Origin of the sequence: Burkholderia cepacia, from assembly GCF_001718835.1 — a bacterium.
In the GTDB taxonomy this organism is placed as follows: Bacteria; Pseudomonadota; Gammaproteobacteria; order Burkholderiales; family Burkholderiaceae; genus Burkholderia; species Burkholderia cepacia_F.
The window spans coordinates 460,927-691,612 of the sequence record NZ_CP013442.1 but is presented as its reverse complement, the minus strand read 5'-3'; the positions used below and the strand labels follow the sequence as shown (position 1 = coordinate 691,612).

Sequence of the window (230,686 nt, the reverse complement as noted above, 5' to 3'; positions counted from 1 at the left end):
CGGTGATCGGCAAGGAGTTTCCGTTCAGCCTGATCCGCCGCATCTGCGACGGCCAGGCCGCGCGGACGGACGACGATCTGCGCCGTCTGCTGGCACGGCTGGAGGCCGCGGAATTCATTTACGAGCGGCCTGCGTTTCCCGAGGTCGAGTATTCGTTCAAGCATGCGCTGACGCAGGAAGTCGCCGGGCACTCGCTGCTCACCGAGCGGCGCAGCGCGCTGCACGAGCGCACCGCGCAGGCGATCGAGGCGCTGTTCCCGACCCGCATCGCGGATTACTGCAGCGAACTCGCGCACCACTACCGGCTGAGCGGCAACGTGCCGAAAGCCGTCGAGTACCTGTACCGCACCGGGCAGCAGGCGCTCCAGCATTCCGCGCAGCCGGACGCGATGCGTCACCTCGGCGCGGCGCTGGAATTGCTCGAGCGCCTGCCCGATACGCCCGAGCGCGCGCATCAGGAACTGACGCTGCGGATCGCGCTGGGACCGGCGTTGATGGCGGTCCGCGGCTACGGCGCGCCGGACGTCGCGGCGAACTACACGCGCGCACTGGCGCTGTGCGAGCAGATCGGCGAGACATCCCAGCTCTTTTTGGTGCAGCTCGGGCTGAGGACGCATTACCACTTGCGCGCGGAGTATGCGACTGCCCGCGAGATCGGCGACCGGATGTTGCGCATGGCGCGTCAGGCGAAGCATCCGGGGCTGCTCGTGGAGGCGCATCTCGCGCTGTCGGCCAGCCTGTTCTTCGAAGGCGAGCTCATGCGCGCCCGGGCTCACGGGGAACGGGCGCTGGCGTTGCTCGACGCCGAACCGCGTACCGGGCCCGCGTTCGCCGGCACGATCGATCCGGGCATCCGCAGCCTGAATTTCCTCGCGTGGACCCTGTGGCATCAGGGCTGCGCGGATCAGGCGAACCTGCGCTGCCGGCAGGCGCTCGCGCGGGCCCGGCAGGTCGCTCACGTTCCGACGCTGGCGCTGACGCTCGCGTACGCGGCCCAGCTTCGTCAATTCCGGCGCGAAGCCGACGCGGCGCGCGAGCACGCCGAAGCGCTGATGACGCTCGCGACCGAGCAGGGGCTGCCGTTCTGGCATGCGTGGGGCGCGGTCCTGCGGGGCTGGGCGATGAGCGAGCAGGGCGACCTCGCGAACGGGATCGCGCAGATGCGCGCGGGCCTCGACGGCTACCGCGCGACCGGCGCCGCGATGGGCTGCACACACTTCCTCTCGCTGCTCGCGCAGAGCTGCGCACGCGCCGGCGCTCCGGCGGCGGGCCTCGCTGCGATCGACGAAGCGATGGCGCTGGCGGCGCGCACCGGAGAGCGCTGCTACGAAGCGGAGCTGCATCGACTCAAGGCGTCGCTGCTGCTCGGCGCGGCGGGCAGTGCGGATGACGCCGAGGACTGTCTTTGGCGTGCGATCGACGTCGCGCGCCGCCAGCGTGCCCGTTCGTTCGAGCTGCGCGCGGTGCTGAGCCTCGCGCGCGTGTGGCAAGGCCAGGGCCGGACGGCCGACGCGTGGCGGATGGTGTCCGAGGCGTACCGCGGATTTACGGAAGGTTTCGATACGGCCGACTTGCGCGAGGCCGCCGCGCTGCTCGACCAGCTGGCTTCGAACGGCGGGTGAGCCGCACGCGCTGAAGCGCATCGGCGACGCATGCGCGTGCGGCCGGCGCAAACCGGCATCATCACGGGAGACCGAAGATGGCCACGAGGAGCGAAAGGCACGGCGGACGTGACGAACGCAAGCCGGTCGCGCTGGCGTTGCAGGGCGGCGGCATGCACGGCGCGTTCACGTGGGGCGTGCTGGATCGCCTGCTCGAGGACGGCAGGCTGTCCATCGAAGGCGTCAGCGCGACCAGCGCCGGCGCGATGAATGCCGCTGTGCTCGCGCATGGCCTGCTGCAGGGCGGCGAGGCTGCCGCTCGCGGCGCGCTGCACGATTTCTGGCGCGCGGTCGCGGAGTCGGCCGAGCAATACAATCCGCTGCGCTGGATGCCCTGGCTGAAGGGCACGCACAGCTTCGGGCTCGACCATTCGCCGCTGTATGCGTTCGCGGACATGGTGCTGCGGATCTTCTCGCCGTACCAGTTCAATCCGCACAACCTGAACCCGCTGCGCGAGGTGCTGGAGCGGCACGTCGATTTCGACGGGCTGAGGAAGCGCTGCCCGATCGGCCTCTACCTGAGCGCGACCAACGTCGAGACCGGCAAGATACGGATCTTCTCGGGCGACGACGTCTGCGCGGAAGCCGTGCTGGCGTCGGCCTGCGTGCCGACCCTGTTCCAGGCGATCACGATCGACGGCCAGCACTACTGGGACGGCGGCTACATGGGCAATCCCGCGATCTATCCGCTGATCTACCACTGCGACACGCAGGACGTGGTGATCGTGCACATCAACCCGCTCGTTCGCCCGGGCGTGCCGGTGACGGCGGCGGACATCCTCAACCGCATCAACGAGATCAGCTTCAATTCGTCGCTGATGCGCGAGATGCGTGCGATCGCGTTCGTCACCGAACTGATCCAGCAAGGCAAGCTCGCCCGCGGCGAGATGAAGGAAATGCGGATTCACTCGATCCGCTCCGACGAAGCGATGTGCGCGCTCAGCGTCTCAAGCAAGTACAACGCGGACTGGGATTTCCTGTGCGGACTGCGCGACAACGGGCGGCGCGAGGCCCACGCATGGCTCGCGGAGAACTACCGGCATGTCGGCGAGCGATCGAGCATCGACATCCGCAAGGAATTTCTTTGAGCGGGCGCGGTGACGCGAGGGAACCGGGATGAGCCAGACACGGGCGCGCTTCGTCGCATTGTGGACCCGCAGCGGCGGCCTCGATGCCGACGCCGTCTATGCGGACCTTGCACGGTGCTATGGCGAAGCGGCGCGTCACTACCACACGCTGCGCCATATCCGCCGCTGCCTGCGCGATCTCGACCGGGCGCGCGGCGTGGTGCCGCATCCCGACAGCGTGGAGCTCGCGCTGTGGTGCCACGACGTGATCTATCGGCCCGGCGCCCGCGACAACGAGGCGCGCAGCGCCGACTGGTTCCGGCACTGGGCGGCGGGGCGCATCGCGGCGGGCGAGCGCATACGCGACATGATCCTGGCGACGCAGCACCACGTCGTGCCGGCGGAGCCGGATGTGCGCTTCGTGGTGGACATCGATCTCGCGGTGCTGGGCGCGACGCGCAGCCGTTTTCGCGAGGACGGGCTGCGGCTGCGCGCCGAGCGCCCGGACCTCGACGATCGCGCGTACGACCGCCAGGTCCGCGCGATCCTCGGCGAGCTGCTGGCGCGCCCGCGGATCTATTGCACCGATCTGTTCCACGCGCGCTGCGAAGCGCGCGCGCGCCGCAACCTGACGTGGCGGCTCGGCTTGCCGCCGCCTTGAGACGGTCGGGCGGCGCGCCGGGCCCTGCCCGGTCAGGAATAGTGTTCGATGAATAGGTCGGTGATGGCCTTGACCACGTCGTCGCCGACGTGAAGGGCGGCATCGTCGTCGTTGCCGTAGAAGGGCCCGACATGTCCGCCGAGCCAGCGCACGACCTCGAAGCTCGGCCAGTAGACGACGTCCGGATGCTTCGTGACGAACTCGTGGGCGACGACGCGCAGCGTCGATTTCGAAATGCAGTCCGCCTGCATCGCCGACTTGAATTCGAACGTGGTCTTCAACGGCACCGGGCTCACGGTAATCACGATCTTCACGTTCGGGTTCAACGTGCGCATGTACGATGCGATGTACTCGAGATTCTCCAGGTTCTCCTGCACCGTCGTGGTCCGGAAGTCGTACATTTCCGCGAAGGCGCGCGACGCGAACGTCGAGCTCGACGGCATCACGAACTCGCCGGACTGCCTGTCGAAGAAGGCCGGCGCCACGCCGAGCGTGTAGATGAACACGTTCGCCGCGGCCCAGCGCGCCCGCAATCCGTCCGGCGTGATATTCAGGGATGCGAACAGCTCGTCGAGCCGCTCGCGGCTCTGGCCCCGGCACTTGCCCTGCGCCCAGTCGACCATGCTCCGGTTCGCGAAGCTCGAATTGATGTGCTCGACGACTTCGAAGAAGTCGGCCCGATAGCCGCGCTCGATCAAGCGCGTGGCGATCTCGCGCGCGAAGCACGAGCCGAGCGTGAAGAACCGCGTGTCTGCGCTGACGAAACGCTGCTTCGGCAAATCCTTGAGCAGGGTTGAACGGATGACGCTTGCGAGATCGCCGCGCATTTCCTTCGTGGTCGGGTATTTCGCGCGGGCGATCGGTGCGCGCCGCTCCCCGGCCGACAGCACCTTGCGCGACAGCGCGAGGTCGTTGCGGTTCGCGATGTTCGGGCTGAGCGACTGCGCCTTGTCCAGCAGCGCGGCGGCTTCCTCCAGGTCGTCATCGGCGCGGATCTGCGAGAGATTCGCGTAATGCCCGGCATTGTCGGGATCGATCCGGATCAGCCAGCGATACGCGAATTCCGCATCGTCCTGCGGGCCGACGTAGCTGGCCGCCGTCGCGAGCATTTCGAGGCAAAGCTTGAGCTGCGGCCATTGCGCCGCGTTCGGCGAGTTTTCGACCAGGCCGAGCGCTTGTCTGGCGTGATCGCGCCGCACCGCCCAGCTCTTGTGGAAGCCGGGAATCTGCAGCGCGCGAAAGCAGCCGAGAAAGAAGATCGTGTCCGGATCGTGCGGATTGTGCGACGCGGACCTGTTCAGGAACTTGACCGCGTTGCCGAGATCGCGCGCCTGCCCGTAGAGGATGCCGAGGAGCATGTTGGCTTCCCAGTCCGTCTCGTCGGGTTCGCGCTCCAGCAGCGCGATGGCTTCATGCATGCCGCCTGTCCCGGCGAGGGTTCGCTGGGCGTGTTCCTTCCAACTCGTAATGTCCATGGGGATCTGGTGTCGCTTGGTGTACAAGACTTGTCGGCGGGATAACGGCAGCCCGCGAGTCCAACTTTAGGACGGTGGGCGTCACGCGGTGGTCGCACCGCGATGGTTCGCGCCGCGCGCGCCATGCTTAAATAGCGGGGCCGATCTCAACCGGCGGCCGGTTTGACTGCGCCGGTTGCCGATGGCGGCCCCGTCCGATCGACATCGTGACGGCAACTGACACGAAAGTGCCGCGCCCGGGCCCCGGCGTGGACCGATAACATTCCGAGAATTGATGACCATGACTGTCCTGTTCCGTCTTCTCGCGCTCGCCTGCGCGCTCTGGCTGGCCGCCTGCAGTTCGTCGCCGCTGCCGCCCGCCGGCACCGCTTCTTCCGCCGCACCGGACGCCGGCGAGCGTCGTGGGCTCGGCACTGCATGGGGCGAGTCGGTGCGATCCGAGACGCGCCACGTCGATTTCAAGCGCGCGAACCCGACCACGCCGACCGACGTGACGTCTGTCTACTACAACGACGCGCTGCCCGGACGTCCGGCCGCCGCAACGTTGCGTACGCTGCCGACGCGGGTCGCGCTCGCGAACGGCGACGTCGCGCTGTCGTTCGCGGACGAGCGCGGCGTGCCGCTGCGTCTCGCGCGCAGTAACGGCCGCTGGCACATGGCGGGCGTCGAAGGCTCGCGCTACATGATCGTGCTGCGCAACCAGGGGCGCCGTACGTTCGAAGTCGTGTCGACCGTCGACGGGCTCGACGTGCTGTCGGGGCGGCCGGGCAGCTATACGAACGGCGGTTACGTGCTGTATCCGGGCCGCACGCTGACGATCGAAGGCTTCCGCAAGAGCCAGGACAAGGTGGCGGCATTCCGTTTCGCGGCGGTGCCCGACAGCTACGTCGCGAACTCGAAATACGGCGATTCGGCGAACGTCGGCGTGATCGGCGTCGCGCTGTTCGCGCAGAAGGAGAACGAAGAGGAAGCGCTGCGCCGCAACGCGAATCCGTTCCCCGGCAATGACAACGGCTATGCTCCGCCGCCGGTGCCGCGCGGCGAGTGACCGGCGCGGCGTCGTGTGCGGCAGCGGCGAATTGACCACTACAATCTGCCGGTTGACGCCGGTGCAACGCGCACTGGCCATTCCCCGCTACGCATCAAAGGAATCTTCGTGAAGTTCATCCACGCGGCAGACATACACCTTGACAGCCCGTTGCACGGCCTGAGCGCGTATCCCGACGCGCCGGCCGCGCAGTTGCGCAATGCGTCGCGCGAGGCGCTGCGGCAACTCGTGGATCGTGCGATCGAAGAGGAAGTCGCGTTCCTCGTGATTGCCGGCGACCTGTACGACGGCGACTGGAAGGATCACAACACGGGCATCTTCTTTGGCCAGCAGATGGGGCGCCTGCGCAAGGCCGGCATCCGTGCGTTCGTCCTCGGCGGCAACCACGATGCCGAAAGCGAGATGACGAAGAAGCTGACGCTGCCCGACAACGTCACCGTGTTCGGCCACCGCAAGGCGGAAGTCCATCGCCTGCCCGAATTCAACGTGGCGCTGCACGGGCAGAGCTTCAAGGACAAGGCCGTCGTCGACAATCTCGCGATCGGCTATCCGGACCCGGTGCCCGGTTACTACAACATCGGCGTGCTGCATACGGCGCTCGAAGGCCATGCGGCGCACGCGAACTATGCGCCTTGCACGCTGGCCGAACTCCACGCGAAAGGCTACGACTACTGGGCGCTCGGCCACGTGCACGAATTCCAGCAATGGTCGGGGCCGTCCACCGTGGTGTTTCCCGGCAACCTGCAGGGGCGCCATATCCGCGAGACAGGCCGCCGCGGCGCGGTGCTCGTGACGGTCGAGCAAGGCCGCACGCAGGTCGAGCGTCTGTATCTCGACGTGCTGCGCTGGGAAGCCGTGTCGGTCGACGCGTCCGATTGCCTGACCGTCGCCGACCTGTCGAGAAAGATCGGCCAGTCGCTGGAAGCGCTGCTGACCGTCGACGGCCATGTGCCGCGCGCAGTGCGCGTGACGGTCGCGGGGCGTACGCCTGCCCACGGCCTCTTTTTCGGGCGCGCGCCGCAGTTGCGCGCGGAGGTGCTGAACCAGATCGGCATCATCGGCAACGAGCGGTTGTGGCTCGAGAAGGTCAAGGTCGCGACGTCCGCGATGGACCTGTCGCATGGCGAGACCGAGCAGCTCGAAGCGCTCGAGGACCTGAAGCAGATCCTGACCGATGCCGCGCGCGATCCGGGTTTCCTCGAGCTGCTCGAACGCGACCTGAAGCCGTTCGTCGGCAAGGTGCGCAGCGACGTGAAGGAAGAGGTGCCGCTGCTGTCGCTGGCGCGGTCCGGCGAGCTGACGGCACTGGTGCAGCAGGTCGGGCCCGCGTTGCTTGCGCGGCTGGCGAGAGGGGAGTAAGCGATGCGGATCAACCGGCTCGATCTGATCAAGTACGGCAAGTTCACCGACGCGGCGCTCGGCTTTCCGCGCGCGGACCACGATTTCCATGTGATCGTGGGGCCGAACGAGGCCGGCAAGTCGACGATCCGCACGGCCGTGTCGGAGCTGCTGTTCGGGATGAAGCTGCAGACGCCGCTCGATTTCCTGCACAGCACGCCGGAACTGCGGATCGGCGGCGTGCTCGAAGGTGCGGCCGGCGAGATGGCGTTCCATCGCGCGAGAGGCCGCACGCCGCTGCGCACGCCGGCCGACGAGCGGCTTCCGGACGACTATCTGGCGGCCGTCCTCGACGGCGCGAGCAAGGAATTCTTCGAGCAGATGTTCGGGCTCGATCACGGGCGCCTGGTCGACGGCGGCCGGAGCATTCTCGACGCATCCGACAAGCTCGGCCAGGTGCTGTTCGAATCGGCCGCCGGGGTCGGCAGCCTCGGGCCGGTGCGCGAGGAGCTCGATGCGCGTGCGGTCGAGCTGTGGGCGCCGCGTCGCAGCGGCAGCGCGTTCGCGCTGGCCGAAACGTCGTTCAACGAAGCCGTGACCGAGCTGAAGACGGTTCAGGTGCGCACGCGCGACTGGGTCGAACGCAAGGACGCGCGCGAAGCGGTCGAACAGCAGATCGAGCAGGCGCGCGCGGAACAGCGCCGGCTCGAAGCGCTGCGCTCGAAGCTCGAGCGCGTGCGGCGGCTGGCGCCGTACCTCAAGGAGCTGACGGTCAAGGACGCGGCGCTGGCGGAGCTGGGCGCGGTCGTCGAGTTGCCGCCCACCGCGTATGCAGATCTGTTGAAGGCGCAGGGCGATCTCGCGGCCGAACAGAAGGTGCTGGAAGAGCGGCGCGCCGATCTCGCCGGCAAGCGGCACGCGCGCGATGCGATCGTCGCGGACGGCGACGTGCTCGCGCTGTCCGCCGACATCGAAGCGCTCGATCGGCTGCGCGGCGCGTGCATGAATCACGCGCAGGATCTGCTGCTGCTCGGTGCGGACGTCGAGCGGCACCTGCTGGCCGCATTCGGCGCCGCGGCGCAGCTCGGATGGCCGACGGACGAAGCGTCGCTGCGTGCGTCGCTGCCGACGGCGCTGTCGCTGAAGACCGTGGCCAACCTGTTGCGCGAACACGGTGCGCTGCACCAGGCGCTGGCCGGCACGCGCGAATCGCTCGACGAGAAGGTGCGCGAGCTTGCGCAACTGAAGGACCAGCTCGATCGACTGTCGACGGTCGAGGCGCCCGAGGCGCTGCGCATCGCGCTCGCCGACGCGCAGGGCTTCAGGAACAGCGCATCGCGGGAACAGGTGCTCGAGCGCGAGGTCGCGCTGGCGGAGCGCGCGCTGACGGACGCGCTCGACGGGCTCGGGCAGTGGCGCAAGCCCGTGGCGGCGCTGCGCACGCTCGACCTGCCGTCGACGGCACGGCTCGTCGCGTGGCAAAAGGACGACAACGAGCATGCGGGCGCGGTCGCGGCGGTGCGCGACGCGCTGGATCATGCTCGCGAAGAGCTCGAACGGCTCGAACTGCACGAGAAGCACTTCGCGGAGAACCACAAGGTCGTCACGACCGCCGACGTGCTGGCGGCGCGTGCGCGGCGCGACGGCGCATGGGGCGACATCAAGCGCGGCGCGGTCGGCCTCGACGCCGGCGCGCCGGCGGTCGACGACGCGATCCGGCTCGCGGACGAGCTCGTCGATTCCCGGCTCGGCACGACGCAGGCGGCGGCGACGTTGCAGTCGCTGCGTCAGCAGGTCGAATCCGCGCGTGCGGGCGTGACGCGCAGGCAGGCCGCGCTGGCCGAGCGCGAGCAGGAGCTGTCCGCGCACCGGGACGCGTGGACGCGGCTCGCGACGGCCGCCGGCGTGCCGGGCATGCCGCTCGCCGACATGAACGACTGGCTGGCGAAGCGCGACGCGGTGTTCGCCGCGCAGGCCGAATACGAGCGTCAGGCGCATGAGCTCGAATCGACGCGCGCCGCGCGCGTGGCGGCCGAGGCGGCGCTGCAGTCCACATTGCGGGCTGTTTCGCGCGACAGCGACGACGGGCTCGCGGCGCTCGTCGCTGCCGCGGAGTCGTTCGTGCAGTCGGCGGAGAAATCGATCGCGCAGCAGGGCAGCCTCGAGGATCAGGTGCGTCAGGTCGAGCGCGCGCGTGCGGGCGCACAGGCGAAAGCCGATCACGCACAGGCGGCCTACGATGCGTGGCACGCGCAGTGGCGCGAGGCGCTGGCGGACGCGCGGCTCACCACGAGCGCTGTGACGCTTGCGGCGGCGGAGGGCGCGGTCGAGCTGGCGAACGCCGTCGCCGCCGAACTGGCCGCCGCAGACGCGCCGCGCAGCCGCATCGCCGCGATCCGCGCGGAACTGGCCGCGCTGGAACGCGACGCGCGGCGCCTGGCCGAAGTGCTCGATCCCGAGCTGCTGGCCGCCGGCAACTGGCCGGAAGTCGCGCGCCGGCTGACGGCGCGGCTCGCGGCCGCCACGGAGACCGCGAAAGCGATCGAACGGGCCGACGACGCGATCCGGCACGCCGAGGGCAAGGTGGCCGATGCCGTTGCCGCGGTTGCGGGCGCGGACGCCAGGATTCAGCCGCTCCTCGAGATGGCCGGCGTGGAGGCGATCGACGCGGCGCTGCCGCTCGCGGAGCGCTCCGACCGGCATCGTCAGCTGCGGCAGTCGCTCGATGCGGCGCAGGAGGCGCTCGTGCGGGATGGCGACGGTCTTTCGCAGGAAGCGATCGAGGCCGAGATCGCGGAACAGGACCTCGCCGACGTGCCGGCGCTGCTCGAATCGGCCAAGCAGGCGCTGGGCGATGTCGGCAAGCGGCTTAACGAGCTTGCGCAGAAACAGGTGGTCGCGGAGCAGGCGTTCGGCGCGATCGACGGCCAGGCGAACGCGGCCGTTGCCGAGTCGAAACGGCAGGAAGCGCTGGCGGCGATGGGCGATGCAGCCGAGCAGTACCTGGAAGCGGCCACGGCGAGCCGGTTGCTGAAGTGGGCGACGGATCGCTATCGCGACCAGAAGCAGGGGCCGATGCTCCGGCGTGCGGGCGAGATCTTCGCCGGGCTCACGCTGGGCGAATTCGCGCGGCTGACCGTCGATACCGAACGGACGCCGCCCGCGCTCCATGCGAAGCGGACGAAGGGCGCGTCGGTCGAGGTGACCGGCATGAGCGAGGGGACGCGCGACCAGCTGTTCCTGGCGTTGCGGATCGCGGCGCTGGAACTGCAGCTCGGCAGCCGGACCGCGCTGCCGTTCGTCGCCGATGATCTGTTCATCAACTTCGACGACGCGCGCGCGAAGGCCGGCCTCGATGCGCTGCGCGATCTGTCGACGCGGACCCAGGTGCTGTTCCTGACGCACCACGATCACCTGCTGCCGCTGGTGAAGGCGGTGTTCGGCGAACGGGTCAACGTGGTGGCGCTGCAGCGCGAGCCCGTCGGCGCATAGGTTCGCACTTTCAACGACTCCGGGAACAATCATGAAAAAGCTGGTAGCCGCCATCGCGTTCGCGGCGGACAAGCATCGCAATCAGCGGCGCAAGGACGAACAGGCGTCGCCGTACATCAATCATCCGATCGCGCTCGCCGACGTGCTGGCCAACGAGGCCGGCGTCGAGGACGAGCGGGTGATCGTCGCGGCCGTGCTGCACGACACGGTCGAGGATACGGAGACGACCGAGCAGGAACTGCTGCGGCTGTTCGGCAAGGACGTGGCGGACATCGTGATGGAAGTCACCGACGACAAGTCGTTGCCGAAGGAAGAGCGCAAACGCCTGCAGGTCGAGCATGCGGCGACCATCAGCCGGCGTGCAAAGCTCGTGAAGCTGGCCGACAAGATCTGCAACCTGCGCGACATCGCACGGCATCCGCCCGCGGACTGGCCGCTCGAGCGCAAGCAGGCGTACTTCGACTGGGCGAAGTCGGTCGTCGACCCGATGCGCGGCGTGCATCCCGGTCTCGAAGCGATCTTCGACGCCGCCTACGACGCGCGGCCGTCGGCGTGACCGTGCGCGCGAAGCGATCGGCTTGCGTCGCCGGCGTCGATGTGGGTGGCGAAAGGAAGCAATGCGATCTCGTGATCCTGCGCGGCACGTCGGTCGTCTATCGCGCCGACGGCGTTGCGCCGGAAGCGCTGCCGCTGCTGTGCCTCGAACACGAGGTCGTGGCCGTCGGTGTCGATTCGCCGTGCCGATGGTGGGCCGGGGAAGGGCACCGGCCGGCCGAGCGCGCGCTGGTGCGCGAACGGATTTCGTTGTTCTCGACGCCGACGCGCGAGCGCGCGCTGGCCAACACCACCGGCTTCTATGACTGGATGTTCGTCGGCGAGCAGGTCTATCGGGCGCTTGCCGACGCGTACCCGCTGCTGACCGCGCCGCGCTATGCGGGCGGGCGCGCGAGCTTCGAAACCTATCCGCATGCGATCACGTGCGCGCTGCTGGGCAAGGACGTCGCGTCCGCGAAACAGAAGCGCGTTCAGCGCAGGCAGTTGCTGGAAAGGATGGGGATCGACGTCGCGACGCTGACTTCCGTCGATGCGAGAGATGCCGCGCTGTGCGCGCTGACTGCGCGATTCGTGATCGAAGGATGCGCCGACGTTTATGGGGATGCCGAGGGCGGATACATCCGGGTGCCCATGACGCGTGCGCCGTAGCGGCGCCGACCTCCGCACGGGCGCGTTCGCTTCCGCGCATGCCGGTTCGCGTCGCTTGTTTGGCTCGGCCAAACGGCGCTCCTTGCTCCTTGCTCTACGAGCGATTTCGGGCATTCGCATGTGCGTTCCGTATGTAAACAGACCCTGGACTTCATTGTTGCGGACGATCAGCCGATATTCGCGTTGGGTGTGGAGCGCGTGGTCGCGAGTCATGACATCGGATGCGTGACGCATCGCGTGTCGGACAGCGCGACACTGCACGCGGACGCGTGTGATGTGCTGGTGACCAACTTCATGTTCGAAGGCGACAGGCAGGGGGGGCGGATTGCGTACGCTGGGGTACGTTCGACGCAATTTCCCTGCACTGCCGATCGTGGTCTTCACCGTCGCGGAAAACTGCGCCATCTATCGGGAGACCTGGCGCCTGGGTGTCGCCGCGCTCGTCAGCAAGGCAGACTCGCCGGGCGAGCTGCTGCTGGCGATACGGTCGGCCGCTTCGGGGCAGCGCTATCGCTCCGCGATGATACGAAGATGTTCGGATCGCCGCAGAAGCGATCCGGCTACGCCAATTGAAACCATAGCCACGCGGCGGCGATCGACGCCGGTACGCCGAGCGTCATCAGCGCGCCCGCGAGCGGCGGATCGAGCTTCTTGTCGATGGCGATGAGTCCCGCGATGATCATTGGCGGCATCGCCGCCTGCACCAGCGCGACGGCGAGCGGCACGCCCCGCTGCGCGAACACGTAGAGCCCGCAGGCGAGCACGATCGCCGGCACGACGAGCAGCTTGAGGCCGATGCCGACCATGAAATTACGTGCGGCGTCGCGCGCGCTGCGCAGGCTGAAGCTCGCGCCGACCGAGATCATCGCGATCGGCGTGAGTGTGGCGCCGAGCGCGGTCAGCACGTCCTCGACCACGGGCGGGAACGGCACCGGCCGCAGCAGCAGCGCCAGCACCATCGCCTGGATCGGCCGGTAGCCGGCGAGTTGCCGCGCGACGCCGCGCCAGCTCATCGTGCCGCCTGCGTACAGGTCGGCGACGACGAGGCCCGCCGTGCACATCACGATGAAGTTCGCCTGGTCGACGACGAGCGCATGGCCGATCGCGGCGCTCCCGATCAGCGCCTGCACGACCGGCACGCCGACGATCGACGTGTTGCTCGTGCCGCAGACGAGCGTCAGGCAGCCGACCGTCGCCTTGTCGAGGCGCAGCAGCGCGCCCGCGGCGAGCGCGAGCGCGGCTGTCGCCGCGAACACGATCGCGGGCGTCGCGAACAGCCACAGCACGTCCGCGCCGAACGCGATCTTGTGCAGATGCTGCAGCACGAGCGCCGGCAGCGAAATCTGGATCGCGAAGAAATTGAGGCTGGCCGGGAAGTTGGCCGGCAGGCGCTTGCTCCGCGCGAGCGCGGCGCCTGCGACGAGGCAGGCGAGAACGAGAATCAACGGAGCCATCGAGCGGCGTTTGAACGAATCGGATGCCGGAAGGCCCGGCGGGCCACCCGTGCGGGTGGGTGTCGAAAGTCGGCGCGGGACCACGCCAGAGGCGGCGGACCGGGCGCGCGCCCCGCCGGACTATACCCCGGCAGCGCGCGCGATGCGAGGATGCGCACGGTCAGAGCGTGGCCGACGCGCACCGTTCGATCACGGGCGCGAGCCATGCCTGCGCGGCGTCGTGCAGATACGCGTCCTCGATCGTGTACGCGCCTTCCGCGAGCATCTTCGCGCAGGTCGCACGCTGGATATTGCCGCTCGACGTCGTGTGGATCTCGCCCTTCTTCACGCGGATGACGCCGCTCAGCGTCAATTGGCACGCGTCCCATACTTCGCGGCAGATTTCCGGCGCGAGCGCGGCGAGGTCGAACCGGCCGATCGCCTCGAGCACGACGACGACGCCCGCCTGCTCGTCGCGCTCGACCATGATCGCCGCGAGCCGGTTCGGGCGAATCTGGTCGGACACGTTCAGCACCGCGCCTTCGATGTCCTGCGGATAGTAGTTCACGCCGTTCAGGATAATCAGGTCCTTGATCCGTCCGGAGATGAACAGGTGGCCGCGGTCGTCGACGAAGCCGAGGTCGCCCGTGCGCAGCATGCCGTGCGGAAATGCGTCGGGCTAACCGCGCTGTCGATCCGGAAGGGATCGAGCAAGGGCGGTTGCTGCTTCTGATATGGAGGGCGGTGCGGACTGCATCGCCGATCGGAGCAGTGAGCCGGTTTGCATGGGCTCACTGCTTGTTGCCGGTATTCCCGGCTGTTCAATCGTCGAGCAGGGATGGCGGCACGTCGGCGGGATTGGTTTCCTGCGCCATACCGTAATGCATGTCCGCATCGTCGATCATCACTGTCGCGACGTCGATCAGTTCGTCGAGCCGTTGCAGCAGCGATTCGCGCCACTCCGCGTCCTCGTCACGCTCGGGTGTCTTGTCCAGTTGCTCGATGATCGAGTCGGCCGTCTGCAGGAATGGGATTGCCTGCTGGTAGTTCTCGATGGCCACCAGTGCGGCGTTGCGCGCGCCGACCAGCAGTTCCCGGTAATCATCCGCCGGCTCGGATTGTCCCCCGATACGAGGCAACACGTCTGAAATGCGTTGCAGGAGCGGCGGGACCTGTTCCTCCAGCGCGGCGGCGCGTTGGCGTAGCGCTGCGTATTCGGCGTGGAGATCGGCTTCGTCGGATTGAGTGGAGCTGTCCATCGTTGGTCATTGTGCGTGGTTCGGTCGCGGCATGATACTCGACGGCGCATTCGACCTTCATCCCATAAACGGGATCCTGTATGGAGGCGTGGCGCCGGGGAGGTCTGCCAGGGGCGGGCAAGCACGATCGGGTTTGCTGTGCGCGTCCCGTTGAGGCACTCGACGTTTCATCTATATATAGAGACGTGCGTTATTGGGCACCGTGCTTTGGGTGGACCAAGGACGTTGGGATACATGGTTCGTCAACGCAAAAGCCCCCGTGCGCGGCAGCGCACGGGGGCTTTTGAATTTATTTCGCGAAACCCCTTGCGCTTGGCGCGGGAGGTGCTTAGAATCACGCCTCTTTCGCGCTAACGGAAACGCGGCGCGGAAGGGGAAGCGGGTGGTTCGGGAGGTCCGATTGGACGCCTGGAGCGCCGAGGAAGATGAACCCCGCAGTCGCAACGATGTAGTATAAAAAGTTGTTGACGAGCTGCGAAACACGGTTCATAATCTCGCTTCTCTGCTGCTGACAACGCAGCGCTGCTGAGAAAGACGGTTTTCTCGCAGACACGTTCTTTAAAAATTAACAGCCGATAAGTGTGGGCGCTTGATGACAGCGAGCCGATCCTCGGATCAGATAGCAAAAGTATCAAGAGTCTCACGCTAAAGTAAGTCAGGTTTATGAAGTGATTCATATTCCTGTCAGCTTTGAGTGAGCGACCGGTTCTTAACCGAACCGAAAGCAGTAACAGGTTTAAACTGAAGAGTTTGATCCTGGCTCAGATTGAACGCTGGCGGCATGCCTTACACATGCAAGTCGAACGGCAGCACGGGCTTCGGCCTGGTGGCGAGTGGCGAACGGGTGAGTAATACATCGGAACATGTCCTGTAGTGGGGGATAGCCCGGCGAAAGCCGGATTAATACCGCATACGATCCACGGATGAAAGCGGGGGACCTTCGGGCCTCGCGCTATAGGGTTGGCCGATGGCTGATTAGCTAGTTGGTGGGGTAAAGGCCTACCAAGGCGACGATCAGTAGCTGGTCTGAGAGGACGACCAGCCACACTGGGACTGAGACACGGCCCAGACTCCTACGGGAGGCAGCAGTGGGGAATTTTGGACAATGGGGGCAACCCTGATCCAGCAATGCCGCGTGTGTGAAGAAGGCCTTCGGGTTGTAAAGCACTTTTGTCCGGAAAGAAATCCCTGGTCCTAATACGATCGGGGGATGACGGTACCGGAAGAATAAGCACCGGCTAACTACGTGCCAGCAGCCGCGGTAATACGTAGGGTGCGAGCGTTAATCGGAATTACTGGGCGTAAAGCGTGCGCAGGCGGTTCGCTAAGACCGATGTGAAATCCCCGGGCTCAACCTGGGAGCTGCATTGGTGACTGGCGGGCTAGAGTATGGCAGAGGGGGGTAGAATTCCACGTGTAGCAGTGAAATGCGTAGAGATGTGGAGGAATACCGATGGCGAAGGCAGCCCCCTGGGCCAATACTGACGCTCATGCACGAAAGCGTGGGGAGCAAACAGGATTAGATACCCTGGTAGTCCACGCCCTAAACGATGTCAACTAGTTGTTGGGGATTCATTTCCTTAGTAACGTAGCTAACGCGTGAAGTTGACCGCCTGGGGAGTACGGTCGCAAGATTAAAACTCAAAGGAATTGACGGGGACCCGCACAAGCGGTGGATGATGTGGATTAATTCGATGCAACGCGAAAAACCTTACCTACCCTTGACATGGTCGGAATCCTGAAGAGATTCGGGAGTGCTCGAAAGAGAACCGGCGCACAGGTGCTGCATGGCTGTCGTCAGCTCGTGTCGTGAGATGTTGGGTTAAGTCCCGCAACGAGCGCAACCCTTGTCCTTAGTTGCTACGCAAGAGCACTCTAAGGAGACTGCCGGTGACAAACCGGAGGAAGGTGGGGATGACGTCAAGTCCTCATGGCCCTTATGGGTAGGGCTTCACACGTCATACAATGGTCGGAACAGAGGGTCGCCAACCCGCGAGGGGGAGCTAATCCCAGAAAACCGATCGTAGTCCGGATTGCACTCTGCAACTCGAGTGCATGAAGCTGGAATCGCTAGTAATCGCGGATCAGCATGCCGCGGTGAATACGTTCCCGGGTCTTGTACACACCGCCCGTCACACCATGGGAGTGGGTTTTACCAGAAGTGGCTAGTCTAACCGCAAGGAGGACGGTCACCACGGTAGGATTCATGACTGGGGTGAAGTCGTAACAAGGTAGCCGTATCGGAAGGTGCGGCTGGATCACCTCCTTTCCAGAGCTATCTCGCACAAGTTGAGCGCTCACGCTTATCGGCTGTAAATTAGGACAGACTCAGGGGTCTGTAGCTCAGTCGGTTAGAGCACCGTCTTGATAAGGCGGGGGTCGTTGGTTCGAATCCAACCAGACCCACCAATTGTCTGGCGGAAGTACCCTGGGAAGTCTCTGTATGGGGGCATAGCTCAGCTGGGAGAGCACCTGCTTTGCAAGCAGGGGGTCGTCGGTTCGATCCCGTCTGCCTCCACCACAATCTTCAATGCGAAGTGCTTGGTTCGAAAGCGAACCGAGGATTTGGCATTGGCGATTGAGCCAGTCAGAGTGATGCAGGTAACTGTATCGGCTGTCGTTCTTTAACAATCTGGAAGAAGCAAGTAATTTGGATAGCGGAAGCGTCTTTGAGATGGACGTGGAAACTATCCGGGTTGTGATTGTATCGATGTATCTCAAGATGATTCGAACTTCATGTTCGGCTCAATTGGAATACGGCACAACGCGAGAACTCAACCTGTAACGAGACAGACTCGTTATAGGGTCAAGCGAACAAGTGCATGTGGTGGATGCCTTGGCGATCACAGGCGATGAAGGACGCGGTAGCCTGCGAAAAGCTACGGGGAGCTGGCAAACAAGCTTTGATCCGTAGATATCCGAATGGGGAAACCCACTCCGTATGGAGTATCCATGGCTGAATACATAGGCCATGCGAAGCGAACGCGGTGAACTGAAACATCTAAGTAACCGCAGGAAAAGAAATCAACCGAGATTCCCAAAGTAGTGGCGAGCGAAATGGGATGAGCCTTGTACTCTTTATTTGTATTGTTAGCCGAACGCTCTGGAAAGTGCGGCCATAGCAGGTGATAGCCCTGTAGGCGAAAACAGTATGAAAGAACTAGGTGTACGACAAGTAGGGCGGGACACGTGAAATCCTGTCTGAAGATGGGGGGACCATCCTCCAAGGCTAAATACTCGTGATCGACCGATAGTGAACCAGTACCGTGAGGGAAAGGCGAAAAGAACCCCGGGAGGGGAGTGAAATAGATCCTGAAACCGCATGCATACAAACAGTCGGAGCCTCGTAAGGGGTGACGGCGTACCTTTTGTATAATGGGTCAGCGACTTACGTTCAGTAGCAAGCTTAACCGTATAGGGCAGGCGTAGCGAAAGCGAGTCCGAATAGGGCGTTCAGTTGCTGGGCGTAGACCCGAAACCAGGTGATCTATCCATGGCCAGGATGAAGGTGCGGTAACACGTACTGGAGGTCCGAACCCACTAACGTTGAAAAGTTAGGGGATGAGCTGTGGATAGGGGTGAAAGGCTAAACAAACCTGGAAATAGCTGGTTCTCTCCGAAAACTATTTAGGTAGTGCCTCGTGTCTCACCTTCGGGGGTAGAGCACTGTCATGGTTGGGGGGTCTATTGCAGATTACCCCGCCATAGCAAACTCCGAATACCGAAGAGTGCAATCACGGGAGACAGACATCGGGTGCTAACGTCCGGTGTCAAGAGGGAAACAACCCAGACCGCCAGCTAAGGTCCCCAAATATGGCTAAGTGGGAAACGAAGTGGGAAGGCTAAAACAGTCAGGAGGTTGGCTTAGAAGCAGCCACCCTTTAAAGAAAGCGTAATAGCTCACTGATCGAGTCGTCCTGCGCGGAAGATGTAACGGGGCTAAGCCATATACCGAAGCTGCGGATGCGAGCTCGTCTCGCATGGTAGGAGAGCGTTCCGTAAGCCTGCGAAGGTGCCTTGTAAAGGGTGCTGGAGGTATCGGAAGTGCGAATGCTGACATGAGTAGCGATAAAGGGGGTGAAAGGCCCCCTCGCCGTAAGCCCAAGGTTTCCTACGCAACGTTCATCGGCGTAGGGTGAGTCGGCCCCTAAGGCGAGGCAGAAATGCGTAGCTGATGGGAAGCAGGTCAATATTCCTGCACCGTCGTTAGATGCGATGGGGGGACGGATCGCGGAAGGTTGTCCGGGTGTTGGAAGTCCCGGTCGCTGCATTGGAGAAGGCGCTTAGGCAAATCCGGGCGCAGGATTCAAGGGTGTGGCGCGAGCGCTCTAGGGCGCGAAGCAATTGGAAGTGGTTCCAAGAAAAGCCTCTAAGCTTCAGTCTAACGATGACCGTACCGCAAACCGACACAGGTGGGCGAGATGAGTATTCTAAGGCGCTTGAGAGAACTCGGGAGAAGGAACTCGGCAAATTGGTACCGTAACTTCGGGATAAGGTACGCCCTTGTAGCTTGACTGGCCTGCGCCAGGAGGGTGAAGGGGTTGCAATAAACTGGTGGCTGCGACTGTTTAATAAAAACACAGCACTCTGCAAACACGAAAGTGGACGTATAGGGTGTGACGCCTGCCCGGTGCCGGAAGATTAAATGATGGGGTGCAAGCTCTTGATTGAAGTCCCGGTAAACGGCGGCCGTAACTATAACGGTCCTAAGGTAGCGAAATTCCTTGTCGGGTAAGTTCCGACCTGCACGAATGGCGTAACGATGGCCACACTGTCTCCTCCCGAGACTCAGCGAAGTTGAAGTGTTTGTGATGATGCAATCTACCCGCGGCTAGACGGAAAGACCCCATGAACCTTTACTGTAGCTTTGCATTGGACTTTGAACCGATCTGTGTAGGATAGGTGGGAGGCTATGAAACCGGAACGCTAGTTTCGGTGGAGCCGTCCTTGAAATACCACCCTGGTTTGTTTGAGGTTCTAACCTTGGCCCGTGATCCGGGTCGGGGACAGTGCATGGTAGGCAGTTTGACTGGGGCGGTCTCCTCCCAAAGCGTAACGGAGGAGTACGAAGGTACGCTAGGTACGGTCGGAAATCGTGCTGATAGTGCAATGGCATAAGCGTGCTTAACTGCGAGACCGACAAGTCGAGCAGGTGCGAAAGCAGGTCATAGTGATCCGGTGGTTCTGTATGGAAGGGCCATCGCTCAACGGATAAAAGGTACTCTGGGGATAACAGGCTGATACCGCCCAAGAGTTCATATCGACGGCGGTGTTTGGCACCTCGATGTCGGCTCATCTCATCCTGGGGCTGTAGCCGGTCCCAAGGGTATGGCTGTTCGCCATTTAAAGAGGTACGTGAGCTGGGTTTAAAACGTCGTGAGACAGTTTGGTCCCTATCTGCCGTGGGCGTTGGATATTTGAAGGGGGCTGCTCCTAGTACGAGAGGACCGGAGTGGACGAACCTCTGGTGTACCGGTTGTGACGCCAGTCGCATCGCCGGGTAGCTATGTTCGGAAGAGATAACCGCTGAAAGCATCTAAGCGGGAAACTCGCCTTAAGATGAGATATCCCTGGAGGCTTGACCTCCTTGAAGGGTCGTTCGAGACCAGGACGTTGATAGGTCAGGTGTGTAAGCGCAGTAATGCGTTCAGCTAACTGATACTAATTGCCCGTAAGGCTTGATCCTATAACAAGGCTGTCTCGATAGCCGTTAGCGCTTCAGCGCTTACGGATATCGAGCGTCGAGTGCAAGGCACTCGACGTACTGCGGTTGAAGTGCCGCGTATGTGTGAGATACAGCTCACAACCTAAATTACTGCTTCTTCCCGGATTGGTTCTGTTGGCCCAGCCAGCAGAACACCCCTCTTTGCCTGATGACCATAGCGAGTCGGTCCCACCCCTTCCCATCCCGAACAGGACCGTGAAACGACTCTACGCCGATGATAGTGCGGATTCCCGTGTGAAAGTAGGTAATCGTCAGGCTCCCCCAAGCCAGAAACCCCCGCCCAAAAGGCGGGGGTTTTTGCGTTTCCGGCGACGGAAAGATCGCCGCCTATCGATTCACATTCGGCGATACCGCGCCGCATGCGCGAATCACGAGCTGCACGACCTGCTCGGTCCGCTCGTCGAACGCCTTCTGCGTGAACGCTCGCTTGCCGCTCAGCGCGCGGATCTGCGCATCGAAATCCGCGTAGTGCTGCGTGGTTGCCCAGATCAGGTACATCAGCGTGTGCGCGTCGATCGGCGCGAGCAGGCCGCGCGCGATCCAGCCGTCGATCACCTTCACGCGCGTGTCGAACCACGGCTTCACGCGCCCCGCCAGGATGTCCTGCATGTGCTCGGCGCCCTGGATGATCTCGTTGGCCCAGACCTTCGAGCCGAGCGGGCGCCGCCGCGACAGTGCCATCTTCGCGCGCACGTAGCCGCCGATCGCAGCCACCGGATCGTCGTCGGCCTCGAACGTGCCGGCCGCGCGATGCCAGTCCTCGAACAGGTCGTCGAGCACGCGGCGGTAGAGCGCGAGCTTCGTCGGGAAGTAGTAATGCAGGTTGGCTTTCGGCAGGCCCGCGCGCTCCGCGATCATCGCGGTGCTCGCGCCGTCGAGCCCACGCTCCGCGAACACGGCCTCCGCACAGGCGAGCAGATGCGCTTCGTTGGACTCGCGGATGTGCGCCTTGCGTCGCCGCAAAGGCGTGGCCGTTGCTTCGCTTTCCATCGCTTCGGTTACGGCTTCGTCAAGTTTCATCGTTGCCCTCGCGCGGCGGGCATGCCGCGTTGGGCTTCATTCTAGCCGCTCGTCCACGGGCTGGCACGCACCCGGATTGCGTTGCACACCATGCGATGTTGCAACGCAGTGGCACGCTTCTCGCTACAAGTCTTCACGCAAGAAAGACATTGATTTGCCAATGGGATTCGCCTAAAACCTGTCCAATCGGACAGGATTCGACGAGCGGCGGAGGGCCCCGGCGAATCGCCCGGTCACTCGCCGGCAATGAACCGGAAACGTGCACCTTGTGCGTGCGGCCATGCCCCGGAACAGGCCGCGCATGCACCGGCAGCGACTGAACCGACAGCATGACTGATCAGAGGAGCGACGCGAATGAACGCGGTATCGGAAACAGTGAAGCGGGCAGCTTTCGACACGTCGATCAAGGTCGACGGCAAGCGGTTGTGGGACAGCCTGATGGAGGTCGCGAAGATCGGCGCGACGCCGAAGGGCGGCGTGTGCCGCCTCGCGCTGACCGATCTCGACAAGGCCGGCCGCGACCTGATCGTCGGCTGGGCGAAGGCCGCCGGCTGCACGGTGACGGTCGATACGATGGGCAACGTGTTCATGCGCCGCGCGGGTCGCGCGGCCGATGCGGCGCCGGTCGTTACCGGCTCGCACGCGGATTCGCAGCCGACGGGCGGCCGCTTCGACGGCATCTACGGCGTGCTCGGCGGCCTCGAAGTGATTCGCAGTCTCAACGATCACGGCATCGAGACCGAGCATCCGGTCGAGGTCGTGATCTGGACCAACGAGGAAGGCTCGCGCTTCGCGCCCGCGATGGTCGCATCCGGCGTATTCGCGGGCGTGTTCCCGCTCGAATACGGGCTGTCGCGCAAGGACGTGGACGGCAAGACGATCGGCGAGGAACTGGCGCGCATCGGTTACGCGGGCGACGTGCCGTGCGGCGGGCGCAAGCTGCACGCGGCGTTCGAACTGCACATCGAGCAGGGGCCGATACTCGAAGCGGAGTGCAAGACGATCGGCGTCGTGACCGACGCGCAGGGGCAGCGCTGGTACGAGATCACGTTCACCGGCCAGGAAGCGCATGCGGGGCCGACCCCGATGCCGCGCCGGCGCGATGCGCTGCTCGGTGCGTCGCGCGTGGTCGATCTGGTCAACCGGATCGGCCTCGATCACGCGCCGTTCGGCTGCGCGACGGTCGGCATGATGCAGGTCTACCCGAACTCGCGCAACGTGATTCCCGGCCGCGTGTTCTTCACCGTCGATTTCCGTCATCCGGACGACACGGTGCTCGCGAAGATGGATGCGGCATTGCGCGACGGCGTGGCGCGCATCGCGGCCGACATCGGGCTCGAGACCCAGCTCGAGCAGATCTTCTATTACAAGCCGGTCGCGTTCGACGCCGATTGTGTTACGGCCGTGCGCGCCGCGGCCGACCGCTTCGGCTACTCGCATCGAGACATCGTGTCGGGCGCGGGGCACGATGCGTGCTATCTCGCCCAGGTCGCGCCGACGTCGATGGTGTTCGTGCCGTGTGTCGACGGGATCAGCCACAACGAGATCGAGGACGCGACGCCCGCGTGGATCGAGGCCGGCGCGAACGTGCTGCTGCATGCAATGCTGTCGCGCGCATGCGAGCCGGCTTCATGACGACGCAGCCCTAGCAGGCATTCCCGCTATCGACTGACCGCATCGCCCATAAAACCGCCGTCCCGGTTCCGCATTCGCGCAGCCGGCAGGCACGGCTATGTCCTCACCTTGACGAAGGAACGCGCATGACCACCAAGCCAACCGGCGATATCGCCGCGCATCGCCTGTCGTCCACGCAACTCTCGTGCGAATTCGCCGATATCGCGCCGCTGCTCGATCCGACCGCCGCGGCGGCCGCCGCCAGCCGCTGCCACTACTGCTACGACGCGCCGTGCGTGCAGGCCTGCCCGACGCAGATCGACATCCCGAGCTTTATCCGCAAGATCGGCAACGGCAACCTGAGGGGCGCCGCGACCGACATCCTGTCGGCGAACCCGCTCGGCGGGATGTGCGCACGCGTGTGCCCGACCGAAATCCTGTGCGAAGGCGCATGCGTGCGCAACCACCAGGATGCGCAGCCCGTTGCGATCGGCGCGCTGCAGCGGCATGCGACCGACTGGGCGATGGCATCGGGCGCCGTCGCGTTCCGTCGCGCGCCCGACACCGGCCGCCACGTCGCGGTGGTCGGTGCGGGCCCGGCCGGGCTCGCGTGTGCGCACCGGCTCGCGCTCGCCGGGCATCGCGTCACGCTGTTCGACGCGCGCCCGAAAGCAGGCGGCCTCAACGAATACGGGATCGCCGCGTACAAGACCGTCGACGATTTCGCGCAGCGCGAAGTCGAGTGGCTGCTGTCGGTGGGCGGCATCGCGCTGGAAACGGGCGTCGCACTCGGACGCGACGTCACGCTCGACGCGCTGCGCGAGCAGCACGACGCGGTGTTCCTCGCGATGGGCCTCGGCGGCGTGCGGGCGCTCGCGATCGAAGGCGAGCAACTCGGCGGCGTGATGAACGCAGTCGACTTCATCGAGCAGGTACGGCAGGCCGACGCGCTGGAGAGCGTGCCGGTCGGGCGGCGCGTGGTCGTGATCGGCGGCGGCAATACGGCCATCGATGCGGCGGTGCAAAGCCGCAAGCTCGGCGCCGATCGCGTGACGATGGTGTACCGGCGTGGCGTGGACGCGATGAGCGCGACGTGGGCCGAGCGCGAATTTGCGCAGAAGTGCGGCGTCACGCTCGTCACGCACGCGAAGCCGATGTGCCTGTGCGGCGTCGACGGGCAGGTGACGGGCGTCGAGTTCGAGGCGGCATCGGGCGAGCGTTTCACCGTCGAGGCGGACATGGTGCTGAAGGCGATCGGCCAGACGCTGGTGCCGGTCGGCATCGAGCGCGAATTGCTGACGCTCGACGGCAGCCGGATCGCGGTGGACGCGGACGGGCGCACCGCATGGCCCGACGTGTGGGCCGGCGGCGACTGCGCGGCGACGGGCGGCGTCGACCTCACGGTGCAGGCCGTGCAGGACGGCAAGCGAGCGGCCGCGTCGATCGACGCCGCCCTCGTGCGGCGCGACGCGCAGGCGGCCTGAGCCGGCAGCACGCACACGCCGCCCACCTGATCGATCACGACAACGACCCCACTCTCACGGAGCCGAACATGGCCGACCTTCGCTGCACCATCGCGGGCATCACTTCGCCGAATCCCTTCTGGCTGGCGTCCGCCCCGCCGACCGACAAGGCCTACAACGTGAACCGGGCGTTCGAGGCGGGCTGGGGCGGTGTCGTGTGGAAGACGCTCGGGCTCGATCCGCACGTCGTCAACGTCAGTTCGCGCTACGGTGCCGTGCAGTGGAACGGCCAGCGCATCGCGGGGCTGAACAACATCGAGCTGATCACCGACCGTCCGCTCGACGTGAACCTGAGAGAGATCGCGCAGGTGAAGCGCGACTGGCCGGATCGCGCGCTGATCGTGTCGCTGATGGTGCCGTGCAACGAGCGGGACTGGAAATGGATTTTGCCGCTCGTCGAGGATACGGGCGCCGACGCGGTCGAGCTGAACTTCGGCTGTCCGCACGGGATGAGCGAGCGCGGGATGGGCGCGGCGGTCGGGCAGGTGCCCGAATACGTGGAGATGGTCACGCGCTGGGTGAAGGAAGGCACGAAGCTGCCGTGCCTCGTGAAGCTCACGCCGAACATCAGCGACATCCGGATGGGGTCGCGCGCGGCATACAAGGGCGGCGCGGACGGCGTGTCGCTGATCAATACGATCAACTCGATCGTCGCCGTCGATCTCGACCACATGGCGCCGATGCCGACGGTGGACGGCAAGGGTACGCACGGCGGTTATTGCGGCCCCGCGGTCAAGCCGATCGCATTGAACATGGTCGCGGAGATCGCGCGCGACCCGGAAACGCCGAACCTGCCGATCTCCGGCATCGGCGGCATCTCGTCGTGGCGCGATGCGGCCGAGTTCATGGTGCTCGGTGCCGGCAGCGTGCAGGTGTGCACCGCGGCGATGCATTACGGATTCCGGATCGTGTCGGACCTCGCCGACGGGCTGTCGAACTGGATGGACGAGAAGGGCTACGCGACGCTCGACGATATCCGTGGCCGTGCGGTGCCGAACGTGACCGACTGGAAATACCTGAACCTGAAGTACGACATCAAGGCGCGCATCGACCAGGACCGCTGCATCCAGTGCGGGCTGTGCCATATCGCGTGCGAGGACACGTCGCACCAGGCGATCACGGCGACGAAGGACGGCGTGCGTCACTTCGAAGTGGTGGACTCGGAATGCGTCGGGTGCAATCTTTGCATGCATGTGTGTCCGGTCGAGCAGTGCATCACGATGGAGCGTGTCGATTCGGGCGACTACGCGAACTGGACCACGCATCCGAACAATCCGGCGCGCGTCGACGCACGCGCGAGCGCGGCTCAGCCCGCGAAACACGCGAAGGCTGCCTGACCGGCGTCCGGCGCCCGGTACCGGTTCGGGCGCCGTTTCCGATCCTTCCGGTCCGGCGTCGCGCGCCACGCGGCGCGGGCGTGGATGATTCCGTGGAGCGTTCTTGATGAAGCTGACAGCGAATCCCGCCGATCCCGATGGCGCCGCGGCGCAGGGCGGCAGCCTGTACAACGACGACCTCGCGCCGACGACGCCGGCGCAGCGCACGTGGAAGTGGTATCACTTCGCGGCGCTCTGGGTCGGGATGGTGATGAACATTGCGTCGTACATGCTTGCGGCGGGGCTGATCCAGGAAGGCATGTCGCCGTGGCAGGCCGTGACGACGGTATTGCTCGGCAACCTGATCGTGCTCGTGCCGATGCTGCTGATCGGTCATGCGGGCGCGAAGCACGGGATTCCGTACGCGGTGCTCGTGCGCGCGTCGTTCGGCACGCAGGGCGCGAAGCTGCCGGCGCTGTTGCGCGCGATCGTCGCATGCGGCTGGTACGGGATCCAGACCTGGCTCGGCGGCAGTGCGATCTATACGCTGCTGAACATCCTGACCGGCAACGTGCTGCACGGCGCCGCGCTGCCGGTCGTCGGCATCGGCTTCGGGCAGCTCGCGTGCTTCCTCGTGTTCTGGGCGCTGCAGCTCTACTTCATCTGGCACGGCACCGATTCGATCCGCTGGCTCGAGAGCTGGTCCGCGCCGATCAAGGTCGTGATGTGTGTGGCGCTCGTGTGGTGGGCGACGTCGAAGGCGGGCGGCTTCGGCACGATGCTGTCGGCGCCGTCGCAGTTCGCGGCGGGCGGCAAGAAGGCCGGGCTGTTCTGGGCGACCTTCTGGCCCGGCCTGACCGCGATGGTCGGCTTCTGGGCGACGCTCGCCTTGAACATTCCCGATTTCACGCGCTTCGCACATTCGCAGCGCGACCAGGTGATCGGCCAGTCGATCGGGCTGCCGTTGCCGATGGCGCTGCTGTCGGTGGTGTCGGTCGTCGTGACGTCCGCGACCGTCGTGATCTACGGCAACGCGATCTGGGATCCGATCGACCTGACGAGCCGGATGACGGGCATCGGCGTGGGCATCGCGCTCGTGATCCTCACGCTCGACACGATGTGCTGCAACCTCGCGGCGAATCTCGTCGGCCCGGCCTACGATTTCTCGAGCCTGTGGCCGAAGGCGATCTCGTACCGCACCGGCGGGATGATCACCGCGACCATCGCGATCGTGATGATGCCGTGGAAGATCCTGGCGACGACGGACGGCTACATCTTCACCTGGCTCGTCGGCTATTCGGCGCTGCTCGGGCCCGTGGCCGGGATCATGATGGTCGACTACTTCCTGATTCGCGGCACGCGGCTCGACGCGCGCGCGCTGTTCGACAAGCGCGGCGGCTTCAGCTACGCGCACGGCTGGAACCCGGCCGCGCTGGCCGCGCTCGCGGTCGGCGTGCTGCCGAACCTGCCCGGCTTCCTGCACACGGCGTTTCCGGCGTCGTTCCCGAACGTGCCGGCGTTCTTCAACACGCTTTACACGTACGCGTGGTTCGTCGGTCTCGTGCTGGCGTCGGGCGTGTACGGCACCTGGATGAAGTGGCGCGCCGGGCAAAGCGCGCAGGTGGCGAGCGCCTGAACGGCACGGACATTGTCAGTCAACGAGGAGGCAACCCAATGGCAATCCTGATTCGCGGCGGCACCGTGGTCGATGCTGACCGCTCCTATCGCGCCGACGTTCTGTGCGCGGACCCTGAAGACGGCGGCACGATCCTGCAGATCGCCGAGCAGATCGACGCGCCGGCCGGCGCGAGCGTCGTCGACGCGCACGATCAGTACGTGATGCCGGGCGGCATCGATCCGCATACGCACATGGAACTGCCGTTCATGGGCACGACCGCGAGCGACGACTTCTACACGGGCACGGCCGCCGGGCTCGCGGGCGGCACGACGAGCATCATCGACTTCGTGATCCCGAGCCCGAAGCAGCCGCTGATGGACGCGTTCCGCGAATGGCGCGGCTGGGCCGAGAAGGCGGCGGCCGACTACGGCTTCCACGTGGCCGTGACGTGGTGGGACGAGAGCGTGCATCGCGACATGGGGACGCTCGTGCGCGAGCACGGCGTGTCGAGCTTCAAGCACTTCATGGCCTACAAGAACGCGATCATGGCCGACGACGAGGTGCTCGTGAACAGTTTCTCTCGTTCGCTCGAACTCGGCGCGCTGCCGACCGTGCACGCGGAGAACGGCGAGCTCGTGTTCCAGCTGCAGAAGGCGCTGCTCGCGCGCGGGATGACGGGGCCGGAGGCGCATCCGCTGTCGCGGCCGCCGGAGGTCGAGGGCGAGGCCGCGAACCGCGCGATCCGCATCGCGCAGGTGCTCGGCGTGCCCGTGTATATCGTGCACGTTTCCGCGAAGGATGCGGTCGACGCGATCACGCGCGCGCGCAGCGAAGGGCTGCGTGTGTTCGGCGAAGTGCTGCCGGGCCACCTGGTGATCGACGAGTCCGTCTATCGCGACCCGGACTGGACGCGTGCGGCCGCGCACGTGATGAGCCCGCCGTTCCGCTCGGCCGAGCATCGCGAGGCGCTGTGGCGCGGGCTGCAGGCGGGGCAGCTGCATACGACGGCGACCGACCACTGCGTATTCTGCGCGTCGCAGAAGGCGATGGGCCGCGACGATTTCACGCGGATCCCGAACGGCTGCGGCGGGGTCGAGGATCGCATGTCGGTGCTGTGGCATCACGGCGTGAATCACGGCCGCATCACGCCGAACGAATTCGTGCGGATCACGTCGACGAACGCCGCGCAGATCTTCAACCTGTATCCGCGCAAGGGTGCCGTGCAGGTGGGCGCCGATGCCGACCTCGTCGTGTGGGACCCGGCCGCGACGAAGACGATCTCGGTGAAGACCCATCACCAGCAGGTCGACTTCAACGTGTTCGAGGGGATGACGGTGCAGGGCGTCGCGACGCACACGCTCACGCGCGGCGCACTCGCGTGGGCCGACGGCGAATTGCGCGCGGTGCGCGGCGCTGGCCGCTACCTGAAGCGCCCGCCGGCGGCCGGCTACTACGAGGCCGCGCGGAGCGCGAACCGGCTCAGGGAGCCGCATCCCGTCGAGCGAGACGGCTGAGCCCGCGCGCCGCAACCTGTCCGAACGGTCAATATATGGCACAGGTTGTGCTTGATCCTTCCGGTTTCATCCGCAGGACTCGCCTGAAGCTGACTGATTGGTCAACATCGATGCACGCGCGCACCTGAAGCAGGCGGCGCGCTCGAATGTGGGGCAATTGGAACGCCGGGCGAGCCATGCTCGACGACAGGCGCGTCGGGCCTTCGACAACAACAATACGGACGCAGGATCAGGCGCATGTGCATAGAAGAACTGAATAACGAGTCAAGAGGTGAAAGGCATTCGAAATACCCGGCGGCACGCATCGGCCTCGCGCTGCTGACCCTCGCGGCCGGCATGCTGGCCGCGACGCCGGCGCGGGCCGAGTCGCCGCCGGCCGGACCGCTGCTCGCCGAGAGCGGCGCGGTCGTGCCGAACCCGCCGCCGCCGCCCGCGCCCTCGCCGTATCTGTCGACGTGGTTTCACCAGAGCCTCGGCGTGATCGGGTCGAAGGACATCCGCTTCGGGCCGCACACGACCAACGACGTGTACCTCGAATACGAATACTTCGGCCGCAAGGGGCCGTTCGACCTGTACGGCTACGTCGACCTGCCGCGCGCGTTCGGCGTCGGCAACGGCTACGACTCCGGCTATACGAACAAGGGCTCGCCGCTGTTCAGCGAGCAGGAGCCGCGCGTGTCGATCGACGATCTGCTGGGCCGGCATCTCGGGTTCGGGCCGTTCAAGGAATGGTACGTCGCGTTCGACTGGATCTACGACCAGGGGCACAACACGGCCGGGCGGCAGAACACGCTGTATGCGGGTGTCGGCACCGACATCGACACGCATACGAAGCTGATGCTGTCCGCGAACCTGTATGCGCGCCGGCAATGGGAGAACTACGGCGCGGCCAACCAGAACACGTGGGACGGCTACCGCGCGCAGATGAAATACATCTACCCGATCGGTACGTTCCACGGCGGCAATCTGACCTACGTCGGGTTCTTCAACTACGACTTCGGGTCGAAGCTGCGCGAGGAGACGGGCGGCAATACGCGTACCGACACGGCGTTCGTCTCGACCAACGTGCTGATCTATTCGTTCAAGCACTGGCGTTTCTGGACCGCGGCCCGCTATTTCCACAACGGCGGCCAGTGGGGCGGCACCGAGCTGAATTTCGGCGACGGGCCGTTCCAGAACCGCTCGACCGGCTGGGGCTATTACGCGAGCGTCGGTTATCAGTTCTGATGCACGACGCCATCACAAGAAACGTTCACGCGAGGATTTCCATGATCAAGAAGAGAATGCTTCAACTGCTTGCCGTGCTGGCGCTGGCAGGCACGTTCGCGACCGCTGCGCATGCGGCGGGCGACGGCGCGCGGCGGCCGCGCGCGGTCAAGGTGATGATCGTCACGATGTTCGGGCCGGAGGGCAAGGCATGGCTCGACCGGATCGGGCCGGTGCACAGGATCGCGGTGCCGGGCCTGTCGCCCGATTACCCGGACGTCAGTTGCACGCGCGACGACGTCTGCGTGCTGACGACCGGCATGGGCCACGCGAACGCGGCTGCGTCGATGGCGGCACTGGTCTATTCGCGCCGGTTCGACCTGCGCAAGACCTATTTCGTCGTGACCGGGATCGCCGGCATCGATCCGGCGCAGGGTACGCTCGGCTCGGCTGCATGGGCGCGCTACCTGGTCGACTTCGGGATCCAGTGGGAGCTGGATGCGCGCGAGATCCCGGCCGGCTGGAAGTCGGGTTACCTCGGCATCAACACGAAGCGCGGAGACGAGAAGCCGCCGCTCGACTACCGCACCGAGGTGTTCCGGTTGAACGAGGCGCTGCTCCGCAAGGCCGTCGCGCTGTCGCGTGACGTGACGCTGCACGACAGCAAGGAAGCGGCCGCGTATCGCGCGAAGTATCCGGACGCGCCGGCGAACCGGCCGCCGACGGTGATCCAGTGCGATACGCTCGCGGGCGACACGTGGTTCTCGGGCACGAAGCTCGGCGAGCGTGCGAGCGAATGGACGCGTTTGCTGACCGACGGCAAGGGGGTGTACTGCACGACGCAGCAGGAAGACAATGCGACGTTCGAAGTGATCAAGCGGGCGGCCGCGGCAGGGCTTGCCGATACGCGGCGCGTGGCCGTGCTGCGCTCGGGTTCGGACTTCGACCGGCCGCCGCCGGGCGGCTCGGACGTCGACAATCTGCTCGATTACCAGAGCCAGGGCGGGTTCGTGCCGGCCCTCGACAATCTGTACCTGGCCGGTTCGCCGCTCGTGAACGAGATCGTGAAGGACTGGGCTCACTGGAAAGACGGCGTGCCGGCCGAGTGACGGCGGCCATGCGCGTGACACCGGCTCGCGCCGGATGCGGCGCGGGCAATTGACGCGCTCGCTCCGGGCGAGCGCGTTCCAACAACGAGAGAGGGGGCACCACGTGGATATTCTGCGCAGTCTCCTGGGTATGCTGTTCCTGCTGCTGGTGGCCTATCTGCTGTCGAACAACCGGCGCGCGGTGAGCGGCCGGACCATGATCGCCGCGCTGTGCACGCAGCTGGCGATCGGCGCGCTGGTGCTGTTCGTGCCGTCCGGCCGCGCGGCGCTGGCGGCGGCCGCGAACGGCGTCAATCGCGTGCTCGACATGGGCAATCACGGCATCGCGTTCGTGTTCGGCGGGCTCGTCGACAGCAAGATGTTCCAGCTGTTCGGCGACGGCGGATTCGTGTTCGGCCTGCGCGTGCTGCCGATGATCATCTTCGTGACCGCGCTGATCGCGGTGCTGTACTACATCGGCGTGATGAAGTGGATCGTCGCGATCCTCGGCGCCGCACTGGCGAAAGTGCTCGGCGTGAGCCGCATCGAGGCGTGCTCGGCCGTCGCGACGATCTTTCTCGGGCAGAGCGAGATGCCCGCGCTCGTGAAGCCGTTCGTGCGGAACATGACGAGCGCCGAGATCTTCACGGTGATGGCCAGCGGGATGGCGTCGGTCGCGGGCTCGGTGCTGGTCGGCTATGCGGGCCTCGGCGTGAAGATGGAATACCTGCTTGCCGCGTCGTTCATGGCGGTGCCCGGCGGCCTGCTGTTCGGCAAGCTGCTGTTTCCGACGGTCGAGCCGAGCCGCGTCGTGGTGGACGGGCTCGACTTCGACGACAAGCGCGCGGCCAACGTGATCGAGGCGGCGGCGTCGGGCGCGTCGGTCGGGCTGCGGATCGCGATCAACGTCGGCGCGATGCTGATCGCGTTCGTCGGGCTCATCGCGCTGATGAACCTCATCGTCAGCGGCGCGGCGGCGTTCGCGGGCTTTCCGCACGTCACGCTGCCGGGCCTGCTCGGCCGCGTGTTCGCGCCGCTCGCGTGGATCATCGGCGTGCCGTGGCACGACGCGGCACTGGCCGGCAACTTCATCGGCGAGAAGCTGATCTTCAACGAGTTCGTCGCGTATGGCGACCTGTCGCCGTACCTGAAGAACGGCGCGCAGGTGCTCGACCCGAAGACGCTCGCGATCGTGTCGTTCGCGCTGTGCGGCTTCGCGAACTTCTCGTCGATCGCGATCCTTGCAGGCGGCTTCAGCGCGGTTGCGCCCGAGCGCCGCTCGGAAGTCGCGCGGCACGGCCTGCGCGCACTGACGGCCGCGACGCTGTCGAACCTGATGAGCGCGGCGATTGCGGGCCTGTTCTTTTCCCTGCATTGAGCGAGATTTTCCCGCATGAAGGCTTCCCCCATCGACCCCGTGTCACGCAACCTGCTGACCGAGGCGGCGCTCAAGGCGCTGCACCTCGTCGATCTGACGTCGCTGAACGACGACGACACCGACGCCCGGATCGACGCGCTGGCCGCGTCCGCCGACACGCCGGTCGGCACGCCCGCCGCGCTGTGCGTGTATCCGCGCTTCGTTGCAACCGCGCGCGCCGCGCTGGCCGCGCGCGGCCTCGCGCTGCCGATCGCCACCGTGACGAACTTCCCGTCAGGTGACCTGCCGCCCGACGCGGCGGCGCGCGAAACCGCCGACGCGGCCGCGCTCGGCGCGGACGAGATCGACGTCGTCTTCCCGTATCGCGCGCTGCTCGCGGGCGACGCGCAAATCGGCCTCGAGCTGGTCGCGCAATGCCGCGCGGCCGCGGCCGGCAAGTGCCTGAAGGTGATCGTCGAATCGGGCGAGCTGCGCGAGCCGGCGCTGATCCGGCAGGCGAGCGAGATCGCGATCGAGGGCGGCGCGGATTTCATCAAGACGTCGACGGGAAAGGTGCCCGTCAACGCGACGCTCGACGCGGCCGCGATCATGCTCGGCACGATCCGCGAGTCCGGGCGCGCGGTGGGCTTCAAGGCGGCGGGCGGCGTGCGCACCGCTGACGAGGCGGCCGCCTATCTCATGCTCGCCGAGCAGGTGTTCGGGCCGGGTTGGGCGACGCCCGCGACGTTCCGCTTCGGCGCGTCGAGCCTGCTCGCGAATCTGCTTGCCGTGCTCGGGCACGCGCCCGGCGCGGTCCGGCCATCTTCCTATTGAGAGGTTCGACGATGTTTTTACCGCAGGAATTCATTCGCCGGAAGCGTGACGGGCAACCGCTCGATCGCGACGGGATCGCCGCGTTCGTGCGCGGCGTGACCGACGGCAGCGTGACCGAAGGCCAGGTCGCCGCGTTCGCGATGGCCGTGTTCTTCAACGACCTGAGCACCGACGAGCGCGTCGCGCTGACACTTGCGCAGCGCGACTCGGGCGACGTGCTCGACTGGCGCGGGCTCGATCTCGGCGGGCCGGTGATTGACAAGCATTCGACCGGCGGCGTCGGCGACGTCGTGTCGCTGATGCTCGGGCCGATGGTGGCCGCGTGCGGCGGCTACGTGCCGATGATCTCGGGGCGCGGGCTCGGCCATACCGGCGGCACGCTCGACAAGCTGAGCGCGATTCCCGGCTACGACGTGACGCCCGATACGGACGTGTTTCGCCGCACGGTGCGCGATGTCGGGGTCGCGATCATCGGGCAGACGGCGCGGCTGGCGCCGGCCGACATGCGCATCTATGCGATTCGCGACGTGACGGCGACTGTCGAATCGATCGCGATGATCACCGCGTCGATCCTGTCGAAGAAGCTCGCGGCCGGGCTCGACGGGCTCGTGATGGACGTGAAGGTCGGCTCCGGCGCATTCATGCCGACCGCCGAACAGTCGGCGGAGCTGGCGCGCAGCATCGTCGACGTCGGCAACGGCGCCGGCATGAAGACGACCGCGATCCTCACCGACATGAACCAGTCGCTCGCGCCTTGCGCGGGCAACGCGCTCGAGGTGGCGTGCGCGATCGACTACCTGACGGGCAAGTCGCGTCCGGCGCGCCTGCATGACGTCACGATGGCGCTGTCGGCGGAGTTGCTCGTCACCGGCGGGCTGGCCGGCGACGCCGCGCGCGCGCACGCGATGCTGCAGCACGCGCTCGATTCGGGGGCGGCGGCCGAACGCTTCGCGAAGATGGTCACGGCGCTCGGCGGCCCCGCGGACCTGATCGACGCACCCGCGCGTCATCTTGCGCGGGCGGAGGTGATCGTGCCGGTACCGTCGCGCGCGAGCGGCGTCGTGCAGCGGGTCGATTGCCGCGCGCTCGGGCTCGCGGTCGTCGCGCTCGGCGGCGGCCGCACGCGCGCGGCGGACGCGATCGACTACCGTGTCGGCCTGACGGCGCTCGCGGAGATCGGGCAGCGTGTCGAAGCCGGCCAGCCGCTCGGCTTCGTGCACGCGCGCGACGCGGACGCCGCCGCGCGCGCGGTCGCGGAAATCCAGCGGATCTACACGGTGGGCGACGCGGGCGACGCGCCGCCGACGATTTATCAGTGGATCGACTGATGCGCGCGGCATCGCATCCCGCCGCACTCCCCCCAACACCCGAGGCATCGTCGCAATGGAACGAGACAAACTGATCGAACAGGCCAAGGCGGCGCGCGAACGCGCGTATGCGCCGTATTCCCGCTTCAAGGTCGGCGCGGCGCTGCTGGCGCGCGACGGGACGGTTTTTCACGGCTGCAATGTCGAGAACGCGTCTTACGGGCTCTGCAACTGCGCGGAACGCACGGCGATGTTTGCGGCGATTGCCGCCGGTTATCGTCCGGGGGATTTCACGCGGCTCGCGGTGGTGGGCGACACGGACGGCCCGATCGCGCCGTGCGGCGCATGCCGCCAGGTGATCGTCGAGATCGGCACGCCGGACATCGAAGTGATCCTGGCCAACCTGAAAGGCGATGTCGAAGTGACGACCGCGCAAGCGCTATTGCCGGGCGCGTTTCGTCTGTAGCGAGCCCGCGCGGCGCGCCGTGACGCCGCCGCGCGGGTTCGGCTGCGTCAGGTGTCAGGCGTCGTCGCTCGCGCCCGCGTCGCGGATCGGGATCACCGTGCGCGCGCCGCACTGGCGCAGCAGGTCGCGCAGCTCGTTGATGACCGGAAACACCTCGTGGTTCCAGTCGGCGCCCTGCCGGTCATGCGCTTCCTGCTCGCGCTCGACGATCCAGCGATCCTCGCGGAAGATGCGCTCGGTGAACCAGACGAGCAGCGGCCACGCGAGATCGAGCGCGAACGGTATGCCGGGCTTGTGGATCGACAGCAGTCCGAACGTGCGGTTGGTGCGCTGCTCGGCGTCGAGCGGCACGTAGACGATCCACAGGTCCATCACGAGCGTGCCTTCGCTCGAGCGGATCTGCAGCGTCTGGTACGGATAACCTGTGCGCACCGTCATCACGCTCTTGTTCGCCTGCTCGCCCGGCTTCTTGCTCGCGCCGAACACGAGCGCCTCGCCGACCGGCTGCTTGCCTTCCATCCGCGCGAACGTGTAATCCACCTCGACCCAGTCGTCGCCGCGGCGGCGGCCGACCGAGCGCGCACGCATCTGCCCCATCTGCTTGCGATGCAGGAACTGGTGGTTCATGTCCATCAGGTTCTCGTGCATGAACGAGTAGTGGCACTTGACCTCGCGGCCGAAGCGGCGCGTCTTGAACGCGCTGTCCTCCGCCGACGGCAGTTCGGGCAGCGGCCGCTCGCCGGCCAGCGCGGCATCGCCAGGGAACACGAAGATCAGCCCGTGCGCTTCGCGGCACGGATACGCGCGCACGCCGTTGGGCAGGCGCTCGCGGCCGAGGTACGGCACGTCGACGCAGCGGCCGCTGTCGCACGCGTAGGTCCAGCCGTGATAGCAGCAGCGCAGCGTCTCGCCGCTCACGACGCCCGCGTGCAGCGGTACCTGGCGGTGCGCGCAACGATCCTCGAGCGCGTACACGGCACCGGATTCAGTGCGTACGAGCACGATCGGATCGCCGGCGAAGCGCACGCCGAGCGTCTTGCCGCGTTTCAGCTCGCGCGACCACGCGAGCGGGTACCAGTGATCGGGATGAATCGGCACGCGCCGCAGGTCACGCGTCTGCGTGCTGGCGGGCGGTTCGACGGGACTGCTGTCCAGCAAAGGCGCGATACGCATGCTTGACGTCTCCATCCGGGGCGGGAGCGGCGATCGTCTCCGAACGCGAGCGGCCGCCGTGATTCAGTCTACGCGAAGTTGCCCGGAGGGAGCCGGCCTTGCGTGGCAGGGCTAGGGTTGTTCTCTACGAATCCGCGCGTGCGGGAGGGCGATGCGGCGATGCGATCCGCGGCAATGCGCAACGATCCGCGTGGCACGACGACATGCACGATGCGGATCGTTGCGCGCGCGTCGATCTCGATGGCGGCGGCCGGCGGCGCGGCGGGACGTCGATACCCGCTGCGCGCGCCTGGCGCGTCAGAGGCGCGTCTGCCGCCACAGCACCGCGTCGGTGCGGTACAGCGCCGGGAAGTACTGCTTCAGCCCGGCGATCTTCGGCATGTCGTTGTACGCGATGTACGGCGCGTCCGGGTGCAGCTCGAGGTAGTTCTGGTGATAGGCCTCGGCCGGGTAGAACCCCTTGTAGTCCTCGACACGCGTGACGACCGGCGCCGGAAACACGTGCGCGGTGCCGAGCTGCGCGATGTAAGCGGTCGCGACCGCACGTTGCTGCGCGGTGGTCGGGAAGATCGCCGACCGGTATTGCGATCCCTCGTCGGGGCCCTGCCGGTTGAGCTCGGTCGGATCGTGCGCGACCGAGAAGAACACCTGCAGCAGCCGGCCGTACGTGATCTGGGTCGGGTCGTAGACGATGCGAACCGATTCCGCGTGCCCGGTCAGCCCCGAGCCGACGAGCGCATAGTGCGCGGTTTCGGACGCGCCGCCCGCATAGCCGGCCGTGACCTGCTTCACGCCCTTCACGTGCTCGAACACGCCCTGCACGCCCCAGAAGCAGCCGCCGGCGAGCACGGCCGTCTCGTCGTGCGATGCGCCGGGCTTTTCGTCGAGTGCGGGCGCCGGCATGGCGGCGACCGGTTCGGCCGAATTGACGGTGCTTTGGTAACCGAACGCGGCCGCGGCGGCGACTGCGAGAACGGCTGCGCGATGCCGGACGACGGCCCCGCGCCGCGGGGCCGGGTTGGGCGATGATGTCGTACTCACGATGTGCTCCTGTGCAAGAAGTCCGCCGGCGCTCAGCCGAACGTGAACGCATAGGCATTCACGCCGGGATCGAGAAACTCGATCGAGAACGTGCGATCGGCGATCGTGCCGGGCTGCCGGACCAGCTGGTACAGGCGTTGTCCGGTCACGGTGCCGTAGCCTTGCGCATCGACGTCGCTGCCGTGCGCGGCGCCGGGAGCCGCGCCGTCGAGCGTCACGCGAAAGCGCACCGGCTTGCCGTCCTCGCCGGGGCCGAGCACCAGGTGCAGGTCGCGTGCGTGGAAGCGGTAGACGATGCGGCCGGCCGGCGCCGCGAGCGTCGCGCGTTCGGCGCCGATCCGCCACGTGCCGGCGAGGCCCCAGTCGTTCAGACCGGGACGAGCCGGCTCGGCGTAGTGGTACGCCGCATCGCGCACCACGCCGCCGGGCGACACGAAATCCTCGGCGCGTGCGTAGCCGACGTAGGTTTCGGGCGAGCGGACGTCCGCGTTGTCGGCGGCCTGCGCGCCTTGCGCGGGCGCGCCGGCAAGCCCGAGCGGCACGTTCAGCGCTTCCGGATGGCCGGCCTCGGCGAGCAGCGACTGGATCGCGTGCTCCGATTCCGCGTACTCGCCTTCGCCGAAGTGGTGACGGCGCACGCGGCCCCGCGCGTCGACGAAGTAGTGCGCGGGCCAGTATTCGTTGTTGAATGCGCGCCAGATCGTGAAGTGGTTGTCGATCGCGACCGGGAAGTCGATGCCCAGGTCGTGCACGGCCTTCTTCACGTTGCCGATGTCGCGCTCGAACGCGAATTCGGGCGCGTGCACGCCGATCACGACGAGCCCGTACGGCGCGTACTTGCGCGCCCACGCGGTCGTGTACGGCAGCGTGCGCAGGCAGTTGATGCACGAATACGTCCAGAAATCGACCAGCACCACCTTGCCGCGCAGGCCGGCCGCCGTCAGCGGCGGCGAGTTCAGCCACTGCACCGCGCCGTCGAGCGACGGCAGCGTGCCCTCGACGGGCAGCGTGGCCGGTGCGGCGGCGGCGCGCATCGCCTGCACGGCCGGTTGCGGCGACGTGTCCGCGGCCCGCATCATCGCGCCGTCCGGCTGCACGGGCGCGCCTGCGGCGGTCGTCGTGCCGTCCGCGGCGCCCGTCGCGGCCATCGCCGGTTGCGCGGCCGGCCCGCGCCCCGAGAGGCGGTCGACGAGCTTCGTCTCGAGCCCGCCCGTCGTGACGGTCGACAGTTGCGCGAGTGCGCCCGTGTCGAGGCCGAGCGCGATCGCACCGACGCCGGCCAGCAGCGCCGCGCCGATCCCGCGCTTGATCCATTCGCCGGCGCCGAGCGAGCGCTTCATCGCGGCGAACACCTTGCCGCCGATCACGAGCGCGACGCCGAGCGACGTCGCCGCGCCGGCCGCATACGCGACCAGCAGCAGCGTCGTGCCGACGCTTGCACCGCGCAGCGCGGCGCCGGTCAGCACGAGCCCGAGGATCGGGCCCGCGCACGGCGCCCACAGCAGGCCGGTCGCGACGCCGAGCAGCAGCGACGACGCGGGGCCGGCCGGGCGGCCGTCGCGTTGCGCGAAGCCGGTGAGGCGGTTGCCGGCGGCGACGAGCGGGCGCGTCAGGTGCTCCGCGAGGCGCGGCATCAGCAACGTCAGGCCGAACACCGCGAGCAGCACGATGGCGACCCAGCGGCCGGCCTGGTTGGCCTGCGCGACCCAGCCGCCGCCGACGGCCGCGAGCGTCGCGACGACGGCGAACGTGAGCGCCATGCCGGCCAGCAGCGGCAGGCCGGTGCGGACGAACGGCTGGTCGGCGCGCGCGAACACGAACGGCAGCACGGGCAGGATGCACGGGCTCAGGATCGTGAGCACGCCGCCGAGATAGGCAAGGACGATGAGCAGCATGAGGCAGTCTCCGTGGGGTTTCGGGGCGGGATCAGGCCGGGGTCGGATGGAACGTGAGGGCGAGGCCGTTCATGCAGTAGCGCAGGCCGGTCGGCGGCGGGCCGTCGTCGAACACGTGGCCGAGATGGCCGCCGCAGCGGCGGCAGTGCACTTCGGTGCGGATCATCCCGAACGACGCGTCGGTGTGGGTGGCGACCGCGTGGTCGAGCGGCTTCCAGAAGCTCGGCCAGCCCGTATGGCTGTCGAACTTGGTGGCCGACGAGAACAGCGCGAGGTCGCAGCCGGCGCACGCGAACGTGCCGTGCCGGTGCTCGTCGTTCAGCGGGCTGGTGTACGGCCGTTCGGTGCCGGCTTCGCGCAGGACCGTGTACTGGGCGGGCGTGAGCCGGCGATGCCATTCGGCGTCGCTGAGGGTGACTTCGAAGCCGCCGGCCGCCGGGGCGGCGACGGCGCTGCGCAACAGCGCGCGGCGGCCCGCGGAGGTCAGCGCGGCGAGCGCGGCGAGGCCGGTGGCGCCGGCGAACAGCAGATGTCTGCGGGTGGGCATGATGGGCTCCTGGCAGCAGGTCCTGAAAACATGCGCCCATCGTAGTCAGCGGCCGGTGTCGAAGTCCTCACGGAAAGTTAAAAGATTTGTGATGTCTGGGACAGTCGCCGGCAACGGCGGCATTGCCGCAGCGCGTCCGAGCGCCCCGTAGTGGAGGACAGGTCGTCGGCGGCCATCGGTTTGTGGCACTGCGCGCACGCTGCGGCAGCGTCCGCGATCTGGTGACGCGCGGGAGGAAGCAAGCTGCGCGGATCCGGTTCGTCCATCGCTTAGCGTGCGAAACCGTGCCGCGGCACGATCACGTGCTCGCGGAAGCTGCCCTGGACGCAGATCCGCGCCCAGTCGCCACCGCCTCGCTCGGGCAGACGGTCTTCCTGGTAGATATCCTGAAACGCCTTGTCGTGATCGACCAGGTCGAGGAGGCGGCCGTAGTCGGACGGGGTCTTCATATGAACGAGCCAATGCATTTTGCCGTGACGTCCGAACACTTCCTCGTAGACGAGCGCGACCGCGTCGGGAGACAGCTTCACGTTCATATAGTTCTGAAGCTGGATCGCGAACGCGCGCGCCTCGGGCAGATAGTCGTGCGCTGGCCCTGGGCGAGCTGGCGCTGGGTCGTTCAGATGCCGCGCCGACTAGGCCGCGACGAGTTCAAGCAGGTGGTGCGTGGTGTTCCAGTTGCGGGTCGTGGCCTGCGTGCCAGTCAGCCGTTCGACGAAGCTGTTGTTCAGCTTGGTGCGTCCATATCCGTTCGGGCAATGGACATAGACCACGCGCTCGCCGACCGCGTACTCGTCGGGAAGATAGTCTTTCGACGCGGCGCTGCCGGCTTGGGCGCCCGCCATCTTCAGGAACGAGAAGTGCAGCTTGGACGGGTCGTACTCGCGCCAGTGCTTCGGTAGTGCGTCGATCACGGCCGAGAGGCCGGCCTTGGTGAGCGCCATCACGGAGACATCGGCATAGCCGAAACGGTCGGCGATTTCGCGCTCGAGCGTTGATTCGAGTTCGGCTGCCTTCAGCGTCGATTCGAGAACCAGATTGCCGCTCTGCAAGTAGCTGACGGCGTTCCGGAATTTCAAATCCGTGCACATTTCCAGCAATTCTTTCATTGTCACCTTGCGATGGCCGCTGACGTTGATTCCTCTAAGCAGGCAGATGTAACGCATGGATATAAGGGATTCTGGTGGAAGGAGGATCCATTCTATAGAGGAAGACCAACAAGGTCCTCCGCCGTGAATGCCGCCGGCCGATACCGCCGGTGATGAGTCGTGTAACGGCGTCAATCACCCAATTTGAATCGAATTTCAGATCAATCTCCTGTTATTTATCGCAGGGCCTAACGAATCGGCATGTCGCCATGCAAGATTGTAAACAAATTCAAATCAAATCGACAAAATATTGAGTTTAATGCTTGCGCTTGCGCGCGCGACATAAAAATGCCAATAAAGTTGACTTTGAAAACGCCGTGTACTACCTTGTCGACTCGATGAGCTTTCAGCTAACGGAGATTTAGATTGTTTAAAGAGGATCGCATCATTATCGCAATGTCCCGTTGAAGAAACTCCCCCGAGTCTGTCGGCCAGCGCTTTGATGTGCGTCGTTCTGGCACGCCCTTACGCTTTTCAGTGCGGAAAACAAAACGGGCCGGGTTCAGTGGCCGATCAAGTCAGTTCCTGGCTTGCTAATGCCGGTTAACAGGCAAGATAGATTCAAAATCAATACCGAGATATTTAAGAAAACAAGATTGCCGAGTGATGTGGCGCTGATTTGATCGATAAGCCTGATATCACGGGGCTCGTGACTGCCTGAGAGTCACGTCGGTTTCTTGTTTTTTATTGCAACAGTGCTTTTATTGGGATTTGGTCGAGAAACGACCTAATTCGAACCTTTCTTGCGCGAAAGTCGCCGAAGCCGCAATGGTGTCGTCTGTATGAGGCACTAAGCGACTCCGTTGCGAATTCGATGTGCCTGTCACAAATGAGCAAGAGATTGAAGGGGCCGTGCATCAATGCATATTCGTATTTTTTCATGGAAATACCCGGTGTTTTCCGAGTGCGCGCCGACGGATCGGGGCCGGCATTCAGATGATGGACATGCACCCATGGCCGCGACGCCCCGCGGGGATGGCGTTACCTTGTGCCGGACGCGCGGGCAGCGCGGTACGGATGTTCATTGAACGGAACATCGGGAAGAGAGGGACCGAGTGACACATTCGCTTGATTCATTTGCAGAGCAAAAGCTCGCGGAGCTGAGCGCGTCGAACTTGCGTCGCGCACTCACGGAAACAGATCGAAGCGAAGGAATCTGGATCCGCCGGGACGGACGCCGGCTGCTTTCGTTCTCGTGCAACGACTACCTCAATCTCACCCAGCATCCGGTGGTGAAGCAAGCGGCGATCGCCGCGATTCGCCGCTATGGGGCCGGTGCCGGCGCGTCGCGGCTCGTGACCGGCAATCACCCGCTGTTCGCCGATCTCGAAGCGCGGCTCGCCGGCCTGATGGGCACGGAGACCGCCTGCGTGTTCGGCTCGGGTTACCTCGCGAACTCGGGCATTGTCCCGGCCCTCGTCGGCAAGGAGGATCTGATCCTCATCGACGAACTCGCGCACGGCTGCCTGTGGGCGGGCGCGCAGTTGTCGCGCGGCCGGATCGTCGGGTTCCGGCATAACGATCTCGCCCACGTCGAGGCGCTGCTGGACGAGCACCGGCGCGCGCATGGCAAGGCGATCCTGTTGACCGACGGCGTGTTCTCACAGGACGGCGACATCGCACCGCTCGAGGAGTTGGTCGCGCTTGGCGATCGTTTTGACACCTGGGTGATGTCCGACGACGCGCACGGCATCGGTGTCGTGGGGCAAGGGCGCGGCGCGACCTTCGCGACCGGGCGCGACGCGCGCGTACCCCTGAAGATGGGCACGCTAGGCAAGGCGGTGGGCAGCTACGGCGGCTACCTCGCAGCCTCGGCCCCGGTGATCGACTTGATCCGCAACCGCGCGCGCACCTATGGACTGACGACGGGCCAACCCCCGGCGACGGTCGCGGCGACCATCGCGTCGCTCGAGATCATCGCCACCGATCCGGCGCTTGTCGAGCGGCCGCTCGCGAAAGCGAAGGCGTTCGCGGCGTCGCTGGGCATCCCCGAGCCGCAGACTCCGATCGTGCCGATCATCATCGGCGACGAGATGGCCACGCTGAACGCATCGCGCATGCTTGCCGATGAAGGCTTCTTCGTGACCGCGATCCGTCCGCCCACGGTGCCGCGCGGCACGGCCCGCCTGCGCGTCCTGATCACCGCAGGCCATCCCGACGACGAGATCGAGCGTCTCGCGACGGTGATCCGGCAGCGCGTTCCGCGCTCGGACGCACCGGCCGGGGGCTGATCATCCGCAGTAGTCCGTGCGGCGGGCGCGGCGCGCCCGTCATTGCTGCTTCCTGTCGGCCGCCTCGACGTCGCGTGGCGCGACCGATTCATGGAGAAGACATGAGGGAACCTGGAGAGAAGGGGCGCGCGCTCGTCATAGGTGCCGGCGTGGCCGGCCTGACGACTGCGCTGTGCCTGCACAAGCGCGGCATCAGCGTGACGGTCGTCGGCGAGAAATTCGCGCCAAACATCACGTCGGTGGTGGCCGGCGCCCTGTGGGAATGGCCGCCCGCCGTCTGTGGCTATCACCACGACGAGGTTTCGCTGGAGCGCTCGAAGCACTGGTGCATGGTCTCGTTCCGCAAGTTCGAGACGCTCGCGGCCGATCCGGCGACCGGCGTCTACATCCGTCCGGTCAATTTCTACTTCCGCAACCGCATCGAGGAGCACGCGCTCCATCTCGAGAAGATGAACGAGATCCGCCAGCACGTGCCGGGTTTCCGGCGCGATCCGGCACTGATCCGCGAGAACGGCGTGAATCCGGACTTCGGACTCGTCGACGCGTATTGCCATCTCGCGCCGATGGTCGATACGGACGTCTACATGGCCTGGCTGCTGGGTCAGGTGATCGCAAAGAACATCCGGGTCATCCAGCAGCGGATCGAAGGCGACCTGCAGGCGAACGAGGCGCGCCTGAAGGCGGACTTTGGCGTCGATGCGATCGTCAACTGCGCGGGCCTCGGGGCGGCCGAGCTGAGCGGCGAGCCGATGTATCCGCTGCGCGGCGCCGTGATCCGCCTCGTGAACGACGGCAGCAGGATCCCGCGCCTCGATCAGGCGCACTGCGTGTCACACGACCACGTGACGGGCGTCGACGAGATCGTGTTCATCGTGCCGCGCGGCGAGGACCGCATCGTGCTCGGCGCGATCGCGGAAGCCGACGAATGGAGCACGGACATCGGGTTCGACAATCACGAGCCGATCCGGCGGATGTACCGGCGGGGCATCGAGTTCATGCCCGCGCTCGCGAACGCCGAGATCGATCCGGGCGAGCCGGTGCGGGCCGGGCTGCGGCCGTTCAGGCATGGCAACGTGCGGCTCGAAGCGGTATCGGGCACGCACATCCTGCACAACTACGCGCATGGTGGGGCCGGTGTGACGTTGTCGTGGGGATGCGCGCTCGAGGCTGCGGAACGGGTCGAACACATGCTGTCGGCCGGGCCGGCAGGCATCGAGCAGGATGGCCGTCCGGGCGCGCGCGCCGACGACGTGCCGGCCGGGGCTTGATCATGCGAGCGATCGTGTGTGAAGCCTATGACGGCACCGGGGCGCTGGCGCTGCGGGACGTGACGTCGGCGCCGCTCGCGGCGGGCGAGGCGCGGATCGACGTGCATGCGTGCGGCATCAATTTCGCGGACACGTTGATCGTCGAGGGGCGCTACCAGACCAAGCCGGCGCTGCCGTTCGTGCCGGGTTTCGAAATTGCGGGCACGGTCGTCGAGACGGCGCCCGGCGTGACGTCGGTGTCGGTCGGCGACCGGGTGATGGGCATCCTTGCGTGGGGCGGCTTCGCGGACGAGGTCGTGCTGCCTGCCGCGAACCTGTTCAGGATGCCAGCGTCGATGGATTTCACGACCGGCGCAGGTTTCGCCATCGCCTACGGCACGTCGTACGGCGCGCTCACGTGGCGCGCGAAGCTGCAGGAGGGCGAGACGCTGCTGGTGCACGGCGCGGGCAGCGGCACCGGCCTGACCGCTATCGAAGTGGGCCGGGCGCTCGGTGCCACGGTGATCGCGGTGGCGAGCTCGGAGGACAAGCGGGCGGCTGCCCGCCGCAGCGGCGCGCACCACGTGATCGAGGCCGGCCGGGACGATTTTCGCGAGCAGGTGAAGGCGCTGACCGGCGGGAAGGGGGTGAACGTCGTGTACGACCCGGTCGGCGGGGCCGCGTTCGACGCCAGCCTGCGGGTGGTCGCGCCCGAGGCGCGCATCGTCGTCATCGGTTTCGCGAGCGGTGAGATCCCGCGCGTGCCGGCGAACCTGCTGCTGGTCAAGAACTGCGACGTGATGGGCTTCTACTGGGGGCACTACCGGGCGAGCCGGCCGGACTGGGTGCGCAAGGCGTTCGCCACGCTGTTCGGCTGGTTCGAGGCCGGCAAGCTCGCACCGCACGTGTCGCGCGTCATGGAACTGTCGGAGGCTGCGGACGCAATCGAGCTGCTGCGCCAGCGCAAGGTGGCCGGAAAGGTGGTGCTTAGCACCGGGCGGAACTGACTGCCGTCCGACTTTCATCTCAATCAACGGAATCGTTCACATGAGTCATGACACGTCGTCGGACGGCGTTCGCGCGTCCGCAGGCAATCGGAGCGCCGACGCGGCCGTCCGGCACGACTGGACGCAAGAAGAGATCGCGGCGCTGTTCGCCGCGCCGCTGACGGATCTTCTGTACGACGCGCAGACGATCCAGCGCCGCTTCCATGCGGGACGTCCGCTGCAGATTTCGCAGCTGCTGTCGATCAAGACCGGCGGATGTCCGGAGGACTGCGGCTATTGCAGCCAGTCAGTGCATGCCGACACGATGCTGCCGGCCAGCAAGCTGATGGATCTCGATGCGGTGCTGGCTGCCGCGGCGTCCGCGAAGGCGGCCGGCGTGCAGCGGTTCTGCATGGGCGCGGCGTGGCGCAGCCCGCGCGAGCGGGATCTCGAGCGTGTGTGCGACATGGTCAAGGGCGTGAAGGCGCTCGGCCTCGAGACCTGCGTGACGCTCGGCATGCTGACCGGGCCGCAGGCCGCGCGGCTGGCGGATGCCGGCCTGGATTTCTACAACCACAACATCGACACCGGGCCGGCGTATTACCCGACGGTGGCGAGCACGCGCACGCTCGACGATCGCCTGGAGACGCTCGACCACGTGCGCGGCGCGGGCCTCAAGGTGTGCTGCGGCGGCATCGTCGGCATGGGCGAGACCCGCGACGACCGTATCGGCATGCTGCAGACCCTCGCGAACCTGCCGGTCCATCCCGAGTCGGTGCCGATCAACTCGCTGATGCGGGTTCCCGGCACCGCGCTGGCCGCAGCCGACGGCGTCGACGGGCTGGAGTTCGTGCGCACTATCGCGGTTGCCCGGATCCTGATGCCGGAATCGGTGGTCCGCCTGTCGGCCGGCCGGGAGCACATGAGCGACGAACTGCAGGCGCTGTGCTTCCTGGCCGGCGCCGGCTCGGTGTTCGTCGGCGACCGGCTGCTGACGACGCCTAACCCGACGCTCGAGCGGGATGAGCATCTGATCACGAGACTGGGCGCGCGCTGATCGAGCGTCCGCGTCGACCCGACACCATTCGCATTTCTTTACGAGGGGCCGTCATGCATGTCCTTGGCATTAGCGGGCTGGACCGCGCCATTTCGTTTCGCGAGCAGCATTACCCGGATATCCAGCGCCGTGAACTGCGCATTACGCAAGGGCTGGACGCCGCCGCGGCGCTCGTCGGCCCGGGCGGCATCGTCGGCGCGGCGGCGGAAGAGCGCTTCACGGGCCAAAAGGGCATCGAGCGCTTTCCGGCCGGTGCGATCGACGCAGTGCTGGCCCGGGCGGGCCTGCGGCTCGACCAGGTCGATCGCATCGCGCACGGATTCGCCTACGATGCCGTCGCCGCATCGCTGGCGCAGACGGGCGATGCGCGCGTGGAGTTCGAGCAGGTCCAGTCGCGCGACGCGCAACTGAGCGTGCTGCGCGAACGCTGGGGCGACGGGCCGTGGGACGAGAAGTTCGTGCAGGTGCCGCACCATCTCGCTCACGCGGCCAGTGCCTACTACCCGAGCGGCATGGACGACGCGCTGGTGTTCGTCTCCGACGGGATGGGCGAGACCGAGAGCGCGTCGATCTGGACGGGCCGCAATGGCCGCCTCACCCGGGTCGCGAGCGTATCGCACCGGCATTCGCTCGGCGTGCTGTACGGGCTGTTCACGCTGCACCTCGGGTTCCGCTTCAACTCGGGCGAATACAAGGTGATGGGGCTGGCACCGTATGGCGACCCGCGCCCGTACTTCGCGAAGCTGAGCGAGCTGGTGCGCCTGCAGGACGACGGCTTCTACACGATTCCGGTCCTGCAGCTGAACGAGACGCCGCTCGAGATGGCGACCTATCGCGCGTCGTCGCGGGTCATCGAAGAACTGTTCGGCAAGCCGCGCCTGCCGGACGAGCCGATCACCCAGGCCCACATGGATCTCGCCGCCGCGCTGCAGGCCGTGCTGCAGAACACGACGCTGCATACGCTGCAGACCTTCAAGGCGAGCACCGGCGCGCGCCACCTTTGCATGGCGGGCGGCGTCGCGCTCAACTGCACCGCGAACGGCGTCGTGCTGCGCAGCCGGCTGTTCAAGCGCACCTTCGTGCAGCCCGCTTCGGGCGACGACGGTACGGCGCTCGGCGCAGCGCTCTACGTACAGAGCGAGCATGACCCGGATGCGGTGATGCAGCCGATGAGCATGCCGTTCTGGGGCACGCACGAGGACGACGGCGCGATCCGCGCGGCGCTCGACAAGCCGTGGCTCGACGTGCGCCGCTTCGACGACGCGGCGGAGCTGGCGCGCGTGACGGCGGACCTGCTCGCGCGCGAGCAGATCGTCGGCTGGTTCCAGGGCGCGATGGAATTCGGTCCGCGTGCGCTCGGCAATCGCAGCATCCTCGCCGATCCGCGCTCGCCGTCGATGCGTGCGCGCGTCAACGCGCTGGTGAAGAAGCGCGAGGACTTCCGGCCGTTCGCGCCGGCCGTGCTGGCCCACCGTGCGCCGGAATTCTTCGACATCAAGGCGGGCGAAGTGGAGACCTTCGCACACATGCTGTACGTGACCGGTGTGAAGGCCGCGCACCGGAACGCGTTGCCGGCCGTCACGCATTGCGACGGCTCCGCGCGCGTGCAGACGGTGTTCGCCGATCGCAATCCGCGCTTTTATCAGTTGCTCGAAGCGTTCGAGCATGCGGCGGGCATTCCGATCCTGCTGAACACCTCCTTCAACGTGCGCGGCCAGCCGATCGTTCGCACGGCGGACGAAGCGGTCGAGACGTTCCGCGAAGCGCGCCTCGACGCGCTGGTGATCGGGAATTACCTGGCAACGCTGAAGGCTTGAAGACAACGACGACACGACCATGAACGCACACACGACGAAGCCCGCGACGCACACGCCCGTACCGCTCGACCTGCCGCGGGACTATCCCGCGCCGGTCACGCCTCGCTACCGCAGGATGCGAAACGACATGCCCGTGCCCGCCGCGACGGCGGAGGCGGCCGGCGCGCGCGCGCGGCACGGCGGCTACGCGGAGGCGACGCTCTGGCTCGCGGCGCTCGGCATGACGCTCGCCCGCTACGCTGACCAGCGCAGCGTGCCGCTCGACCTGATCACGCACGCTGACGCACAGGGCGAACCGGCGCGCACGCGCCTGACGCTCGACGTCGCGCCGGACGCGCCGGCCGACGTGCTGCTGCGCGCGACCCGTGGCGCGCTCGACCAGCGCACGCCGCACGATCCCGAGCGCGCGCCTGCTCCGGTGACGGTGTCGTTCGTCAACTTGCCCGCCGATCTCGCCGAGGCGGCGCTGTCCGAGGCGGCGCTGGACGACGCCGACGCGCTGTTCGTCGACAGCGAGCTCAATTTCATGCTGATCCGCCGCGCGGACGCGCTGTTGCTCGAGTGCGAGTACGACGAGGATCGTTACGAAGCCGCGACGATCTCGGGCATGCTGACGAGCTGGCTTGGCGCGGCCACGGCGCTGCCGGACGCGGCGGCCGCGCCGGTCGGCGAGCTGCCGCTGTGGCCGGCGCATGCGCTCGCCGCATGGCGCGACACGCTCCGCGGCCCGGTGGCGGAGATACCCGATCTGACGGTCAGCGCGCTGATCCGTGCGGCCGCCGGGCGGACGCCGGACGCGATTGCTGTCGAAACGGCGACGCAGCGGCTAAGCTATCGCGAACTGCTGCAGCGCGCGGCGCGGGTCGCACGCGCGATTCGCGCACGCGGCATCCAGCCGGGCGAGCGCGTGGCGGTGTGCGTGGAGCGTCGCGTCGATTTGCTGAGCGCGCTGCTCGGCGTGATGACGGCCGGCTGCGCGTACGTTCCGCTGGACCCCGGCTACCCTGCCGCGCGACGCGATTTCATCCTGGAGAACGCCGACGTCCGGCTCGTGATCGCCGAAGCGGCAGCCGACGGTGCGCAGGCGCGTCCGCAGGTGGCGCTGGACGCGCTGCTGGAAGGCGTGCCGGGCGACGGCGCGGGCGCTGACTTCAGCGATGACGATCCTTCCGCGATCGCCTACCTGATCTACACGTCGGGCTCGACGGGCCAGCCCAAGGGCGTGCGCGTCGCGCATCGTGCGGCCGTCAACCTGCTGCTCGCGATGCACGAGCGCAGCGGCTTGCAGGTGGGCGAGACGTGGCTGGCCGTGACCACGCCGATGTTCGACATCGCGTTCGCGGAGCTGTTCGTGCCGCTCGTCGCCGGCGGGCGCGTGTGGCTTGCCAGCCGCGACGAAACGGCGGACCCGTTGGCGCTGGCGAGCCGGATTGACGCGGCGCAGGCGCGCGTGCTGCAAGCGACGCCGGCCACGTGGCGGATGCTGGTCGCCGCGCAATGGCGAGGCAAGCCCGACCTGACCGCCGTGTGCGGCGGCGAAGCGCTCGACGAGCCGCTCGCGCGCGCGCTGCGTCCGCTGGTGGGCCGCCTGTGCAACGTCTACGGGCCGACGGAGGCGACCGTGTGGGCGACCTGGCACGACGTGCGCGATCACGGCTTCGTGGCGATCGGCGCGCCGCTGCGCAACGTGCACCTGCATATCCTCGACGCGCATGGTGCGCCGGTGCCGCCCGGCGTGGCGGGCGAGCTGTACATCGGCGGCGAGGGCCTCGCCGATGGCTACCACGGCCGCGATTCGCTGACGCGGGAGAGGTTCGTCGAAGTGACGCTCGACGGCGATCGCGCGGTTCGGCTGTATCGCACCGGCGACCTGGTGCGGGCGAGCGCGAGCGGTGCGATCCGCTGGCTCGCGCGGCTCGACAACCAGGTGAAGCTGCGCGGCTTCCGGATCGAGCTGGGCGACGTCGAGGCCGCGTTGACTGCGCTGCCGGGCGTGCGCCAGGCGGTGGCCATCGTCGAACGCCTCGACGAGGACGACCAGCGGCTCGTCGCCTACGTGGTGCACGACGACGGCGCGGCCGCGGACCGCTCAGCGCAGTGGCGCGACGGCCTGCGCCGCACGCTGCCCGACTACATGATTCCAGCGGCGTTCGTGTCCATCGAGCGGGTGCCGCTGACCGACAACGGCAAGGTCGACCGCAACGCGCTGCCGGCGCTCGCCCGCGCGGTGTCGCCCGCGCCGCAGGCCGCGGCGCACGGATCGACGCTCGAACGCGTGCAGGCGATCTGGCGGGACGTGCTGCGCACGCCCGAGGTGGGCGTCGATGTCAATTTCTTCGATCTCGGCGGTCATTCGATGCTGCTGCTGCAGATGCAGCAGAAGATCGAGCAGGCGTTCGGGATGCGCGTGCCGCGCGTCGAGTTCTTCCGCAATCCGACGGTGGCCGGGCTGGCCGCCTATCTCGACGCGCACGGCCAGTCGGCCGTCGCCGCTGGCCGGCCGCGCGGACGCAGCCGGGGCGAGATGCCGGCGCGCTCGGCGAGCGTTGCCGTGGTCGGGATCGGGGTGCGGGTGCCGGGCGCGTCGAGCGTCGACGCGTTCTGGCGCAACCTGCGCGAAGGCGTGGAATCGCGCACGGAATTCAGCGAGGCCGAACTGCGCGCGGCGGGCGTCTCGCCTGCGCTGCTCGCCGATCCGAACTACGTGCGCGCGGGCTTCGTGCTCGACGACATCGACTTGTTCGACGCGACCTTCTTCGGCATGAGCCCGCGCGAAGCCGAGCTGCTCGATCCGCAGCAGCGGATCTTTCTCGAATGCGCGTGGCAGGCACTGGAAGATGCGGGCATCGATCCGCAGAAGGAGGGCGACGGGATTGGCGTATTTGCGGGAACGGACGCGAGCGGCTATCACAAGTCGGTACTCGCGCCGCTCGAGTCGGACTCGGCACCCGCGGCGGCCTTCCAGATCCGCATCAGCAACGAGAAGGATCACCTGCCGACGCGCGTCAGCTACCGGCTGAACCTGCACGGCCCGAGCGTCAACGTGCAGACGGCCTGCTCGACTTCGCTGGTCGCCGTGCACCTGGCTGCGCAAAGCCTGTTGCGCGGCGAGTGCGACGCGGCACTCGCCGGCGGGGTCAGCATTCACGTTCCGCATCGCATCGGCTACCTGTACCAGGAAGGGATGGTCGCGTCGCCCGACGGACACTGCCGCGCATTCGACCGACAGGGCGCGGGCACCGTGTTCGGCAGCGGCGCCGGCGTGGTCGTGCTGAAGCGGCTCGACGACGCGCTCGCGGCCGGGGACCGCATCTACGCGGTGGTGAAGGGGACGGCGATCAACAACGACGGCTCGGGCAAGGTCGGGTACACCGCGCCAAGCGTCGACGGCCAGGCAGCCGCGATCATGGAGGCGCACGCGGCGGCCGGCATCGATCCGCGCGCGATCGGCTATGTCGAGGCGCACGGCACGGCGACGCCGCTCGGCGATCCGATCGAGATCGCCGCGCTGACGCAGGCATTCCGCGCGTCGACCGCGGACACCGGCTTCTGCGCGATCGGCTCGGTCAAGACCAACATCGGGCACCTCGATCAGGCGGCGGGCGTCGCCGGGCTGATCAAGGCGGTCCTCACGGTATTTCACGGCGAGATCCCGCCGAGCCTGCACTGCACGCAGACCAATCCGGACATTCCGTTCGACGCAAGTCCGTTCTTCGTCAATACGCAGTTGCGCGCGTGGCGCCCCGAGGGCGGCGTGCGCGTGGCCGGCGTGAGTTCGATCGGGATCGGTGGCACGAATGCGCATGCGATCCTGGAATCGGCGCCGGAGGTGGTGCGGGAAGCTTCGGGCGCGGGTCGCGGCGCGCAGGTGCTGACGCTGTCGGCGCGCAGCGAGGAGGCGTTGCGCGCGCTGTCGACGCGCTATGCATCGTTCGTGGAGCAGGGCTCGGCGGATCTGGCGTCGATCTGCTACACGGCGAACACGGGGCGCAGCGCGTTCGAGCAGCGCGCGGCGTGGGTGGTGCGCGAGCGGGCGGAGCTGGTGTCGCGGCTGCGCGCGTTCGGCGAGGGCGGCGAGCAGCCGGCGCTGCTGCGCGGGGTGTACCGGAACCGCCGGCCGCGGGTGGCGATGCTGTTCACGGGCCAGGGCTCGCAATACGCGGGAATGGGGCGCGAGCTGTACGAGCGCGAGCCGGTGTTCCGGGCGGCGCTGGCCGAATGCGCGAGCCTGCTGGAGGGCGAGCTGGAGGTGGGGCTGCTGGAGGTGTTGTACGGGGCGTCGACGGCGCTGCTGGACCGCACGGACTACACGCAGCCGGCGCTGTTTGCGCTGGGGTATGCGCTGCGCCGGACGTGGGAGAGCTGGGGCGTGACGCCGCAGGTGGTGATGGGTCACAGCCTGGGCGAGTACATGGCGGCGCAGGCGGCCGGGGTGCTGACGCTGGAGGCGGGGCTGAAGCTGGTGGCGAGCCGCGGGCGGCTGATGCAGAGCCGTTGCGAAGGCGGGGCGATGCTGTCGGTGATGCTGGACGCGGCGACGCTGCGCGAGCGGCTGGCGGAGCAGGGCGGCGGGCTGGTGATCGCCGCGCTGAACGGGCCGTCGCAGCAGGTGGTGGCGGGGGCGTCGGCGCAGATCGAGGCGCTGCGTGCGCGGCTGGCGCAGGAAGGGGTACGCACGGACCTGCTGCCGGGCTCGCATGCGTTTCACTCACCGCTGGTGGAGCCGATGCTGGCGGCGTACGAGGCGGTGCTGAAGGCGACGCGGCTGTCGGCGCCGCAATTGCCGCTGGTGTCGAACGTGAGCGGCGCGGTGGCGGGGGCGGAAGTGGCGGCGGCGGGGTACTGGGTCGAGCATACGCGCGCGCCGGTGCGGTTCGGTCTTGGGATCGAGGCGCTGGCGGCGCAGGGCGTGGACGTGGTGCTGGAGATCGGCGCGCGTCCGACGCTGACGGTGCTGGCGCGGCAGACGCTGGGGCCGGACAGCGAGGTGGTGTCGCTGGCGAGCCTGCGCCCGGGGCGCGGGGAGGTCGAGCAGATGCTGGAGAGCGCGGCGGGGCTGCACGTGCGCGGCGCGGCGCTGGACTGGGCGTCGCTGCATCGCGTCGACCAGCCGGTCAAGGTCGCGTTGCCGACCTATCCGTTCCAGCGCAAGCGCTACTGGGTCGACGCGAGCCAGCACGCCGATGCGTCCGCGCACCGGCACGCGGCGTCCGACGAAGGCGGCCTGCACACGCTGCTCGGCCGGCGCCTGAAGCTGCCGCGTTCGACCGAGGTCCGCTTCGAGGCCGAATTCCGTCCGGATTGGCCTGCCTACGTGGACCACCATCGCCTGTTCGGTGCGATGGTCGTGCCCGGCGCGTCGCACATCGCGATGTTCCTGGCCGCCGCCGAGGCGGTCTACGGCGAAGCCGGCTGCGTCGTCGACGAAATCCTGTTCCTCCGGCCGTTCGTGATGCCCGAGGCCGGACGGCGCACGGTGCAGATCGTGATGCGGCCGGCGGCCGGCCAGTCGCATGCGATCGAGATGGTCACGCTCGCACCGCAACGCGATCCCGCCGACGACGCGGCGTGGACCCTCCACGTCGAGGCGCGCAGCATTCGAGGCCCGCGCGCGCTGCCGCCGGCCCCGGACGCATCGGAGCTGGACGCGGTCAAGGCGCGCTGCGCGGACTACCTGTCGGGCGCCGATTTCTATTCGAAAGTGTGGATTCCCGGCATGGACACGGGCAATTCGTTCCGCTGGATCGACGAGATCTGGCGGGGCGACGCGGAGGCGCTGTGCCGCACGCGTCTGCCGGCGCTGCTCGAACCGATCGACGGGCCGTTCCACGCGGGCCTCGTCGAATCCGGTTTCCAGCTGCTCAACAGCTGCTGGCAGTTCGCGACCGAGGAGCTGCTCAAGACCGACTACATCTACGTGCCGTTCAGCATCGACAGCTATCGCCTGTACGGCCGCCCCGCCACCGACCGGCTATGGGTCCATGCGCGGATCGTCCGGCAGGGCGAGGGCGAGGAGAACGGCGTGACCGCGGATATCCGGGTGTTCGAGGACTCGGGGCGCGTGATCGCGCATGTGCGCGGCTTCGAGGTGCGCCGCCTGCATCGGGGCGCGGTGCATGCGCTGTTGCAGGGCGACGGAACGGATCGCCTGTTCGCGACCCGCTGGCAGCGCCTCGACGATCTGGCGACGCCGCTGCTGCCGGCCGACGACTGCGTACTGGTCGCCGGCGACGGCGCTGGAACCGGCGCGGCGCTGGCCGCGCGGCTGCGCAGCGCGGGGGTGCGCTGCCTGCAGGTCGATGCGGCATCGCACACCGGCGACGACCTGAGCGTGCCGCTGGCCGATCCGGCGAGCGAGGCGGCATGGCGCGACACGCTGCGTGCGGTCGCGGCGCGTGCGGGCAAGGGCACCCTGCATGTCGTGGACCTGCGCGCGCTGGACTTCGGCGCCGAGGCCGACACGCCGGCCGATCCGCTCGCCGTCCAGGCGCAGCTGTGCGGTGGCGCACTCGCGCTCGTCGGCGCGCTGGCGCAGGTCGACAGGCCGGCTCGCTTGAGCTTCGTCACCGGGGGCGCGCAAGAGCTGGGCGGCACGCTGAACGTCGAGCGCGCGGCACAGGCGACGCTGACCGGGCTCTCGCGCGTGGTCGCGTCCGAGCATCCGGAATGGGGCTGCCGCACGATCGACCTGGATCCCGCGACGGCCGACCCGGCCGCCGCGCTGGCGCCGCTGCTGCACGCGGCGCCGGACGAATTGCAGCTCGCGCTTCGCGACGGCGCGGTGCATGCCGCCCGCCTTGGGCGAGCGAAGCCGGCCCGCCGGGACGTGCCGCCGCTGGAGCCGAACGGCAGCTACCTGATCACCGGCGGGCTGGGCGGGCTGGGCCTGCGCCTTGCGCAACAGCTCGCGCAGGCCGGCGTGAAGCGGCTCGTGCTGATGTCGCGCGGCGCCCCCGACGCCGCCGCGGCCGCCGCGATCGACGCGCTGCGCAAGCAGGGCTGCACGGTCGACCTGGCCCGCTGCGACGTCGCCGATCTCGAGGCGCTGCGCGCCGCATGGCACGAGACCGTGCTGTCCGGCCCGCTGCCGCTGAAGGGCATCTTCCACGCGGCCGGCGCGCTGCGCGACGGGGTGCTGGGCGGCCAGTCCTGGGCGGAGTTCGCGGTGCCGCTCCACGCGAAGGTCGCGGGCGCGCTCAACCTGCATGCGCTGAGCCTCGACGCGCCGCTCGACTGCTTCGTCTGCTTCTCGTCGATCAGCGCGCTGTTCGGCACCGCCGGGCAGGGCAGCTACGCGGCGGCTAACGCGTACCTCGACGCGCTCGTCGGCGCCCGCCGCACGCTCGGGCTGCCGGCCACGAGCATCCAGTGGGGGCCGTTCGCCGAAGTCGGGATGGCAGCCGCGCTCGATCGCGCGCATCGCGACAAGGCGGCCGCGCGCGGCCTGCAGGCGCTGTCGCCGGACGAGCTCCTCAAGCACGTCGAAGCGGCGCGGCGCGCCGACGCGGCCACGGTGGTGATCGGCAACGACGACTGGCAGCGCTACGCGCAGACCGAACCGTCCGAGGGCGTGCGCAAGCTGCTCGCCGACTGGTTCCCGAAGGAGGCGGCGGACGCCGCGCCCGCCGCGACCCACGACGAGCGCGACCGCTTCGACGCGCTGGCGCTGCCGGCCCTGCACGACGCGCTGGCGACCTATCTGCAGGCGCAGATCGCGGTGATGCTCGGCCGCACCGCCGAGGAGGTCGCGCCGACCCGCGGCTTCCTGGAGCTCGGGCTGGATTCGCTGGCCGCCGTCGAGTTTCGCAGCAAGGTGCAGCGCGACCTGCGGCTGTCGCTGCCGGCGACCTTCGCGTTCGACTACGGCAACGTCGAGCTCGGCGCCGACTTCCTGTTCGAGCGGCTGAAGGCGGAACGCGCACCGGCGGCGGACGAGCCGATGCCGGCGGCCGGGGCCGGGAGTCCGGGGCAGGCGGCGGGCGAGCCGGCGGACGACGTCGACGCGGAACTGGCGCGCCTCGAGGCGTCGCTGCGCCGCTGAGCATCACGCGCACAAACATGGGGACTTCAAGGTGACTACAACGCAGCAACGGATCGCGCAGGCGCTCAAGCTCGCGCGGGAGCGGGTCGAGGCGCTCGAGCGGGCCCGGCGCCAGCCGCTTGCGATTGTCGGCATCGGCTGCCGCTTTCCGCACGACGTCGCGGGCCCGGACGCGTTCTGGGACGTCCTGTCGAACGGCCGGGACGTGACGACGGAGATTCCGGCGGACCGCTGGGACGTCGAGCACTTCTTCGATCCCGATCCGGAGGCGCCGGGCAAGATGTACGTGCGGCGCGGCGGCTTCCTGGACGCGGTGGACAGCTTCGACCCGGCGTTCTTCGGCATCGCGGAGCGCGAGGCCGTGTCGCTCGATCCTCAGCAGCGGCTGCTGCTGGAAGTGGGCTGGGAAGCGCTCGAGCATGCCGGGATCGCGCCGAGCGCGGTGCGGGGGGCATCGTGCGGCGTCTTCATGGGCGTGAGCTGGCACGACTACGAGCGGCTCGCGTTCGGCCGCGACGCGCGGCGCGTCGATGCGTACGCGGGGCTCGGCAACACACCGAGCATCGCGGCGGGCCGGCTCGCCTACGTGCTCGGCGTCGAGGGGCCGACGATGCTCGTCGACACGGCGTGCTCGGCCAGCCTGGTCGCGGTCCACGAGGCGTGCCAGAGCCTGCGCATGGGCGAGTGCGACATGGCGCTCGCGGGCGGGGTCGCGTTGATGCTGTCGCCGCTGTCCACGGTGTTCTGCTGCAAGATCCGGGCGCTGTCGCCGACCGGCCGCTGTCACACGTTCGACGCGGCGGCCGACGGCTATCTGCGCGGCGAAGGGGCCGGCGTGATCGTGCTGAAGCGGCTCGACGACGCGCGCGCTAACGGCGACCGGATCCTGGCCGTGATTCGCGGCACGGCCATCAACCATGACGGCGCGAGCAGCGGGCTGACCGTGCCGAACGGCCGGGCGCAGGAGCGCCTGCTGGAAGCCGCGCTGAAGGATGCCGGCGTCGAGGCCGGCGCGATCGGCTACGTCGAGGCGCACGGCACGGGCACGCCGCTCGGCGACCCGATCGAGCTGGCCGCGCTGGCGAAGGTGTACGGGCGCGGGCGCACCGCGCAGCGGCCGCTGCTGGTCGGCTCGGTGAAAACCAACATCGGCCATCTGGAAGCCGCCGCGGGCATCGCGGGGCTGATCAAGTCGGTGCTGATGCTGCAGCACCAGCGGGTACCCGCGAGCCTCAACTTCACGAATCCGAACCCCCGCTTCGACTGGGCCGGCAGCGGGCTGGCGGTGCCGACGCGCCTGACGGAAAACGACGCGCCGCTGAAGATGATCGGTGTGAGTTCGTTCGGCTTCAGCGGCACGAATGCGCATGCGATCCTGGAATCGGCGCCGGAGGTGGTGCGGGAAGCTTCGGGCGCGGGTCGCGGCGCGCAGGTGCTGACGCTGTCGGCGCGCAGCGAGGAGGCGTTGCGCGCGCTGTCGACGCGCTATGCATCGTTCGTGGAGCAGGGCTCGGCGGATCTGGCGTCGATCTGCTACACGGCGAACACGGGGCGCAGCGCGTTCGAGCAGCGCGCGGCGTGGGTGGTGCGCGAGCGGGCGGAGCTGGTGTCGCGGCTGCGCGCGTTCGGCGAGGGCGGCGAGCAGCCGGCGCTGCTGCGCGGGGTGTACCGGAACCGCCGGCCGCGGGTGGCGATGCTGTTCACGGGCCAGGGCTCGCAATACGCGGGAATGGGGCGCGAGCTGTATGAGCGCGAGCCGGTATTCCGGGCGGCGCTGGACGAATGCGCGAGCCTGCTGGAAGGCGAGCTGGAGGTAGGGCTGCTGGAGGTGCTGTACGGGGCGTCGACGGCGCTGCTGGACCGCACGGACTACACGCAGCCGGCGCTGTTTGCGCTGGGGTATGCGCTGCGCCGGACGTGGGAGAGCTGGGGCGTGACGCCGCAGGTGGTGATGGGTCACAGCCTGGGCGAGTACATGGCGGCGCAGGCGGCCGGGGTGCTGACGCTGGAGGCGGGGCTGAAGCTGGTGGCGAGCCGCGGGCGGCTGATGCAGAGCCGTTGCGAAGGCGGGGCGATGCTGTCGGTGATGCTGGACGCGGCGACGCTGCGCGAGCGGCTGGCGGAGCAGGGCGGCGGGCTGGTGATCGCCGCGCTGAACGGGCCGTCGCAGCAGGTGGTGGCGGGGGCGTCGGCGCAGATCGAGGCGCTGCGTGCGCGGCTGGCGCAGGAAGGGGTACGCACGGACCTGCTGCCGGGCTCGCATGCGTTTCACTCACCGCTGGTGGAGCCGATGCTGGCGGCGTACGAGGCGGTGCTGAAGGCGACGCGGCTGTCGGCGCCGCAGTTGCCGCTGGTGTCGAACGTGAGCGGCGCGGTGGCGGGGGCGGAAGTGGCGACGGTGGAGTACTGGGTCGAGCATACGCGCGCGCCGGTGCGGTTCGGTCTTGGGATCGAGGCGCTGGCGGCGCAGGGCGTGGACGTGGTGCTGGAGATCGGCGCGCGTCCGACGCTGACGGTGCTGGCGCGGCAGACGCTGGGGCCGGACAGCGAGGTGGTGTCGCTGGCGAGCCTGCGCCCGGGGCGCGGGGAGGTCGAGCAGATGCTGGAGAGCGCGGCGGGGCTGCACGTGCGCGGCGCGGCGCTGGACTGGGCGTCGCTGCATCGCGTCGAGCGGCCGGTCAAGGTCGCGTTGCCGACCTATCCGTTCCAGCGCAAGCGCTACTGGGTCGAACCGGACGATGCCGAGACCGCGGGCGGTGCGCCTGGCATCGCGGCGTCCGGGCTCGGCGCGCGCGTCGACGTCGCGGACGGCTCGACCGTGTTCGAGCAGCGTTGCAGCGCGCGCAGCCACGCGTTCCTGCGCGACCACCGCCTGTCCGGGGCGATCCTGGTGCCGGGCAGCTTCTACCTGAGCCTCGCGCTCGAGGCGTGCGATGCGCTGGGCGACGGCGTCGCGACGGGCGTGCGCGACGTGGTGTTGAGCGCGCCGCTGCGCCTCGCCGAGGACGAGACCCGGGTGATCCAGCTGGTCGTCTCCGCGCCGGCGAATGGTGGGAGGCGCTTCGCGATCCACAGCCGGGGCGACGCCGCGCGCGCAGAAGCGGGCTGGACCGAGCATGCGCGCGGCGAGCTGGCGCCGGTCGCGCGCGAAGCCGGCGCGCTGCCGTTCGACGCCGCCGACGACGCGCTCGTCGGGCAGCTGGGCGGCGATGCGCTGCGCGCGCAATTCGCGCGGCGCGGGCTGGGCTACGGCGGCAGTTTCCAGGCGCTCGCCGACGTGCGTCACGGCGCGCATCGCGCCGAGGCGACCCTGCTCGATCAAGGGACGACGAACGGGCTCACGGTGCATCCCGGGCTGCTCGACGCGGCGCTGCAGGCAACCGCCGCGTGCCTCGTCTATCAACTGCGCGACGGGGCCTTCGTGCCGCTCGCGTTCGACGAGGTCGTGCTGTCGCGTGACACCCGGCCGTTTGCCGCGTCGCGGGTGGCCGTCTGGCTGGACCGCGATGGCGACGCGCAGCCGGACACGATCCGCGCGACGCTGCGCCTCTTCGCGGACGACGGCGCGCCGGTGATGGAGGTGCGCGGCATGACGCTGCGCCGCCTCGCGGAACCGGCGGCCGCGGCGCCCGAAGCGGCGGAGCCGACCGAGCATGCGATCGAATGGACGCCGGTCGACGCAGCCGTTGGGCCGGACGATCCAGCAGGCGTCTGGCTGCTGGTCGGCGCGCCCGCGCGCTGCGCCGCGCTCGAGGCAAGGTTCGCGCGCGGCGGCGCCGACGTGACGCTCGTGCGCGTCGACGAGGCGGCGGGGCGCGACGCGATCGCCGCGGCATTGCGCGACGCGCCCGGCCCGTTGCGGGGCGCGCTGCGCGTCGTGCCGGAGCTGGACGTCGCGGCGGGCAGCACGGCGATCGCCGGCGTGGCCGCGCGCGTCGGCGCATTGGCCGTCGCGCTCGCCGCTGCGCCGCTGGCGCCGGGTTTCAAGCTGTGGCTCGTGACCGCGGGCGCGTGGTCGCCGGCCGACGATCCGGAGCCGGGCGTGCCGGCGGCCGGCGCGATCGCGGCGCTGGGTCGCACGCTCGCGGTCGAGTACCCGGACCTGCGCTGCACCAACGTCGATCTGGCGCGCGGCCTGCCGGACGACGCGGCGGCGGACGCGCTGTGGCCGGAGCTGTGGCGCACCGACGGCGAGACCGATGTGTGCCTGCGTGCGCGCCGCTACGCGCTGCGGCTGCGGGTGGCCGCCGGCGACGACAGCCTGGCCGTGCCGACCGCGGCGTCGTACCGGCTCACGGCGGCGGCCGATGGCCGGCTGGAGTCGCTGGCGCTGGCCGCCTGCGCGGCGCCGCAGCCGGGACGCGGGGAGGTCGCGATCGCGGTGCGCGCCGCCGGCCTCAATTTCCGCGACGTGCTGCGCGTGCTCGGCAAGCTGCCGGCGAGCGCGAGCGGCATCGGCGGCGAGTTGAGCGGCGTGGTTACCGCGATCGGTGATGGCGTGACGACGCTGCGGGTCGGCGACCGCGTGATGGCGATGGCCGACGGGAGCTTCGCGTCGCATGCGGTCGTCGATGCCCGCTACGTCGCGCGGATGCCCGACGACTGGTCGTTCGAGGCGGCGGCCACGGTGCCTGTCGCTTTCCTGACCGCGCATTACGCGCTGACGACGCTCGGCGGTCTCGCGCGCGGCCAGCGCATCCTGATTCACGCCGCCGCCACGGGCGTCGGCCTCGCGGCGGTCCAGCTGGCGCAACGCATGGGCGTGCAGGTGTTCGCCACCGCGAGCGCGGGCAAGCGCGGCGTGCTGGAGCGGCTGGGCGTCGAGCATCGCTTCGATTCGCGCAGCCTGGGCTTCGCCGACGAGATTCTCGCGAGCACCGGCGGCCGCGGCGTCGACGCCGTGCTCAACGCGCTGACCGGCGACTTCATCCCGGAAAGCCTGCGCGCGCTCGGCCCGTCGGGCGTCTTCCTGGAAATGGGCAAGGCGGAGATCTGGCCGCCGGAGCGCGTCGCCGCGCATCATCCGGGCGCGCGCTACCTGCCTTTCGACATCGCCGACGTGCCGGGCGAACGGATCGAAGCGCTGTTTGGCGAACTGCAGGCGATGTTCGCGCGCGGCGAGTTGCAGCCGCTGCCGCGCACGGTCCATCCGCTGCGCGACGCGCGCGCGGCGTTCCGCACGATGGCGCAGGGCCGTCACGTGGGCAAGGTCGTGCTGCGCGTCGCGGACGATGACGGCGACGCGTTGCCGGCCGGCGCGACCTACCTCGTCACGGGCGCCAGCGGCGCACTCGGCCGGGAAGCCGCGCAATGGCTGGTCGAGCGTGGCGCCCGGCACCTGTTGCTGACCTCCCGAACCCGCGACGCAGCGCTCGACGCGCTGCTCGAACACCTGTCGGCGCGCGGCGTACGGTGCGGCTGGACGCCTGCCGACATCGGCGTCGAGGCGGATGTCGATAGCCTGTTCGCCGCGCTCGCGGACGGCTGGCCGCCGCTGCGGGGCGTGCTGCATGCCGCCGGCACGCTCGACGACGCGCCGCTGAGCGCGCTCGACGAGCCGCGCTATGGCCGCGTGATCGCGCCCAAGGCGGACGGTGCGCGCTGGATTCATGAGCGGACCAGTGGGGTGCCGCTGGACTTCTTCGTCGTCTACTCGTCGATTGCATCGGCGCTCGGCGCAGCGGGCCAGGGCAACTACGCGGCGGCCAACGGCTATCTCGACGCGCTGGTCCAGTACCGCCGCCGCCTCGGCCTGCCGGCCCTCGCTGTCAACTGGGGCGGCTGGAGCGGGGCCGGCATGGCGGGTTCGATGGAGGCCGCCGCGCTGCGCCGGCTGCGCGCGCAAGGTCAGTTCCTGCTAAAGCCGGCGAGCGGCATGGCCAGCCTCGCGCGGCTGCTGAACGCGCCCGACAGCCAGGTCGCGGTGATCGCGGCCGACTGGGCGACGGTCGCGCAGACGCGCGCCGTGCGCCCGTCGCTGCTGGCGGACGTGGGCAACCCTTCGGCCGCGCCGTCGCCGGCGGCCGCCGCGCCGGGGCGCGACGTCGATCCGCGCATGCTGGTCGAGCAGGCGGTGCGCAAGGTGACGGGCACTCGGCCGTCGACGCGACTCGACGTGCAGATGCCGTTGCGCGAGCTGGGCCTCGATTCGCTGATGGCGATGGAACTGCGCAACGAGCTATGCGCGCTCACGGGGCGGCGCCTGGCGCCGACGATAGCGTTCGACTACCCGAGCATCGTGGCGCTCGCCGCGCATCTCGCCGCGCTGGCGGACGAGGCGGGCAAGACGGCCGCAGCGGCCGCTCCGGCGGCGGCCGCGCGCCGCGATGTGCAGGACGAGGCCGCGCCGGCCGCGCGGACCGACCTGTCCGCGGACGAACTGGTCGCCCGGCTCGAACGGGAAATCTCTGCATTGGAAGGACATCTGTGATGACGGCATTGGGTGCTGATTCTTCGCTGTTGCGCGCGCTGTCGGCGCTCGAACGCAGCCGGCTCAAGCTGGAGGCGGTCGAGCGCGAGCGCTCGGAGCCGATCGCGATCGTCGGGGCGGCTTGCCGACTGCCGGGCGGCGTCGTCGATCTCGACAGTTACTGGGCGTTGCTGGCAAGCGGCGGCGATGCGGTATCCGGACTGCCGGAGGCGCGCTGGAACGCCCCGGGCCTGTTCGACCGGAATCGCAACGCGGCGGGCAAGGTCTACAGCGACGCGATGGCCGTGCTGGACGGCGCGGACCGCTTCGATCCTGCCGCGTTCGGCCTCTCCGCGCGGGAGGCGGAGCGCATGGAGCCGCAGCAGCGGCAACTGCTCGAAGTGTCTTACGAGGCGCTCGACCACGCGGGGCTGGACATCGACGGCTTGCGCGGCAGCGACACCGCCGTCTACGTCGGGATCTGCGCGAACGATTTCGTGCACCGGTTCGCGACCGAGTCCGCCGACACCTACTCGGCAACCGGCGCGTCGCTCGCGACCGCGTCCGGGCGGCTCGCCTACACGTTCGGCTTCCAGGGGCCGGCGCTCAGCATCGACACCGCCTGCTCGTCGTCGCTGGTCGCGCTGCACCTGGCGTGCCAGGCGCTGCGCAAGGGCGAGACGCGCATCGCGCTCGCGGGCGGCGTGCATGTGAGCGCCGGCCCGGAATCCTCGGTGGCGCTCGCGAAGCTCAATGCGCTTTCGCCGAGCGGCCGGTGCCGTGCGTTCTCGGCGGACGCGGACGGCTACGTGCGCGGCGAAGGCTGCGTCGTGCTGGTCCTGAAACGCCTGGGCGACGCGCTGCGGGATGGCGATCGGATCCTCGCGTCGGTGCGCGAGACGGCGCTCAACCAGGACGGGCGCAGCAACGGTCTGACCGCGCCAAATCGGCTCGCGCAGACCGAGCTGCTGCGCGCGTGCCTGTCGCGCGCGAAGCTGAGGCCGAGCGACGTCGGCTACCTGGAGGCGCACGGCACCGGGACCGAGCTGGGCGATCCGATCGAGCTCTCCGCTGCGGCGGCGGCCTACGGCATCGACCGCGCGTCGCCGCTGTGGGTCGGCTCCGCGAAGACCAACATCGGTCACCTCGAAGCGGGCGCGGGGCTGGCCGGGCTGCTGCGCGCGGTGCTCGCGCTGCGGCACGCGACGATTCCGCCGAACCTGCACCTGAACGGACTCAATCCGCATTTCGACTGGGAGGCGGAGCGCCTGCAGGTGCCGACGGCGCTCACGCCGTTTCCGCTCAACCCGTCCGGCAGCCGGATCGCGGGCGTCAGCTCGTTCGGCTTCAGCGGCACGAACGCGCACGCGCTCATCGAGCAGGCGCCGACGCCCGCCGAGGCCGCCGCACCTTTGCCCGGCGATGCGGATGCCGTGTTCCTGAGCGCCGCCTCGGAGGCGGGGCTGCGGGACCAGGCGCGGCGCTTCGCGCGCCGTCTCGCCGAGGCGCCCGCCCAGTGGCGCGAGCTCTGCCACACGGCGCGCGCGCGGCGCAATCCGGGCGCGCTGCGCATCGCGGCCGCGGGCCGCGACGCGGCCGAACTCGCGGCGCAGCTGAACGCGTTCGCGGACGGCGCGGCGCCCGCGGAAGTCGTGCGCGGCGAGCGGCTGCCCGGCGAGCGCGGCGTCGTCGCGGTGTTTTCCGGGCAGGGCGCGCAATGGGGCGGGATGGGGCGCGAGCTTTACGCGACGAGCCCCGCGTTCGCCCGTGCGTTCGACGAATGCGCGCAGGCGGTCGAGCGCCATTCGGGGCGCGTGATGCGCGATGCGCTCGCCGCCGGCGAAGCGGCCTTCGCGGCGCTTGACGCGGCCACCGTCCAGCCGCTGCTGTTCTCGGTCGCGGTCGCGCTGGCCGCCCACCTGCGCGCGCTCGGCGTGCGCTTCGACGCGGTCGTCGGGCAGAGCATGGGCGAGGTGAGCGCGGCGGCCGTCGCCGGCGCGCTGTCGATCGACGATGCCGCGAGCATCATGTGCGAGCGCAGCCGTCTCGGCGTCACGGCGAAGGGCGGGGCGATGGCGATGCTCGCGATGAGCCGCGCGGAGGTCGAGGCGCAGGTCGCGGCCGAAGGCCGCGCCGTGACCCTCGCCGCCTGCAACGGTCCGGCGTCGACACTCGTGTCCGGCGAGGAAGCCGAGATCGACGCGCTCGTCACCGCGTGGCAGGCGCGCGGCGTGTTCTGCCGCAGGCTGCGGGTCGACTACGCGTCGCACAGCGCGTTCATGGAGCCGCTGCTCGCGCCGCTGAAGGCAGCGGTGGCCGCCATCTCGCCGCGCGCGGCGGAGATCCCGCTGTATTCGACGGTGACGGCCGACGAGATCGACGGCGCGACGCTGACGCCCGACTACTGGGCCGCCAATCTGCGGCAGCCGGTGCTGCTCTACCCGACGCTCGAAAAACTGATCGCGCGCGGCTACCGGCTGTTCCTGGAAATCTCGCCGCGTCCGGCGCTGAGCGCCTCCATCGAGGATGCGCTGGCGCAGGCGGGCGTCGACGGCTGCGTCGCGTGCGCGATGAACGACGACGCCCCGCAGGGGCGTACGGCGTTGCTGGCCGCCGGCCGGCTGTTCGCGCACGGCGCGCGTGTCGACGTCGAGCGCACGCCAAGCCGGGTGGCCGAGATTCCGCCGCGCAGCTGGGAGCATGTCGAGTTTCCGCTGCCCGCCTATCGGCGCGCGGCGGGCGCGGACGGGCACACCGACGCGATCCTCGGCGCCGCGCGCGCGATCGCGGGCCAGGCCGGCACCATGGTGGCCGACGGCGGGCTGGGCGTGGGGCACCCGCTCGTCGCGCAGCATCGCGTCGACGGCAGCGCGCTGCTGCCGGGCGCGGGGTTCCTGCGGCTGGCGCTGCAGGCCGCGCTGGCGCGCTGGCCGGAGCAGGATCTCGCGGTCACCGACGTCGTGTTCCGGCAGGTGCTGGCATTGCCCGACGACGCGACCGAGCCGCGGCCGTTGCAACTCGTGCTGGTCGACGAATCGCCCGACGCGGCCGGCTGGCGCGTGAGCAGCCGAGACAGCGAGGGCGACGACCACTGGGTCGAGCATGCGGGCGGCCGCGTGACCCGCGCGAGCGGCCCGGCGGATGACGGCGCCCAGCCGGGGTTCGCCGACGCGCAGGCGCGCATGCGCGACGAGGTCGACGGCGCGACGCTGTATGACGCGCTCGACGGGATGGGGCTGCAATACGGCCCGCGGTTTCGCTGCGTCGAGCGGCTCTGGTGGGCGGACGACGCGTTCGTCGCGCGGCTGTCCGACGGCGGCGCCGCGCAGCCGGACGCCTTCAGCCTCGATGCGTGCCTGCACGGGCTGGCGTGGCTCGGCTGCCGGCACGGCGAGCCGGCCCGGGTGCCGGTCTCCGTCGAACGGGTGACGATCGCCGCCGGCGCGGGCGCGCCCGCCTGGGTGCATGGGGTGCGTGCGCTCGACGGCGACGCGTCGACGGCCGATCTGGTCGTGTGGGACGCGGCGGGCCGCGTGGTGGCGCGGATCGTCGGGCTGCGCGCGCTGAGCCCCGATCGCGCCGATGCGGCGCTGCCCGCGCAGGGCCGCTGGCTGCACGGCCAGGCATGGATCGAGCAGCCGCTGCCGGCCGAGTTGCAAGCCGAGCCGCGCGACTGGTTGATCGTCGCCGCCTGCCGCGACGCATCCGGCGCGTGGCTGGAGCGGTTGCAGGCGCGTCTCGGTGGCGCGGCGCTGCTGCTGCGCTGGACGCCCGGCGACGGTTCGCCGTTTCCGGCGGTCGCATTGCGCGCGTGGGCGGAATCAGAGGCACACGGGACGCGCTCGATCGTCTGGATCGGCGACAGCGTCGAGCGCGCGCTCGCGGGCGACGACGGCGGCGAGCCGGCGATCCGGGCGAGCATCGATGCGCTCGGCCTCGTTCAGGCCATGCTTGCCGTGTTCGACGGCCGCGAGGCGCCGCGCCTGAGCTTCGTGTCGGCCGGCGCGCAGGCAGTCGCCGGCCAGTCCGCGCCGGCTCGCGCGGCGCTGGGCGATGCCGGCCTCTGGGGGCTGGCGCGCGCGCTGTCGGCGGAGCACGCGGAATGGCGCGTGCGTTGCATCGACGTCGATCCGGGCGACGCGCACGCGCAGGCGGAGCGGCTGGCCGACGAGCTCGCCGGCGGGTCCGCCGAAACGGAAGTCGCGCTGCGCGCGGCGCGCTGGGTCGGCAGGCTGGCGCGCCGGCCGCTCGGCGAAGAGCGCGAGCCGGGCGAGCGCCTGGCCGACGAACCCTATCGCGTCGAGATCGACCGCCCGGGCGTGCTGGGTTCGATGAAGCTGCGGGCGACGCCGCGCGTCGCGCCGCAGGCCGGCGAGGTGGAGATCGAAATCGACGCGGCCGCGCTCAATTTCGCGGACGTGATGCGTGCAATGGGCTTCTTCCTCGCCGACGGCGAGCGCTCCGTCGCGCTCGGCAGCGAATGCGCCGGGGTCGTGTCGCGCGTCGGCCCGGGCGTGTCGGCCGTGCAGGTCGGGCAGCGGGTGGTCGCGATCGGCGCGCACTGCTTCGCGAGCCACGCGTGCGTCGACGCGGCGCTGGTGGCGCTGCAGCCCGACACGCTGTCGGCGGCGCAGGCGGCCGCGTTGCCGATCGCGTCGATGACCGCGTGGTACGCGCTGAAGGAAGTCGCGTCGCTGCGCGCGGGGCAGCGTGTGCTGATCCATTCGGCGACGGGCGGCACCGGGCTGGCGGCCGTGCAGCTCGCGCTGTCGCTCGGCGCGGAGGTGATCGCGACGGCCGGCAGCGAGGCCAAGCGGCAGTTGCTGCGCGAGCTCGGCGTGCGACACGTGTTCGATTCCCGCAACGCGACGTTCGAGCGCGCGACGCTCGACGCGACCGGCGGGCGCGGGGTCGACGTGGTGCTCAATTCGCTCGCGGGTGCGGCGATCGAGCAGAACCTGCGGGTGCTGGCCGCCGACGGCTGGTTCCTCGAGCTGGGCAAGCGCGACATCTACGAGGACGGCCGGCTGCCGATGCGCCACTTCAAGAAGCGGCTCCGCTTCGTGGCGATCGACCTGGGCGGCTTGCAGCGGGAACGGCCCGAGCAGTTCGCCGCGCTGTTCCGGCGGGTGCTGGACGCGTTCGCGCAGGGCGAGCTCGCGCCGCTGCCGACCACGGTGCTGCCGGTGTCCCGCGCCGCCGAGGCGTTTCAGCGAATGGCGGCGGCGCAGCACGTCGGCAAGCTGGCGCTGACCATGCAGGATCCCGAACTTGTCGTCGCCGAGCCGAGCGGGCCCGCGCCGCTGCTGCGCGGCACCCACCTGATCACGGGCGGTACCGGTGGCCTCGGCGCGGCGCTCGCGGGCTGGCTGGTCGAGAACGGCGCGCGGCGGATCGTGCTGATGGGGCGCTCGGCCGCGGGCGAGGCGGCGCAGGCGCAGGCCGAGCAATTGCGGCGGCAGGGCGCCGAAGTGCGAACGGTCGCGATCGACGTGGCGTCGCGCGCTGATCTCGCACGCGAGCTCGACGCGATCGACGCCGATTTCGGTCCGCTGCGCGGTGTGTATCACCTGGCCGGCGTGCTGAGCGACGGTCTGGTCGACACCCAGACGCCGGACGCGTACCGGCGCGTGCTGGGCCCGAAGGCCGACGCCGCGTGGCACCTGCACGAGCTGACCGCCGGGCGCGCGCTCGATCATTTCGTCCTCTATTCGTCGGCGGCAGCCTTGCTGCCTTCGCCGTCGCAAACGAGCTATGCCGCGGCGAACGCGTGCCTCGACGCGCTCGCCGCGTGGCGGCGCGCGCAGGGCCTGCCGGCGCTCAGCCTCCAGTGGGGGCCGTTCTCGGACGCCGGGCTCGCGGCGGCCCGCAGTGAGCGAGGCGCGCGCCTCGCGGAGCGTGGCGCGGCCAGCCTGACGACCGGCGAGTCGCACCGCTACCTCGGCGTGCTGATGAAGCGCGACGAGCCGGTGGTCGGCGTGTTCCCGTTCGACGCCGAGCGCTGGCTCGACGCGTCGCCCACGGTGGCAGTGCAGCCGCGCTTCGACATGGTGCGCGGCGGCGCGGCCGCGCGGCCCGGCAACGGCGCGACGCAGGCGCGCCTCAAGGACGCGCCGCCGGCGATGCGGCGCGAGCTGATCCAGGCCCTGTTGCGCCGGCACGCCGCCGCGGTGCTGCGGGTGCCGGAAGCCGCGCTGACGCCCGCGATGACCTTCCCGCAGGCCGGGCTGGATTCGCTGACGGGCCTCGAGCTGCGCAACCGGATCGAGAGCGAAGTCGGCCTGCCGCTGTCGTCCGCGGTGCTGTGGCGCCATCCGACGGTCGACGCGCTCGCCGAGTTCCTGACGCAGCAGCTCGGCGCATCGAATCTTCCGGCCGACGCGCCGCCGCCGGCGCAGCCCGTCGCCGCCCCACCTCCGGCGCCAGCGGCGGACGCGGGCAAGTGGTTTCTCGTGCCGCGGCCGTCGCGCGCGCCGCGTCTGCGGATCTTCTGCATCCCGTTCCTGGGCGGCCTGGGCTCGGTGTTTTCCGGCTGGGTCCGGCACTTGCCCGAGGAGATCGAATTGCAGGCGCTGCAGCTGCCGGGCCGGCCGCCGCGCCACGCCGAAGCGGCGTATTCCAGTTATCCGGAGCTGGTCGACGCGTTGCGCGATGCGCTGCTGCCGCGCCTCGACGCCCCGTACGCGATCTACGGGCACAGCCTCGGCGCGCTGCTGGCGTTCGGGCTCGCGCATGCGTTGCGCGACGCGGGCGCGCCCGCGCCGGAGCACCTGTTCCTGGCCGCGTATCCGGCGCCGCACCTGCACAACCCCGTCGGCGACATCGCGGGCCTGCCGGAAGCGGAATTCATCGAGGGGCTGAAGCGCCTGCGCGGCATTCCGGAGCAGGTCCTCGCGGATAGCGAGCTGCTGAACGTGTTCCTGCCCAGCCTGCGGGCCGAGATCGCGCTGCTGAACTCCTATGCGCACGAGGCGCGCACGCCGCTGGCGGTTCCCGCGACGATCCTCGGCGGCACGCACGACCACGTCGTGACCGCTGCCGAGATCGATGCGTGGCGGCAGCACTTCGCGGGCGCGGTCGACGTGCGCGAGATCGACGGCGGGCATTACTTCGTGAAGGACGCGCCCCGCAGCGTGGTCGACGTGGTGCTGGCGCGGCTCGCGCTGGCCCAGCCGGCCTGACGTACGTGACGTGCGCCCGGCCGGGGCTGGCGGGCGCACCCGAATTGCAGGCGAACGCTGCCGTTCGTGCGGAGCGGCGGCGGGGGAAAGCGATCCGCACATTCATGACCAAGGAGATGAAAGAGTGAAAAAGACGCTCATGTCGTTTGCTACCGTCGGTGCGCTGTCCTCGTCCGCTCTCATGCTGGGCATGATGCCGGCGACGGCCTGGGCCGGCACGCAGTCGTGCGCGAGCCTGGTCGGCTCGTGGGGCAACCAGCTTGGCTCGACGATGAACATCCAGTCGGTCGATCCGGTGACGGGCGCGATCACCGGCACCTACCGTTCGCCGTCGGGCACGAGCGGCCAGCAGTTCCCGCTGGTCGGCTGGACCAACACCGCGCCGGCGCAGAACGGCCAGGACAACGTCACGGTGGTGTCGTTCGCGGTGAACTGGGGCAACTACGGCACGGTGACGTCGTGGTCGGGGCTGTGCCGCACGCAGAACCAGGTGCCGACCATTTCTGCGCTGTGGCATTTCGCGCAGTCGAACGCGCAGTTCACGTGGAGCCACGTGCAGACGGGCCAGGACGTGTTCAGCCCGTCGACCGCGCGCTGAAGCAACGCGACCGGCGCGCGCCCGCTCAAGAAGCAGGCGCGCGCGCCGCCGTGGCGCGGCATCATGCATTCCCGGCTTCCCCACGCCGCGCCGTCAGGCCGGCGCGGGCGAACGCCGGCGGCGCGCGCGAGTGCGCCCACTTTCCGGATTCATCAGCAGGGAGACGATTTCATGGCGTCAGCCGCGGAACTGAAACAGAACGCATCGCTGTATTTCCTGGCGCTGGGCGCCTTTGCCATCGGCACCGAAGGATTCATGCTCGCGGGGCTGCTGCCGATCATCGCGAAGGATCTGTCCGTCAGCCTCGCGGCGGCGGGGCAGCTCGTCACCGTCTTTTCGCTTTCCTATGCGATCAGCTCGCCGATCCTGACGACGGTCAGCGCGGGCGTCAACCGGCGGCGCTTCCTGATCGTCGCGCTGCTGTGCTTCACCGCCGCCAATTTCGCGGCTTGCGCGTCGCCCGGCTATCTGTCGCTGCTGGCCGCGCGCGTGCTGCTGGCCGTGTCGGCCGGCCTGTACATGCCGAGCGCGAATGCGCTCGCCGGCTCGCTCGTCGCGCCGGAGCGCAGGGGGCGCGCGCTGGCGACCGTCCATGGCGGGATCACGATCGCCGTCGCGCTCGGCGTGCCGCTCGGCGCGTGGATCGGCGGCCACTTCGGCTGGCGCGCGACGTTCGCCGGCATCGGCGTGCTGTCCGCGATCGTGACGCTCGGAGTGGTGGTCGGCCTGCCGCGCGGGATCGGCGCGAACCTGTCGGTGCCGTCGCTCGCGCAGCGCGTCGCCGTCGGGCGGCAGCCCGCCGTGCTGGTCACGCTGCTCATCACGACCCTGTGGGCCGCGGGCATCTGGACCATCTACCCGTATCTCGCGCCGTTCCTGACGGGCCGCCCCGGCTTCAGCGGCGCGCAAGTCGGTGCCGTGCTGCTGCTGTACGGCGTGTTCGCCGGCATCGGCGTGTTCATCAGCGGCCGTGCGATCGACCGCCTCGGCAGCGGCAAGGTGCTGATCGTCTGCCTGGTCGTGATGATGCTGTCGTACGAGAGCCTGACCGCCAGCGCGCTGCATCTGGAACCCGCGCATGCGCGCATCGCGATCCTGGTCGCGATCGCCGCATGGGGAGCGGCTGGCTGGGCTTTCAACCCGGCCCAGCAGACCAAGCTGATCGGCATCGCCGGCCTCGACGTCGCGCCGGTCTCGCTGTCGCTCAATTCGTCGTTCACGTATCTCGGCTTCGCGCTCGGCGCGGCGCTCGGGTCGTTCATCGTCGCGTATAGCTCGGTGGCAGACATCGGCGCGATCGGCGGGCTGTGCGAACTGGCCGCGCTGCTCATCACGCTGGCGGCCAACCGCCATGCCCGGCGCGCGGCGACGCGCGTGCACGTCGCGGTTCCGGCCGCCGCCCCGCGCGCCGAACGCTCGACGCAGCCGTGACACGGCGCGTACGTACGGCAACGAAGGAGACACCATGAGCCGGGAAGCGATCAAGTCGCTGTACGACAACGACCGGGCCGCCCCGGCGCCGTCCGAGACGTCGCGGCCGTTCACGGTGCTGGGCGTGCATCACGTTGCGATCGGGGGGCCTGACAAGGCGCGCCTGACGAATCTGTGGGTGAACCTGCTGGGGCTGTCGGTGGCGGAGCGCTTTCGCAGCGATGCCGAGAACGTGGACGAGGACATCCTGGTCGCGGGTGCGGGCGCCGGGGCCGTCGAGATCGACCTGATGCAGCCGCTCGACCCGGCGCGCAAACCCGACGTGACCCGTCCCGCGCTCAACCATATCGGCCTCGCCGTCAGCGACCTCGATGCGGCCGTCGCGTGGCTGGCCGCGAAAGGCGTGCGATTTGCCGACGGCGGGATCCGGCGCGGCGCGGGCGGTGCGCGCGTCGCCTTCATTCATCCGGCAGCCAGCGCGCAGTTTCCGCTGGGCGGTGAAGGCGTCCTGATCGAGCTCGTGGAGGCCGTGTCGGCTGTCGGGCACGACGCCCGCGACGAACGTGTCCGGCATCCGGCGTAAACAGCGCCGTCACGTCACCCGAAGTCTCACTGGAGGAACACCATGGCTGACAATCGAGATCCGGGCGCGCCGGCAGCGGCGCCGAACCTCGCGGTGCTGCAGCGCGAGATGGAGCAGATCCCGCTAAAGCCGTTGTATACCGCTGCTGACACAGCGGGGCTGCCGTTTCAGGACGCCTTGCCGGGCGCGCCACCGTATCTGCGCGGCCCGTACGAGACGATGTACACGACGCGTCCGTGGACGATCCGCCAATACGCGGGCTTTTCAACTGCGCAGGAGTCGAACGCGTTCTATCGCAACGCGCTGCGGGACGGCGTAGATGGAATCTCGGTCGCCTTCGATCTGCCGACCCATCGCGGCTACGACTCGGACAATCCCCGCGTCGCCGCCGATGTCGGGATGGCGGGCGTCGCGATCGATTCCGTGGAGGACATGAAGGTCTTGTTCGACGGCATACCGCTCGACAGGATTTCGGTTTCGATGACGATGAACGGCGCCGTGCTGCCGATCATGGCCTGCTTCATCGTCGCGGCCGAGGAGCAGGGCGTCGCGGAATCCGCGCTGACGGGAACGATTCAGAATGACATTTTGAAAGAGTTCATGGTGCGCAACACCTATATCTACCCCGTGCGCCCGTCGATGCTGATCACCACCGACGTGATCGAATACTGTGCGACCCGCCTCAAGAAGTTCAATTCGATTTCGATCTCCGGCTACCACATGCATGAGGCGGGCGCGTCGCCGACGGTCGAGCTGGCGTTCACGCTCGCCAACGCGCGCGAGTACGTGAGGAGCGTGCTGGCGCGTGGTCTCGCCTTCGACGAATTCGCGAGCCGACTCAGCTTCTTCTTCGCGGTCGGCATGAACTTCTACCTCGAGATCGCGAAGCTGCGCGCCGCCCGCCAGCTCTGGTGGCAACTCGTCGGCGAGTTCAATCCGGCCAGCGAACGCTCCCGCATGCTGCGCACGCACTGCCAGACCTCGGGGTGGTCGCTGACGCGGCAGGAGCCGTACAACAACGTGGTGCGCACCACGATCGAGGCAATGGCGGCCGTGTTCGGCGGCACCCAGTCGCTGCATACCAACTCGCTCGACGAGGCGATCGCGCTGCCGAGCGAGTTTTCGGCGCGCCTCGCGCGCAACACGCAATTGATCATTCGCGAGGAAACGCAGATCCCGAGCGTGGTCGATCCATGGGCCGGATCGTACATGATGGAATCGCTGACCCAGGATATCGTCACCCAGGTCACGCAGGTCATGGACGAGATCGAACAGCTCGGCGGCGTGATCGGCGCGATCGAATCGGGCTGGGCCAAGCGCAAGATTGCCCACGATGCGTCGCGCAAGCAGGCGCGGATCGACGCGAACGTGGACGTGATCGTCGGCGTCAACAAATACCGGCCCGCCCCCCCGGACTGCGAGACCAGGGTGCGCAGGATCGACAACAGCGCGGTGCGCGGCGAACAGGTCGAACGCTTGCGGCGCCTGAAGGCGACGCGCAGCCAGCGCGATGTCGATGCCGCGCTGGCCGCGTTGCGCGACGCGGCCGCACGCGGACAGGCCGACCGCGGCCGGCGCAACCTGCTCGATGCGGCGATCCAGGCGGCTCGCGTTCGCGCGACGGTCGGCGAAATCTCCGCCGCGATCGAGGCCGTGTGGGGCCGGTATTCGGTTCGGACGGAGGTGCTCGCGGGCGTCTACGAACGTGAGTTCGCGAACGATGCCGGATGGCAACGGCTCGTCGCGGAGATCGCGCAGTTCTCGGCCAGGCACGGTGGTCCGCCGCGCGTTCTGATGGCGAAGCTCGGCCAGGACGGACACGACCGTGGGATCGGCGTGGTGTCGGGCGCCCTTAAGGATCTGGGCTTTTCCGTCGTGACGGGAACGCTGTTCCAGACCGCCGAGGAAGTGGTCCGGATCGCGTCCAGCGAACAGGTTCACGCGATCGGCATCTCATCGCTGACGGCAGGGCACGGGGTCTCGATTCCGGCCCTGATGGACGGCATGGACCGGCATCTGCCGTACCGGCTGCCCGTCTTTCTCGGCGGCGTGATTCCCGACTCGGACCATCCGGAACTCCGTCGTCTCGGCGTCGCGGACATCTTCGGCCCGGGAACGCCGATCGTCGATTTCGCGTCGATCATGCTGCGCCGGATCGAAGCCGAACTCGGCGCGCGCATGGCCCCGGACCCGCGGCCGGCAGGCCGGACCGATTCGCTGCCCGTTGCCGACACGATGTCCGGCTGATCCACGGCGGCCTGCCGGTTGCGGCGTCGGCGCCCGATCGATTCGTCATGACATCGGGGCCTGGACCGTCGGGCCGGCCGCATCCCGGGATGAGATTCACGAAATGAATGCCGAGCGATTCAAAAGATAAATTTCAGGAAGATCTCGACACTCGATATGCTCGGCACACCTGATCCGTTCGGCGACGGAGCCAGATTATCCTCGTCGCCAGCGCGGCGGCGTGATTGTCAATGCGGAGTTGTTTCATCCGCCACAGCCGAGCGCATGCCACAAAATCCGCGCCTGAATCTGGTAGCTTGACGGGCATGCCCGAAATCCTTGCGACGTCCATTACGAATAATTCTCAATATGACATTACGGATTGGAATTCCTCTTGAGACAACCACCGGGGAACGGCGCGTAGCGACGGTTCCCGACGTGGTCGAGAAGCTGGTCAAGCTCGGGTTCGCGGTGGCCGTGCAAAGCGGTGCCGGTGCCGGCGCGAACTTTGACGACGACGCCTATCGCGCGGCCGGCGCCGAGGTCGTGGCTTCAGCCGCCGAACTTTGGTCCGGCAGCGATATCGTCCTCAAGGTGCGCCCGCCGAGCAGCGAGGAAGTCGCGCTGATGCGTGACGGCAGCACGCTGGTCGGCTTCGTCTGGCCGGCGCAGAACCCCGAACTGATGCAGCAGCTGGCCGCGAAGCGGGCCACGGTGCTGGCCATCGATTCCCTGCCGCGCACGCTGTCGCGCGCGCAGAAGATGGATGCGCTCACGTCGATGGCCGGCGTGAGCGGCTACCGCGCCGTCATCGAGGCGGCCCATGCGTTCGGCCGCTTCCTGAACGGCCAGGTCACCGCCGCCGGCAAGGTTGCGCCGGCCAAGGTCTTCATCGCCGGGGCCGGCGTGGCGGGGCTGGCTGCCATCGGCACCGCGGCCAATCTCGGCGCGATCGTGCGCGCCAACGACACGCGCGCGGAAGTGGCCGACCAGGTCAAGTCGCTCGGCGGCGAATTCGTCAAGGTCGACTACGAGGAAGAGGGCTCGGGCGGCGGCGGCTACGCGAAGGTGATGAGCGAAGGCTTCCAGCAGGCGCAGCGCGCGATGTACGCGCAGCAGGCCAAGGACGCGGACATCATCATCACCACCGCGCTGATTCCCGGCAAGCCGGCACCGAAGCTCATCACGGCCGAGATGGTGCAGTCGATGAAGCCGGGCAGCGTGATCGTCGACATGGCCGGCGAGCAAGGCGGCAACTGCGAGCTGACGGTGCCGGGGGAGGCCGTGGTGCGCCATGGCGTGACCATCGTCGGTTACACGGATCTCGCGTCGCGCCTGGCGCGGCAGTCGTCGACGCTGTATGCGACCAACCTGCTGCGCGTGATCGAGGAGCTGTGCAAGGCGAAGGACGGCACGATCAACGTCGACTTCAACGACGACGCGATCCGCGGCCTCACGGTCATCAAGGAAGGCAACGTGACCTGGCCGCCGCCGCCGATCAAGCAGGCAGCCGTCGCGCCCAGGCCGCAAGCGGCCGCGCCCGCAGCGGCCGCAGCAGCGAAGTCGAAAGGCCATGGCCATAGCGGCGAGCCGATGTCGGCCAAGGCGCTGGCCATTGTGTTCGCGATCGGCGCACTGGCGTTCCTGCTGGTCGGCCAGTTTGCGCCGGCCACGTTCCTGTCGCATTTCACGGTGTTCGTGCTGGCCTGCTTCGTCGGCTACATGGTGATCTGGAACGTCACGCCGTCGCTGCATACGCCGCTGATGAGCGTCACCAACGCGATCTCGTCGATCATCGCGATCGGCGCGCTGGTGCAGGTCGCGCCGCCACTGGGCGACGCCGCGGCAGGCGACCGGCCGTCGGGGCTGATCCTCGGCCTGGCGGTGGGTGCGCTGACGCTCACGGCCGTCAACATGTTCGGCGGCTTCGCGGTGACGCGCCGCATGCTGGCGATGTTCCGCAAGTAAGGAGACGACAACGATGACTTCCAACCTGACTACCGTCTCCTATATCGGCGCGGCCATCCTCTTCATCCTCAGCCTCGGCGGGCTGGCGAACCCCGAGACCGCGCGCCGCGGCAACCTGCTCGGCATGATCGGCATGCTGATCGCCGTGCTCGCCACCGTACTCGGCCCGCGCGTGTCGGCCGAGGGCATTCCGTACGTCGTGGCCGCGCTGGTCGTCGGCGGCGCCGTCGGCCTCTACGCGGCGAAGAAGGTGCAGATGACGCAGATGCCCGAGCTGGTTGCGCTGATGCACAGCCTGGTCGGCCTGGCGGCCTGCCTGGTGGGCTTCGCCAGCTACATCGATACGTCGGTGCAGTTCAGCGGCGCGGAGAAGGCCATCCACGAAGTGGAGATCTACGTAGGCATCCTGATCGGCGCGGTGACCTTCGCGGGCTCGATCATCGCGTTCGGCAAGCTCTCCGGCAAGATCGGCGGCAAGCCGCTGCTGCTGCCGGCACGGCACTGGCTCAACCTCGCCGCGCTGCTGGTGGTGATCGCCTATGGCCGCACGTTCCTGCATGCGGAGACGATCCAGGACGGCATGACGCCGCTCATCGTGATGACGGTGGTGTCGCTGCTGTTCGGCGTGCACATGGTGATGGCGATCGGCGGCGCGGACATGCCCGTCGTGGTGTCGATGCTCAACAGCTACTCGGGCTGGGCCGCGGCGGCCACCGGCTTCATGCTCGGCAACGACCTGCTGATCGTGATCGGCGCGCTGGTGGGCTCGTCGGGTGCGATCCTGTCGTACATCATGTGCCGCGCGATGAACCGCAACTTCATCAGCGTGATCGCAGGCGGCTTCGGCACCGGCAGCGGTGCGCCCGCGGCGGCAGGCGCCGGTGCGCAGCCGGCCGGCGAAGTGGTGGCGGTGAGCGCGCTGGAGACGGCCGAGATGCTGCGCGAGGCCAGGAGCGTGATCATCGTGCCCGGCTACGGGATGGCCGTCGCGCAAGCCCAGCACACGGTGCATGAACTCACGAAGGTGCTGCGCGAGAAGGGCGTCGACGTGCGCTTCGCGATCCATCCGGTGGCCGGCCGCATGCCGGGGCACATGAACGTGCTGCTCGCCGAGGCGAAGGTGCCTTACGACATCGTGATGGAGATGGACGAGATCAACGGCGATTTCCCCGAAGCCGACGTGTCGATGGTGATCGGCGCGAACGACATCGTGAACCCGGCCGCGCAGGAAGATCCGGCCAGCCCGATCGCCGGCATGCCGGTGCTGGAGGTGTGGAAGGCGAAGACGTCGATCGTGATGAAGCGCAGCATGGCGTCCGGCTATGCGGGCGTCGACAATCCGCTGTTCTACAAGGACAACAACCGGATGCTGTTCGGCGACGCCAAGAAGATGCTGGACGAGGTCTTCGGGGCGTTGAAGGCCTGAGCGCGGCGACGTGCCATGTGCCATCCGCCCGCAACGCATCGCATGATGCGTTGCGGGCGGATGCGCATTTGAATTGACGAGGGCGCGTGCTCACGCGACCCCGGCATGACCGGTTTGCTTCGGCGCCGTCTCGATAGTCCGATGGACTGATCCCGTGAGTCCGGCGAAACGCGCGGCTGAAATTGGCGACATCGGTAAAGCCGAGCCGGTACGCGATTTGGGAAATCGGCAGCGTCCCCTCGATCAACAGCTGCTGCGCGCGCGAGTTGCGTACGTCGACTGCAAGCTCGCGGCAGCTGTTTCCTTCCTGCTTCAACTCTGCGCGAGGCGGTCGCGCAGGAACTCGATGAAGCGCTCCACGCCGGAAGGCGGCCAACTGGTGCAGGTGCTGATGACGGCACTGCAGGGCTGAAACGCCGATAGGGCGAGAGCTGCCTCTGAGCGCTCAATTAAGTGTTTATACGAATGCCGATATCGATATCCCCTCGATCCAATATTTCATTGGAAGGTTATCGGACTTGTTCATAGACTGATGCGGGGCATGCAGACCGGGCCGGCCGCACGCGCCAGCCCGGTTCGCATGCCCCGACCCGCATCCGCGCCACGCAGAACCACAACAGCGCAGCGGCATACAACGACATCATCGGAGACGGACCATGACATTCTTCAGGAAGCTGACGGCCGGCGCGCTCGTCGCCGCGGCGACGGTGTGCGCGCACGGCGCGTTCGCGCAGCAGAAGCCGATCACGCTCGGGTTTTCGCAGGTCGGCGCGGAAAGCGCGTGGCGCACCGCGAACACCGTATCGGTGAAGGGCGCGGCGAAGGACGCCGGCATCAACCTGAAATTCTCGGACGCGCAGCAGAAGCAGGAGAACCAGATCCGCGCGATCCGCTCGTTCATCGCGCAGAAGGTCGACGTGATCGCGTTCTCGCCGGTCGTCGAATCGGGCTGGGAGCCGGTGCTGACCGAAGCGAAGGCCGCGCACATCCCGGTGATCCTGACCGATCGCGCGGTCGACGTGAAGGATCCGTCGCTGTACGTGACGATGATCGGCTCGGACTTCCTCGAGGAAGGGCGGCGCGCCGGTCACTGGATGGAAGAGCACTACAAGAACGACGCGGGCCCGATCAACATCGTCGAGCTGCAAGGCACGGTCGGCTCGGCGCCGGCCAACGATCGCCGCGCGGGCCTGCTCGAAGTGATCAAGAACAATCCGAAATTCAAGGTGATCGCGTCGCAGAGCGGCGACTTCACGCTCGCCGGCGGCAAGCAGGTGATGGAAGCGTTCGCGAAGACCTACGGCAAGCAGATCAACGTCGTCTACGCGCACAACGACGACATGGCGCTCGGCGCGATCCAGGCGATGGAAGAGGCCGGCATCAAGCCCGGCAAGGACGTGAGCGTCGTGTCGTTCGATGCGACGAAGGGCGGCTTCCAGGCGATGATCGCCGGCAAGATCAACGTCGACGTCGAGTGCAGCCCGCTGCTCGGCCCGCAGCTGATGAGCGCGGTGAAGGACGTGGTCGCCGGCAAGCAGCTGCCCAAGCGGATCGTCACGAACGAGACGGTGTTCCCGATGAACGTCGCGGCGCAGGTGCTGCCGACCCGCAAGTATTGATGTCCCGCGCGGGCGGCGGCGCGGCTGCCACCCGCATCGCAACCGTTTCGACGGAGGGGTCATGACGCAATCGCCGGTGGTCGAGATGACCGGCATCGACAAGGCATTTCCGGGCGTCAGCGCGCTGCAGCGCGTGGACTTCCGGCTGTTTCCCGGCGAGATCCATGCGCTGATGGGCCAGAACGGCGCGGGCAAGTCGACGCTGATCAACGTGCTCACCGGCGTGCATGCGCACGACGCGGGCGAGATTCGCGTCGGCGGCCGGCCCGTGCGCTTCGGCGCGCCGCGCGAGGCCGAGGCGGCCGGGATCCAGACGCTCTACCAGGAAGTGAACCTGTGCACGAACCTGTCGGTCGCCGAGAACATCTTCGCGGGCCGGCAGCCGGTGCGGCGCGGCGCGATCGACTGGAACGCGATCCATGCGCGCGCGCGCGCGGCGCTCGCGGAACTCGACCTGTCGCTCGACGTCACGCGCTCGCTCGATGCATATCCGATCGCCGTGCAGCAGATGGTCGCGATCGCGCGCGCCGTTTCCGTCGACGCGCGCGTGCTGATCCTCGACGAGCCGACGTCGAGCCTCGACGACGGCGAGGTCGCGCGGTTGTTCGACGTGCTGCGCCGGCTGAAGGCGTCGGGCATCGCGATCCTGTTCGTCACGCACTTTCTCGAGCAGACCTATGCGGTGTCCGACCGGATCACCGTGATGCGCAACGGCGAGCGCGAAGGCGAGTACCTGGCGCGCGACCTGCCGGTCGACGCGCTGGTCGCGAAGATGACCGGCCGCGAGCGGATGTCCGACGCGCTGCGTGCGGGGGCGGCGGCCGCCGTTCCCGCCGCCGGCGCGGCCGCGCCGTTCCTGTCGATGCGGCAGGTCGGCCGGCGCGGGATGATGAGCGCGCTCGATCTCGACGTGCGGCCGGGCGAGATCGTCGGGCTGGCCGGGCTGCTCGGCTCGGGGCGTACCGAAACCGCGCAGCTCGCGTTCGCCGCGGAACGCGCGGACACCGGCGCGATCGAGATCGACGGCACGCGCACGCGGCTCGCGTCGCCGCACGACGCGGTGCGGCACGGCATCGCGTACTGCCCGGAGGACCGCAAGAAGGAGGGCATCGTCGCCGCGCTGTCGATCCGCGAGAACATCGTCCTCGCGCTGCAGGCGCGGCGCGGCTGGTGGCGGCTGATCGGGCGCGCGCGCCAGCGCGAGATCGCCGAGTCGTACATCGCCAGGCTCGGCATCAAGGCTCGCGACGCGGAGCAGCCGATCGGCCTGCTGTCGGGCGGCAACCAGCAGAAGGTGCTGCTTGCGCGCTGGCTCGCGACCGACCCGAAGCTGCTGATTCTCGACGAACCGACGCGCGGGATCGACGTCGCCGCGAAGTTCGACATCATGGAGCGTGTGCTCGCGCTGTGCAGGACCGGGCTCGCGATCCTGTTCATCTCGTCGGAGATCGGCGAGGTCGTGCGCGTGAGCCACCGGATCGCGGTGCTGCGCGACCGGCGCAAGGTGGCGGAACTGACCGGAGCCGACGCGACCGAGGAGCAGGTTTACCGGCTGATTGCGGGAGGCCAGTCATGACGCCGCTGCGCAGGCTGTTTCGTCATTCGCTCGCGTGGCCGGTGCTGACGCTCGCGCTGCTGTTCGCGCTCGATGTCGCGCATCGTCCGGGCTTCCTGTCGATCGCGCTGCTCGACGGCCACCTGTTCGGCGCGCCGATCGACATCCTGAACCGCGCGGCGCCGCTCGTGATCGTGTCGCTCGGGATGACGCTCGTGATCGCGACGCGCGGGATCGACATCTCGGTCGGCGCGATCGTCGCGATCGCCGGCGCGGCCGCGGCGATCGTGCTCGATGCCGATCCTGCGCGGGTCGGTGCCGCGCTGGCCGCCGCGCTCGGCGTCGGCTTGCTCGCGGGCGCCTGGAACGGGCTGCTCGTCGCGTTTGTCGGGATGCAGCCGATCATCGCGACGCTGATCCTGATGGTGGCCGGCCGCGGTGTCGCGCAGTTGCTGACGGGCGGCCAGATCATCCCGATCGGCGCGCCCGGCTACCTCGCGCTTGGCGGCGGTTATCTCGCGACGGTGCCGTGCGCGGTGTGGATCGCCGTCGCGACGATCGCCGCGACCGCGCTGCTGGTGAACCGCACGGCGCTCGGGCTGTTCATACGCGCGATCGGCGTGAATCCGGTCGCGACGCGGCTCGTCGGGCTGCGCGCGGGCGCGGTCGTGTTCGGCGTGTATCTGTGTTCGGGCGTGATGGCGGCGCTCGCCGGCATCCTCGCGAGTTCGAACGTGCGCAGCGCCGACGGCAACAACGCGGGGCTGCTGCTCGAACTCGACGCGATCCTCGCGGTGACGCTCGGCGGCACGTCGCTGCTCGGCGGCCGCTTCAGCCTCGCCGGCTCCGTGCTCGGCGCGCTGATCATCCAGACGCTCACCTACACGACCTATTCGATCGGCGTGCCGCCGGAGGCGACGCTCGTCGTCAAGGCGGTCGTCGTGATCGTCGTGACGCTGATCCAGTCGGAGGCGGCGCGCGCGCTCGTCGTCCGGCATGCGTCACGGCTGCTGCCTTCCGCGCGTTCGCGCGCCACCACCGGAGCGACGCCCCGATGACCCGATTCCTTGGCCGGCTCGCCGACCCGCGCACGCTGCCGATCGTCGTGACGATCCTGCTGTTCGTCGCGCTGTTCGGTTTCGGGTCCGTGATGTACACGGGCTTTTTCTCGATGCAGGTGCTGACGGGGCTGCTCGTCGACAACGCGTTCCTGCTGATCGTCGCGATCGGGATGACGTTCGTGATCGTGTCGGGCGGGATCGACCTGTCGGTCGGCTCGGTCGTTGCGCTGACAACGATCTTCTGCGCAGTCGGCGCCGAGCGGCTGCACTGGCCGGTGTGGGTCATCGTGCCGCTCGTGCTGGCATTCGGCACGCTGTACGGCGCGGCGATGGGCGCGCTGATCCATTGTTTCCGGCTGCAGCCGTTCATCGTCACGCTCGCGGGGATGTTTCTCGCGCGCGGCGCGTGTTTCCTGATCACGACGCAGTCGATCACGATCAACGAGCCGACGTTTCATGCGATCGCGGGCGTCAGCGTGCCGCTCGGCGGCGGCACGCTGAGCGCGGGCGCGCTGATCGCGCTCGCGACGCTGGCCGCGGCGATCTACGTCGCGCATTTCACGCGGTTCGGCCGCAACGTGTATGCGGTCGGCGGCAACGAACGGTCGGCGCTGCTGATGGGCCTGCCGGTCGCGCGCACGAAGATCGGCGTCTACGCGCTGAGCGGCTTCTGTTCGGCGCTCGGCGGCGTGGTGTTCACGCTGTACGTGCTGTCGGGCTACGGGCTGCAGGCGCAGGGGATGGAGCTCGACGCGATCGCCGCGACCGTGATCGGCGGCACGCTGCTCACGGGCGGCGTGGGTTACGTGATCGGCTCGGTGTTCGGGGTCGGCATCCTCGGCACGATCCAGGTGCTGATCACGTTCGACGGCACGTTGAGCTCGTGGTGGACGCGGATCGTGATCGGCGCGCTGCTGTGCGTGTTCTGCGTGCTGCAGCGGGTGATCGAGCGGCATGCCGCGCGGCGGCGCACCGGCGGCACGGGGCTGGGCGAGCGGCCGCGGCCGGCGCGTGTCGAAGGCGGGCGGCGCGCGCTACGCGCGAACCGCGACCCGGTACGTCGTCGTTTGACGATAGAGCGCGCCCGGCCGCAGGATGACGGCGTCGCGCAGGTCGTCCATGTTGACCTGGTTCGGAAAACCGCCGGCTTCGATGCACAGTGCGGCGTGTCGCGCGCAGCGCGTGCCGCCGCTCACGCGCACGCCGTCCAGGTAGTTGCCCGTATAGAGTTGCAGGCCGCGCTGATCGGTCGACACGAGCAGCTCGCGGCCGCTTTCCGGGTCGTAGATCGCCGCGACGGGCCTGAGCGCGTGCGCGCCGTCGCGCAGCACGAAACAGTGGTCGAAGCCGCGCGCCCGCGCGAGTTGCGCGTGCGGCCAGTCGAGGCGCGCGCCGAGCGGCGCGCTCTGCCGGAAGTCGAACGCGGTGCCGGTCACGTCGGCGGTGCCGGTCGGGATCAGTTCGTCGTCGACTTCGAGGAACGCATCGGCGTCGATGCTCAGCACGTGGCCGCGCACGTCGCCGCCCGCGCGGCCGCTGAGGTTGAAATAGCTGTGGTTCGTCAGGTTGAGCGGCGTGGGCGCGTCGGTGACGCCGGTGTAGTCGATCGTCAGCGTGCCGTCGTCGTCGAGCGCATAACGAACCTGCACGCTCACGTTGCCCGGAAACCCCGCGTCGCCTTCCGGCGAATCGAGCTGCAGCGTCAACCCGCCGCTGTCGTCGACGACTTCCCAGCGCTGGCGGTGAAAACCGCTCGCGCCGCCGTGCAGCAGATTGCCGCGCTCGTTGCGATCGAGCCGGTAGTCGACGCCGTCGAGCGTGAAGCGCGCGCCGGCGATCCGGTTCGCCCAGCGGCCGACGGTCGCGCCGAAGTAGACGCCCGATTCGACGTATTCGGCGGGCGTGTCGTGCGCGAGCACGATGTCGGCGAAGCGTCCGGCGCGGTCGGGCGCGAGCCACGACACGACGGTCGCGCCGAGATCGCTGACGACGACGCGCATCCCGTGCGCGTTACGCAGCGTGTAGCGCCGCACCGTGTCGCCGTCGGGCAGCGTGCCCCACGGCTCGGACGGGACGCGTGCGACGCCGGGCGCCGGGCGGGGAGAGTCGGTATCGATATGCATGGGTGGATTCGATGGGTAAGGCCGGCTTCAGTGCGCGGCGATCGTGCGTTCCTGGTATTCGCGCGGCGTGCATCCCAGCTCGCGGCGGAATACCGCGTACATGTACTGAAGCGACGTGAACCCGCAGCGGATCGCGACCTCGGCGCTCGACGCCTGCCGGCCGGCGAGCAGCGCCTGCGCCGCTTCGAGCTTGTGGCGCAGGATTTCCTGGTGCACGGTGCGCTGCAGTTCGCGCCGGAAGTGTTCCTCGAGCAGCGAGCGCGACACGCCGACGTAGTCGGCGACCTGTTCCGTCTTGATGCCCTGGCACGCGTACTGGCGAATGAAATGGCGTGCGCGCATCACGTACGGGCTCGCGAGCGGCTGGTGGCGCGTCGATTCGAGCACGTTGATCCCGACGGGCGGCACGAGGATCCGCCGGTCGGGAAAACGCACGCCGCGCAGCATCTGGTGCAGCAGGTGCGCGGCGGTCCGGCCCATTTCCTCGGTGCCCTGGATCACGGACGACAGCGGGATGCGCGTCAGCGTGCGCGTGAGCGGATCGTTGTCGATGCCGATGATCGCGACCTGTTCCGGCACCGCGAGGCCGGCGATCAGGCACGCCTGCAGCAGGTGCCGCGCGCGCGCGTCGGTCACCGCGATCACGCCGACCGGTTTCGGCAGCGCATGCAGCCAGTCGATCAGCTGCTCGATCGCGTGGTTCCACACCGATGCGCTCGTCGACAGCCCGCGGTAGATCGGTGCGTCGAGCCCGTCCGCGCGCGCGAGCCGGTCGAACGCCAGCTCGCGCTGCTGCGCCCAGCGGTTCTGCTGCGCGACGGGCAGGCTGTACATCGCGAAGTGCGCGAGCCCGGCGCCGATCAGGTGCGTGTACGCGAGCGACACGAGCTTCGCGTTGTCGGTCGCGATATACGGCACGCCGTCCGGATACTGCGCCGGATCCTCGTAGGACGAGCCGAGCGCGACGATCGGCAGCGGCGAGCCGGCGAGCGCGTCGGCGACGGCCGGATCGTCGAAATCGGCAATGATGCCGTCGCCGTCGAAATGCTCGATGCCCGCGAGCCGGCAGCGGAAATCGTCCTCGAGGAACAGGTCCCACACCACGCGCGTCGAGCGCAGGTACTGGCCGATGCCGCTGATGATCTCGCGGTCGTAGACCTTGTTGGCGTTGAACAGCAGCGCGATGCGGTGCGGTGTCTGGCTGGAAGGGGCGCGGGTCATCTCGGTCTCGAGGGGCGCGTGCCGTGCGGGGCGGCGCGCCGTTGTCTCCGGGGGCGCGGACGGTGCCGCGCGCTTGTCTGGTGTCCGGCGATTGTAGGACGGAACGCATGCGATGCGCAGCGCGCTGGCAAGAAACGTTAAGCGTGCTGCGCAATTTCGCAATTGCGGGGGCGGGGGCGGGCGGGCACGATCCAGCCAGACCGAATTCGGCCCGCACACGCCAACGCGCCGCGCGCCGCACTGCAACAAGAAACCGGACGGAGACGCCATGTCGTATTTCGAACAGATTCCCGCGATTCGCTACGAAGGTCCGCAATCGGACAACCCGCTTGCCTACCGCCATTACGACCGCACGAAGCGGGTGCTCGGCAAGACGCTCGAGGAGCACCTGCGCATCGCGGTGTGCTACTGGCATACGTTCGTGTGGCCGGGCCACGACATCTTCGGCCAGGGCGCGTTCCGGCGGCCGTGGCAGCAGCCGGGCGACCCGCTCGAGCGGGCGCGGCAGAAGGCGGATGCGGCGTTCGAGTTCTTCACGAAGCTCGGCACGCCGTTCTATACGTTCCACGACACCGACGTCGCGCCGGAGGGCGACAGCCTGCGCGAGTACGTCGAGAACTTCGCGCGGATGACGGACTACCTGGGCGAGCGCCAGCAGGCCACGGGCGTGCGGCTGCTGTGGGGCACCGCGAACCTGTTCTCGCATCCGCGCTTCGCGGCGGGCGCGGCGACCAACCCGAATCCCGACGTGTTCGCGTGGGCGGCGACCCAGGTGCGCCACGCGCTCGACGCGACGCACCGGCTCGGCGGCGAGAACTACGTGCTGTGGGGCGGCCGCGAAGGCTACGAGACGCTGCTCAATACCGATCTCGTGCGCGAGCGCGAGCAGTTCGCGCGCTTCCTGTCGATGGTCGTCGAGCACAAGCACCGGATCGGCTTCAAGGGCGCGCTGCTGATCGAGCCGAAGCCGCAGGAGCCGACCAAGCACCAGTACGACTACGACGTCGCGACCGTGCACGGTTTCCTCACGCAATACGGATTGCAGAACGAGATCCGCGTGAACATCGAGGCGAACCACGCGACGCTCGCCGGCCATTCGTTCCATCACGAGATCGCGAACGCGTTCGCGCTCGGCGTGTTCGGCAGCGTCGACGCGAATCGCGGCGATCCGCAGAACGGCTGGGACACCGACCAGTTCCCGAACAGCGTCGAGGAGCTGACCCTCGCGTTCTACGAGATCCTGCGCCACGGCGGCTTCACCACCGGCGGCATGAACTTCGACGCGAAGGTGCGGCGCCAGAGCGTCGATCCGGAAGACCTGTTCCACGGTCACGTGGGCGCGATCGACGTGCTCGCGCTGGCCGTCGAACGCGCGGCCGTGCTGGTCGAAAACGACCGGCTCGACGCGCTGCGCCGGCAGCGCTACGCGCAGTGGGACAGCGCATTCGGCCGCGAGATCCTGTCGGGCGGCTACACGCTCGAGTCGCTCGCCGCCGACGCGCTCGCGCGCGGCGTGAACCCGCAGCATGCGAGCGGCGGGCAGGAGCGGCTCGAGAACATCGTGAACCAGGCCATCTACGGGCTGCGCTGACGCCATGTACATCGGAGTCGACCTCGGTACGTCGGGCGTGAAGGCCGTGCTGCTCGACCGCGACGGCGCGGTGCGGGCCGGCGCGAGCCGGCCGCTGGCGGCGAGCCGGCCGCGGCCGCGCTGGTCCGAACAGGCGCCGCGCGACTGGTGGGACGCGGCATGCGGCGCGCTGGCGGCGCTCGTCGCCGATGCGCGCGCGGCCGGCATCGATCCGCGCGGCATCGAAGCGCTCGGCCTGACCGGGCAGATGCACGGTGCGACGCTGCTCGATGCGCACGGCGACGTGCTGCGCCCCGCGATCCTGTGGAACGACGGCCGCGCGGATGCGGAGTGCGCGGAACTCGAGCGGCTCGCGCCGACGCTGCGCGCCGTCGCCGGCAATCTCGCGATGCCGGGCTTTACCGCGCCGAAGCTGCTGTGGGTACGCCGTCATGAGCCGGACGTGTTCGCGCGGATCGCCCATGTGCTGTTGCCGAAGGATTATCTGCGCTACCGGTTGACCGGCGCGTTCGCGACCGATCCGTCGGATGCGGCCGGCACGCTGTGGCTCGACGTCGCGAAGCGCGATTACGACGACACGCTGCTCGCCGCATGCGGGCTCGCGCGCGCGCAGATGCCTGCCGTGTTCGAGGGCAACCGCATCACCGGCACGCTGCTGCCGGCCGTTGCGCGCGCGCTCGGGTTGCGCGAGATCCCGGTCGTCGCGGGCGGGGGCGACAACGCGGCCGGCGCGGTGGGCGTCGGCATCGTGCGGCCGGGCGATGCGCTGCTGTCGCTCGGCACGTCGGGCGTGTATTTCGCGGTGTCGGACGGCTTCCGCGCGAATCCCGAATCGGCGGTTCACAGTTTCTGTCACGCGCTGCCGCGCACCTGGCACCTGATGTCGGTGATGCTGAACGCGGCCGGCTGCGTCGATTTCACCGCGCAACTGGCCGGCTACGACGGCGTCGCCGCGCTGCTCGCCGACGCGCAAGCGAACGCGCGCGCGGAGCGCCCGTGGTTCCTGCCTTACCTGAGCGGCGAGCGCACGCCGCACAACGACGTGAATGCGAAGGGCGTGTTCTACGGGATGACGCCCGATACGCGGCGCGCGGATCTCGCGAACGCGACGCTCGAAGGGGTCGGTTTCGCGCTGCTCGACGGGATCGATGCGCTGCATGCGGCCGGGCTCGCGCCCGACGGCATCACGGTGATCGGCGGCGGCTCGCGCAGCGCGTACTGGACGCAGATGCTGGCCGACCTGAGCGGACGCGCGCTGACCTTGCGCGCGGGCGGCGAAGTCGGCCCGGCGCTCGGCGCCGCGCGGCTCGCGCAGCTCGCGCTCGAACCGGATGCGCCGCTCGACGCGGTGTGCCCGCAGCCGCCCGTCGTCGCGGTACGGGAGCCCGACATGGCGCGCCACGCGTGGTATCGCGACGCGCGGCGGCCGACGTTTCGCGCGCTGTATCGGGCGCTCGAACCGGTGTTTGCAGCAGGCGCGTGAACTAGGTGTTTAGACCCGGCATCCGTAGCAGCAGTCCAATAAAGAGGAGTGGAGACAAATGAAATCCGTAACGCGTCGTACCGTATTGAGTGCGCTGGCGGTCCTCGCGCTGGGCGCCCCGCTCGCGCACGCGAGCAAGGACAAGCCTGAAATCGGCTTCTGCATCGACGACCTGCGCGTCGAGCGCTGGTCGCGCGACCGCGACTATTTCGTGGCCGCCGCGACGAAGCTCGGCGCGAAGGTGTCCGTGCAGTCAGCGGACGCGAGCGAGGCGCGGCAGATCTCGCAGATCGAGAACCTGATCTCGCGCGGCGTGGACGTGATCGTGATCGTCCCGTTCAACTCGAAGACGCTCGGCAACGTGGTCGCCGAAGCGCGCAAGGCCGGCATCAAGGTGGTGTCGTACGACCGGCTGATCCTCGACGCCGACGTCGATGCGTACATCTCGTTCGACAACGAGAAGGTCGGCGAGCTGCAGGCGCAGGGCGTCGTCGATGCGAAGCCGAAGGGCAACTATTTCCTGCTCGGCGGCGCGCCGACCGACAACAACGCGAAGATGCTGCGCGAAGGGCAGCTGAAGGTGCTGAAGCCGGCGATCGATCGCGGCGACATCAAGGTCGTCGGCCAGCAGTGGGTGCCGGAATGGAGCGCGTCGACCGCGCTGCGGATCGTCGAGGATGCGCTGACCGCGAACAACAACAGGATCGACGCGATCGTCGCGTCGAACGACGGCACGGCCGGCGGCGCGATCCAGGCGCTCGCCGCGCAGCACCTGGCCGGCAAGGTGCCGGTGTCCGGGCAGGACGCGGACCTCGCCGCGGTCAAGCGCGTGATCGCCGGCACGCAGACGATGACCGTCTACAAGCCGCTCAAGCTGATCGCGAGCGAAGCGGCAAAGCTCGCGGTGGATCTCGTGAAGGGCACGAAACCCGCGTTCAACGCGCAATACGACAACGGCAAGAAGAAGGTCGACACGGTGCTGCTGCAGCCGACGCTGTTGACCAGGCGCAACGTCGACGTCGTCGTGAAGGACGGCTTCTATACCCAGGCGCAGCTGGCGAGCCAGTAACGGCGCAACGCACGCGGCCGGCCGCCGGTGCGGCCGCCCGCCTATCGCGGGACATGAAGGCATGACCGAACCCTTGCTGACGATGCGCGGCATCGTCAAGGAATTCGACGGCGTGAAAGCGCTCGACGGCATCGACCTGGTGGTGCGGCCGGGCGAGTGCGTGGGGCTGTGCGGCGAGAACGGCGCGGGCAAATCGACGCTGATGAAGGTGCTGTCGGGCGTGTATCCGCACGGCACGTGGGAGGGCGAGATCCGCTGGGAGGGCGCGCCGCTCGCCGCAACCGGCGTGCGCGACACCGAGCGTGCGGGCATCGTGATCATCCACCAGGAACTGATGCTCGTGCCCGAGCTGTCGGTGGCCGAGAACATCTTTCTCGGCAACGAGATCACGCTGCCGGGCGGGCGCATGAACTATGCGGCGATGGTGCAGCGTGCCGAGGCGCTGCTGCGCGAACTGCGGATCGACTCGATCAACGTCGCGCAGCCGGTGATGAACTACGGCGGCGGCCACCAGCAGCTGATCGAGATCGCGAAGGCGCTGAACAAGCGTGCGAAGCTGCTGATCCTCGACGAACCTTCGTCGTCGCTGAGCGCGTCCGAAACGCGCATCCTGCTCGACATCGTGCGCGACCTGAAGCGTCGCGGCGTCGCGTGCGTGTACATCTCGCACAAGCTCGACGAGGTCGAGGCGGTGTGCGACACGGTGACGGTGATCCGTGACGGCCGCCATGTCGCGACCGAGCCGATGCGCGCGCTGACGACCGACCGGATCATCGCGATGATGGTCGGCCGCGAGATTCGCGACCTGTATCCGCGCGAGCCGCACGAGATCGGCGACGTCGTGCTGGAAGCGCGCAACGTGACTTGCCGCGACGTGACGAATGCGCACCGCAAGCGGGTGGACGACGTGTCGTTCAGCGTGCGGCGCGGCGAGATCCTCGGTGTCGCGGGGCTCGTCGGCGCGGGCCGGACCGAGCTGATGCAGGCGATCTTCGGCGCGTATCCGGGCGCGTACTCGGCAACCGTGCTGATGAACGGCCGCCCGTTGTCGATTCGGACGCCCGCCGATGCGATCCGCGCCGGCATCGCAATGGTGCCCGAGGACCGCAAGCGCCACGGCATCGTGCCGCAGCTCGGTGTCGGTCACAACATCACGCTGACGGTGCTGCGGCGCTTCGCGGCGCGCGGCCGGATCGACGCGGCGGCCGAGCTGGACGCGATCCGCACCGAGATGCAGCGGCTGTCGGTGCGCGCCGCGCATCCGTTCCTGCCGATCGCGAGCCTGTCCGGCGGCAATCAGCAGAAGGCCGTGCTCGCGAAGATGCTGCTGGCCGAGCCGCAGGTGCTGATTCTCGACGAGCCGACGCGCGGCGTCGACGTGGGCGCGAAAGCGGAAATCTACCGCCTCGTGTTCGCGCTCGCGAAGCGCGGCGTCGCGCTGATCGTCGTGTCGTCGGAAATGCCCGAGGTGCTCGGGCTCGCCGATCGCGTGCTGGTGATCGGCGAAGGCGAGCTGCGCGGCGACTTCGTCAACGACGGCCTCACGCAGGAACAGATCCTCGGCGCCGCGCTGAAATCCGGCCGGCGGCCGACCGAACCCACCGCAGCGAGTGCGACATGAATTCCGAACTTTCTTCCTCCACCCCGGCGACGCAGGACGCGGATGCGCGCCGTTCAAACGATCGCGACGCGGGGCGCCCGGCGGGTCGCGCAACCGGCAGTCAGCTGCGCCAGATATTCGTGCGCTACAAGATCCTCGCGCTGCTGCTCGCGGTCGCGGCGATCTGGGCGTTCTTCTCGGTGCTGACCGACGGTGCGTTCGTCACGCCGCGCAACGTGTCGAACCTGCTGCGGCAGATGTCGATCACCGGCATGCTCGCGTGCGGGATGGTGTTCGTGATCATCGCGGGCGAGATCGACCTGTCGGTCGGCTCGCTGCTCGGGCTGCTCGGCGGCGTCGCGGCGATCCTCGACGTGAACCGCCACTGGCCCGTTGCCGCGACGGTGCCGGCGGTGCTCGCGCTCGGCGTGCTGGTCGGGCTCTTCAACGGCTGGTGGTCGACCTACCGGCGCGTGCCGTCGTTCATCGTCGGGCTCGGCGGGATGCTCGCGTTTCGCGGGATCCTGCTCGGCGTGACGGGCGGCTCGACGATCGCCCCGGTGTCCGACGGCTTCGTGTTCCTCGGGCAGGGGTACCTGCCGCGCATCGCGGGCGACGGCCTCGCGCTGCTGTTGTTCGCGCTCGTCGCGCTGCTGGTCGTGCGCCAGCGCGGCACGCGGCGCCGCTACCGGCTCGCGGTCGCGCCGCTGTGGCAGGACGCCGTCAAGATCGTGGGCGCGGGGGCCGTGCTGTTCGCGTTCGTCGCGACGCTCGACCGCTACGGCGGCATCCCGGTGCCGGTGCTGCTGCTGCTCGCGCTGCTCGGCATCTTCTCCTGGATCGCGACACAGACCGTGTTCGGCCGGCGCATTTATGCGGTGGGCTCGAATCTCGAGGCGACGCGGTTGTCCGGCGTCGATACCGACCGCGTGAAGCTCGCGATCTTCGCGCTGATGGGGCTGATGTGCGCGTTCGCCGGCATCGTGAACACCGCGCGGCTCGCGGCCGGCTCGCCGTCGGCGGGCACGATGGGCGAACTCGACGCGATCGCCGCGTGTTTCATCGGCGGCACGTCGATGCGCGGCGGCTCGGGCACCGTGTACGGCGCGCTGATCGGCGCGCTCGTGATGGCGAGCCTCGACAACGGCATGTCGATGCTCGACGTCGACGCGTACTGGCAGATGATCGTCAAGGGCGCGGTGCTGGTGCTGGCGGTGTGGATCGACGTGGTGTCGCGGTCGAACCGGCGGTGAGGCGGCGGTCGGCCGCCGATCAATGGGGGGAAGACATGAAACGGAACACGTTTTTCGTGCCTGGCATCGTGAATGCGGTGGCCGCGCCGCTCGCGACGCCGGACGTTGGGCAGGATCACGGGCCGGCGCTCGGCCTGGGCGATCCGCGCGACCGCCGGATCATCGCGGATGCGCTGCGCACGCTGTTGCGCGAGCGTTCGGAAGCGCTCGCGTTCGCGATGCGCGTGGCGGACGAGCACGATCGTCCGAGGCCGGACGCGAACGATTTCGCGCTGACCGACATCATCCGGCTCGCGCGCATCGTCGAGCGCGCGGAGCGATACGGCGACGCCGTGAGCGAGGTCGTCCCTATCGTTGCGCGCTGACGCGCGCCGTATCGTTCGGTCCCCGGCAGCAGCCGTTGCGGGCGGGTGCGATGCCACGACAGTGGCATAGTCTCGCGGATATCACCGGATCGATCGTGCGCAGGCGCATACGCTGGACGCGAAAATCAAGACCGCGGCTCGAGCCAGTTCCGAACGAGTCGCGCAACCTGCTTCCGGCGCTCGATCATCACCATATGCCCTTCGCCCGGCAGCGCATGATGGGTCACCGACGGCACCCACGCGGAAGTTTCGAGCGCCGCCCCGGCGAAAATCGGGTCGTCGGCGCCACCGACGATCAACGTATCTGCGCGGATCCGCCGGGGCCACGGCGAGTCGTCGCGTGCGTCGTCACGCAATGCGCGCAGGGTGCGGACAATGACGTGTCGTTCGTTGACCGATGACGCGACGTGGCGGCGTCGACTGAGCAGTGCCGCGCGCAGGAGCATGTTGCGCCAGCCCGCGCGGAAGCATCCGGACATCGTTTCGAGCAGACGGACGAAATCGGAGCGGGTCGTATGAGCGATTTGCTGCTCGATGAGCCGGCAGCCGTCCGGGGCGAGGCGATGCGCACTCGAAACCAGCCCGAGTCGTGAGACGCGTTCCGGGTGGGCGGCCGCGAGGCGCGCCGCTACGACGCCTCCGAACGAGATGCCGATGAGCGTCGTGCACCGCCAATGCGTGGCGATGCCGCGCGCGATATGCTCCACGATGTCGGCGATTCGGTATTGCGTACCGGGCTCGTCAGGATACCCGAGCAGTACGAATGGTGTGTCGGGCGGCAGAATACCGGCGACGCGGCGCAGGTCGCGCCGCAGCCGACGCGAGGTCGTCTTCGAGACGAATGCTTGTCCGCCGTTCAGGACGATGACCGCTGGCGGTTCGCTACCCACCTGTGCGGCCAGGATGCCGCCGTCCAGCTGCATCGTTCGAACGGGACGAGCGCCGATCCGGAACGGGTTCGATTCGTCCGGTATGAGGTTCATGCGCTACCTCGGGTGAAAAGGTGCCAGCATGAACCCTGACGTCCACGTGAGGGTCAAGCGCCAGTCTCAACGTTGCCGTCATATACGACGGCGGCTTCCTGACGTTGAAGCCATGCGAGTACGTCGGGACCCATCGGATGGCCCGCTTGCAGAATCGGCTCATCAAGCAGTGCCCGTAGCAGCTTGCCGCGTAACGCGACGTCGCCGTGCGTCGTTCGCTCGAGCAGCGAGTGCCAACGGCTCGCGAGCGCGGAGGCGTCTCCATCGTCTGCGCCGCAAGCGATCGCGCGTCTGACGTCTGCACCGAGTGTGATCCATTCCGCCGACAGCGTCTTGTCGAGGCGTTGGATGTCGTCTTCCGTCAGGTGGCGCCGCCAGGCCGCCACCTGCAGACGGGTCGCCTGCTCGATGTAGGCGATCACTGTCCGATCGAGCCCTGTGTGGTCGGGGGCCGGCGCCGCGCCGTCATGCAACTGCCGCCAGCGCCGCACGATGGCAATGTCGCCGTCCATCCATTGCATCGCGGCGGCAAGCCAGCGATACGCGAGCTTCTGCGCTTCGCCAGAGGCGGGCGGGACATGCCGATTCATTGCGTCGCGCACGTCCGCAAACAATGTCGACAAGGCCGCTTCCATGTCCTTCCAGCGCGCGAGAATCTTCGCAATCTCGGCCGTGTTGAAATGTGCGCGATATCGCTCGAGCAACGCGAGCGTTTCCGGCCAATCCGCATCAAGCCAGGTCACGCCGGAATCGCAGGCAGCTTGCAGCACTCCGAGCCGCTCGTTCAGCGTATTCAACCTTGCCAGCTCGGCGTCGATTGCAAGCCGGCTCTCGGCAATCACTTCCGCCAAGGCGATCTGCCGGTTGCGCAGCATCTGGGCAATCGCGTCTAGTGTCAGCCCCAGGCCACGCAGCGCTTGAATCGTCCTGATCGTCGACACACTGGCTTCGTCGTACAACCGGTAGCCCGACGTGGAGCGGCCGATCGGCTTCAGCAGGCCTGTCTGATCGTAATAGTGCAATGCGCGGACGGTAATGCCGCAACGCCGGGCGAGCATGCCAACCGTTAATGGCATATAGACTCCGTCGATAATGCAAAATATGGCGGATATCCGTCGTGCAGGACGGCGATGATGGATTATCCCATCAGACAATCGGCCGTCAAATCCTGCAAAGGGTGACCGCCCCGAAATAGAAAACGCCCGATGCAGTGCATCGGGCGTTCCAGCGTCTGGCTGCTGTCAACCTATTCGAGGACTTGACAACAGATAATGGGTTAAAGGCCGCGCTTTAAGCGCCCCGCATAATCACTGGCCGCTTCATCCAGTGATTTGCTGGTGTTGGCCGTCGCGATCAGTTCCTCGACGAACCACGGAAGGACGAGCGTCGTTTCTTTGCTCGACAAACCGACTTTCACGCGCTGCGAAGTGTAATCCGGTTGAGGTAGCGTCGCTGGCAGAGCGCCATCGGATTGTGGTTTGTCAGCAGTGACTTGTGCGTTCGCAAGCTGCGCGATGATCAAAAGCGCAAACGCCATAGTTGCATGTCGGATAGGTTTCTTCATTTGTCACTGTTCCTTGCCGGAAATATGAATTGGAAAATCAGTGCAATGATCCTAGCGAATTTGTTGCGCGAAAAGTGTGTGAAATTTGTCAATATCTGTGCGAAAGCGCGTCGCGAGCTCGACGATCGACGCGATCCTCATCGGCGCCTGACGGGCGATGCCCGTCAGGAAACCGAATCGAATCAGAACGTGTAGGCGAGCGACGCGAACAGGCTGCGCGGCGCGCCCGGCGTGACCCACACACTGTTGTAGGAGCTGACGTAGGTGGTGCGATTGAACAGGTTGTTCAGCACGACCGACGCACGCAGGTGCTTGTTGACCTGCACGTAGCCGTTCAGCTGCACGGTCGCATAGGCCGGCAGCTCGAACCCGTCCTGCGTGTTCGCGGTATTGCCGGCCCGGCGCCCGACGTAGATCACGCCGGCGCCGGCACCGGCCTTGTCCGCGAACGGCACCGCGGTTTCGTACAGGAGCAGCGCGCTGCCGCTCAGGCGCGGAATGTCGACGAGGCGTGCGCCGGGCGTCAGCACCGCGTCGTGCGTGACTTCGGCGTCGACGTACGCAAGGTTGACGAGACCGCGCACGCCGTGGCCGAGATCGCCGTTCCATTCGAATTCGACGCCGCGGCTGCGCACCTCGCCGGCCGCGCGCGAGAAGCCGGCGTTCGCCGGGTCGGCGGTCAGCACGTTGCGCTTGTTGACGTAGAACGCCGCGACGGTCGCGAGCCAGCGCGTGCCGGCCCATTTCGCGCCGGCTTCGTAGCCATGCCCCTTCTCCGGATCGAACGCGCGGCCGTCGACGTCGGCGCCGTTGTTCGGCCGGAACGAATACGCGGTGTTCGCATACAGCGACAGCGCGGGGCTCATCTCGTACACGATGCCGAGCCGCGGGCTCATTGAGGTTTGCAGCTGGCTCGTCGTCGCGCCCTTCAGGCGGTTCTCGACCGACTGGTGGAAGCGATCCCAGCGCAGCCCCGCGAGAATTTTCCAGTGCGGCCCGAACGCGAGCGTGTCCTGCGCGTAGAGCCCCTGGCCGTCGTCGCGCTCGAGCAGGCTGGTCGCGGTGCGCGGCGTGGGCGCCGGCTGGCCGTAGACGGGGTCGAAGATGTCGATCGCATACGGCGCGGCGGCCGTGGGCGTCGAGCGCGCGACGAACTGGTCGTAGTTGAAGCGGTACGCATCCGCGCCCAGCACGAGCGTGTGGCCGATGCCGCCGGTGCGGAACTGGCCGGTCGTCTCGATGCGGCCCTGCAGGTCGTTCGAACGAAACGCGACTTGCCGGTAGCGGCGCCACAGCGTGCGGCCGTCCGGCTGCAGCGCGAATGCCTCGGACGAGCGGCCGGACAGGTCGGTGGTGCGCTGCGCGAAACCGGCGTTGACCGACCAGTTCGCGTCGACGCGATGCTCGAGCGTGAACTGATGGCCCGTGTTGCGCACGTCGTAGTCGCCGTCGCGCGGCTCGCCGAGGAAGCGCGATGCGGGTATCGCACCGAGCTGTCCGCCCACCGCGACCACGCCGCGATCGAGCGGCGCGCGCTGGCGCGCACTCTCGAATGCGTAGTGGAGCGTCGTGTCCGCGCCGATGTCCCACGTAAACGACGGCGCGAACAGGTAGCGTTTGCTCGACACGGTATCGCGGAAGCTGCCGTTGTTCTCGTTCATCGCGACGAAGCGGTACGCGAGCGACTTCGTCACGGGCCCGGTCGAATCGAGCGTCTCGCGCAAGGCGCCGTAGCTGCCGGCCGACACGCCGACGGTGTTCGCGCGCGCGAACTGCGGCTGCTTCGTCGTGTAGCTGATGAGCCCGCCCGGATCGCCGCGCCCGTACAGCGCCGACGCGGGCCCCTTGAGCACTTCCATGCGCTCGAGGTCGACGGTGTCGCGCGGCACGCTGATCCCGCGATTCCACGAAAAGCCGTTGACGAGGTAGTCGGTGCCGGACGTGTTGCCGTCGCCGGCGAAGCCGCGCACCGCGTAGTTGTCCCAAAGACCGCCGAAGTTGTTCTGCCGCGCGACGCCCGCGACCCAGTCGTACAGATCCTCGCCACGCGTCGCGGCGACCGTGCGTACGAGTTTCGCATCGACGCTGCTGACCGCGAACGGGATCTCCATCACGTCCGCCTCGCCGCGCGTCGCGCTCGTCGAGTCACGTGTGCGAAACGGCGCGCTCGCGCGCTGGCCCGAGATCTCGATGGCCGGCAGCGTCGCCTCCTGCGCGTCGGCCGTGCCCACGCCGGCCGCGCCGACGACGATGGCCATCGGTGCGGCCGCCCAGTTTTTTCTGCTCATACCCGTCCCTTGATGTGGTCTGTGTTCCAAACAGTACATTTGCGCCGAAATTTAATGCAAATGAGAGGCATTTGCAATCGTAAAGTCGTGGTGTTGCGTGTGACGCGAAGCGGCCGGCTACCGATGCGGCGGCCGTGGGTGAGCGGGAATTTTTATCGCTATCGGTTGGGTGCGGACCGACGGGTGCGAATCAGGCGTGCTTCATCTGGTCGGGATATGGCGTGAAAAGCGCGGATCGATTCGCCCGTCATGCCGCATGCGTGTGCTGCTCCGCCGGTGCGCGGCAGACGCGGTTTCGTCCCTGGCGCTTGGCGGTGTACAGCGCGAGGTCCGCCTGACGCGACAGCGCGTCGATGGACGACGGGTGCGCATTGCGGGCGGTCGCGCATCCGATGCTCACCGTAAAAGCGGGAACCGCCTCGGCAAATCCGGCGAGCCGGTTGTTTTCCACTTCCCGGCGAATCGCCTCCGCGACCTTCGCGGCGCCGCGTTCGTCGGTGTCGGGCAGCACCGCGACGAACTCCTCGCCGCCGTAACGCGCGGCGAGGTCGCCGCGCCGCTGCGTATGGGCACGGATGCATTCGGCGAGGAACCGGAGCGCCGTGTCGCCGCGTGCGTGCCCGTATCGGTCGTTGTACTGCTTGAAGTGGTCGGCATCGATGAACAGCAGGGACAGGCTGCCGCTGCTGCTGCGCTGGAGCCGCTCCCATTCGTCGGCCAGCGCGACGTCGAGCGCGCGGCGGTTGTGCAGGCCGGTCAGCGGATCGGTGCGCGTGAGGTCGGTGAGCAGCGTCTGCTTGCGAAGGTTGTCCCGCAACGCGAACGCGAGCAGCCAGACGACCGCGCAGAAGAGCGTGCAAAGGAGCGACGCCGACACGCCGACCGACCATGACATCCGGATGAAACCGGCCAGCACGTCGACTTCGGCCGGCGCGACGACGGCGATCAGCGGTGTGCCGGGCACCCGCTGGAACGTATAGAGCCGCAGCGTTCCGTCGATGCGCGAGCGGCATAGAAGCCGGAATCCTGGTTCAGCATGCGATCGAAGGCTTTCGAGCGGCGCAGGCGGATCATCTGGTGATCGTTCAGCGGCGGGTTGCGGGCGAGGATGGTGCCGTCCGCGCGCAGGATCGCGCTGATGCCGTGCGGCCCGACGTCCAGCCGGGACAGCAGCTGGTCGAAATAGGCGAGGTCGATCGCGACCACCGCGATTCCGTTGAACGTGTGATCCGGTCGTTCGATACGCCGGGAAAGCGCGATCGATTCCGTGCCGCCGCGCGAGCGTGCGCGATAGGCCTCCGACACGTAAAGGCCGACGTTCGGCGAGTCGCGATGCACCTTGAAATAGTCGCGATCGCTGAAGTTCCAGTGGTGGGACGGGCCGCAGCACGCGTCGATCAGCCGGCCGTCGCGGTCCGTCACGCCCATCCCCGTCACGTATTGCGCGGCCGCGCGCTGGAACAGCAGGTCGTGCCGCAGCCCGGCGTCCATGCGCCGCACCGCCGGCTTGCCGAGATCGGCGGAGAGTGCGATCAGTGCGTTGTTGGACGTTTCGACGGTCCGCGCGATCTCGCTGACCAGCACGGCGGCGACGTTGCGCGAGGTTTCGTGCGCGTGCTCGACGACTTCGCTTCTCGTGGCCCAGAGCGTGGCCGCGCTGATGCCGACCGCCGCGAGCGACATCAGCGTGCCCAGCGCGCCGACGACGAGATGGTTTCGTCCCGCCCAGTCGGCGATTTTCTCGATGGAGGTGGATGCGGACATGCTGGCGCTCGCAGGGGGAGGCCCGGCGCGATGAACCGGGCTGCGCTGAAATCCGGGTTAACGGCAGGCAAGCGAAGAAATCGAGGTCCGGATGCTAAGCGAATCGGCGCGACGTGGCCGCAAACGTGTGCGGCCGGCCAGCCGGTTCGGTCGAAGCCGGTACGTCAGCCGGGCCCGTATCGGCAAGAGCGGGTTTCGGGCTTGGCAGCCGCTGCGTGTCTGCAGCGAAGCAAATTGCGATGCGCGCAAATGTGCGTTGGTGTCGGCGAAGCGTTGTAGCCAATTGCCGACCTATGTTGCCGGCGGCGCGTCGTGTCGCTTGCCGAAGCGTGCACGATAATCGCTCGGTGACACGCCGAGCTGCTTCGCGAATGCGCGCTGCAACGCGTCGATGCTGCCGAACCCCGACCGTTCGGCGATGCGCTCGAGCGGCCAGTCGGCCCGCTCGAGCAGCGCCTTCGCGCGCTCGACGCGTGCCGCAAGGACGAACTGCGCGGGCGATCGCCCGGTTTGCTCGCGGAAATGGCGGGCGAACGTCCGCTCGCTCATGTGCAGGCGTGCTGCCAGGGCTGGCACGCCGAGATCGCCGGTCGGATCGTCGGCGATCTCGGTGAGCAGCGTCCGCATGCGCGGCGTCGCATTGGCCTGGATATCGAGCCCGACGCTGAACTGCGCCTGGCCGCCGGGACGGTGCACGAACAGCACGAGTTCGCGCGCGACCGCGAGCGCGGTCGGCGCGCCGCAGTCCGCCTCGACGAGTGCAAGACACAGATCGATGCCGGCCGTCACGCCGGCCGACGTGTGAAACGGCGGATCGCTCACGTAGATCGCGTCCGGTTCGATCCGCGCGTCGGGGCAGAGCGCCTGCAGCGTCGCACACTGGTTCCAGTGCGTGGTCGCGCGCTTGCCGTCCAGCCATCCGCCCGCGGCGAGCACGAACGCGCCCGTGCAGATGCTCGCGATTCGCCGCGTGTGTGCGATCCGCGCGCGCAGCCACGGCAGCACGCCGGCTTCCGACGCCGCGTGTCGCAGCGCAGCATCGCTGCCGCCGGCGATGATGATCGTGTCGATGTGCTCGGGCAGTGCCGTGAGTGCGATTGGGCCGGCGAGTCGCAAACCGGCATGCGTGACGATGTCGCCCCCGTGTTGCGACGCGAGCGTGAGCCGATAGGGTGCGGCATGATCCGGCAGGTAACGGTTCGCGACCGCGAACACTTCCATCGGGCCCGTGATGTCGAGCGACTGGACGCCTTCGAAGCCGACGACAACGATGTCGCGTGCCGAACAGGTTGACTGGGACATGGCGGAAAGTGCGGTGGAGTTGTCCTTGTGACCGCGAGCATGATCCTTGTAATTTTCCGGACGTGCAATCGATTAACGCGGGCGGGCGATGCTGGAAAGAACGAGGAGCAGGGCGACGCGCACGATGGTGGCGCTGTTTGCCTGCATGCAGTTTTGTGCGTGGGCGTGGGGTGCGTCGACGCAAGCGCCGGCGGAGCGCATGTTGCCGGACACACGAGCGCTGACGGTGTCCGCGCCAAAGGACGGGCGCAAGCGGCCGCTCGTGGCGATCGTCGCGGACAACGCCGGAACGGAGACGACCGATTTCCTCGTTCCGTACGCGATCCTGAAGGCATCCGGTGCGGCCGATGTCGTCGCCGTGTCGGTCGATGCAGGGCCCGTCGAACTGATGCCCGCATTGCGCATGCTGGCCGACACCACGTTCGACCGGTTCGATGCCGCGATACCTGCCGGGGCGGATGTCGTGATCGTACCCGCGCTGCACGGGGCCGACCGGCCGGCGGTATTGGCATGGCTGCAAAAGCAGGCCGCTGGCGGCGCGACGATGGTGGCGATCTGCGACGGCGCGGAAGTCCTCGCGAATGCCGGACTGCTACGGCATCGTACTGCGACGTCGCACTGGTATTCGCGCGACCGCCTGCGTCGCCGCTTCACCGGGACGACGTGGGTCGACGATCGCCGCTACGTGATGGACGGCAACGTCATGACGACGACCGGCGTGTCCGCGTCCATTCCCGCGTCGCTTGCGCTGGTGAGCGCGCTTGCCGGGCCCGCGACAGCGCGTGACACCGCACGGACCATCGGCGTGCAAGCCTGGAACGACGAGCACGACGGCAGCCGGTATGGATTGACCGCGCGTACGGTGGTGGCCGCGCTGACGAACCGCGTTGCGTTCTGGCGGTACGAGACGTTCGATCTGCCGCTCGAACCCGGTTTTGACGAATTGCCGGTCGCGTTGACCGTGGATGCGTGGGCGCGGACCTGGCGCAGCGACGTCGTCGCGACGGGAGAGGGGCGGGAGGTTGTATCAAGGCACGGGTTGAGGTTGCTGACCCGGCCGGCAAGTATCGGGCGCGCGCGCGTGACGATTCCGGATGGGCGGCGTGGAGATGCCGTGCTGCCCGGTGTGCTGGGAGATATAGCGGCACGCTATGGCGCCGCTACGTCGGACTGGATTGCGCTGCAGCTGGAATACGCGAACGAGTAGCACGGCGTTTTTTCGTCGAGAGTCGATAACCGACGGGCAGGAAGGTCGCCCGGCTGCCCCTGACCCGGAATCAGTCCCTGTCCGAAGGCGAACCGGCCAATAGGTTTGGGCTATGGCCGGCAGAGCCAATCGATAGTTGTCGACGTACGGGATTCCGCGTGTAATGGCCTGCGAAATTGGTTGATGCCGACAAACGGATGGAGGAACGACGCGTGAAGATCGTGGTAGCAGCGAAGCGGGTGGTCGATTACAACGTGAAGACGTCGATGAACCCGTTCGACGCAATCGAACGGGTTCCGGAGGTGGTCGATGCCGTCTGATGCCGCGCATCGCGCCGGCGCCGGACGCTCGATACCCGCCCAGTCATACCTGTTCGTCCCGGGGAACAAGCCCGAACGGTTCGACAAGGCACTCGCGAGCGGCGCCGATGCGGTCATCATCGATCTCGAGGATGCGGTCGAGCCTGAAGCGAAAACGTCGGCGCGCGACGCGACAGCACGGTGGGTTTCGCCCGAGCATCCAGTGCTCGTGCGGATCAACGCGCGGAACACGCCATGGTTCGATGCCGATGCCACGCTCGGCGCGTTGAAGGGTGTGGCCGGTATCGTGCTGCCGAAGGCCGAGAGCGCCGACGACGTTTGCGCCGTCGTCGCGCTTGCGCGACGGCGTGTGCCGGTCTATCCGTTGATCGAAAGCGCGAATGGCATGTGGAATGCGCTCGAAGTCGCAAAGGCGCCGTACGTCGAGCGATTGATGTTCGGCACGCTCGATTTCATCGCGGACATGGGCATGTCCGACGATGGCGTGTCGCTCAATTACTTCCGCTCGCAGCTCGCGTTGGTGTCGAGGGTGGCCGGCATCGAGTCGCCGGTCGACGGAGTGACGCCGGATATTCACGACGGGGAACGGATCGAGCGTGATGCATTCAACGGGAAGCAACTGGGATTTGGCGGGAAGCTGTGCATTCATCCGAAGCAGATCGGGTTCGTGCACAAGTGCTATCGGCCGAGTGCGGACGAGGTTTGCTGGGCGCGCCGGGTGCTCGATTCGATGCGCAATTCAAATGGCGGTGTGGTGACGGTCGACGGGAAGATGGTCGATCGGCCCGTGCTGTTGCGCGCCACGCGGATCGCCGGGCTGGCCCCTGCCGTCGACGGTGCATCGAACGAGGCGGCCGGCGAATGATGCGCAGCGATGTACTCGCGCAATAGTGGCGATCTCGCGTCCGTGAACGGACGCGGAGACGCTTCGATATGTCGATGAGGGGCGCGCTTCGTTCAGCGCGGAAAAAACCGGTCAGACCGCGCCGGATGCGTGCAACGTGTGAATTTGTTCATCGGTATAGCCGATCTCGCGCAGCACGGCATCGGTATGCTGGCCGAGCGCTGGCACCGGATCCATGCGCGGATCGTCGCACGGCGTGACGCCGGGTGGCAGCAGGGCGGGGATCTCGCCGGCAGGCGTGTCGACCCGCGTCCAGCGATGCCGGGCGGCAAGCTGTTCATGCGTCCAGACGCCGTGCATGTCGTTCATCCGCGCGTTCGCGATGCCGGCTTGCTCGAGCCGGCCGATAACGTCGTCGGCCGTCAATGTCGAGAACGCGCCGACGATGACGGCCGCGAGCTCGTTGCGATTCGCGACGCGGCGACTGTTCGAACCGAAGCGCTCGTCTGCCGCCAGTTCGGGCACGCGGATCACGGTCTCGCAGAAGCGCTTCCATTCGCGCTCGTTCTGCAGGCCCAGCATCACGGTCTTCCCGTCGCCGGCCTTGAACGGGCCGTACGGAAAGATCGTCGCGTGCGATGCGCCGGCTTGCCGCGGCGGTGACTGTCCGTCGATCGCGTAGTAGAGCGGATAGCTCATCCACTCGACCATGCTTTCGAGCATCGACACGTCGAAGTGCCGGCCGCGTCCGGTGCGGCCGCGCTCGATCAACGCGGCGAGGATGTTCGTATACGCATACATGCCTGCGGCGATATCGGCGATCGAGCAGCCGGCCTTGGCCGGCTCGCCGCCGGAGCCGGTAATGCTGAGGAATCCGGATTCACTCTGGATCAGCAGGTCGTACGCCTTCTTGTCGCGAAACGGCCCGTCGAGTCCGTAGCCGGAAATGTCGCAGACGATCAGACGCGGATAGCGCTCGCGCAGCGTGTCGTAGTCGAGCCCCAGGCGCTGCGTCGCTCCGGGGGCAAGGTTCTGCACGAACACGTCGGCGTCCGCGAGCAGCCGGTGAACGACGTCGAGCGCCGCGGGCTGCTTGACGTCGAGCGTGATGCTTTCCTTCGAGCGGTTGGTCCACACGAAGTGGGACGCGAGCCCCGACACGCGTTCGTCGTAGCCCCGCGCGAAATCGCCGACGCCCGGCCGCTCGACCTTGATCACGCGCGCGCCGAGATCCGCGAGCTGACGCGTGCAGAACGGCGCGGCGATCGCATGCTCGAACGTGACGACCTTGATGCCTTCCAGTGGGCGCATGCTCGTCTCTCCCGTCAGAACGAACGCGGCAGGCCGAGGATGTGCTCGGCGACGTACGACAGGATCAGGTTCGTCGAGATCGGCGCGACCTGATACAGGCGCGTTTCGCGGAACTTGCGCTCGACGTCGTATTCGCACGCGAAACCGAAGCCGCCATGGAACTGCAGGCACGCATTCGCGGCTTCCCACGACGCATCGGCGGCGAGCAGCTTCGCCATGTTTGCCTGCGCGCCGCACGGCTCGTGCGCATCGAACCGGCGCGCGGCCTCGAAGCGCATCAGGCTCGCGGCCTCGACGTTGACGAACGAGCGGGCGATCGGAAACTGCACGCCCTGGTTCTGGCCGATCGGCCGGCCGAACACGACGCGATCCTTCACGTACTGCGACACCTTGTCGACGAACCAGTAGCCGTCGCCGATGCATTCGGCCGCGATCAGTGTGCGTTCCGCATTCAATCCGTCGAGGATGTACTTGAAGCCCCGGCCTTCCTCGCCGATCAGGTTCTCCGCGGGGATCTCGAGGTTGTCGAAAAACAGTTCGTTTGTCTCGTGGTTCACCATGTTCGGGATCGGGCGCACCGTCATCCCGTTGCCGATCGCGTGATGCAGGTCGACGATGAAGATCGACATCCCTTCGGACTTCTTCTTCACGTCCGACAGCGGCGTGGTGCGTGCGAGCAGGATCATCAGGTCGGAGTGCTGCACGCGCGAGATCCACACCTTCTGGCCGTTGATCACGTAACGGTCGCCCTTGCGTACCGCGGTCGTCTTGATCTTCGTCGTGTCGGTGCCGGTGGTCGGCTCGGTCACGCCCATCGACTGCAGGCGCAGCTCGCCGCTCGCGAACCTCGGCAGGTAGCGCTGCTTTTGCTCGGCCGAGCCGTGGCGCAGCAGCGTGCCCATGTTGTACATCTGGCCGTGACACGCGCCGGAGTTGCCGCCCGCGCGGTTGATTTCCTCCATGATCACCGATGCCTCGGTCAGGCCGAGACCGGAGCCGCCGTATTCCTGCGGAATCAGTGCGGCGAGCCAGCCGGCTTTCGTCAGCGCGTCGACGAACGCTTCGGGGTAGCCGCGTTCCTCGTCGATCTTGCGGAAATATTCAGCGGAAAACTCACCGCACAGGTCGCGAACGGCTTCGCGAATGTCTTGGTACGCGTCGGTTTGATTCACGGTGCGGATCGGGGTAATCGTCGGAACGGGTCAGGCGAGGGTCGCGGTCGCGGACATGGTCAGCCAGCCGTCGTGATCCTTCGCCCAAAGGTCAATGGTCTTGCCGTCGTCGGCGAGGCGGCCGCATACACTGAACGTGTTGCCAAGGAAGGTCGGCCGCACCGCGCGATAGGCATATTCGACGACGGTCGCGTCAGGCAGCGAGCGCGTCACGAGGTCGAGCAGTAGCGTCGAGATCAGCGGGCCGTGCACGACGAGGTCCGGATAGCCTTCGACGTCGCGCGCATAGGTGCGATCGTAGTGAATGCGATGGCCGTTGAAGGTCAGTGCGGAATAGCGGAACAGCATGACTTCATCCGGTGTGATGTCGAGCTGCCATTGCGCATCGTCGGGTGCGCCCTTCGGCGAGGGGGCGGTGGCGCCGGGCGCGGCCGGGCCGCGATAGACGATGTCGTGTTCCTCGCGGATCGCGACTTCCCCTGCCGATTCGATCACGTGCTCGACGGTGACGAAGCCGAGCGCGCCGCTGCGGCCTTCCTTTCGTTCGATCGACAGCACGCGCGACGTGCGCGTCGCGATCGTGCCGATCGTCAGTGGGCGTTCGAACGCAAGGCGGCCGCCGGCCCACATGCGTCGCGGCAGCCCGAGGTCGGGCAGGAAGCCGCCCTTGCGCGGATGACCGTCGTGGCCGAGTTCGGCCTGCTGCTCGATCGACCAGAAATACAGCCAGTGCCAGGCGGGCAGCAACGCGTCGCCTGCTACAGGGCGCGTCGGATGGTCGAGCGTGGCGGCGAATGCCGCGGCACGTTCGGCGCTGATCAGGTCGGTCGCGACCTGTTGAACATCGTCGCTGGCATGCGACCGGGGAGCATTCACTGTCACCTCCATCGCCGGGCAGGCCGGCTGTTTCGACTTGGGATGAAGTGACTTTAGGTGAAGCGGGCGCGCGGAGGAAATACCGTTTGAATGTGCCAGTCATAGGGGTATCCTATGACTTTCGCTTCGACCGAACCGCCATGGACATCCGCCAGCTCCGTTACTTCGTCAGCATCGTGGAATACGGGAGCCTCGGGAAGGCGGCCGAAAAACTGTTCGTCGCGCAGCCGTCGTTGAGTCAGCAGATCGCGAAACTTGAAGCCGACATCGGGGTCACGCTGCTGCTGCGCAGCCCGCAGGGCGTGAAGCCGACCGCGGCTGGGCAGGCGCTGTACCGCCATGCGCGGCTTGTGCTCCGGCAGATGGAGCAACTACGCCAGGAAGTGCGGGAAGGTGTGGGCAGTGAGTCCGGTACGGTCGCGGTGGGTTTTCCCACCACGATGACGTCGATTCTCGCCGTACCGCTGTTCGAACGGGTCAGGTCTCGTTATCCGGGCATCCGGCTGCAGTACATCGAAAGCATGAGCGGCTTCATCAACGAGCTGCTCGCGAACGGGCGGCTCGACCTTGCGATCCTGTTCCGCGAATCCAACACGACCGGCATCACCGCGCTGCCGCTGTTCGACGAAGTGCTGCATCTGCTCGGTGAGCCGGGCGATGCGGTGCCGTCGCGTGCGCGCACCTGCACACTCGCGGCGCTTGCCGGCGTGCCGCTCGTCGCGCCGGGCGTGCAGAACGGGCTGCGCCTGCTGCTCGAGCGCACGTTTGCGCGCGAGGAGGTGCCGCTCAACATCATCGCGGATATCGATTCGCTGCCGACGATGATCTCGCTCGCACAGTCGGGCCTCGCGTGCACGATCCTGCCCGCATCCGTGATGGCGCTGCGCGAGCCGTCCAACCGGCCGAAGATGCGCCGGATTGTCGAGCCGGAGATCCGCCGACCCGCGAGCCTGTGCTGGTCCAACACGTCCCCCATCAATTCCGCGGCGCTGGTGGTGCGGGAAACGATCGTCGAGCTGATTGGCGAGCTCGCTGCAAGCGGCACGTGGACGGGCATCACGCTACGCGAGGCCGATTCGTCGCCGGCGTGACGCGCGGGCGCGGCTTTTTCGCGTCGGTCGCTCGACGAGGCCACGACGACTTTTACACGTAGACGACCTGCATTCGGAAGTACCTCGTCGACACCTTCGGAATCCAAACGAAGACCGCGAGTGCAATCATTCGACACAAGATGCGCGCCGAAGCCGTCGGCGCGGGGCGCTTACCGCACATGCTCCACGCGGGTCATCCGGCGTGCAGCCAGCAGCCCGAGCGCGAGCAGCACCGCGACATACGCGGCGACGCCCGTCCACGCGCCGTGTTGCCAGAACGTGCCGCCGATCGACCCGAGCACGCTCGACCCGAGGTAGTAGGCGAGCAGGTACAGCGATGCGGCGTGCCCCTTCGCGGCCCCCGCGAGGTAGCCCACCCAGCCGCTCGCGACCGAGTGGGCAATGAAGAAGCCGATCGTCACGAGCACGATGCCGACGACGATCGCGACGAGCGAATGCGACAGCGTCAGCGCGAGGCCCGCAGCGAACACGAGCACGCCGCTGACGAGCACCGGTGAACGTCCGAGACGGTCGGCGAGCGCGCCCGCGCTCGATGACGACACCATCCCGAACAGGTAGGCGCCGAAGATCAGCCCGCACGCGGTCGCACTCAGGTTGAACGGGGCCGCGGTGAGCCGGAAGCCCGCATAGTTGTAGATCGTCACGAACGCGCCCATCACCAGGAAGCCGATCGCGAACACGAACGGGAGCCGCGCGTGACGCATCTGCTCGCCCCACAGCCGGACGTGATGGCGCAGCGTCAGGTCGGTGCGCTTCACGAAGCGCCGCGACGGCGGCAGCAGCATCACGAACGCGGCCGCCGCGACGAGGTCGACGACACCGATCGTCAGCATCGCGGTGCGCCACGAGAAATGCTCTTCCAGCATGCTCATGCCGATCCGTCCGACCATGCCGCCGAACGCGGTCCCGCCGACATAGAGCCCCATCGAGAAGCCGAGCCCATCCGACGCGATTTCCTCGGCGAGATAGGCCATTGCCACCGCCGGGACGCCGCCGAGCGCGAAGCCTTCCAGCGCGCGCCAGACCAGCAGCAGGTTCCAGTCGGGCGACAGCGCGGCGAGCACGTTGAACAGTGCGGCGAGCGTCATCGACGCGAACATCAGCCCGCGTCGACCGACGCGTTCGGACAGCGCGCCCGCGCACAGGATGGAGATCGCCAGCATCCCGGTCGACAGCGACAGCGAGAGCGAACTCGAGGCCGCGCCGAGCCCGAACTCGCGGGCGAACGCGGGAAGCAGCGGCTGGACGCAGTACAGCAGCGAGAACGTGGCAAAACCGGCAAGGAAGAGCGCCAGCGCGATGCGCTTGTACGCGGCCGAGCGCGGGGAAACGCCGGCGGGCAGCGCGTCGGACGCGGTTTTCCGCGTTCCGGGCATGGATGGGGAAAGCGAAGGGGAGGACATGACTGCGCTCGATGTGCGAAGGAATGCCTGAATTCTTGCGCACGGTCACGTATATGTCCAATATATGAAAGTAACCGCAGCGATATGTTTTGGCACTAGCCGGCAAGCTGGCTCGACTCACAACGAGGTCACATAGCGAATGGAACTCCGGCATCTCCGTTATTTTCTGGCCGTGGCGGCCGCGTCGAATTTCACCAAGGCTGCCGAGGCGCTCGGCATCGGGCAGCCGCCGTTGAGCCAGCAGATCAAGGCGCTCGAAAGCGAGCTCGATGTGGAACTGTTCAGGCGGACCGCGCGTGGCGCCGAGCTGACGCTGGCGGGCGAGGTCTTCGCGCAGGAAGCGCGCCGCGTGCTCGACGCCGCCGAGCGTGCGGTGCGCGCGGCAAGGCGGGCCGCGCGCGGGGAAACCGGGCATCTGCGCGTGGGTTTCACAGGGACGGCGGCGTTCAATTCGAAAGTGTCGGACCTGATCCGGCGCTTTCGGGAAGCGTTTCCGGATGCCGAGCTGACGTTGCAGGAGGCCGCGTCGCGGATGCTGCTGGAGGCGCTGGAGGCCGGGCACCTCGACGTCGCGATCGTGCGGCCGGCACGCCGGGCCGCCGCGACGTTGCGGTTACTCGACTGGGACGACGAACCGATGTTCGTCGCGCTGCCCGTTGCGCACCGGCTGGCGCAGCGGCGGCGGATCGATCTGGTGGAACTGGCGGACGAGTCGTTCGTGCAGGTGCCGAGGGAGGCCGGCGGCGCGCTGTTCGACCATATCGTGGCCGCATGCAATGCCGCCGGGTTCGAGCCGCGCATGGCGCAGCCTGCGCCGCAAATGGCGTCCGCTGTGACGCTGGTGGCGGCCGGGCTCGGCGTGTCGGTCGTGCCGAAGGCGATTACGCAGGTGCAGGTTGCAGGCGTGAGCTATCGGCCGATAGCGGGCAATGGACTCCGCGCAAGGCTGGCGATCACGTCGCGATGCGACGACCCGTCTGCCGTTGTCCGCAACTTTCTTCTGCTCGCCGGGCAGAAGCTGGCGTAACTGCATTTGGCGCCGGAACGACTGTGGTCGCCGGTGCTGGAGCCGGCTGACTGCCCTCGGCGCCGTGCAACGGCGGAGCGCAGTTCGGTATTGGGCGAGACGGCGTGCCGCACGGACCGGTAGAAATCCGACGACGGATGCAGAGATCGCGAGCGCAGCGGCGAAGACGTTGAAGTTCATTGCTGGCAAGGCATTCAAGTATGCAGTGAACGCGCCTTGAGTAAGCGCGATGGTCGGCCAGACGGGTAAGGCGGATTTGCACGGCAGAAATTGCGGACGTCTGCACAAACGCGCGTTCAATCGGCCGTTAGCCGGATGCAGCGCGTCGAGTATCCCACGTTGCTACGCAGGCCACGTCTCTCGTGGACACTGTTGATACGTGTCAACCTCGAGCTGGGCTCATCGAATCCTGGGACGGGGAGGGATCTGCGGGAAGGCATACCACCTCGTCGAGGTCGGCTTCGCTTCCGATTCTGTCAAAGTGGTGCCCGTCAAATCGAAAATGATGGGCACCACCTTGATGTCAGGTCTCGCCGCTGTCCAAGACGGTTGGCGAGGCGCTTACCGTACTACTTGAGCCATTGCGCCACCAGCGCTGGATTCTTGCCGATCCATACCGTCACACCCTTCTCCGGCGTGGTCTCGCCTTCGGCTCGGATATCGTTCATTAGCGATCCAAGCGTCTGGTCATCCATCTTCCATTGATGTAACCAGCGCGACGGGTCCGGATGGTCATGGGTGAAATTCGACGCTGCGATGGCATAGATCGCATCCGGGTTGCCGAACGTACCCTTCGGGTCCTTCAGGTAGTGCATCGGATATTTCGCCCACACCCAATGCGGATTCCAGAGCGTGACCACGATCGGCTCGTGCCGCTGCTCCGCGCGGGTCAACGCGAGTAGCATGGCCGCCTCCGATGTCGCCAGCACTGAGTAACTCAAGCCGTAGTCTGCTTTGGCCTTCTCCGTCAGCTTCATCAGTCCGCTGCCCGCTTCGATACCGAAGATCGCGGCCTGTCCATCGCGTCCGAACTGCGCGGCATGTGCATTCAATTGATCGATGCTATCGACCTTCACGTAGTCCGGCACGGCCAGACCGAGTTGCGCTTTATCGAACCAAGGGCCGATCTTTTCCACACGTGACTTCACGTTGTTGTATGGCGCGGCATCGGTGGACGGCAGCCACACTTCAAACGTCAGGTCGAGCTTTCCCTGCGCGACGGCACTATAGATGATCGCTTTGTCGCCTTGTTGAAGGTTAACCTTGTAGCCTTTTTGCGCGAGCAGGACTTTCCACAGATTCGCGACCGCGATGTTCTCTGCCCAGTTGTTCACGCCGATCGTGATCGGGTTGTCCTGCGGTGCCGCAACAGCCACCGGCATGTAACACATCAAAAGAAACAGCCGGGCGGCGTTCATCCACTTGTTCATTGGGTTCTCCTGGATCAGGGAAGACCGCCTCCATGTTCGCCGAGCGGTCATGTGTGCGTGAGAAATCAAGCGAGCAGGCGCGCTTCGAACGGATAGTCTGACAGTAGCTCAACCTGGCCGTCGTCGCGCACATAGACCTGTTCTTCGAGCTTGACGCCTTCGCCGCCGTCTTCGTGACCGATATAGCTTTCGATGCATAGCGTCATGCCCGGCTCGATCACACCGTCATAACCTTTTGTTTCGTTGTCTTCGCGATGGACGATATACGGATACTCGCCCGTCATGCCCACGCCGTGCGCGAGCGCGAAGTAACGGCGTGCCTGATACGGACCGGGGATCTTCCATGCCTTGGCGATGAACTCCTGGAAGGTCGTGCCGGCGCGCACGTTCTCCATGTTCGAATGGACCTGCTCATAGGCGAGACGGTAGAGATTCTTTTGCGCGGGCGTTGCGGGACCATCGCCGCACAGGAAGGTACGCGAAAAATCGGCGTAGTAGCCGAAGCGCCCCACTACGTCGGTATCGAGTCCGACCAGTTCGCCCGCCTGAATCTTGCGCGGGCTGCTTTCCTGGAACCACGGGTTCGTTCGTGGCCCCGAACTGATCAGCCGCGTTTCAACATAGTCGCCGTCGGTCTCGATGATGTGCTTGTGCAGATGCGACCACAGTTCGTTTTCGCTGATGCCGGGCACGAGTGCCGCTTCCAGCTTGCGCACGCCTTCTTCGGCCGCGCGCAGCGACGAGCGGATCATCTTGATCTCGTTGGGCACCTTGATCGCTCGAGCGCGCTCGAGCGGTTCCTGTGCGTCCGAGATCTGGTAGCCGCGCGCCTGCAACGCGAACGCCGCCGCTGAAGTCGCACTTTCGATGGCGATGCGCTTGCCGCCGCCGCTTTGCTTCACCAGTTCGTCTATTTCGTCGGCCCAGCGTTCGGTGACGCGGCCCAGCATATCGTCGCAAAAGTAGTAGGAAATCGCCGTGGCGGGCCGCACCTCGTCGACCGTGTCGAGTCCTTCAGCCAGAAAATCGCAGCCTGCGTATTCGAACAAAACCACCTTGCCTTCGGCCGGCACGAATGCGTAGCGGGCAGGGTTGCGCATCGAATAGACCTGCATGTTGCGCGAACCGGTCGCGTAGCGCATGTGCGTAGGGTCGAACAGGATCGCGGCGGTGAGGTCGCGTTTCTTGAGTTCGCGGCGCACGGCGGCGAGCCTGTCGCGCTGGATCTGCGCAATTTCTTCCGTGGTCGGTTCGCAATCTTCCGGGCGATGAGTCGGGCGAAGAATCGTCATGGTGTCAGTAGGGGGAGCGTTATAAGTATCGGGAACGACAAGGCTTGCCGCAGCGGCTTCGGCAAGGACTCGAAATCCGCTTCAATCGACAAGATCGTCGGCACGTACCAGCTTTTGTTCGGCTTCCAGATGCATCTCGGACACGCGTCCATACAACTGACGCGTGCGTTCAAGCCGACCGATCACACCGGGCTTTTTCGAGTACGCGAAGATCGCCGTGTGACGATCGATCGCGCCTTGCACCTGCGTCACGCGATGCAACGAAAAGCGCCCCTTGAACAGTTGCAGGTCGCCCGGCTGCAGGGTAATGACGTTGATCGGCGCGCGCGTTTCGCCGCGCACCACCGCGCCGACGTCGCCATAGTTCTCGCCTTCGGGAGAGCGTATGTTCGGGCAGTACTCGAAATCGCCGCCTGCTTCCGGCTGCTGCGTCATCATCGAGACGATGAATTCGTTGGTGTCGTAGTGCCACGGCTGCTCGGTGCCCGGCGGCATGACGTTCTGCACGAGGCCTGCATATGGATCGGCGTATTCCCAGACGCGCTCCTCGCCAAGGCAAAGTGCGACAAAGCGCTTCATCGCATGCGCCACGTAGATGCGGTGAATGATCGCGTCAGCCGGAATCACGTCGCGCGTGACGAAGCCGCTGGTGCGGTCCATGAACACACGGCGCGGATCGCCCTCGGGCAAGGAAGGATCGTCGGCGGTGAAATATGCGTTGACCTTGCGGCTGGAGAAATAGGTTTTCATTGCGAAGGCCAAGCCTTCGGCGCGCGCCTGCTTCAAAGCGTCCGGGCGCAGAAAACCATGCAGCACCGCGCTGCCGTTGCCGGCAAGGTGCGAGCGGCAGTTCGCGATCAGCTCACGCATGCGGGGGTGGTCTGGTTCGTGCAACGGATAGCGTTCGGTATCGACGATATCGCTCAGATCGATACATTCGGCGTCGGCAAGAGGCAGGCTGGCTGACACGGGTTGCTCCAATTGGGGTTCTGACGGTGGATTTGTGAGTTGAATTGTTTTCGACAACAATCAGCTCACCGACGCCCCATGTTTTGATTGCCAATTTTCTTTGGAAAGCGAGTAATTCCGATGGCTGCCATCAGCGGACCCGATTGGTCAAAACTCAGCTTGCTCGACCCCGAACTGGTGCGGGCCTTTGTCGCCGTCGTGGACTGCGGCGGCTTTACCGCTGCCGCGAAGCAGTTGCATCGCACGCAGTCCACCGTCAGCCTGCGAATTCGCACACTGGAAGAGCGGCTCGAGACGCACATGTTCTTGCGCAATAGCCGGCGCCTGGCGCTTTCTCGCGACGGCGAGAACTTCCTGATTCACGCCCGGCGCATTATTCAGGTGCAAAACGAAGCGATCGCTGCACTAAACCGGAGCAGCCGCGAAGGCGTGATCCGTTTCGGACTGCCTGAGGATTACGCTGAACTATGGTTGCCGGATCTGCTGAAAAAGTTTTACGAACTTCGACCGGGTGCGCACCCGCACATCCATTGCCGGATGTCGCTCGAATTGCTGGAAAGGCTGCACGCGGGCGACCTGGATCTCGCACTTGTCGTGCGGCATGGCTCGGCGACGGGCGGCAAGAGCCTGGGGCGGGAAGATGTGGTGTGGGCGGCGCACAAGGATTTCGTGCTCGACCAGGAGGCCTCAGTGCCGCTCGCGTTGTTTCCGGAAACTTGCTGCTACAGGCAGCGCGGACTTGAAGCGCTGGCGGCACTGGACCGCTCTTACCACGTGATCTATACGAGCCAGAGCCCGACTGGCATCAAGGTGGCCGTGAATCACGGTGCGGCGGTTACCATCATTGACCGCTGTACGCTGCCGCCGAACTGGCGCGTGCTCGGTGCCGCCGAAGGGTTGCCGCCGCTGCCGCCGGCGGATTTGGAGCTACATCGCTTGTCGGGCATCTACGACCCGGCGATAGATGACCTTGCTTCGTTAATCGAAGCAATGGTCGAGGAACGCCGGCGTGCGTCGAATGAGCTTGCGCTGACGTAAGTTCAGCACTGGATGCCCAATCTCAAGCCCGGGCTCAAAAATGGATATTAGCCAAAGACAGAGGTTTTTTTGGTTGGCGGTCGCGCCAGGATTGGCGGCCGTTCACTGGTCCGCTGTCCGCCCGCTCGGCAGCGTATGCCCTGAACGTCTTGTCGGCGCTGTTTCGATGGCTCGTCGAGCAGCGCTACGTGCTCGCGAATCCGTTTGCCGGGGTCAAGATCAAGAGCCACGTGCAGCGTGCGGGACTGGACGTGTCCCGCGGCTTTACCGAAGGTGAGTGGCTGCTGATCCGCACGCTTGCCGACGGCCTCGAATGGTCGTACGGCTGGAGCGCGCCGGCCGCCCAACGCTTGCGGTTTGTGCTGGATTTCGGCTACGCGACCGGCCTGCGCGCGAGCGAACTGGTCAGTGCGACGCTCGGCGACATCCGCCGCGACGAGCACGGCGATCACTGGCTGCACGTGCTCGGCAAGGGTGGCAAGCTCGGCAAGGTGGCGTTGCCGTCGCTCGCTCGAACCGCGCTGGATCAGTATCTCGTGCAGCGCGGACTGCCGGTCACGCCGGCGCGCTGGAACCCGGCGACGCCGCTCGTCGTGAGTCTCGACGAGGATGGCGCGGGTATCGAAAGCACGCGACTGTGGCGCGTGCTGCGCCGGTTCTTCGTGCTGTCGGCTGACGCGATCCAGGAAGAACGGCCGGCAACCGCTGAGAAGCTGCGGCGCGCGAGCCCGCACTGGATGAGGCACACCCACGCGTCGCACGCGCTCGCGCGCGGCGCCGCGCTGATCATGGTGCGCGACAACCTGCGCCACGCGTCGATCTCGACGACGTCGACCTACCTGCACAGCGACGACGTGCAGCGCGCCCGGCAGTTCGATCCTGAAGGAGCCGCGCCGGATGGCCTGCTGTGTGATCAGGCCAAACCAGCGCTCCACCTGATTGAGCCAGCTCGAATACGTCGGCGTGAAGTGCATGTGATAACGCGGGTGCTTCGCCAGCCATGCCCTGACCTTCGGGTACTTGTGCGTTGCGTAGTTATCGACGATCAGATGCACGTCAAGATCTTCCGGAACCGCTTGATCAATGTGATTCAAAAACGCCAGAAACTCCTGATGTCGATGACGCGGCTTGCATTGCGTGATGACTTCGCTTGTCGCCGCATTGAGCGCTGCAAACAAGGTTGTCGTGCCATGCCGTATATAGTCGTGCGTCACACCTTCGAGGTAGCCCAGCCCCATCGGCAACACCGGCTGCGTACGCTCGAGCGCCTGGCACTGGCTCTTCTCGTCGACACACAGCACCAAGGCGTTGGTCGGCGGGCCCAGATACAGCCCGACAATATTGCGCACCTTTTCGACGAAGTACGGATCAGTCGAAAGCTTGAAGCTCTTCGAGCGATGAGGCTGGACACCGAACAGCGACAGATACCGGGCCACCGAACTCTTCGAAATACCCGTTTGCGCAGCAGCAGAACGCACACTCCAGTGCGTTGCCCCGTCCGGCTTCTCATGCAGTACCTTCGCCAGCAACTCCGCCACGGCTTCATCGTCATGCGCGCGCTGCGATTTCCTGGTTCGTACGACCGTCAGCCGCCATCAGGACAATCTTTGCCCGGCGCACCAGCGAATGAGGCAGCGAACGCGAGCGGCTCATCGACAGCAATTGCTCCCGCTCCAGTTCCGAGATCACCACCTCGATTCTCTTGCGCGCCATGATCACCTCCACTCAATTTCGCTTGATCATAGAGCAACACAATTCCATGTAAAGTTATTTTTGGGACGGAACACTAGCGCTTCTGTGAACACGGCTAGCATCAATTCTGGACGCCAACATCTACGTCAGGGGAACGCATATTCCAAAGCGTGGATTGGTGCATTTTGAACAACACCGTGAGCGTTTCTACGTAGCTACCGCTGGGTTATTGACCATCTTACGATTCTCGCCGTATTGAGCACGCTTGATCGCGAAAACATACCGCATCGCTCAAACGTACTGACGTCTGTACTTAATTATCGGCGCGGTGGGGTCCTTTGGCCGATTGATCGGTCAGCGAGACGAATTTTCTGCAACTGGAGCATGATGTATGAAACCTAATTCTCACCTATCTCCCGACGATGCGAACCGTCGAGATCTAATTCTGGGTGGTGTTCTGGCAACAGCCGCTGCCGTTATGCCGACCGTTGCAGGAGCAACTACCGGTCGCGTATCGAAGGTCACTTCCGTTTATGGCGCGGCGAGAAATCAATCAGCGGACAGGATCGTCACCAAGGATGGCGTCGAAATCTTCTACAAAGACTGGGGTCCGAAGAACGGTCCGGTAGTCACGCTCAGTCACGGATGGCCACTTTGCGGGGATAGTTGGGATAACCAGGCGTTTTTTCTTGCGTCGAATGGCTTCCGTGTGATTGCTCACGATCGACGCGGACACGGCAGATCAAGCCAGCCTTGGGACGGTAATGATATGGACCACTACGCCGACGACTTGGCCACCGTCATTGATACGCTGCATCTTGAAAACGTGACGGCGGTCGGCTTTTCAACCGGTGGGGGGGAAGTCACTCGGTATATCGGTCGGCATGGTGGCTCGCGTGTGACCAAAGTCGGCTTGATTTCGGCCGTGCCGCCGTTGATGCTCAAGACTGCTGCCAATCCGCAGGGGGTATCGATAGAGGTTTTTGATGCCATCCGTTCAGGAATGGTTGCTGACCGGTCACAGTTGTTCCGGGAGATCGCCAGTGGCCCTTTCTATGGTTTCAATCGTCCCGGCACCAAAGTGTCTCAAGGAATGATTGACTCGTGGTGGAGCCAAGGAATGATGGGTGGCTTCAAGAATACTTATGACTCAGTGCGTGCTTTCTCTGAAACGGACTTCTCTGCGGATCTGAGAAAGTTCGACATGCCAACGTTGATTGTGCACGGGGACGACGATCAAGTCGTACCTGTCGACGTTGGGGGGCGCGCCACGAAGAAACTTGTTCCGCACGCCATTCTGAAGATTTACAAGGGGGCACCGCACGGTTTGACCGAAACACATAAGGCTCAGCTTAACCAGGATCTTCTTGCATTTCTGCATAGCTGACCAGTACAGGGAACGCCGTTGGCCTAACTGCGGCCGTCGCATCCCTCTCGCAATGAAATTCGCGACGAGTTTTCAATGATTGATAGAAAACTTGGAATTGCGAGTGGTGCGCCGGTCCCAGAATATTTTTGATATTCAACTGTGGACCTATATCGACCGACACTGCTTCAGGATATGTGGCATACCTTGAAACGCAAGATGGAGCAGAGGCGGCCGTCGCGTCACATCGGCCGACAAGGAACTCTAACTCCGGTTGGTAACTTCGGCGAAGTGAGAAACCCGCTCTGACGAGCGGGTTTCTAAAAATGTGGGGCACGCAACTTAGCGCGGAAGACGTCCGGGTTGGCGAATCAGACGACCTGTTTTCTGTTACCGCATACAAATCGGCCATGGTGTGAGAAGAGCTGTAGTCTTTCAGACCCGCAACAAGCGTTCCATGCCTTTCCCGAGCTGATTTCAAGCGATGCGATGTAGCGTAAGAGACGGTTTCAAAAAGGCTCCGTGGGGCTGTTAACTTTCGCGGCGAGCTGTTAACCTCAGGCATCGGAATCCGGGCCGCCTGCCTGTTTCGAATCGTGCTGCACTGACCGGCATCCAGTTGGTTCTCAAGACCGGACTGCACTGGCGCGACCTGCCCGCCGAAATGGGCTGCGGCTCGGGCGTGACATGCTGGCGACGGCTACGCGATTGGCAGGCCGCTGGTGTATGGGATCGCTTGCACGAGTTGCTACTGACCAAGCTACGAGCAGCAGACCAGATCGAATTCTCGCGAGCCGCGGTCGATTCATCGTCGATTCGCGCTGTTGGGGCAGGCCAAAAACTGGGCCAAACCCCACCGATCGCGCACGACCCGGTTCCAAACACCACATCGTCACCGACGCCAACGGCACCCCGCTCGCCGCGATCCTGACCGGTGCGAATGTCAACGATGTCACGCAATTGCTGCCGCTGATCGACGCGATTCCACCGATTCCACCGATTCCACCGATTCGCGGATAGCGCGGCCACCCACTGCGGAGACCGCGTGTGGTCTATGCCGATCGCGGTTACGACTCCGAGCGGCATTGACGTGCGTTGCGCAACCGCGGTATTGAGCCCGTGATCCCCAAGCGCCGTATCGAACATGGCAGTGGCTTTGGCAAATATCGCTGGTTCGTTGAACGCACGCATGCCTGGCTGCATCACTTCCGTTGATTACGCATTCGTTTCGAGCGCCGTGCCGACATTCATGGAGCGTTCCTCAAACTCGGTTGCTGCCTGATCTGCTGGAATACCCGTCGGCGTGCAGAACAGTCTTTTTGAAACCGTCTCTAAGAAGTCCTCTGTACGCTGCTCCGATACTAACTGTTCTGCCGTTTTGTCGTCGAAGATCGCCGGCGGTTCGTTTCGGTGCCGGAAGAGCGCGTTGCGCACGTCGCCCGAGACATTGGTTGCTGCGCAGAAAACTCGAAGTGCCTGCCCGAGAAACGCCTGCATACTTTCTGGGTCAGTCGGCCGACTGACTGTGATGCAGTGCACATGTCCCCCGCGCTAGAGTCTGCAGGTTATGTGGAGCGCATGTGCGAAGCGGCATGCAAAGATCAACGGAGCATCGTTATCAGTATCTCTCGAAGCGAGCATGAGCCGCCTGTTCGGTGCGCGCAACCTCGAAACGACGCTGCATCGTTTCGGCCAGTTCTTCCATATCCTGCTCGACGATTTCTTCGTCGAATCGAAGCGCGACGGCCTCGTCGCGCAGGTGCTGCTGCGCTCGAACCCGGCGGTCGGCCCGATCGGCGCGCTCGGGCAGGAGCTGATGCTCAAGCATCGCGATCCAGCGGCTGACCGATACGCCCGACACGATCGCGGCGATCGGCGCCGACATCGGTTTCGACGATCCGAGCGCGTTCCATCGCGCGTTCCGGCATTGGACGGGGAGTACGCCGGGGACGTATCGGCGGCGGGCGTGACGTGGGGCATCGGGGCGCTCGGGTTTACTTCCACGGCCGATAATACTTCGCTACATATTGCGCTTGTGCAATGGCATTTCCATGCATCTGATAGGCGACGAGTGCCGGGCTTGACGTCGATTTTGCATCGATTCGCGGGACGGAAAGCGCAAATGCCGTGACGACGTATCGATGAGATTCGCCCTGAGGCGGGCAGGGTCCGCCGTACTTCGACTCTCCGAAATCAGTCAACGTCTCGAGCGCCCCAGCCGGTAACAGGTTCGCATTCCCCGATGCGCCCATCTCGATCGACGAGACCGACGGGGGAATATTGACCACGGTCCAATGCGTCCATCCTAGGCCTTCCGTAGGCGCATCGGGATCGAAGAGGGTCACGACGATGCTTCGTGTCTCGGGCGGAACATGGGACCACGAGATGCGAGGAGAAACGTTTTCGCCTTTGCACCCAAACCCGTTGTACACCTGCCGGCTCGCAAATTGTCCGTCATGGTCGAGACCGTCGACCTTGACGGCAAACGTCCCGGAAAAGGCGAGCGTCGGCATGACCGTGAGAAGTAACGTTGAGCAGAGGCTGTTTCGCAGAAGGATGCCGATTGGCATGGCGCGCTCCATTGATGGGTTCGGTCCGACGTGTCGTACGTACAGATCGATGCCGGATACGAGGTGTACGGCTGTCGTGGAAGCGGATTCTAGGCCGGGGCCTCCAGCACGAGTAGGCGCGCAAGTGTGCTCACGCTATTGCCGCGGCGGCACCAATGACCACCAATGCATCGAGTCGTGTTCGCCCGACCGCCTCCGGGCCCGGGTGGGGCGTTGTGATAGAGTGAACGACACTTCTGCCATTTGATTCCGGTTGATCGCCGAGGCCGTCAACTTGAAGTGCGGGCGGTGACTCATCCCTGTAATAACCCTCTGGTTCGAGTCCAAAACCTGCAAGCGCCGCGCACGCGGCAACGTTCCCGGCGTGATCGCGATGCGGTCGGCGTCCGGCACGAAGCGTTCCGGTTTAGCCGGCGCGAAAGGAGATCCTTGCGTCGAGTCCACGCGTCGCATCGCGCTCGATCGTCGGAAATGGTCGATCCGGATCCGCCGGCACATTAGCGCGCTGCCGTCGCGGGCCGAGCAGCCCAGTCAATTTCAGTTTTGGTGGAGTCTGGCACACATGAACGACGACGCGCAGGCCTTCCACGCGCTCCGCCCGCGCTTGCAGAAGATTGCGTACCGGATGCTGGGCTCCGTCGCGGACGCCGAGGACATCGTGCAGGACGCGTGGCTGCGCTGGCACGAGACCGCACGCGACGGCATCGAGAACACTGAGGCATGGCTTGTCACGGTGACGACGCGGCTCTCGATCGACCGACTGCGGATGGCGAAGAGCCGGCGTGAGCACTATCCGGGTATCTGGCTCCCGGAACCGGAGCTCGGCGAATCGCCTGCGACACCGGAGGAAATGACGGAGCGCGCGGACGACGTATCGGTCGCGTTCCTGATGCTGCTCGAACGGCTGACGCCGGAGGCGCGCGCGGCCTTTCTTCTGCATGAAGTCTTCGATGTCGACTACGAGGAGATCGCAGCCGCGATCGGCAAGACGGAAGCAGCCTGCCGGCAACTCGTCAGCCGAGCCAAGGCGCAACTGCGCGACGGCAGCCGGCCGAGCCGGACCGTGCCGCGCGAGACGCACCGGCAATTGCTGCAGAAATTCTCGCAAGCGGCTGTGCGAGGGGATTTTGCGTCGATCCAGGCGCTGCTCGCGGAAGACGCGATGCTGATCGGAGACGGCGGCGGCAAGGTCCAGAGTTTCCCGAAGCCGATGCTCGGCGGCCGGCGGATCGCGCAACTGTTCTACGCGGCGTGGCTGCGCTACGGCAGCGGCGTCGAGATGCGGCCGGTCGTGCTGAACGGTCAGTGGGCAATGCTGCGCTTCATCGCCGGACAGCTCGAATCCGCGATGTCGTTCGAGACGGACGGTACGCGCGTCATGCGCATCCTCGTGCAGCGCAATCCCGACAAGCTTGCGCGTATCGCGGCAGCCTGCACCGCCGATTGACGACTGACGAGCAGCGATCGAGGCGCCGACGTCACGCACCGATTGGTGCACTCGAGGCAACACGATGCGCCCCTGTGCGTATCTACCGCCCCCGACGGCGTGCTCCTAAGATGGCTTCGCGCGGCACTCTGCCGCCCACGGCACCCGCGAAGCGCGGGTGATGTCCACCTCTTCGCCAGGAGCCGTCATGACGCAGCGCCTCAACTACGTTCAGCAATCGCCTGAACTGTTCAAGAAGTTCCTCGAACTCAGCAATCTGCTGCGAAGCGCCACCATAGAGGAATCGATTCGCGACCTCGTGTCGATCCGGGCGTCCCAGCTCAACGGCTGCGCGTTCTGTCTCGACATGCACGTGAAGGAAGCGCACCTGCACGGTGAGCGCGAACTGCGCGTGCATCATCTCGCTGCGTGGCGCGAGTCCACGCTGTTCTCGCCGCGAGAGCGTGCGGCGCTCGCGTGGACCGAAGCACTGACGAGACTCGGCGAGCACGGCGTGCCGGACGACGTCTACGATCGCGTGCGCGGCCAGCTGTCCGAAAAGGAACTGTCCGATCTCACGTTCGAGGTGATGGCCATCAACGGCTGGAACCGTGCGAACGTCGCATTCCGGACCGTGCCCGGTTCGTCGGACAAGGCATTTGGTCTCGACAAGGCGAATCTCGCCTGATTTTCGCGCCCGTCACCCGGTCCGTCATTCTCCCGCCGCCGCCTGAATGCGGCCGGCGGTTAACAGGAATCGTTCAGATGATCCGCATCAAGAAAACGCTGGCGGTCGCGCTCACCGCCGGTGCGATGATCGCCGGCGCTCACGCGGCGCCGTCGGCAATCGTCACACCGCTGATGACGAAGCCGCTCGACGACTATCCGGGCAAGCAAGCCGAGATGATTTCGGTCGAATACCCGCCCGGCGCGGTCGATCCCGTCCATCGCCACCACGCGCACGCGTTCGTCTACGTCGTCGAGGGTTCGATCGTCATGCAAGTGAAGGGTGGCGACCCCGTTACGCTGAAACCGGGACAGACGTTCTACGAAGCGCCCGACGATGTGCACACGGTCGGACGCAACGCGAGCCGGACGCGGCCCGCGAAGTTCGTCGTGCTGCTGCTGAAGGACAAGGGGGCACCCGTGTTCGTGCCGGAAAGGTAATCCGGACGCGCGTCGCCGCCGCGTTCAAAAAAATGTGACGGACGGTGTCACAGGCGGCTACGCCGAAACGTCTTGTCGAACAGGGAACCACGACTATCGCGCCGCCATGTCAGACACTTCCATCCGCCGCACTGATGCCGACGACCCATTCGCTCGAAGCTTCTCGAGTTGCTACGCGGGCGTCGTCACCTTTCTTACCGTTGTCACCGAGGGGAGCTTCGCCCGCGCGGCCGACCGCCTCGGCGTCGGCCGATCGTCGGTCAGCCGCCACGTGCAGAGGCTCGAGGACCGGCTCGACACGCGGCTGTTCCAGCGCACGACGAGGAGCATGTCGCTCACGCGCGAAGGCGAGCTGTTCTACGAGAATTGCCGGCCGGGCATCGACCATCTCGCGCAGGCGCTCGACGACATGCGCGAGCTGCGCAGCGGGCCGCCGAGCGGCCATCTGCGGATCGGCTCGACACCCGGCTTCGGCCGCAAGATCATCGCGCCGCTGTTGCGCGACTTCCATCTGCAGTACCCGGACATCACGCTCGAGCTTCTGCTCAACGACCGTCCAGTCGACTTCTCCGCGGATCGAATCGATGTCGCGTTTCGCGATGGGCGCATGGAGGACAGCGCGATCGTCGCGCGTCAATTGATTCCGATGCAGATGGTCGTTTGCGCGGCGCCCGCGTACGCGCATCGATACGGTTTGCCGCGCCGCGTCGACGAGCTCGCGCAGCACCGCTGCATCAACCTGCGCACCGCATCGGGCCGCGTGAAGGAATGGGAATTCAAGGTCGACGGACTTGCACAACAGGCCCAGCCAGCCGCGCATCACACGTTCAACGACATGGATCTCGTCGTGCGCGCCGTGCTCGACGGGCTCGGCATCGCTCAGTTGCCCGCATATCAGGTCTGCGACCTGCTGGCCGACGGGCGACTGGTGAGCTGCCTCGGCCAGCATGCGCCGGATGATGGCGGCCATTACCTCTGCTACCTGAGTCGAAAGCACCTGCCGACCCGCATCCGTGCCTTTATCGATTACATGATCGAGCAGACGCGCGCGTCCGACCTGCAGTGCCCGACGACGATGACGACGATGACGACGTTCGAGGCGATCGATTGATGCATTCACGGCAACATGGTGAGCCCCTGAACGGCTCTACCGGATCGAACGGTACCTGCCTACGATACGAACTGCTCGAGCGACGTGCAATTCCAGATGCACGGCCCTCGGCAAAGCGCGGGTGCGGTCGCCGCGACGCGGCGCGCGCCTGATCCGACCACATGCGGCCGCGCGCGGTCCGCGCATCCGTTCAAGGAGAAAATATTCGTGAAGATCGTCGTAATCGGAGGTACCGGGCTCATCGGCAGCAAAGTCGTCAAGCATCTCGGCGCGCGTGGTCATCAAGCCGTCGCGGCGGCGCCTTCCACCGGCGTCGATACGGTTACCGGCGAGGGACTGAACGATGTACTGGCGGGCGCCGACGTGGTGGTCGATCTAGCGAATTCTCCGTCGTTCGAGGAAGCCGCCGTGAAGGCGTTCTTCGAGCGGTCCGGGCACAATCTGCTTGCAGCGGCACGCGCGGCCGGCGTGCGCCATCACATCGCGTTGTCGGTGGTCGGAACGGATCGTCTTCAGCAAAGCCCGTACTTCCGCGGCAAGATCGTTCAGGAGAACCTGATTCGCGAATCGGGCATACCGTTTACGATCGTGCGTTCGACGCAGTTCTTCGAATTTCTCGGCGCGATCGCGCAATCGGGCGGCGACGGAGAGCAGATCCGGCTGACCACTGCACACTTCCAGCCGATCGCGTCGGACGATGTCGCCTCCGCCGTCACCCATTTCGCCCTTGGCAAACCCGTCAACGGCATCGTCGAAATCGGCGGCCCCGACCGCGTGCGGCTCGCCGACCTGGTCCGGCACTTCCTGTCCGTCACGCACGACGCACGCACGGTGCTCGGCGATCCGGCGGCAGGCTACTTCGGTGCGGAGGTGGACGACGATACGCTCGTACCGGGGGGCGGCGCGCGTCTCGGCGCCACGACGTTCGATGCATGGTTCGCGCAGACCCGCGCGGCCGGCTGAGCGGATACGACGATCGCGTGCCATGGCCCCACTGCGTCCACCCCCTCTATCGTTGCTCGACAAGTATCGCGGACGAGAACCGCAGACGCTGTACTCGACCACGGTGACCGTAACGGGCGGCGCCGCAGCGCATGGCCGTGCATCGGGCATCGCCCGCTCCGATGACGGACGGCTCAACATGGAACTGCGTCTGCCGCCCGAGCTTGGCGGGACCGGCGACGGCCCTAATCCGGAGCAGCTGTTTGCCGCGAGCTATGCAGCTTGCTTCCATGGTGCGCTGAGCCTGCTGGCTGCGCGGGCGACCGTGCCGATCGACGGCGCGTCGGTGTCGGCGTCGATCGATTTCTGCCGCGATCCGATGGACGGCCTGTTCATGCTGAATGCGAATATCCGGGTGCGGCTGCCGGGCGTCGAGCGCGCCGTCGCGGCCGAACTCGTTCGACATGCCGAGCGCTTCTGTCCGTACACGAAGATGGCGAACGACGGTATCAACCATGTCGTGGCACTCGCGCCGGCCGACGATTCACGCGAAGCGTGAGCGCGGGCTGTCGCAATCGCGTGCGGCGGCCTTCCTTGACGGGAGTTGCCGTCGCACGAAAACTCAACGTAACGGTTCTATGAGGAAATCATGCCGTCTTTCGACAACAAGGTCGTCCTTATCACCGGCGGCGGCGCCGGTATCGGGCTCGCGGCCGCCGCCGCGTTCGCGCGCGAAGGCGCGCGCGTCGTGATCACGGGCCGCCGCGAAGAGGCGCTGGCCGCAGCTACGCGCAACCTGCCAGGCACGAGCTACGTGGTTGCGGACGCCGGCAATCCGGACGATGCGATGCGCACCGTGGACGCGGTGATCGATCGCTGCGGGCGACTCGACGTGCTCGTCAACAACGCCGGCGCCGGCGCGATCCTTCCGCTTTCGGCGGCTACTTTCGATGAAATCAGCGCGATCTTTTCCGTCAACACGCTCGGACCGTCGTTGCTTGCGAGTGCCGCGCTTCCGCATCTGACGGCCGTACGGGGCAGCATCGTCAACGTGTCGAGCACGTTCGGGCACAAGGCCGCTCCGCTGTTGTCGCACTATGCGGCCAGCAAGGCCGCACTCGAGCACCTGACGCGCTGTTGGGCGCTGGAACTTGCATCGGCGGGCGTACGCGTCAACGCGGTGGCGGCAGGTCCGACGGAAACCGAATTCCTGTCGGAGCGGATGAGGTTAACGGCCGCCGAGGTCGATACGATCAAGACACGGGAGCGCGAGCGGATTCCGCTCGGTCGGCGCGGGGAGCCGGAAGACGTCGCGGCATGGATCGTATCGCTGGCGTCGCCGCAGGCGGCATGGATGACGGGGCAGGTGATCACGGTCGACGGCGGACTCGACGCGACCTAGCCGGCATGACGGCACACGACGCGACGCATGCCGGAGGGGCACGACGCCGGGCGCGTGCCGCGACGGGCAGCGCCGGAGATATCGATCGGCGCCCGCCATCGTTCTTCTGCGGCGTCGGCTCGCTATGACACGCCAATACGGGAATACGGCGTTGTCTTCGACGGACCTTCGTCGCGTCGGATCGACTCCCGACCGCGCAACGACGGCCACGAAACTCGCACGGTAGCGCGGGTGTCCCTGATCAGATGTCGCGCGTGCGCGGAATCACGACCGCTTGACCGTGCAGTTTGCCGTCGGCGTCGATGAGCTGCCACAGTGTCGCTTCCTCGATCATGAACCGCCTGCCGGACTTGGTGATGCCGACGCCCTTGTAGCCCGATTCGTAGCCGAGTCGCTCTACGCGTGCGAGGAACTGCTGCCGTTCATCGCGATTCTGAGCCTCGGCCGAGAGTCGGGACGGCATCCGGGTGATTTCATCCCAGGAATATTCAAAGCGGCGCTGTGCAGCCCGGTTGGCATAAATAAAATGCGGATCGGGATCGGCGTTGTGCGCGAGTACCGCAAACGGCGCGCTCATAAAGCCATTCGGCGGCTTCGATAGGAGACCTGGCTGGCGGATTCAACGGGCGATCAAGCAGACGTGCGTAGCTGTCTGCAAGGAGTCGATAGAAGGCTGAGCTGCTGTGGAGCGGGATCCGGGATGATGCCGCCGATCGGTTCCGCCATCGTATGCGCGTGACGCCGATTATTCTCGGCATGCGGGCGGAGGTCCTCCGTCGCAATTCCGGAGGACGATCAGACATCGTTGCGGATCGGTACCCAGCGAAAGGCATCGCCGTGGACAGTCACTGTACCGATTGACGGGAGTGGCAGGTGGGTTGCCATCAGCAGCTCGCCGGACGCCGCGAGCTCCTGAAGCAGACGAACTCGAATGCGGACCGACTCCTCGGGATCATGCTCGATGCCGTATTGCCGTTCGGGATGCTCGAACCCGAACGGCAATATGGCATCGCCGGCGAACGTCATTCGGTCGCCGGCAGACGCCAGTCTGACCACGCAGTGACCGGGAGTGTGGCCGCCGGTCCGGCTTACGACGACACCCAGCGCAACTTCGTATTCGTCGTCGAACATTCTCAACTGGCCGAGGTAGTCGTTCACGAAGCGATTGGCGGCCGACCGATGCACGTCCGGCACCGGCGACGACATGGGCGTGTGGAAGAAATCGGGCGCCTGCCAGAATTCGATTTCGGTGGCCGATACATGAATTCGCACGTCCGGACGCAGCCGGTTCTTTACCCCTTCAGCGAGCAGCCCGCCGATGTGGTCCATGTGCAGGTGGGTAATGATCACGTCGGTGACAGAGGCGATATCGACGCCGGCGGCTCCCAGTCTCGCGTGCAACCGCCCGGCTGGCGGGAAGCCAGGGAGCGCCGCGCCCAGCCCGGCGTCGATCAGAATGTTTCGGCTTCCGCTACGGACCACGGCCACGTTCAGTGGCCAATCGAAGGCATCTGACAGTAGAGACATGCCGTTCATCCGCGTTGCCGGATCGGCCGCGGGGGTATTGATAGCCACCGTCGTGATCGGTAACGGGAGCGCGTCTTCGCCGATCACCGCCACGTCGAGCTCGCCGATTCGCAGCGCGTAACGCGACGGAGCCGTGTCGTTGCGCGACGGGCCGTCACGATGTTGGGCGCCTTGTCCGTTAAGCATTACGAAGTCTCCAAAGAAATCGTCCGTTGCCATGGTCGAATCGGCCCAGCCCAACCCATCGCCCACGCGACGAGCGGCCTCGGTTGCGAGACGCTTGCCGCGGAGCAGGACCGCAGAACGCAATCGTAGCGAGCAAACGCACGAGGGAGGAGTCTGCGAAACCGAATCATAGTGTTGGCCGTTTTGCACCAAGCGAACGGCTACCTCGGCAAGATTGCCGGGGTAGGAAGCGCACGGGGCGTGTCGGGAGCGGTTGGTCGTCCGGGCTGAATTTGTGCATTTCCGATGCGGTCGCGTGAAATGTCGATGACGATCGCCGTGCGATAGGGCTCAAGTCGAATGAATGGTCCTGCGCACGGATTGTTGCCTTTTGAACAACACCGTGAGTCTCTCAACGTGGCTACCGCGGGAATCGTGACCATCCTACGATTCCACCCGTGTGGAAAAGGCGTGCTCGGTTGCGGCTGCAATGCCCATTGGCCGCTCTTTTTCCACCCATATACCCTCCGGAATCTTCCGGTTTCGACCGACGCGGCAAGGTGATCGTCTCCCTGCGAACGCCAGTATTGAGAAGCCGATGTCGCGACAAAGCCGGCTGTTCGGAGACAGCAGCCGAATCTCGATGTTGTCGACACCTTATCCGGGCGTCAGGGGCTTCGCGGTGCCGGTGAAATTCCGTGTCGCGCGGATGACCGTCTGAATTCCACCTCGATCAACTGCTTGTCCGCTGGGAGTTAACAGCATGCACCTGGGGAAGTCGTACACGCTGCCCAAGTTTGTCTACTGGTCGAGACGGCAACTTTACGCTTTGCTGGCATGCGGTTCGTTGCCGATTGTTCTTTATCGGTTTCTCGGATTGGAGTGGCCGTCGATCCCGCTGTCGATTGTGGTGTTGCTGGGTACGGCCACGTCGTTTATCGTGGGCTTCAAGAACGTACAGACCTACAACAGGGCAGCGGACGCGCAGCAGATCTGGACTGACATCCTGAACGGCAGTCGATTCCTGGGCGTGATGAGCCGGGATTTTCCGGCGGACCCGGCTGTCGGGAGGGCGATCGTCTTCCGGCACTGTGCGTGGTTGACGGCGCTTCGATATCAGCTGAGAAGCCCTAAGATTTGGGAAAGCTCCGGCAACGCGTCCAACGCGGAATACCGACACAAGCATTACCGCGTGCCGGAGTGGGAAACGTCGCTGGAGCAGGCGCTCGAGCGATATTTGCCGCAGGCCGAGATCGAATCGCTGTTGGCGGCTGAGAACAAGACGACGCGATTGCTGGTATCGCAATCTGCAACGATCAAACGCTTTCTCGAAATCGACAAGATCGACGAGATTTTCTATATGGAGTTTGAAAGGTCGATCAAGGGATTCTTCGAGCAGCAAGGACGGGCGGAACGGATCAAGGACTATCCTTATCCGCGACAATATGCTGTTATCAACAAGCTCTTCGTTCGGTCATTTTGCCTCCTGCTTCCATTCGGAATTTTCACCGAGTTCGAGAAGCTTGATGGGAGCGTGTCGGGCTTCATGCATAACAACATGTATTGGCTGGTTGTTCCGTTCAGCGCGATGATCTCCTGGATGTATCTCGTGCTCGAGCAAGTGGGCGAAAGCACGGAAAACCCGTTCGAAGGAAGTGCGAACGACGTCCCGATCACACGAATTTGCCAGCAGATCGAGCGTGAGCTCCTGGACATGATCGGAGAGACGAGCAACGTTTACGAGCCGGTTGACGAGAACTGCATTGTTCTCTGAGCACGCCGGGGCTTCGATTGGCTGTGAAGACGAATGCAGGGTGCTGTTGGCGTTGGAGACGGGCACCAACGAAAGAAGCGCTCCACGGAAGAGGACGTTCATGTGGAACTGTTGCCCGGCAAAGTGGCGGCTCGCGTTATCTCTTGTCGCTTGTGCGCTGTCGATCGTTGCCGTTCCGACAACATGGTGTGCGCATTCGCAATGCTACTGGTGTTCGTTCTCCGTTACTACAATCCGTCACGCGCGGGTCGACTGTGAGTAAAACAAATCATGCGGAATTCGTGATCGTACTCGTGAACCCTGCCGCGCAGCGTGGCTTGTTCAACTTGATCAACAGGACTATTGAAAATGAGCGAAACAACGCGAAATGTGCAGCCCGTTACCGCCAACCTCGGCAAGGAAGGTTCGGGCGAACTCGTGCCTTCTCGTTACGCCGTGCGCGTGGGGGACATCGATGTCGTTCTGATCAGCGATGGTGTTCTGCCGTTGCCGACGTCCACCATGTCCACCAACGTGAGCGAAGCGGATCGCAACGAATGGTTCGATGGTCGTTTTCTGCAGCGCGATATGTTCGACTGGGCGCTGAATATCGCGCTCGTGCGCAGCGGTGAACAATTGATCTTGATCGACTCCGGCGTAGGCGATGGTTTCGAATACTTCACGCGCGCGGGGCAGTCGGTGATGCGCCTGGAATCGGCCGGGATCGACCTGGCTGCGATCACCGATATCGTGATCACGCATATGCACATGGATCACGTCGGCGGCCTGAACGTCGACGGTGTCAAGGCCAGGCTGCGCCCGGACGTGCGCATTCACGTGTCGGCCGCGGAAGTCGCGTTCTGGAAAAATCCCGATTTCAGCAAGACGGTGATGCCGGAAACGGTTCCCCCGGCGCTCCGCAAAGCCGCTGAAAAATTCGTGAAACTCTACAGCGAAAACATCGTGCAGTTCGATCAGGTCACAGAAGTTGCTGCGGGCGTGTCGGCGCGCGTCACGGGCGGCCACACGCCGGGGCATTGCGTCGTGGACATCGCATCGAACGACGAGAAGCTGACCTTCGTGGGCGACGCGATATTCGAAGTCAACTTCGATAATCCTGCATGGCAAAACGGCTTCGAGCACGATCCCGAAGCGGCCGTGGACGTGCGCATCGCGCTGTTCGACGACGCAGCGAGAACCGGCGCTCTGCTGGCCGCAGCGCATGTTGCGTTCCCGTCCATCGGTCACATTGCAAAGAACGGTGAAAGCTACCGTTTCGTACCGGTTATGTGGGATTACTGATTGATATGTGATTATCTGTCATCAGTCATGCTGATTGAACATGTGATCGTCATGTAATCGCCACGAGTTCACAAGACTCGCGGCGAATTATCCGTGAGCGATCACTGGGCACGCGATGTGGCAGCGGTCACATCGCCGACGGGCGACTGGGGCGAATCTACGGCAGACTGCCGATGTTTGAGTGTCAGACGTACCAACGCCATTTTTTCCGTAAACGTCCGGCGAACCCGTCTTGAGTTGAGCTAAGGGGCTTGGGAGTAACGTGTCCACTTAAGAGTAGGTGGACACCCATTAGCAGGCCGGTGTCAAGTGAGCAGACAGTGCCCTCGGCCGCGTAAGCAATCGCGCCGCGCGCCGTTGCCGGCGAATCTGCCGCGCGTGGAAGTGCGTCACGAGCCGGCGTCCACTACGTGCGCGTGCGGGTGTCAGCTCAAGCGGATCGGTGAAGACGTCAGCGAGAAGCTGGATTACACGCCCGGCGTCTTTACCGTCGAGCGTCACGTGCGCGGCAAGTGGGTGTGCCAGCAATGCGAGACGCTGATCCAGTCACCGGTGCCTGCCCAGGTGATCGAACACCATCCGCACGGTGCGCTCCTGAACCTCCTCAGAATACCGCGCCCCGGTCGGCTTCTTTGCTTTGCTTTCGCTTTCCATCCTTCAATGCTCCTGTTACAGCCCAGCGTTAAAGTCTCCTACATTTCCGGGGCGATTCAATCAGGCGAGCATGCGAGGGCATTCCTCGATGATTGGCGGGGCGGACTCGTGTGCGATGACTTCACGGGCTACAAAGCGCTGTTTGCACAGGGCATCACCGAACTGGGCTGCATGGCGCACGCACGGCGCAAGTTCTACGACCTGCATGTCGCGAACAAAAGCCAGATTGCGCAGGACGCCTTGAACCACATCGGCCAGCTCTACGAGATTGAGCGCGAAGTGCAGCAACTGGCCGCGCCATCTCGCCTGGAAATGCGGCAACGACGTGCTCAACCGATCGCCGATGCGCTGCATGCGTGGATGATCGAACAAAGGAGCCGCGTAAGCGAAGGTACCGCGATCGCAAAGGCGCTCGACTACAGCCTACGACGATGGGCCGCGCTGACGCGTTACCTCGACGATCCGCAAGTCCCGATCGATAACAACTGGTGCGAAAACCAGATCCGTCCGATCGCCATCGGCCGAAACAACTGGCTGTTCGCGGGCTCGTTGCGAGCCGGCCGCCGCGCTGCCGCCGTCATGAGCCTGGTTCAGTCGGCCAAGATGAACGGCCACGATCCCTACGTCTACCTTAAGGACGTCCTTGCGCGGCTGCCGGTGCATCCGGCAGCTCGGCTCGACGAACTCTTACCCCAGAACTGGAAGCCAGAACCGGCTTAACCACGGGATGGGTTCGCCGGACGCTTATGTGACAAGTGCATGTCATTGGTGAATTTATTATTTTCCGCTTGATTGGATCCCTATCACACTGGCTAGAATGCTACCCGTTTCTGATAAATACGGACCGGTTAGTACATTTTTGTCTGACTATAGCTAAAAAGCTGGGGATCTAGACATGCGAGACAAGGGAGCACCGACGATGCTGTTCGAGGAAATCGTCCCACTCGACGACATCGAGAACATTGCACGACGCCATTTCGTGATGGGGCTCGGTGCAACGCTTCTGGCCGGATGCGGCGGTGACGGAGGTAACGCGGTTACAGACGGTGAGCGTACATCGGCAAACAACAGCGCCCAGGCGTCCGGAGTTGCTCCGACTTCTGGCGGTATCGACGCAGGTGCGACGTCGGCAGGCACTGCCCAAACCCGCACCTTCACGCATCCTGGCTTGCTGCATACCGAGGCGGATTTCGAGCGCATGCGCACTAAAGTCGGCGCGCACGCTTCCCCGTGGATCGATAGCTGGAACGTGCTCGTCGCCAACGGTCACACGCGCCTGACGAACAAGCCGAACCCGCAGGTCGGCATCTATCGCGGCAATGATCCCACGCATGGCCAGAACTACGGCGCCCTCTACAACGACATCGCCGCCGCCTATGGCGACGCGCTGCGCTGGAAGGTGTCGAACGACAAGCAATACGCCGACAAGGCCATCGAGTACCTGGACCAGTGGGCCGCGACGCTGACCACGCTTGGCGGCAGCGACGTGGCGCTGGCCGCCGGCATCTACGGCTACGAGTTTGCCAACGCGGCCGAAATCATGCGCGGCTACAGCGGCTGGAGCGCGGCTGGACTCGCCGCATTCCAGGCGATGATGCGCAAGGTGTTCTACCCGGTCAGCCATGCTTTCCTGACCCGTATCGGCACCGCGATGGACACGCACTACTGGGCCAACTGGGGCCTGGCCAACATCGCATGCATCCTGGCCATCGGCGTGCTGTGTGACGATGCCGAGCTTGTCGACGAGGCCGTCACCCATTTCAAGACCGGCGGCAGCAACGGCTGTATCCGGCAAGCCGTGTACTACATGCACCCCGGCAACCTCGGGCAATGGCAGGAAGCCGGCCGGGACCAGGGCCACAGCACGCTCGGCATTGCATTGACGGGCGCCATTTGCGAGATGGCGTGGAATCAGGGCATCGACCTGTATGGCTATGACAACAATCGCTTTCTGGCGGGCGCGGAATACGTGGCCAAGGCCAACCTGAAGCAGGCAGACGGCGCGTTCTACACGATGCCTTTCGTCACGTACCAGAACAGCGCCGGCGTCATCCAGACGCAGTTCGCCGCCGGCGGGCAAGGCGACGCCCTGGGGCGGCCCTGCTGGGCACTGGTGGCCAACCATTACATCAACCGCAAAGGCCTGGCGGCGCCTTACACCAAGCGCGCTGCCGAGCTTGTGGCGCCGGAAGGCGGCGGCGGCAACTATGGCCCCAACAGTGGCGGCTTCGATCAGCTTGGCTACGGCACGCTTACCTGCACGCTCGACCCCGGCACCCCTGCCGCAACGCCGACCGGCCTGACCGGCTACGCCAGCGCGGGCAAGGTGGTGCTGTCGTGGTGGGGCAGCAGCAACGCCATCAGCTACAACGTCAAGCGCGCCACCATTGCCGGCGGACCGTACAGCACCATCCGGAGCGGTATCACCGATCTGCTGACCTATACCGATATGCCAGCCGGTGCCGGCACGTATTTTTATGTCGTGATAGCGCAAACGATTGCGGGCGAATCGGCGCTCTCCAACGAAGTGAAAGTGATCACGGCGCAGCAGCTGCTCGCGCACCTCGCGTTTGATGAAGGCGGCGGCATCACGGCCGCCGATCGCTCGGGCAACGGGCGCAATGGCACGCTCAACGGCGCAACGTGGGCAGTGGGGCGCAGCGGCAGCGCGGTCTCGCTCGACGGCTCGGGCGCGTATGTGGCCTTGCCCGACGATCTGCTGGTCGATGTGTCGGACTTCACCATCGCCAGCTGGGTGTTCTGGAACGGCTCGCAAACGTGGGCACGCCTGTTCGACTTCGGCACGGGCTTCCACCGCTACATGATGTTCACGCCGCGCGGACGGTTGCGCAACGGCTGGGCTGGCATGCGCTTCGCCATGACGGCCAACGGCCCCGGTGACGGCCCTCCGGAACAGATCATCGACGCCCCCACCGAGCTGCCGAGCAAGCGATGGGTGCATGTGGCCGTCACGCTATCGGGTTCGACCGGCACGATGTACGTGGACGGCACGCCCGTCAGTACCAACACGGCGATGTTCCAGGCGCCGTTCCGCTTGGGCAGTACCACGCAGAACTGGCTGGGCAAATCGCAATACAGTGCCGACGCCACGTTCAACGGCTTGATCGACGATTTCCGTATCTATCGCGGCGCGCTCAGCGCTGCGCAGATTGCATCGCTCATGGCGAATTGATCATGCAGGGCCCGACGGCGGGCCCTGCGATGGACCTCTTCCTTTAAGGATTTCTCCGATGACCGTGTTTTCTCAACGATGGATTGCCGCTGCGGCGATGGCGTGTACGTTATGGGGCTGTGGTGGCGGATCCGATAGCACGACAGGCGTGACCAATGGGGGTGCCAATGCAGCCGCCAATCGTGGTCAGATCGGCGGAAATGGCAGCGGCAGCAACCTGCCGGCGGCCAGCTGGACCAGCGTCAAGTGGGGTGGCGGCGGCTATGTCACCGGCCTGATCTACCATCCAGCCAACGCGAGCCTGCTGTACGCACGTACCGACGTCGGTGGCGCGTACCGCTGGAACGCGACTAGCTCGACGTGGACGCCCATCACCGACGGCATCGGTTTCGGCGCAGGCGAGGGCGATTTCCACGGCGTCGAAAGCCTCGCGCTCGATCCGAACAATGACCAGCTCGTCTACATGATGACCGGCATTACCGTGACGCAGGGTCACAATGGCCGCATCTACATCTCGAGTGACCGTGGCAACACCTGGACGCACTACGACCTGCCGTTCCCCGTAGGCGGCAACGACAACGGCCGGGCCACCGGCGAGCGCCTGCAGGTCGACCCCAACAATCCCTCGACGCTGTTCTACGGATCGCGCACGGCCGGCCTGTGGAAGAGTGGCGATTCGGGCCGCACGTGGGCGCAGGTCACGGGTCTGTCCTCCGCCACGATCAGCGGCGGCGGCTCCCCGATCGGCGTCGAACAGGTGATCTTCGATACGTCGGGCAAGGGTAGTGGCCAGCCGACCTGGATCATGTGGGCCACCGTCGCCCCGGACTACGCCAACGCGGCGGGCCTGACGTCGACCCTGTACAAGTCCACCAACGGCGGCTTCTCGTGGACGCCGGTGCCCGTCCCGCCCACGGTGTCCGGCTACTACATCCCGCACGTCGTGCGCACTTCCGACGGCACCTTTTACGTGGTGTTCAACGCGGGCGTCGGCCAGGGCATCGGCGGACCGAGCTATCTCTACAAGTTCGGCGGCAGCAACAACAGCAACTGGACGCTGCTCAACAGCTCCAGCAGCGACGGCTTTGGCGGCCTGTCCGTCTCCGGTCTGGGCTCGTCCGCCCGCATCGCACTGGGCATGACCGGCTGGAGCGACACCAGCAAGACCATCCAGCTATCCGACGACGGCGGCAGCACGTGGCGCGAAATCGAGGCCGGCATGCCGCATACCGGCATTGCCGCGGGTGGCTGCGCCGGCTGGGTCGAGGGCGTCACCATCGACCCGGCCAACCGCGACCACATCATGCACGTCCACGGCGGCGGCATCTGTGAAACCATGAATGCCTCGTCGCCCACGCCGACCTGGAGCCCCAAGGTCGACAACCTTGAGGAAACCGTGACGCTGGCCCTCGTCACTGCGCCGCCCGGTGCGTCGTACAACTTCATCAACAGCGCCGGCGACATCGGCACGTGGGTCAATACGGATCTCTCGACGAGGCCGACGAAAGGCCCCTTGAATACGTGGAGCAGCGGCAATTCGGCCGATATGTCGTGGTCCGATCCGACGTATATCGCCGCCGCGGGCGTCGACAACGCCAACGGCCATGCCACCAAGGGCTTCTGGTCGGGCGACAGCGGCAATAGCTGGTCGACGTTTGCGTCGCTGCCCAACGGCGCAGCGGCAAGCCAGAGCAACGTCGGCAACCTGGTCGTCCCGTCCCGCAACAACGTAACTTGGGCACCGCCGGACTCGGTGCCGTCGTACACGACAAACAATGGCGGCAGTTGGACGACGACCAACCTGCCGGCATTCAGTGCCACTTGGAACGGCTTCCCGCGTGCCTACCGCCTGGCCGCCGACCGCAAGAACCCGAACAAGGTCTATGCCTACGACTCCGGCGGCGCACCGTGGAGCTGGCAGCGCGGCAAGATCTACGTCTCGAACGACGGCGGCCACACGTTCACGCTGAGCCAGGGCTCGGTGAATGCAAACCTCGCCTGGAATTCGTGGCGGGATACGTCGATGGCGGTCAATCCGAACGTCGAGGGCGATCTCTGGCTGGCCGACGGCACGGCCGTGTACCACTCGGTGGACTCGGGGGCGACCTGGACGAAGCTCAGCGTCTTTGCGTCGACCAACGACACACCGGGCGCTACCGTGATCGGCTTGGGCAAAGCAAGGACCGGTTCGCCGTACTCGGCCGCGGTCTACGTAGAAGGCACGTTGAATGGAGTCTGGGGCATTTACCATTCCGACGACGGTGGTGCAACGTGGGCGCGCTTCAACGATGACGCGCACCAGTTCGGCGACTCCGGGGTAATGGCCGGCGACTGGAGAACATATGGCCGGATTTACGTCAATGGCGCCGCTCGCGGTCTGATCTTTAGCAATTGAGGTTGATCGGCCTGTCGACCGTCCGGTTGTGGTTTGCAACCGGACGGAGAGCGTGGATGAATGGGGTGCTACAGTGCCGCTCGGGGCTTGCGATCGCCGTGGCAGCCATCGCCGCCGCCGCTGGATTTCCGGCCATCGGTCAGCTTATGATGGGTCGAAAATCGGACATCTGAACGGGTTCCGGGTTCATGCGAACATCTCGAAAGTCGTCCGCATTCATATCGAGCCGTGGACGGTGCTGAAAAAGTGGTCTCCGCGTCGAGTCGGAGCCTGGAGCGACATTCAACTGATTGAGCCGCTGGCCAGCGACATTTGATGACGCGAACATCCGCACCACGCCAATCGAGACATGGGGGCGTCTAAAATCGGTTCGCTGTAGAGAGCGGGAGCAAACGATCAAACAAAGCTACTGGCAAGATGTCCAGTTGACGGTGGACTTGCCCCTGCATGACCGGACACGCGGTCACGCTTGGGTTGGAGAATTTGCTTGCTGGCGAAACTCGCGTGGCGAGCGGTATTTCAAGGCGCTGTGCGGATGCGATTCGTTGTAGTGGTCGAACGCAATGGCCAAGTTCTGCAGCGCCGGTCTGGCGTCGGGCTTGGGCATCCACGAAACGTAATCACGCTTCATCGTCTTCACGAAGCTCTCGGCCATCCCATTGCTCTGCGGACTTTTGACGGGGAACCTGTCCGCATTTTTGTGGGCGAGGCGGTTGAACAACAGGTTACCCGCGCGCCTGCGTAAATCGCTCGCCGAACAGAATAGCAAACTGGTTCATTGCTGATTTCCAGTCGAAGGCAGCGCGTCCCGGCTTCGCCACAGCAACGCCCATGCGCGCCGGTAGCCGTACGTGGGCAGGTCGGCAACCAGCTCTCGCAGTTCGGTGACGAGCGGCATGTCATCCAGAACGGGCGTCTTGCGCCGGTCGTCCCACTCAGCAGGACGCTTCGACTTGACCGCGAGATTCGCGCGCGACACACCCAGGACTTCACAGACCGTCTTCAACGGTCGTCCCCCGGCAGCAATGGTGAGCGCGCAATCAATTTTTTTGCTCGACCGTACTCACTGCTTCGCGGAGAATTTCCACTTCCATCGTTTTTTTGCCCAGCAGCCGCTGGAGTTCACGAATCTGCTTCATCGCTTCGGCCAGGTCCGATGCCGGGACCATCTGTTCGCCGGCACTGACGGCCGACAGGCTTCCATCCTGATAGAGCTTGCGCCAGGCGAAGACCTGGTTGGCATTCACCTGATGGCGACGCGCAACACCGGAAATCGTCGCGCCGGGCTCGAACGTCTCGCGCACTATCGCGAGCTTCTCCTCGACAGAACGCCGGCGGCGCTGCTCCGGCTGGGTCAGAACCTCGACCGGTTCTACGTTGTGGTTAGGTTTAAACATAGGCAGAAGACAACCTCATAATTTATGCGTTACCCCGTGTCCGGTTTTCGCGGGGGGCCGGTCCACCGACTTCATCGATCGTCTCGGATCATTGGGGTTGTAGCTCTTTCCTCAGTCGCTCGGTCGCGGCGCCCCCGATTAACGGTCGATCCGCGCACGGAAGGCCGTTATCTGAACGGAGTCGACGTTCAAATGTCCTAATGTTCCGTCCCAGAAATAACTTTGCATAGCCGAGCCACTTTCTGAAGGATGGAATCGGCGGTTGCCGTCCAGACGAACGGACGTTTGTGCTGGTTGTACTGCTCAACATAGCGCTCGATGCTGGCAATCAGCTGGCGCACATTTTTGAAAGAGCCGCGCCGGATGGCCTGCTGTGTGATCAGGCCAAACCAGCGCTCCACCTGATTGAGCCAGCTTGAATACGTCGGCGTGAAGTGCATGTGATAACGCGGGTGCTTCGCCAGCCATGTCCTGACCTTCGGGTGCTTGTGTGTTGCGTAGTTATCGACGATCAGATGCACGTCAAGATTTTCCGGAACCGCTTGATCAATGTGATTCAAAAACGCCAGAAACTCCTGATGTCGATGACGCGGCTTGCATTGCGTGATGACTTCGCCAGTCGCCGCATTGAGCGCTGCAAACAAGGTTGTCGTGCCATGCCGTATATAGTCGTGCGTCACACCTTCGAGGTAGCCCAGCCCCATCGGCAACACCGGCTGCGTACGCTCGAGCGCCTGACACTGGCTCTTCTCGTCGACACACAGCACCAAGGCGTTGGTCGGCGGGCTCAGATACAGCCCGACAATATTGCGCACCTTTTCGACGAAGTACGGATCAGTCGAAAGCTTGAAGCTCTTCGAGCGATGAGGCTGGACACCGAACAGCGACAGATACCGGGCCACCGAACTCTTCGAAATACCCGTTTGCGCAGCAGCAGAACGCACACTCCAGTGCGTTGCCCCGTCCGGCTTCTCATGCAGTACCTTCGCCAGCAACTCCGCCACGGCTTCATCGTCATGCGCGCGCGGTCGCCCCGGGCGTGCTTCGTCATGCAGACCGGCGAGCCCATGCGCGACAAACCGCTTCTTCCAGTGCGTGATCGCAGGAGACGTTACTTCACATTGCGCCGCGATTTCCTGGTTCGTACGGCCGTCAGCCGCCATCAGGACAATCTTTGCCCGGCGCACCAGCGAATGAGGCAGCGAACGCGAGCGGCTCATCGACAGCAATTGCTCCCGCTCCAGTTCCGAGATCACCACCTCGATTCTCTTGCGCGCCATGATCACCTCCACTTAATTTCGCTTGATCATAGAGCAACACAATTCCATGTAAAGTTATTTTTGGGACGGAACACTAGCGCCTATCTATTTAGTGTTCGAACCGGGGCAAGGAAGATTGCGTTTCAAGGACCGGAGCGGAAAACCTTGCGGGTACTGGCTCACAGCGCATGTGACGCTAAAAGTTAAACTAATCGTGATCACTTGCCGCCGCAAAATTTTGCACAATGGCGGCAGCGCGGCATCCGCCGCCATCCGACCCCGACCGAGACCCCGACGCGCCGCGTGCGGCGCCGCTCCGACATGGACCATCCGAAGGACCAACCGAAACGCATCCTGATCGTCGAGGACGACGCCGACATCGCCGACGTGCTCAGCCTGCACCTGCGCGACGAGCGCTACGAGGTCGTGCACAGCGCGGACGGCGCCGAAGGGCTGCGCCTGCTCGAGCAGGGCGGCTGGGATGCGCTGATCCTCGACCTGATGCTGCCGGGCGTCGACGGCCTCGAAATCTGCCGGCGCGCGCGGGCGATGACGCGCTACACGCCGATCATCATCACGAGCGCGCGCTCGAGCGAGGTGCACCGGATCCTCGGCCTCGAGCTCGGCGCCGACGACTATCTGGCCAAGCCGTTCTCGGTGCTCGAACTCGTCGCGCGCGTGAAGGCGCTGCTGCGCCGCGTCGATGCGCTCGCGCGCGATTCGCGGATCGATGCGGGCACGCTCGACGTCGCGGGGCTGGCGATCGACCCGATCGCGCGCGAAGCGAGCGTGGACGGCGCGCGCATCGACCTCACGCCGCGCGAATTCGACCTGCTGTATTTCTTCGCGCGGCACCCGGGCAAGGTGTTCTCGCGGATGGACCTGCTCAATGCCGTGTGGGGCTACCAGCACGAAGGCTACGAACACACGGTCAACACCCACATCAACCGGCTGCGCGCGAAGATCGAGGCCGATCCGGCGGAGCCCGTGCGGATCCTCACCGTATGGGGCCGCGGCTACAAGCTCGCCGCGCCGGGCCAGCGGGACGGATGATGAAGCTCACCCTCACCCAGCGGCTGTCGCTCGTGTTCTCGGTGCTGCTGCTCGCGTGCTCGGGCGCGTCGGCGTGGCTGCAGATCCGCGCGAACGACATGCGCGAACAGGAAGTCGTGCAGGGGCTGTCGCGCGACCTCGCCGCGCACATCGCGAACATCACGCCGCTGATGGACGCGAACGGGCTGCGCCCGGACGCCGTGCGCACGCTGTTCGGCCAGTTGATGGGCGTGAACCCGAGCGTCGAGGTCTATCTGCTCGACAACGCGGGGCGCATCAAGGGCGACGATGCGCCGCCCGGCCACGTGAAGCGCGACCGCGTCGATCTCGCCCCCGTGCAGCGCTTCATCGCGGGCGACGCGCTGCCGATTCTCGGCGACGACCCGCGCAGCCCCGACGTACGCAAGGTCTTCAGCGCCGCGCCGCTGCAGCGCGCGGGGCAGCCGCCGTCGGGCTACATCTACGTGGTGCTGCTCGGCGAGGCGCACGACCGGCTGGCCGCGCGCGTGGACGCCGGCAACGTGCTGCGCACGACGCTGTGGTCGATGGCGCTCGTCGCGCTGCTGGGCCTGCTCGCGGGCCTCACCGCGTTCAGCTTCATCACGCGCCCGCTGCGCCGGCTGACGGACGCGATGCGCCGCTTCGACGCGAACGGCGCGCCCGACACGCAGCCGCCGGTGCCGCGCTCGCGGCCGGGCCGGCGCGGCGACGACATCGTCGTGCTCGAATCCGCGTTCGCGCAGATGGCCGACCGGATCGGCGACCAGTGGCGCGCGCTCACGCACCAGGACCAGCAGCGGCGCGAGCTGATCACGAACATCTCGCACGACCTGCGCACGCCGCTGACGTCGCTGCACGGCTACCTGGAAACGCTGTCGCTGAAGGCCGACACGCTCGCCGACACCGAACGGCGGCGCTACCTGTCGATCGCGCTCGCGCAAAGCGCGAAGGTCGGGCGGCTCGCGCAGGCGCTGTTCGAGCTCGCACGCCTCGAATCGGGCGGCGTGCAGGCCGAACGCGAGCCGTTCTCGCTCGTCGATCTCGTGCAGGACGTGTTCCAGAAGTTCGAGCTGACCGCGCAGGCACGCGGCGTCGCGCTGCATGCGCGGATGCCGGCGCGGGTGCCGGTCGTGTCGGCCGATCTCGGGATGATCGAGCGCGTGCTGACCAACCTGCTCGACAACGCGCTGCGGCACACGCCGGCGCACGGCGAGGTCGAGGTCGCGCTGGAGCCGCGCGGCGACCGCGTGCTCGTGACCGTGGCCGATACCGGGGAAGGGATTCCGGCGGCGCGGCGCGAAGGGTTGTTCCAGCGGCCGCAGCGGCCGATGAGCGGCGGCGCGGTGACGAGCGGCGGGCTCGGGTTGCTGATCGTGCACCGGATGCTGGCGCTCAACGGCAGCAGTATCCGGCTGGTCGACCGGCCCGGGCGGGGCGCGGTGTTCGAGTTCGCGCTGGCCGTGGCCGCGCCTGCAACCGGCGACGGGCGCTGAGCGCCGTCGCCTTCCGCGCTCAACCGCCGCGCTTGTTGCGCCGCACCTCGCTCGGCGTCATGCCGGTCCAGCGCTTGAACGCGTGGCGGAACCCCACCGCGTCGCTGAAGCCGAGCGTCGATGCGATGTCCTCGGTGCTGAGCGTGGTCGTGCCGAGATAGTCGATCGCGAGCGCCTTGCGCACGCTCGCCAGCAGTTCGCTGTACGAGGTGCCTTCGGCTTCGAGCTTGCGGCGCAGCGTGCGCGACGTGATGCACAGGATCGCCGCGATCGCGTCGATGTCGGGGAATTGTCCGGGCGTGCGCGTGAGCTCCTGGTACACGCGCCGCGTGACGCCGGCCTGGCTGCGCAATTCGTCGAGCAGGCTCGCGCAGTGCGACGACACCTGCGCGGCGGTAATCGGATTCGCGAGCTGCGGCGCGCGCGTGAGCCACGCGGCCGGGTAGCTGAGCACATGATGCGGCTGGTCGAACGCGATCGGGCATTCGAGCGCATCGCCCAGCAGCGCAGCGTGCGCCGGCTGCGGCTGCCCGAACTGCGCGCGCGCCGGCACGCACCACGCACCCATCACGTCCTTGATGATCGTCACGTGCAGCGCGAACTGCATGTCGATCAGGAAGCGGTACAGCGGCTCGTCGAGACAGGGCAGCGGCATGGTTTCCCGATCGGGAAACAGCCACGACACCGAGTCGTCTTGCACGACCCAGCGGATCGCGAGCATGCCGTTCGCGAGCCGGTGATATTTGACGGCCGATTCGAACGCGTGCGCGAGCGATGCCGAGCACAGCATCGCGTAGCCGTACATCCCGTAGCTCGACACGTGCAGCCGGTGGCCGACCCGCACGCCGAGATCCGGGTTGCCGTAGGCGCGGATCGCGTTGCTCGCGGCCGTGAGGAACTGCAGCGGCGACGTGAGCGTGAACGGATCGGCGACCGCGGCGGGATCGAGATCGGTCCCCGCCAGCACCGCACCGGCGTCGAGCCCCAAGTCCGACGCGACCTGCAGCAGGACCGCGAGCTTGGACGGCGAGAAGCACTTCTCGCGCAGCATGGCGGGCAGCGCGGCGTCGGGCGACCGATCGCCGGGGGGCCGTGTCTTGGCCGGTTTCAACGGCGCGTCGCGCAGCATGGGAGAGTCCTGAGTCCGATTCGATACCGATTCCGGGTACGCGATTCTGCCCTCGAATGCGCCGGGTCGCCACCGGGTTCACCCTGAGTCCGGCCGCCGCCCGTGGGCCGGAAACGTCAGAATTTGCTCGGTGACCAGTTCGGCCCATCGACGATATTGATTCGGCCCGGGATGGTACCGGTCGATTGCCATCTCGGATGGATTCGCGGCCCACTCGAGCGACACGTAACGTCGCGCGGGATGGAGGTCGACCCAGCGCCGCAAGGCCCGATCGAGTCGAATGGCGTAGCGGCCGAGGTACCACCGCAGCGGATGCGGTGCGGCCGGCAGGATGCGCAACGGCGGCAATCCTGTCACGACGATACCGGCTGCGCCGGTTCGCAGTCCGAGATGATCCGCGAGCGCGATATAGTCGCGGATGAATTGCCCCGGCTTGCGCTGGGACGTGACGTCGTTCGTGCCGAGCGCCGTGACGAGGTAGTCGGCTGGCCCGATCGTGCTGCGCATCAACAGCTTCAACGCCTCGTCCGTATTGACGCCGGACTTCGCGATCAATTGCCAATCGACCCGTCGGCCCGTGGCGCGTGCCAGGAGCCGTGCAACCGGCTGCGCCAGTGCATGTTCCTGTTCGTCCACGCCCACGCCCGCCGCCGAAGAATCGCCGACCACCAGAATGCGCAGGGGCGCCGTCGAACCATCATCCGCGCCCTCGCTTCCTCTACGGGGACCGTTGGCCTCGGGCAGGCGCAGCGCGGTTTTGCGTAACCAACGTGCTTGAGCCAGCAGGATCGGGCCAAGCGCGTACTTATATAGCGTCAACATAGAGCAAGAAGATCGAGGTGATGCGCTTTCGCAGTGAAGAATCGCGGAGGCTACGCGACTTCGTTCAGAAAGGCCAGCGTGGCCGCAATACCGGTCTTGTCGCGCAAGATCTTCCGATGGCCTTGCTTGCGTGTCCGTTTCGATCATCTTTTCGGCCGCGTCGATCATTTGCAAAGCACGGCCGGCGAGCGATAGTCGGCATTCGTGAGACGACCCGCGCCCGAGCGGCACGGGGCGTCGACCGAGCGGCGCCAGCATCGATCCGGGAGCGGTTCCCGCGATGCGCGAAGCCTGCGCGCCGGCCGCACAAGGATACCTACATGATCAAGAGACACTGGACCGGGTCGTACGGCTCGATCCCCGCCAAGATCGACGCCGATCGCCATCCCTCGATGAATGCGCTGCTGGACGACGCGATGCGCCGTTTCGCCGATCGTCCGGCGTTCCATGCGTACGGCCGCACGCTCACCTATGCCGACGTCGACCGCCTGTCGACGGCGCTGGCCGCTTATCTGCAGCAGGTCGTGGGCGTGCGCAAGGGCGATCGCGTGGCCGTGATGCTGCCCAACGTGCTCGCGTTTCCGGTCGCGTTCGTCGCGGTCGCGAAGATCGGCGCGATCCAGGTCAACGTGAACCCGCTCTATACGGCGCGCGAGCTCGAGCATCAGCTCAACGACGCGGGCGTCGAGACGATCGTCGTGTGCGGCGGCTCGACGCGCACGTTCGCGGACGTGATCGCCAACACGCCGCGCATCCGCACCGTGCTCACCGTGGGCCGCGGCGATCTCGGCGTCGTCGACGTGCCCGACGCCGTGCGCGAAGCGCTGCCGCGCGACGCGATCGCGCTCGCGGACGCGCTCGCCGCAGGCGAGCGGCTCGCCTGCGAGCCGGTGCCGCTCGGCGGCGCGGACCTGCTGCTGCTGCAGTACACGGGCGGCACGACCGGCCTGTCGAAGGGGGCCGCGCTGTCGCATCGCAACCTCGTCGCGAACATCGCGCAGTTCGGCGTGTTCGTGTTCGATGCGCAGCGGCCGGGCGAGGAGGTCGTCGTCACGGCGATCCCGATGTATCACATCTTTGCGCTGACGGTGAACTTCCTGTCCTACTTCGTGATCGGCGCGCAGAACTGGCTGGTCGCGAACCCGCGCGACATGGACGGCTTCATCGACGTGCTGAAGGCCGCGCGGCCGACGGTGTTCGTCGGCGTGAACACGCTGTACGCGGGGCTCGCCGGCCATCCGCGCCTGGCGGAAGTCGACTGGTCGCGGCTGAAGCTGTCGGCCGGCGGCGGCGCGGCCGTGATCGACGTGATCTCGTCGCGCTGGAAGGCGGTGACGGGCAACTTCATCCGCGAGGGCTACGGGCTGTCGGAAACGTCGCCGGTGGTGTCGTTCAACCCGCAGTCGATCGACGCGTTCACGGGCACCACGGGCCTGCCGCTGCCGTCGACCGACGTGAAGCTGCTCGACGACCAGGATCGCGAAGTCGCGATCGGCGAAGCCGGTGAAATCTGCGTGAAGGGGCCGCAGGTGATGAGCGGCTACTGGCGGAAACCGGAAGCGAACGCGGCCGCGTTCACGGCCGACGGCTATTTCCGCACGGGTGACGTCGGTGTGTTCGACGACCAGGGCTTCCTGAGGATCGTTGACCGCAAGAAGGACATGATCATCGTGTCGGGCTTCAACGTGTACCCGAACGAGGTGGAGGCCGTCGCGACCGCGATGCCGGGCGTCGCCGAATGCGCGTGCATCGGCGTGCCGGACGCGCGCACGGGCGAGGCCGTCAAGCTGTTCGTCGTCGCGGCGGAGGATGCCGTCATCACCGAGGCGGACCTGATCGCGCATTGCCGCGCGAGCCTCGCGGCCTACAAGGTGCCGAAGCTGATCCGCTTCGTCGACCGCCTGCCGAAGTCGACCGTCGGCAAGATCCTGCGCCGGGAACTCAGCCACGCGGACTGATGCGGGGGCGGCAGCGCGGCGCCGGGGTGGCGAGCGCCGTCCGCCGGCGCCGGGTCAAGTACAATGCCGGCGGTTCGTTGGACGCGTACGCCATGACCGGCCCAGATTCCAGTTCCCCCCAGCCTGACCGACCGTTGGCGTCGCCGAGCGCGACGGTGCCGATCTCGCTCGTCAACGGCTTTCTCGCGAGCGCGGGCGTGCAGCGCGACGGGGTCGAGCGCTACCTGCGCGGGGCCGGCATCCCGATCGAGCTGCTCGGCGAACCGCATGCGCGCGTGACGGAAGAGCAGTTCTCGACGCTGTACCGCACGCTCGCGATCGACCTCGACGACGAGATGCCCGGCATCTTCTCGCGCCCGCTGCGCGGCGGCACGCTGAAGTACCTGTGCCTGAGCCTGCTCGACGCACGCAACCTCGAAACGGCGCAGCATCGTTTCGGGCAGTTTTTCCATATCCTGCTCGACGATTTCTTCGTCGAATCGAAGCGCGATGGCCTGATCGGCCAGGTCGTGATCCGGCCGAATCCGGCCCTCGGCCCGCTTGGCGCGCTCGGCCAGGAACTGATGCTCAAGCTCGTGCACGGCGTGTGCTCCTGGCTGATCGGGCAGAAGATCCCGCTGCTGCAGATCGAGTTCGCGTGCCCGCGGCCGCGCCATGCGGTCGACCACCTGTATTTCTTTACCGGCTCCGTGGCGTTCGACTGCGAGCGCACGCTGATGCGCTTCAGCGCGGACTACCTCGACGCGCCGATCCGGCAGAGCAAGCGCAACCTGCGCAAGTTCCTCGCGCGCGCGCCCGGCGACTGGATCTTCGAGTCGTTCAGCGAACAGCTCGTGTGCCATCGCGTGCGGCAGTACCTGTCGGCCGCGTTGCCCGACCTGTCGACGATCGAGGAAGCCGCCGCGAGCCTGCATTGCTCGGTGCGCACGTTGAGCCGCCACCTGGCCGCCGAAGGGACGACGTTCCAGGTGCTCAAGGACGAACTGCGGCGCGACATCGCGATCCAGCGGCTGACCGACACGCCCGACACGATCGCGGCGATCGGCGCCGACATCGGCTTCGACGATCCGAGCGCGTTCCATCGCGCGTTCCGGCACTGGACGGGGAGCACGCCGGGCACTTATCGGCGGCGCACGTAGCGTCGCGGCGGCCGCTCGCCTTGTTTCCGATCGGGATGCAACGGGCCGTCGATCGACGGGGACTTCGGATCGAGCGCGAAAGCCGGCCTGCATCAGGAAAACTTCAGGAAAACAGCAGTGCGGCCGCGCGGTCCGATGCGGCCACGGCGTCGGTTGCCCACACGCGCATCCGTTCGGCGTAACGGGCGACGGCATGCCGGACGCCGCGACCGCTTCCCGTGTGCTCGGCCAGGAGGGCGGCCAGCGCGCCGGCGCCCTTGAGCGCGGTGTTGGCGCCTGCGCCTCCCGCGGGGCTCATCGCATGGATCGCATCGCCGAGCAGCGTGACGGGCCCGGCGGGCAGCGGTACGTCGGGTCGCCCGCGGCGAACGGGCAGCGCGGCGACGGCGGACGGCGGCGTTTCGTACAGCAGGCGCTGCAGGGCCGGGTGCCAGTGCCGTGCGACTTGCTCGAGCGCGGCCGGCAAGCGGGGCGCGACTGCGGACAGGCTGTCCAGCCCGAAACGACTGCGCGGCCCGATCAGCGCCCAGTAGAAGTAGTCGTCCGGCGGCGAAAGCCGGCAGCGCGGCACGGTGCTCGCCGCGCGCGCGGGCAGGTCGGCCCGGAAGCGCATGTCCTCGAGGACCGCGGCGCAGCCGTCCGCAAAGACCACGCTGGTTCCGCCGCGCAGCACGGTTTCGTCGCCTTGCGGCAGCCGGGTCTTGCCGTAGACGCAGATGCTGCCGGTATCGTCCGGCGCGGCGGCAGGTGCAAGCTGCGACCGTATCGCCGAGTTGACGCCGTCCGCGCCCACCAATACGTCGCAATGGACACAATCGCCGTGTGTGAACAGCACTTGCACACGTCCGTCGGGCAACACCTGGTAGTGGTCGATCGCGTGGGCGAAATGGACATGGTGCTCGATGCCCGCCATCAGGATCTCGCGCAGGGCCAGCCGGTCGATGCTCAGGTCGGCCAGGTCTTCCGGTTCCGATGCCGGCGGATCCGGTTGCCAGCAGGCCGGCACGCGCCCGGCGGCGGGTGTGAGCCGGGGCGTCAGGAACCGCGTGCCGGCTGTGCGCTGCGAAGCCGACGCACGAAGCAGCGCATAGGGCCCGGCGGGCAGGCTGGCGGCCAGCGCGCGCTGCCCCGTTGCGTCGATGCGGACGCGGAAACCCTGCTGGCGGCTGTCGATCGCGGGATCGCGCTCGTATACGTCGAAGGCGATGCCGGCGCGTTTCAGCGCCTGGGCGAGGCACAGGCCGCCCAGGCCCGCGCCGACGATGGCGACATGGATTTTCTGCATCTGAACGTCTCCGAAAATCGCGCCGAATGGCGCTGTGCGGAGCACATTGTTCCGTGATCGCGATCACGCACGATAACGGCATATGGCCATCGAATGCCGTAAACTGGCCAACATGAAAGAAGCCGCGGCGACCGAGACGACCTTCCCCGATTTCAGCGAGTGGCCGGACGGCCCCGCGCTGATCGCGCTGCGCGGCAACGACGATCCGGCGAGCGCCTATCGTCTTGGCACGCGCGAGTACGACTGGCACACGCATGCGCGCGGTCAGGTGCTCTGCGTGGAGGCGGGATTGATTCATGTGCATACGCCGCATGGCGCGTGGCTGCTGCCGCCGCGCCGCGCCGGCTGGGTGCCGCCCGGTGCGCCGCACCGGGTGCGGGTCAGCGGCGCGCCGAGCGGCTGGGCGCTGCTGGCCTCGCCGGCGTTCTGCGCGGGCTTGCCGGTCCGGCCATGCGTGATCGGCGTCAGCGAGGTGCTGCGGGCGCTGGCGTATCGCGCGATCGACTGGGACAAGCAGGCGGCGCTGGCACCCGAGCACGAGCGGATGGCCGCGGTGATCCATGACGAGATCCGGCGCGCACCGCGCGAGGCGCTGCATGTGCCGATGCCGGGCGATCCCCGGCTTGCGCGCGTGGCGCGGGCCGTCCTCGACGAGCCCGGCAGCCCGCGCACGCTCGATGCGTGGGCGGCGTTCGGCACGATGTCGCCGCGGACGCTGCGGCGGCTCATGGTGGCGGAGACGGGGCTGAGCTTCGCGCAGTGGCGCCAGCAGGCGCGGCTCGCTCACGGTCTCGACATGCTCGCGCGCGGCCGGCCGGTCGCCGAGGTGTCGGACGCGCTGGGCTATGCGTCGCCCAGCAACTTCATCGCGATGTTTCGCAAGGCCCTCGGCGATTCGCCGGCGCACTATTTTTCCCGCCGGCCCAACGGGCAGCCGGACTGAGCGTGTTGCATCCCGTGGCCGATTTTGTCACCAGGTGGGCCGAATATGACAATGGGAATCCGGAAACATGGCGTTACGATCTGCCGGACATCGCCGTTCGCTGGCCGATTTTGCCGTATCGGACCGCATGGTGAACCCCTAATTTCCGCCTGATTTGGAACATCGACCATGAGCTATAACGCCCCCGTCAAGGACATGCTGTTCGTGCTGAAGGAACTCGCGGGCATCGACACCGTTGCGCAGCTGCCGGGTTTCGAGGACGCCGGTTACGACACCGCGCAGGCGGTGCTCGACGAGTCCGCGAAATTCTGCGGCGAGGTGCTGGCGCCGCTGAACGTCGAAGGCGACCGCAATCCGAGCAGCTGGAAGGACGGTGTCGTGACCGCGACGCCGGGCTTCGGCGAAGCGTTCCGCCAGTTCGTCGAAGGCGGCTGGCAGGGGCTGCAGCACCCGTCCGAATACGACGGCCAGGGGCTGCCGAAGCTGATCGCGACGCCGTGCATCGAGATGCTGAACGCGTCGAACCTGTCGTTCGCGCTGTGTCCGCTGCTGACCGACGGCGCGATCGAGGCGCTGCTGACGGCCGGCACCGACGAGCAGAAGCAGCGCTACGTGCCGAAGCTGATCTCGGGCGAATGGACCGGCACGATGAACCTGACCGAGCCGCAGGCGGGCTCGGATCTCGCGCTGGTGCGCTCGCGCGCCGAGCCGCAGGGCGACGGGTCGTACAAGGTGTTCGGCACCAAGATCTTCATCACGTGGGGCGAGCACGACATGGCCGAGAACATCGTCCACCTCGTGCTGGCGCGCACGCCGAACGCGCCGGAAGGCGTGAAGGGGATTTCGCTGTTCATCGTGCCGAAGTTCCTGGTCAACGACGACGGCAGCCTCGGCGCGCGCAACGACGTGCACTGCGTGTCGATCGAGCACAAGCTCGGGATCAAGGCGAGCCCGACGGCGGTGCTGCAATACGGCGATCACGGCGGCGCGATCGGCTACCTGGTCGGCGAGGAGAATCGCGGCCTCGAATACATGTTCATCATGATGAACGCGGCGCGCTTCGGCGTCGGGATGCAGGGGATCGGCGTGGCCGACCGCGCGTACCAGAAGGCTGCGGCATTCGCGAAGGAGCGTGTGCAGAGCCGGCCGGTGGACGGGTCGGCGAAGCAGTCGGTGACGATCATCCATCACCCGGACGTGCGCCGGATGCTCGGCACGATGCGCGCGCTGACCGAAGGCGCACGCTCGCTGGCCTACGTGGCAGCGGCGCACAGCGACATTGCCCACCGCCATTCGGACGAGGCGACGCGGGCGCGTCATCAGGCAATCTACGAGTATCTGGTGCCGGTCGTGAAGGGCTGGAGCACGGAGATGGTGAACGACGTGGCGAGCCTGGGCGTGCAGGTGCACGGCGGGATGGGCTTCATCGAGGAGACGGGCGCGGCGCAGTATTACCGCGATGCGCGGATCCTGGCGATCTACGAAGGCACGACGGCGATCCAGGCGAACGACCTGGTGGGCCGCAAGACGCTGCGCGACGGCGGTGCGGTGGCGAAGGCGCTGATCGCGGAGATCGGCGGGACGGTCGAGGCGCTGGGCAAGCTGGACGGTGCGGCGGCCGCATCGATGAAGGTGCAGCTGGAGAAGGGCGCGAAGGCGCTGTCGTCGGTGGTGGATTACGTGCTGGCGAACGCGAAGCAGGACCCGAACGCGGTGTTCGCGGGCAGCGTGCCGTACCTGAAGCTGGCGGGCGTGGTGCTGTGCGGATGGCAGATGGCGCGCGCGCTGGTGGCGGCGCAGGCGAACCGCGCGAGCGACCCGGCGTTCTTCGACGCGAAGATCGCGATCGCGCAGCTCTATGCGGAGCAGGTGCTGGTGCAGGCAGGCGCGCTCGAAGCGTCGATCGTCGGCACGAAGGGCAACGAGGGCGTGCTCGCGTTGACGGAAGACCAGTTCTGATCGGGAACTGCGGCAGGAGGAGACTCAACTTTGACCAAAGATGAACTGATCGCGCAATACGGCCCGCGCGAATCGATGGAATACGACGTCGTGATCGTCGGCGGCGGCCCCGCCGGGCTGTCGGCGGCGATCCGGCTCAAGCAGCTGGCCGCCGAGAAAGGCACCGAGATCGGCGTGTGCGTGCTCGAGAAGGGTTCCGAGATCGGCGCGCACATCCTGTCGGGCGCGGTGATGGACCCGCGCGCGATCACCGAGCTGTTCCCCGACTGGAAGGAACGCGGCGCGCCGCTCGACGTCGAGGTGACGGAAGACCGCTTCCTGTTCCTGTCCGAGAAGAGCGCGGTCACCACGCCGAACTGGGCGCTGCCCGCCAACTTCCAGAACCACGGCAACTACGTGATTTCGCTGGGCAACGTCACGCGCTGGCTGGGCCAGCAGGCCGAGGCGCTCGGCGTCGAGATCTTCCCGGGTTTCCCGGCCGCCGAGATCCTGTACAACGACGACGGCTCCGTGAAAGGCGTCGCCACCGGCAACATGGGCGTGGGCAAGGACGGCGAGCCGACCGAGAACTTCCAGCTCGGCATGGAGCTGCACGCGAAGTACACGCTGTTCGCCGAAGGCTGCCGCGGCCACCTCGGCCGCCAGCTGATCTCGAAGTTCAAGCTCGACGCGAACGCCGATCCGCAGGCGTACGGGATCGGCATCAAGGAGCTGTGGGAAATCGATCCGGCCAAGCACAAGCCGGGCCTCGTGATCCACACGGCCGGCTGGCCGCTGAAGTCCGACACCTACGGCGGCTCGTTCCTGTACCACATGGACAACAACCAGGTCGTGGTCGGCTTCGTGGTGGGCCTGGGCTACACGAACCCGTACCTGTCGCCGTTCGAGGAATTCCAGCGCTACAAGACGCATCCGTCGATCCGCGCGTTCCTGGAAGGCGGCAAGCGCGTGTCGTACGGCGCGCGCGCGATCACGGCGGGCGGGCTGCTGTCGCTGCCGAAGACGGTGTTCCCGGGCGGCGCGCTGATCGGCGACGACGCGGGCTTCCTGAACGCGTCGCGGATCAAGGGCAGCCACGCGGCGATCAAGACCGGGATGCTGGCGGCCGAGGCGGCGTTCGATGCGGTGCAGGCCGGCCGTCAGGCGGACGAACTGAATGCATACCCAGACGCGTTCAAGCAGTCGTGGCTGTACACCGAGCTGTACCGCGCGCGCAACTTCAAGCAGTGGATGGCAAAGGGGCTCTACATCGGCACGCCGATGGTGTTTATCGAGCAGAAACTGATGGGCGGCAACGTGCCGTGGACGCTGCACCACAAGCATGCGGATCACGAGATGCTGAAGCCGGCGTCGCAGTGCACGCCGATCGAGTATCCGAAGCCGGACGGCAAGCTGACGTTCGACCGGCTGTCGTCGGTGTTCATCTCGAACACGAACCATGAAGAGAACCAGCCGGCGCACCTGACCTTGAAGGATGCGAACGTACCGGTGAACGTGAACCTGCGCACGTACGCGGGGCCGGAGGGGCGTTTCTGCCCGGCGGCCGTGTACGAGTTCGTGAAGAACGACGACGGCAGCGATCGGCTGGTGATCAACGCGCAGAACTGCGTGCACTGCAAGACCTGCGACATCAAGGACCCGACGCAGAACATCGTATGGGTCACGCCGGAAGGCGGCGGCGGGCCGAATTACCCGAACATGTAACGCAACGTATCCCCGCGCCTGCGGGCGCGAACGAACCGGAGTGAGACGATGAGCAATGCAGCGAAAGAAGTCGTGGTGGTGAGCGGTGTCCGTACCGCGATCGGTGATTTCGGCGGCAGCCTGAAGGATTTCTCGCCGACCGACCTCGGGGCGAAAGTCGTGCGCGAAGTGCTGTCGCGCGCGAACGTGTCGGGCGATGCGGTCGGGCATGTCGTGTTCGGCCACGTCGTGAACACCGAACCGAAGGACATGTATATCGCGCGCGTCGCGGCGATCGACGGCGGCGTCGCGCAGCACACGCCGGCGCTGACCGTGAACCGCCTGTGCGGCTCGGGCCTGCAGGCGATCGTGTCGGCCGCGCAGACGATCATGCTCGGCGACGCCGACGTCGCGATCGGCGGCGGCTCGGAAAACATGAGCCGCGCGCCGTACACGGTGCCGGCCGCGCGCTTCGGCCAGCGCATGGGCGACGGCAAGCTCGTCGACATGATGCTCGGCGCGCTGCACGACCCGTTCCAGACGATCCACATGGGCGTGACCGCCGAGAACGTCGCGGCGAAGTACGGCATCTCGCGCGACGCGCAGGATGCGCTGGCGCTGGAATCGCATCGTCGCGCGGCGCGCGCGATCGCGGAAGGGCGCTTCAAGGACCAGATCCTGCCGATCGCGATCCGCACGAAGAAGGGCGAGGTCGCGTTCGACACCGACGAGCACGTGCGTCACGACGCGAGCGCGGACGATTTCACGAAGCTGCGCCCGGTGTTCAAGAAGGAGGACGGCACGGTGACGGCCGGCAACGCATCGGGCATCAACGATGCGGCCGCGGCCGTGCTGATGATGAGCGCGGACGCCGCGCGCGCGCAGGGCGTGAAGCCGCTCGCCCGGCTCGTCGCGTATGCGCACGCGGGGGTCGATCCGGCATACATGGGCATCGGCCCGGTGCCGGCCACGCAGAAGGCGCTCGAACGCGCGGGCCTGAAGATCACCGATCTCGACGTGATCGAGGCGAACGAGGCGTTCGCCGCCCAGGCCTGCGCGGTCACGCAGGAGCTCGGCCTCGATCCGGCGAAGGTCAACCCGAACGGGTCGGGCATCTCGCTCGGTCACCCGATCGGCGCGACCGGTGCGCTGATCACGGTCAAGGCGCTGTACGAACTGAAGCGCATCGGCGGGCGTTACGCGCTCGTGACGATGTGTATCGGCGGCGGCCAGGGGATTGCGGCCATCTTCGAGAACATCTGATAATCGACCGCTCAGCACCCGACCACAGGAATCGTCATGGCAATCGAAATTGTCGGCGTCGTGGGCGCCGGAACCATGGGCAACGGCATTGCGCAGACCGCCGCCGTTGCGGGACTCAACGTCGTGATGATCGACGTCAGCGACGCCGCGCTCGAGAAGGGCGTCGCGACGCTGAAGAGCAGCCTCGAGCGGCTCGTGTCGAAGGGCAAGCTCGACGCAGCCGTACGCGATGCGGCGCTGGCGCGCATCACGACGTCGACCGACTACGCGCAGCTCGCGTCGGTCGATATCGTGATCGAAGCCGCGACCGAGAACGTCGAGCTGAAGGGTCGCATCCTGAAGCAGATCGAGGCCGTCGCACGGCCCGACGCGATCATCGCGACCAACACGTCGTCGATCTCGATCACCGCGCTCGCGGCGCCGCTCGCCGATCCGGCACGCTTCGTCGGCATGCACTTCTTCAACCCGGTGCCGCTGATGCCGCTCGTCGAGATCATCCGCGGGCTGCAGACGAGCGAAGCGACCGCGTCCGCGGTGCGCGAGCTGACCGAGCGTTTCGACAAGTCGCCGATCGGCGTGCGCAACTCGCCGGGCTTCGTCGTGAACCGGATTCTCGTGCCGATGATCAACGAGGCGTTCTTCGTGCTGGCCGAAGGCATCGCGTCGGCCGAGGAGATCGACGCGGGGATGAAGCTCGGCGCGAACCACCCGATCGGGCCGCTCGCGCTGGCCGACCTCGTCGGCCTCGACGTGTGCCTCGCGGTGATGGACGTGTTCGTGAAGGACTTCGGCGATCCGAAGTATCGCGCGTGCCCGCTGCTGCGCGAGATGGTGACGGCTGGCCGGCTCGGGCGCAAGACGGGGCGCGGGGTGTACGACTACAGCGCCTGATGCTGCCGCATCGTCGCGATGGGCCGGGGGACCGGTCGTCGCGGCGATGCATGCTTTCCGGATTTGCCGTTATCGGCGCAAATGACCTCTACGCTTCAAGCACCGCCAGATCCACCGGCAACGTCCGCTTGAACATCGCCAGCCTCTGCCTTGCCGCCTTCGGCGGCAACCCGATCGCATGTCGCACCGCCGCGGCGATCAACACCATCGTCAATTCCGAGAACGCGGACAACTGCGCATCGCGCGCGTCGGGTGCGATCCCCCGCAGCCGCTCCGTCAGCAACCCCGCCAGAAACGCGCCGTCCGCCCGGTCGAGCGCCTGCAGCGCGCGGTCGGCCTGCGTGGCCCGCCAGATATCGCGCATCAGCGGCTCGTCGACGAACATCCGGTAGTAGCTGTCCGTGATGCGGGCGAGCGTGGCGTGCAGGTCCTCGACCCGCTTCATCCGGGACAGGTCGCGCCGCACGCAGTCGTGCCCGGCTTCGTTGTAGCGCTCCGCGAGCGTGCCGATCACGGCCGCCTTGTCCGGGAAGTACTGGTACAGCGAACCGAACGAGATGCCCGTGCGCTCGACGATGTCGCTCATCCGGAACGCGTCGCAGCCTTTCTCGATCATCACCTCCGACGCGCTCGCAAGAATGCGCTCGAACCGCTCGCGGCTGCGTTGCTGCGTCGGTACCAGCCGCGCGCGGCCGGGAACGCTCGCGACGTCGTCGCTGCCGGTCTGCTCCGATTTTCGCGTTGCCGTTCGCGTTGCCATTGTGCCTCCGGAAAAACTTGACGTTGCTAATGCGAGAGTCTATCGTGTTTTCAAAACGCGAGACATTCTCGCTTTCAGAATGGAGACGCACATGGCAACGCTTCCTGTCCTCATCGTCGGCAATTCAGGCAAAACGGGCGCGTGGCGCGCGACGGCCGCGACCGGCGTGTGGAGTGCCTGACCCATGCGCGCGCTCGTCACGCTGGTCCTGCTGTGGTTTTCCGCGATCGGCTGCGGCTTGATGGCCGGGGTGTACTTCGCGTTCTCGACGTTCGTGATGACGTCGCTCGGACGGATCGCGCCGCATGCCGGCATGGCCGCGATGAACGCGATCAACGTCGACATCGTGCGTTCGCTGTTCATGCCGGTCTTTCTCGGCACGACGCTGGCGTCGCTGGCGCTGGCGATCCTCGCGCTGCTTAACCGGAGCGAACCCGGCGCGATATGGATCGTCGCGGGCGGCGCGATCTATGTGATCGGCATGTTCGTCGTCACGATGGTCTTCAACGTGCCGCTCAACGATGCGCTTTCGGCGACCGATGCGTCCAGCGCGGAAGGGGCCGCGTTCTGGGCGCGCTACCTGCGCGACTGGACGGTCTGGAATCACGCGCGCACGGTGGCGTCGACGGCGGCATGCGGCTTGTTCATCGCCGCGCTCGCGGCGAGATAGCGCCGCCGCGTGATTGTGCCGCACGGCCTACGCGTAAAACGCCGACGGCGATACGCCGAAATGCCGCTTGAACATCGCCGAGAACGCGCTCTGGCTGCTGTAGCCGTGATCCATCGCGACGGTCAGCACCTTCTCGCCGTGCGCGAGGCGCTTGAGCGCGAGCAGCAGCCGCGCCTGCTCCCGCCAGCGGCGGAAGCTGAGCCCCGTCTCGCGCCGGAACGCGCGATGCAGCGTCCTGACGGAAATGCCGGCGATGCCGGCCCATTCGGCGATCGTGCGCGGATCGTCGGGCGCGGCGACGAGCGTGTCGCAGATCGTCCGCAGCCGTGCGTCGTGCGGCCACGGCAGGTACAGCGGCAGCAGCGGCGCGACCGTCACCTCGGCGAGCAGCAGGTGCATCAGGTGATCGTGGCGCGAGCCCGGCGCGTAGTCGAGCGGCACGTCGACCGCGGCGAGGATCAGCTCGCGCAGCAGCGGATGCACTTCCACCACGCAACTGCGCGCGGGCAGGTGCTCGACCGTGCCCGGTTCGACGAACACCGTGCGCATCTGCACGTCGCCGCTCATCTGCACCGTGTGGTCGAGGCCGGCTTCGAGCCACACGCCGCGCGTGGGCGGCACGACCCACGACGCGCCTTCGGACTGCACGTGCATCACGCCCTCGATCGCATACAGCAGTTGCGCGCGGCGATGGCGATGCGGCGCGATCCAGGTGCCGTGAGGATATGACGCGGCCATCGCCGACACGGGCATCGGCGTCGATTCGTAGCGCAGGTGCGCATCCTCGCGCACGGGCTGGGTTGGCCGATTGGCGACAAGTCCTGACATTTTGGCGTGAGACAGGCAGTTGGCTGGGCAGGCACGATGACGCTTCGATTCACGTCAGCTGACTACAACGATATTAATCCGTCGCACGTTATGAACAAGATCACGCTGTTTCGTCACCGCGCAGTCGCGCAACGCTTCCAGGCGCAGTTGCGTCAATCGCGAGGAGCACGGCAATGAGCGCCGATCCGCGGATGCCGGAACCGATTCCGTCTCCCGAAGGCTTCATGTTCGGCCTCGCGCACAAGCTCGAACGGATCGCGACCGCGCTCGAGGCGATGACTCGCACCGCGCGTCCGATCGACGTCGATTTCGACGCGGCCGTCGCGTTCCGCTGGCGCGGTTTCGACAATCCTCAGGGCGCCGCGCCGCTTGAACCGATCCCGTCGCCGGCGCTGATTGCGTTCGATGCGCTGCGCAACGTCGAGCGCCAGGTGGCGATCGTCGAACGGAACACGCGGCAGTTCGTGCGCGGGTTCGCGGCCAATCACGTGCTGTTGACCGGCGCACGCGGCACCGGGAAGTCGTCGATCGTGAAAGCGTGCCTGCACGCGTTCGCGCCGCACGGGCTGCGGCTGATCGAGGTCGGCAAGGAACGGCTGAGCGATCTGCCGGCGATCGTCGAGCTGGTGCGTGCGCGGCCCGAGCGGTACATCGTGTTCTGCGACGACCTGTCGTTCGAGGCCGGCGAGACCGGTTACAAGGCGCTGAAGACGGTGCTCGACGGCTCCATCGCGAGCGACCTGTCGAACGTGCTGGTGTACGCGACGTCGAATCGCCGCCACCTGATGCCGGAGCACGCGAGCGACAACGCGAACGTGTCGCGCGCGGAGAACGGCGAGCTGCATCCGGGCGACGCGGTCGAGGAGCGGATTTCGTTGTCCGAGCGCTTCGGGATCTGGGTGACGTTCTACGGGTTCACGCAGGATGCGTACCTGGCCGTCGTCGAAAGCCGCCTCGGCGAAGCCGGGTTCGACGCGGCGCAGATTCGCGCGGCGCGCGAACCCGCGCTGCAGTGGGCGCTGGAACGCGGTGCGCGGTCGGGGCGGATTGCCGGGCAGTTCGTGCTCGATCATGCGGGGCGGTTCGATGCCGCCGAGGCGGAGGGGCTCGTCCGCGTGCAGCATGTGGGGTGATCCGCTCGTCGTCTCGTTTATCTGATGCCGAGTGCCGCTGCGCGCTTCGTCGAGCGCGCAGCGAACACACCGCCATTCCCGAGCCTCCGCGCCCGGCGAATCGAATCAATAAGCCCCGTCGCTCGCGCTTGCATCGGTCACGAGCGCGACGCCCGAACTCGTGCCGAGCCGCGTCGCGCCGGCCTCGATCATCGCCAGCGCGGCCGCGCGGTCGCGCACGCCGCCCGATGCCTTCACGCCGAGTACGGGGCCGACCGTGCGGCGCATCAGCGCGACATCCGCGAGCGTCGCGCCGCCGTGGCCGAACCCGGTCGACGTCTTCACGAACGCGACGCCGAGATCGCGGCACATCTTGCACACGCGCACCTTCTCGTCGTCGGTCAGCAGCCCCGTTTCGAGGATCACCTTGAGCGGCACCGGGCCGCACGCGGCCTGCACGGCGGCGATATCCGCCGTCACGTCGGCGAGGCGGCCGCTCTTCAGCGCGCCGATGTTGATCACCATGTCGATCTCGCCGGCGCCCGCCGCGATCGCGGCCGACGCTTCGAACGCTTTCGCGGCAGAGAGGCCCGCGCCGAGCGGGAAGCCGACGACCGCGCACACGTTGACGCCCGTGCCGGCGAGCGCGCGGGCCGCGAGCGGCACGTTCGCCGAATTCACGCAGACCGAGTAAAAGCGATGTTCGGCCGCCTGGCGGCAGAGATCGCGGATCTGCGCGTCGCTCGCGTCGGGCGCGAGCAGCGTGTGATCGATGGTTTGAGCGAGTTGGGCGTTGGAAAGCGGCATGTTTCAGACTCCACTGAGCCGTGCGACGGTGCCGCCGCACGAAAAGTTGATGTTTTCACATCGGTTTGTTACAAATACGACATTCCGGCCGGGCGCTGGCGTCCGGCCCGACGAGCGGCTGGCAAGCAGGGCACGAGCATGGAAACGAAGAAGGGCGAACGAATCAAGACACTGATGAACGTGCTGCAAGGGCAGAATGCGATTCATCTGAAGGAAGTCGCCGAGCTGTTCGGCGTATCGGAGATGACGATCCGCCGCGATCTCGCGGACAACCCGCACGGCCTCAGCCTGATCGGCGGCTACGTGACCCGCCACTTCGCCGCGCAGCGCAGCGACATCGGCGAGTACGTGGTCAGCGCCGAGAACAACCGGCAGACCGAGGAGAAGCGCCGCATCGGCAGGCTGGCCGCGCAGTTCGTGACGACCGGCGACACGATCTTCGTCGATTGCGGCTCGACCACGCCGTTCGTCGTCGACTTCATTCCGGACGACCTCGAATTCACCGCCGTCTGCAATTCGCTGAACGTATTCGCGAAGCTGCAGCAGAAGCCGCATTGCAGCGTGATCCTGTGCGGCGGTGCGTACCATCGCAAGAACATGGTGTTCGAGTCGGTGGCCGAGACGGGCATCCTCGACACCGTACGCGTGTCGAAGGCGTTCATCTCCGCGGCCGGCGTGAGCGACCGCTGCGGCGTGACCTGTTTCAACTTCCACGAAGTCGACGCGAAGAAGAAGGTGATGGAACGCGCGCAGAACCGCTTCCTGCTCGTCGACCACACGAAGTTCGACGAAGTGCGCGCGGCCTATTTCGCCGAGCTGACCGACTTCAACTACGTGATCTCGGACGGGCAGCTGAGCGGCCGCTACGAAACGACGATCCGCGAACACGGGATCGCGCTCGTGACCTGACGCACGGCTTGCGACGTCACGCATGCGGCGCGGCCGTCCGGGTGCGCGCTTCTGCGGCGCTCAGGTAGCTCGTGAGCCCGCCGGTCCGGTACTGCACGCGCGGCGCTTCGCGGAAGTCGTCGCGCCGCAGTTCGATTTCGCCTCGCATGCTCATGCTCCCGACGTGTTGCGCGTGGCGGTGTAGCGCGCGTTCGCATGCCCGGCCGGTGCCGCGTCGGGCGTCGCGGCCGGCAGGTGGCGCAGGCAGTAGAAGCCGTAGTAGACGATCACGACGAAGCAGGCGAGCGGCACGACGAACGCGAGCTGCATGTTGCCGCCCGTGTGGTCGGAGATCAGCCCCTGGATCAGCGGCACGACCGCGCCGCCGACGATGCTCATCACGAGGATCGAGCCGCCGTATTCGGTGTCCTTGCCGAGCCCGTCGATCGTGAGGCCGTAGATGGTCGGCCAGCACGGGCCGAGGAACACGCTCACGCCCACGGCCGCATAGACGGCCGTGATGTTGTGCACGCTGATCGTGTACGCGAGCAGCGCGATGCACAGGATGCCGTAGACGATCAGCACCTTGGCAGGGCCGACGCGCTTCATCACGAGCGTGGCGACCAGCTTGCCGACGAAGAACGCGAAGAAGGTCGCGAGCAGGTAGTGCGACGCGCCGCGCTCGGTGAGGCCGCCGATCTGCATCGCGAGCCGGATCGTGAAGCTCCACACGCCCACCTGCGCACCGACGTACAGGAACTGCGCGACGACGCCCGCGACGAAGCGCCGGTTGCCGAACAGGCGCGCGAGCGTGCCGCGCGCGTCGATCCGGTGCGTGGCCGCGCCGGGGCCGTTGCCCTTGCAGGCCGGGTAAGGGGTGAGCGCGAACACGATGAACACGGCCGCGAGCACGACGATCAGCCACTTGTACGGCTCGAGCGTGGCCTGGATCATCGCGAGCTGGTGCACGTGGGCGTCGGCCGCCGACATCGCGGCAAGCTGCGCGTGCGACGCGTCGCCTTCCTTGAAGATCAGGAAGCTGCCCATGTAGACGCCGGCCATCGCGCCGAACGGATAGAACGTCTGCGAGATGTTCAGCCGCCGCGTGCTGGTTTCGCGCGGGCCCATCAGCGTCGAATACGAGTTCGACGCGGTTTCGAGGAACGACAGGCCCGCCGCGATCACGAACAGCGCGACGAGGAACATTCCGTACTTCGCCATCGACGCGGCGGGGAAGAACAGCAGGCAGCCGGTCGTGTAGAGCAGCAGGCCGACCAGGATCGTCGTCTTGTAGCTGAACTTCTTCACGACGGTCGCGGCCGGAATCGCGAGGAAGAAGTAGCCGAGATAGAACGCGGACTGCACGAACGCCGATTCGAAATCGGACAGGAAGAACGACTTCTTGAACTGCGCGATCAGCACGTCGTTCAGGTTCGCCGCGGTGCCCCACAGCGCGAACAGGCAGCACAGCAGCGTGAACGCGAAGAGCGGCGTGCGGTTCAGGTAATAACCGTCGGGGGTGTGTTCGATTCTGGCTCGGCGCATGGATGTCTCCTTCCTGGTTGTCTCGTCTTTGGACGTCGCATTGTGGCCGTCAGAGTCCGGCGTCGCGCATGAAACGCTCGAAGGTGACGGCGTCGGCGTACGACTTCTGCGTGCCGAGGCCCGTGACCGAATGCGCGGCGTACGCGGACGCGTAACGCATCGCGGCGGCGGCATCGCGCGATTCGACGTAGTAGCGCGCGAAACAGCCGATATACGCGTCGCCGGCGCCCGTGGTGTCACGCGCATCGACCGGCACGCCGGGCACGTGCCGCACGCCGTCGCGCGAGACCAGCAGCGAGCCCTTGTCGCCGAGCGTGACGATCACCTGCCTGAGCCCGCGCTCGACGAGCGACGCGGCGGCGCGCGCGGCGGTTTCGGGCGAATCGACCGGCATGCCCGACACGATCGCGAGCTCGGTTTCGTTCGGCACGAAGAATTCGACGGTGCGGATCCGCTCGAAATCGAGATCGGCGACTGCGGGCGCGGGGTTCAGCAGCACCGGAATGCCGTGGCGCGCGCCGAATTCGATCGCGTGATAGACGGTGTCGAGCTCGATCTCGAGCTGCAGCACGATCAGGGCGCATGCGGCGAGCTGCGGCGCGGCCGCGTCGATGTCGGCCGGCGTCAGGTGGCGGTTGGCGCCCTTGACGATCAGGATGCTGTTGCTCGAATCGGGTTCGACGAAGATCGGCGCGACGCCGCTCGGCACGCCGGCGACCTTGCGCACGTGCGTGGTGTCGATGCCTTCGCGCGCGAAGTTGCGGATCGTGTTGTCGGCGAACACGTCGTCGCCGACCTTCGTGACCATCACGACGCGCGCGCCGAGGCGGGCGGCGGCGACCGCCTGGTTCGCCCCCTTGCCGCCGCAGCCGAGCTCGAAGCCGGGTGCTTCGAGCGTTTCGCCGCGCATGGGCATGCGTGTGACGTACGTCACGAGGTCGACCATGTTGCTGCCGATGACGGCGATTGTCTCCATGCGTTGTTTTCCTTGGAATGATTTGGGGCGGATGCCGGGGAAGGGTGGTCCGTGCATGGATGATAATAAAATCACATTAATTGTGAAAATGCAATCGTCATGTGTGATGGGGGTCACGGACGGGCATTGCTGACGCGCGCGGCCGCTCACGCATCTAAAGTTGTGTCTAAATTCCAACTAAAGTTGTGTCGATCGAGCGCTCGCTTCTCCCCGGCCCCCTGCAGCACGCGGGCGCCGGACATCGCGCCTTGCCAGGTCTGGGTTTACGGCAAATCCACGAGCGGCAAGATCGGCGCGGTGAACTGGGGCCAGCGCCGGCGGCCGCACGCCCGGGAGGCCACGCCGATCGACCATTGCGACACCACATGAGTTGAAACCGCGTATCGGGTTACAACTTGAGTTGACGCAGTCCCGCCGCTAGACACAACTTTTGTTGAAGCGCGATTCCCTGCTGAGCCTTGCTAGGCATTGATTGGCGGGAATGTCTTCGGCGCGGTGTTCGGCTGCACCGATTTTTTCCGAGGAAAACGTAAACCTGTGTAATTGTTACGCAACAGGTGTCTTGGGTGCATTGCCGGGCTGACTCTCGTCACCGATCAGGAGGCGAGCTTCAGGTGTCGGCCATGAGGCGCCATTCGCCCGTCGCGTGGCTCGGAAGATCTGACGTCGGCTCGGCCCAGTAAGCGACCATTGGGGCAAGGTAAAACGCAGTGGACATAGGTTGCCACGAACGCAAGCAACCATGTGTTAGAAACTGGCCACGATCAAGAGCTGCTTTTCAAAACATTGACTCAAATTCAGGACAATTCAGCGCGCAGTTCGACCATGACCAATGCGCTAGAGCGGAAGGACATACCGTTTCAACCTACTCATCTTGTGGGTCGAATACCCATCGAAACCGTCAAGCGCACGTGACATAGTGGACTCGACCGGCAAGATCGTCGTAAACCGGCCAGAAGCTGTCGGTCGACGTGGGCGCCTACACGGATGACAATCGATCATACTCACCTTGCACGCGACGTCCCCTACCAAGCTGAACAAGATCCGAGATGAAATCGCCCTCAATAGTCAAACCACTTGAACACCCCTTGACGGCTTTCGCTTCGAACATCGATTCCGCGCGCGACGTCGCTGTCGCTGGACTACGATGGTCAACTCCATATTGGTGTGACCTCGCGATCGGTTGGCTGGAGCAAGGCTTGGCCGTTGACGACGAGATAGCCGGCATACTGCAAGAAATTTCCCAGAACCGCCGCTTTCCGCAGAGGCTACGGCATCGCGCGTTTGTGCAACACGTACGATTCACGAGGACAAGGCACGCTGGATAGTCGGTAGATCTGCAGTGGGCCGAATTTTTTGGGGGGAGGCGCGGAAGCCCCGCCCCGCGCTGGCTGCAACTGGATGTCTACGTCGACAGTCGGCCAGTTGCTGACATTCACCTGTGCGGCGATGCAGACGTTCGAGCGTCCGCTTCCCGAGACGGCGGATTTTCGCCCGCCGATCATGTGAATCGCGTATTAGACTTGAAATTGCGCCGCGCTACCCGGTTTCTGCCCGGCGAATACTAAATGGTTACATGCGGCGCGGCAACGCGATAGCGATCGTGGTGGCAGCAATGCAACGGCAGCAATGCAACGAGCGAGGCATTGCGGAGGTATTCTATGCAAGGCAGCGAATCGGAGGGGCGAGGCCGTTCGACTGACGGCGTGCTTACTCGCGCAATTGAAGCGTTGAAGGACTACCCGTACTTTGTCTTCCCGCTTGCAATTGCCGTGCTCGCTGTGACGGCGGGGGGAGTTTGGGGGCAGCTGGGTCTTGCGATCGCACTACTTTTGTTTGCGGTGGTCGTGCTGGTGGTCGTCTTAGGCCTCTCGCACAGAATCTCCGGCCGAGAGCGCAAGTTCGGACTACCTCCGCGAAGTCCCTCGACGGCGGAAGCTCTCGATGAAACACAGTATGCCTTTGTGGCGGTATCTCGCCCTACAAATCTGGGCTTTGAAGAGACTGATCCAGGCACCTGGCCTAGTGGATGGTTCGATAGTGCAGGGTATGTCGATGGAGTGTCCACAGCATTCAAGGCGCAGGTAGTCGAGCGGCGTGGAGGGGCCGGCAACTGTGTTCACTTTCAAAATCCTTTGGCGGGCAGTGACGAGTTCGGTTCCCTGATGCAGAGGATTCCTGCGCGCCGTCTTGCCGGAAAGATGATCCGGCTCGAGTGCGAAATCAGCACAAAGCGCGTCCAGCAATGGGCAGGGATGTGGCTGCGCGCCGATAATAGCGATGGGTATAGCGTGTTCTTCGATAACATGAGCGGCAGACCAATCCGCGGTTCAATTGGCTGGACTCGCTACAACATCGATACGATTATTCCGCTTGAGGCGGAGTGGTTGAACTTTGGGATTGTTCTTGTTGGACGCGGTGAAATGTGGGCGGACAATTTTCGCTTATTGGAAGCGGTTGGTAGCGCGTGGAAGGATGTTTCGATGCGTTGAAGTAAGGAAGCTGTGTGAGGCTCAGTCGCGGCCACGATGCAAGGTCCGAGATGGCCGCTGTATTCGAAACCCGCCACTCACCCGGCCACATGTCCAATGGCAGGAGTGGGTCGATCCGAGCCGGTCGCGTGTCATACGACTGGCGGCCGGCTGGGTCCGGCTCAGTTTGAGCCGCAAAAGCCTTACGACTCTCTGCTGTCGATATCACATACGACGCTCGACATGTCCGCATGTGATTGCACAGCCGAAAGCTCTTTGCACTGTAATGCGTCGGGCCACTGTGACCTCGGCCCCGCAAACCTGTGGCCGCATGATTAAGCCTAAGCCAGAAGTAAAGCTACCGATTTATCGTTTGCAAATCGTGTGGCGAATGCTTTCGTTCTCAAGCGATCCGGATCTTTTTTTCTTTTTGCGCATGCCGACCGCTTTATCTACAAATGAAACGTTGGCAACGCGTGGCGGGGGCTGCTATGGGCGTACGTATTCGGCCAGAAACACGGAAAGCTGCGCCGGGAAAAGTGGTCGAGCATCGAGGACTGTGGGGCTGGCTTAAGCGCAAGGACAATCGGACCGTATTGAAATTCATCGGCGCTGGCATCGTTGCCGCAATCGGCTTGCTCGCGACGACGGGCGTGCTCCGTCAGCCGCCGACGCCCGGGACTCGATCCACACCACCTGCTTCATTGGTACCGCCCGCGCCTCAGCCGCCGCAACAGCCTCAGTCGATTACCCAGACTGCTACGGCGCACGGCGGTGTCGCCGCAAATAACGTTGGTGCGCAGAATCATGTGGGGAACAAGCAATGATGCAACGGATCCGCAGGCGCCTGCTGATGAGCACGATCGTGCTGGTCGTCGCGAGCGCCGTGTCAGGCTCAACGTCCGGACAGACTGTGTCGCGTGCGTCCAACGAGCATCAGTCCGCGTCGGCCTCAGGAAGTGGCGTCGCAGCCAATGTCATTGGCAGTCACAATACGATCAATGTCAGCACCATGGATGCGGCAGTGCTTGCAACGCTGAAGTCGCGGATGCGAATCGAAGCGCGAATGCTTGCTGAACTCAGGAATGCTGTGGCGTCCATCCGGGCGATGGCGCAGACACCTGCCACCGCACCTGCTGCGAAACAGTCGCTGGCAGCCTTGAAAGCGGGGAATTTGACGCCGTCAGTCGCGTTGTTGCACGATCGAGAGATCGCCGTTGCGAAGCGCGCAGAGGAAAGCACCGTTTCGACGGCGGACGCGCGGCATCAGGCCGCCGAGCTGGCTCGGCAGCAGGGCGCTCTGGCGTTTTTTTCCGATACCGAAGGCGCACTCGGGGCTTACCAACGTGCGGCCGAGTACGTACCGGACGACCCGGAAACCCTGATCTTCATCGGCGATTTGCAGGACACGCTCGGGCAGACCCGTCAGGCGCTGGCGACTTTCGATCAGGCGCGCGCTGTGCTCGAACGCAAACTTGCGTTGTCACCCGACAGTGCCGCTTTGCAACGCGCTCTCGCTGTGACCCACGACAGGATGGGCGTGGAAATTCGAAAGCAAGGAGACCTCGGTGGCGCGCTCACACACTTCAGGCAGGCGCTTGCTTTGTTTGAGAAACTGGTTCAACGGGATCCGGGCAACAAAGACTGGCAACGCGACCTCGCGATTGCGCATGACTCGATCGGCGTGGCCCTTGAGTTGGAAGGAAATGTCGCGGATTCATTGGTGCAATTCCGGCAGATGATGGCGATCATCGAGCCGTTGGCTCGTCGTGAGCCTGGTGACGTCGGCCTGCAACTGGATCTCATATTCGCCCACATACGGATAGGCGACAGCCTCATCACGCAAGGTGGCGTAACCGATGCAATGTCTTCGTATCATCAAGCCGCCGCGCTGCTCAAGGCGCTCGATCGACGCGGTCTGTCCGACGCGGCGAAACCGCACAACCTATCGCTCGTGACAATTACGGCGGACGAAGCGCGGTATTCGACTCATGTCAGCCTCGGTAACGTGCTTCTAACAACAGGGGATTACGAAGGTTCTCTTGCGGAATATCAGATTGCACTGAACGTTGCCCAGACGCGGGCGCAGCGTGATCCGAACAATGTCGACTGGCAGAAACTTGCCCTGTTCGCGCATTTACATCATGCAGATGCGCTCGCGGCGCGCGGTAACTATGCGGCAGCGCTTGCTGAAGAGCGTCAGGCGCAGACGCTCGCAAAGTCACTATCCAGTCGCGAACCTGACCATCGCTATTTGCAGCGGTCCGTGGCCGCTACGCACGCGAACATCGCTGCGTGGTCAGTCATGCTGAAAGACTCGTCAGGAGCAGTGAACGAGGCGCGGCTAGGCATTGAACAGCTCACTGAGCTTGCTCAGAATGACCCAAAAAACAAGATGTGGCAGTCGGAGCTCGCTTCGGGTCATTTGTTTTTGAGCGCGGCACTAATGGGTCTGAACGACCTGCCTGGCGCGCTAGCAGAATCCCAGAAGGCCATCGAGATCGACGAAGCGCTCACCCACGACGATGTGGCGAATGTGGCCTGGCAGGTGGATTTGGCACAAAGCCATGAGATGCGCGCAGGTTTTTTCATGGCTCGGCAGAATTTCGCGGGTGCCGCGTCGGAAGCGCGGACGGGTGCCGAAATCCTTGAGCCTATAGCGAAGCGTGATCCGGAGAACGCGTTCGTTCAGACGCTGTTGGCTGGGGCGTACTTCATGCTTAGCAGGACAAGCACCACATCGGACGACCGACACAATTTTCGCGAACGCTCCATAGCAATTCTGACGAAACTAAAAGATGACGGAAAGCTTATGAGTGCGGCTGCCGTCATGTTGTCAGTGGCCCAGGCAGACGCACAAGCAGAAGGAAACGCACCCTCCCATTCCTCCAGATAGGAACCTTAAGGTAAAACATGCGGGCAATCCTTCAAAGCCAACTTTCCGGCGGTCTTCGGGGAGACTTTTCGCCGAAATTTTATCGCTCAGTCGCAAAGGGCTGACAGTTGTAGGGCCGTTCCTTGTTGTGACTCTTCATGGCGCGATAGCAGCCAGCCGCGCAGTTGGGCTGGTGGTCTGAAACTGGTCGCTTTGCACCAAAACGCATAGGGGCGTAAGCGGCCAATCTGAATCGCCTCGGCTTTCGAGGAGGCCTGATGGCAGACGTCCATTTGCCCGAGACGGCGCTTGAAAAGCGGATGCGCGCTTGCTCGCAAATTCACGCTTTCACAGATAACATGGGGCCCATTCACGTAAGATGAAAAGCCGTGCCTGATCACCGGGGGGTAGGATGCACCTAAAGAAGCTAGCCTTACGTAATTTTCGGCGCCTGCGCAACGTCGTAATTGATCTCGCTTCGGACATCTCGATTTTTGTCGGCGCGAACAACAGCGGAAAGACTTCTGTCGGCCATGCGCTCCAGCTCTTCACTGAGCGGGGAAAGTTCAGCGTCCATGATTTCAGCGCCGATCAGTGGCAGCAGATCGTAGCGTACGGCGAGGGCGATGCCAATGCGGTCCTGCCGACGATCGAGGCCGATATCTGGCTGGAGATCAATGCTGACGACATCCACCGGGTGGTTGATCTGCTGCCCAGCCTGACATGGGAAGGTTCGCTGGTGGGGATGAGGGTGGTATTCGCACCCATCGATTCCGAGGCGACCCGCACGCGGTACGCCGAGGCGCGGCGACGCGCACTTGATGCTGTTGCTGGTGGAGAGGGCCTGGAATTTGATCCCTCGCCGCGCAATTTGCAGGACTATCTGCGCGACCGGTTGAACGACGAATATGAGCTTCGCCACTACGTGCTCGACCCCACTCGGTTCGACGCGAACATGGTCGCGCAGCAGGATTATGGCCCAATGCCCCTGACCGGGCGTGATCGCAGCGGGCGCGACATTCTCAATGGCCTGCTGCGCATCGACTTCCTGCATGCGCAGCGGCATCTTGCTGACGCGCCGGGCAGTGCGCGGGCCGAGACCCTCTCGCGCGTCCTGAGCCGCTTCTACGACCGCAACCTCGAGCAAAAGAGCGAGGATCTTGCGGCGCTGCGGGCGCTCGCCGAGTCTGAGGTCTCGCTGAACGAGCATCTCGAGCGGGTGTTCGAGCCGACCCTGCAGCGTCTGGCGCAACTCGGTTATCCCGGTCTCAGCAATCCGCGGCTCGTGATCCGTTCGGCGCTCGATCCCGCATCCATCATGAGCAGTCCGCACGGCGCGCGGGTACATTATGCGCTCGGCCCGGACGACGGCGCACCAGAGCCACCGACGCTGCCCGACAGCTACAACGGTCTCGGCTTCAAAAACCTGATCTTCATGGTGGTCGAGCTCCTTGACCTTCATGCCCAATGGCTTGCGATCGAGGATAACAGGCCGCCTGTGCACCTTATCTTCATCGAGGAGCCTGAAGCCCATCTGCACGCCCAGCTTCAGCAGGCCTTCATCCGCAAGGTGATGTCCATCCTCGCCTTGGGCGCGGAGGATCGAACACACTATACAAGCCAGGTCGTCGTCACGACCCATTCAACCCATATTCTGTACGAACGCGGTTTCCGGCCAATTCGCTACTTTCGCCGCAGCCGCGCCGAGCATGTCTCGACCTCGGCCGTGCTGAACATGTCGGTGTTCTACGACGCTACCGACCACGATCTCCGGACATTCCTCGAGCGCTATCTCAAGCTTACCCACTGCGATCTGTTCTTCGCAGACGGCGCGGTGCTCGTGGAAGGCAATGTCGAACGGCTGCTGCTGCCGCAGATGATCGCCAATTCGGCGCCGCGTCTGCAGTCGACATATCTCACTGTTCTCGAGATCGGCGGCGCCTTCGGCTATCGCTTTAAGGCACTGATCGAGTTCCTCGGGCTCACGGCACTCATCATCACGGACCTGGACAGCGTCTTCGGACCACTGGCGCCCGCTGCTGACGCCGAAGAGAACGGCGCGGACGCGGTGGCACCGGCGGAGGCGGGCGAAGAGGGGGCTGAGCCCGAGGAGGAAGATGACGATGAGGCGGCTGAAGCCGGGGCCGGTGTAGAAGGGAGGCCCGGTAAGGTATGCATCGCGGGTCATCCCGGCGCTGTGACCTCGAACCAGACCCTGCTGCAATGGTTGCCGAAATGCGGCACGGTGGCCATGCTTTGGGAGGCAACAGACGACCAGAAGACACAGGCACGGAGCGAGGACAGGGAGGCTATCGTGCGCGTAGCGTATCAATGCCGCACCAATGTGACCTGGGCAGGTGAGACACAAGCTTTGGCCGGTCGCACGCTCGAAGAGGCATTCGCACTCGAGAACCTCGCCTGGTGCCAGGATATCGCGCGCCAGCCTCTGCAGCTTCGCATCGCCAGACCCGACAACAAGGATCTGACTGAGCTAACCCGTCGCATTCATCGGCGGGTCCAGGCGAAGAGCTTCAGCAAGACCGATTTCGCCCTAGCTCTGTTGGCCGAGGACCCGACGCAATGGTCGGTACCGACCTATATCGCCGAAGGGCTGCGCTGGCTCGAGGGCGAGATCGCCCCATCGGTCGAACCTGATGACGGCGGTCAGGAGGGGCAGGCGGCTGGTGATCCGGTCAACGTCGTGGTGGTAGCATGACGAGCCGCATCGGCAGCCCGGACACTCAGGCCGACATCGATGTTCGCGACTGTCTCGCTCAGGTGCCACCGCGCTCGTTCGTGATGGTGGCAGGCGCAGGGTCGGGAAAGACTACATCGCTGATCAAAGCGCTCGCGCATCTTGGCGAGACGCGCGGAAAGGCGCTGCGGCGCGCGGGCCAGCAGATCGCCTGCATCACTTATACGGAAGTTGCGGTCGGCGAGATATCCGCCGACGTAGGCATAACCCCGCTATTTCATATCTCGACCATCCACAGCTTCCTGTGGTCGGTCGTTCGCGCGTTCCAGTCAGACATCGCTGCCTGGGTCATCGGCCGTATTGAGGAGAAGATCGCCGAGAAGCGTGCACATTACAACAAGCCCGGCACCCGGGCCGCGACTAAAATGAAGCTCGAGCAAGAGATGGCCGGCCTCGAAGCCGAGCTCGATGCGGTCGGTCGGGTCGAGAAGTTTACCTACGGAACGGGCAGCCGTTACTCCGAAGGTATTCTCGGCCATGACGACATCCTCAAGTTGACCCCGGCCTGCATCGAGAACCACCCCTTGCTACGCGAAATCGTGGCGCGGCGGTTTCCCTATATTTTCGTTGACGAGAGTCAGGACACACAGCCTGTTGTTATCGAAGCGCTTCGGCAGATCGCCGGCGAGCAGCCCCTCTGCGTCGGTTTTTTCGGCGATCCGATGCAGAAGATCTACGGACACGGAGCCGGTGCAATCGAGCCGCTACCCGGCTGGGCCGAGATAACCAAGCCGGAGAACTTTCGCTGCCCGACCTCGGTCCTGAGCGTGGTCAACGCGGTGCGTGCGACGGGCGACGGTCTCGTCCAAACCCGTGGACGCACTGTGACCGTCGATGGGCAGGAGCAGCCCGCGGTCGGCACTGTCAACGTATTCATCCTGCCAAGCGATGATCATAGGACTGCACGTCTCGGTGCAGTACGGGCATGGCTGGCCGCGCAGACCGGCGACGATCTGTGGACCAGCGACATGCGCGACGGCGATGTCCGGTTGCTGGTACTTGTGCATCGTATGGCTGCCAGGCGGCTCGGTTTTGCTGCGCTTTATTCGGCGCTAAACGATCGTGCACCGCAGAGCCTGAGTGAAGGCATTTCCGACGGGTCAGCCTGGCCGCTTCGGCCGTTCGTGCAGCAACTGCTGCCGCTGATCGTCGCATCGCGTGCAAATGACCAGTTCACGGTCATTTCGATCCTCCGCGCAGACAGTCCCTGCCTGGAACCAGAGCGGTTGCGCGGGCAGGCAGTGGCTCCTGTCCTCGCCGCCCTTCAGCACGCAATCGAGCAACTGGCCGCGCTGCTGGCCGACGGATCAGTGGCGACGGCCCGCGACGTCCTTCGGCACGTCCGGAACACCGAGCTGGTGGCGCTCGACGACCGCTTCGCCGCACACCTCATGGATGACCCGGTCGATGACGGGTCGGCAGGATTTGGCAACGTTGCCGCGTTTCTTGAATGCAACGTCGGCGAACTCTGGGCGCATCGTAGATATATCCTCGAAGAGTCGCCATTCGCGACCCATCATGGCGTCAAGGGCGCGCAGTTTGAGCGCGTGCTCGTGGTACTTGACGACGAGGAGGCCTCTTACAACCAATACTCCTACGGCAAATATCTCGGCTATACGCCCCTGTCCGGCACTGACGAAGCGAATATTGCTGAGGGGAAGGAGTCGGTGCTCGACCGGACGAGGCGACTATTTTATGTCTGCTGCTCGCGTGCGGTGAAGGACCTAGCAGTCGTGCTGTTCGCCGCGGACGTTGCGGTGGCACGCGCCGCCGTGATCGAGGCCAGACTGTTTCCGGACGCTTCGCTTCATGGAGTTGAGCAGCTCGGCTAAATCAACACTAAATTATTGAATTTGCCCGGCCTTCAGCGGACCATACCGTTGCATGAGCGGTCGCCCGATCATCCAATGGCGCAACGTCTAGTTGTGCCAAGAGCGGACATTGCGCTGCCGGCCATCGAATGACCCACAGCAAGGGTCAACCAGGGACCGTCGCTTCGGTGCAGCGCGCTCCTACGCGGGGGATAGGCCAGCGTTGAGTGAACCGGATCACAGATCGTTCCAACTCGAGCGAACTGCAGGTCCAAACTCCAATGAGCAGTGGAGTCGCGGCTATAGACGCGGCCGGATCGCCTAGTTCAAAGAGTGAAGTTCAACCAGTGGTAGCCCTAGTTGCGCAACGAGAGGCACGGGATGCACAAATCAACGCCGCACGCGAAGCCGAACGTGAAGGGGCGATCGGACAGATCGAGGAACTGATGAAGGAGCTCGATATCAGCGTTTTGGATCTGCAAGAGAAAGCGCATAAGCGCAACTCGAGGCGCATGTCGACGGCTCCGAAGTACCGCGACCCGACCACAGGTAGAACCTGGTCCGGCCGTGGTCGGCAACCAGCGTGGCTCGGTAATGATCCTGCAGCGTTCCTAATCCAGCCAGACCTGCCCGCAATCTGAGTAGGGCAGCCGCTCGTGGACTATTGATCGGAAAACGGGAAGAGACAGCAGCATGGACAAGAAAAAGCTAGCGCGCTGGTTTGTCGACTGGACTGACGGCTGGAATCGTGAACTTCACGAAGCCATTGAGGCAAAGATTCAGGCCGCATATTCCAGCATGTATTCGAATCCCGAGGGTGGCAAAGTGGATCTCGAACAGATGGACAACAGAGTGAGGGAGATGCGTAACTTCTACTACGCGAGAATGACCAATACTTCGATGCTGCTCATGACCATCGTGGCGCTCGCGGTGTCCGTGTTGGCACTGATCGTCTCAATCCTGCATTAAGGACTAGGAAAACGGACATGACCAAGAGCCAACAGGCGATGGCCGCTGTGATCGATTTGCTGCTGGTATCGGGGTTCGTGCCGGACGGTGAGACGCTGCAGGAGCATGTCCGAATCCCGACCGCGAAAGCACCTGTGTTCGGGTACTCGGGCGGTGTGCTGGCGACGCTTGGCGGTCGGCAGCGCTTCGTCAAGTCGGGCATAACGATTAAGGCGACAGTCGGGCCGCGCGCGACCGCGCTGTATCGGACGAGGGCGCAGGCCTCGAAGGTGTGCGTGGCATTGCCACGCTCGCCACGACGGAACTGAGCGCGATTCGCACGGCTGTCGAATCGCTATAGAGCAAGGAAAACCGGGGAATCGGGGACGTGGAACAGGTAAGCGATGACGGCGTGCGGGTGAAGCATGCGACGCATTCGGTGCTCCGGGAGCGAATCGTGGAGCACATTTTCGTAGGCGAGGTAATGCGCCGCCTCTGGCAACTCGGAGTAACCGACGTTGAGGTGCTTCGTGCGGAGTTCGACGCAAGCGGCTATGACCTGGTGATGTGCTGCGGCGAGTTGATGCGCCACGTCCAGTTCAAAGCGTCGCTGCTCGATGGCTCGCGCGGAAACGTCACCGTCAACCAGCGGCTATCGCAAGCGCCAAGTGGTTGCGTCGTTTGGCTCGCAGTCACCGATGGTCTCGAAATCAAGGAGTACCGTTGGTTTGGTGCGGAGCCTGGCTGCCGGCTGCCAGACCTTACGAACTATGGGATTGCGCGTCATACGCGGGCGAATGCGCAAGGGTTCAAGGCCGAACGACCGAATCAGCGCGTGCTTTCGAAGGGGGCATTCGAGATTCTTGGCAGTCTGGACGATGTGCTCGAACGCATGTTTGCAATCAAACGAGCGGCATAGGGAAACCGAGAGTGCGTCATGGCCGCGATCGAGATTCCTGCAATCGAATTCCTCCATTGGAGGCGATGGGCGCATCGCGAAATTTCGATGTCCCGGTTAGCTTCGGGCTGTTGGGTATCTACATGCTGGCAACCAGCGACGTCGATGCTGAATCAGCGATCGGGGCGGATAGGTATCGGACGAGGCAGTGATCTCCATCGGGATGTCAGCGCACGTCGAGCAACGATTGGAGCGGTCACATGAGGCGGTCAGGGCGGCCGTTCCCCAAGATTGAAACGGCCCGAAGAAATCAGGCGGGTCAGTGTGGATTGCCCCTATAACCTGAGGCCACCTATAATCGCCATCAACTTGTCCAAGATGTCGCGGTTACCAAGGTGAGGGGTGTCCAAATGGGACAGTGCCGTCGCATCTATTCGCGCTTCGTCCTCACAAGCTCGATCGCCGGTCTGGCAAGTCTGGCCGGCCTCGCGCACGCCGAGGACAGTCCTTCGAGCGTGCCGACCGGGTTCAAGCCATCGGAAAGAACGATCGACGTCTATGCGGTGTATGGCGACGGACGCGCGACCGAGGGTGGCGATATGCGTTGGCGTGCCTACGAAGTCGGCTTCGGCGACGTCCTGAATGACTACCTTTCGGTCTACCTCGCGTATGTGAACGAGGGGCATCCCAGCGATCACCACCGTGACGGCTTCGCCGCCCTGGGTTCGTTTCGTTGGCCGGTCGGCGCTCGCCTGGCGCTCGAATTGTCGGCCGGGCCGTATTTCAGCATGGACACGACGCATGTCGACAGCCAGCCGCGCAACGAAAAGCGCTGGGGCGTGCGTGCCTCAGCGGCGGTGCGGTATTACGTCGTTCCCAACCGCTTCTTCCTCAAGGTGCAGTACAACCACATCCAGATGATCGACGGATTCAATTCCGACGCGGTGCTCTTCGGCATCGGCTTGGATTTTGGCGGCGATCCTGGCCCGGCGTTTTCGGACGGCAAGACGCAGGTTGGCGTTTGGGCCGGGACGTCGCAGACGAACCGTCCCCAAGTGCCGATCGAAAAGGGGTATATGGTCGAAGTCAAGCGGCCGCTCGGCAATGCGTGGGCCTATTCGGCGAGCTTCGTCTACGAAGGCAACAACGGCGTCGCCGGCCGACGAGGTGTGGCGGCGCAATTCTGGTACGTCGCGCCGATCAAGATCAAATGGACGCTTTCGGCAGGTGTAGGCCCGTATCTCTCGCATGATCGTGACGAGGTCTCGAGCAAAACGAGACTCAATGCCTTGCTCAGCGCGCAGGTGACCTATCAGGTCACGAACGATTGGGCAGCGAGCTTGCGCTTCAATCGTGTCGCAACCGGCAACAACAAGGACCAGGACATGTTCATGGTCGGCTTGGCGCGCAACTTCTAGGATCTCGTTCTCACGCGTAGGCCCATTTCGTTCAGAGAGTCGAGATGCGTTGCGGTTTGGGCTTGCAGGAGAAGTGCAGTAGCGTGGTCAAGGTTTCGCAACATGCGCCTCGTAGATCTCCTGTATGACGGACACCACGCCGGGCTCAGCCCGCTATCTCGCCGTCATCGCAGCCGTGCGGTTCTCCCCGTAGAATTGGCCTCGGCCACCGTTCGTTGCGACACAAGATCAGTTGAAACCGCGTACCGTGTTACAACTTTAGTCGACGTCAGGCAGCAGTATTGCCGCACATCGTTGTTGCTGACTCCAACGGCAGGAAGAATTTGGTGGCATGAAAAAAAGGATGAATATGGGGTGGAAGTTTACGCGTGTGCGTGTCGTGTCTACATGTCTGACAGGGTTGATTTCCGGCTGTAGTGTGGCTTCACCGACAACCCCTGTCGGCGCAGGGCAGGTAGCGCATATTTCGAAAACGGCAATATCTGCTTATCAAGCTGGCGACGACAGCAAATGGAAACGTGTCGTTTGCGGTGCCGACGACGATAGGGCGCCGCTTGCAGGTCTTGAAAACATGCGAGCGCTCGTCGGGGACATTTCCAATGTAAGGCTGATCGCACTGTCCGCGGGATCCGATGCCGGCAATGCCGGCATGGACCTGGAAACCCCGAACGCGCGTTATCAGGTCACATCGAGCAAGTATCCCTTGAAGGAACTGGTCCTGACGTTCTACATGACAGAGCGTGCGGGATGCGTCGGTCTTGGCTACTAGGCCAAGGTCACGAATGCTCCGCGAATGAATCGTCGACTGCCCTCAGTCGAGTACGCAAAGCAGCATTCTTTGATGCGCATGGAAAGACATCGATGACAATTGAAATCATGGCAATCGACGCCCTGTGGAAGCATGCCTTTGAAACGGAGCCGATCCGCCTGGTTTCCGCGCTTGACCACGCCCGTTATGAGGTCCGCAAGCTCGAATTCTTCCGCGATGGGCGAGTGGGATTTGCCAACGAAACAAGGTCATCGCTCGGTACGGAGCTTGGAACAGTGCCAGTACCCTCGTTGGTCGAGATAAACGCTGACCCGGAGTTCGAGGCGAAAGAGATTTCGTTGGAAACATTCGAAGCATTATGGTCGCGCTATTTTTTAGGATTGAAAAACTAAGACATGTCTTGGTGGAAACGTTTTTCCCGCAAAGGATCGAAAGCCCCGGCACCGGCAACCGCGTCAGATGGCGCGCTTGAACTTCGCACCGGTACCGCCGAGTTCGAGGCATTTATCGCTTATGCCGAATTCGAATCTGGCGAGAACCTCGCGCATGGTGCCGAGCATTTGGCCAATCTGCTCACTTATGATCCTGGGCGTCAGGATTGGCTGGATCTTGCCAGGCGCTATGCAGAGCGCGCTGGCGGTCGAGTGGATGAAGTTTTGCTGCCGGAATCCGAGCACCACTATGCGTCGACCGAAGCGCTTCGGGCATTGTTCTGGGCGTGGCAAGGACGACTGCCTGATGCCGTCGATCGCCTACTGCAGGCGCAGACTGCCCTCCCGTCGACGGATTACTTGAACACTTGGGCACTCGAATGGCTTGAACCTGCCGGCGCACTGGAGTCCCTCCCTTCAAACCTGCAGCTCCGTTTGTTCGGTAGCGTCATTTCGCGCTTCCCCGAAGCTTCAATGTCCGGAGCACGTCAGTTGCGTGACGCTCGACGGTGGGCAGCCTTGTCCGCACGGGTCGTGACGTCGGACGAGTTCAGTCAACAGTGGCCGATGCTGCGTCTTGGACTCTTGCGCCGCGCTGGAGAATTCGAGGAGGCGCTCCGTTTGGCTGGCCCGCTGCCCGAGATTCAAGATTGGTTCACCGCCGTCGCGCGTGGTCTGGTTCTGCGACAAATGTCTTGCCCGGATGATGCCGAGCATGCTTTTCGCAAAGCCATCGACATGCGCCCTGACGATATCAGCGCATATCTCGAAGCCGCCGATACTTGGCTGGACTGCGAAGGGTGGGCCGCCGCGCGTGGTTGGTACGAGGATGCATTGCGACGAGAGCCGGGGCATGCCTGGGCGCAGCCGTCACTCTTCTATTGCCAGTGGAAAGAGGCTGCGGACGACGCCCGCCTGGAGCAAGTCATCGGTCTGGCCCGCGAGGGTAACGAGCGTGCCAAGAGCCTGTGGCTTCGAACACGCGGAGCACTACCGGAACCGCAGGATGCTAGCGCGAACGTGCTTCGACAACTTCGTGATCAGTTCATTCAAGCAGGCAAGCCTATTGATCCGGGCGGGAACATCAGTCTACGGGTCTCGTCTCTGGAAGCGCCCAGCAATGCGTTGGCGTTCCGACTGGAGCTGGCGTCTCATGGTCGAGCGGAGTGCGATATCAGCATCCTTGCGGAGAACATTCCATCCCCCGACCCGCGCCAATCGGTCGAGCCGGTCGAGTATCCACTTTGGCGCTACGAAGTCGATCAAGGGACTCCCGCATTGCCGCCCCCTCCGGTGTATATCCTGGAGACGGTATCGGCCCTGGCGCTCGAAGCGTATTCACCACCAAAAAATTGGGCGCGGGCGAGTCACGTTGCTGATGCGCTCAACGAGGACGAAGTACTTCAGGTATTCGCGTGCATCGTGCATCCGCCGACCATACCGGACGGCTGCGCACAATCGCTCTCCGCGCTCACCTGGTTGACACGGGTGCAAATGGTTGCCATGCAGATCATCGCGCAGCATGGCATCGATTGGGAGGGATCGCTTCGCCGAAGCCTGCTATATAGCGCTTTGCTCGGACCCAGCGATTGGGCGACGATAGCGGCAATCAGAGCGCTTGCCTGGGTATCCGTCACGCAACGGGCCAACGCGCTGGATATTCACCAGCATTTTGAGCGGTTGGAGGCTTGGCGGCCGGATTCGGGATACTGCTGCTGGCTTGCGCCGCTATATCAAAGCTGGCTGGAATTACCCATTCTGTCCGACCGTGAGCGTGAAACATTGAACGGAAAAATCAAGGAACTCGATAACGAGTGAGTGTCCGCTTGAGGTCAAGGCTGTGGTCCTGATGCGACGGTTGCGAAGCCTGTCGCACCCGAAAACCCGAGCGAACCAAGCCGACGGCGCACGCGACCCGAGCAGGCGGTTTTGGCACACGCGGCAATGCATCAACACGCTAAAGCAACCGCTCCGACAACACACGAAACGCAACGCCAGGAACGACAAAACAGAACGGCGTGCCGACCGCGCCGATCCGCTGCAGGAACTCGCCATGACCGACCGGCTCCACCGTCCTGAGCGGCTCGACGGCATCGATGTCGATCGGCAGGTCGATGCGCGCATGCGCGAGGCCATTGCAATCCTCGACGTGCGCAACCGCACCATGCTGCAGGCACAGGAACGTCACCGCGCTGCGCCATGAATCGAAGAACGACGCGAGTTCGGCGGGCAGCGCGCGTTCGGACGTCGTCTCGGCGACGCACCGAAAATCCGGCGCGCTGCCGTCGCCGCCCGCGAGCAGCGTGCTGAATCGTCCGTCGCGCGCCGTGTGCTCGAAGCGTTGCGCGAGATGCGACGGCAGCGCGTCGCTGAAGAGCCGGCTGCCGAGCGCATAGAGCGGATGATCGAACACGTTCTTCACGAACAGCACCGTCGGTTCGACAGGCTTCCGTCCCGCAAGCGTATCGACGTAAAGCCGCCAGTTGCTTTGCAGCGGCGACGGGAACACGCGTCGTAGCGGGCCGGCGGCGCGCGGGCCGAAATGGCGGTGCGCGTAAGTCAGGATCGTGAACGGCGTCTTGCCGTCGCGCGCGGCCAGCCCGACGCCGCGCGGCACCAGGTGCGCGACGGCGGCGACATCGACGAGCCAGGTGCAATACACGACGTTCTCGACTTCGCTCGCGAGTTGCAGGAACGGCAGCCGCGACAGCAGCGCGCGGCGCGTGCGCAGCAGCGGGCGGCTCGCGACGAGCCGGTTGGCGAGGCGGCCGATGGGGCCGGCGGACGGATGGACGAATGCGTTGGTATAGGACATGGCCGTTGTTGTCGTGATGGATTGGCGCGCGACGCGTAAGCAAGCGCTTTCGGCTTCGGCTGGCACGCGCGCAAGGTACCTCAATCGTCTGCAATCCGCTCGCGCGGCGAACCGGACGAGCGACGCAAGCCCGCATGATCCGACCGAAACCCGCCGGGCGACTGCCCGGTCCATTTTCGGAACGCGCGATGAAACGCGCTCGGCTCGGTGAAGCCGAGCTCGACCGCGATGTCGGCCACGCTGCGCGTGCCGTCTCGCAACAGCGACTGGGCGAGCGCGCCGCGCAACTCGTCCTTGATTGCCGCGAAGCTTTGCCCTTCGCTGCGCAGACGCCGCCGCAGCGTTGCCGGCGGCATGTCGAGCCGCGCGGCCAGCGCGTCGAAGTTCGGCCAATCCGCCGCCGGAATGGTCTTCAGGTGCGCGCGGATCTTCGCGACCCAGCCCGTATCGTGCCGGTAGCGCACGAGCAGGTTGCCGGGCGCGCCGCGCAGGAAGGTCTTCAGCGCCTGCTCGGAGCGGATCGTGGGCAGGCGCAGATAGGCCGCGTCGAACGTGAGCCGGCAATCGGGCCGGTCGAAATGCACGGGCACGCCGAAGAACTGGTGATAGTCGCCGCGCTGGTCGGGGCTCGGGCACGCGAAGTCGATGCGTTGCAGCGGGATGCGCCGGCCGATCAGCCAGCATGCGACGCCCAGGAGGATCAGCCAGAACGTACGGTAAGCGAACGCGGGGCGCGGCCCGCCTGCGTCGGCGAGCACGATGCGCGCCTCGCCGCCGGCCACCTGCAGCCGGCCGTGCGGCTCGTCCAGCACCACGCGCAGGAACTGCAGCGCGCGCCGCAGCGCCTTGTCGAGCGTGCCGGCGTGCAGCACCGCGTGGCACAGCAGCGTGAAACTGCCGCGCCGCATCGGGCGCGCGGCGAGCCCGAAGAATTCGTCGTCGAGCGTGGCGGCAATCGCGAGCCACAGCCGGCCGTACTGCTGGATCGTGACCGGGCTGTCCACCTCGGCCGGCAGCCCGGCCGCGCGCAGCAGCGGCTGCACGTCGACACCTTGCTGGCGCAGGCACGCGAGCGCGTCGTCGACGAAGCCCGGCGCGATCATGTGCCGTTCCACCACGGACCCTCCGAATATGGCATTTCCGATCAGGATCGTAGACTCGATTTGTCATTGTTTGCAATGTCGGCGATGACTACCATCGGGAACGAATCTGCCGCGCCGGCCGATCTGCCGGCCGCGAGTCAACGGGAGGAGACACCCATGCCAGATCAGATCGCCGACGCCATCCCCGCTTACGCCGACGCGGCGGCCCGCTTCAGCCTCGATGCCGCCGCGGCGCGCCTCGACGGCGACCTGGAGCGCGGCCTGAACGCGTGCGTGGAATGCTGCGACCGGCACGCGTCCGCGGACGCGATCGCGCTCGACTGGATCGACGTCGGCGGGCAGCACCGCCGCTACACGTTTGCGCAGATGAAGGCGCTGTCGGCACGCGTCGCCCATCTCCTCGTCGCGCACGGCGTCGGGCCCGGCGACGTGGTGGCGGGCCTGTTGCCGCGCACGCCCGAACTCGTCGCGACGATCCTTGGCACGTGGCGCGCGGGCGCCGTCTACCAGCCGCTGTTCACCGCGTTCGGCCCGAAGGCGATCGAGCATCGGCTGCGCATGAGCGACGCGCGCCTGGTCGTGACCAATGTCGCGAATCGCGCGAAGCTCGACGAGATCGCCGCTTGCCCGCCGGTGGCGACCGTGCGCCGGCCGGACGAGCCGCTACGCGGTGGCGACATCGATTTCCTTGCGGCGCTCGATGCGCAGTCCGACGCATTCGAACCGGTGCTGCGCAAGGGGTCGGACCTGTTCATGATGATGTCGACGTCGGGCACGACGGGTTTGCCGAAGGGCGTGCCGGTGCCGCTGCGCGCGCTGCTCGCGTTCAGCGCGTACATGCGCGAAGCGGTCGACCTGCGGGCGGGCGACCGGTTCTGGAACATCGCCGATCCGGGCTGGGCGTACGGGCTCTATTACGCGATCACGGGCCCGCTGGTGCTTGGCCACGCGACGACGCTGGTCGAAAGCGGCTTCTCCGTCGACGCGACCTATGACGTGATCGAACGGCTCGGGATCACGAGCCTCGCCGGCTCGCCGACTGCGTTCCGGATGCTGATGGCGGCCGGCGCCGGGCCGGCCGCGCGCATCCGGGGCCGCCTGCGCGTGGTGAGCAGCGCGGGCGAGCCGCTGAATCCGGAAGTCGTGCGCTGGTTCGACGCGGCGCTCGGCGCGCCGATCTACGATCACTACGGCCAGACTGAACTCGGGATGGTCGTGAACAACCACCACGGCCTCGCGCACCCGGTGCGTCCCGGCTCGGCCGGCTTCGCGATGCCCGGCTACCGCGTCGCGGTGCTCGACGAAGCGAGCCGCGAACTCGGCCCCGGCGAGCCCGGCAACCTCGCGATCGACATCGCCCGCTCGCCGCTGCTGTGGTTCCACGGCTACTGGCAGCAGGACACGCCGGCGATCGCGGGCGGCTATTACCGGACCGGCGACAACGTCGAGCTGGAGCCGGACGGCACCGTGAGCTTCATCGGCCGCGCGGACGACGTGATCACGTCGTCCGGCTACCGGATCGGCCCGTTCGACGTGGAAAGCGCGCTGATCGAGCATCCGGCCGTGAGCGAGGCCGCCGTCATCGGCGTGCCCGACGCGGAGCGCACGGAGATCGTCAAGGCGTTCGTCGTACTGTCGGACGGCCACGCGGGCTCGCCGGCGCTGGCCGAGGAGCTGAGCCAGCACGTGAAGCGGCGGCTGTCCGCTCACGCCTATCCCCGCGCGATCGACTTCGTCGACGCGTTGCCCAAAACCCCGAGCGGCAAGATCCAGCGCTTCGTGTTGCGCAAGATGGCGGCCGAACAAAACGCGACGAACTGAACGGAGGAACAACCAATGAACATCGATAACCGCGTTTTTCTGATCACGGGCGCCGGGTCGGGCCTCGGCGCCGCGGTGGCGCGCATGGTCGTCGAGCACGGCGGCCGGGCGATGCTGGTCGACGTCAACGGCGACGCCGCGGCGGGCGTCGCGCGCGAACTCGACGCGGCGGCGCGCAGCCACGCGGCCGACGTGACGAGCGAAGCCGACGGCCAGGCGGCCGTCGCCGCCGCGCGTGACGCGTTCGGCCGCATCGACGCGCTCGTCAACTGCGCGGGCGTCGCGCCGGGCGAGAAGGTCGTCGGGCGCGACGGGCCGCACCGGCTCGCGAGCTTCGCGCGCGCGGTGTCGATCAATCTGGTCGGCACGTTCAACATGATCCGGCTGGCCGCCGAAGCGATGTCGAAGCAGGACGCCAATGCGGAAGGCGAGCGCGGCGTGATCGTCAACACCGCATCGGTCGCGGCGTTCGACGGGCAGATCGGGCAGGCCGCGTATGCGGCATCGAAGAGCGGTGTCGTGGGCATGACGCTGCCGATCGCGCGCGAGCTCGCGCGGTTCGGCATTCGCGTGGTGACGGTCGCGCCGGGCATCTTCGCGACGCCGATGATGGCCGGCATGCCACAGGACGTGCAGGACGCGCTCGGCAAGAGCGTGCCGTTCCCGCCGCGGCTCGGCCGCCCGGAAGAATTTGCGGCGCTGGTGCGCCACATCGCCGAAAACACGATGCTGAACGGCGAAGTCATCCGTCTCGATGGCGCGTTGCGCATGGCACCGCGCTGACTATCAAGGAGCATTAACCATGACGACACAACACGATCCGATTGTCATCGTCGGTGCGGCCCGCACCCCGATGGGCGGTTTCCAGGGCGACCTGGCCGCCGCGACGGCGAGCGACCTCGGCGCGGTGGCGATTCGCGCGGCGCTCGAGCGCGCCGGCGTGCCGGCCGGCCAGGTGGACGAGATCGTGTTCGGCTGCGTGCTGCCGGCGGGCCAGGGCCAGGCACCGGCGCGGCAGGCCGCGCTGAAGGCCGGTCTGCCGCTCGGGGCAGGCGCGACCACGGTCAACAAGATGTGCGGCTCGGGGATGAAGGCCGCGATGTTCGCGCACGACCTGCTGCTGGCGGGCTCGGCGGGTGTTGCCGTCGCGGGCGGGATGGAGAGCATGACGAACGCGCCGTACCTGCTGCCGAAGGCGCGCGCGGGGATGCGGATGGGCCACGGGCAGGTGCTCGACCACATGTTCCTCGACGGGCTCGAGGATGCGTACGAGAAGGGCCGCCTGATGGGCACGTTCGCGGAGGATTGCGCGCAGGCGTACCAGTTCACGCGCGACGCACAGGATGCGTTCGCGATCGCGTCGCTGACGCGCGCGCAGCAGGCGATCGAAAGCGGCCGGTTCGCGGCCGAAGTCGCGCCGGTGCAGGTGCGCGCGGGCAAGACCGATACGATGGTGAGCATCGACGAACAGCCGGGCAAGGCGAAACTCGACAAGATCCCGACGCTGAAGCCGGCCTTCCGCGACGGCGGCACGGTGACGGCCGCCAATGCGTCGTCGATCTCGGACGGCGCGGCCGCGCTCGTGATGATGCGCCGCTCGGAAGCGCAGAAGCGCGGCCTGACGCCGAAGGCCGTGATCGTCGGGCATTCGACCTACGCGGACAAGCCGGGCCTGTTCGCCACCGCGCCGATCGGCGCACTGCGCAAGCTGTCGGAGAAAACCGGCTGGAACCTGCGCGACGTCGACCTGTTCGAGATCAACGAAGCGTTCGCGGTGGTACCGATGGCCGCGATGCGCGATCTCGACCTGCCGCACGAGAAGGTCAACGTGCATGGCGGCGCGTGTGCGCTCGGCCATCCGATCGGTGCGTCGGGTGCGCGCGTGATGGTGACGCTGCTGGCCGCGCTCGAGACGTACGGGATGAAGCGCGGCGTCGCGTCGCTGTGCATCGGCGGCGGCGAGGCGACGGCGGTCGCGATCGAGCGCCTGTCCTGATTCGGCGACGCGGATCCGGCGTCCGGATTCGTGGCGACGTCGAGCGAAGGGCAGGGCCGGGGCGGGCTGCAAGGGCCCGCCCCGGTTCGCTTACGGTCCCGTTTGTCCGTCGATTGCCGCGAACGTCGATCGAAAGCGGCGATGCCCGCGCGGACTGCTACAATCGCGACTTGTTTCATTCAGTGTGCTTGACGTTACGGACTCTGAACGGCTCGCGAGCGGCATGATCGACTTGCGCAGAAGGCCGGGCGGTCAAAACCCCGACACCGCCTCATTCGGCAACGGTCAGGCAGACTGTGAACGAGTGAAGGGAATCCGCGTGCCCCGGTCGATGCCGGGCACCGCATCGACGAAGAAAACGCCACGTGACATCCAGCAAAATTCAGACGCTGCAGCAGCAGCTCGGCCACCTCAACCTGCTCGTCGAAGAAGCCCGGGCGAAAGAGAAGGCGGAAGCATTGGCCAGGATCCGGGAACAGGTCAAGGAATACGGCATCACGGAGGTGGAACTCCTCCGTGCGGCCGGCTTCGTGAAGGACCGGCCGAAGAAGCATCCCGCCAAGTACTACGATCCGTCGTCGGGTAATTCCTGGACGGGGCGCGGCGCCCGCCCGAAATGGCTGGCCGGCAAGAATCCGGACGACTATCTGATCCGACCCGAGGCCAAGCCATGGTGGCCGGGCGAGGATTGATGGAATCCGGTCGGGCGTTGCCGATACGGCCCGCCTGATCCCGGCCGCTCGGCCGGCGCGGTCGCTTCCCATTGCCGTTTCCCGCCGTCGTTTGCGAATGTGACGGAAGCGAGTCAGCGAAATGACGTGCTTGCGTCCCTGAATCGAACGGCGATGCGTACGCCGCGTTGCGCCGCGCGACGACCGGGCCGGGGCCGTTCGAGCCCGCGCTCGGGGTCCGATCCGTTCATTCGTTCGACCGCGAGCCTGCCGCTCGAGCGGCGGCGCGCGGCTGCTCCACGCGTGCGCCGACGAATGGGTCGTCGCCGATGACCTACACTAGAAGCCCGCTCCTCGTGGGCCGGTGGCCGTTCCGGCACAACCAACCTGCATTGCTTCGACCCCCGGCTCGCCGCCTGTAGATAGCGGTGGAACGGAGATACGGCGTGATCGGCTGCCCGGATTCGCCGGGCGCCGACATTCATGTAGGAGGTCATCATGTTGCAAGCCAGCGAGATGCAACAGCGCTTCAGCCACCTGCAGCAGACAATCAGCGAGGCATCACGGACCTGCCACTCGGACAAGACAGCGCCCAGGGACTTGCTGAACTGGGTGGACGAACTGGACAAGGAATGCAAGTCGGCGAAGAAGATCGCGGCGTCCGGCGACAACGATCGTATCCGCCAATGGGTCGACGATCTCGAACGGATCGGTGATCGCGCCGAGCGCGCCTGCATGCAGGCCGGCGGTATCGATGCCAGCATCATGAACGCGGTGAGCTCGATGCATTCGGAGCTCTCGGATCTGAAGCAGCAATTGCACTGAGCGATTCGCCCGGTATCGCATGTCGCCGAGCGGGTAAACCGCGAGGGGGTTTACCTGTGTCGAGCGCGGGATTTTCGAGGAGTACGATCAGTCGTCCAGTTTGTTTTTGAGGTTTCTCAGAGCGAAGCTCGCCCGCGTACCGCGGGCATTTTTTTGTCCGCGATCCGGGCCGTCGCAAGGATCTGCAACGTTTTCTCCTGTTCGTCCGATCGGTCGCGCGGGCGCTCATGCCGACGAAGGCAGACTGCGCTATCTTTCCGCCTTCGACTTCCGTTCCTGCCCAATCCGCCGATGAAATTCGCGCCCCTGATCTTGCCGAACCCGCTCGTCACCGACCGCCTGCTGCTCCGTCCGGCCAATCGGGCATACGCGCCGGATTTGCTCGCGTACTACGTCGAAAACCGGGCGCATCTGATGCCGTGGGAACCGTCGCGGCCCGATTCGTTTTACACCCGGCATGCGATCGAGATGCGGCTGCAGTCGATGGAGGAAAACATCGCCGCCGGCCGCGCCGTGCACCTTCTGATATTCGATAAGGATGACGATCGATTGATCGGCGATTGCAATTTCACGCAGATCGTTCCGGAGCCGTTTCGCGCGTGCTATCTCGGGTTTTCGATCGCACGCGATCGCGAAGGGCGGGGATTGATGCACGAATGCCTCGAGACCGCGATTCGCTACGTGTTCGACGAGCTCGCGCTGCATCGCGTGATGGCCAATCATCGTCCCGAAAACCGGCGCAGCGCGCGGCTTCTCGAACGGCTCGGATTCGAGCGGGAAGGCTATGCGCGCGCGTATCTGCGCATCAACGGCGCGTGGGCCGATCACGTTCTGACCGCGCTGATCAATCCGGCGCCGGTTTGACGGCATGCGTCGGCGGCGCGTTGCCGCGGTGATCGCCCATTCATTTCGGACGCTTAAAGATCGCATGGCGAAATGACATGAAGGCCATTTCGGCTTCGCGAGAGGCGGTTTCAAGTGGTCATGTCCGGATAAAAGTTTGATGTGATCAAACTTCTATCGATTATTCAGAATCCTGGATATAAAAGATGTTTGATTCAATCAAACGTCCGGTATTTTTCGTAATTAATCTGTTAAGTTTGATGTGATCAAACTTTGAGTGTTTCATCAAAAAAAGTTTGACGCTCATTTTTTTTCCTTGATATCTTCCTCAATCACGAAGCGACGGTTTGTTTATGAATATTCAATCAGCTCGGGGTTATTTCTCGGGGCGGCCCGCTTGATTGCGGCTTGGCCGCACGCTGCCGGCCGCCGTTCGAGTGGACGAATATTCGCTACATTTCCCTGAATCGAATTGGGCTCGACGTAAGAGCCGCTTTGTCCGTGCGCGAGCGGCGGACGGCGTGAACTGCATATTCATAAATAAGCAATTCAGGATTAAGGGAAATTGAATTCAAGCGCGTCGTAATCCGGGCCGTTGTCCGAAAAGACCGGCGAATTTCGCGTTGGGGGATTGAAGGTGGGTATCAAAGTCGACGAAGGCGTGCTCGCGTCCAACAGCGGGCTGGCTCAGCTCGGGCGGCCGCGGCAATTCGGCGGGAAGCCGCAAAACCCGGTGCGCCGGTTCGGCGGCATCGCGATCGTGCTGCTGCTGCACGTCGTACTGGTCTATGCGCTCCTCAACGGCCTGGCGACGAAAGTCGTGCAGGTGATCCAGCACCCGATCGAAACCCGCATCATCGAGCCGGTCAAGCCGCCGCCGCCACCGCCGATGCCCGTGGTCAAACTCCCGCCGCCGAAGTTCGCGCCGCCGCCGCCGCCGTTCGTCCCGCCGCCGGAAGTGCCGGTGCAGGCGCCGCCGCAGGCGACGATCACTCACCAGTCGGCCCCGGTCCCCTCCGCGCCGGCCGTGCAGGCGCCGGTCGTGGCGCCGCCCGCGCCCGTCGCGAAGCCGGTGAGCCACGAGGTCGGCGTCGTCTGCCCGAATTCCGATCAGATGCGCGCATCGATCCAGTATCCGAAGGAAGCGCAGGAAAACAACATCACGGGTGACGTAACGATCGAATTCGTCGTGGATGCGGAAGGGAACATCACGAACGAACGCGTGGCGCAATCGGCGGATCCGGTCCTCGATCGCGCTGCCTACAACACCGTGAAACGATTCAAGTGCGTTGCGCAGGGCCAGTCGGTGCGGGTCCAGGTGCCGTTCTCGTTCAATCTGAACTGAGCAGGGACGAGCGGCGCCGGAACGGCACGAGATGGCATGTCAATTAGTAAGTTTAACGAAAGAATCGGAGCAGGTATGGAAAAGCGTTCACTGGCCGCGCTGGCGGCCTGCATGTTGATTTCCGCGGCCGCGGTCGATGCGGTCGTGGCGCCACAGGCGGCGTTCGCGCAGGCGAGCGGGCCGGCCGCCGCGCTGGCATCGGCCGCGACTGCGGCCGCGACGACGTCCGCGCCGCAGGCCGCCGCGGACGCGCCTTTGCCGCCGCCCGCGCCGGCTGCGACGGAAGCGGTCGAGAACCCGTACGGGCTCGGCGCGCTATGGAAGAACGGCGATTTCGTCGCCCGTTTCGTGCTGATCCTGCTCGTGGTCATGTCGATGGGGAGCTGGTACATCATGATCACGAAGTTCCTCGAACAGTTGCGCGCCAACCGCCGCGCGAAACTGGCGGACGCACAGCTCTGGTCGGCCCCGACGCTGTCGGACGGCGCGAAGCTCCTCGACGAGGCGTCGCCGTTCCGGTTCATCGCCGAAACGGCGATCGAGGCCGGCGAGCATCATGAAGACGCGTTGCTGGAAGCGGTTGACCGCAACACGTGGATCGACGTGTCGGTCGAGCGCTCGATCACGAACGTGTCGAACCGGATGCAGGACGGGCTCGCGTTCCTGGCCACGGTGGGCTCCACCGCGCCGTTCGTCGGGCTGTTCGGCACGGTGTGGGGCATCTATCACGCGCTGACGGCGATCGGCATCGCGGGCCAGGCGTCGATCGACAAGGTCGCGGGCCCGGTGGGCGAGGCGCTGATCATGACCGCGATCGGCCTCGCGGTCGCCGTGCCCGCGGTGCTCGGCTACAACTTCCTGGTCCGCCGCAACAAGTCGGTGATGGAGCGCGTGCGCAACTTCGGCGCGCAGCTGCACACGGTGCTGCTCGCGGGCAGCAAGCGTCCGGTGCGGGCCGCCGCGGGCGCGCGGGCCGCGTCGCTCGTCCACTGACGCGGGCGGGGTGCGCGATGGCCATGAACGTCGGGCAGGACGATAGCGACGAGGTGATCGCCAACATCAACACGACGCCGCTCGTCGACGTGATGCTGGTGCTGCTGATCATCTTCCTGATCACGATCCCGGTCGTGACGCACACGATCCAGCTTCAGTTGCCGAAGGAGACGGTGCAGCCGCTGCAGACGACGCCGAAAAGCATCGAGATCGCGGTGAATCGCGACGGCGACTTCTTCTGGGGCGAAACGCACGTGGACGGCCCGACGCTGCTCGCGAAGCTGAAGGGCATCTCGCAGATGTCGCCGCAACCGGACGTGCACGTGCGCGGCGACCAGAACACGCGTTACGAGTTCATCGGCCGCGTGATCACCGCGTGCGAGCGCTCGGGCATCGCCAAGGTTTCATTCATCACCGAGCCGCCGGCGCGCGGCGGGTAGGAGTCGACGATGGGCATGAACGTATCTTCGGGTAGCGGCGGCGAGCCGGACGTGATGGTCGACATCAACACCACGCCGCTGATCGACGTGATGCTGGTGTTGCTGATCATGCTGATCATCACGATCCCGATCCAGATGCACTCGGTGAAGATGAACCTGCCGGTGGGCAATCCGCCGCCGCCGGCGAAGCCGCCGGAGGCCGTGCAGATCGACATCGGCGCCGACGGCGCGACGAACTGGAACGGCGCGCGGGTGCCGGATCGCGCGGCGCTCGAGCAGAAGCTCGCGCAAGTGGCCGCGCAGCCCGTGCAGGCCGAGATCCGTCTGCGGCCGGACCGGCTCGCGCCGTACAAGGCCGTGGCCGGCGTGCTGGCCAGTGCGCAGCGCGTCGGCGCAACCAGGATCGGCCTGATCGGCAACGAGCAGTACATGCCGTGAAGCGGGCGGGTGTGCCGGTGATCCGGAAACGGCAGCGGTAACGGCGGGAATCGGGAAAAAGGCGAGATATCCACATTGGTTTGCAGTGCAAATTTACGCGAGGCGATGTGAATAGCGGGAAAACCGTAACATCGAATCCAGGTCGCGTGACCACGGCTCCTGCCGGTACGCAGCCGCGCTGCAGGCGTGCTGCGATCGTGCGGGCCGGGCGCGCATTCATCAAACAGTTTCGACTACGGGTTCGTGTCTCACTATGGCTTCGCCTTCCGATGAATCGATGCTTGTCGCCACCTCGATGGGAAACCGGATTCGCATGCTGCGGCGGCAGCTCAAGCTGACGCTGGACGTGACCGCCGCGGCGGCCGGCATTTCGAAGCCGTTCCTGTCACAGATCGAACGCGGACGCGCGATGCCGTCGATCACGTCGCTGGTCCGGATCGCAAAGGCGCTGGGCGTGACGATCGACCACTTCGTCGGCGCGCCGGGCGACGCGCCGCCGGCGTGCCGGTGCGAAGCGCTGCCGCAGCCCGGCGCCGAAGCGATCGCGCACGCGTTGGCTCAGGTCTCCCATCTGGCGAACGGGACGAAGCTGGATGCGACGCTGTTCCGGATACCGGCCGGCCAGGCGGCGCGGGAAGCCGCGTCGTACGCGGGGGAGGAATTCCTCTACGTGATGAACGGCGAGATCGAGTTGACGCTGGACGGCCGCACCATCGTGCTGAAGGCGGGCGAGACCGCGCATTACGAATCGACGATGCCGCATGCGTGGCGCAACACGGCCGACGAAGAGGCGGTGATCGTCTGGGTCGGTGCACCAAGACAGGGCTGATCGACAAGAATGGCATCGCGTGTCCGGCCGGACGATCACATAAGGATGACTGAATGATTCAGATCATCCGATGAGAAGCACGGAAGGACGGGTTCGAAGCAGCGCAAGTGGCAGGTCGGCAATGACGGGGACCGGTATGCAGACGCCCGGCATCGGGCGGGGATGGACGAGATCCCGCTGCAAAACCGGTGGATTCTTATTGATGAGCGAGTGGGGAAGATGAAGCAGAGAGTTTTGGCGTTGGCCATCAAGAGGATAGTCTGGGCGGAACTGGCGCTGACGGCCACGCTGGCGGCGCCGGCGTTCGCGCAGAGCCAGCCGTCGCCCGGAGGGGCGACGGTCGCGGAGGCGGTTGCGAGCGACGCGCCCGCGTCCACCGGCGCGCAGGCCGCGACGCAGGGCAAGAACAAGGTCGCGCAGATCAAGCGCTTCGAGGTGACGGGGTCGCTGATCCGCAGTGCGGACAAGGTCGGCTTCAACCAGGTCCAGACGATCACGGCGAAGGACATCGAGCAGAGCGGCTACACGACCGTGTCGGATTTCCTGCGCGGCGTATCGGCCAACTCGTCGAGCAGCTGGGGCGAGGGCTCGGGCGCGCAGGGCAGCTTCGCGCCCGGCGGCGCGGGCATCGCGCTGCGCGGGCTGAGCGAAAAATACACGCTGGTGCTCATCGATGGCCAGCGCGTCGCACCGTATGCGTACGCGGCCAACGGCACCGATCAGTTCTTCGACCTGAACACGCTGCCGCTCAACATCATCGACCGGATCGAGATCGTCAAGACGGGCGCCGTGTCGCAGTACGGTTCCGACGCGATCGCCGGGGTCGTGAACATCATCACGAAGAAGAACTATCGGGGCCTGGAGCTGACCGGCAGCTACGGCGGCGCGACGAACGGCGGCGGCGGCGCGGGCACGACCCGGTTCGGCATGCTGGGCGGCTTCGGCGACCTGAACGCCGACCGCTTCAACGTGACGGCGGCGCTCAGCTACTACAAGTCGAACGGGATTCTGGCGTCCGACCGGAACATGACGGAGAACCAGAATTTCTCGAACTATCCCGGCGGCCTGAACAACGAATCGCTGTCGTACTGGCGGCGCAACGGCACCAACATTCCGCTCGGCCCATGCCCGAACGGCGGCCGGCAGCTTCCGTCCGGTTCGACTGCGCAGGCGTTCGGCTCGAGCGGCACCGTGTGCGGCAACAACACCGCCTACGCGTCGTCGATCTCGCCGTGGACCGAACGACTGAGCGCGAAGCTGCACGGCGAGTTCAGGATCGACGACGCGATGCAGGCGTTCGCCGATCTGTGGGAAAGCAACAACACGACGGTCGCGAACCGGGGCGTCGGCCGCCTGGGCTCCAGCACGCAGACGTTCGACCCGGCGACGGGCGGCGTCAAGCTGGTATCGAACGTCGTGCCGGCCGGTCATCCCTACAATCCGTTCGGCGTGCCGACGCAGTTGCGCTATGCGTTCGGGCAAACGCAGTCGGTGCGCACCAGCGCGAACTTCTGGCGCGCGGCGACGGGCGTGAAAGGCACGTTCGAGACGCCGAAGGCCGGCGACTGGGACTGGTCGGTCGCGTACTCGCACTCGCAGAGCGTGGTGTCGAACAACTTCTCGAACCGGATCCGCGCGTCCGTGCTGGAGAACCTCATCCAAAACGGCGGATTCGACTTCGCGAACCCGTCCGCCACGCCCAACGGCCTGAACGGCCTGTACGGCAACGCGGAAACGCAGGCGATCACGAAGCTCGACACGATCGACGCGACGCTGTCGACGCCGAACCTGTTCAGGCTGCCGACGGGCAACGTGGGCCTCGGGCTCGGCGCGCAGTTCCGGCACGAGTCCCAGTACATCGGCACCGGCCTCGGCTGGGCGGACGGCACGTTCATTGCGCCGGCGATGCAATCGGTGAACGGCCAGCGCAACGTCGCGGCCGTCTATTACCAGATCGACGTGCCGATCCTGAAGAACCTGACCTTCAGCCAGTCGGGCCGCTACGATCACTACAGCGACTTCGGCGGCGCGTTTTCGCCGCGCTTCGCGCTGCGCTTTCAGCCGGTGCGCGAGTTCACGACGTATGCGTCGTACACGCGCGGCTTCCGTGCGCCGACGCTGATCGAGAACACGTCGTCGCGGACGTTCGGCTCGCAGGGCGTGGTGGATGCGCGAGATCCGAACAACCCGGGCGCGTACAACCTGACCGAGGAGATCCAGGCGGGCAACCAGAACCTGCAGCCCGAGCGCACGAAGAACACTAACGTCGGCTTCCAGTTCTCGCCGACGCGTACGACCGATATCGGCTTCGACTGGTACAAGATCCACATCGACAACGTGATCGGCACGGACGACGTGCAGGCGGTGGTCGACGCGAACGACCCGTCGCGCGTGGTCCGCAACCCGAACGGCTCGATCGCATACGTGCTGCTGCCGTACAAGAACCTGTCGCATCTCGACACGGACGGCTTCGAGACGACGTTCCGCCAGTCGGTGAAGACGGCGGTCGGCACGTTCACGCTGTCGGGCGACTGGGCGTACATGTGGCACTTCAAGATGCCGGTTGGCGGCGTGGAAAGGGATTACTCCGGCAACAACGGCGCGCTTCACCAGCCGTTCGGCGGCAGCTTCCCGCGCTGGAAAGGCAACACGGACCTGAACTGGAACTACCGGAAGTGGAACACGACGCTGACGTGGATCTACGTGGGCCCGTACAGCCAGGCGATCCTGCCGGCGGGGAACTATCCGGGCCAGCAGGACAGCGTCGCGTCGTACAGCCAGTTCAACCTGATGATCGGCTATACGGGATTCAAGCACTGGACGCTGTACGCGGGGATCGACAACCTCTTCAATCGAAAGCCGCCGTTCGATCCGGTGTACATGAACGCGGCCTACCAGAGCGGGTACGACACGTCGGTGTATTCGTACATCGGCCGGTTCGCGCAGGTCGGCGCGACGTACCGGTTCTGACCGCGTGAGGCCGGCGCGCTTGCGCGCCGGCATTTCGAATCGACCTCGCATCGGCCGCGCGCCGATGCGGCCACACGAAAATCGACGATGACAGTGTTGATGTTGCATGCGCGCTCGCTCGCGGCGCGCGTTGCCCGTGCGATTAGCGCGGCCGTGCTCGCGTACGGTGTCGCGACGGCGGGCGCGGCGGCGGCGCCGGCGATCGCGCAGTTCGGCCAGCCGAAATATCCGGCCGGGTTCACGCATTTCGACTACGCGAATCCGGATGCGCCGGACAGCGGCACGCTCGATTTCGAAAACTACGACGAAGCGCAAAGCTACGACTCGCTGAACCCGTTCCTCGTGCGCGGCTCGCCTGCGCCGGACATCAAGAACCTGATGTTCGACACGCTGATGCAGCGCAGCTGGGACGAGCTCGCATCCGAATACGCGCTGATCGCCGATGACGTCGAGGTCGCGCCCGACGGGCTGTCGGCCACGTTCCACCTCGATCCGGCCGCACGCTTCTCGAACGGCGACCCGATCACCGCGGCCGACGTCAGGTATTCGTTCGATACGCTGACGAGCCCGCAGGCGTCGCCGCTCTTCAACGCGCAGTTCGCGATCATCCGGCGCGCGGTGGTCGTCGACGGCCGCACGGTGCGCTTCGAGTTCAAGCACGCGGAGCGCGACGCCGCGCTGATCGCGGGCGACCTGCCGGTGTTCTCGCCGAAGTGGGGGCAGCGTGCGGACGGCACGCGGCCGCCGTTCGATCAGATCGCGAACGTGCCGCCGATCGCGAGCGGCCCGTACCTGATCGAGCAGCGCAAGAACGACAAGCAGATCGTCTATGTGCGCAACCCGCGTTACTGGGCGGCGAACCTGCCGTCGCGGCGCGGGATGTTCCGCTTCGCGCGCGTGTCGTTCAAGCTGTACCTGGATCAGTACACGGCACTCGAGGCATTCAAGGCCGGCGACATCGACGCGCGCATGGAATACAGCGCGACGCAGTGGGCGCGCAAGTACGTCGGCAAGAACTTCCGCAACGGCATGCTCGAGCGCGGCCAGTTTCCTGACGGCCCCGCGCAGATGCAGGGCTTCCTGATGAACATGCGCAAGCCGATGTTCCAGGACGTGCGGGTGCGCCATGCGCTTGCGCTGGCATTCGACTTCGACTGGATGAGCCGGATGATGTTCTACGGGCAGTATCGCCGTACCAACAGCTTCTGGGAGGCGAGCCCGTTCGGCGCGCGAGGCATGCCGAGCGAGAAGGAGCTCGCGCTGCTCGCGCCGTATCGCGCCGAGCTGCCGCCCGAGGTGTTCGGCCCGATGGTCCGGCAGCCGTCGACGCTGCCGCCCGGCTCGTTGCGCGCGAACCTGAAGCAGGCGCGCGACCTGCTCGCGCAGGCCGGCTGGTTTTATCGCGACGGCGCGCTGCGCGACGCGAACGGCACGCCGATGACGATCGAGATCATCGACGACCAGCCCGGCATGGACCGCCTGATCCTGCCGTACACGCAGGCGCTCGCGATGCTCGGCATCCACGCGTACCTGCGCGAGATCGACAGCGCGCTGTACCAGCGGCGCATGGACAACTTCGAGTACGACATGACGACGTACATCTACCTGCCCGTGACGATCCCGGGCGCGGAGCTGACGCGCCGCTTCGGCAGTGCGGCCGCGTCCGAGGTCGGTTCGGAGAACTATCCGGGCGTGAAGTCGAAGGCCGTCGACGCGCTGATCCGCGCGGCGCTCGCCGCCGACACGCTCGACGATCTCGAGACGGCCACGCACGCGCTCGACCGCGTGCTGATCAACCTTTACCTCCTCGTGCCGCAGTATTACCTGCCGAATGCGCGGATCGCGTACAAGACCACCATCGGGCATCCGGCCATCATTCCGGGCTCCTACTCGTACGAGGACTGGATCATCGACTACTGGTACCGGAAGCGGCCCGCGGGCGCCGCGCCGGTTGCCGGCACCTGACGGAGCGCGCGACGATGCTGGCATACATACTCAGGCGGTTGCTGCTGATGGTCCCGACGCTGATCGGGGTGGTGACGATCACGTTCGCGGTCACGCAGTTCGTGCCGGGCGGCCCGGTCGAACAGGTGCTCGCGCAGTTGCGCCACGGCAACGCGCATGGCGGCGAAATGGGCGGTGGGGGCGGCGGGGGCGGCTACCACGGCAGCCAGGGCGTCGACCCGCAGCAGATCGAGCAGATCCGCAAGCAGTTCGGCTTCGACAGGCCGCCGCTCGAACGCTACGTGCTGATGCTGAAGGCCTACGCGCGCTTCGACCTCGGCCAGTCCTACTTCGCGCACCGCAGCGTGTGGGCGGTCATTCGCTCGAAGCTGCCGGTGTCGGTCACGCTCGGGATGTGGACGGTGATCCTCACGTACCTGGTGTCGGTGCCGCTCGGCATCGCGAAGGCGGTGCGCAACGGGTCGCGGTTCGATACCGTGACGAGCGTGCTCGTGCTGGCCGGCTACGCGGTGCCGGGCTTCGTGCTCGGCGTGCTGCTGCTGATGCTGTTCGGCGGCGGCACGTTCTGGCAGGTGTTCCCGATGCGCGGGCTTACGTCCGACAACTTCGACGACCTGACGCTGATCGGCAAGGCGCTCGACTATCTGTGGCACATCGTGATGCCGGTGACGGCGTCGGTCGTCGGCAACTTCGCGATCGTCACGATCCTCACCAAGAACACGTTCCTCGAGGAGATCGGCCGGCAATACGTGCTGACCGCCCGCGCGAAGGGCGCACCGGAGCGCGACGTGCTGTGGAAGCACGTGCTGCGCAACGCCGCGATCCCGCTGCTGACCGGGTTGCCGGCCGCGTTCGTCGGCGCATTCCTGAACGGCAACCTGCTGATCGAGACGCTGTTCTCGCTCGACGGCATGGGGCAACTGTCGTACGACTCGGTGATCCGCCGCGACTATCCGGTCGTGCTCGGCTCGCTGTTCCTGTTCACGCTGATCGGCCTGCTGACCAAACTCATCGCGGATATCTGCTATGTCCTCGTCGACCCCCGTATCCAGTTCGACCGCCTGGACCACTGACCAGGCGCGCGCCGGCCAATCCGCGTCGCCGTGGCGGCGCACGTGGTTGCGCTTTCGCGCGCAGCCGCTCGGCTACTGGAGCCTCGTGATCTTCACGGTGCTGTTCGCGCTCAGCCTGGGCGCGGACCTGCTGTCGAACGACCGGCCGCTGATCGTGCGCTACGACGGGCACTATTACTTCCCGATCGTGAAGGACTATCCTGAAACGCAATTCGGCGGCGATTTCCCGGCGAAGACGAACTATCTCGATCCTTATATTCGCGAGAAGCTCGACGCGCGCGGCAACCTGTCGATCTATCCGCCGAACCGCTATCGCTACGACACGATCGACTATTTCGCGTCGCGGCCGTATCCGGCGCCGCCGTCGGCCAGCAACTGGCTCGGCACCGACCAGTTCGGGCGCGACGTGCTCGCGCGGCTGCTCTACGGGTTCCGGCTGTCGGTGCTGATGGCGTTCGCGCTGACGGTATCGGGCGTGCTGGTCGGCGTGCTGAGCGGCGCGCTGCAAGGCTTCTACGGCGGTCGTACCGACCTGGTCGGCCAGCGCCTGATCGAGATCTGGAGCGCGCTGCCCGACCTGTACCTGCTGATCATCTTCGCGTCGATCTTCACGCCGTCGCTGTGGCTGCTGTTCGTGCTGCTGTCGATGTTCGGCTGGCTCGTGCTGTCCGACTACGTCCGCGCCGAATTCCTGCGCAACCGCGCGCTCGACTACGTGAAAGCGGCGCGCACGATGGGGCTGACGAACGCACAGATCATCTGGCGCCACGTGCTGCCGAACAGCCTCACGCCGGTGATCACGTTCCTGCCGTTCCGGATGAGCGCGGCGATCCTGTCGCTGACGAGCCTCGATTTCCTGGGCCTCGGCGTGCCGCCGCCGACGCCGAGCCTCGGCGAGCTGCTGCAGGAGGGCAAGAACAACCTGGACGCGTGGTGGATCTCGATTGCGGCGTTCGCGGCGCTGGTGGTGACGCTGCTGCTGCTCACCTTCATGGGCGATGCGCTGCGCAACGCGCTCGACACGCGCACGCGCGGCTCGGCGTTCGGCGGAGGGCGATGATGACGAGACCGTTGCTGCAGATCGACGGGTTTTCCGCGCATTTCGGCGACCGGACCGTCGTGCGCGAGCTGAGCCTGTCGATCGGTCGCGGCGAGCGCGTGGCGCTCGTCGGCGAATCGGGGTCGGGCAAGAGCGTGACCGCGCTGTCGATCCTGCGGCTCGCGCAGCAGGCGACGCTGTCGGGGCGGATGCTGTTCGACGGCGAGGATCTGCTCGTGAAGACCGAGCAGCAGATGCGCGGAATCCGCGGCGCCGATATCGCGATGGTGTTCCAGGAACCGATGACGGCGCTCAATCCGCTGTATACGATCGGCAAGCAGATCGCCGAGAGCCTGCGGCTGCACGAGGGGCTGCGCCCGGGCGACGCGCGCGAGCGCGGGATCGCGCTGCTGCGGCGTACCGGGATCCCCGAGCCGGAGCGGCGCATCGACAGTTTCCCGCACCAGCTGTCGGGCGGGCAGCGGCAACGCGCGATGATCGCGATGGCGCTCGCGTGCCGGCCACGGCTGCTGCTGGCCGACGAGCCGACCACCGCGCTCGACGTGACGGTGCGCCAGCAGATCGTCGACCTGCTGATCGAGTTGCAGGAGCGGGAGACCGCCGCGCGCGGGATGGCCGTGCTGCTGATCACGCACGACCTGAACCTCGTGCGGCGCTTCGCGCAGCGCGTGGCCGTGATGGAGCGCGGCGTGCTCGTCGAGACGAACGAGACCGGCGCGCTGTTCGACGCGCCGCAGCATCCGTACACGCGCCGGCTGCTCGACAGTGCACCGCAACGGGCGGTCGAGTCGGTCGCCGCTGGCGCGCAGACGATCCTCGACGTGCGGCAGCTCGCCGTCGACTACCGGACCGCCGCCAGGGGCTGGCGCGCGGTGTTCGGCCAGAGCGCGTTTCGCGCGGTGCACGACGTGCGGCTGCGCTTGCGTCGCGGCGAGACACTCGGGATCGTCGGCGAGTCGGGTTCGGGGAAATCGACGCTCGCGTCGGCGGTGCTCGGCCTGCAGCGGCCGGCGTCGGGCGGGATCGAGATCGACGGCATGCCGCTCGCGTCGCTGCGCACGACGCAGGGCCGGCGCACGCTGTACGGGCGCATGCAGGTGGTGTTCCAGGATCCGTTCGGCTCGCTGTCGCCGCGCATGACGGTCGAGCAGATCGTCGGCGAAGGGCTCGCGCTGCATCGGCCCGAGCTGGCGCGCGCCGCACGCCGCGCACGGATCGCGTCGTTGCTGCAGGAGGTCGGGCTGCCTGCCGACGCGATGCTGCGCTATCCGCACGAGTTTTCCGGCGGGCAACGGCAGCGGATCGCAATCGCGCGGGCGCTGGCGGTGGAGCCGGAACTGCTGGTGCTCGACGAGCCGACGAGCGCGCTCGACGTGTCGATCCAGAAGCAGGTGCTGAATCTGCTGACGAATCTGCAGGCGCGCTACCGGCTCAGCTACCTGTTCATCACGCACGATCTGGCGGTGATGCGCGCGATGGCCCACCGGGTCATCGTGATGAAGGCGGGGCGCGTGGTCGAGGCGGGCGAGACGCTCGACGTGCTGCATGCGCCATCCCATCCGTATACGCGGGCGCTGCTCGCGTCGTCCATGCTGGCGCCGATGCGGGAACCCTACGAGAGGGCACATGATTGATGAAAGCTGGGCGCACGCCGCCCATGGATTGCGCAGCGACGCCGATTTCTGGTCGCTGCGCATCGTCGACGAGACGATCGACGAACACGCGGTGCGCAACGACGTCGCGCAGCCGTTTTCACGGGTGCGTGACCGCGGCGCGATGCTGGTCGCGTGGGCGGGCGCCGGCGCGGGCTATGCGGCGACCGCGAACCTGTCGACAGCCGGACTCCAGGCGGCGCTCGACGTCGCGACCGCGCGGGCACGGGCGAGCGCCCCGTGGGCGCTGGTCGATCATCGCGAGGCTGCGCGCCCGCAGGAGAGCGGCACGTATGCGTCGCCGGATGTCGACGCGGCACTGCCGTCGCGCGCGGAATGGATCGAGCGTCTCGCCCACGAATGCGCGGCCGCGAACCTCGGCGCGCGCATCGTCGAGCGCGCGGCGACTGTGTCGGTCACGCACACGGAGCAGCGTTACCTGACGAGCGACGGTGTCCGGATCGACCAGCGGTTCCGCTTCCTGATGCCGGAGCTGAGCGTCGTCGCGCACGCGAACGGCGACACGCAGACGCGCTCGCTCGGCCAATCGGGCACGCTGGCGCAGGGCGGCATCGACGTGCTGGCGCGCTACGGCTTCGACGGCGCCGGCGCGCGCATCGCCGACGAGGCGCTGCAGCTGCTCGCCGCGCCGAACTGCCCGACCGGCCGGCGCGACCTGCTGCTGATGCCCGACCAGATGATGCTGCAGATCCACGAGTCGATCGGGCATCCGCTCGAACTCGACCGGATCCTCGGCGACGAGCGCAACTTCGCCGGATCGAGCTTCGTCAGGCCGGAGATGGTCGGCCACTATCAGTACGGCTCGCCGCTGCTGAACGTCACGTTCGATCCCGAGCCGGCCGCCGAAGCCGCGTCCTACGCGTTCGACGACGACGGCACGCCGGCGCGCAAGCAGTACCTGATCCGCAACGGCGTGCTCGAACGGCTGCTCGGCGGGGCGCTGTCGCAGCAGCGTGCGGGCCTGCCGGGTGTCGCCAACTCGCGTGCGTCGAGCTGGAACCGCGCGCCGATCGACCGGATGGCGAACCTGAACGTCGAACCCGGCGACCAGTCGCTCGATGCGCTGATCGCGGGCACCGAGCACGGAATCCTGATGCGCACCAACACGTCCTGGTCGATCGACGACCATCGCAACAAATTCCAGTTCGGTTGCGAATTCGGGCAACTGATCGAGAACGGCCGGCTCACGCAGGTCGTCAAGCGCCCGAACTACCGCGGCATCTCCGCCCAGTTCTGGCGCAGCCTGCGCGCGGTGGGCGACGCGGGCACGTTCGGCCTCTACGGCACGCCGTTCTGCGGCAAGGGCGAACCGATGCAGGTGATCCGGGTCGGCCACGCCGCGCCCGCCTGCGTGTTCGCCGGCGTCGACGTATTCGGAGGCGCGTGATGACGGGATTCGATACGACGACGGCCGCCGCGGCGCTCGACTGGCGCACGCACTTTGCGCGGCTCGCCGACGAAGCCGGGCGGCTCAAGGCGCCCGGCGAGACGGTGCTGATGTGGTTCGCCGGCGAGACGACCGATTTCGTCCGCTTCAACCAAGGCCGGATTCGCCAGACCGGGCGCGTGGTGCAGGGCAAGCTGTCGGTGCGGCTGATCGACGGCGCGCGGCAGGCGAGCGCCACGTCGACGCTGGCCGGCGACACGGCCGCCGACCTGCCGGACCTCGCGGCGACGCTTCGCGCGCTGCGCGACGGGCTGCGCGACGCGGCCGACGATCCGCACCTGCTGTTCGATACCTCGTCGTGGCTGCAGGAAACGCGTCGTACCGGGCGCCTGCCGGATGCGGATTCACTCGCGCGGATCGTCGCCGAATGCGCGCGCGGGCTCGACTTCGTCGGCTTCTACGCGGGCGGCACGCTGGCGCGCGGCTTCGCGTCGTCGACCGGCAGCCGCGGCTGGTACGAGGTCGAGAACTTCAACTTCAGCTGGTCGCTGTACGACCCGAGCGGACGGGCGATCAAGACGGCCTATGTCGGCGACGACTGGGACGACGCGGTGTTCGCGCACAAGGTCGAGGCGGCCGCCGCGCGGTTGCCCGTGCTCGGCCGCACGCCGAAGGCGCTTGCGCCCGGGCGCTACCGCGCGTATTTCGCGCCGGACGCCGTTCACGAGATGACGAGCCTGCTCGGCTGGAGCGGCTTTTCGGCGCGCGCGGACCGGAGCGCGCGCAGCGCGCTGCACAAGCTGCACGCGGGCGAGGTCGCGCTCGATCCGCGCGTGTCGATCACCGAGGACCTGGCGCTCGACCTCGTGCCCGCGTTCAACGCGGACGGCTACCGGCGCGACAGCGTGCCGCTCGTCGTCGCGGGACGCAGCGCGGCGCGGCTCGTCGGCGCGCGCAGCGCCCGCGAGTACGGGTTGACGCCGAATGGCGCGGACGCCGGCGAGATGCCGCAGTCGCTGACGATCGCGGGCGGCACGCTCGCGGATGCCGACGTGCTGGCCGCGCTCGACACGGGGCTCTACGTCGGCAATCTCTGGTACCTGAACTTCTCGGACCCGATCGCCTGCCGGATGACGGGGATGACGCGCTTCGCGACGTTCTGGGTCGAAGGCGGGCGCATCGTCGCGCCGGTCGACGCGATGCGGTTCGACGACAGTTTCTACCGGCTGTTCGGATCGGAGCTCGAGCAGCTCGGCGCGACGCCTGCGCTGCAGTTGAACGATGCCGGCTGGGGCGAGCGCGCGACGGGCGGTGCGAAGGTGCCGGGCGCGCTCGTGCGCGCGTTTGAATTGACGCTGTGAGGGAAGACGGCGCTACCGGTCGGGCAGCGCGCCTCAACGCGCAAACGCGTCGGCAAGCGCGTCGACCACGACCCGCACCCGCGCCGTATGCGCCAGATCCTGGTGCAATACCAGCCAGGCTTCGTATGGCCTGGCGCGCTGCCGCTCGGGCCAGATGCGCACCAGCTCGGGGTCACGAAGCGCGAGGTAGGCAGGTAGCTCGCCGAGCGCGAGGCCCGCGCGCACGAACGTGGCCAGCATGAGACTGGAGTCCAGTTCGGCCACGACGCGCCCGTCGGTCATGGGTTCGCCGACCAGCGTGTCGTCTTGCCGTTGCGTGACGCCCGTCTGGTACCGGGCAATGTCGTGCCCGGCGAAATGGCTGCCGGGCCGGGGCTCGCCGAAACGCTCCAGATAGCGCCGTGTCGCGTAGAGCCCGACCTCCCAGCGCCCGAGCAGGCGCACGATCAGCTCGGGCTGATCCGGACGCGACGTGCGCACGGCGATATCCGCTTCGCGCCGCGCGAGATTGAGCACGCGCGGCGTGGTGCTCATGATCACCCGCACTGCCGGGTGGCGGCACTGCAAGTGCTCGATCGCCGGCACCACGAAATCCACCGCCAGCGCGTCGGTCGTGGTCACGCGCACCTCGCCGGCCGCCAGCGCGTCAGCGCCTTCGCTGCGCCGCTCGAACGAGATGGCCATGCATTCCATCGCCTCGGCCGTTCCCAATACCTGCTGGCCGCTGTCCGTCAGCGTGAGGCCGCCGGTCGTGCGCAGGAACAGGCGGCTGCCCAGGTCGCGCTCCAGGCTGCCCAGCCGCCGCCCCACCGTCGTCTGATCGACGCCGAGCTGCTCCGCCGCGCCGCGCAGCGTGCCGGCGCGATGCACGGCGAGAAAGATTCGGACGTCGTCCCAGTTCATGTTCACGGTCGAGGCTGCAAATTTGCAGATCATATCTGCGAATTCGTGCATTTTCACCTGTTCGACGGCTCCGTAACATGGCCCGCTCCTGTCCCAACCAAGCATGCCGGCGTCGCCGGCGTGCCCGGAGTTTCGTCATGCCACGACTATCGTTGATTCTCACCGTCGCGATGCTGAGCGCCTTCGGCCTGATCGCGTCGGATGTCTATCTGCCCGCCATGCCGGACATGTCCATCGCGTTCGGTATCGCGGACTGGCAGATGCCGCAATCCGTCTCCGCCTATCTGCTGGTGCTGGCGGCCGCGCAACTGGCCTACGGCCCGCTGTCCGACCGTCACGGCCGCAAGCCGGTCCTGCTGGCAGGCATCGCGCTCTACATCGTCGGCTCGCTGGGTTGTGCAGCGGCCGGCAGCTTCGCGGCCTTCCTGATCTGGCGCATGGTGGAAGCGCTGGGGGCCGCGTCGGGCCTCGTCATCGGCCGGGCCGTCATCGCCGACACCTGCGACAAGCGCATGTCCGCCAAGGTCTATGCGGTGGTTTATCCGCTCGTTTCGCTTTCGCCGGCGCTCGCACCGGCCATCGGCGGCCATCTTGCCGCGGCGGTCGGCTGGCGTGCCGACTTCCTGCTCGTCGCGGCATTCGGCGCGGCCGCGCTGCTGATGGTGCTCGCGTTGCTGCCCGAGACGCTTCCTGAAGGCGCGCGAGCCCGGACGTCGCCGTTCGCCGGATTTCGCGATGTGTTGCGTGACCCCGCCTTCCGCCGTTACACGCTCGTCGTCTGCGCGATCTATTGCGCGTGGTTCGTCTACCTGACGCAGTCGCCGTTCCTGTTCGCGCGGCAGGGGCTGAGCGAGGAACAATGCGGTTGGCTGTACCTGCCGCTGACGGCCGGCATCATCTCGGCCAACCTGCTGGCCAGGCGCTTGCTCGACCGTTGGCCCTACGATCGCATCGTCGCGGCCGGCATCGCCTGCTTCGTGGTCGGCGGCATCGCCTTTGCCGCCGCGGCCGCGTTTCGGCTTCAGGGCGTCGCCGCGGTGGTGCTGCCGATGTGCGTGGTCAGTCTGGCCAATGGGTCTTCGCTGTCGCTGGCCGTTTCGGGCGCGGTTGCGAGCGAGCACGGTCATTCGGCCACGGCATCGGGTCTCGTCGGCTTTTGCCAGATCGGCAGCGCGGCGCTGGTCGCGACGAGCGTGAGCGCGCTGTTCGGCACGAGTGGCAAGGTGCTCGCCGCGTCGGTTCTGGTGCTCGGGCTGCTGGCGCTCTCGGCATGCGTTCCACGACGTCGACATATGCGTTCGGCGGACCCGGCATGACGGGCGTCATCCAATGCAGTGCGGCAGAGTGCTTGGCCAAATACAATTCAAACGAATGGAACGATAATGACTGGCGTTCGCTGCATTCGACGTTCTCAGGTTATAGGCATGAACCGCGTGTCGACATAAAGGAGCAGTGCAAATGGAGGCAGTAGCGTTGCCGGCAATCGCGCCGGCGCAAACCGCGCTGCTCGTCATGCATTACCAGACCGACATCCTCGGCCTCTTTCCGTCGGTCGCGCCCGGCCTGCTCGCCAATACGCGCAAACTGTGCGACGCGGCGCGGGCCAAAGGCGTCGGCGTCTGGTTCGCGAACCTCCGGTTCAGCCCCGGCTATCCGGAAGTCAGCCCGCGCAACAAGAACGGCCAGGGCATCAGGCAGCTCGGCCTCTTCATCGACGACCGGACCGCGCCGGAATTAGGCCAGCAGGCGAATGAACCGCTCATCACCGCGCATCGCGCCAGCGTTTTCTTCGGCACCGATCTTGAAGTACGACTCTCCGCGCGAGGCGTCGATTCGCTGATCATGGTCGGCATCGCGTCGACCGGCGTGATGCTGTCGTCGATCGCCCACGCGAGCGACGCGGACTTCCGCCTCTTTACGGTCAAGGATTGCTGCTACGACCCGGACCCGGTGGTCCACGAGCACCTGTTCGCCACCGCCTTCGAATCGCGCACGACGGTGCTGTCGCTCGAGGACGCGTTGCGGCTGCTCGCCTAGGCGATCGACATCCGCGCTGAAGCAAACCCGGGCCGGTCGCGTGACGGATAGCTCGGTGCGCAGCAGACCATTTATGGCCGAACTCGGAGGTTCGACGCAGAGGTGCCGGTGCTGCGCTGACGACTCGATAGTCAACTTCCGTGGTCGACCCGAAACGGTCTTTCGACACCGCCTCGATCGGTCGGTCGTCGGTGGCATTGACGCAGCTTTGGGATTCCTCTACTGCAATCGATCTGAAGCTAAACGCACCGAGCGTTAAACCGCAGAGCAGGTTTCACGAATAAAGAGAGATCGACAATCCGAGGAAGTCCGGACCACCGAGCGTGCTCCCTTCCAATGAGTCGCCGCTATCAAGGGCTTTGGAGACGGCTGCGAAAATACTGCTCCGCTCAGCATTGTTTCTCAACACATGCCGAGGGCCGGAGTGAAAGATGTGTTGGGCAATCTCGAGCGCCGCCACGAAAACCGGCTCGCGAGTGATTGGAACCGACCTCCACGCTCCGGATTCATCTTGCACGGAGAAAGTGTCCGGTAGCGTCATGCCCGATGCCGATGGCAGATGTGATGCCACGACAAGGCCGAATGCTTCCGGAATGATGTCGACGAGTCTACGCATCGTCATATCATCTTCGACCAATGCTCGAACTCGCTTTTCGATTTCGTCATCGACGCACTCTTGGGCGCCCAGAATCTCGACTGCTGCGAGAATCGTGTTGATGGAAACAGGCTTCATTCCTTGGATTGATTTCATGGTTTGAGTAACGGCCCTAGCCATTGCGCAGGAATACGACATAACCGCGGAACCACGGGTTCGCCGCGAGGTAGGGTGGCGCATCCCATTCGCCGCCCTGGATGATGCCGATGCGAAACGGCAGCTGCAGCCGCGCGACGCGCGGGAGATAGGCCGCGTAGGTGGGGATCGTGCGGCGGCCCTGGTAGGTCTGCACGACGACTTCGTCGACGATCCCCCTGAGCTGGTTGACCTGGTCGGTATCGATGCGGCTGCTCCAGTCGAGCAGCCCCGTGATGCTCAGCCGGCAATCGGCGGGCAGCGTTTCGCGCAGCGTCTGCAGGAATGCGAGGTAGTCCTGCAGGTGGCGCGTGCGTGCATCGAAGTCGATCTGGATGCCGGTGATCGTGCGGCCCGATGCGCGCCAGCGCTCGAGCTGCGCGAGCATGATCTGCGTGACGCGCGGCGTCCAGCGCAGCGTGTGCGCGCGATAGACGAGCCACACGCGCGCATGCGGCGCGGGCGGCAGCGCGACGCCCTGCGCGATCACGCGTACTTGCGACTCGTCCCGCGGCGATGCCTCGATCTGCCCTTGCAGCACGTAGACGGCGCGGGCGCCGTGCACGACCGCCTGCGGCTTCACGCCTGCCCACAGCCAGAACGTGTCGTACCGCGCGGCATCGACGGTGCCGGCCAGCGCGATGCGCGCACAGAGCAGCAACGTGGTGCACAAGATGCGCTTCACGCCGGGTTCACCAGTAGTACTTGAGCGTCTGCGCCCACTGGCTGCCCGGATAGGCTGACTTCAGCGTGTCGAACCAGCGCTTGCGCACGTTCTTCGGCACGTCCTTGCCGCCGCATTCGTTGGAGCCTGCCGGCGCATAGCATTTGATCGCCCGATAGAGTGCGTAGGCCCGGTCGTTCGGGTTCGCCTGCGTATCAGCCATCACCGTCACGTAGCTCGACATCCGCTCGTACGGCTTGCCCTTGAACAGTGACGGCGCACTCCCGAGCGTCGGCGGCACACGCGTGGCGCTGCCAGGCGCGGGGCCGGCAGCCCACGACGGCGTCGAATATTCGTCGAGACCCGCAGCGGGCGGATGGCGGCGCACGAAATCGGCGAGGCAGTTCAATCCCTTCGCATCGGCCGGATTCTGCTGAAGCGTCGCCGCGATGTCGCGCGCGGACGGGCATACGTAGCCGTCCTCGTTCCTGGCGCCGGGCAGGGTGAACGGCTTCAACGCGTCGGCGGGCGCCTCGGGCACCAGTGCGACGTCCGCGACGAAGTCGGCGTAGTGCCCGCGCGTGAACTCCTTGTACAGCAGCGTGTACAGCGCGGTGTCGCGCAGCGCGCCGCCGGCCGCCGGGTTTTGTGCCTGCGCGCGCAGCAGGTCCGCATTGGCGGCGCGCCGCAGCAGCACGGCGCGGATCGCGGCGTTCTGCACGGGCGAATCGTCGGCGAACGCGTCGTTGACGAGCCCGGCCTGTTCCAGGTTGATCGCGAGCGCGAGTTCCAGCGCCTCGCGCTGGAAGCGGAATTTCGCGAGCGGGATCAGGTCGCGCCACAGCTGGCGCGCCTTGTCGGCCTGGCCGCTATCCTCCAGCGCGAACCCGCGCAGCGCCTGCTGGCTCAGGCCGAAGTAGTCGAGCGGTTCGGCGGGCGCCTGCGGCAGCAAGGCGAGCGCGGCGTCCGGCTTGTGCCCGATCTGGACGTACCAGGTGGCAAGCAGAAAATCGTAGAGCGCGGGCATAGCGGCGAATCTCGGCTTCTGCGCCTGCAGCTCGTCCAGGGTCAGCGGCTTGCCGCGGCTCGAATCGCTGTTGTCCGACGTGCGCATGCGCAGCAGGTCGACGGTCGCGAGCACGGTCGGCGACTGGATCTGGCGCGCGTCGAATTCCGGGCCGAACAGCAGCTTGCTGTCGAGCTCGTTCGCCAGCTGGATCAGCGGCACGTTCGACGTCGCCGGCGACCAGCGCGCGAGCGCGTGGCCGTACAGGTCGGCCTGCTGCGTGACGTTGCCGCCGAGCCACGCGACCCGCCGCAACAGCCCGTTCGCGGAGGTCGCATAGCGTCCCTGCGGATAGACCTTCAGGTAGGTGCGAAACACCGTATTCGCGGCGTCGAGCGACACCTTCGTCACGCGGCCGAGCGACGGCGTGGGGTTGTCGTTGTCGAACACGTTGGCTTGCGCGGCGTTCAGCTGCGCGCGCCCGGCCATGTAGAGCCCGGTTTCCTTCAGCCACGGGTTCGCGCTGTGCGACGCGTTCGCGAAGGCCCGGGTCGCGGTGAGGAAATCGGCGCGGTAGAACGCGTTCGTGCCGTCGAGGTACGCGGCGAACTGCTGGCCGAGGGGGGACTTGACCGGCGGTTTCGTCCACGCGGCGCTCGCGCCGCCGGCGGAGCAGGTCTTTTGGGCGATTTCGACGCGCGCGGCGTGCAGGCGTGCGGCTTCGTCAGCGGGGAGGTCCTTGGCGGCGTTCAGTGCGTCGTTGAACGCGTCGGCGCCCGAGTTCATGCTGCGGCAGATGCTGCCTTCGCCGTCGGCGTATCGATTCGATGGGGCGGCGGCGTCCGACGCGTTGCCAGCCGTGTCGGGCTCCTTCTGCCCGATGTAGATCCACCCGGAGAAGTCGTACGAGAAAGGCACGATGATCCGGTTTACCCGGTCTGCCGGCGGGATGGTCTTCGGGTCCGGGAAGAGTTGCGCGACCTTGGCGCTATCGACCATCATCAGCATCGCGTTGATGCGCGTGTCGTTGGCAGGGGTCAGGATCGGCATGCCTCCGCATGAGTAAGTGTTCTGCCGGAGCGTGACGGGCGAATAGCAACTTTCGTCCGAGCTGGCGTGGGCATGGGAGACGCAAAGCAGGCTCGCCGTCAGCGAGGCGATCAGGTTTCGGTGCAGCAACGTGGTTTTCGGCATTGTTCTTGTGCTGGGGGAGTCGGGCGGATTCGAGGATTTCGGCCATGGGCTCGAAGCCGCTTTTGTTGGGCTTGCTTGCTCGGGGGAGCAAGGGCAAAGGACTTGATTTTATTGAATGTGGATTGTGGCTAGTAAGAGCGTGAACTGAGGGGGGCGGTTAGGCCGCGCCGGAGACTGTGTGCAGCCGCGCGGAACTCCGTTCTCGACGTGTTTCGAGAGCAGGGAAAGGCCGCCGTTGCATCTCCACGATCACGTCAGCATGTTACCCTGCTCATCGCCCATAGCCGGTCAGGTCCGAGTGCAAATCGTCATCTTACAAGGTCAGGGGCCGTCATTTCGCGGCGATCTTTGCCGCGGCTTGTACTTCTTGTCACTCGTGAATCGGATAGTCTCATCGCTGAGCATCTCATACAGCGCCTTCCGCACCTCAACTTTATCGGCTTCCCTCAAAGGCTGTCCTCCCTCCAGAGCTGAAATGATTGCCCCTTCCTCGAGATCCTTTTCGGTCAATGAGAGGGCGTAAAAGATTCGAAGCTTTGTCTCGATGCGTTTCTCTTTACGCTCGTTCTCCCCGGAGGTTTTTTGCTGCTGCCAAATTAGCGACAAGAGAGCAACTACGAGTGCCGCAAACTGGACCCACGTTGCGATTGTCATACTCGTTACCTCCAACTCGATGAGCAGTCCGCAGAATGAAGCTTCCGCAGGGAGTTGACAGCGCGAATCCTACAGCCTGCTTCACTTGCCTACTTGCCGTTGCCACCGATGCAGGACACGTCGACAGCGGCGCGGATGAGCGGTCTGAACGCGCCCGCGTCGACTTCCACCTGATTGAGCATGCCAATTTCGCGACTTGATTCCTCCTTCCGGATCAGAAAGCGCGCGATGCCGGTAACGTCACCAACGCATCCCGCGTTCGACGACGACGGGCCGGTGTAAATCGACCCGGCCGCAAATGCGACCGGGCCGTCAATGCCCGATCTTCGCGATACACCGTTCGGTTCCTCAACCGAAACGATGATTGAACGGCACTACGCGCCAAACGGGCGTTCTTTCAAGCCTGGGTCAGCACACATTCACCAGTGCCGGGCCGACGCTCGAGCCGATACCTGCGATGTTCTGCTGCGGCGACCAGTTGAAGCCGTCGTAGGTCGAGAACCAGACACCCTGGTCATCGACGACGCCCTTCCAGGCCATGAACACCTTGCCAGCATAGACGGTCAACGAGGGGCCGAAGCTTGTGCCCACGCCGGGCACGTTTTGCTGTCCCGACCAGCCGCTGCCATCAAACGTGGCGAACCAGATGCCCTGATCGTCGTCCATGCCCTTCCACGCAGCCATGACCTTGCCCTGGTAGACGGTGAGTACCGGCCCGACGCTGGAGGCCACGCCGGGAATCTGTTGCTGTGGCGCCCACCCGTTGCCATCGTAGGTCGTGTACCAAAGGCTTTGGTCGCCGTCGACGCCTTTCCACGCCATCAACACCTTGCCCTGATAGGCCACCACGGAAGGCCGCTCGTTTGTGCCGACACCTGGCACATTCTGCTGTCCACTCCAGCCCAGGCCGTCATAGGTGGCGAACCAGATCCCCTGGTCGCCCTCGACGCCTTTCCACACCATGAACAGGCGCCCCCCAAAGTTGGTCAGTGACGGACCCACGCTGCTGCCGACACCGGGGATGTTTTGCTGCGGTGCCCAGCCATTGCCGTCATAGCTGCTGAACCACAGGCGCTGATCTCCCGCGATGCCTTTCCACGCCATGTGGATCTTGCCGTCGAAGAGCGCGAGCGTCGGGCCGATATCGGTGCCAACGCCGCCCACGTTACGTTGCGGCAACCAGGCGTTGCCGTAGAAGCTGGTGAACCAGATGCCCTGGTCGCCTTCGACACCTTTCCACGCCATGAAGGGCGGTTGCGTGAGCGCCAACGCCGGCCCAACGCTGGTGCCAACGTTGTTGACGTTCTGCTGGGGCGCCCAGCCGTTGCCGTCGAAGGTGGTGAACCAAATGCCCTGGTCGCCTTGCACTCCTTTCCACGCCATCAGCAAGGCGTCGCCCAGTGATACGAGCGACGGGCCCACACTGGTGCCCACGCCCGCGATGTTTTGCTGAGGGGCCCAACCGTTGCCGTCGAAGCTGCTGAACCAGATGCCTTGGTCACCTTGCACCCCTTTCCAGACCATGTATAGCCGTCCTTCGAAAACAGCCAGGGCGGGGCGGAAGCTCGTGCCGACACCGGCAATATTCTGCTGTGGCGACCAGCCGTTGCCGTCGAACGTCGAGTACCAGATGCCTTGGTCTCCGCCCACGCCCTTCCACGCCATCACGACGTTGCCGTTGAATGCAGCAAGCGCCGGACCGACGCTGGTGCCCACGCCGCCGATATTCTGCTGTGGCGCCCAGCCGTTGCCGTCATAGACAGAGAACCAGATGCCCTGGTCTCCGTCCACCCCCTTCCATGCCATCACGACCTTGCCGTTGAACGTAGCGAGAGCGGGACCGACGCTGGTGCCCACGCCAGCGATGTTCTGCTGCGGCGCCCAGCCGTTGCCGTCGTAGACGGAGAACCAGATGCCTTGGTCGTTCTCGACGCCCTTCCAGGCCATGAGTGTCCCGCCGTCGAACTCGGCGAGTGCAGGGCCAACGCTGGTGCCCACGCCGGCGATATTCTGCTGCGGCGACCATCGGTCGCCATCGAAGGTCGAGAACCAGATGCCCTGGTCGCCGTCGACGCCTTTCCAGGCCATGACCGCATTGGTGCTCGTTGGGAATGGCGGCGAGTAGCTGCACGAGCCTGCAGGCGCCGGGCAAACCGTGGCCGAGGCCGGAGAGACGATGCCGTTGATGTAGTAGGCGTAGCCGGCAGGCGCCGCCCCTTGCGTCGAGACGATGAAGTTGTTGTTGTCGTCGAAGTAGTTTAGGTAGACAGTCTGGCAATTGGGCCCGCAGCCGTCGCATACCTCCGGGTTGACCAGATTCGCCTGTGGATCCACCGCGGTCTCGGCCATCTCGTGACTGAGCACTTGCGCGTAGCTGCCTGCGGCATCCGACAGCGTCAGGCCGGTGCCGAACAGATTGATGAACATGTAGGGCAGATCGGCTTTCGAGTGATAGCCGCCGACGCCGTTGGACGCAAGCGCATCGGTATTGAGCATACCCACCGGGTTCAATACGACGACGCAATCATTCGAACCAAGGCCATTGGTGTTCGCGATCGTATTGACCCAGCCCTGCAGCTGGCTGTCGTTGTACTGATTGCTCGGCAAGGTCACGGCGAGCTGCAGCACGTTGGGGGACACCGACATGCTGTTGTTGCCGAATTGCGACGCATATTCGCAGATTGGTGTGCGGGCCAATGTTGCATAGGCAATCGCAGTCAACATGTCGGCGTTGGGCACGGCAATCGCTTGTCCAGTGTCTTGTGCCGTGAACGTGATGTTGGCGAAGTAGAGCGTGCCGTTGAACAGTGGATCGCGCAGTGTGACACCGGTGGACGGCAGCAGGTCCAGATCGAACAACTCGGCGATCCGAGCCTTGAAGCGGGTCTCGGGCAGGGCGTCGACGTCGCCGCGCGTCCGGATGCGGTGTAGGTGCTTCAGTACCGATGGAGGAACCAGGCTCAGCAAACCTTGCGTGGGCTCCTCCCGGGGCAACAGGTCGGGCGCGAGCCGTTGCAGATGGCGGGCATTCTTCATCGCCCGGGTAACGGATATGCGTTCGACGTGCTGGCCGGGACGCTTTGCAAGGGTGTTCGATGCGAGGGGCAATTTCGCTAGCAGCGTGGCGCCGTCCGGGCTACCCCAGCCGGTGACCGCATCGAAGCCGACGCCGGCCGAATAGCCCGCCGCCGTGCCCGCGGCATTGCTGCCCACGGTGATGTCTTTGCAGCTGACTGCGCCGAGCGGTTGGCCGTTGGTGTTCGGATTGGCCTGATACAACAACGGCGTCAGGAAGCCGACCGGCTTGCCCGCCTGCCGCAGGCGTGCGATCAACGCGGCCCACAGTGGCGTGGCGGCGCTGGTTCCGCCCGATACCTGCGGCGTGTTCTGCGCCACCATGAAATAGCCGGTGCCGCCGGCCGCGTTCGCGGCCACGTCGGGCACGATGCGGCCGGCCGGCGCGTGCGGATTGACCGACGGAATGTTGGCGGTTTGCCAGCTCGGCCGCGGGTTCATCGCACTGACACCGCCGCCGGTGCTGCCGCCCTGATCGCGACGCAACCCATCACCCTCGAACCACACCACCTCGCTGCCGGTCGTCCGCATCAGTGTGGTGCCGCCGACCGACAGCACATACGGGCTGGAGGCGGGGAAGCTGACGTGCGCCTGGCCGTCCGCCACCTGGTCGTCCGAGCCGTCGTCGCCGCTGGCCGCGCACACGGTGATGCCGACGGCCGCCAGCTCCTTCAACGTCGCGTTGATCTCGTCGATCGCCTGCTGCGTCCAAATGTCCTGGCCTTCGGCCAGTCCGTAGCTGACGGATAGCACCGACAGCGTCGCGTTGTCCGCGATCGCGGCGTCGAGAATGTCGACCCAGCCTTTCTCGGTCCACTGGCTGAAGTAGACGACGATGTCGGCCTTGGGACACACGCCGGCAATCACCTCGACGTCGAGCATGGTTTCACCGATAGCGTCGGGGTCGTTCCTTTGCTGCGGCGGCAGCACATGGACATTCTTCACTGCCACGCTGGGGGTGGCGGGCAAGCCGCTCAGCTGCACGAAAAGCTGCAGGTCGCGGGGGAGATACTCCCCGCCGAACTCCAGGATCCCGATGGTCTGACCGGCGCCGTCGCCGGCCGGGAACCGGTAGGCATCGGCAAGTTCCTGCGGCAGGTACCACGACCGCGTCTTGGCCGGCGGTAGCGCCTCGGCGGCCTGCAGTTCCATCAGCTTGCGGTGCTTGATCATCGGGCGGGAATCCAGCCCGAACACGCCGGTGACAATGCCGTCGAGCGAATGCGGGATGTGGATGTCACCGACGCGGCCGCGGTAGAGCCACTTGTCGTGCTTGACCCGAAACAGTTGCACGCCGAACGCCTTCTCCATCGCGTCGACAGGGCCGGCGACCTGCACGGCGCGTGTTGCTGTGCTCTTGGACGTCACCGTCAAGCCAAAGGTAGTCAGCACCTTTTCGACAGTGTCGAGATCGCCGGCTTCGGCCCCATACTTGCTGGCCAACTCGTCATAGCTCATCGCCTGGCTGGGTACCGGCTCCGGCAGGGGTGTCTTACGGCGCACCTTCACCGTGACTTCGCACCACTCGTGACCACCGGAACGGCCCAACACCTGAGAACCGGGGCGCGGGTAACGTCGTGACCCCTTGAGCGGAAGATAGGAATCTGCACTGCTGGCAACCATGATTCGTCATCCTTAATGAATGATTGAAGGCTTGTTCAGAGTGAAAAGACGCTGTGCACAAGCCCATCAACCACAGCGCCTGATACGGAGAACCATGCCGCGCACTTTCCAGGGCCGGGGGCAAAGTTGATCGGTGTCGCTGTCGTTCAGTGCGAGGACCGATGGCGACGCGTTTCCGTCTTTGAAGCAGGTGAGCGTGGAAATGCAGCACATGGCATCGCAGCGGGTAATGCGATCCGTGCCGGCGAGACATAACGGTAGCGAGCCTCCCGCGCATGGCTGCCGACTGCCCAAACAGAGGATGAGCGCCAGCAACCAATAAGGCGAAGTGAAGGAATGCATCGTGTGGCTCGCGTCCTGATCGAAACGGCGAGCATGATTTCGCACCAATTCAGTAGTCGAAATATCGATATCCGGCATGCGCGGACAATGCCGGCCTGCAAGAGCCATTTCCACATCGCTGCCATTTTCATTACCTCACGCCTGATAGCCTGGAGACGCGGCGGGGAGACGTTCACGAGCGGGCCATATCCGGGCTGGCGGCACACGGTGCTGCTTGGGGTGTCCAGGGTGCGCGCTGTATGCAAGTGTCCTTAGTCGCCGCGTTATTTTTTATTTTCTTGTTTAATTACTGACTGTCCCCGGACACGAATCAGGCCCACCGTGATAGGTGAGAAATACGTATTTTTTTGTTAAATTGTTCTCAGGACATTGAACAGTTCAGTTTAATCCGGTCGACAAATTCTTTACCGCATCTCCGCAATGCGATGCTCCGCGTGCACGCACTTGCGCTACCGGCTTTGAATTGTGCAAACCGGCGACGAAAGAGGGTATGGGGGACCTGCCTATCTTTGCAGTAGGAAAATTCTCACCGCCGGTTCGCTGCTAGCGAGCAGACGAATCACGAAGTCATGAGTACCGAGCCGGCAACGGACGAAAACGCGCTACGATCAATCCCAAGAACACTGCCACAATCGAGTGGCTTTTCGTTTAGCCGACATTCGCCATTCGGTCACGGACCGAAGATTGACCGGGGCAGCCCACTATCGACTCACTGCCGCCGGTCGGCAGATTTTTATGGACGTCGGTGATGCAGTGCGTTGCGTGAAGTATGTCGCTAATGTAGTGCACGTTTCCTTCCATCGCAGCGGAGTCAAATCGATCCGTCCGCTGTCGCGCCCGAGGCTGTATCGGTTGCCTCTACCTGTGCACCGCTTACCTCGCCCAAGTTTACGGGGATGCGGTCGAGGAAGTTTCCCGTTCCATTGCTCGTAAGCGTTTTCTGTCCGGTTTGGTGCGTCGTGGGCCCGCTTCCGCTAAAGATGTCGTAACTGAGTTGCACGGTCCCGCCAGAAGTGAACCCGTTGCCGGTAACCTCTATGAATCGTCCTTCATCGGCTACCGGACGAAGCGTAATAGTCGGAAGCAGTCGTGGGACAATCGGGGCCGGTCCGTTCCATCCGCCGGCACCATTGACCCAGGCTACGTGCAGGGTCCCGTTGCCGTCAACAGCAAACACGTCCGTCTGATCCGAAAGTCCGAACTGGTTCGACGCTGCCACAGCCGCGCCGGGAGGGAAAAGGCCCGGCGGACTGATCGGAGCCGGGCCGTTCCATCCGCCGCCGCCATTGACCCAGGCAACGTGCAGGGCCCCGTTGCCATCAATGACAATCACGTCCGTCTGATCCGAAAGCCCGAACTGATTCGACGCTGCAACGACCGCACCGGGAGGGAAAAGGCCCGCTGGACTGATCGGAGCCGGTCCGTTCCATCCGCCAGCGCCATTGACCCATGCAACGTGCAAGGCCCCATTGCTGCCCACGACAAACACGTCCGTCTGATCCGAAAGCCCGAACTGGTTCGACACTGCGACGACCGCGCCGGGCGGGAAAAGGCCCGGCGGACTGATCGGAGCCGGTCCGTTCCATCCGCCGGCGCCATTGACCCAGGCAACGTGCAAGGCCCCGTTGCTGCCCACGACAAACACGTCCGTCTGATCCGAAAGCCCGAACTGGTTCGACGCTGAAACGGCGGCGCCGGGAGGGAAAAGGCCCGGCGGACTGATCGGAGCCGGGCCATTCCATCCGCCGGCGCCATTGACCCAGGCAACGTGCAAGGCCCCATTGCTGCCCACGACAAACACGTCCGTCTGATCCGAAAGCCCGAATTGGTTCGACGCTGCGATGGCGGCGCCGGGAGGGAAAAGGCCCGGCGGACTGATCGGAGCCGGGCCATTCCATCCGCCAGCGCCATTGACCCAGGCAACGTGCAAGGCCCCATTTCTGTCCACGCCAAACACGTCGGTCTGATTCGAAAGTCCGAACTGATTCGACGCTGCGACGGCGGCGCCGGAAGGGAAAAGGCCCGGCGGACTGATCGAAACTGGCCCGTTCCACCTTCCGGCACCGTTTACCCAGGCGACCTGCAGGGTGCCCTCTCTATCAACGAGAAATACGTCGGTCTGATCCGAAATGCCGAATTGATTTGAGGCAGCCAATTTGACCATTTTTTTCCCCGTCCTGTTCGATGACGTATAGGGTTTTGCGTTTCGTACTTGAAACGCCCGCGCCTATACTTTCGTTCAGATTGAGTACGTCCGGCACTCCCATTTGGGAGGGAAATCGTCCTCAGACCGGTGGCAAACATGACGCGCGTCGAAACAATCCATCAAGCGATCCGACATGTCTATGAAGCGGCGCTTGCACCCGACGGCTGGTCGCACGCGGGTATCTCTGTCACCGAGGCGACTGGGGCGCGCAAGGCAATTTTCCTGGGAGTGTCGGCGGCGACGGTACCTGGGTCGGCAATCACGACCGGCTTTGATGCCGAGTACGGGCGGCGCATGCAACGGAAATTCGAAACGCAACCACCGAACTGGGTGAAGGCGATTCCGGTCGGTATGCCGCTGCGCCAGACTTCGTTTGTCTCGGATGGGGCGTTCCGGCGATCGGGATTCTATTGCGACGCAGTGCGACCGACGGGTGGATTTTATGGAATGCTCGCGCCGCTTGTTCCCGATCGAAGCGTTTATTTTGTAGTGGGCAGAGATCTCGGGATGGCTGATTTCAGCGACGACGATGTCGAGGCCGCCCGATTGATCGTGCCGCATCTGACGACGGCGCTGCAGGTACAGAATCGTCTCGCCGCGGCGGATCTCAGGACAAAAGAGGCATACGAAGTGATTTCGCGCCTGGAGTTTGGCGTGATTCTCCTCGACGCGAGGATGCGCCCGATTTTCGCCAATGGCCGCGCCGAAGCATTGGCACACTGCGGCGACGGACTTCTGCTCAAACGCAACGAAGTGTCTGCGTCGTCGCCCGCCGACGCCCAGAGCCTGCACGACGCCATTGCAACGGCGGTCCGCTTGAACGCCGGCGGCCGGGATGCCAGCGAAGCCGTCGCGCGACCCTGGGCGCCGCTGAAATGCTATGTGTCGCGCCGTCCGCCCCATCTTCCACTGGTCATTCGTGTGGTGCCGGTCTCTGCGTCGGAAATACCGAACGGAATAAGTACGGCCACACGGGTGATTCTGTTCGTGATGGAACCGGCCAAGCCGCCGGAGATTGATCCGAGCTTCCTCGTCGCGACGTTTAACCTCACGCGACGCGAGGCGATGCTTGCGGCGCTGCTCGTACGCGGCCCGGACCTCGCCGAGGCGGCGTCGCAATTGGGCATAGGCCTGGGAACCGCGCGCGGTTATCTGAAGCAGATCCTGGCGAAGACGGACACGCACCGGCAGACCGAACTTGTATCGCTGCTTCTTCGCGCGGACATGCCAATCGTGCGTTGATGAGGCGACGCAGCGCCTCCGCCTCGTCACGGGAGGTCCGGTGCCGGCCGACTCGCCGGCTCGCTGAATGCGTCGCGTCGACCATTTGAATCCGCAACCCGAAACGGTCATTCAGGCGCCAAAAGGCGCCTGCTCCCATGCAATGCCTGCCGGCGGACTTCTGCGTCTAAACGTCGACCACACCGCGTCCGAGTTCGATCACACGACCGCCAACGCCGATCTCGCCATTCGCGCTAACCGACAGCCGCAGCAGACAAGGCCGGCCAACGGCTTCACCTTGCTCGACCTCAAAGACGGCGGGCAAATGCCGGTTGGTAGCAAGCAACCAACCGCCGAGATTCGCACAGGCTGAACCGGTACCCGGGTCCTCCGAGATGCCGCCTCCCGCCTTCGCAAAGAAATAGCGGGAGACCACCTTCCCGGGGCGGCCCGAATCAAAAGCGAACACATAAGCCGTCTTGCGACCGAGACTGCTTTTCGGCCAGATATCGAGACATGCGCTATCGGGCCGGGCGCGGCGCACGGCGTCGGTGTCCTTGACTGCGACCAGCAGTTGATCCGAACCCGTGTCGACCCACACAGGTGACGCGAGCAAATCACCCTCCGTCAGTCCCAGCAGCGCTGCGGCTTTTGCGTCAGGCAGATCGCAAGCGGCTGTTTTCGGCATGCCCGCGTGCGGCGCGGCGAATGTCCACACGTCGTCATCCGCATGGACGGCTACAACCCCGGCTTTGAATTCAAGTTCGAGATCGTTGCCCGCATCCAGCATGTCTCGCACGACGTGCGCCGTACCGAGCGTGGGATGGCCTGCAAAGGACATTTCATAGCCGGGTGAGAAGATGCGTACCCGCGCATGTGCACGGTCCGACGGCAAAACGAATGTCGTCTCGGACAGGTTGAACTGTACGGCCAGCGCCTGCATCGTCGCTTCATCGAGGCCGCGCGCATCTTCGAACACACATAGGGGATTACCGCCGAACGTAGACTCGGCAAATACATTCAGCAGGCGGAAGGCATACGTTGTCATTCGACTCTCATGTTGGTATGGCGATCGCCGTACTTCAAGGAAGCGATGACAGGCTGGTCGCGTCGGAGGGAAACATCCATACAGCAGTCAGCCCCCCAGCTTCTTCCTCAGAAAAATCCGCGAATGCCCAACGGGATAATCCGGCAATTCACCGAAGCAGACATACCCGAGCCTTTCGTAAAACGGCCGCGCCTGAAATTCGTGCGTATCGAGCCATGCGCTGTGGCACCCGCGCGCAATCGCCTCCTGTTCGGCCAGTTGCATGAGACGTGTGCCCACGCCCCGACCGCGCGCGCTTTCCGGCACGACGAGCAACTGGGTGAACAGCCAGCCATAACCCGTGGCCCCCCACATCCCGCCGACAACCTTGTCTTCCGCATCGTTCAGCACGACGACCAGCGGGCGATAGTGGCTGGGGCCGGCCTGGGCTTCGTTGAACCGAACCAGCGGCTCGACGATCTGCTTGCGAATGTGTTCGTCCGCATGGTCCGTCAGTGTGTACGTGTAGGTCATCGAGGGCAACATTCCGGATAGGGCATAGCATCATAAATCACCCGCCCCAACGCCCGCCTGCTCGCGCTTCGCGAACACCTCGCGCAACGCGTCGCCGATGAAGGTCAGCAACAGCAACGTCACCACCAGCACGCCGATCGCCGTCGCCGAAATCCACCACGCGTCCAGATGCGCCTTCCCTTCGGCGAGCAGTTCGCCGAGGCTCGGCGCGGGCGGCGGCACGCCCATCCCGAGAAAATCCAGGCTCGTGAGCGCGACGATCGCGGCGCTCATCCGGAACGGCAGATAGGTGATCACGGGCGTGAGGCTGTTCGGCAGGATGTGCCGCCGCATGATCTGCCAGTCGGACAGCCCGAGCGTGCGCGCGGCGCGCACGTAGTCGAGCGAGCGCTGTCGCAGGAACTCGCCGCGCACATAGTCGGACAGCGTGATCCAGCCGAACGCGGCGAGCAGCGCGAACAGCAGCGGCAGGCTCGGCTCGAAAATCGACGACAGGATGATCAGCAGATAGAGGTCGGGCAGCGCATTCCAGATCTCGATCAGGCGTTGCCCGACCAGATCGACGCGCCCCGCGTGATAGCCGAGCACCGCGCCCGCGAGCACGCCGACGAGCGCGCCCGACAGCGTGAGCGCGGCGGCGAACAGGATCGAGCTTCGAAAGCCGTACAGCGCGCGGGCGAACACGTCGCGGCCGAATGCGTCGGTGCCGAGCCAGTTCTCGGCGGAAGGCGGCGCCGGGAACGGCCGCGCCGCATGATAGGCGACCGTGTCGTAGCGATAGTGGTCCGGCGCATAGAGCGCGAAGTTGCCGGGCCGCGCGAACTGGTCGCGGATGAACGGGTCCAGGTAGTCGGCCTCGGTCGGCAGCGCGCCGCCGAATTGCCGGTCGGCATACGCGTGCAGCGCCGGGAAGAGCCAGCGCCCGTCGTAGCGGGCGACGAGCGGCCGGTCGTTGGCGAGGCAGCTGGCAAGGAGACTCGAGGCAAACAGGATCGCGAAGACGACCAGGCTCGCGAAGCCAACCTTGTGACGGCGAAAGCGCCGCAGGATGCCGGCGGCGCGGGCGGGCGCGTCCGCCTGCGGGAGCGCGATCGCGCCCGCAACGTCCGGGTGAGCAGGGGAAACGGCTGTCATCGAAGTGGACGGTTTCATCGCGCATCGCCGCCAAAGTGAATGCGCGGATCGATCAGCGCATACATGAGATCGCCGGCCAGCTTCGCGAGCAGGCTCACGGCGGTGAAGACGAACAGCGAGCCGAGCACGACCGGATAATCCCGGCCGACGATCGCGTCGTACGAGAGCCGCCCGACGCCGTCGAGCGAGAAGAGCGTTTCGATCAGCACGCTGCCGCCGACGAAGGCGGCCACGAACGCAGCGGGAAAACCGGTGGCGATCGGAATCAGCGCGTTGCGCAGCACGTGCCGCCACACCACGCGGCGGCGGGACGCGCCCTTCGCACGGGCGGTCAGCACGTACTGCCGCGCAAGCTCGTCGAGAAGCGCGTTGCGCGTCAGCATGACGACCACCGCAAGGTTGCTCGCGACCGATGCCGTCACCGGCAGCACGAGGTGCCACAGGCGGTCGAGCACGCGCTCGGCGAACGGCAACTGGTCGTAACCGTCCGACGCGAGGCCGCCGAGCGGAAACAGGTGCAGGAACCGGTCGCCGCTGAGGAGCATCAGCAGCAGCACGCCGAGCACGAAGCCGGGAATCGCGTAGCCCGCGAGCAGCGCGGCGCTCGTCGCGAGATCGAACGCCGAGCCGCGGCGCAGCGCCTTGGCGATGCCGAGCGGCACCGAGATCAGGTACGTGAGCGCGAGCGTCGCGCTGCCGAGCGCGATCGTGACGGGCAGCTTGCTGCAGATGAGCGCCCACACGGAACGGTGCTGGAAGAACGACTGGCCGAGGTCGAGCCGTGCGTAGCGCGACAGCATCCGCACGTAGCGCGTGAGCGGCGGCGCGTCGAAGCCGAACGCATGGCGGATCGCGGCGATCTGCGCCGGATCGACGCCTTCGTTGCCGTGATAGCCGCCATCGGCGTTGCCGCCGCCCTCGCCATGCGGCGACGCGTGTTGCAGCCGCGCCATCACCTGCTCGACGGGGCCGCCGGGCACGAACTGCATGACGACGAAGGTGACGGTCAGCACGCCGAGCAGCGTGGGGATCATCAGGAACAGCCGGCGGCCGATGTACGCGATCATCGTGCATTCTCCTCGTGCGCCGCCGGGCCGGCGGCATCGGGGCTGGCATGCCACCAGCCGATCACCCAGTCGGCCCAGCGATATTGGTGGGGCGTGCGCGCGGGCGGCGCGATGCGCCGGTTCCACGCGATCCGCGCATGCGTGATGTGCCACTCGGGCACCATCACGTGCTCGCCCAGCAGCACGCGGTCCAGCGCGCGCGCCGCCGCGGTCAGCTCGCGTTTGCCGCGTGCGTGCTGCACGGCTGCGACCAGCGCGTCCACGGCCGGCGACGCGACGCCCGCGTAGTTCTCCGACCCGGGCGTGCGCGCCGCGCGGCTGCCGAAGCGCCGTTCGAGCTCCGCGCCCGGCAGGCTGGCCGCGCGGTAGCCGACCGTGGTCATGTCGAAGTCGAAGCGCTTGAGCCGTTCGTTGACGACGGTCTGGTCCATGATGCGCAGCCGCGCGTCGATGCCCAGCAGGCGCAGGTTGCGCACGACGATCAGCAGGATGCGTTCCATGCCGGAGCCGTCGTCGAGCAATTCGAGCGTGAACGGCGCGCCGCCGGCGTCGCGCAGCACGCTGTCGCGATACTGCCAGCCGGCGTCGGCGAGCAGCGCCTCGGCGGCCGCGAGGTTGCGGCGCAGGCCGCCCGGGCCCGACGTATCGGGCGGCGACGGCAGCGGGCCGAACACGCTGGCCGGCACCGTGTCACGCAACGGTTCGAGCAGCGCGCGCTCGTCCGCGCCGGGCGCGCCGGTCGCCGCGAATTCGCTGTCGTCGAAATAGCTGCGGGTGCGCGTGTACTGGCCGTAGAACATGTTGCGGTTGATCCACGCGTAGTCGAGCGCCAGGCCGATCGCTTCGCGCACGCGCCGGTCGCGGAACTTCGCGCGACGCAGGTTGAAGACGAGGCCCTGCATGTCGCTGATGCCGTGCTCGGGGAATTCGCGCTTGAAGAGCGTGCGGTTCGCGAACGCGGGGCCGGCATAGCTGCGCGTCCATTGCCCGGCGCTGCCTTCGAACATCGCGTCGATCTCGCCGGCGCGAAACGCCTGCAACGGCGCATACGGATCGCTGTAGAGCCGGAAGCGCACCGTCGAGAAATTGAACATGCCGCGCCGCACCGGCAGGTCCGCGCCCCAGTAGCGCGGATCGCGCCGGTAGACGATGTCGCGGTTGCTCGCGTGCGACGCGATCCGGTACGGGCCGCTCGCAATCGGCGGCACCGTCGCGAGCTGATCGAAGGTCAGCGTCGCGCCGCCGGGTGCGCGCGCCCAGTTGCGCGAGAACACGTAGAGATCGCCGGCGGCGAGGGCGGCGCGGCGGCCGGGCGTGCGGAATTCGAAACGCACCGTCCGCGCGTCGACGACGATCGCCGCGCGGATCGGCGCATAGCGGCTGCTGTAGACAGGCGACGCGGCGGGGCTCGTGAGACGTTCGAACGAATCGCGCACGTCGTCGGCGGTGACGGACGTGCCGTCGGAGAAGCGCGCCGCCGGGTTCAGGTGGAAGGTGGCGGAGCGACCGTCCGGCGCGAGCGCGACGCGATCGGCGAGCAGCGGGTATTGCGTGTCGACGTCGTCGAGGCTGCGCTGCATCAGCGTTTCGAACATCAGGTTCAGCAGGTCGGGCGCCGGGTTGCCGCGGAGCAGGAACGGATTGAGCGAATCGTAGGTGGAGAACGCGTCATAGTTCGCGAGCGTGAGCGTGCCGTCGCGCGGCGGCTCGGCGTCGGCCCACGGCAAGCGCGCGAACGCCGGGCCGGGCGGCACGTCGTCGAAGGCGGACAGCACGGTTTGCCAGTGCGGTGCGGCGACGACGGGCGCACCGGCGGCCGCTCGCACGACAGGCGCGCCCGTGGCCGCGGCTGCGGCACACAGCGCCGCGACCGCCGCGGCGCGACGCAGCGCGCTCACAGATCGAACCTCGCGTTCAGCGCGACCGTGCGCGGCGCGCCGACGAAGAGGTAGCCGGACTGCAGGAAGCCCCAGTAGCGGCGATTGAACAGATTGTCGACTTCGGCGCGCAACGTGACGCCGTGACCGCCGACTGTCGTCCGGTAGTTGACGCCCGCATTGAACAGCGTGTAGCTCGGCAGCGTGTACTGGTTGAAGCTGTCGGCCATCATCGCGCCGAAATAGTGCGCCTCGGCGCTGGCCGTTACGCCGGGCAGGCCCGGAATCCGGTCGCTGACCTGCAGCACGCCCTGCCAGCGCGGAATGCCTTCGATGCGCTTGCCGACGAGATCGGCTTCGGTCTCGGTATAGGTGCCCGCGGTCCACGACGCGCCGGCCGTGACCCGCAAGCCGGCCGGCAGGTCCACGCGCGCGTTCAGCTCGAGACCCTGGATGCGTTCGGAGCCGTTCGACACGTAGACGTTCTGCGCGTTGCCGTACTCGGCGCCGCGTTCGATCCGGAACAGCGCGGCTGATGCGCCGACCTTCGCGCCGTCGAATTTCACGCCGACTTCGTACTGCTTGCTTTTCATCGGGTTGAGCACTTCGTTCGCGTTCACGTAGGTCTGGCCGACGGTGCCGCCGTCTTCGAGCGCTTCCACGTAGCTCGCGTAGAACAGCAGGTCGCTGCGCGGACGGAACATCAGCGCGAGCGTGGGCGTGATCGGCGTGTACGTGTAGGTCGCGCTCGCGGCGCCCGGCCTGGTTCGCGACGACTGGTGGTAGTTCGTGTAGCGGATGCCGGCGAGGAACGACCAGTACTTGAGGAAGCTGAGCGTGTCGCTCGCGAACACCGATTTCTGCTGCGAACTGAAGTTGTCGTACTGCAGGCCGTAGTCGTAGGTGCCGTTCCACGTATGCGTCGTGATCGGCCCATACAGGTTGTTCGAGCCGATGTCCGTATACAGCGACTTCGGCACGGTCTTCTTGCTGAGCCATTGCTCGGCGACGCCGGCCACGACCTGATGGGCGATCGGGCCGGTGGAGAACCTGCCTTCGACCGTCGCCTGCACCTGGTCGTAGATCGACGAGCCGCGCGCGCGGTTGAGGAACGTATCGAAGTCGCCCTGCGGATTGAGCAGGCCGAGCCACTGGCCCGAGTAGCTGCGTTCGTCCTTGCTGTGGCTGTAGTCGACGCTGGCCTTCCAGACCGGATCGATCTGCCAGTGCAGGCCGGTGCCGAGGAAATAGACGTTCGAGTTGAACCACGTATCGTCGTAGGCCGACAGGTTGGTGCGGCCGCTCGGCGCGCGCGGCAGGCTCGCGCCCTTGTACGCGTCGAGCGTGAGATCCTGGATGCCGCCCGCGACCTTGCGCGACTGGTAGATGCCGTCGAAGGTCCACGTGAGCGCGTTCGTGAGCCGCGCGTCGAGCGACAGCGATTCGGAATTGCGCAGCACCGACGAGCCGCTGTAGGTGCCGCCCTGCTCGTGCGTGATGTTGAAGCGGTAGCCGAGCCGGCGGTCGGGGCCGAAGCGCCCGCCGGTGTCGATGTGCTCGCTGAACACGCCGTCCGAGCTGTAGCCGGCATCGGCGCTGAACGTGAAGGTATCGGTCGGCTTCTTCGTGACGAAGTTGATGATGCCGCCCGGCGCGCCGAAGCCGTACATGAAGCCGGACGCGCCCTTGAGGAGCTGGATCGACTCGAACGACTCGACCGGCAGCTCCACCGTCGTCATGTAGAACGGCAGGCCGTTGATCTTGTAGCCGTTGTAGTCGTCGAGCGCGATGCCGCGCACGTTGATCGAATACGCGTTGAACGAATAGGTGTCGCCCAGCGACAGGACGGCCGCGTCTTCCGCAAAGACCTTGCCGAGCGCCTTGACCTGGCGGTCCTCGAGTTCCTGCTGCTTCACGACGCGCGTGGAAAACGGCGTTTCGAGGTCGGAGCGCGTGCCGAGCGCGCCGCTCGACACTTGCGGCGCATGCTGGCGCTTGCCGTTGACGGTCACGGTCGCGAGGCTGTGGACCTTGCCGTCGGCGGGCTCGTGGCCCTGCGCGGGCGGCTTCGGCGCGGCGGGCGTCGTGGTCGGGGCGTCGTCGGCCGCGTGCGCGACGGACAGGGCAAGCGTTCCCGTGCCCAGCAGCAGGGCGGAAAGCATGCGCATGCGGAATGCTCTTGTCTTCATCGATAGGAGTGCGATATTTCAGGTGGATTCCGGCAGGCCGGGAACGGGTGGCAATCAGCCGTGGAAGAAACTCATGCAGGATCGGCGCCCGGCTGGTCGAGGAACGCGCCGAGCATGTCGACGAAATGCTCGAACGCGCGATCGGGAATCGCCTGGTCGCGCACGAACAGCTCCTGGAAACACAGCCCGCGGATGAAGCACGCGATCACGTAGCGCGTGAGCTCGGGCGAGCGCGACGCGTCGATGCGGGTGCGCGGCAGGTGGTTGCTCGCATCGTCGCCGACCGGATGCGTGAGCAGCGCGGCGTTGAAGCGCTCGCGCAGGTCGCGGTCGTTGCGCAGCGCCCAGTAGAACTCCTGGGTCATCGAAAACGTCTCCTTCATCTGCGCACGCCACGCCGCCACTTCGGCGCGCACGCTGGCCGCCGGCTGGAGGCGCGCCTCCAGCGTCGCGAGCTTGCCTTCGAGCCACGCCATGTACGACGCGACCAGCAACTCGTTCTTGTGCGGAAAGTGGTGCAGCAGCGCGCCGCGCGACAGGCCGGCGCGCTTGCAGATCTCGGTGATGGACGTCTGCGCGATGCCGATTTCCATCAGGCAATCGAGCGTGGCGCTGATCAGCGCGAAGCGGGCGGACGCGCTGCGCTCGTGCTGCGAGCGTCGCACGCGCGGCGGGGTGGTGGATACGGCATTCGTCATGGTCTGGCGTGCGGCGCGCCCCGTCGGGTTGCGTTGAACAGGGAAAGGGCAAGGAAACAGTACGAGCGGTATGTTATTGAGCGGCGCCGGGGGTGTCCAAGAACATCCTGTCACATGCTTATCTGCGTGACGGACGGCGCTGTACGGTTTTCGTCGAGGCCCGGGCGGGCGCGGTGCGTGACAGGCGCGGATTGAATCCGAATACGGAGCGATTATCGTCCGGGGCTGATCGGATGATTTACGCCGATATTATGGTCGAAGCACTAATTGGGCTCGCTTCTCTGGATAACCCTGTTTTAAACGGGTTATCGGTATCCGCGTCTTGACAAAATTCCGGTAATCCGCACTTGCTCGCATTTTTTTGATTATCGAAATGATTTCGAGGATTATTCGTGGAGAACTGCGAGAATGCACGCTTCCAGGCCGCGCTTTGGCCTATTGCATGCTCGCGGAGCATGCGAATTCTGCAAAAATGTAATTTGAGTCTAATTCGGTATTCAATTCCAATACGAAATCCATTTTTTTGATGGCGGAAATCAAAACAGTTCTCGTCGTTCTTTTAAAATAATTCGTAAAACGTGACGGAACATCGCCGGATCGCCGATCACGGGATGGCAGCTGGTCCGATTCCGCCGCATCGAAGCGAAATTTCATCGTCGTTGCAAATCGAGCAGTCCCACCATCGAACCAAAGTCCCCGGTGTGCCTTTCTCGATGGTGGCCGGACGGCGACCCCGTCCGGGACCGCGTGCGTCGGCCGGGCCGCAGTGCCCGTGCGACGCGCCGGCTCCGCGCATGACGCGCCGGCACGACCGGAGACGCGATCAGGAGCCAAGATGACAAACTGGGTTGAAGCACTGTTGGCCGGACTGGAGCAGGCCGGTTCCGAACGGGAGGTCTACGGCTGGATCGAGCACGCGGCGCGCAGTCTCGGCTACGAGTACTGCGCGTACGGCCTGCGCATGCCGTGGCCGGTGTCGCGGCCGAGGATCCATATGCTCGACAACTATCCGGAGGCGTGGCAGAAGCGCTATCGGGAGGCGTGCTACGTCGACATCGATCCGACCGTGAAGCATGCGCGCCGCTCCCAGGCGCCGATCGTCTGGAGCGACGCATGCTTCGCCGCCACGCCGCAGCTTTGGCGCGAGGCGCAGGCGCACGGGTTGCGGCACGGCTGGACGCAATCGGCATTCGACAGTTGCGGCGTATCCGGCATGCTGACGCTCGCGCGTTCCAGCGGGCCGATCACGCCGGCGGAACTCGAGCAGAACGAGTTCAAGATGCGTTGGCTCGTCAGCACCGCGCATCTTGCGATGACCGGCAAGCTGCTGCCGAAGCTCGCGCCCGACACCGAGCGCTGCCTCACCGATCGCGAGGTCGAAGTCCTCAAATGGGCGGCCGACGGCAAGACGTCGGGAGAGATCTCGACGATCCTGGTGATCTCCGTCGATACCGTCAACTTCCACGTCAAGAACGCGGTGGCGAAGCTCAAGGCCGCGAACAAGACCTCCGCCGTGGTGCGCGCGGCGATGCTCGGGCTGCTGAGCTGATTCTTCGCGCGCGCCTTTTCCGCTGACCGTGCCGAAGCGGCACCTTCCCCGACGCCGTGCACGCGCCGCCGCATCGCATGCGCGCTGTACGAGCGTCGCATGCGATGCGCAGACAGTTGTAGCTCCTAACTTTGGTAGTTGTCGCGCCGCACGTCGCGCGCTGAAATCTCACTCCAGCGAATGGTCCGGTGCGGTTGCCGCCATGTCCGAACGAATCGGTCGTTCGCCTCGCTTCACCCCGTCGAAACGACGTACCCCGGCAGGCGTGCTCTCCGGCAGGTCCGACGAGCGCGTCATTTGATCGAGTTTCCTTGCCTGAAGAGAGGTTGACGATGGACCCCAGAGCACACATGCCGACGCAGGACCGCGAATCGCACAGCCTGTACGGGTTCGACATGACCGCGTACCTGCGCGGCGGCACGCATGCGGGCCGCCCGGCCGGCGAGGTAGCGCGGCACGCGGTCACGCACGGCGGCATCTATCCGCTCGAGCAGGCGCGCCTGGCGCTCGGCGCCTACGAACGCGCCGCGCTCGACGTGCTGCAGCGCCATCGTGAACTGCTCATCGACGCGGATGCGCCGGCCGATACGCCAGAGGACACCGGCGGCGCCGCGACGCTCGCGCTCTACGTGAACTCGCTCGGGCGCCTGCACATCCGGCCGGCAGCGGCGCCGAAGGTCGCCTACGACGCACACGACAGCTGGGTCGATCTCGGCACCGTGACCGTCGGCGCCGGCGTGCTCGCCGAGATCGACGCGGGCGTCGCCGCGTGGCGCGCGATCGAGCGCCGCAGCTTCGCCGAGGTGCGCGTCGCGATGGATCGCGTGCATGCGGAAGGCCAGCTGCCGCGCGTGCTGGAGGAAGTCATCGATCACGTCGAGCACGTCGAATCGGTGTGCTTCTACGTCGGCGACCGCTTCTTCGCGCTGATCGACCGCTACACGAACCTGATCGACAGCAAGGGCGGCAAAGGCCATCTGCCCGGGCTGCGCGACCAGCCGTACCCGGCCTGGAGCGACGACGACGTGCTGATCGTCGCGGCGCTGCACGCGCTGTTCCTGTCGGGCCGCTCGGTGCGCTTCGAGGAATTCAACGGCGCGCTGCTGAGCGCGCAGGACCTCGTCGGCCGGCTCGACCGGCTCGCGGCCGCCTATACGGACGCCGGGTGCGAGGTCGCGGTGCCGCAAGGGCTCGACCTGTTCGAGCGCGCGCGGAAGATCCGCGAGCAGACGCTGTGCGCGATCGGCAAGCCGTGGCTGCGCTACCGGTGGATCTACGGGCTCAACTTCCAGAAGACGGAACGGATCCTGCATTC

The 230,686-nt window shown here is 66.1% G+C and carries 160 protein-coding genes, 2 tRNA genes, 3 rRNA genes and 12 pseudogenes (2 of these 177 running past the window's edge); 118 read left to right on the top strand and 59 right to left on the bottom strand.

The annotated features are described in order from the left end of the window. The 3 genes from WT26_RS02660 to WT26_RS02650 all read left to right on the top strand — a co-directional run. Positions 1-1,622 carry the 3' end of an adenylate/guanylate cyclase domain-containing protein gene (locus tag WT26_RS02660; RefSeq protein ID WP_069269643.1) on the top strand. Its footprint begins 1,819 nt before the window's first position, so only the last 1,622 of its 3,441 coding nucleotides appear in the window; the start codon falls outside the window, past its left edge; its stop codon occupies positions 1,620-1,622. Positions 1,623-1,699: 77 nt separating this feature from the next. Continuing rightward, positions 1,700-2,749, top strand: a complete 1,050-nt coding sequence (locus WT26_RS02655; RefSeq protein ID WP_045565968.1) for a patatin-like phospholipase family protein — start codon at positions 1,700-1,702, stop codon at positions 2,747-2,749. A gap of 28 nt (positions 2,750-2,777) precedes the next feature. Further along, positions 2,778-3,389: a hypothetical protein gene (locus tag WT26_RS02650; RefSeq protein ID WP_059585867.1), complete on the top strand. Its 612-nt coding sequence runs from the start codon at positions 2,778-2,780 to the stop codon at positions 3,387-3,389. Between the two features lie 32 nt (positions 3,390-3,421). On the opposite strand, the gene WT26_RS02645 is transcribed toward WT26_RS02650, so the two are convergent. Continuing rightward, positions 3,422-4,807 carry a GSCFA domain-containing protein gene (locus tag WT26_RS02645; RefSeq protein ID WP_230461531.1) on the bottom strand — a complete coding sequence of 462 codons (1,386 nt, stop codon included), beginning with the start codon at positions 4,805-4,807 and terminating at the stop codon, positions 3,422-3,424. A gap of 337 nt (positions 4,808-5,144) precedes the next feature. Between WT26_RS02645 and WT26_RS02640 the strand changes: the two genes are divergently transcribed. The 5 genes from WT26_RS02640 (at position 5,145) to WT26_RS02620 (ending at position 11,945) form a co-directional block, all read left to right on the top strand. After that, entirely contained in the window at positions 5,145-5,912 is a 768-nt protein-coding gene (locus WT26_RS02640; RefSeq protein WP_069272117.1) for a hypothetical protein, read from the top strand. Between the two features lie 108 nt (positions 5,913-6,020). After that, positions 6,021-7,271 (top strand): metallophosphoesterase family protein, encoded by a 1,251-nt coding sequence (locus WT26_RS02635; RefSeq protein WP_069272116.1) that lies wholly within the window; start codon positions 6,021-6,023, stop codon positions 7,269-7,271. Positions 7,272-7,274: 3 nt separating this feature from the next. After that, positions 7,275-10,742 carry an ATP-binding protein gene (locus WT26_RS02630; protein ID WP_069272115.1) on the top strand — a complete coding sequence of 1,156 codons (3,468 nt, stop codon included), beginning with the start codon at positions 7,275-7,277 and terminating at the stop codon, positions 10,740-10,742. A gap of 31 nt (positions 10,743-10,773) precedes the next feature. Then, on the top strand, positions 10,774-11,298 hold the full coding sequence (locus WT26_RS02625) for an HD domain-containing protein (protein ID WP_069272114.1): 525 nt from the start codon (positions 10,774-10,776) through the stop codon (positions 11,296-11,298). Then, positions 11,295-11,945 (top strand): DUF429 domain-containing protein, encoded by a 651-nt coding sequence (locus WT26_RS02620; RefSeq protein WP_069272113.1) that lies wholly within the window; start codon positions 11,295-11,297, stop codon positions 11,943-11,945. The genes WT26_RS02625 and WT26_RS02620 overlap by 4 nt, the downstream gene beginning before the upstream one ends. A gap of 560 nt (positions 11,946-12,505) precedes the next feature. On the opposite strand, the gene WT26_RS02615 is transcribed toward WT26_RS02620, so the two are convergent. The 3 genes and pseudogenes from WT26_RS02615 to WT26_RS02605 all read right to left on the bottom strand — a co-directional run bounded on the left by WT26_RS02615 (position 12,506) and on the right by WT26_RS02605 (position 14,637). Next, positions 12,506-13,399 carry an AEC family transporter gene (locus WT26_RS02615; RefSeq protein WP_059807100.1) on the bottom strand — a complete coding sequence of 298 codons (894 nt, stop codon included), beginning with the start codon at positions 13,397-13,399 and terminating at the stop codon, positions 12,506-12,508. A 160-nt stretch (positions 13,400-13,559) separates the two neighbouring features. Then, positions 13,560-14,051, bottom strand: a pseudogene (locus WT26_RS38315) (AMP-binding protein); the annotation flags it as partial. Between the two features lie 148 nt (positions 14,052-14,199). Beyond that, positions 14,200-14,637, bottom strand: coding sequence for an ATPase (locus WT26_RS02605; protein ID WP_069272112.1), 438 nt, complete (start codon positions 14,635-14,637; stop codon positions 14,200-14,202). Between the two features lie 738 nt (positions 14,638-15,375). Between WT26_RS02605 and WT26_RS02600 the strand changes: the two genes are divergently transcribed. From WT26_RS02600 to rrf, 5 genes are all read left to right on the top strand, one after another. Next, positions 15,376-16,906: ribosomal RNA gene (locus WT26_RS02600) — 16S ribosomal RNA — on the top strand. Between the two features lie 63 nt (positions 16,907-16,969). Continuing rightward, a tRNA-Ile gene (locus WT26_RS02595) sits at positions 16,970-17,046 on the top strand. Positions 17,047-17,082: 36 nt separating this feature from the next. Beyond that, positions 17,083-17,158: transfer RNA gene (locus WT26_RS02590), tRNA-Ala, on the top strand. 283 nt (positions 17,159-17,441) lie between these two features. Further along, positions 17,442-20,323, top strand: a 23S ribosomal RNA gene (locus WT26_RS02585). 183 nt (positions 20,324-20,506) lie between these two features. Next, positions 20,507-20,619 (top strand): 5S ribosomal RNA (gene rrf / locus WT26_RS02580). The 16S, 23S and 5S rRNA genes sit together here with 2 tRNA genes alongside, the layout of an rRNA operon. Positions 20,620-20,689: 70 nt before the next feature. On the opposite strand, the gene WT26_RS02575 is transcribed toward rrf, so the two are convergent. Next, on the bottom strand, positions 20,690-21,382 hold the full coding sequence (locus WT26_RS02575; RefSeq protein ID WP_069272111.1) for a TetR/AcrR family transcriptional regulator: 693 nt from the start codon (positions 21,380-21,382) through the stop codon (positions 20,690-20,692). 354 nt (positions 21,383-21,736) lie between these two features. Here WT26_RS02575 and WT26_RS02570 point away from each other — a divergent pair, with 354 nt between their 5' ends. The 11 genes from WT26_RS02570 to WT26_RS02520 all read left to right on the top strand — a co-directional run bounded on the left by WT26_RS02570 (position 21,737) and on the right by WT26_RS02520 (position 35,225). After that, positions 21,737-23,017, top strand: a complete 1,281-nt coding sequence (locus WT26_RS02570) for a Zn-dependent hydrolase (protein WP_069272110.1) — start codon at positions 21,737-21,739, stop codon at positions 23,015-23,017. A gap of 125 nt (positions 23,018-23,142) precedes the next feature. Continuing rightward, positions 23,143-24,480, top strand: a complete 1,338-nt coding sequence (locus WT26_RS02565; protein ID WP_069272109.1) for an NAD(P)-dependent oxidoreductase — start codon at positions 23,143-23,145, stop codon at positions 24,478-24,480. Positions 24,481-24,548: 68 nt separating this feature from the next. Further along, positions 24,549-25,856, top strand: coding sequence for an NAD-dependent dihydropyrimidine dehydrogenase subunit PreA (gene preA / locus WT26_RS02560; protein WP_069272108.1), 1,308 nt, complete (start codon positions 24,549-24,551; stop codon positions 25,854-25,856). A gap of 106 nt (positions 25,857-25,962) precedes the next feature. Continuing rightward, the gene (locus WT26_RS02555) at positions 25,963-27,471 is read left to right on the top strand and encodes an NCS1 family nucleobase:cation symporter-1 (RefSeq protein WP_069272107.1); all 1,509 of its coding nucleotides are present in this window, start codon (positions 25,963-25,965) and stop codon (positions 27,469-27,471) included. A gap of 38 nt (positions 27,472-27,509) precedes the next feature. Continuing rightward, positions 27,510-28,967 carry a dihydropyrimidinase gene (gene hydA, locus WT26_RS02550; RefSeq protein ID WP_069272106.1) on the top strand — a complete coding sequence of 486 codons (1,458 nt, stop codon included), beginning with the start codon at positions 27,510-27,512 and terminating at the stop codon, positions 28,965-28,967. A gap of 237 nt (positions 28,968-29,204) precedes the next feature. Further along, entirely contained in the window at positions 29,205-30,194 is a 990-nt protein-coding gene (locus WT26_RS02545) for a nucleoside-specific channel-forming protein Tsx (protein WP_069272105.1), read from the top strand. Positions 30,195-30,235: 41 nt separating this feature from the next. Beyond that, positions 30,236-31,282: a purine-nucleoside phosphorylase gene (locus WT26_RS02540; RefSeq protein WP_069272104.1), complete on the top strand. Its 1,047-nt coding sequence runs from the start codon at positions 30,236-30,238 to the stop codon at positions 31,280-31,282. Between the two features lie 103 nt (positions 31,283-31,385). Next, positions 31,386-32,639, top strand: a complete 1,254-nt coding sequence (locus WT26_RS02535; protein WP_069272103.1) for a NupC/NupG family nucleoside CNT transporter — start codon at positions 31,386-31,388, stop codon at positions 32,637-32,639. A gap of 15 nt (positions 32,640-32,654) precedes the next feature. Then, positions 32,655-33,452, top strand: a complete 798-nt coding sequence (deoC, locus tag WT26_RS02530; RefSeq protein ID WP_069269635.1) for a deoxyribose-phosphate aldolase — start codon at positions 32,655-32,657, stop codon at positions 33,450-33,452. Between the two features lie 11 nt (positions 33,453-33,463). After that, the gene (gene deoA / locus WT26_RS02525; protein WP_069272102.1) at positions 33,464-34,780 is read left to right on the top strand and encodes a thymidine phosphorylase; all 1,317 of its coding nucleotides are present in this window, start codon (positions 33,464-33,466) and stop codon (positions 34,778-34,780) included. A gap of 55 nt (positions 34,781-34,835) precedes the next feature. After that, positions 34,836-35,225, top strand: coding sequence for a cytidine deaminase (locus WT26_RS02520; protein WP_069272101.1), 390 nt, complete (start codon positions 34,836-34,838; stop codon positions 35,223-35,225). A gap of 54 nt (positions 35,226-35,279) precedes the next feature. On the opposite strand, the gene WT26_RS02515 is transcribed toward WT26_RS02520, so the two are convergent. The 6 genes from WT26_RS02515 to WT26_RS02490 all read right to left on the bottom strand — a co-directional run bounded on the left by WT26_RS02515 (position 35,280) and on the right by WT26_RS02490 (position 41,047). Then, complete coding sequence (locus WT26_RS02515; protein WP_069272180.1) at positions 35,280-36,398, bottom strand: aromatic ring-hydroxylating oxygenase subunit alpha; 1,119 nt, start codon at positions 36,396-36,398, stop codon at positions 35,280-35,282. Positions 36,399-36,695: 297 nt separating this feature from the next. After that, positions 36,696-37,439 (bottom strand): peptide-methionine (S)-S-oxide reductase MsrA, encoded by a 744-nt coding sequence (gene msrA / locus WT26_RS02510; RefSeq protein WP_069272100.1) that lies wholly within the window; start codon positions 37,437-37,439, stop codon positions 36,696-36,698. A gap of 32 nt (positions 37,440-37,471) precedes the next feature. Then, the gene (locus tag WT26_RS02505; protein WP_069272099.1) at positions 37,472-39,334 is read right to left on the bottom strand and encodes a cytochrome c biogenesis protein DipZ; all 1,863 of its coding nucleotides are present in this window, start codon (positions 39,332-39,334) and stop codon (positions 37,472-37,474) included. A 31-nt stretch (positions 39,335-39,365) separates the two neighbouring features. Next, positions 39,366-39,881 carry a peptide-methionine (R)-S-oxide reductase MsrB gene (msrB, locus tag WT26_RS02500; RefSeq protein WP_069272098.1) on the bottom strand — a complete coding sequence of 172 codons (516 nt, stop codon included), beginning with the start codon at positions 39,879-39,881 and terminating at the stop codon, positions 39,366-39,368. Positions 39,882-40,150: 269 nt separating this feature from the next. Further along, positions 40,151-40,417, bottom strand: a complete 267-nt coding sequence (locus WT26_RS02495; protein WP_069269633.1) for a DUF6039 family protein — start codon at positions 40,415-40,417, stop codon at positions 40,151-40,153. Between the two features lie 99 nt (positions 40,418-40,516). Continuing rightward, positions 40,517-41,047: a DUF1697 domain-containing protein gene (locus WT26_RS02490; RefSeq protein WP_069269632.1), complete on the bottom strand. Its 531-nt coding sequence runs from the start codon at positions 41,045-41,047 to the stop codon at positions 40,517-40,519. Between the two features lie 1,211 nt (positions 41,048-42,258). Here WT26_RS02490 and WT26_RS02485 point away from each other — a divergent pair. The 14 genes from WT26_RS02485 to pntB all read left to right on the top strand — a co-directional run bounded on the left by WT26_RS02485 (position 42,259) and on the right by pntB (position 78,230). Continuing rightward, positions 42,259-43,260 (top strand): aminotransferase class I/II-fold pyridoxal phosphate-dependent enzyme, encoded by a 1,002-nt coding sequence (locus WT26_RS02485; RefSeq protein WP_230461529.1) that lies wholly within the window; start codon positions 42,259-42,261, stop codon positions 43,258-43,260. A gap of 101 nt (positions 43,261-43,361) precedes the next feature. Then, positions 43,362-44,528, top strand: a complete 1,167-nt coding sequence (locus tag WT26_RS02480) for an FAD-dependent oxidoreductase (RefSeq protein WP_059716686.1) — start codon at positions 43,362-43,364, stop codon at positions 44,526-44,528. Positions 44,529-44,530: 2 nt separating this feature from the next. Continuing rightward, positions 44,531-45,514, top strand: a complete 984-nt coding sequence (locus WT26_RS02475) for an NADPH:quinone oxidoreductase family protein (RefSeq protein ID WP_069269630.1) — start codon at positions 44,531-44,533, stop codon at positions 45,512-45,514. A gap of 40 nt (positions 45,515-45,554) precedes the next feature. Then, entirely contained in the window at positions 45,555-46,550 is a 996-nt protein-coding gene (gene bioB, locus WT26_RS02470) for a biotin synthase BioB (RefSeq protein ID WP_080485601.1), read from the top strand. A gap of 53 nt (positions 46,551-46,603) precedes the next feature. Further along, complete coding sequence (locus WT26_RS02465; RefSeq protein WP_060154208.1) at positions 46,604-48,367, top strand: carbamoyltransferase; 1,764 nt, start codon at positions 46,604-46,606, stop codon at positions 48,365-48,367. Positions 48,368-48,386: 19 nt separating this feature from the next. Continuing rightward, on the top strand, positions 48,387-56,408 hold the full coding sequence (locus WT26_RS02460; protein WP_069269629.1) for a type I polyketide synthase: 8,022 nt from the start codon (positions 48,387-48,389) through the stop codon (positions 56,406-56,408). A gap of 31 nt (positions 56,409-56,439) precedes the next feature. Then, positions 56,440-62,838 carry a type I polyketide synthase gene (locus tag WT26_RS02455; protein WP_069269628.1) on the top strand — a complete coding sequence of 2,133 codons (6,399 nt, stop codon included), beginning with the start codon at positions 56,440-56,442 and terminating at the stop codon, positions 62,836-62,838. Then, positions 62,838-69,998: a type I polyketide synthase gene (locus tag WT26_RS02450; protein WP_080485600.1), complete on the top strand. Its 7,161-nt coding sequence runs from the start codon at positions 62,838-62,840 to the stop codon at positions 69,996-69,998. Before WT26_RS02455 ends, WT26_RS02450 begins: the two co-directional genes overlap by 1 nt. Before the next feature lie 124 nt (positions 69,999-70,122). Further along, on the top strand, positions 70,123-70,596 hold the full coding sequence (locus WT26_RS02445) for an avidin/streptavidin family protein (protein WP_059716679.1): 474 nt from the start codon (positions 70,123-70,125) through the stop codon (positions 70,594-70,596). Positions 70,597-70,767: 171 nt separating this feature from the next. Next, positions 70,768-72,027 carry an MFS transporter gene (locus tag WT26_RS02440; RefSeq protein WP_059586661.1) on the top strand — a complete coding sequence of 420 codons (1,260 nt, stop codon included), beginning with the start codon at positions 70,768-70,770 and terminating at the stop codon, positions 72,025-72,027. 34 nt (positions 72,028-72,061) lie between these two features. Continuing rightward, the gene (locus WT26_RS02435) at positions 72,062-72,610 is read left to right on the top strand and encodes a VOC family protein (protein WP_059716700.1); all 549 of its coding nucleotides are present in this window, start codon (positions 72,062-72,064) and stop codon (positions 72,608-72,610) included. Positions 72,611-72,652: 42 nt separating this feature from the next. After that, a complete protein-coding gene (gene scpA / locus WT26_RS02430; protein ID WP_069269626.1) occupies positions 72,653-74,857 on the top strand; it encodes a methylmalonyl-CoA mutase in 2,205 nt (734 codons plus the stop codon). Between the two features lie 348 nt (positions 74,858-75,205). Further along, complete coding sequence (locus WT26_RS02425; RefSeq protein WP_069272097.1) at positions 75,206-76,804, top strand: Re/Si-specific NAD(P)(+) transhydrogenase subunit alpha; 1,599 nt, start codon at positions 75,206-75,208, stop codon at positions 76,802-76,804. 13 nt (positions 76,805-76,817) lie between these two features. After that, the gene (gene pntB, locus WT26_RS02420) at positions 76,818-78,230 is read left to right on the top strand and encodes a Re/Si-specific NAD(P)(+) transhydrogenase subunit beta (protein WP_069272096.1); all 1,413 of its coding nucleotides are present in this window, start codon (positions 76,818-76,820) and stop codon (positions 78,228-78,230) included. Positions 78,231-78,405: 175 nt separating this feature from the next. Here pntB and WT26_RS38310 read toward each other — a convergent pair. Next, positions 78,406-78,546, bottom strand: a pseudogene (locus WT26_RS38310) (helix-turn-helix domain-containing protein); the annotation flags it as partial. Positions 78,547-78,886: 340 nt separating this feature from the next. Here WT26_RS38310 and WT26_RS02410 point away from each other — a divergent pair. The 4 genes and pseudogenes from WT26_RS02410 to yjfF all read left to right on the top strand — a co-directional run. After that, a complete protein-coding gene (locus WT26_RS02410) occupies positions 78,887-79,849 on the top strand; it encodes an ABC transporter substrate-binding protein (RefSeq protein ID WP_059523966.1) in 963 nt (320 codons plus the stop codon). A 61-nt stretch (positions 79,850-79,910) separates the two neighbouring features. Next, positions 79,911-81,425: a sugar ABC transporter ATP-binding protein gene (locus WT26_RS02405; RefSeq protein ID WP_069272094.1), complete on the top strand. Its 1,515-nt coding sequence runs from the start codon at positions 79,911-79,913 to the stop codon at positions 81,423-81,425. After that, on the top strand, positions 81,422-82,462 hold the full coding sequence (locus WT26_RS02400; protein ID WP_069272093.1) for an ABC transporter permease: 1,041 nt from the start codon (positions 81,422-81,424) through the stop codon (positions 82,460-82,462). The genes WT26_RS02405 and WT26_RS02400 overlap by 4 nt, the downstream gene beginning before the upstream one ends. Further along, positions 82,459-83,478 (top strand): annotated as a pseudogene (yjfF, locus tag WT26_RS35130) (galactofuranose ABC transporter, permease protein YjfF); the annotation flags it as partial. The gene WT26_RS02400 and the pseudogene yjfF, both read left to right, overlap by 4 nt. A gap of 21 nt (positions 83,479-83,499) precedes the next feature. Here yjfF and WT26_RS02390 read toward each other — a convergent pair. Continuing rightward, positions 83,500-84,588, bottom strand: coding sequence for an aldose epimerase family protein (locus tag WT26_RS02390; RefSeq protein WP_069272091.1), 1,089 nt, complete (start codon positions 84,586-84,588; stop codon positions 83,500-83,502). Positions 84,589-84,615: 27 nt separating this feature from the next. Then, positions 84,616-85,809, bottom strand: a complete 1,194-nt coding sequence (locus WT26_RS02385; RefSeq protein WP_059666826.1) for a XylR family transcriptional regulator — start codon at positions 85,807-85,809, stop codon at positions 84,616-84,618. A gap of 268 nt (positions 85,810-86,077) precedes the next feature. On the opposite strand from WT26_RS02385, the gene xylA reads away from it, so the two are divergent. The 6 genes from xylA to WT26_RS02355 all read left to right on the top strand — a co-directional run bounded on the left by xylA (position 86,078) and on the right by WT26_RS02355 (position 93,170). Continuing rightward, positions 86,078-87,400 carry a xylose isomerase gene (gene xylA / locus WT26_RS02380; protein WP_059523976.1) on the top strand — a complete coding sequence of 441 codons (1,323 nt, stop codon included), beginning with the start codon at positions 86,078-86,080 and terminating at the stop codon, positions 87,398-87,400. A gap of 4 nt (positions 87,401-87,404) precedes the next feature. Further along, entirely contained in the window at positions 87,405-88,883 is a 1,479-nt protein-coding gene (gene xylB / locus WT26_RS02375) for a xylulokinase (RefSeq protein ID WP_069272090.1), read from the top strand. Positions 88,884-88,941: 58 nt separating this feature from the next. After that, the gene (gene xylF / locus WT26_RS02370; protein ID WP_069272089.1) at positions 88,942-89,952 is read left to right on the top strand and encodes a D-xylose ABC transporter substrate-binding protein; all 1,011 of its coding nucleotides are present in this window, start codon (positions 88,942-88,944) and stop codon (positions 89,950-89,952) included. A gap of 61 nt (positions 89,953-90,013) precedes the next feature. After that, positions 90,014-91,573: a D-xylose ABC transporter ATP-binding protein gene (gene xylG, locus WT26_RS02365; RefSeq protein WP_059727386.1), complete on the top strand. Its 1,560-nt coding sequence runs from the start codon at positions 90,014-90,016 to the stop codon at positions 91,571-91,573. Continuing rightward, complete coding sequence (locus WT26_RS02360; protein WP_059902748.1) at positions 91,570-92,805, top strand: sugar ABC transporter permease; 1,236 nt, start codon at positions 91,570-91,572, stop codon at positions 92,803-92,805. Before xylG ends, WT26_RS02360 begins: the two co-directional genes overlap by 4 nt. Positions 92,806-92,840: 35 nt before the next feature. Beyond that, the gene (locus tag WT26_RS02355; RefSeq protein WP_069272088.1) at positions 92,841-93,170 is read left to right on the top strand and encodes a hypothetical protein; all 330 of its coding nucleotides are present in this window, start codon (positions 92,841-92,843) and stop codon (positions 93,168-93,170) included. A 125-nt stretch (positions 93,171-93,295) separates the two neighbouring features. On the opposite strand, the gene WT26_RS02350 is transcribed toward WT26_RS02355, so the two are convergent. The 6 genes and pseudogenes from WT26_RS02350 to WT26_RS02325 all read right to left on the bottom strand — a co-directional run bounded on the left by WT26_RS02350 (position 93,296) and on the right by WT26_RS02325 (position 101,071). After that, positions 93,296-94,153, bottom strand: a complete 858-nt coding sequence (locus tag WT26_RS02350) for an alpha/beta fold hydrolase (protein WP_069269617.1) — start codon at positions 94,151-94,153, stop codon at positions 93,296-93,298. 53 nt (positions 94,154-94,206) lie between these two features. Continuing rightward, positions 94,207-95,229 (bottom strand): MerR family transcriptional regulator, encoded by a 1,023-nt coding sequence (locus WT26_RS02345; RefSeq protein WP_069269616.1) that lies wholly within the window; start codon positions 95,227-95,229, stop codon positions 94,207-94,209. Positions 95,230-95,429: 200 nt separating this feature from the next. After that, the gene (locus WT26_RS02340) at positions 95,430-95,717 is read right to left on the bottom strand and encodes a hypothetical protein (protein ID WP_059530356.1); all 288 of its coding nucleotides are present in this window, start codon (positions 95,715-95,717) and stop codon (positions 95,430-95,432) included. A gap of 182 nt (positions 95,718-95,899) precedes the next feature. After that, on the bottom strand, positions 95,900-98,005 hold the full coding sequence (locus WT26_RS02335; protein ID WP_069272087.1) for a TonB-dependent siderophore receptor: 2,106 nt from the start codon (positions 98,003-98,005) through the stop codon (positions 95,900-95,902). A 247-nt stretch (positions 98,006-98,252) separates the two neighbouring features. Further along, positions 98,253-99,769: pseudogene (locus WT26_RS02330) on the bottom strand (diguanylate cyclase). A gap of 291 nt (positions 99,770-100,060) precedes the next feature. After that, positions 100,061-101,071 (bottom strand): GlxA family transcriptional regulator, encoded by a 1,011-nt coding sequence (locus WT26_RS02325; protein WP_069272086.1) that lies wholly within the window; start codon positions 101,069-101,071, stop codon positions 100,061-100,063. A 124-nt stretch (positions 101,072-101,195) separates the two neighbouring features. Here WT26_RS02325 and WT26_RS02320 point away from each other — a divergent pair, with 124 nt between their 5' ends. Further along, a complete protein-coding gene (locus WT26_RS02320; protein WP_069272179.1) occupies positions 101,196-102,278 on the top strand; it encodes a DJ-1/PfpI family protein in 1,083 nt (360 codons plus the stop codon). Positions 102,279-102,587: 309 nt separating this feature from the next. Beyond that, positions 102,588-103,463 (top strand): HpcH/HpaI aldolase/citrate lyase family protein, encoded by an 876-nt coding sequence (locus tag WT26_RS02315; RefSeq protein WP_069272085.1) that lies wholly within the window; start codon positions 102,588-102,590, stop codon positions 103,461-103,463. A gap of 111 nt (positions 103,464-103,574) precedes the next feature. On the opposite strand, the gene WT26_RS02310 is transcribed toward WT26_RS02315, so the two are convergent. Genes WT26_RS02310 through WT26_RS02300 form a run of 3 tightly spaced genes read right to left on the bottom strand, consistent with a single transcriptional unit; the run spans position 103,575 to position 106,813 of the window. Beyond that, a complete protein-coding gene (locus WT26_RS02310) occupies positions 103,575-104,753 on the bottom strand; it encodes a CaiB/BaiF CoA transferase family protein (RefSeq protein ID WP_069272084.1) in 1,179 nt (392 codons plus the stop codon). A gap of 14 nt (positions 104,754-104,767) precedes the next feature. Next, a complete protein-coding gene (locus WT26_RS02305; RefSeq protein WP_069272083.1) occupies positions 104,768-105,925 on the bottom strand; it encodes an acyl-CoA dehydrogenase family protein in 1,158 nt (385 codons plus the stop codon). 30 nt (positions 105,926-105,955) lie between these two features. Beyond that, the gene (locus tag WT26_RS02300; RefSeq protein WP_069272082.1) at positions 105,956-106,813 is read right to left on the bottom strand and encodes an FAS1-like dehydratase domain-containing protein; all 858 of its coding nucleotides are present in this window, start codon (positions 106,811-106,813) and stop codon (positions 105,956-105,958) included. Positions 106,814-106,941: 128 nt separating this feature from the next. Here WT26_RS02300 and WT26_RS02295 point away from each other — a divergent pair, with 128 nt between their 5' ends. Further along, complete coding sequence (locus WT26_RS02295; RefSeq protein ID WP_069272081.1) at positions 106,942-107,892, top strand: LysR substrate-binding domain-containing protein; 951 nt, start codon at positions 106,942-106,944, stop codon at positions 107,890-107,892. A gap of 170 nt (positions 107,893-108,062) precedes the next feature. Here WT26_RS02295 and WT26_RS02290 read toward each other — a convergent pair whose 3' ends face one another. After that, the gene (locus tag WT26_RS02290; protein ID WP_069272080.1) at positions 108,063-109,316 is read right to left on the bottom strand and encodes an MFS transporter; all 1,254 of its coding nucleotides are present in this window, start codon (positions 109,314-109,316) and stop codon (positions 108,063-108,065) included. Between the two features lie 139 nt (positions 109,317-109,455). Between WT26_RS02290 and WT26_RS02285 the strand changes: the two genes are divergently transcribed. Together WT26_RS02285 and WT26_RS39000 are read left to right on the top strand one after the other, a co-directional pair. Continuing rightward, complete coding sequence (locus WT26_RS02285; protein WP_069272079.1) at positions 109,456-110,343, top strand: LysR substrate-binding domain-containing protein; 888 nt, start codon at positions 109,456-109,458, stop codon at positions 110,341-110,343. Next, positions 110,246-110,563, top strand: a complete 318-nt coding sequence (locus WT26_RS39000) for an HU family DNA-binding protein (RefSeq protein ID WP_418219963.1) — start codon at positions 110,246-110,248, stop codon at positions 110,561-110,563. The genes WT26_RS02285 and WT26_RS39000 overlap by 98 nt, the downstream gene beginning before the upstream one ends. Positions 110,564-110,912: 349 nt before the next feature. On the opposite strand, the gene WT26_RS02280 is transcribed toward WT26_RS39000, so the two are convergent. From WT26_RS02280 to WT26_RS02270, 3 genes are all read right to left on the bottom strand, one after another. Beyond that, positions 110,913-111,773, bottom strand: a complete 861-nt coding sequence (locus WT26_RS02280) for a glycine betaine ABC transporter substrate-binding protein (RefSeq protein WP_059716646.1) — start codon at positions 111,771-111,773, stop codon at positions 110,913-110,915. 65 nt (positions 111,774-111,838) lie between these two features. After that, positions 111,839-113,065, bottom strand: coding sequence for a M24 family metallopeptidase (locus WT26_RS02275; protein ID WP_069269610.1), 1,227 nt, complete (start codon positions 113,063-113,065; stop codon positions 111,839-111,841). A gap of 81 nt (positions 113,066-113,146) precedes the next feature. Beyond that, complete coding sequence (locus tag WT26_RS02270) at positions 113,147-114,034, bottom strand: hypothetical protein (protein ID WP_069269718.1); 888 nt, start codon at positions 114,032-114,034, stop codon at positions 113,147-113,149. A 120-nt stretch (positions 114,035-114,154) separates the two neighbouring features. Here WT26_RS02270 and WT26_RS02265 point away from each other — a divergent pair, with 120 nt between their 5' ends. Both WT26_RS02265 and WT26_RS35115 read left to right on the top strand, forming a co-directional pair. Further along, positions 114,155-115,072 (top strand): LysR substrate-binding domain-containing protein, encoded by a 918-nt coding sequence (locus WT26_RS02265; RefSeq protein ID WP_059896962.1) that lies wholly within the window; start codon positions 114,155-114,157, stop codon positions 115,070-115,072. A 77-nt stretch (positions 115,073-115,149) separates the two neighbouring features. Beyond that, positions 115,150-115,944 (top strand): annotated as a pseudogene (locus tag WT26_RS35115) (tyrosine-type recombinase/integrase); the annotation flags it as partial. Positions 115,945-115,953: 9 nt separating this feature from the next. On the opposite strand, the pseudogene WT26_RS02260 reads toward WT26_RS35115, so the two are convergent. Next, positions 115,954-116,791 (bottom strand): annotated as a pseudogene (locus tag WT26_RS02260) (IS630 family transposase); the annotation flags it as partial. A 364-nt stretch (positions 116,792-117,155) separates the two neighbouring features. On the opposite strand from WT26_RS02260, the gene WT26_RS02255 reads away from it, so the two are divergent. Both WT26_RS02255 and WT26_RS35110 read left to right on the top strand, forming a co-directional pair. Next, positions 117,156-118,151, top strand: coding sequence for an alpha/beta fold hydrolase (locus WT26_RS02255; RefSeq protein ID WP_059959667.1), 996 nt, complete (start codon positions 117,156-117,158; stop codon positions 118,149-118,151). Positions 118,152-118,689: 538 nt separating this feature from the next. Then, positions 118,690-119,453, top strand: a pseudogene (locus WT26_RS35110) (IS5 family transposase); the annotation flags it as partial. Here WT26_RS35110 and WT26_RS38300 read toward each other — a convergent pair. After that, positions 119,346-119,627: a hypothetical protein gene (locus WT26_RS38300; RefSeq protein ID WP_063801069.1), complete on the bottom strand. Its 282-nt coding sequence runs from the start codon at positions 119,625-119,627 to the stop codon at positions 119,346-119,348. The pseudogene WT26_RS35110 and the gene WT26_RS38300 overlap by 108 nt on opposite strands. A gap of 151 nt (positions 119,628-119,778) precedes the next feature. Between WT26_RS38300 and WT26_RS37045 the strand changes: the two are divergent. Then, positions 119,779-120,100, top strand: a pseudogene (locus tag WT26_RS37045) (helix-turn-helix domain-containing protein); the annotation flags it as partial. Between the two features lie 24 nt (positions 120,101-120,124). On the opposite strand, the gene WT26_RS02240 reads toward WT26_RS37045, so the two are convergent. Further along, entirely contained in the window at positions 120,125-120,700 is a 576-nt protein-coding gene (locus WT26_RS02240; protein WP_069272178.1) for a YbhB/YbcL family Raf kinase inhibitor-like protein, read from the bottom strand. A 562-nt stretch (positions 120,701-121,262) separates the two neighbouring features. Here WT26_RS02240 and WT26_RS02235 point away from each other — a divergent pair. From WT26_RS02235 to WT26_RS02205, 7 genes are all read left to right on the top strand, one after another. Continuing rightward, positions 121,263-122,147 carry an RNA polymerase sigma-70 factor gene (locus tag WT26_RS02235; RefSeq protein WP_010093466.1) on the top strand — a complete coding sequence of 295 codons (885 nt, stop codon included), beginning with the start codon at positions 121,263-121,265 and terminating at the stop codon, positions 122,145-122,147. Between the two features lie 187 nt (positions 122,148-122,334). Further along, positions 122,335-122,814, top strand: a complete 480-nt coding sequence (locus WT26_RS02230) for a carboxymuconolactone decarboxylase family protein (protein WP_059626570.1) — start codon at positions 122,335-122,337, stop codon at positions 122,812-122,814. 77 nt (positions 122,815-122,891) lie between these two features. Next, a complete protein-coding gene (locus WT26_RS02225; RefSeq protein ID WP_010093470.1) occupies positions 122,892-123,293 on the top strand; it encodes a cupin domain-containing protein in 402 nt (133 codons plus the stop codon). 106 nt (positions 123,294-123,399) lie between these two features. Further along, positions 123,400-124,404 (top strand): LysR family transcriptional regulator, encoded by a 1,005-nt coding sequence (locus tag WT26_RS02220; RefSeq protein WP_059713170.1) that lies wholly within the window; start codon positions 123,400-123,402, stop codon positions 124,402-124,404. Positions 124,405-124,611: 207 nt separating this feature from the next. Next, positions 124,612-125,367 (top strand): SDR family oxidoreductase, encoded by a 756-nt coding sequence (locus WT26_RS02215; protein WP_059801706.1) that lies wholly within the window; start codon positions 124,612-124,614, stop codon positions 125,365-125,367. 22 nt (positions 125,368-125,389) lie between these two features. Beyond that, positions 125,390-125,905: an Ohr family peroxiredoxin gene (locus WT26_RS02210; RefSeq protein WP_059713172.1), complete on the top strand. Its 516-nt coding sequence runs from the start codon at positions 125,390-125,392 to the stop codon at positions 125,903-125,905. 90 nt (positions 125,906-125,995) lie between these two features. Beyond that, on the top strand, positions 125,996-126,748 hold the full coding sequence (locus WT26_RS02205; RefSeq protein WP_069269609.1) for an SDR family NAD(P)-dependent oxidoreductase: 753 nt from the start codon (positions 125,996-125,998) through the stop codon (positions 126,746-126,748). Between the two features lie 241 nt (positions 126,749-126,989). Here WT26_RS02205 and WT26_RS02200 read toward each other — a convergent pair. Further along, positions 126,990-127,506: pseudogene (locus tag WT26_RS02200) on the bottom strand (MEKHLA domain-containing protein). A 37-nt stretch (positions 127,507-127,543) separates the two neighbouring features. Then, positions 127,544-128,494, bottom strand: coding sequence for an MBL fold metallo-hydrolase (locus WT26_RS02195; protein ID WP_069269608.1), 951 nt, complete (start codon positions 128,492-128,494; stop codon positions 127,544-127,546). 709 nt (positions 128,495-129,203) lie between these two features. On the opposite strand from WT26_RS02195, the gene WT26_RS02190 reads away from it, so the two are divergent. From WT26_RS02190 to WT26_RS37030, 6 genes and pseudogenes are all read left to right on the top strand, one after another. Then, the gene (locus WT26_RS02190) at positions 129,204-130,214 is read left to right on the top strand and encodes a bestrophin family protein (protein ID WP_069269607.1); all 1,011 of its coding nucleotides are present in this window, start codon (positions 129,204-129,206) and stop codon (positions 130,212-130,214) included. Positions 130,215-130,562: 348 nt separating this feature from the next. Then, a complete protein-coding gene (locus WT26_RS02185) occupies positions 130,563-131,495 on the top strand; it encodes an MBL fold metallo-hydrolase (protein WP_059959673.1) in 933 nt (310 codons plus the stop codon). A 330-nt stretch (positions 131,496-131,825) separates the two neighbouring features. Further along, positions 131,826-132,869, top strand: a pseudogene (gene tnpC, locus WT26_RS38295) (IS66 family transposase); the annotation flags it as partial. Between the two features lie 199 nt (positions 132,870-133,068). Further along, positions 133,069-135,342 (top strand): LamG-like jellyroll fold domain-containing protein, encoded by a 2,274-nt coding sequence (locus WT26_RS02175; RefSeq protein ID WP_069269606.1) that lies wholly within the window; start codon positions 133,069-133,071, stop codon positions 135,340-135,342. 58 nt (positions 135,343-135,400) lie between these two features. Continuing rightward, positions 135,401-137,737, top strand: a complete 2,337-nt coding sequence (locus WT26_RS02170; RefSeq protein ID WP_063801470.1) for a WD40/YVTN/BNR-like repeat-containing protein — start codon at positions 135,401-135,403, stop codon at positions 137,735-137,737. Positions 137,738-137,789: 52 nt separating this feature from the next. After that, positions 137,790-138,053 (top strand): hypothetical protein, encoded by a 264-nt coding sequence (locus WT26_RS37030; protein WP_155123035.1) that lies wholly within the window; start codon positions 137,790-137,792, stop codon positions 138,051-138,053. Between the two features lie 147 nt (positions 138,054-138,200). On the opposite strand, the pseudogene WT26_RS35090 reads toward WT26_RS37030, so the two are convergent. After that, positions 138,201-139,134, bottom strand: a pseudogene (locus WT26_RS35090) (transposase). 197 nt (positions 139,135-139,331) lie between these two features. Beyond that, on the bottom strand, positions 139,332-140,414 hold the full coding sequence (locus WT26_RS02155; RefSeq protein ID WP_069269717.1) for an IS630 family transposase: 1,083 nt from the start codon (positions 140,412-140,414) through the stop codon (positions 139,332-139,334). A gap of 300 nt (positions 140,415-140,714) precedes the next feature. On the opposite strand from WT26_RS02155, the gene WT26_RS02150 reads away from it, so the two are divergent. Both WT26_RS02150 and WT26_RS02145 read left to right on the top strand, forming a co-directional pair. Next, entirely contained in the window at positions 140,715-141,446 is a 732-nt protein-coding gene (locus tag WT26_RS02150) for a response regulator transcription factor (RefSeq protein ID WP_069272176.1), read from the top strand. Continuing rightward, on the top strand, positions 141,446-142,939 hold the full coding sequence (locus WT26_RS02145) for a HAMP domain-containing sensor histidine kinase (protein ID WP_069272177.1): 1,494 nt from the start codon (positions 141,446-141,448) through the stop codon (positions 142,937-142,939). Before WT26_RS02150 ends, WT26_RS02145 begins: the two co-directional genes overlap by 1 nt. Before the next feature lie 19 nt (positions 142,940-142,958). Here the strand turns inward: WT26_RS02145 and WT26_RS02140 are convergent, their stop codons facing one another. Both WT26_RS02140 and WT26_RS02135 read right to left on the bottom strand, forming a co-directional pair. After that, on the bottom strand, positions 142,959-144,068 hold the full coding sequence (locus WT26_RS02140) for an AraC family transcriptional regulator (RefSeq protein WP_069272078.1): 1,110 nt from the start codon (positions 144,066-144,068) through the stop codon (positions 142,959-142,961). A gap of 78 nt (positions 144,069-144,146) precedes the next feature. After that, positions 144,147-144,890: an SGNH/GDSL hydrolase family protein gene (locus WT26_RS02135; protein ID WP_069269604.1), complete on the bottom strand. Its 744-nt coding sequence runs from the start codon at positions 144,888-144,890 to the stop codon at positions 144,147-144,149. A 320-nt stretch (positions 144,891-145,210) separates the two neighbouring features. On the opposite strand from WT26_RS02135, the gene WT26_RS02130 reads away from it, so the two are divergent. Together WT26_RS02130 and WT26_RS02125 are read left to right on the top strand one after the other, a co-directional pair. Beyond that, entirely contained in the window at positions 145,211-146,848 is a 1,638-nt protein-coding gene (locus tag WT26_RS02130; RefSeq protein WP_069272077.1) for an AMP-binding protein, read from the top strand. Further along, positions 146,848-147,987, top strand: a complete 1,140-nt coding sequence (locus WT26_RS02125) for an AraC family transcriptional regulator (protein ID WP_069272076.1) — start codon at positions 146,848-146,850, stop codon at positions 147,985-147,987. Before WT26_RS02130 ends, WT26_RS02125 begins: the two co-directional genes overlap by 1 nt. 103 nt (positions 147,988-148,090) lie before the next feature. Here the strand turns inward: WT26_RS02125 and WT26_RS02120 are convergent, their stop codons facing one another. Next, complete coding sequence (locus WT26_RS02120; RefSeq protein WP_069269601.1) at positions 148,091-149,272, bottom strand: FAD-dependent oxidoreductase; 1,182 nt, start codon at positions 149,270-149,272, stop codon at positions 148,091-148,093. 112 nt (positions 149,273-149,384) lie between these two features. On the opposite strand from WT26_RS02120, the gene WT26_RS02115 reads away from it, so the two are divergent. From WT26_RS02115 to WT26_RS02095, 5 genes are all read left to right on the top strand, one after another. Next, positions 149,385-150,215, top strand: coding sequence for an AraC family transcriptional regulator (locus WT26_RS02115; RefSeq protein WP_059592265.1), 831 nt, complete (start codon positions 149,385-149,387; stop codon positions 150,213-150,215). Positions 150,216-150,383: 168 nt separating this feature from the next. Further along, positions 150,384-152,174, top strand: coding sequence for an acyl-CoA dehydrogenase (locus tag WT26_RS02110; RefSeq protein ID WP_069272075.1), 1,791 nt, complete (start codon positions 150,384-150,386; stop codon positions 152,172-152,174). A 30-nt stretch (positions 152,175-152,204) separates the two neighbouring features. Then, positions 152,205-153,878 (top strand): electron transfer flavoprotein-ubiquinone oxidoreductase, encoded by a 1,674-nt coding sequence (locus WT26_RS02105; protein ID WP_069272074.1) that lies wholly within the window; start codon positions 152,205-152,207, stop codon positions 153,876-153,878. Between the two features lie 48 nt (positions 153,879-153,926). Further along, on the top strand, positions 153,927-155,120 hold the full coding sequence (gene bktB / locus WT26_RS02100) for a beta-ketothiolase BktB (protein ID WP_069272073.1): 1,194 nt from the start codon (positions 153,927-153,929) through the stop codon (positions 155,118-155,120). Between the two features lie 36 nt (positions 155,121-155,156). After that, positions 155,157-156,011 (top strand): 3-hydroxybutyryl-CoA dehydrogenase, encoded by an 855-nt coding sequence (locus WT26_RS02095; RefSeq protein ID WP_069272072.1) that lies wholly within the window; start codon positions 155,157-155,159, stop codon positions 156,009-156,011. A gap of 88 nt (positions 156,012-156,099) precedes the next feature. Here the strand turns inward: WT26_RS02095 and WT26_RS02090 are convergent, their stop codons facing one another. Continuing rightward, entirely contained in the window at positions 156,100-156,771 is a 672-nt protein-coding gene (locus WT26_RS02090; protein ID WP_069272071.1) for a TetR/AcrR family transcriptional regulator, read from the bottom strand. A 184-nt stretch (positions 156,772-156,955) separates the two neighbouring features. Here WT26_RS02090 and WT26_RS02085 point away from each other — a divergent pair, with 184 nt between their 5' ends. Further along, positions 156,956-157,441: a DUF1772 domain-containing protein gene (locus tag WT26_RS02085; RefSeq protein ID WP_069272070.1), complete on the top strand. Its 486-nt coding sequence runs from the start codon at positions 156,956-156,958 to the stop codon at positions 157,439-157,441. 27 nt (positions 157,442-157,468) lie between these two features. On the opposite strand, the gene WT26_RS02080 is transcribed toward WT26_RS02085, so the two are convergent. Continuing rightward, positions 157,469-158,269: an AraC family transcriptional regulator gene (locus WT26_RS02080; RefSeq protein ID WP_069272069.1), complete on the bottom strand. Its 801-nt coding sequence runs from the start codon at positions 158,267-158,269 to the stop codon at positions 157,469-157,471. A 173-nt stretch (positions 158,270-158,442) separates the two neighbouring features. On the opposite strand from WT26_RS02080, the gene WT26_RS02075 reads away from it, so the two are divergent. Next, positions 158,443-159,402, top strand: coding sequence for an ATP-binding protein (locus tag WT26_RS02075; RefSeq protein WP_081333698.1), 960 nt, complete (start codon positions 158,443-158,445; stop codon positions 159,400-159,402). Between the two features lie 105 nt (positions 159,403-159,507). On the opposite strand, the gene deoC (WT26_RS02070) is transcribed toward WT26_RS02075, so the two are convergent. After that, positions 159,508-160,188: a deoxyribose-phosphate aldolase gene (deoC, locus tag WT26_RS02070; protein ID WP_069272068.1), complete on the bottom strand. Its 681-nt coding sequence runs from the start codon at positions 160,186-160,188 to the stop codon at positions 159,508-159,510. A gap of 138 nt (positions 160,189-160,326) precedes the next feature. On the opposite strand from deoC (WT26_RS02070), the gene deoR reads away from it, so the two are divergent. Next, the gene (gene deoR / locus WT26_RS02065; RefSeq protein ID WP_059524735.1) at positions 160,327-161,097 is read left to right on the top strand and encodes a DNA-binding transcriptional repressor DeoR; all 771 of its coding nucleotides are present in this window, start codon (positions 160,327-160,329) and stop codon (positions 161,095-161,097) included. Between the two features lie 16 nt (positions 161,098-161,113). Here deoR and WT26_RS38790 read toward each other — a convergent pair whose 3' ends face one another. Genes WT26_RS38790 through rbsK form a run of 3 tightly spaced genes read right to left on the bottom strand, consistent with a single transcriptional unit; the run spans position 161,114 to position 163,597 of the window. Then, positions 161,114-161,245, bottom strand: a complete 132-nt coding sequence (locus WT26_RS38790; RefSeq protein ID WP_257786176.1) for a hypothetical protein — start codon at positions 161,243-161,245, stop codon at positions 161,114-161,116. Between the two features lie 2 nt (positions 161,246-161,247). After that, positions 161,248-162,621, bottom strand: coding sequence for an L-fucose:H+ symporter permease (gene fucP, locus WT26_RS02060; protein ID WP_069272067.1), 1,374 nt, complete (start codon positions 162,619-162,621; stop codon positions 161,248-161,250). Between the two features lie 49 nt (positions 162,622-162,670). Further along, positions 162,671-163,597, bottom strand: a complete 927-nt coding sequence (rbsK, locus tag WT26_RS02055; RefSeq protein ID WP_069272066.1) for a ribokinase — start codon at positions 163,595-163,597, stop codon at positions 162,671-162,673. A gap of 1,661 nt (positions 163,598-165,258) precedes the next feature. Here rbsK and WT26_RS37025 point away from each other — a divergent pair. The 12 genes from WT26_RS37025 to WT26_RS01995 all read left to right on the top strand — a co-directional run bounded on the left by WT26_RS37025 (position 165,259) and on the right by WT26_RS01995 (position 179,791). Further along, the gene (locus WT26_RS37025) at positions 165,259-166,089 is read left to right on the top strand and encodes a hypothetical protein (RefSeq protein ID WP_155123034.1); all 831 of its coding nucleotides are present in this window, start codon (positions 165,259-165,261) and stop codon (positions 166,087-166,089) included. 832 nt (positions 166,090-166,921) lie between these two features. Continuing rightward, positions 166,922-168,964 (top strand): hypothetical protein, encoded by a 2,043-nt coding sequence (locus WT26_RS02045; protein WP_155123033.1) that lies wholly within the window; start codon positions 166,922-166,924, stop codon positions 168,962-168,964. A gap of 391 nt (positions 168,965-169,355) precedes the next feature. Beyond that, positions 169,356-171,659 carry an ATP-dependent nuclease gene (locus tag WT26_RS02040; protein ID WP_069269593.1) on the top strand — a complete coding sequence of 768 codons (2,304 nt, stop codon included), beginning with the start codon at positions 169,356-169,358 and terminating at the stop codon, positions 171,657-171,659. Then, positions 171,656-173,530, top strand: a complete 1,875-nt coding sequence (locus WT26_RS02035; RefSeq protein WP_069269592.1) for a UvrD-helicase domain-containing protein — start codon at positions 171,656-171,658, stop codon at positions 173,528-173,530. Before WT26_RS02040 ends, WT26_RS02035 begins: the two co-directional genes overlap by 4 nt. A gap of 260 nt (positions 173,531-173,790) precedes the next feature. Further along, entirely contained in the window at positions 173,791-174,150 is a 360-nt protein-coding gene (locus tag WT26_RS35085; RefSeq protein WP_080485599.1) for an H-NS histone family protein, read from the top strand. Between the two features lie 52 nt (positions 174,151-174,202). Further along, positions 174,203-174,478, top strand: a complete 276-nt coding sequence (locus tag WT26_RS02030) for a hypothetical protein (protein WP_059855347.1) — start codon at positions 174,203-174,205, stop codon at positions 174,476-174,478. A 17-nt stretch (positions 174,479-174,495) separates the two neighbouring features. Continuing rightward, positions 174,496-174,786 (top strand): hypothetical protein, encoded by a 291-nt coding sequence (locus WT26_RS02025; RefSeq protein WP_069269591.1) that lies wholly within the window; start codon positions 174,496-174,498, stop codon positions 174,784-174,786. Between the two features lie 59 nt (positions 174,787-174,845). After that, positions 174,846-175,376, top strand: coding sequence for a hypothetical protein (locus WT26_RS02020; RefSeq protein ID WP_059855351.1), 531 nt, complete (start codon positions 174,846-174,848; stop codon positions 175,374-175,376). A 389-nt stretch (positions 175,377-175,765) separates the two neighbouring features. Continuing rightward, positions 175,766-176,773, top strand: coding sequence for a hypothetical protein (locus WT26_RS02015; protein WP_069269590.1), 1,008 nt, complete (start codon positions 175,766-175,768; stop codon positions 176,771-176,773). Between the two features lie 331 nt (positions 176,774-177,104). Beyond that, positions 177,105-177,542 (top strand): hypothetical protein, encoded by a 438-nt coding sequence (locus WT26_RS37020; RefSeq protein ID WP_143135623.1) that lies wholly within the window; start codon positions 177,105-177,107, stop codon positions 177,540-177,542. A 92-nt stretch (positions 177,543-177,634) separates the two neighbouring features. Further along, entirely contained in the window at positions 177,635-177,934 is a 300-nt protein-coding gene (locus WT26_RS02005; protein ID WP_196222123.1) for a DUF6881 domain-containing protein, read from the top strand. Between the two features lie 3 nt (positions 177,935-177,937). Beyond that, positions 177,938-179,791, top strand: a complete 1,854-nt coding sequence (locus WT26_RS01995; RefSeq protein ID WP_155123032.1) for a hypothetical protein — start codon at positions 177,938-177,940, stop codon at positions 179,789-179,791. A 139-nt stretch (positions 179,792-179,930) separates the two neighbouring features. On the opposite strand, the gene WT26_RS01990 is transcribed toward WT26_RS01995, so the two are convergent. After that, the gene (locus WT26_RS01990) at positions 179,931-180,788 is read right to left on the bottom strand and encodes a DUF2071 domain-containing protein (RefSeq protein WP_069272064.1); all 858 of its coding nucleotides are present in this window, start codon (positions 180,786-180,788) and stop codon (positions 179,931-179,933) included. 80 nt (positions 180,789-180,868) lie between these two features. Further along, positions 180,869-181,891, bottom strand: a complete 1,023-nt coding sequence (locus WT26_RS01985; RefSeq protein ID WP_069272063.1) for an AraC family transcriptional regulator — start codon at positions 181,889-181,891, stop codon at positions 180,869-180,871. 156 nt (positions 181,892-182,047) lie between these two features. On the opposite strand from WT26_RS01985, the gene WT26_RS01980 reads away from it, so the two are divergent. From WT26_RS01980 to WT26_RS01895, 18 genes are all read left to right on the top strand, one after another. Next, a complete protein-coding gene (locus WT26_RS01980; RefSeq protein WP_069272062.1) occupies positions 182,048-183,712 on the top strand; it encodes an acyl-CoA synthetase in 1,665 nt (554 codons plus the stop codon). Positions 183,713-183,727: 15 nt separating this feature from the next. Further along, entirely contained in the window at positions 183,728-184,495 is a 768-nt protein-coding gene (locus WT26_RS01975) for an SDR family NAD(P)-dependent oxidoreductase (protein WP_069272061.1), read from the top strand. Positions 184,496-184,514: 19 nt separating this feature from the next. After that, a complete protein-coding gene (locus WT26_RS01970; protein WP_069272060.1) occupies positions 184,515-185,708 on the top strand; it encodes an acetyl-CoA C-acetyltransferase in 1,194 nt (397 codons plus the stop codon). Between the two features lie 365 nt (positions 185,709-186,073). Continuing rightward, positions 186,074-186,400, top strand: coding sequence for an H-NS family nucleoid-associated regulatory protein (locus tag WT26_RS01965; RefSeq protein ID WP_010096224.1), 327 nt, complete (start codon positions 186,074-186,076; stop codon positions 186,398-186,400). A 477-nt stretch (positions 186,401-186,877) separates the two neighbouring features. After that, positions 186,878-187,204 (top strand): hypothetical protein, encoded by a 327-nt coding sequence (locus WT26_RS01960; RefSeq protein WP_059535453.1) that lies wholly within the window; start codon positions 186,878-186,880, stop codon positions 187,202-187,204. 291 nt (positions 187,205-187,495) lie between these two features. Further along, a complete protein-coding gene (locus tag WT26_RS01955) occupies positions 187,496-188,068 on the top strand; it encodes a GNAT family N-acetyltransferase (protein WP_060088246.1) in 573 nt (190 codons plus the stop codon). Positions 188,069-188,690: 622 nt separating this feature from the next. Further along, positions 188,691-189,392, top strand: coding sequence for an energy transducer TonB (locus WT26_RS01950; RefSeq protein WP_069272174.1), 702 nt, complete (start codon positions 188,691-188,693; stop codon positions 189,390-189,392). Between the two features lie 75 nt (positions 189,393-189,467). Continuing rightward, entirely contained in the window at positions 189,468-190,385 is a 918-nt protein-coding gene (locus tag WT26_RS01945; RefSeq protein ID WP_069272059.1) for a MotA/TolQ/ExbB proton channel family protein, read from the top strand. A gap of 17 nt (positions 190,386-190,402) precedes the next feature. Continuing rightward, positions 190,403-190,825, top strand: a complete 423-nt coding sequence (locus WT26_RS01940) for an ExbD/TolR family protein (RefSeq protein ID WP_069272058.1) — start codon at positions 190,403-190,405, stop codon at positions 190,823-190,825. 9 nt (positions 190,826-190,834) lie between these two features. Then, complete coding sequence (locus tag WT26_RS01935; RefSeq protein ID WP_069272057.1) at positions 190,835-191,263, top strand: ExbD/TolR family protein; 429 nt, start codon at positions 190,835-190,837, stop codon at positions 191,261-191,263. A gap of 253 nt (positions 191,264-191,516) precedes the next feature. After that, positions 191,517-192,092, top strand: a complete 576-nt coding sequence (locus WT26_RS01930; RefSeq protein ID WP_069272056.1) for a helix-turn-helix domain-containing protein — start codon at positions 191,517-191,519, stop codon at positions 192,090-192,092. Between the two features lie 219 nt (positions 192,093-192,311). Continuing rightward, positions 192,312-195,062, top strand: coding sequence for a TonB-dependent receptor domain-containing protein (locus WT26_RS01925; RefSeq protein WP_069272055.1), 2,751 nt, complete (start codon positions 192,312-192,314; stop codon positions 195,060-195,062). 87 nt (positions 195,063-195,149) lie between these two features. Further along, entirely contained in the window at positions 195,150-197,027 is a 1,878-nt protein-coding gene (locus tag WT26_RS01920; protein ID WP_069272054.1) for an extracellular solute-binding protein, read from the top strand. Between the two features lie 14 nt (positions 197,028-197,041). Further along, the gene (locus WT26_RS01915) at positions 197,042-198,100 is read left to right on the top strand and encodes a microcin C ABC transporter permease YejB (RefSeq protein ID WP_069272053.1); all 1,059 of its coding nucleotides are present in this window, start codon (positions 197,042-197,044) and stop codon (positions 198,098-198,100) included. After that, a complete protein-coding gene (locus WT26_RS01910; RefSeq protein WP_069272052.1) occupies positions 198,054-199,160 on the top strand; it encodes an ABC transporter permease in 1,107 nt (368 codons plus the stop codon). Before WT26_RS01915 ends, WT26_RS01910 begins: the two co-directional genes overlap by 47 nt. Then, positions 199,160-200,794 carry an ABC transporter ATP-binding protein gene (locus WT26_RS01905; protein ID WP_069272173.1) on the top strand — a complete coding sequence of 545 codons (1,635 nt, stop codon included), beginning with the start codon at positions 199,160-199,162 and terminating at the stop codon, positions 200,792-200,794. The genes WT26_RS01910 and WT26_RS01905 overlap by 1 nt, the downstream gene beginning before the upstream one ends. Beyond that, positions 200,787-202,220 carry a TldD/PmbA family protein gene (locus WT26_RS01900; protein WP_069272051.1) on the top strand — a complete coding sequence of 478 codons (1,434 nt, stop codon included), beginning with the start codon at positions 200,787-200,789 and terminating at the stop codon, positions 202,218-202,220. Before WT26_RS01905 ends, WT26_RS01900 begins: the two co-directional genes overlap by 8 nt. Further along, positions 202,220-203,581 (top strand): TldD/PmbA family protein, encoded by a 1,362-nt coding sequence (locus WT26_RS01895; RefSeq protein WP_069272050.1) that lies wholly within the window; start codon positions 202,220-202,222, stop codon positions 203,579-203,581. The genes WT26_RS01900 and WT26_RS01895 overlap by 1 nt, the downstream gene beginning before the upstream one ends. Before the next feature lie 33 nt (positions 203,582-203,614). On the opposite strand, the gene WT26_RS01890 is transcribed toward WT26_RS01895, so the two are convergent. Next, on the bottom strand, positions 203,615-204,484 hold the full coding sequence (locus WT26_RS01890; protein WP_045566063.1) for a LysR family transcriptional regulator: 870 nt from the start codon (positions 204,482-204,484) through the stop codon (positions 203,615-203,617). Positions 204,485-204,636: 152 nt separating this feature from the next. Here WT26_RS01890 and WT26_RS01885 point away from each other — a divergent pair, with 152 nt between their 5' ends. After that, positions 204,637-205,800: a multidrug effflux MFS transporter gene (locus WT26_RS01885; protein WP_231130429.1), complete on the top strand. Its 1,164-nt coding sequence runs from the start codon at positions 204,637-204,639 to the stop codon at positions 205,798-205,800. 142 nt (positions 205,801-205,942) lie between these two features. Then, positions 205,943-206,521 (top strand): isochorismatase family cysteine hydrolase, encoded by a 579-nt coding sequence (locus WT26_RS01880; RefSeq protein WP_069272048.1) that lies wholly within the window; start codon positions 205,943-205,945, stop codon positions 206,519-206,521. Between the two features lie 274 nt (positions 206,522-206,795). Here WT26_RS01880 and WT26_RS01875 read toward each other — a convergent pair whose 3' ends face one another. From WT26_RS01875 to WT26_RS01850, 6 genes and pseudogenes are all read right to left on the bottom strand, one after another. Then, positions 206,796-207,272 carry a hypothetical protein gene (locus WT26_RS01875; RefSeq protein WP_155123031.1) on the bottom strand — a complete coding sequence of 159 codons (477 nt, stop codon included), beginning with the start codon at positions 207,270-207,272 and terminating at the stop codon, positions 206,796-206,798. A gap of 16 nt (positions 207,273-207,288) precedes the next feature. Beyond that, the gene (locus WT26_RS01870) at positions 207,289-207,996 is read right to left on the bottom strand and encodes a DUF3142 domain-containing protein (RefSeq protein ID WP_069272047.1); all 708 of its coding nucleotides are present in this window, start codon (positions 207,994-207,996) and stop codon (positions 207,289-207,291) included. A gap of 7 nt (positions 207,997-208,003) precedes the next feature. Next, positions 208,004-210,175, bottom strand: a complete 2,172-nt coding sequence (locus WT26_RS01865; RefSeq protein ID WP_069272046.1) for a hypothetical protein — start codon at positions 210,173-210,175, stop codon at positions 208,004-208,006. Positions 210,176-210,496: 321 nt separating this feature from the next. Continuing rightward, complete coding sequence (locus tag WT26_RS01860) at positions 210,497-210,829, bottom strand: hypothetical protein (protein WP_060252609.1); 333 nt, start codon at positions 210,827-210,829, stop codon at positions 210,497-210,499. Between the two features lie 408 nt (positions 210,830-211,237). Further along, entirely contained in the window at positions 211,238-215,527 is a 4,290-nt protein-coding gene (locus WT26_RS01855; protein ID WP_080485598.1) for a S8 family serine peptidase, read from the bottom strand. 1,438 nt (positions 215,528-216,965) lie between these two features. After that, positions 216,966-218,033: pseudogene (locus WT26_RS01850) on the bottom strand (hypothetical protein); the annotation flags it as partial. Positions 218,034-218,171: 138 nt separating this feature from the next. Between WT26_RS01850 and WT26_RS01845 the strand changes: the two are divergent. Then, positions 218,172-219,317: a helix-turn-helix transcriptional regulator gene (locus tag WT26_RS01845; RefSeq protein ID WP_059957158.1), complete on the top strand. Its 1,146-nt coding sequence runs from the start codon at positions 218,172-218,174 to the stop codon at positions 219,315-219,317. Positions 219,318-219,483: 166 nt separating this feature from the next. Here WT26_RS01845 and WT26_RS01840 read toward each other — a convergent pair whose 3' ends face one another. The 7 genes from WT26_RS01840 to WT26_RS01810 all read right to left on the bottom strand — a co-directional run bounded on the left by WT26_RS01840 (position 219,484) and on the right by WT26_RS01810 (position 227,822). Continuing rightward, positions 219,484-220,344 (bottom strand): PhzF family phenazine biosynthesis protein, encoded by an 861-nt coding sequence (locus tag WT26_RS01840; protein WP_069269573.1) that lies wholly within the window; start codon positions 220,342-220,344, stop codon positions 219,484-219,486. 87 nt (positions 220,345-220,431) lie between these two features. After that, positions 220,432-220,857: a GNAT family N-acetyltransferase gene (locus WT26_RS01835; protein WP_060137998.1), complete on the bottom strand. Its 426-nt coding sequence runs from the start codon at positions 220,855-220,857 to the stop codon at positions 220,432-220,434. A 30-nt stretch (positions 220,858-220,887) separates the two neighbouring features. Then, positions 220,888-221,991, bottom strand: a complete 1,104-nt coding sequence (locus tag WT26_RS01830; RefSeq protein ID WP_088506758.1) for an ABC transporter permease — start codon at positions 221,989-221,991, stop codon at positions 220,888-220,890. A 14-nt stretch (positions 221,992-222,005) separates the two neighbouring features. Further along, positions 222,006-223,058 carry an ABC transporter permease subunit gene (locus WT26_RS01825; protein ID WP_059957151.1) on the bottom strand — a complete coding sequence of 351 codons (1,053 nt, stop codon included), beginning with the start codon at positions 223,056-223,058 and terminating at the stop codon, positions 222,006-222,008. Then, positions 223,055-224,956 (bottom strand): extracellular solute-binding protein, encoded by a 1,902-nt coding sequence (locus WT26_RS01820; RefSeq protein ID WP_069269572.1) that lies wholly within the window; start codon positions 224,954-224,956, stop codon positions 223,055-223,057. The genes WT26_RS01825 and WT26_RS01820 overlap by 4 nt, the downstream gene beginning before the upstream one ends. Continuing rightward, positions 224,953-227,103, bottom strand: a complete 2,151-nt coding sequence (locus WT26_RS01815; RefSeq protein ID WP_230461527.1) for a TonB-dependent siderophore receptor — start codon at positions 227,101-227,103, stop codon at positions 224,953-224,955. The genes WT26_RS01820 and WT26_RS01815 overlap by 4 nt, the downstream gene beginning before the upstream one ends. Before the next feature lie 92 nt (positions 227,104-227,195). Continuing rightward, a complete protein-coding gene (locus WT26_RS01810) occupies positions 227,196-227,822 on the bottom strand; it encodes a TetR/AcrR family transcriptional regulator (protein ID WP_059885132.1) in 627 nt (208 codons plus the stop codon). 835 nt (positions 227,823-228,657) lie between these two features. Here WT26_RS01810 and WT26_RS01805 point away from each other — a divergent pair. Next, a complete protein-coding gene (locus tag WT26_RS01805) occupies positions 228,658-229,371 on the top strand; it encodes an autoinducer binding domain-containing protein (protein WP_059715837.1) in 714 nt (237 codons plus the stop codon). 350 nt (positions 229,372-229,721) lie between these two features. Next, positions 229,722-230,686, top strand: the 5' portion of a protein-coding gene (locus WT26_RS01800) for a hypothetical protein (protein ID WP_231130428.1). It continues 901 nt past the right edge of the window; 965 of the gene's 1,866 nt are visible here — the first part of the coding sequence; the start codon lies at positions 229,722-229,724; its stop codon lies beyond the right edge, outside the window.

What these genes read in the sequence shown, in the direction of transcription:
- WT26_RS02655 (WP_045565968.1), top strand. Translation starts at nt 1,700, where the DNA reads ATGGCCACGAGGAGCGAAAGGCACGGCGGACGTGACGAACGCAAGCCG.
- WT26_RS02650 (WP_059585867.1), top strand. Translation starts at nt 2,778, where the DNA reads ATGAGCCAGACACGGGCGCGCTTCGTCGCATTGTGGACCCGCAGCGGC.
- WT26_RS02645 (WP_230461531.1), bottom strand. Translation starts at nt 4,807, where the DNA reads ATGCATGAAGCCATCGCGCTGCTGGAGCGCGAACCCGACGAGACGGAC.
- WT26_RS02640 (WP_069272117.1), top strand. Translation starts at nt 5,145, where the DNA reads ATGACTGTCCTGTTCCGTCTTCTCGCGCTCGCCTGCGCGCTCTGGCTG.
- WT26_RS02630 (WP_069272115.1), top strand. Translation starts at nt 7,275, where the DNA reads ATGCGGATCAACCGGCTCGATCTGATCAAGTACGGCAAGTTCACCGAC.
- WT26_RS02625 (WP_069272114.1), top strand. Translation starts at nt 10,774, where the DNA reads ATGAAAAAGCTGGTAGCCGCCATCGCGTTCGCGGCGGACAAGCATCGC.
- WT26_RS02615 (WP_059807100.1), bottom strand. Translation starts at nt 13,399, where the DNA reads ATGGCTCCGTTGATTCTCGTTCTCGCCTGCCTCGTCGCAGGCGCCGCG.
- WT26_RS02605 (WP_069272112.1), bottom strand. Translation starts at nt 14,637, where the DNA reads ATGGACAGCTCCACTCAATCCGACGAAGCCGATCTCCACGCCGAATAC.
- WT26_RS02575 (WP_069272111.1), bottom strand. Translation starts at nt 21,382, where the DNA reads ATGAAACTTGACGAAGCCGTAACCGAAGCGATGGAAAGCGAAGCAACG.
- WT26_RS02570 (WP_069272110.1), top strand. Translation starts at nt 21,737, where the DNA reads ATGAACGCGGTATCGGAAACAGTGAAGCGGGCAGCTTTCGACACGTCG.
- WT26_RS02565 (WP_069272109.1), top strand. Translation starts at nt 23,143, where the DNA reads ATGACCACCAAGCCAACCGGCGATATCGCCGCGCATCGCCTGTCGTCC.
- preA (WP_069272108.1), top strand. Translation starts at nt 24,549, where the DNA reads ATGGCCGACCTTCGCTGCACCATCGCGGGCATCACTTCGCCGAATCCC.
- WT26_RS02555 (WP_069272107.1), top strand. Translation starts at nt 25,963, where the DNA reads ATGAAGCTGACAGCGAATCCCGCCGATCCCGATGGCGCCGCGGCGCAG.
- hydA (WP_069272106.1), top strand. Translation starts at nt 27,510, where the DNA reads ATGGCAATCCTGATTCGCGGCGGCACCGTGGTCGATGCTGACCGCTCC.
- WT26_RS02545 (WP_069272105.1), top strand. Translation starts at nt 29,205, where the DNA reads ATGTGCATAGAAGAACTGAATAACGAGTCAAGAGGTGAAAGGCATTCG.
- WT26_RS02540 (WP_069272104.1), top strand. Translation starts at nt 30,236, where the DNA reads ATGATCAAGAAGAGAATGCTTCAACTGCTTGCCGTGCTGGCGCTGGCA.
- deoC (WP_069269635.1), top strand. Translation starts at nt 32,655, where the DNA reads ATGAAGGCTTCCCCCATCGACCCCGTGTCACGCAACCTGCTGACCGAG.
- deoA (WP_069272102.1), top strand. Translation starts at nt 33,464, where the DNA reads ATGTTTTTACCGCAGGAATTCATTCGCCGGAAGCGTGACGGGCAACCG.
- WT26_RS02520 (WP_069272101.1), top strand. Translation starts at nt 34,836, where the DNA reads ATGGAACGAGACAAACTGATCGAACAGGCCAAGGCGGCGCGCGAACGC.
- WT26_RS02515 (WP_069272180.1), bottom strand. Translation starts at nt 36,398, where the DNA reads ATGCGTATCGCGCCTTTGCTGGACAGCAGTCCCGTCGAACCGCCCGCC.
- WT26_RS02505 (WP_069272099.1), bottom strand. Translation starts at nt 39,334, where the DNA reads ATGCTGCTCATCGTCCTTGCCTATCTCGGCGGCGTGCTCACGATCCTG.
- msrB (WP_069272098.1), bottom strand. Translation starts at nt 39,881, where the DNA reads ATGCCCACCCGCAGACATCTGCTGTTCGCCGGCGCCACCGGCCTCGCC.
- WT26_RS02495 (WP_069269633.1), bottom strand. Translation starts at nt 40,417, where the DNA reads ATGAACGTGAAGCTGTCTCCCGACGCGGTCGCGCTCGTCTACGAGGAA.
- WT26_RS02490 (WP_069269632.1), bottom strand. Translation starts at nt 41,047, where the DNA reads ATGCGTTACATCTGCCTGCTTAGAGGAATCAACGTCAGCGGCCATCGC.
- WT26_RS02480 (WP_059716686.1), top strand. Translation starts at nt 43,362, where the DNA reads ATGAGGGAACCTGGAGAGAAGGGGCGCGCGCTCGTCATAGGTGCCGGC.
- WT26_RS02475 (WP_069269630.1), top strand. Translation starts at nt 44,531, where the DNA reads ATGCGAGCGATCGTGTGTGAAGCCTATGACGGCACCGGGGCGCTGGCG.
- bioB (WP_080485601.1), top strand. Translation starts at nt 45,555, where the DNA reads ATGAGTCATGACACGTCGTCGGACGGCGTTCGCGCGTCCGCAGGCAAT.
- WT26_RS02465 (WP_060154208.1), top strand. Translation starts at nt 46,604, where the DNA reads ATGCATGTCCTTGGCATTAGCGGGCTGGACCGCGCCATTTCGTTTCGC.
- WT26_RS02460 (WP_069269629.1), top strand. Translation starts at nt 48,387, where the DNA reads ATGAACGCACACACGACGAAGCCCGCGACGCACACGCCCGTACCGCTC.
- WT26_RS02450 (WP_080485600.1), top strand. Translation starts at nt 62,838, where the DNA reads ATGACGGCATTGGGTGCTGATTCTTCGCTGTTGCGCGCGCTGTCGGCG.
- WT26_RS02440 (WP_059586661.1), top strand. Translation starts at nt 70,768, where the DNA reads ATGGCGTCAGCCGCGGAACTGAAACAGAACGCATCGCTGTATTTCCTG.
- WT26_RS02435 (WP_059716700.1), top strand. Translation starts at nt 72,062, where the DNA reads ATGAGCCGGGAAGCGATCAAGTCGCTGTACGACAACGACCGGGCCGCC.
- scpA (WP_069269626.1), top strand. Translation starts at nt 72,653, where the DNA reads ATGGCTGACAATCGAGATCCGGGCGCGCCGGCAGCGGCGCCGAACCTC.
- WT26_RS02425 (WP_069272097.1), top strand. Translation starts at nt 75,206, where the DNA reads ATGACATTACGGATTGGAATTCCTCTTGAGACAACCACCGGGGAACGG.
- pntB (WP_069272096.1), top strand. Translation starts at nt 76,818, where the DNA reads ATGACTTCCAACCTGACTACCGTCTCCTATATCGGCGCGGCCATCCTC.
- WT26_RS02410 (WP_059523966.1), top strand. Translation starts at nt 78,887, where the DNA reads ATGACATTCTTCAGGAAGCTGACGGCCGGCGCGCTCGTCGCCGCGGCG.
- WT26_RS02405 (WP_069272094.1), top strand. Translation starts at nt 79,911, where the DNA reads ATGACGCAATCGCCGGTGGTCGAGATGACCGGCATCGACAAGGCATTT.
- WT26_RS02400 (WP_069272093.1), top strand. Translation starts at nt 81,422, where the DNA reads ATGACGCCGCTGCGCAGGCTGTTTCGTCATTCGCTCGCGTGGCCGGTG.
- WT26_RS02390 (WP_069272091.1), bottom strand. Translation starts at nt 84,588, where the DNA reads ATGCATATCGATACCGACTCTCCCCGCCCGGCGCCCGGCGTCGCACGC.
- WT26_RS02385 (WP_059666826.1), bottom strand. Translation starts at nt 85,809, where the DNA reads ATGACCCGCGCCCCTTCCAGCCAGACACCGCACCGCATCGCGCTGCTG.
- xylA (WP_059523976.1), top strand. Translation starts at nt 86,078, where the DNA reads ATGTCGTATTTCGAACAGATTCCCGCGATTCGCTACGAAGGTCCGCAA.
- xylB (WP_069272090.1), top strand. Translation starts at nt 87,405, where the DNA reads ATGTACATCGGAGTCGACCTCGGTACGTCGGGCGTGAAGGCCGTGCTG.
- xylF (WP_069272089.1), top strand. Translation starts at nt 88,942, where the DNA reads ATGAAATCCGTAACGCGTCGTACCGTATTGAGTGCGCTGGCGGTCCTC.
- xylG (WP_059727386.1), top strand. Translation starts at nt 90,014, where the DNA reads ATGACCGAACCCTTGCTGACGATGCGCGGCATCGTCAAGGAATTCGAC.
- WT26_RS02360 (WP_059902748.1), top strand. Translation starts at nt 91,570, where the DNA reads ATGAATTCCGAACTTTCTTCCTCCACCCCGGCGACGCAGGACGCGGAT.
- WT26_RS02355 (WP_069272088.1), top strand. Translation starts at nt 92,841, where the DNA reads ATGAAACGGAACACGTTTTTCGTGCCTGGCATCGTGAATGCGGTGGCC.
- WT26_RS02350 (WP_069269617.1), bottom strand. Translation starts at nt 94,153, where the DNA reads ATGAACCTCATACCGGACGAATCGAACCCGTTCCGGATCGGCGCTCGT.
- WT26_RS02345 (WP_069269616.1), bottom strand. Translation starts at nt 95,229, where the DNA reads ATGCCATTAACGGTTGGCATGCTCGCCCGGCGTTGCGGCATTACCGTC.
- WT26_RS02340 (WP_059530356.1), bottom strand. Translation starts at nt 95,717, where the DNA reads ATGAAGAAACCTATCCGACATGCAACTATGGCGTTTGCGCTTTTGATC.
- WT26_RS02335 (WP_069272087.1), bottom strand. Translation starts at nt 98,005, where the DNA reads ATGAGCAGAAAAAACTGGGCGGCCGCACCGATGGCCATCGTCGTCGGC.
- WT26_RS02325 (WP_069272086.1), bottom strand. Translation starts at nt 101,071, where the DNA reads ATGTCCCAGTCAACCTGTTCGGCACGCGACATCGTTGTCGTCGGCTTC.
- WT26_RS02320 (WP_069272179.1), top strand. Translation starts at nt 101,196, where the DNA reads ATGGTGGCGCTGTTTGCCTGCATGCAGTTTTGTGCGTGGGCGTGGGGT.
- WT26_RS02315 (WP_069272085.1), top strand. Translation starts at nt 102,588, where the DNA reads ATGCCGTCTGATGCCGCGCATCGCGCCGGCGCCGGACGCTCGATACCC.
- WT26_RS02310 (WP_069272084.1), bottom strand. Translation starts at nt 104,753, where the DNA reads ATGCGCCCACTGGAAGGCATCAAGGTCGTCACGTTCGAGCATGCGATC.
- WT26_RS02300 (WP_069272082.1), bottom strand. Translation starts at nt 106,813, where the DNA reads ATGGAGGTGACAGTGAATGCTCCCCGGTCGCATGCCAGCGACGATGTT.
- WT26_RS02295 (WP_069272081.1), top strand. Translation starts at nt 106,942, where the DNA reads ATGGACATCCGCCAGCTCCGTTACTTCGTCAGCATCGTGGAATACGGG.
- WT26_RS02290 (WP_069272080.1), bottom strand. Translation starts at nt 109,316, where the DNA reads ATGTCCTCCCCTTCGCTTTCCCCATCCATGCCCGGAACGCGGAAAACC.
- WT26_RS02285 (WP_069272079.1), top strand. Translation starts at nt 109,456, where the DNA reads ATGGAACTCCGGCATCTCCGTTATTTTCTGGCCGTGGCGGCCGCGTCG.
- WT26_RS39000 (WP_418219963.1), top strand. Translation starts at nt 110,246, where the DNA reads ATGGACTCCGCGCAAGGCTGGCGATCACGTCGCGATGCGACGACCCGT.
- WT26_RS02280 (WP_059716646.1), bottom strand. Translation starts at nt 111,773, where the DNA reads ATGAACAAGTGGATGAACGCCGCCCGGCTGTTTCTTTTGATGTGTTAC.
- WT26_RS02275 (WP_069269610.1), bottom strand. Translation starts at nt 113,065, where the DNA reads ATGACGATTCTTCGCCCGACTCATCGCCCGGAAGATTGCGAACCGACC.
- WT26_RS02265 (WP_059896962.1), top strand. Translation starts at nt 114,155, where the DNA reads ATGGCTGCCATCAGCGGACCCGATTGGTCAAAACTCAGCTTGCTCGAC.
- WT26_RS02255 (WP_059959667.1), top strand. Translation starts at nt 117,156, where the DNA reads ATGAAACCTAATTCTCACCTATCTCCCGACGATGCGAACCGTCGAGAT.
- WT26_RS38300 (WP_063801069.1), bottom strand. Translation starts at nt 119,627, where the DNA reads ATGCAGGCGTTTCTCGGGCAGGCACTTCGAGTTTTCTGCGCAGCAACC.
- WT26_RS02240 (WP_069272178.1), bottom strand. Translation starts at nt 120,700, where the DNA reads ATGCCAATCGGCATCCTTCTGCGAAACAGCCTCTGCTCAACGTTACTT.
- WT26_RS02235 (WP_010093466.1), top strand. Translation starts at nt 121,263, where the DNA reads ATGAACGACGACGCGCAGGCCTTCCACGCGCTCCGCCCGCGCTTGCAG.
- WT26_RS02230 (WP_059626570.1), top strand. Translation starts at nt 122,335, where the DNA reads ATGACGCAGCGCCTCAACTACGTTCAGCAATCGCCTGAACTGTTCAAG.
- WT26_RS02225 (WP_010093470.1), top strand. Translation starts at nt 122,892, where the DNA reads ATGATCCGCATCAAGAAAACGCTGGCGGTCGCGCTCACCGCCGGTGCG.
- WT26_RS02220 (WP_059713170.1), top strand. Translation starts at nt 123,400, where the DNA reads ATGTCAGACACTTCCATCCGCCGCACTGATGCCGACGACCCATTCGCT.
- WT26_RS02210 (WP_059713172.1), top strand. Translation starts at nt 125,390, where the DNA reads ATGGCCCCACTGCGTCCACCCCCTCTATCGTTGCTCGACAAGTATCGC.
- WT26_RS02205 (WP_069269609.1), top strand. Translation starts at nt 125,996, where the DNA reads ATGCCGTCTTTCGACAACAAGGTCGTCCTTATCACCGGCGGCGGCGCC.
- WT26_RS02195 (WP_069269608.1), bottom strand. Translation starts at nt 128,494, where the DNA reads ATGGCAACGGACGATTTCTTTGGAGACTTCGTAATGCTTAACGGACAA.
- WT26_RS02190 (WP_069269607.1), top strand. Translation starts at nt 129,204, where the DNA reads ATGCACCTGGGGAAGTCGTACACGCTGCCCAAGTTTGTCTACTGGTCG.
- WT26_RS02185 (WP_059959673.1), top strand. Translation starts at nt 130,563, where the DNA reads ATGAGCGAAACAACGCGAAATGTGCAGCCCGTTACCGCCAACCTCGGC.
- WT26_RS02175 (WP_069269606.1), top strand. Translation starts at nt 133,069, where the DNA reads ATGCTGTTCGAGGAAATCGTCCCACTCGACGACATCGAGAACATTGCA.
- WT26_RS02170 (WP_063801470.1), top strand. Translation starts at nt 135,401, where the DNA reads ATGACCGTGTTTTCTCAACGATGGATTGCCGCTGCGGCGATGGCGTGT.
- WT26_RS02155 (WP_069269717.1), bottom strand. Translation starts at nt 140,414, where the DNA reads ATGGCGCGCAAGAGAATCGAGGTGGTGATCTCGGAACTGGAGCGGGAG.
- WT26_RS02150 (WP_069272176.1), top strand. Translation starts at nt 140,715, where the DNA reads ATGGACCATCCGAAGGACCAACCGAAACGCATCCTGATCGTCGAGGAC.
- WT26_RS02145 (WP_069272177.1), top strand. Translation starts at nt 141,446, where the DNA reads ATGAAGCTCACCCTCACCCAGCGGCTGTCGCTCGTGTTCTCGGTGCTG.
- WT26_RS02140 (WP_069272078.1), bottom strand. Translation starts at nt 144,068, where the DNA reads ATGCTGCGCGACGCGCCGTTGAAACCGGCCAAGACACGGCCCCCCGGC.
- WT26_RS02135 (WP_069269604.1), bottom strand. Translation starts at nt 144,890, where the DNA reads ATGTTGACGCTATATAAGTACGCGCTTGGCCCGATCCTGCTGGCTCAA.
- WT26_RS02130 (WP_069272077.1), top strand. Translation starts at nt 145,211, where the DNA reads ATGATCAAGAGACACTGGACCGGGTCGTACGGCTCGATCCCCGCCAAG.
- WT26_RS02125 (WP_069272076.1), top strand. Translation starts at nt 146,848, where the DNA reads ATGCGGGGGCGGCAGCGCGGCGCCGGGGTGGCGAGCGCCGTCCGCCGG.
- WT26_RS02120 (WP_069269601.1), bottom strand. Translation starts at nt 149,272, where the DNA reads ATGCAGAAAATCCATGTCGCCATCGTCGGCGCGGGCCTGGGCGGCCTG.
- WT26_RS02115 (WP_059592265.1), top strand. Translation starts at nt 149,385, where the DNA reads ATGAAAGAAGCCGCGGCGACCGAGACGACCTTCCCCGATTTCAGCGAG.
- WT26_RS02110 (WP_069272075.1), top strand. Translation starts at nt 150,384, where the DNA reads ATGAGCTATAACGCCCCCGTCAAGGACATGCTGTTCGTGCTGAAGGAA.
- bktB (WP_069272073.1), top strand. Translation starts at nt 153,927, where the DNA reads ATGAGCAATGCAGCGAAAGAAGTCGTGGTGGTGAGCGGTGTCCGTACC.
- WT26_RS02095 (WP_069272072.1), top strand. Translation starts at nt 155,157, where the DNA reads ATGGCAATCGAAATTGTCGGCGTCGTGGGCGCCGGAACCATGGGCAAC.
- WT26_RS02090 (WP_069272071.1), bottom strand. Translation starts at nt 156,771, where the DNA reads ATGGCAACGCGAACGGCAACGCGAAAATCGGAGCAGACCGGCAGCGAC.
- WT26_RS02085 (WP_069272070.1), top strand. Translation starts at nt 156,956, where the DNA reads ATGCGCGCGCTCGTCACGCTGGTCCTGCTGTGGTTTTCCGCGATCGGC.
- WT26_RS02080 (WP_069272069.1), bottom strand. Translation starts at nt 158,269, where the DNA reads ATGTCAGGACTTGTCGCCAATCGGCCAACCCAGCCCGTGCGCGAGGAT.
- WT26_RS02075 (WP_081333698.1), top strand. Translation starts at nt 158,443, where the DNA reads ATGAGCGCCGATCCGCGGATGCCGGAACCGATTCCGTCTCCCGAAGGC.
- deoC (WP_069272068.1), bottom strand. Translation starts at nt 160,188, where the DNA reads ATGCCGCTTTCCAACGCCCAACTCGCTCAAACCATCGATCACACGCTG.
- deoR (WP_059524735.1), top strand. Translation starts at nt 160,327, where the DNA reads ATGGAAACGAAGAAGGGCGAACGAATCAAGACACTGATGAACGTGCTG.
- WT26_RS38790 (WP_257786176.1), bottom strand. Translation starts at nt 161,245, where the DNA reads ATGCGAGGCGAAATCGAACTGCGGCGCGACGACTTCCGCGAAGCGCCG.
- fucP (WP_069272067.1), bottom strand. Translation starts at nt 162,621, where the DNA reads ATGCGCCGAGCCAGAATCGAACACACCCCCGACGGTTATTACCTGAAC.
- rbsK (WP_069272066.1), bottom strand. Translation starts at nt 163,597, where the DNA reads ATGGAGACAATCGCCGTCATCGGCAGCAACATGGTCGACCTCGTGACG.
- WT26_RS37025 (WP_155123034.1), top strand. Translation starts at nt 165,259, where the DNA reads ATGCAAGGCAGCGAATCGGAGGGGCGAGGCCGTTCGACTGACGGCGTG.
- WT26_RS02045 (WP_155123033.1), top strand. Translation starts at nt 166,922, where the DNA reads ATGAGCACGATCGTGCTGGTCGTCGCGAGCGCCGTGTCAGGCTCAACG.
- WT26_RS02040 (WP_069269593.1), top strand. Translation starts at nt 169,356, where the DNA reads ATGCACCTAAAGAAGCTAGCCTTACGTAATTTTCGGCGCCTGCGCAAC.
- WT26_RS02035 (WP_069269592.1), top strand. Translation starts at nt 171,656, where the DNA reads ATGACGAGCCGCATCGGCAGCCCGGACACTCAGGCCGACATCGATGTT.
- WT26_RS35085 (WP_080485599.1), top strand. Translation starts at nt 173,791, where the DNA reads ATGAGCAGTGGAGTCGCGGCTATAGACGCGGCCGGATCGCCTAGTTCA.
- WT26_RS02030 (WP_059855347.1), top strand. Translation starts at nt 174,203, where the DNA reads ATGGACAAGAAAAAGCTAGCGCGCTGGTTTGTCGACTGGACTGACGGC.
- WT26_RS02025 (WP_069269591.1), top strand. Translation starts at nt 174,496, where the DNA reads ATGACCAAGAGCCAACAGGCGATGGCCGCTGTGATCGATTTGCTGCTG.
- WT26_RS02015 (WP_069269590.1), top strand. Translation starts at nt 175,766, where the DNA reads ATGGGACAGTGCCGTCGCATCTATTCGCGCTTCGTCCTCACAAGCTCG.
- WT26_RS37020 (WP_143135623.1), top strand. Translation starts at nt 177,105, where the DNA reads ATGAAAAAAAGGATGAATATGGGGTGGAAGTTTACGCGTGTGCGTGTC.
- WT26_RS02005 (WP_196222123.1), top strand. Translation starts at nt 177,635, where the DNA reads ATGACAATTGAAATCATGGCAATCGACGCCCTGTGGAAGCATGCCTTT.
- WT26_RS01995 (WP_155123032.1), top strand. Translation starts at nt 177,938, where the DNA reads ATGTCTTGGTGGAAACGTTTTTCCCGCAAAGGATCGAAAGCCCCGGCA.
- WT26_RS01990 (WP_069272064.1), bottom strand. Translation starts at nt 180,788, where the DNA reads ATGTCCTATACCAACGCATTCGTCCATCCGTCCGCCGGCCCCATCGGC.
- WT26_RS01985 (WP_069272063.1), bottom strand. Translation starts at nt 181,891, where the DNA reads ATGATCGCGCCGGGCTTCGTCGACGACGCGCTCGCGTGCCTGCGCCAG.
- WT26_RS01980 (WP_069272062.1), top strand. Translation starts at nt 182,048, where the DNA reads ATGCCAGATCAGATCGCCGACGCCATCCCCGCTTACGCCGACGCGGCG.
- WT26_RS01975 (WP_069272061.1), top strand. Translation starts at nt 183,728, where the DNA reads ATGAACATCGATAACCGCGTTTTTCTGATCACGGGCGCCGGGTCGGGC.
- WT26_RS01970 (WP_069272060.1), top strand. Translation starts at nt 184,515, where the DNA reads ATGACGACACAACACGATCCGATTGTCATCGTCGGTGCGGCCCGCACC.
- WT26_RS01960 (WP_059535453.1), top strand. Translation starts at nt 186,878, where the DNA reads ATGTTGCAAGCCAGCGAGATGCAACAGCGCTTCAGCCACCTGCAGCAG.
- WT26_RS01955 (WP_060088246.1), top strand. Translation starts at nt 187,496, where the DNA reads ATGAAATTCGCGCCCCTGATCTTGCCGAACCCGCTCGTCACCGACCGC.
- WT26_RS01945 (WP_069272059.1), top strand. Translation starts at nt 189,468, where the DNA reads ATGGAAAAGCGTTCACTGGCCGCGCTGGCGGCCTGCATGTTGATTTCC.
- WT26_RS01940 (WP_069272058.1), top strand. Translation starts at nt 190,403, where the DNA reads ATGGCCATGAACGTCGGGCAGGACGATAGCGACGAGGTGATCGCCAAC.
- WT26_RS01935 (WP_069272057.1), top strand. Translation starts at nt 190,835, where the DNA reads ATGGGCATGAACGTATCTTCGGGTAGCGGCGGCGAGCCGGACGTGATG.
- WT26_RS01930 (WP_069272056.1), top strand. Translation starts at nt 191,517, where the DNA reads ATGGCTTCGCCTTCCGATGAATCGATGCTTGTCGCCACCTCGATGGGA.
- WT26_RS01925 (WP_069272055.1), top strand. Translation starts at nt 192,312, where the DNA reads ATGAAGCAGAGAGTTTTGGCGTTGGCCATCAAGAGGATAGTCTGGGCG.
- WT26_RS01920 (WP_069272054.1), top strand. Translation starts at nt 195,150, where the DNA reads ATGACAGTGTTGATGTTGCATGCGCGCTCGCTCGCGGCGCGCGTTGCC.
- WT26_RS01915 (WP_069272053.1), top strand. Translation starts at nt 197,042, where the DNA reads ATGCTGGCATACATACTCAGGCGGTTGCTGCTGATGGTCCCGACGCTG.
- WT26_RS01910 (WP_069272052.1), top strand. Translation starts at nt 198,054, where the DNA reads ATGTCCTCGTCGACCCCCGTATCCAGTTCGACCGCCTGGACCACTGAC.
- WT26_RS01905 (WP_069272173.1), top strand. Translation starts at nt 199,160, where the DNA reads ATGACGAGACCGTTGCTGCAGATCGACGGGTTTTCCGCGCATTTCGGC.
- WT26_RS01900 (WP_069272051.1), top strand. Translation starts at nt 200,787, where the DNA reads ATGATTGATGAAAGCTGGGCGCACGCCGCCCATGGATTGCGCAGCGAC.
- WT26_RS01895 (WP_069272050.1), top strand. Translation starts at nt 202,220, where the DNA reads ATGACGGGATTCGATACGACGACGGCCGCCGCGGCGCTCGACTGGCGC.
- WT26_RS01890 (WP_045566063.1), bottom strand. Translation starts at nt 204,484, where the DNA reads ATGAACTGGGACGACGTCCGAATCTTTCTCGCCGTGCATCGCGCCGGC.
- WT26_RS01880 (WP_069272048.1), top strand. Translation starts at nt 205,943, where the DNA reads ATGGAGGCAGTAGCGTTGCCGGCAATCGCGCCGGCGCAAACCGCGCTG.
- WT26_RS01875 (WP_155123031.1), bottom strand. Translation starts at nt 207,272, where the DNA reads ATGAAATCAATCCAAGGAATGAAGCCTGTTTCCATCAACACGATTCTC.
- WT26_RS01865 (WP_069272046.1), bottom strand. Translation starts at nt 210,175, where the DNA reads ATGCCGAAAACCACGTTGCTGCACCGAAACCTGATCGCCTCGCTGACG.
- WT26_RS01860 (WP_060252609.1), bottom strand. Translation starts at nt 210,829, where the DNA reads ATGACAATCGCAACGTGGGTCCAGTTTGCGGCACTCGTAGTTGCTCTC.
- WT26_RS01855 (WP_080485598.1), bottom strand. Translation starts at nt 215,527, where the DNA reads ATGGTTGCCAGCAGTGCAGATTCCTATCTTCCGCTCAAGGGGTCACGA.
- WT26_RS01845 (WP_059957158.1), top strand. Translation starts at nt 218,172, where the DNA reads ATGACGCGCGTCGAAACAATCCATCAAGCGATCCGACATGTCTATGAA.
- WT26_RS01840 (WP_069269573.1), bottom strand. Translation starts at nt 220,344, where the DNA reads ATGACAACGTATGCCTTCCGCCTGCTGAATGTATTTGCCGAGTCTACG.
- WT26_RS01835 (WP_060137998.1), bottom strand. Translation starts at nt 220,857, where the DNA reads ATGACCTACACGTACACACTGACGGACCATGCGGACGAACACATTCGC.
- WT26_RS01830 (WP_088506758.1), bottom strand. Translation starts at nt 221,991, where the DNA reads ATGACAGCCGTTTCCCCTGCTCACCCGGACGTTGCGGGCGCGATCGCG.
- WT26_RS01825 (WP_059957151.1), bottom strand. Translation starts at nt 223,058, where the DNA reads ATGATCGCGTACATCGGCCGCCGGCTGTTCCTGATGATCCCCACGCTG.
- WT26_RS01815 (WP_230461527.1), bottom strand. Translation starts at nt 227,103, where the DNA reads ATGCGCATGCTTTCCGCCCTGCTGCTGGGCACGGGAACGCTTGCCCTG.
- WT26_RS01810 (WP_059885132.1), bottom strand. Translation starts at nt 227,822, where the DNA reads ATGACGAATGCCGTATCCACCACCCCGCCGCGCGTGCGACGCTCGCAG.
- WT26_RS01805 (WP_059715837.1), top strand. Translation starts at nt 228,658, where the DNA reads ATGACAAACTGGGTTGAAGCACTGTTGGCCGGACTGGAGCAGGCCGGT.